Source organism: Saccharothrix sp. AJ9571, assembly GCF_021725495.1.
GTDB lineage: Bacteria > Actinomycetota > Actinomycetes > Mycobacteriales > Pseudonocardiaceae > Amycolatopsis > Amycolatopsis magusensis.
Window position 1 is genome coordinate 1,321,445 of record NZ_CP091382.1, and the last position, 227,565, is coordinate 1,549,009.

213 protein-coding genes and 1 pseudogene (2 of these 214 only partly in view) are annotated in these 227,565 nt (G+C 70.8%); 93 read left to right on the forward strand and 121 right to left on the reverse strand.

Annotation, left to right across the window (positions count from 1 at the left end):
- The 3 genes in view from L3Q67_RS05270 to L3Q67_RS05280 are tightly spaced (each overlapping or abutting the next) and all read right to left on the reverse strand, a layout consistent with a single transcriptional unit that may run on beyond the window.
- A protein-coding gene (locus L3Q67_RS05270) for a DUF4350 domain-containing protein (RefSeq protein WP_499188466.1) crosses the window boundary here: on the reverse strand, positions 1-651 show its 5' portion. It extends 486 nt beyond the left edge of the window; 651 of the gene's 1,137 nt are visible here — the first part of the coding sequence; the start codon lies at positions 649-651; its stop codon lies off the left edge, out of view.
- The gene (locus tag L3Q67_RS05275) at positions 648-1,271 is read right to left on the reverse strand and encodes a DUF4129 domain-containing protein (RefSeq protein ID WP_499188467.1); all 624 of its coding nucleotides are present in this window, start codon (positions 1,269-1,271) and stop codon (positions 648-650) included. Before L3Q67_RS05275 ends, L3Q67_RS05270 begins: the two co-directional genes overlap by 4 nt.
- Positions 1,268-2,419, reverse strand: a complete 1,152-nt coding sequence (locus tag L3Q67_RS05280; RefSeq protein WP_499188468.1) for a cation diffusion facilitator family transporter — start codon at positions 2,417-2,419, stop codon at positions 1,268-1,270. The genes L3Q67_RS05275 and L3Q67_RS05280 overlap by 4 nt, the downstream gene beginning before the upstream one ends.
- A gap of 214 nt (positions 2,420-2,633) precedes the next feature.
- Between L3Q67_RS05280 and L3Q67_RS05285 the strand changes: the two genes are divergently transcribed.
- Complete coding sequence (locus tag L3Q67_RS05285; protein WP_499188469.1) at positions 2,634-3,767, forward strand: neutral zinc metallopeptidase; 1,134 nt, start codon at positions 2,634-2,636, stop codon at positions 3,765-3,767.
- A gap of 685 nt (positions 3,768-4,452) precedes the next feature.
- Here the strand turns inward: L3Q67_RS05285 and L3Q67_RS05290 are convergent.
- From L3Q67_RS05290 to L3Q67_RS05305, 4 genes are all read right to left on the reverse strand, one after another.
- Positions 4,453-4,920 carry a hypothetical protein gene (locus L3Q67_RS05290; RefSeq protein WP_499188470.1) on the reverse strand — a complete coding sequence of 156 codons (468 nt, stop codon included), beginning with the start codon at positions 4,918-4,920 and terminating at the stop codon, positions 4,453-4,455.
- A gap of 51 nt (positions 4,921-4,971) precedes the next feature.
- A complete protein-coding gene (locus L3Q67_RS05295) occupies positions 4,972-6,051 on the reverse strand; it encodes a potassium channel family protein (RefSeq protein WP_395900064.1) in 1,080 nt (359 codons plus the stop codon).
- A gap of 64 nt (positions 6,052-6,115) precedes the next feature.
- On the reverse strand, positions 6,116-9,427 hold the full coding sequence (locus tag L3Q67_RS05300) for an ATP-dependent helicase (protein WP_499188471.1): 3,312 nt from the start codon (positions 9,425-9,427) through the stop codon (positions 6,116-6,118).
- Positions 9,424-12,630, reverse strand: coding sequence for an ATP-dependent helicase (locus L3Q67_RS05305; protein ID WP_499188472.1), 3,207 nt, complete (start codon positions 12,628-12,630; stop codon positions 9,424-9,426). The genes L3Q67_RS05300 and L3Q67_RS05305 overlap by 4 nt, the downstream gene beginning before the upstream one ends.
- A 107-nt stretch (positions 12,631-12,737) precedes the next feature.
- Here L3Q67_RS05305 and L3Q67_RS05310 point away from each other — a divergent pair, with 107 nt between their 5' ends.
- Both L3Q67_RS05310 and L3Q67_RS05315 read left to right on the forward strand, forming a co-directional pair.
- Positions 12,738-13,049, forward strand: a complete 312-nt coding sequence (locus L3Q67_RS05310) for an MGMT family protein (protein WP_395900070.1) — start codon at positions 12,738-12,740, stop codon at positions 13,047-13,049.
- A 22-nt stretch (positions 13,050-13,071) separates the two neighbouring features.
- Positions 13,072-13,896, forward strand: a complete 825-nt coding sequence (locus tag L3Q67_RS05315; protein ID WP_499188473.1) for a siderophore-interacting protein — start codon at positions 13,072-13,074, stop codon at positions 13,894-13,896.
- Positions 13,897-14,038: 142 nt separating this feature from the next.
- Here L3Q67_RS05315 and L3Q67_RS05320 read toward each other — a convergent pair whose 3' ends face one another.
- Positions 14,039-14,848 carry a uroporphyrinogen-III synthase gene (locus tag L3Q67_RS05320; protein WP_499188474.1) on the reverse strand — a complete coding sequence of 270 codons (810 nt, stop codon included), beginning with the start codon at positions 14,846-14,848 and terminating at the stop codon, positions 14,039-14,041.
- Positions 14,841-15,806 carry a helix-turn-helix transcriptional regulator gene (locus L3Q67_RS05325; RefSeq protein ID WP_499188475.1) on the reverse strand — a complete coding sequence of 322 codons (966 nt, stop codon included), beginning with the start codon at positions 15,804-15,806 and terminating at the stop codon, positions 14,841-14,843. The genes L3Q67_RS05320 and L3Q67_RS05325 overlap by 8 nt, the downstream gene beginning before the upstream one ends.
- Before the next feature lie 62 nt (positions 15,807-15,868).
- Here L3Q67_RS05325 and L3Q67_RS05330 point away from each other — a divergent pair, with 62 nt between their 5' ends.
- Positions 15,869-16,264: a DUF3224 domain-containing protein gene (locus L3Q67_RS05330; RefSeq protein ID WP_499188476.1), complete on the forward strand. Its 396-nt coding sequence runs from the start codon at positions 15,869-15,871 to the stop codon at positions 16,262-16,264.
- Between the two features lie 9 nt (positions 16,265-16,273).
- Positions 16,274-17,368, forward strand: coding sequence for a winged helix DNA-binding domain-containing protein (locus tag L3Q67_RS05335; RefSeq protein WP_499188477.1), 1,095 nt, complete (start codon positions 16,274-16,276; stop codon positions 17,366-17,368).
- Here the strand turns inward: L3Q67_RS05335 and L3Q67_RS05340 are convergent.
- The 11 genes from L3Q67_RS05340 to L3Q67_RS05390 all read right to left on the reverse strand — a co-directional run bounded on the left by L3Q67_RS05340 (position 17,293) and on the right by L3Q67_RS05390 (position 31,265).
- Positions 17,293-17,991, reverse strand: a complete 699-nt coding sequence (locus L3Q67_RS05340) for a sirohydrochlorin chelatase (protein ID WP_499188478.1) — start codon at positions 17,989-17,991, stop codon at positions 17,293-17,295. The genes L3Q67_RS05335 and L3Q67_RS05340 overlap by 76 nt on opposite strands.
- Positions 17,992-17,999: 8 nt before the next feature.
- On the reverse strand, positions 18,000-19,115 hold the full coding sequence (locus L3Q67_RS05345) for a uroporphyrinogen-III synthase (RefSeq protein ID WP_499188479.1): 1,116 nt from the start codon (positions 19,113-19,115) through the stop codon (positions 18,000-18,002).
- Positions 19,112-19,447, reverse strand: a complete 336-nt coding sequence (gene nirD, locus L3Q67_RS05350) for a nitrite reductase small subunit NirD (protein WP_499188480.1) — start codon at positions 19,445-19,447, stop codon at positions 19,112-19,114. The genes L3Q67_RS05345 and nirD overlap by 4 nt, the downstream gene beginning before the upstream one ends.
- Before the next feature lie 44 nt (positions 19,448-19,491).
- The gene (gene nirB / locus L3Q67_RS05355; protein WP_499188481.1) at positions 19,492-21,993 is read right to left on the reverse strand and encodes a nitrite reductase large subunit NirB family protein; all 2,502 of its coding nucleotides are present in this window, start codon (positions 21,991-21,993) and stop codon (positions 19,492-19,494) included.
- A 30-nt stretch (positions 21,994-22,023) separates the two neighbouring features.
- Positions 22,024-23,367 (reverse strand): nitrate/nitrite transporter, encoded by a 1,344-nt coding sequence (locus L3Q67_RS05360; protein ID WP_499188482.1) that lies wholly within the window; start codon positions 23,365-23,367, stop codon positions 22,024-22,026.
- Between the two features lie 18 nt (positions 23,368-23,385).
- Positions 23,386-24,822 carry an NAD(P)/FAD-dependent oxidoreductase gene (locus L3Q67_RS05365; protein WP_499188483.1) on the reverse strand — a complete coding sequence of 479 codons (1,437 nt, stop codon included), beginning with the start codon at positions 24,820-24,822 and terminating at the stop codon, positions 23,386-23,388.
- On the reverse strand, positions 24,819-26,795 hold the full coding sequence (locus L3Q67_RS05370; protein WP_499191434.1) for a molybdopterin oxidoreductase family protein: 1,977 nt from the start codon (positions 26,793-26,795) through the stop codon (positions 24,819-24,821). The genes L3Q67_RS05365 and L3Q67_RS05370 overlap by 4 nt, the downstream gene beginning before the upstream one ends.
- A 197-nt stretch (positions 26,796-26,992) precedes the next feature.
- Positions 26,993-27,715, reverse strand: coding sequence for a TIGR02569 family protein (locus tag L3Q67_RS05375; RefSeq protein ID WP_499191435.1), 723 nt, complete (start codon positions 27,713-27,715; stop codon positions 26,993-26,995).
- A gap of 126 nt (positions 27,716-27,841) precedes the next feature.
- On the reverse strand, positions 27,842-29,020 hold the full coding sequence (gene moeZ, locus L3Q67_RS05380; protein WP_499188484.1) for an adenylyltransferase/sulfurtransferase MoeZ: 1,179 nt from the start codon (positions 29,018-29,020) through the stop codon (positions 27,842-27,844).
- Between the two features lie 107 nt (positions 29,021-29,127).
- Positions 29,128-30,264 (reverse strand): DUF3152 domain-containing protein, encoded by a 1,137-nt coding sequence (locus tag L3Q67_RS05385; RefSeq protein ID WP_499188485.1) that lies wholly within the window; start codon positions 30,262-30,264, stop codon positions 29,128-29,130.
- Positions 30,265-30,344: 80 nt separating this feature from the next.
- Positions 30,345-31,265, reverse strand: a complete 921-nt coding sequence (locus L3Q67_RS05390; protein WP_499191436.1) for an alpha/beta fold hydrolase — start codon at positions 31,263-31,265, stop codon at positions 30,345-30,347.
- Between the two features lie 184 nt (positions 31,266-31,449).
- On the opposite strand from L3Q67_RS05390, the gene L3Q67_RS05395 reads away from it, so the two are divergent.
- Complete coding sequence (locus L3Q67_RS05395; protein WP_499188486.1) at positions 31,450-32,079, forward strand: TetR/AcrR family transcriptional regulator; 630 nt, start codon at positions 31,450-31,452, stop codon at positions 32,077-32,079.
- Positions 32,080-32,191: 112 nt separating this feature from the next.
- On the opposite strand, the gene L3Q67_RS05400 is transcribed toward L3Q67_RS05395, so the two are convergent.
- Complete coding sequence (locus tag L3Q67_RS05400; protein ID WP_499188487.1) at positions 32,192-33,076, reverse strand: alpha/beta fold hydrolase; 885 nt, start codon at positions 33,074-33,076, stop codon at positions 32,192-32,194.
- Complete coding sequence (locus L3Q67_RS05405; RefSeq protein ID WP_499188488.1) at positions 33,073-33,978, reverse strand: AurF N-oxygenase family protein; 906 nt, start codon at positions 33,976-33,978, stop codon at positions 33,073-33,075. The genes L3Q67_RS05400 and L3Q67_RS05405 overlap by 4 nt, the downstream gene beginning before the upstream one ends.
- A 74-nt stretch (positions 33,979-34,052) precedes the next feature.
- Here L3Q67_RS05405 and L3Q67_RS05410 point away from each other — a divergent pair, with 74 nt between their 5' ends.
- Positions 34,053-34,808, forward strand: a complete 756-nt coding sequence (locus tag L3Q67_RS05410) for a TetR/AcrR family transcriptional regulator (protein ID WP_499188489.1) — start codon at positions 34,053-34,055, stop codon at positions 34,806-34,808.
- Complete coding sequence (locus tag L3Q67_RS05415) at positions 34,805-35,134, forward strand: DUF4873 domain-containing protein (RefSeq protein WP_499188490.1); 330 nt, start codon at positions 34,805-34,807, stop codon at positions 35,132-35,134. The genes L3Q67_RS05410 and L3Q67_RS05415 overlap by 4 nt, the downstream gene beginning before the upstream one ends.
- A 524-nt stretch (positions 35,135-35,658) precedes the next feature.
- Here the strand turns inward: L3Q67_RS05415 and L3Q67_RS05420 are convergent.
- From L3Q67_RS05420 to L3Q67_RS05430, 3 genes are all read right to left on the reverse strand, one after another.
- Positions 35,659-36,906 (reverse strand): DUF418 domain-containing protein, encoded by a 1,248-nt coding sequence (locus L3Q67_RS05420; protein ID WP_499188491.1) that lies wholly within the window; start codon positions 36,904-36,906, stop codon positions 35,659-35,661.
- A 148-nt stretch (positions 36,907-37,054) separates the two neighbouring features.
- Positions 37,055-37,285, reverse strand: coding sequence for a DUF3107 domain-containing protein (locus tag L3Q67_RS05425; RefSeq protein ID WP_395900108.1), 231 nt, complete (start codon positions 37,283-37,285; stop codon positions 37,055-37,057).
- A 55-nt stretch (positions 37,286-37,340) separates the two neighbouring features.
- Positions 37,341-37,997 carry a ferritin family protein gene (locus L3Q67_RS05430; protein WP_499188492.1) on the reverse strand — a complete coding sequence of 219 codons (657 nt, stop codon included), beginning with the start codon at positions 37,995-37,997 and terminating at the stop codon, positions 37,341-37,343.
- A 370-nt stretch (positions 37,998-38,367) separates the two neighbouring features.
- On the opposite strand from L3Q67_RS05430, the gene L3Q67_RS05435 reads away from it, so the two are divergent.
- The 3 genes from L3Q67_RS05435 to L3Q67_RS05445 are packed head-to-tail and all read left to right on the forward strand — an operon-like array spanning position 38,368 to position 42,225.
- Complete coding sequence (locus L3Q67_RS05435; protein ID WP_499191437.1) at positions 38,368-39,993, forward strand: DEAD/DEAH box helicase; 1,626 nt, start codon at positions 38,368-38,370, stop codon at positions 39,991-39,993.
- A gap of 4 nt (positions 39,994-39,997) precedes the next feature.
- Positions 39,998-41,320 (forward strand): Rv3212 family protein, encoded by a 1,323-nt coding sequence (locus tag L3Q67_RS05440; protein WP_499188493.1) that lies wholly within the window; start codon positions 39,998-40,000, stop codon positions 41,318-41,320.
- An 8-nt stretch (positions 41,321-41,328) separates the two neighbouring features.
- Positions 41,329-42,225 (forward strand): alpha/beta fold hydrolase, encoded by an 897-nt coding sequence (locus tag L3Q67_RS05445; protein WP_499188494.1) that lies wholly within the window; start codon positions 41,329-41,331, stop codon positions 42,223-42,225.
- Between the two features lies 1 nt (position 42,226).
- Here the strand turns inward: L3Q67_RS05445 and L3Q67_RS05450 are convergent, their stop codons facing one another.
- The 6 genes from L3Q67_RS05450 to L3Q67_RS05475 are packed head-to-tail and all read right to left on the reverse strand — an operon-like array spanning position 42,227 to position 45,888.
- Entirely contained in the window at positions 42,227-42,676 is a 450-nt protein-coding gene (locus L3Q67_RS05450) for a hypothetical protein (RefSeq protein ID WP_499188495.1), read from the reverse strand.
- A gap of 14 nt (positions 42,677-42,690) precedes the next feature.
- Positions 42,691-43,560, reverse strand: a complete 870-nt coding sequence (locus tag L3Q67_RS05455; RefSeq protein WP_499188496.1) for a RecB family exonuclease — start codon at positions 43,558-43,560, stop codon at positions 42,691-42,693.
- 60 nt (positions 43,561-43,620) lie between these two features.
- Positions 43,621-44,247, reverse strand: a complete 627-nt coding sequence (locus L3Q67_RS05460) for a MarC family protein (protein WP_209664323.1) — start codon at positions 44,245-44,247, stop codon at positions 43,621-43,623.
- Entirely contained in the window at positions 44,247-45,113 is an 867-nt protein-coding gene (locus tag L3Q67_RS05465; RefSeq protein WP_499188497.1) for a PHP domain-containing protein, read from the reverse strand. Before L3Q67_RS05465 ends, L3Q67_RS05460 begins: the two co-directional genes overlap by 1 nt.
- Before the next feature lie 29 nt (positions 45,114-45,142).
- Positions 45,143-45,703 carry a YdbT family protein gene (locus L3Q67_RS05470; protein ID WP_499188498.1) on the reverse strand — a complete coding sequence of 187 codons (561 nt, stop codon included), beginning with the start codon at positions 45,701-45,703 and terminating at the stop codon, positions 45,143-45,145.
- A gap of 23 nt (positions 45,704-45,726) precedes the next feature.
- On the reverse strand, positions 45,727-45,888 hold the full coding sequence (locus tag L3Q67_RS05475) for a hypothetical protein (protein WP_499188499.1): 162 nt from the start codon (positions 45,886-45,888) through the stop codon (positions 45,727-45,729).
- Between the two features lie 349 nt (positions 45,889-46,237).
- On the opposite strand from L3Q67_RS05475, the gene L3Q67_RS05480 reads away from it, so the two are divergent.
- A complete protein-coding gene (locus tag L3Q67_RS05480) occupies positions 46,238-46,642 on the forward strand; it encodes an NUDIX hydrolase (protein WP_499188500.1) in 405 nt (134 codons plus the stop codon).
- Positions 46,643-46,931: 289 nt separating this feature from the next.
- Here L3Q67_RS05480 and L3Q67_RS05485 read toward each other — a convergent pair whose 3' ends face one another.
- Positions 46,932-48,029, reverse strand: a complete 1,098-nt coding sequence (locus tag L3Q67_RS05485; RefSeq protein ID WP_499188501.1) for a DUF2332 domain-containing protein — start codon at positions 48,027-48,029, stop codon at positions 46,932-46,934.
- Complete coding sequence (locus L3Q67_RS05490; protein ID WP_113696208.1) at positions 48,022-48,525, reverse strand: MaoC family dehydratase; 504 nt, start codon at positions 48,523-48,525, stop codon at positions 48,022-48,024. Before L3Q67_RS05490 ends, L3Q67_RS05485 begins: the two co-directional genes overlap by 8 nt.
- Before the next feature lie 334 nt (positions 48,526-48,859).
- Between L3Q67_RS05490 and corA the strand changes: the two genes are divergently transcribed.
- The 4 genes from corA (at position 48,860) to L3Q67_RS05510 (ending at position 52,003) form a co-directional block, all read left to right on the forward strand.
- A complete protein-coding gene (gene corA, locus L3Q67_RS05495) occupies positions 48,860-49,933 on the forward strand; it encodes a magnesium and cobalt transport protein CorA (protein ID WP_499188502.1) in 1,074 nt (357 codons plus the stop codon).
- A 154-nt stretch (positions 49,934-50,087) separates the two neighbouring features.
- Complete coding sequence (locus L3Q67_RS05500) at positions 50,088-50,483, forward strand: nuclear transport factor 2 family protein (protein WP_499188503.1); 396 nt, start codon at positions 50,088-50,090, stop codon at positions 50,481-50,483.
- A gap of 24 nt (positions 50,484-50,507) precedes the next feature.
- The gene (locus L3Q67_RS05505) at positions 50,508-51,167 is read left to right on the forward strand and encodes a metallophosphoesterase family protein (protein ID WP_499188504.1); all 660 of its coding nucleotides are present in this window, start codon (positions 50,508-50,510) and stop codon (positions 51,165-51,167) included.
- Positions 51,164-52,003 (forward strand): chromosome partitioning protein ParB, encoded by an 840-nt coding sequence (locus L3Q67_RS05510; protein ID WP_499188505.1) that lies wholly within the window; start codon positions 51,164-51,166, stop codon positions 52,001-52,003. The genes L3Q67_RS05505 and L3Q67_RS05510 overlap by 4 nt, the downstream gene beginning before the upstream one ends.
- A gap of 361 nt (positions 52,004-52,364) precedes the next feature.
- On the opposite strand, the gene L3Q67_RS05515 is transcribed toward L3Q67_RS05510, so the two are convergent.
- The 6 genes from L3Q67_RS05515 to L3Q67_RS05540 form a co-directional block, all read right to left on the reverse strand.
- The gene (locus L3Q67_RS05515) at positions 52,365-53,546 is read right to left on the reverse strand and encodes an ABC transporter ATP-binding protein (RefSeq protein WP_499188506.1); all 1,182 of its coding nucleotides are present in this window, start codon (positions 53,544-53,546) and stop codon (positions 52,365-52,367) included.
- An 8-nt stretch (positions 53,547-53,554) separates the two neighbouring features.
- The gene (locus L3Q67_RS05520; RefSeq protein WP_499188507.1) at positions 53,555-54,397 is read right to left on the reverse strand and encodes a carbohydrate ABC transporter permease; all 843 of its coding nucleotides are present in this window, start codon (positions 54,395-54,397) and stop codon (positions 53,555-53,557) included.
- Entirely contained in the window at positions 54,397-55,347 is a 951-nt protein-coding gene (locus L3Q67_RS05525; protein WP_499188508.1) for a carbohydrate ABC transporter permease, read from the reverse strand. Before L3Q67_RS05525 ends, L3Q67_RS05520 begins: the two co-directional genes overlap by 1 nt.
- Complete coding sequence (locus L3Q67_RS05530) at positions 55,344-56,666, reverse strand: ABC transporter substrate-binding protein (protein ID WP_499188509.1); 1,323 nt, start codon at positions 56,664-56,666, stop codon at positions 55,344-55,346. Before L3Q67_RS05530 ends, L3Q67_RS05525 begins: the two co-directional genes overlap by 4 nt.
- 272 nt (positions 56,667-56,938) lie before the next feature.
- Positions 56,939-57,469 carry a YflT domain-containing protein gene (locus tag L3Q67_RS05535; RefSeq protein ID WP_209671084.1) on the reverse strand — a complete coding sequence of 177 codons (531 nt, stop codon included), beginning with the start codon at positions 57,467-57,469 and terminating at the stop codon, positions 56,939-56,941.
- 74 nt (positions 57,470-57,543) lie between these two features.
- A complete protein-coding gene (locus L3Q67_RS05540) occupies positions 57,544-58,740 on the reverse strand; it encodes an acyl-CoA dehydrogenase family protein (RefSeq protein WP_499188510.1) in 1,197 nt (398 codons plus the stop codon).
- Positions 58,741-58,819: 79 nt separating this feature from the next.
- Between L3Q67_RS05540 and L3Q67_RS05545 the strand changes: the two genes are divergently transcribed.
- Both L3Q67_RS05545 and L3Q67_RS05550 read left to right on the forward strand, forming a co-directional pair.
- On the forward strand, positions 58,820-59,260 hold the full coding sequence (locus L3Q67_RS05545; RefSeq protein ID WP_499188511.1) for a DUF4190 domain-containing protein: 441 nt from the start codon (positions 58,820-58,822) through the stop codon (positions 59,258-59,260).
- Between the two features lie 15 nt (positions 59,261-59,275).
- Positions 59,276-59,671 (forward strand): DUF4190 domain-containing protein, encoded by a 396-nt coding sequence (locus tag L3Q67_RS05550; protein ID WP_499188512.1) that lies wholly within the window; start codon positions 59,276-59,278, stop codon positions 59,669-59,671.
- Here L3Q67_RS05550 and L3Q67_RS05555 read toward each other — a convergent pair.
- Positions 59,668-60,468, reverse strand: coding sequence for a slipin family protein (locus L3Q67_RS05555; protein WP_499188513.1), 801 nt, complete (start codon positions 60,466-60,468; stop codon positions 59,668-59,670). The two genes, L3Q67_RS05550 and L3Q67_RS05555, sit on opposite strands and share 4 nt — an antisense overlap.
- Positions 60,469-60,527: 59 nt before the next feature.
- Between L3Q67_RS05555 and L3Q67_RS05560 the strand changes: the two genes are divergently transcribed.
- From L3Q67_RS05560 to L3Q67_RS05575, 4 genes are read left to right on the forward strand one after another with little or no spacing between them, the layout of a single operon-like run.
- Positions 60,528-61,430, forward strand: a complete 903-nt coding sequence (locus L3Q67_RS05560) for an aminoglycoside phosphotransferase family protein (RefSeq protein WP_499188514.1) — start codon at positions 60,528-60,530, stop codon at positions 61,428-61,430.
- A 9-nt stretch (positions 61,431-61,439) separates the two neighbouring features.
- Complete coding sequence (locus L3Q67_RS05565; protein ID WP_499188515.1) at positions 61,440-62,738, forward strand: magnesium transporter MgtE N-terminal domain-containing protein; 1,299 nt, start codon at positions 61,440-61,442, stop codon at positions 62,736-62,738.
- Positions 62,731-63,240, forward strand: coding sequence for a DUF1003 domain-containing protein (locus L3Q67_RS05570; RefSeq protein WP_499188516.1), 510 nt, complete (start codon positions 62,731-62,733; stop codon positions 63,238-63,240). Before L3Q67_RS05565 ends, L3Q67_RS05570 begins: the two co-directional genes overlap by 8 nt.
- Before the next feature lie 9 nt (positions 63,241-63,249).
- Complete coding sequence (locus tag L3Q67_RS05575) at positions 63,250-64,395, forward strand: Mrp/NBP35 family ATP-binding protein (RefSeq protein WP_499188517.1); 1,146 nt, start codon at positions 63,250-63,252, stop codon at positions 64,393-64,395.
- Positions 64,396-65,341: 946 nt separating this feature from the next.
- On the opposite strand, the gene tatB is transcribed toward L3Q67_RS05575, so the two are convergent.
- The 4 genes from tatB to sigE all read right to left on the reverse strand — a co-directional run bounded on the left by tatB (position 65,342) and on the right by sigE (position 68,727).
- Positions 65,342-65,752, reverse strand: a complete 411-nt coding sequence (tatB, locus tag L3Q67_RS05580; RefSeq protein ID WP_499188518.1) for a Sec-independent protein translocase family protein — start codon at positions 65,750-65,752, stop codon at positions 65,342-65,344.
- Positions 65,753-65,820: 68 nt separating this feature from the next.
- On the reverse strand, positions 65,821-67,359 hold the full coding sequence (locus tag L3Q67_RS05585) for a S1C family serine protease (RefSeq protein ID WP_499188519.1): 1,539 nt from the start codon (positions 67,357-67,359) through the stop codon (positions 65,821-65,823).
- Positions 67,360-67,459: 100 nt separating this feature from the next.
- A complete protein-coding gene (locus L3Q67_RS05590; protein ID WP_499188520.1) occupies positions 67,460-68,113 on the reverse strand; it encodes an anti-sigma factor family protein in 654 nt (217 codons plus the stop codon).
- Positions 68,110-68,727: an RNA polymerase sigma factor SigE gene (gene sigE, locus L3Q67_RS05595; protein ID WP_499188521.1), complete on the reverse strand. Its 618-nt coding sequence runs from the start codon at positions 68,725-68,727 to the stop codon at positions 68,110-68,112. The genes L3Q67_RS05590 and sigE overlap by 4 nt, the downstream gene beginning before the upstream one ends.
- A 199-nt stretch (positions 68,728-68,926) precedes the next feature.
- Between sigE and L3Q67_RS05600 the strand changes: the two genes are divergently transcribed.
- Complete coding sequence (locus L3Q67_RS05600; protein WP_209664298.1) at positions 68,927-69,562, forward strand: O-methyltransferase; 636 nt, start codon at positions 68,927-68,929, stop codon at positions 69,560-69,562.
- On the opposite strand, the gene L3Q67_RS05605 is transcribed toward L3Q67_RS05600, so the two are convergent.
- A complete protein-coding gene (locus tag L3Q67_RS05605) occupies positions 69,551-70,681 on the reverse strand; it encodes an MFS transporter (protein WP_499191438.1) in 1,131 nt (376 codons plus the stop codon). The genes L3Q67_RS05600 and L3Q67_RS05605 overlap by 12 nt on opposite strands.
- A 114-nt stretch (positions 70,682-70,795) precedes the next feature.
- On the opposite strand from L3Q67_RS05605, the gene L3Q67_RS05610 reads away from it, so the two are divergent.
- Complete coding sequence (locus L3Q67_RS05610; RefSeq protein WP_499188522.1) at positions 70,796-71,701, forward strand: LysR family transcriptional regulator; 906 nt, start codon at positions 70,796-70,798, stop codon at positions 71,699-71,701.
- Here L3Q67_RS05610 and L3Q67_RS05615 read toward each other — a convergent pair.
- Both L3Q67_RS05615 and L3Q67_RS05620 read right to left on the reverse strand, forming a co-directional pair.
- A complete protein-coding gene (locus L3Q67_RS05615) occupies positions 71,692-73,140 on the reverse strand; it encodes a leucyl aminopeptidase family protein (RefSeq protein ID WP_499188523.1) in 1,449 nt (482 codons plus the stop codon). The genes L3Q67_RS05610 and L3Q67_RS05615 overlap by 10 nt on opposite strands.
- An 88-nt stretch (positions 73,141-73,228) precedes the next feature.
- A complete protein-coding gene (locus L3Q67_RS05620; protein WP_113698116.1) occupies positions 73,229-73,396 on the reverse strand; it encodes a DUF3117 domain-containing protein in 168 nt (55 codons plus the stop codon).
- A gap of 193 nt (positions 73,397-73,589) precedes the next feature.
- Here L3Q67_RS05620 and L3Q67_RS05625 point away from each other — a divergent pair, with 193 nt between their 5' ends.
- The gene (locus L3Q67_RS05625; RefSeq protein WP_499188524.1) at positions 73,590-74,393 is read left to right on the forward strand and encodes a Clp protease/crotonase-like domain-containing protein; all 804 of its coding nucleotides are present in this window, start codon (positions 73,590-73,592) and stop codon (positions 74,391-74,393) included.
- Positions 74,394-74,487: 94 nt separating this feature from the next.
- Here L3Q67_RS05625 and L3Q67_RS05630 read toward each other — a convergent pair whose 3' ends face one another.
- The 6 genes from L3Q67_RS05630 to L3Q67_RS05655 all read right to left on the reverse strand — a co-directional run bounded on the left by L3Q67_RS05630 (position 74,488) and on the right by L3Q67_RS05655 (position 77,896).
- The gene (locus tag L3Q67_RS05630; protein WP_499188525.1) at positions 74,488-75,447 is read right to left on the reverse strand and encodes a hypothetical protein; all 960 of its coding nucleotides are present in this window, start codon (positions 75,445-75,447) and stop codon (positions 74,488-74,490) included.
- A 122-nt stretch (positions 75,448-75,569) separates the two neighbouring features.
- Positions 75,570-76,130 carry a DNA-3-methyladenine glycosylase I gene (locus tag L3Q67_RS05635; RefSeq protein WP_499188526.1) on the reverse strand — a complete coding sequence of 187 codons (561 nt, stop codon included), beginning with the start codon at positions 76,128-76,130 and terminating at the stop codon, positions 75,570-75,572.
- On the reverse strand, positions 76,127-76,582 hold the full coding sequence (locus L3Q67_RS05640) for an SRPBCC family protein (protein ID WP_499188527.1): 456 nt from the start codon (positions 76,580-76,582) through the stop codon (positions 76,127-76,129). The genes L3Q67_RS05635 and L3Q67_RS05640 overlap by 4 nt, the downstream gene beginning before the upstream one ends.
- The gene (locus L3Q67_RS05645; protein ID WP_499188528.1) at positions 76,582-76,896 is read right to left on the reverse strand and encodes a DivIVA domain-containing protein; all 315 of its coding nucleotides are present in this window, start codon (positions 76,894-76,896) and stop codon (positions 76,582-76,584) included. The genes L3Q67_RS05640 and L3Q67_RS05645 overlap by 1 nt, the downstream gene beginning before the upstream one ends.
- Positions 76,893-77,576, reverse strand: a complete 684-nt coding sequence (locus tag L3Q67_RS05650; RefSeq protein ID WP_499188529.1) for a permease prefix domain 1-containing protein — start codon at positions 77,574-77,576, stop codon at positions 76,893-76,895. The genes L3Q67_RS05645 and L3Q67_RS05650 overlap by 4 nt, the downstream gene beginning before the upstream one ends.
- Positions 77,558-77,896, reverse strand: coding sequence for a helix-turn-helix transcriptional regulator (locus L3Q67_RS05655; RefSeq protein WP_209664289.1), 339 nt, complete (start codon positions 77,894-77,896; stop codon positions 77,558-77,560). Before L3Q67_RS05655 ends, L3Q67_RS05650 begins: the two co-directional genes overlap by 19 nt.
- 117 nt (positions 77,897-78,013) lie before the next feature.
- Between L3Q67_RS05655 and L3Q67_RS05660 the strand changes: the two genes are divergently transcribed.
- The 4 genes and pseudogenes from L3Q67_RS05660 to cydC all read left to right on the forward strand — a co-directional run.
- Positions 78,014-79,168, forward strand: coding sequence for a cytochrome ubiquinol oxidase subunit I (locus L3Q67_RS05660; RefSeq protein WP_499188530.1), 1,155 nt, complete (start codon positions 78,014-78,016; stop codon positions 79,166-79,168).
- Between the two features lie 2 nt (positions 79,169-79,170).
- Positions 79,171-80,127 carry a cytochrome d ubiquinol oxidase subunit II gene (locus L3Q67_RS05665; protein WP_499188531.1) on the forward strand — a complete coding sequence of 319 codons (957 nt, stop codon included), beginning with the start codon at positions 79,171-79,173 and terminating at the stop codon, positions 80,125-80,127.
- Positions 80,128-80,138: 11 nt separating this feature from the next.
- Positions 80,139-81,683: an ABC transporter ATP-binding protein/permease gene (cydD, locus tag L3Q67_RS05670; protein WP_499188532.1), complete on the forward strand. Its 1,545-nt coding sequence runs from the start codon at positions 80,139-80,141 to the stop codon at positions 81,681-81,683.
- Positions 81,680-83,074 (forward strand): annotated as a pseudogene (gene cydC, locus L3Q67_RS05675) (thiol reductant ABC exporter subunit CydC); the annotation flags it as partial. The gene cydD and the pseudogene cydC, both read left to right, overlap by 4 nt.
- 9 nt (positions 83,075-83,083) lie before the next feature.
- Here cydC and L3Q67_RS05680 read toward each other — a convergent pair.
- On the reverse strand, positions 83,084-84,031 hold the full coding sequence (locus L3Q67_RS05680) for a glucosyl-3-phosphoglycerate synthase (protein WP_499188533.1): 948 nt from the start codon (positions 84,029-84,031) through the stop codon (positions 83,084-83,086).
- Between the two features lie 69 nt (positions 84,032-84,100).
- Between L3Q67_RS05680 and L3Q67_RS05685 the strand changes: the two genes are divergently transcribed.
- Positions 84,101-84,733, forward strand: a complete 633-nt coding sequence (locus L3Q67_RS05685; RefSeq protein ID WP_499188534.1) for a hypothetical protein — start codon at positions 84,101-84,103, stop codon at positions 84,731-84,733.
- A gap of 5 nt (positions 84,734-84,738) precedes the next feature.
- Here L3Q67_RS05685 and L3Q67_RS05690 read toward each other — a convergent pair whose 3' ends face one another.
- The 4 genes from L3Q67_RS05690 to dapE form a co-directional block, all read right to left on the reverse strand.
- Positions 84,739-85,320 carry an LOG family protein gene (locus L3Q67_RS05690; RefSeq protein WP_499188535.1) on the reverse strand — a complete coding sequence of 194 codons (582 nt, stop codon included), beginning with the start codon at positions 85,318-85,320 and terminating at the stop codon, positions 84,739-84,741.
- On the reverse strand, positions 85,320-86,108 hold the full coding sequence (locus L3Q67_RS05695) for an LOG family protein (RefSeq protein WP_499188536.1): 789 nt from the start codon (positions 86,106-86,108) through the stop codon (positions 85,320-85,322). Before L3Q67_RS05695 ends, L3Q67_RS05690 begins: the two co-directional genes overlap by 1 nt.
- A gap of 10 nt (positions 86,109-86,118) precedes the next feature.
- Complete coding sequence (locus tag L3Q67_RS05700) at positions 86,119-88,125, reverse strand: glycoside hydrolase family 9 protein (RefSeq protein WP_499188537.1); 2,007 nt, start codon at positions 88,123-88,125, stop codon at positions 86,119-86,121.
- A 93-nt stretch (positions 88,126-88,218) separates the two neighbouring features.
- Positions 88,219-89,277: a succinyl-diaminopimelate desuccinylase gene (gene dapE / locus L3Q67_RS05705; protein WP_499188538.1), complete on the reverse strand. Its 1,059-nt coding sequence runs from the start codon at positions 89,275-89,277 to the stop codon at positions 88,219-88,221.
- Between dapE and L3Q67_RS05710 the strand changes: the two genes are divergently transcribed.
- From L3Q67_RS05710 to L3Q67_RS05720, 3 genes are read left to right on the forward strand one after another with little or no spacing between them, the layout of a single operon-like run.
- The gene (locus L3Q67_RS05710; RefSeq protein WP_499188539.1) at positions 89,276-89,746 is read left to right on the forward strand and encodes a hypothetical protein; all 471 of its coding nucleotides are present in this window, start codon (positions 89,276-89,278) and stop codon (positions 89,744-89,746) included. The genes dapE and L3Q67_RS05710 overlap by 2 nt on opposite strands.
- A gap of 24 nt (positions 89,747-89,770) precedes the next feature.
- Positions 89,771-90,748 carry a 2,3,4,5-tetrahydropyridine-2,6-dicarboxylate N-succinyltransferase gene (dapD, locus tag L3Q67_RS05715; RefSeq protein ID WP_499188540.1) on the forward strand — a complete coding sequence of 326 codons (978 nt, stop codon included), beginning with the start codon at positions 89,771-89,773 and terminating at the stop codon, positions 90,746-90,748.
- A 40-nt stretch (positions 90,749-90,788) separates the two neighbouring features.
- The gene (locus tag L3Q67_RS05720) at positions 90,789-91,757 is read left to right on the forward strand and encodes a CHAD domain-containing protein (RefSeq protein ID WP_499188541.1); all 969 of its coding nucleotides are present in this window, start codon (positions 90,789-90,791) and stop codon (positions 91,755-91,757) included.
- A 6-nt stretch (positions 91,758-91,763) separates the two neighbouring features.
- On the opposite strand, the gene L3Q67_RS05725 is transcribed toward L3Q67_RS05720, so the two are convergent.
- Positions 91,764-93,110 carry an FAD-dependent monooxygenase gene (locus L3Q67_RS05725; RefSeq protein ID WP_499188542.1) on the reverse strand — a complete coding sequence of 449 codons (1,347 nt, stop codon included), beginning with the start codon at positions 93,108-93,110 and terminating at the stop codon, positions 91,764-91,766.
- 70 nt (positions 93,111-93,180) lie between these two features.
- On the opposite strand from L3Q67_RS05725, the gene L3Q67_RS05730 reads away from it, so the two are divergent.
- Positions 93,181-93,786 (forward strand): TetR/AcrR family transcriptional regulator, encoded by a 606-nt coding sequence (locus L3Q67_RS05730; protein WP_499188543.1) that lies wholly within the window; start codon positions 93,181-93,183, stop codon positions 93,784-93,786.
- Between the two features lie 104 nt (positions 93,787-93,890).
- On the opposite strand, the gene dapC is transcribed toward L3Q67_RS05730, so the two are convergent.
- The 3 genes from dapC to L3Q67_RS05745 form a co-directional block, all read right to left on the reverse strand.
- Positions 93,891-94,979: a pyridoxal phosphate-dependent aminotransferase gene (dapC, locus tag L3Q67_RS05735; protein ID WP_499188544.1), complete on the reverse strand. Its 1,089-nt coding sequence runs from the start codon at positions 94,977-94,979 to the stop codon at positions 93,891-93,893.
- The gene (gene fdxA / locus L3Q67_RS05740; protein WP_499188545.1) at positions 94,976-95,296 is read right to left on the reverse strand and encodes a ferredoxin family protein; all 321 of its coding nucleotides are present in this window, start codon (positions 95,294-95,296) and stop codon (positions 94,976-94,978) included. The genes dapC and fdxA overlap by 4 nt, the downstream gene beginning before the upstream one ends.
- Before the next feature lie 141 nt (positions 95,297-95,437).
- Positions 95,438-95,614, reverse strand: a complete 177-nt coding sequence (locus tag L3Q67_RS05745) for a hypothetical protein (protein WP_209664274.1) — start codon at positions 95,612-95,614, stop codon at positions 95,438-95,440.
- 42 nt (positions 95,615-95,656) lie between these two features.
- On the opposite strand from L3Q67_RS05745, the gene L3Q67_RS05750 reads away from it, so the two are divergent.
- From L3Q67_RS05750 to L3Q67_RS05770, 5 genes are read left to right on the forward strand one after another with little or no spacing between them, the layout of a single operon-like run.
- Positions 95,657-96,406, forward strand: coding sequence for a GNAT family N-acetyltransferase (locus tag L3Q67_RS05750; protein WP_499188546.1), 750 nt, complete (start codon positions 95,657-95,659; stop codon positions 96,404-96,406).
- Positions 96,403-97,401: a CofD/YvcK family protein gene (gene cofD / locus L3Q67_RS05755; protein ID WP_499188547.1), complete on the forward strand. Its 999-nt coding sequence runs from the start codon at positions 96,403-96,405 to the stop codon at positions 97,399-97,401. Before L3Q67_RS05750 ends, cofD begins: the two co-directional genes overlap by 4 nt.
- Entirely contained in the window at positions 97,394-98,734 is a 1,341-nt protein-coding gene (locus L3Q67_RS05760) for a coenzyme F420-0:L-glutamate ligase (protein WP_499188548.1), read from the forward strand. Before cofD ends, L3Q67_RS05760 begins: the two co-directional genes overlap by 8 nt.
- Positions 98,731-99,267 (forward strand): NUDIX hydrolase, encoded by a 537-nt coding sequence (locus L3Q67_RS05765; RefSeq protein WP_499188549.1) that lies wholly within the window; start codon positions 98,731-98,733, stop codon positions 99,265-99,267. The genes L3Q67_RS05760 and L3Q67_RS05765 overlap by 4 nt, the downstream gene beginning before the upstream one ends.
- The gene (locus tag L3Q67_RS05770) at positions 99,264-99,623 is read left to right on the forward strand and encodes a GntR family transcriptional regulator (RefSeq protein WP_499188550.1); all 360 of its coding nucleotides are present in this window, start codon (positions 99,264-99,266) and stop codon (positions 99,621-99,623) included. Before L3Q67_RS05765 ends, L3Q67_RS05770 begins: the two co-directional genes overlap by 4 nt.
- 8 nt (positions 99,624-99,631) lie before the next feature.
- On the opposite strand, the gene L3Q67_RS05775 is transcribed toward L3Q67_RS05770, so the two are convergent.
- A complete protein-coding gene (locus L3Q67_RS05775; RefSeq protein WP_499188551.1) occupies positions 99,632-100,540 on the reverse strand; it encodes a DNA-3-methyladenine glycosylase family protein in 909 nt (302 codons plus the stop codon).
- On the reverse strand, positions 100,533-101,612 hold the full coding sequence (gene manB, locus L3Q67_RS05780; protein WP_499188552.1) for a nucleotidyltransferase family protein: 1,080 nt from the start codon (positions 101,610-101,612) through the stop codon (positions 100,533-100,535). Before manB ends, L3Q67_RS05775 begins: the two co-directional genes overlap by 8 nt.
- Positions 101,613-101,759: 147 nt before the next feature.
- Here manB and L3Q67_RS05785 point away from each other — a divergent pair, with 147 nt between their 5' ends.
- Positions 101,760-102,161, forward strand: coding sequence for a hypothetical protein (locus L3Q67_RS05785; RefSeq protein WP_499188553.1), 402 nt, complete (start codon positions 101,760-101,762; stop codon positions 102,159-102,161).
- A gap of 342 nt (positions 102,162-102,503) precedes the next feature.
- Here the strand turns inward: L3Q67_RS05785 and L3Q67_RS05790 are convergent, their stop codons facing one another.
- The 3 genes from L3Q67_RS05790 to L3Q67_RS05800 are packed head-to-tail and all read right to left on the reverse strand — an operon-like array spanning position 102,504 to position 105,703.
- Positions 102,504-103,370, reverse strand: coding sequence for a glycosyltransferase family 2 protein (locus L3Q67_RS05790; protein WP_499188554.1), 867 nt, complete (start codon positions 103,368-103,370; stop codon positions 102,504-102,506).
- A 33-nt stretch (positions 103,371-103,403) separates the two neighbouring features.
- Positions 103,404-104,540 carry a glycosyltransferase family 4 protein gene (locus tag L3Q67_RS05795; RefSeq protein WP_209664264.1) on the reverse strand — a complete coding sequence of 379 codons (1,137 nt, stop codon included), beginning with the start codon at positions 104,538-104,540 and terminating at the stop codon, positions 103,404-103,406.
- 56 nt (positions 104,541-104,596) lie between these two features.
- A complete protein-coding gene (locus L3Q67_RS05800) occupies positions 104,597-105,703 on the reverse strand; it encodes a glycosyltransferase family 4 protein (RefSeq protein WP_499188555.1) in 1,107 nt (368 codons plus the stop codon).
- Positions 105,704-105,721: 18 nt separating this feature from the next.
- Here L3Q67_RS05800 and L3Q67_RS05805 point away from each other — a divergent pair, with 18 nt between their 5' ends.
- The 3 genes from L3Q67_RS05805 to L3Q67_RS05815 are packed head-to-tail and all read left to right on the forward strand — an operon-like array spanning position 105,722 to position 110,259.
- The gene (locus tag L3Q67_RS05805; protein WP_499188556.1) at positions 105,722-106,645 is read left to right on the forward strand and encodes a glycosyltransferase family 2 protein; all 924 of its coding nucleotides are present in this window, start codon (positions 105,722-105,724) and stop codon (positions 106,643-106,645) included.
- A 34-nt stretch (positions 106,646-106,679) separates the two neighbouring features.
- Entirely contained in the window at positions 106,680-109,181 is a 2,502-nt protein-coding gene (locus tag L3Q67_RS05810; protein WP_499188557.1) for a glycosyltransferase, read from the forward strand.
- Complete coding sequence (locus L3Q67_RS05815; protein ID WP_499188558.1) at positions 109,174-110,259, forward strand: glycosyltransferase family 4 protein; 1,086 nt, start codon at positions 109,174-109,176, stop codon at positions 110,257-110,259. The genes L3Q67_RS05810 and L3Q67_RS05815 overlap by 8 nt, the downstream gene beginning before the upstream one ends.
- Before the next feature lie 241 nt (positions 110,260-110,500).
- On the opposite strand, the gene rfbD is transcribed toward L3Q67_RS05815, so the two are convergent.
- Both rfbD and rfbB read right to left on the reverse strand, forming a co-directional pair.
- Entirely contained in the window at positions 110,501-111,388 is an 888-nt protein-coding gene (rfbD, locus tag L3Q67_RS05820; RefSeq protein WP_499188559.1) for an SDR family oxidoreductase, read from the reverse strand.
- Positions 111,385-112,377, reverse strand: a complete 993-nt coding sequence (rfbB, locus tag L3Q67_RS05825) for a dTDP-glucose 4,6-dehydratase (protein WP_499188560.1) — start codon at positions 112,375-112,377, stop codon at positions 111,385-111,387. The genes rfbD and rfbB overlap by 4 nt, the downstream gene beginning before the upstream one ends.
- A 236-nt stretch (positions 112,378-112,613) precedes the next feature.
- On the opposite strand from rfbB, the gene L3Q67_RS05830 reads away from it, so the two are divergent.
- From L3Q67_RS05830 to L3Q67_RS05840, 3 genes are all read left to right on the forward strand, one after another.
- Complete coding sequence (locus L3Q67_RS05830) at positions 112,614-114,185, forward strand: LCP family protein (RefSeq protein ID WP_499191439.1); 1,572 nt, start codon at positions 112,614-112,616, stop codon at positions 114,183-114,185.
- A gap of 96 nt (positions 114,186-114,281) precedes the next feature.
- Complete coding sequence (locus L3Q67_RS05835) at positions 114,282-115,625, forward strand: LCP family protein (RefSeq protein WP_499191440.1); 1,344 nt, start codon at positions 114,282-114,284, stop codon at positions 115,623-115,625.
- A gap of 10 nt (positions 115,626-115,635) precedes the next feature.
- Positions 115,636-116,334 carry a TIGR03089 family protein gene (locus L3Q67_RS05840; RefSeq protein ID WP_499188561.1) on the forward strand — a complete coding sequence of 233 codons (699 nt, stop codon included), beginning with the start codon at positions 115,636-115,638 and terminating at the stop codon, positions 116,332-116,334.
- Here the strand turns inward: L3Q67_RS05840 and L3Q67_RS05845 are convergent, their stop codons facing one another.
- The 11 genes from L3Q67_RS05845 to L3Q67_RS05895 all read right to left on the reverse strand — a co-directional run bounded on the left by L3Q67_RS05845 (position 116,335) and on the right by L3Q67_RS05895 (position 135,384).
- Entirely contained in the window at positions 116,335-116,775 is a 441-nt protein-coding gene (locus L3Q67_RS05845) for a DoxX family protein (RefSeq protein WP_499188562.1), read from the reverse strand. It abuts the gene before it with no gap.
- Positions 116,776-116,890: 115 nt separating this feature from the next.
- Positions 116,891-117,712: a DUF1206 domain-containing protein gene (locus L3Q67_RS05850; RefSeq protein ID WP_499188563.1), complete on the reverse strand. Its 822-nt coding sequence runs from the start codon at positions 117,710-117,712 to the stop codon at positions 116,891-116,893.
- Between the two features lie 419 nt (positions 117,713-118,131).
- Entirely contained in the window at positions 118,132-119,352 is a 1,221-nt protein-coding gene (locus L3Q67_RS05855; RefSeq protein WP_499188564.1) for an ATP-grasp domain-containing protein, read from the reverse strand.
- A gap of 152 nt (positions 119,353-119,504) precedes the next feature.
- The gene (locus L3Q67_RS05860; RefSeq protein WP_499191441.1) at positions 119,505-120,680 is read right to left on the reverse strand and encodes a lipase family protein; all 1,176 of its coding nucleotides are present in this window, start codon (positions 120,678-120,680) and stop codon (positions 119,505-119,507) included.
- A gap of 108 nt (positions 120,681-120,788) precedes the next feature.
- Positions 120,789-121,766, reverse strand: coding sequence for an alpha/beta hydrolase (locus tag L3Q67_RS05865; RefSeq protein WP_499188565.1), 978 nt, complete (start codon positions 121,764-121,766; stop codon positions 120,789-120,791).
- A 14-nt stretch (positions 121,767-121,780) separates the two neighbouring features.
- Positions 121,781-123,367, reverse strand: coding sequence for an acyl-CoA carboxylase subunit beta (locus tag L3Q67_RS05870; protein WP_499188566.1), 1,587 nt, complete (start codon positions 123,365-123,367; stop codon positions 121,781-121,783).
- Entirely contained in the window at positions 123,322-129,777 is a 6,456-nt protein-coding gene (locus L3Q67_RS05875) for a beta-ketoacyl synthase N-terminal-like domain-containing protein (protein WP_499188567.1), read from the reverse strand. The genes L3Q67_RS05870 and L3Q67_RS05875 overlap by 46 nt, the downstream gene beginning before the upstream one ends.
- Positions 129,774-131,537: a fatty acyl-AMP ligase gene (locus tag L3Q67_RS05880; protein ID WP_499188568.1), complete on the reverse strand. Its 1,764-nt coding sequence runs from the start codon at positions 131,535-131,537 to the stop codon at positions 129,774-129,776. Before L3Q67_RS05880 ends, L3Q67_RS05875 begins: the two co-directional genes overlap by 4 nt.
- A gap of 140 nt (positions 131,538-131,677) precedes the next feature.
- Entirely contained in the window at positions 131,678-132,871 is a 1,194-nt protein-coding gene (locus L3Q67_RS05885) for an MFS transporter (RefSeq protein WP_499188569.1), read from the reverse strand.
- Positions 132,872-132,919: 48 nt separating this feature from the next.
- On the reverse strand, positions 132,920-133,846 hold the full coding sequence (locus L3Q67_RS05890) for a R2-like ligand-binding oxidase (protein ID WP_282770879.1): 927 nt from the start codon (positions 133,844-133,846) through the stop codon (positions 132,920-132,922).
- Positions 133,843-135,384 carry an alpha/beta fold hydrolase gene (locus L3Q67_RS05895; protein ID WP_499188570.1) on the reverse strand — a complete coding sequence of 514 codons (1,542 nt, stop codon included), beginning with the start codon at positions 135,382-135,384 and terminating at the stop codon, positions 133,843-133,845. The genes L3Q67_RS05890 and L3Q67_RS05895 overlap by 4 nt, the downstream gene beginning before the upstream one ends.
- Before the next feature lie 388 nt (positions 135,385-135,772).
- On the opposite strand from L3Q67_RS05895, the gene L3Q67_RS05900 reads away from it, so the two are divergent.
- Positions 135,773-137,023 (forward strand): PucR-like N-terminal domain-containing protein, encoded by a 1,251-nt coding sequence (locus L3Q67_RS05900; protein ID WP_499188571.1) that lies wholly within the window; start codon positions 135,773-135,775, stop codon positions 137,021-137,023.
- A gap of 436 nt (positions 137,024-137,459) precedes the next feature.
- On the opposite strand, the gene L3Q67_RS05905 is transcribed toward L3Q67_RS05900, so the two are convergent.
- Positions 137,460-138,605, reverse strand: coding sequence for an acyl-CoA dehydrogenase family protein (locus tag L3Q67_RS05905; protein ID WP_499191442.1), 1,146 nt, complete (start codon positions 138,603-138,605; stop codon positions 137,460-137,462).
- Between the two features lie 120 nt (positions 138,606-138,725).
- Between L3Q67_RS05905 and L3Q67_RS05910 the strand changes: the two genes are divergently transcribed.
- Entirely contained in the window at positions 138,726-140,384 is a 1,659-nt protein-coding gene (locus L3Q67_RS05910; protein WP_499188572.1) for a class I adenylate-forming enzyme family protein, read from the forward strand.
- 143 nt (positions 140,385-140,527) lie between these two features.
- Here L3Q67_RS05910 and L3Q67_RS05915 read toward each other — a convergent pair whose 3' ends face one another.
- From L3Q67_RS05915 to L3Q67_RS05940, 6 genes are read right to left on the reverse strand one after another with little or no spacing between them, the layout of a single operon-like run.
- A complete protein-coding gene (locus L3Q67_RS05915; protein ID WP_499188573.1) occupies positions 140,528-142,237 on the reverse strand; it encodes an acyl-CoA dehydrogenase family protein in 1,710 nt (569 codons plus the stop codon).
- Between the two features lie 26 nt (positions 142,238-142,263).
- The gene (gene purE, locus L3Q67_RS05920; RefSeq protein ID WP_499188574.1) at positions 142,264-142,761 is read right to left on the reverse strand and encodes a 5-(carboxyamino)imidazole ribonucleotide mutase; all 498 of its coding nucleotides are present in this window, start codon (positions 142,759-142,761) and stop codon (positions 142,264-142,266) included.
- 12 nt (positions 142,762-142,773) lie between these two features.
- Entirely contained in the window at positions 142,774-143,958 is a 1,185-nt protein-coding gene (locus L3Q67_RS05925) for a 5-(carboxyamino)imidazole ribonucleotide synthase (protein ID WP_499188575.1), read from the reverse strand.
- A 7-nt stretch (positions 143,959-143,965) separates the two neighbouring features.
- Positions 143,966-145,129, reverse strand: a complete 1,164-nt coding sequence (locus L3Q67_RS05930; protein ID WP_499188576.1) for a glycosyltransferase family protein — start codon at positions 145,127-145,129, stop codon at positions 143,966-143,968.
- A complete protein-coding gene (locus L3Q67_RS05935) occupies positions 145,104-146,474 on the reverse strand; it encodes a glycosyltransferase family protein (protein ID WP_499188577.1) in 1,371 nt (456 codons plus the stop codon). Before L3Q67_RS05935 ends, L3Q67_RS05930 begins: the two co-directional genes overlap by 26 nt.
- A gap of 50 nt (positions 146,475-146,524) precedes the next feature.
- Positions 146,525-147,355: a GGDEF domain-containing protein gene (locus L3Q67_RS05940; RefSeq protein ID WP_499188578.1), complete on the reverse strand. Its 831-nt coding sequence runs from the start codon at positions 147,353-147,355 to the stop codon at positions 146,525-146,527.
- A 174-nt stretch (positions 147,356-147,529) separates the two neighbouring features.
- Between L3Q67_RS05940 and L3Q67_RS05945 the strand changes: the two genes are divergently transcribed.
- The 3 genes from L3Q67_RS05945 to L3Q67_RS05955 are packed head-to-tail and all read left to right on the forward strand — an operon-like array spanning position 147,530 to position 150,885.
- Positions 147,530-149,767 carry a sigma-70 family RNA polymerase sigma factor gene (locus L3Q67_RS05945; protein ID WP_499188579.1) on the forward strand — a complete coding sequence of 746 codons (2,238 nt, stop codon included), beginning with the start codon at positions 147,530-147,532 and terminating at the stop codon, positions 149,765-149,767.
- Positions 149,768-149,798: 31 nt separating this feature from the next.
- Positions 149,799-150,311, forward strand: a complete 513-nt coding sequence (locus L3Q67_RS05950; RefSeq protein WP_499191443.1) for a GtrA family protein — start codon at positions 149,799-149,801, stop codon at positions 150,309-150,311.
- Positions 150,312-150,339: 28 nt separating this feature from the next.
- Positions 150,340-150,885, forward strand: a complete 546-nt coding sequence (locus L3Q67_RS05955) for a GtrA family protein (RefSeq protein ID WP_499188580.1) — start codon at positions 150,340-150,342, stop codon at positions 150,883-150,885.
- Here L3Q67_RS05955 and L3Q67_RS05960 read toward each other — a convergent pair.
- Positions 150,882-152,168 carry a sensor histidine kinase gene (locus L3Q67_RS05960; protein WP_499188581.1) on the reverse strand — a complete coding sequence of 429 codons (1,287 nt, stop codon included), beginning with the start codon at positions 152,166-152,168 and terminating at the stop codon, positions 150,882-150,884. The two genes, L3Q67_RS05955 and L3Q67_RS05960, sit on opposite strands and share 4 nt — an antisense overlap.
- 1 nt (position 152,169) lies before the next feature.
- Complete coding sequence (locus tag L3Q67_RS05965; RefSeq protein ID WP_499188582.1) at positions 152,170-152,910, reverse strand: response regulator transcription factor; 741 nt, start codon at positions 152,908-152,910, stop codon at positions 152,170-152,172.
- A gap of 41 nt (positions 152,911-152,951) precedes the next feature.
- On the opposite strand from L3Q67_RS05965, the gene hisN reads away from it, so the two are divergent.
- Positions 152,952-153,734 carry a histidinol-phosphatase gene (gene hisN / locus L3Q67_RS05970; RefSeq protein ID WP_499188583.1) on the forward strand — a complete coding sequence of 261 codons (783 nt, stop codon included), beginning with the start codon at positions 152,952-152,954 and terminating at the stop codon, positions 153,732-153,734.
- Positions 153,735-154,023: 289 nt separating this feature from the next.
- Here the strand turns inward: hisN and L3Q67_RS05975 are convergent, their stop codons facing one another.
- The 8 genes from L3Q67_RS05975 to L3Q67_RS06010 all read right to left on the reverse strand — a co-directional run bounded on the left by L3Q67_RS05975 (position 154,024) and on the right by L3Q67_RS06010 (position 159,790).
- Positions 154,024-154,596 (reverse strand): GNAT family protein, encoded by a 573-nt coding sequence (locus L3Q67_RS05975; protein WP_499188584.1) that lies wholly within the window; start codon positions 154,594-154,596, stop codon positions 154,024-154,026.
- Positions 154,597-154,638: 42 nt separating this feature from the next.
- Positions 154,639-154,911 carry a hypothetical protein gene (locus tag L3Q67_RS05980; RefSeq protein ID WP_209664233.1) on the reverse strand — a complete coding sequence of 91 codons (273 nt, stop codon included), beginning with the start codon at positions 154,909-154,911 and terminating at the stop codon, positions 154,639-154,641.
- Complete coding sequence (locus L3Q67_RS05985; RefSeq protein WP_499188585.1) at positions 154,908-156,416, reverse strand: TNT domain-containing protein; 1,509 nt, start codon at positions 156,414-156,416, stop codon at positions 154,908-154,910. Before L3Q67_RS05985 ends, L3Q67_RS05980 begins: the two co-directional genes overlap by 4 nt.
- A 9-nt stretch (positions 156,417-156,425) precedes the next feature.
- Positions 156,426-156,731, reverse strand: coding sequence for a hypothetical protein (locus tag L3Q67_RS05990; protein WP_499188586.1), 306 nt, complete (start codon positions 156,729-156,731; stop codon positions 156,426-156,428).
- Positions 156,728-157,192, reverse strand: coding sequence for a YbaB/EbfC family nucleoid-associated protein (locus L3Q67_RS05995; protein WP_499188587.1), 465 nt, complete (start codon positions 157,190-157,192; stop codon positions 156,728-156,730). Before L3Q67_RS05995 ends, L3Q67_RS05990 begins: the two co-directional genes overlap by 4 nt.
- 222 nt (positions 157,193-157,414) lie before the next feature.
- On the reverse strand, positions 157,415-158,347 hold the full coding sequence (locus tag L3Q67_RS06000) for a hydroxymethylglutaryl-CoA lyase (protein WP_499188588.1): 933 nt from the start codon (positions 158,345-158,347) through the stop codon (positions 157,415-157,417).
- Between the two features lies 1 nt (position 158,348).
- The gene (locus tag L3Q67_RS06005; RefSeq protein ID WP_499188589.1) at positions 158,349-158,900 is read right to left on the reverse strand and encodes a YdbT family protein; all 552 of its coding nucleotides are present in this window, start codon (positions 158,898-158,900) and stop codon (positions 158,349-158,351) included.
- A 47-nt stretch (positions 158,901-158,947) separates the two neighbouring features.
- On the reverse strand, positions 158,948-159,790 hold the full coding sequence (locus L3Q67_RS06010) for a biotin--[acetyl-CoA-carboxylase] ligase (protein WP_282772184.1): 843 nt from the start codon (positions 159,788-159,790) through the stop codon (positions 158,948-158,950).
- 75 nt (positions 159,791-159,865) lie between these two features.
- Here L3Q67_RS06010 and L3Q67_RS06015 point away from each other — a divergent pair, with 75 nt between their 5' ends.
- From L3Q67_RS06015 to L3Q67_RS06025, 3 genes are all read left to right on the forward strand, one after another.
- A complete protein-coding gene (locus L3Q67_RS06015; RefSeq protein ID WP_499188590.1) occupies positions 159,866-160,825 on the forward strand; it encodes a C40 family peptidase in 960 nt (319 codons plus the stop codon).
- Complete coding sequence (locus L3Q67_RS06020) at positions 160,822-161,469, forward strand: VOC family protein (RefSeq protein ID WP_499188591.1); 648 nt, start codon at positions 160,822-160,824, stop codon at positions 161,467-161,469. Before L3Q67_RS06015 ends, L3Q67_RS06020 begins: the two co-directional genes overlap by 4 nt.
- Positions 161,470-161,604: 135 nt before the next feature.
- Complete coding sequence (locus L3Q67_RS06025; RefSeq protein WP_499188592.1) at positions 161,605-161,898, forward strand: hypothetical protein; 294 nt, start codon at positions 161,605-161,607, stop codon at positions 161,896-161,898.
- Here L3Q67_RS06025 and L3Q67_RS06030 read toward each other — a convergent pair.
- Positions 161,895-163,094: a Rossmann-fold NAD(P)-binding domain-containing protein gene (locus tag L3Q67_RS06030; RefSeq protein WP_499188593.1), complete on the reverse strand. Its 1,200-nt coding sequence runs from the start codon at positions 163,092-163,094 to the stop codon at positions 161,895-161,897. The two genes, L3Q67_RS06025 and L3Q67_RS06030, sit on opposite strands and share 4 nt — an antisense overlap.
- 155 nt (positions 163,095-163,249) lie before the next feature.
- Between L3Q67_RS06030 and L3Q67_RS06035 the strand changes: the two genes are divergently transcribed.
- Positions 163,250-164,182, forward strand: coding sequence for a TetR/AcrR family transcriptional regulator C-terminal domain-containing protein (locus tag L3Q67_RS06035; protein WP_499188594.1), 933 nt, complete (start codon positions 163,250-163,252; stop codon positions 164,180-164,182).
- A 69-nt stretch (positions 164,183-164,251) separates the two neighbouring features.
- Here the strand turns inward: L3Q67_RS06035 and L3Q67_RS06040 are convergent, their stop codons facing one another.
- Positions 164,252-165,049, reverse strand: coding sequence for a thioesterase family protein (locus L3Q67_RS06040; RefSeq protein WP_499188595.1), 798 nt, complete (start codon positions 165,047-165,049; stop codon positions 164,252-164,254).
- 45 nt (positions 165,050-165,094) lie between these two features.
- Between L3Q67_RS06040 and L3Q67_RS06045 the strand changes: the two genes are divergently transcribed.
- Genes L3Q67_RS06045 through L3Q67_RS06055 form a run of 3 tightly spaced genes read left to right on the forward strand, consistent with a single transcriptional unit; the run spans position 165,095 to position 167,550 of the window.
- Positions 165,095-165,787: a TetR/AcrR family transcriptional regulator gene (locus tag L3Q67_RS06045; RefSeq protein ID WP_499188596.1), complete on the forward strand. Its 693-nt coding sequence runs from the start codon at positions 165,095-165,097 to the stop codon at positions 165,785-165,787.
- Entirely contained in the window at positions 165,784-166,467 is a 684-nt protein-coding gene (locus tag L3Q67_RS06050) for a tetratricopeptide repeat protein (protein WP_499188597.1), read from the forward strand. The genes L3Q67_RS06045 and L3Q67_RS06050 overlap by 4 nt, the downstream gene beginning before the upstream one ends.
- A gap of 30 nt (positions 166,468-166,497) precedes the next feature.
- Positions 166,498-167,550 carry an epoxide hydrolase family protein gene (locus L3Q67_RS06055; protein ID WP_499188598.1) on the forward strand — a complete coding sequence of 351 codons (1,053 nt, stop codon included), beginning with the start codon at positions 166,498-166,500 and terminating at the stop codon, positions 167,548-167,550.
- On the opposite strand, the gene L3Q67_RS06060 is transcribed toward L3Q67_RS06055, so the two are convergent.
- A complete protein-coding gene (locus L3Q67_RS06060) occupies positions 167,547-167,957 on the reverse strand; it encodes a nuclear transport factor 2 family protein (RefSeq protein WP_499188599.1) in 411 nt (136 codons plus the stop codon). The genes L3Q67_RS06055 and L3Q67_RS06060 overlap by 4 nt on opposite strands.
- Positions 167,958-168,039: 82 nt before the next feature.
- Between L3Q67_RS06060 and L3Q67_RS06065 the strand changes: the two genes are divergently transcribed.
- Positions 168,040-168,570: a TetR/AcrR family transcriptional regulator gene (locus L3Q67_RS06065; protein WP_499188600.1), complete on the forward strand. Its 531-nt coding sequence runs from the start codon at positions 168,040-168,042 to the stop codon at positions 168,568-168,570.
- On the opposite strand, the gene L3Q67_RS06070 is transcribed toward L3Q67_RS06065, so the two are convergent.
- Positions 168,551-168,946: a PPOX class F420-dependent oxidoreductase gene (locus tag L3Q67_RS06070; protein ID WP_395900310.1), complete on the reverse strand. Its 396-nt coding sequence runs from the start codon at positions 168,944-168,946 to the stop codon at positions 168,551-168,553. The genes L3Q67_RS06065 and L3Q67_RS06070 overlap by 20 nt on opposite strands.
- Before the next feature lie 97 nt (positions 168,947-169,043).
- On the opposite strand from L3Q67_RS06070, the gene L3Q67_RS06075 reads away from it, so the two are divergent.
- From L3Q67_RS06075 to L3Q67_RS06090, 4 genes are all read left to right on the forward strand, one after another.
- On the forward strand, positions 169,044-170,687 hold the full coding sequence (locus tag L3Q67_RS06075) for an acyl-CoA carboxylase subunit beta (RefSeq protein ID WP_499188601.1): 1,644 nt from the start codon (positions 169,044-169,046) through the stop codon (positions 170,685-170,687).
- An 11-nt stretch (positions 170,688-170,698) separates the two neighbouring features.
- Positions 170,699-170,917: an acyl-CoA carboxylase subunit epsilon gene (locus tag L3Q67_RS06080; RefSeq protein ID WP_499188602.1), complete on the forward strand. Its 219-nt coding sequence runs from the start codon at positions 170,699-170,701 to the stop codon at positions 170,915-170,917.
- A gap of 584 nt (positions 170,918-171,501) precedes the next feature.
- Positions 171,502-172,092: a PadR family transcriptional regulator gene (locus tag L3Q67_RS06085; protein WP_499188603.1), complete on the forward strand. Its 591-nt coding sequence runs from the start codon at positions 171,502-171,504 to the stop codon at positions 172,090-172,092.
- Positions 172,076-173,638, forward strand: coding sequence for an efflux MFS transporter permease (locus tag L3Q67_RS06090; RefSeq protein WP_499188604.1), 1,563 nt, complete (start codon positions 172,076-172,078; stop codon positions 173,636-173,638). The genes L3Q67_RS06085 and L3Q67_RS06090 overlap by 17 nt, the downstream gene beginning before the upstream one ends.
- A gap of 28 nt (positions 173,639-173,666) precedes the next feature.
- Here the strand turns inward: L3Q67_RS06090 and L3Q67_RS06095 are convergent, their stop codons facing one another.
- Complete coding sequence (locus L3Q67_RS06095) at positions 173,667-175,529, reverse strand: glycoside hydrolase family 3 protein (protein ID WP_499188605.1); 1,863 nt, start codon at positions 175,527-175,529, stop codon at positions 173,667-173,669.
- 119 nt (positions 175,530-175,648) lie between these two features.
- Here L3Q67_RS06095 and L3Q67_RS06100 point away from each other — a divergent pair, with 119 nt between their 5' ends.
- Positions 175,649-176,269: a Maf family protein gene (locus L3Q67_RS06100; RefSeq protein ID WP_499188606.1), complete on the forward strand. Its 621-nt coding sequence runs from the start codon at positions 175,649-175,651 to the stop codon at positions 176,267-176,269.
- Between the two features lie 147 nt (positions 176,270-176,416).
- Positions 176,417-177,769, forward strand: coding sequence for a dicarboxylate/amino acid:cation symporter (locus tag L3Q67_RS06105; RefSeq protein WP_499188607.1), 1,353 nt, complete (start codon positions 176,417-176,419; stop codon positions 177,767-177,769).
- 7 nt (positions 177,770-177,776) lie between these two features.
- Here L3Q67_RS06105 and L3Q67_RS06110 read toward each other — a convergent pair whose 3' ends face one another.
- A complete protein-coding gene (locus L3Q67_RS06110; RefSeq protein WP_499188608.1) occupies positions 177,777-178,493 on the reverse strand; it encodes a hypothetical protein in 717 nt (238 codons plus the stop codon).
- Between the two features lie 101 nt (positions 178,494-178,594).
- Between L3Q67_RS06110 and L3Q67_RS06115 the strand changes: the two genes are divergently transcribed.
- From L3Q67_RS06115 to L3Q67_RS06170, 12 genes are all read left to right on the forward strand, one after another.
- A complete protein-coding gene (locus tag L3Q67_RS06115) occupies positions 178,595-178,885 on the forward strand; it encodes an SAV_915 family protein (RefSeq protein ID WP_395900327.1) in 291 nt (96 codons plus the stop codon).
- 113 nt (positions 178,886-178,998) lie between these two features.
- Entirely contained in the window at positions 178,999-180,156 is a 1,158-nt protein-coding gene (locus L3Q67_RS06120; RefSeq protein WP_499188609.1) for an acyl-CoA dehydrogenase family protein, read from the forward strand.
- Positions 180,156-181,166 carry a translation initiation factor eIF-2B alpha/beta/delta subunit family protein gene (locus tag L3Q67_RS06125; RefSeq protein ID WP_499188610.1) on the forward strand — a complete coding sequence of 337 codons (1,011 nt, stop codon included), beginning with the start codon at positions 180,156-180,158 and terminating at the stop codon, positions 181,164-181,166. Before L3Q67_RS06120 ends, L3Q67_RS06125 begins: the two co-directional genes overlap by 1 nt.
- Positions 181,163-181,882: an acireductone synthase gene (gene mtnC, locus L3Q67_RS06130; protein ID WP_499188611.1), complete on the forward strand. Its 720-nt coding sequence runs from the start codon at positions 181,163-181,165 to the stop codon at positions 181,880-181,882. The genes L3Q67_RS06125 and mtnC overlap by 4 nt, the downstream gene beginning before the upstream one ends.
- Positions 181,879-182,499 carry a class II aldolase/adducin head domain-containing protein gene (mtnB, locus tag L3Q67_RS06135; RefSeq protein ID WP_499188612.1) on the forward strand — a complete coding sequence of 207 codons (621 nt, stop codon included), beginning with the start codon at positions 181,879-181,881 and terminating at the stop codon, positions 182,497-182,499. Before mtnC ends, mtnB begins: the two co-directional genes overlap by 4 nt.
- Before the next feature lie 22 nt (positions 182,500-182,521).
- Positions 182,522-183,115, forward strand: coding sequence for a 1,2-dihydroxy-3-keto-5-methylthiopentene dioxygenase (locus L3Q67_RS06140; RefSeq protein WP_499188613.1), 594 nt, complete (start codon positions 182,522-182,524; stop codon positions 183,113-183,115).
- 38 nt (positions 183,116-183,153) lie between these two features.
- Positions 183,154-184,950 (forward strand): acetyl/propionyl/methylcrotonyl-CoA carboxylase subunit alpha, encoded by a 1,797-nt coding sequence (locus L3Q67_RS06145; RefSeq protein WP_499188614.1) that lies wholly within the window; start codon positions 183,154-183,156, stop codon positions 184,948-184,950.
- Positions 184,951-184,996: 46 nt separating this feature from the next.
- The gene (locus L3Q67_RS06150; protein WP_209671058.1) at positions 184,997-185,380 is read left to right on the forward strand and encodes a DUF1707 SHOCT-like domain-containing protein; all 384 of its coding nucleotides are present in this window, start codon (positions 184,997-184,999) and stop codon (positions 185,378-185,380) included.
- 108 nt (positions 185,381-185,488) lie between these two features.
- Positions 185,489-186,721 (forward strand): sensor histidine kinase, encoded by a 1,233-nt coding sequence (locus tag L3Q67_RS06155; protein ID WP_499191444.1) that lies wholly within the window; start codon positions 185,489-185,491, stop codon positions 186,719-186,721.
- Entirely contained in the window at positions 186,718-187,341 is a 624-nt protein-coding gene (locus L3Q67_RS06160) for a response regulator (RefSeq protein WP_209664202.1), read from the forward strand. The genes L3Q67_RS06155 and L3Q67_RS06160 overlap by 4 nt, the downstream gene beginning before the upstream one ends.
- Before the next feature lie 21 nt (positions 187,342-187,362).
- On the forward strand, positions 187,363-187,893 hold the full coding sequence (locus L3Q67_RS06165) for a GNAT family N-acetyltransferase (RefSeq protein ID WP_499188615.1): 531 nt from the start codon (positions 187,363-187,365) through the stop codon (positions 187,891-187,893).
- Positions 187,890-189,212, forward strand: a complete 1,323-nt coding sequence (locus L3Q67_RS06170; RefSeq protein WP_499188616.1) for a class I adenylate-forming enzyme family protein — start codon at positions 187,890-187,892, stop codon at positions 189,210-189,212. The genes L3Q67_RS06165 and L3Q67_RS06170 overlap by 4 nt, the downstream gene beginning before the upstream one ends.
- A gap of 58 nt (positions 189,213-189,270) precedes the next feature.
- Here L3Q67_RS06170 and L3Q67_RS06175 read toward each other — a convergent pair whose 3' ends face one another.
- A complete protein-coding gene (locus tag L3Q67_RS06175) occupies positions 189,271-191,037 on the reverse strand; it encodes a glycerol-3-phosphate dehydrogenase/oxidase (protein WP_499188617.1) in 1,767 nt (588 codons plus the stop codon).
- Between the two features lie 225 nt (positions 191,038-191,262).
- On the opposite strand from L3Q67_RS06175, the gene L3Q67_RS06180 reads away from it, so the two are divergent.
- Both L3Q67_RS06180 and glpK read left to right on the forward strand, forming a co-directional pair.
- A complete protein-coding gene (locus L3Q67_RS06180; RefSeq protein WP_499188618.1) occupies positions 191,263-192,012 on the forward strand; it encodes an MIP/aquaporin family protein in 750 nt (249 codons plus the stop codon).
- A 32-nt stretch (positions 192,013-192,044) separates the two neighbouring features.
- Complete coding sequence (gene glpK, locus L3Q67_RS06185) at positions 192,045-193,550, forward strand: FGGY family carbohydrate kinase (RefSeq protein ID WP_499188619.1); 1,506 nt, start codon at positions 192,045-192,047, stop codon at positions 193,548-193,550.
- A 25-nt stretch (positions 193,551-193,575) separates the two neighbouring features.
- Here glpK and L3Q67_RS06190 read toward each other — a convergent pair whose 3' ends face one another.
- Both L3Q67_RS06190 and L3Q67_RS06195 read right to left on the reverse strand, forming a co-directional pair.
- The gene (locus L3Q67_RS06190) at positions 193,576-194,337 is read right to left on the reverse strand and encodes a VOC family protein (protein ID WP_499188620.1); all 762 of its coding nucleotides are present in this window, start codon (positions 194,335-194,337) and stop codon (positions 193,576-193,578) included.
- A 164-nt stretch (positions 194,338-194,501) separates the two neighbouring features.
- Positions 194,502-195,905, reverse strand: coding sequence for an NAD(P)H-quinone dehydrogenase (locus tag L3Q67_RS06195; protein WP_499188621.1), 1,404 nt, complete (start codon positions 195,903-195,905; stop codon positions 194,502-194,504).
- A gap of 134 nt (positions 195,906-196,039) precedes the next feature.
- On the opposite strand from L3Q67_RS06195, the gene L3Q67_RS06200 reads away from it, so the two are divergent.
- Positions 196,040-196,492 (forward strand): gamma-glutamylcyclotransferase family protein, encoded by a 453-nt coding sequence (locus tag L3Q67_RS06200; RefSeq protein WP_499188622.1) that lies wholly within the window; start codon positions 196,040-196,042, stop codon positions 196,490-196,492.
- Positions 196,493-197,580: 1,088 nt separating this feature from the next.
- Here the strand turns inward: L3Q67_RS06200 and L3Q67_RS06205 are convergent.
- The 6 genes from L3Q67_RS06205 to L3Q67_RS06230 form a co-directional block, all read right to left on the reverse strand.
- Entirely contained in the window at positions 197,581-198,345 is a 765-nt protein-coding gene (locus tag L3Q67_RS06205; protein WP_499188623.1) for an endonuclease domain-containing protein, read from the reverse strand.
- A gap of 368 nt (positions 198,346-198,713) precedes the next feature.
- Entirely contained in the window at positions 198,714-200,012 is a 1,299-nt protein-coding gene (locus tag L3Q67_RS06210; RefSeq protein WP_499188624.1) for a zinc-binding metallopeptidase family protein, read from the reverse strand.
- Positions 200,013-200,222: 210 nt separating this feature from the next.
- A complete protein-coding gene (locus L3Q67_RS06215) occupies positions 200,223-200,501 on the reverse strand; it encodes a hypothetical protein (RefSeq protein WP_499188625.1) in 279 nt (92 codons plus the stop codon).
- Positions 200,502-200,559: 58 nt separating this feature from the next.
- Positions 200,560-201,552: an ArgK/MeaB family GTPase gene (meaB, locus tag L3Q67_RS06220; protein WP_499188626.1), complete on the reverse strand. Its 993-nt coding sequence runs from the start codon at positions 201,550-201,552 to the stop codon at positions 200,560-200,562.
- 6 nt (positions 201,553-201,558) lie between these two features.
- Entirely contained in the window at positions 201,559-203,739 is a 2,181-nt protein-coding gene (gene scpA, locus L3Q67_RS06225) for a methylmalonyl-CoA mutase (RefSeq protein WP_499188627.1), read from the reverse strand.
- The gene (locus tag L3Q67_RS06230) at positions 203,739-205,616 is read right to left on the reverse strand and encodes a methylmalonyl-CoA mutase family protein (protein WP_499188628.1); all 1,878 of its coding nucleotides are present in this window, start codon (positions 205,614-205,616) and stop codon (positions 203,739-203,741) included. Before L3Q67_RS06230 ends, scpA begins: the two co-directional genes overlap by 1 nt.
- 156 nt (positions 205,617-205,772) lie before the next feature.
- Between L3Q67_RS06230 and L3Q67_RS06235 the strand changes: the two genes are divergently transcribed.
- Both L3Q67_RS06235 and L3Q67_RS06240 read left to right on the forward strand, forming a co-directional pair.
- Positions 205,773-207,536 carry a serine/threonine-protein kinase gene (locus L3Q67_RS06235; protein ID WP_499188629.1) on the forward strand — a complete coding sequence of 588 codons (1,764 nt, stop codon included), beginning with the start codon at positions 205,773-205,775 and terminating at the stop codon, positions 207,534-207,536.
- Positions 207,537-207,558: 22 nt separating this feature from the next.
- Complete coding sequence (locus L3Q67_RS06240) at positions 207,559-208,347, forward strand: purine-nucleoside phosphorylase (RefSeq protein WP_499188630.1); 789 nt, start codon at positions 207,559-207,561, stop codon at positions 208,345-208,347.
- Here L3Q67_RS06240 and L3Q67_RS06245 read toward each other — a convergent pair.
- A complete protein-coding gene (locus L3Q67_RS06245; RefSeq protein WP_499188631.1) occupies positions 208,334-209,476 on the reverse strand; it encodes a glycosyltransferase in 1,143 nt (380 codons plus the stop codon). The genes L3Q67_RS06240 and L3Q67_RS06245 overlap by 14 nt on opposite strands.
- A gap of 67 nt (positions 209,477-209,543) precedes the next feature.
- Between L3Q67_RS06245 and L3Q67_RS06250 the strand changes: the two genes are divergently transcribed.
- On the forward strand, positions 209,544-211,193 hold the full coding sequence (locus tag L3Q67_RS06250; protein WP_499188632.1) for a phospho-sugar mutase: 1,650 nt from the start codon (positions 209,544-209,546) through the stop codon (positions 211,191-211,193).
- Here L3Q67_RS06250 and L3Q67_RS06255 read toward each other — a convergent pair.
- Entirely contained in the window at positions 211,171-211,872 is a 702-nt protein-coding gene (locus L3Q67_RS06255) for a YidC/Oxa1 family membrane protein insertase (RefSeq protein WP_499188633.1), read from the reverse strand. The genes L3Q67_RS06250 and L3Q67_RS06255 overlap by 23 nt on opposite strands.
- A gap of 73 nt (positions 211,873-211,945) precedes the next feature.
- Complete coding sequence (locus L3Q67_RS06260) at positions 211,946-212,230, reverse strand: DUF6412 domain-containing protein (protein WP_499188634.1); 285 nt, start codon at positions 212,228-212,230, stop codon at positions 211,946-211,948.
- A 45-nt stretch (positions 212,231-212,275) separates the two neighbouring features.
- On the opposite strand from L3Q67_RS06260, the gene L3Q67_RS06265 reads away from it, so the two are divergent.
- Positions 212,276-212,731 carry a flavodoxin family protein gene (locus L3Q67_RS06265; protein ID WP_395900374.1) on the forward strand — a complete coding sequence of 152 codons (456 nt, stop codon included), beginning with the start codon at positions 212,276-212,278 and terminating at the stop codon, positions 212,729-212,731.
- 166 nt (positions 212,732-212,897) lie between these two features.
- Here the strand turns inward: L3Q67_RS06265 and L3Q67_RS06270 are convergent, their stop codons facing one another.
- Together L3Q67_RS06270 and L3Q67_RS06275 are read right to left on the reverse strand one after the other, a co-directional pair.
- Entirely contained in the window at positions 212,898-214,955 is a 2,058-nt protein-coding gene (locus tag L3Q67_RS06270; protein ID WP_499188635.1) for a HelD family protein, read from the reverse strand.
- A gap of 57 nt (positions 214,956-215,012) precedes the next feature.
- Positions 215,013-216,242, reverse strand: a complete 1,230-nt coding sequence (locus L3Q67_RS06275) for an MFS transporter (RefSeq protein WP_499188636.1) — start codon at positions 216,240-216,242, stop codon at positions 215,013-215,015.
- A gap of 172 nt (positions 216,243-216,414) precedes the next feature.
- Between L3Q67_RS06275 and L3Q67_RS06280 the strand changes: the two genes are divergently transcribed.
- Genes L3Q67_RS06280 through hisS form a run of 3 tightly spaced genes read left to right on the forward strand, consistent with a single transcriptional unit; the run spans position 216,415 to position 219,919 of the window.
- Positions 216,415-217,104 (forward strand): LolA-like protein, encoded by a 690-nt coding sequence (locus L3Q67_RS06280; protein WP_499188637.1) that lies wholly within the window; start codon positions 216,415-216,417, stop codon positions 217,102-217,104.
- Positions 217,101-218,612 (forward strand): MFS transporter, encoded by a 1,512-nt coding sequence (locus L3Q67_RS06285; RefSeq protein WP_499188638.1) that lies wholly within the window; start codon positions 217,101-217,103, stop codon positions 218,610-218,612. The genes L3Q67_RS06280 and L3Q67_RS06285 overlap by 4 nt, the downstream gene beginning before the upstream one ends.
- Before the next feature lie 20 nt (positions 218,613-218,632).
- Positions 218,633-219,919: a histidine--tRNA ligase gene (gene hisS, locus L3Q67_RS06290; RefSeq protein ID WP_499188639.1), complete on the forward strand. Its 1,287-nt coding sequence runs from the start codon at positions 218,633-218,635 to the stop codon at positions 219,917-219,919.
- Between the two features lie 64 nt (positions 219,920-219,983).
- On the opposite strand, the gene L3Q67_RS06295 is transcribed toward hisS, so the two are convergent.
- From L3Q67_RS06295 to L3Q67_RS06305, 3 genes are read right to left on the reverse strand one after another with little or no spacing between them, the layout of a single operon-like run.
- Positions 219,984-220,970 (reverse strand): aldo/keto reductase, encoded by a 987-nt coding sequence (locus tag L3Q67_RS06295; RefSeq protein WP_499188640.1) that lies wholly within the window; start codon positions 220,968-220,970, stop codon positions 219,984-219,986.
- Positions 220,971-220,974: 4 nt separating this feature from the next.
- Positions 220,975-221,901, reverse strand: a complete 927-nt coding sequence (locus tag L3Q67_RS06300; RefSeq protein ID WP_499191445.1) for an aldo/keto reductase — start codon at positions 221,899-221,901, stop codon at positions 220,975-220,977.
- A gap of 53 nt (positions 221,902-221,954) precedes the next feature.
- Complete coding sequence (locus L3Q67_RS06305; protein WP_499188641.1) at positions 221,955-222,407, reverse strand: MerR family transcriptional regulator; 453 nt, start codon at positions 222,405-222,407, stop codon at positions 221,955-221,957.
- A gap of 84 nt (positions 222,408-222,491) precedes the next feature.
- On the opposite strand from L3Q67_RS06305, the gene L3Q67_RS06310 reads away from it, so the two are divergent.
- Positions 222,492-223,088, forward strand: a complete 597-nt coding sequence (locus tag L3Q67_RS06310; RefSeq protein WP_499188642.1) for a TetR/AcrR family transcriptional regulator — start codon at positions 222,492-222,494, stop codon at positions 223,086-223,088.
- Positions 223,089-223,099: 11 nt separating this feature from the next.
- Here L3Q67_RS06310 and upp read toward each other — a convergent pair whose 3' ends face one another.
- Positions 223,100-223,723, reverse strand: coding sequence for a uracil phosphoribosyltransferase (gene upp / locus L3Q67_RS06315; RefSeq protein WP_206802930.1), 624 nt, complete (start codon positions 223,721-223,723; stop codon positions 223,100-223,102).
- 118 nt (positions 223,724-223,841) lie between these two features.
- On the opposite strand from upp, the gene L3Q67_RS06320 reads away from it, so the two are divergent.
- From L3Q67_RS06320 to L3Q67_RS06335, 4 genes are all read left to right on the forward strand, one after another.
- Positions 223,842-224,462 (forward strand): DUF1707 SHOCT-like domain-containing protein, encoded by a 621-nt coding sequence (locus L3Q67_RS06320; RefSeq protein ID WP_499191446.1) that lies wholly within the window; start codon positions 223,842-223,844, stop codon positions 224,460-224,462.
- A 470-nt stretch (positions 224,463-224,932) separates the two neighbouring features.
- Positions 224,933-225,910 (forward strand): 2-deoxyribose-5-phosphate aldolase, encoded by a 978-nt coding sequence (gene deoC / locus L3Q67_RS06325; protein ID WP_499188643.1) that lies wholly within the window; start codon positions 224,933-224,935, stop codon positions 225,908-225,910.
- Positions 225,910-227,349, forward strand: a complete 1,440-nt coding sequence (locus L3Q67_RS06330; protein ID WP_499188644.1) for an aldehyde dehydrogenase family protein — start codon at positions 225,910-225,912, stop codon at positions 227,347-227,349. The genes deoC and L3Q67_RS06330 overlap by 1 nt, the downstream gene beginning before the upstream one ends.
- Positions 227,342-227,565, forward strand: the 5' portion of a protein-coding gene (locus L3Q67_RS06335; RefSeq protein ID WP_499188645.1) for an aldehyde dehydrogenase family protein. It continues 643 nt past the right edge of the window; only the first 224 of its 867 coding nucleotides appear in the window; it begins with the start codon at positions 227,342-227,344; its stop codon lies beyond the right edge, outside the window. Before L3Q67_RS06330 ends, L3Q67_RS06335 begins: the two co-directional genes overlap by 8 nt.

Sequence of the window (227,565 nt, forward strand, 5' to 3'; positions counted from 1 at the left end):
CGTCCCGAGCAAGCGCATGCCCAGCGCCGCGTTGCCCGCTTCGGCGAGCCGGGCGTTGGTCAGCGGAGCCGGCGTGCCGAGCAGCGTCACCGTCGTTTGTGGACCGCCGAACCGCTGGACCAACGTGCCCGCCTCACCGTCGGGATAACACGAGAGCACGCCGTCGCCCGGTTCGTAGCGGACGCCGCCCGAGGTCGCCTCGGCCGCGGCCACCGCCGCCGAGAGCGGGCACTCGGGCTGCCGGTTCCGCACCTCGGTGATCCCGGCGACCTCCGTGCCGGGCACCACCGCACCGACCCCGGGCCCCTGCGCCCCGACCAGCACCAGTTGCCGCGCCCGGTCGCGCAGTTCGACGAGCCGCTCCGGCGGCAGCAGATCCGGCCGGGCGATCAGCAGCGTGGCATCGGTCGCTGACCGGGCTTCGTCGAAGGTGTCCACCTGATCGACGCGCACGTCCTGCCCGCGGAGCAGTTGAGCGAGCGCACGACCGCCGTCCGGTGCGTACGAGTCAGGGTGCAGTTCTTCGCGCGCGCCCTCGTCACCGCGGATGATCACCAGCGCGAGCACGCCGGCGAGCAGGACCGCCAGGATGATCAGCGGCTTCTTCGCGGCACGCCAGAGCTTCTCGGCGCTGGGCGAGATCGACGTCACCGGGCGGCTCCGCCGACCAGCGGCCGGGTCGCCGCCGCCGCTTCGTCGAGCGCGACCAGCCGGCGGTAGCCCGGCTCGGTGGCCGGGCGACCGCCGTAGAACACGTCGTCGAACTGGTTCGCGCCCTGGCGCAGTTCGTCCGCGAGCGCGGGCAGCCGCTTGCCCGCTTCGGTCGCGGCCTCGTCGGCGGTGCGCCCGGTCCGGACGTCCAGCACACCGCGTTCTTCCAGACCGCAAACGATTGCGCGGAACCGGTCGCGCACGGCGTCGGCGAGCCTGCCTTCGGCCAGCGCGGTCTCGGCGGTCTGCCGGTACCCGGCGGCGGTCAGCTTGTCACCGTCGAAGACCTCGTGAGAAGCCTTCGCCCGCCGCCGGGTCGGACCGAGCCGTCGCCGGATCACCAGGACCGCGACCAGCAACAACAACGCGAGCAGCGCCCAGCCGAGCGGGGTCGCCGTGGTGAGCGCGGCCGCGGCCGTGAACACCTCGTCGAGCCGCGCCAGCACCCACTCCATCGCCTTGGCCAGCCAGGACGGCTCGGCCGCCCGGTAGGCCGGGTCGGCGAGTTCCCGTCGAGCCGCTTCGGCGGCCTCGTCCCGGCCGATGTCGACCGGGATCATGACGGGCGCGGCGGCTCTGGGTCCTGCTGGGGCTTGTCCTCCTCGGTGCTTCCGGTGCTTCCGGTGCTTCCGGCGGGCTCCTGCTGGGTAGCGGGCGGTTCGGTGACCTGGCCCAGCGGCAGACCGGACGGCGGCGTCAGGTCGGTGGACCCGGCGGGCGGCGCGGCCGGGGCCGCGGCGGCGCGGGCCAGCTGCAGGTCCATGCCCTCCTTGCGCATGCGCTGGTCGATGTAGACCAGCGCGCGGACGCCGGAGGAGAACGGCGTGGTGAAGGTCAGCGCGATCACCGTGCCGAGCGTGGTCAGCGCCGTGCCCCAGACGGTGTACTCGGGCAGCTCGCCGGTGAACATCGAGGAGAAGCTGGAGAAGTCGCCGGCCAGCGCGAACGGCAGCGAGACCACCTGGTTGATCACCCAGGCGATGACGAGCGCCAGCAGCAGCACCCCGAGCACGCGCCAGAAAGCGCCCTTGACCAGGTGGCTGGACCGCTTGAACGCGGTGCCGACGCCCGCCTTCTCCAGCACCAGCGCGGGCGTGGCCAGGCCGAAGACGACCGCGAGGTAGACGCCGGGGACGATGCACAGCAGCAGCCCGACGAAGATCATCAGCGTGTAGAGGATGGTCAGCCCGACCAGCGGCAGCAGCCGCGGCGCGGCCTCCTTCATCGCCTCGCCGAAGGTCGGCTTGCGGCCGAGGATGGCCTTGCCGACGACCACGGTGAGGAAGCCGTCCAGGAAGCTCGAACCGAGCGCCGAGACCAGTCCGCCCACCACGGCCACCAGCGCGCTGGAGCCGAGCAGGTCGCCCAGCAGGTCCTGCGCCTGCCGCTGGGTGATCATCTCGTCGCTGACGGCGGCGACGCGGTTGAGGTCGTCGAGCAGCGGGAGGGTGACCAGGAAGCCGACGGCCTGGGTGATGAGCACCACCACCAGCGACACGCCCAGCATCACCGCCGGGTTGCGCCGGACCGTGGTGAAGGCGCCGTCGAGGATCTCACCGACGTTCAGCGGCCGCAGCGGGATCACGCCCGGTTTGCCGTACCCGTCCGGGTTCCAGCGGGGACCTGGTTGCGGTGCCTGGGGCCAGCCCTGCGGCTGGTGGTGCGGGGGTGGCCCGCCCGGGGTCGCCCACCCGTTCGTGTCGCTCATCGGCTCCTGCCCAAGGTCGGTCTCGGTGACCCCGCCAACTCTTTCAGAGCAGGTCGGCCCAGGCCAATGCGACTCGGCGGAACCGTCCGGGGCAGTACTGCCGGTGTGGGGTGATTCGCCCGGAAGGGCCCCGGCGGCGCGGGTGAGTGGATATGCTCTCGGCAGTCGTGACCGCCTAGGCCACCAGTGCCGGAGACAGCCGGGGATCCTCTCTATGACGCAACCGCCGCAGGGCCCGTGGCCGCCGCACGGCCACCGGGGCCAGCAGCCCCCGTCCGGCCCGCTGCCACCGCCGCGCCCGGCGCCCGGTCCGCCGGGATACCCGCCGCCGCACTGGGGCCAGCAGCTGCCGCCGTACGGCGGTCCGCCCCGGCCGCCGAAGAAGTCGAACGGGCCGCTCATCGCCGTCTGCGCCGGAGCCGCGGTGCTGCTGGTGGTCAGCCTGATCGTGGTGGTCGTCGCGGTCAGCTCGAACAAGGACTCGGTGGCCGACGCGGGCACCATCGCCCCGGCCACGCTGAGCGACACGCCGACCGAGCCGACGGGTGGTTCGTCGAGCACGGCGTCGTCGAGTTCGTCCGCGCCGAGCAGCCCGCGGTCGGCGGAGAGCCCGTCGAGCAGTGGCCCGCAGAAGATCTACCAGCTCGCCGACCACCCGATCCTGCAGGATCCGCAGGCCGGGCTGAAGAACCGCGTGTGCAACCTGCCCGGGTGGCAGAGCAACCAGTCGGCGGCGGAGGCGTTCTTCACCGCCGCCAGCCAGTGCCTCGACGCGGCTTGGGGGCCGTTCCTGGAGCACTACAACCTGCCGTTCACCCCGCCGAGCCTGCACTTCCCGACGGGTTCGAGCTTCCAGACCGAATGCGGCAACATCCAGGTAGGTATCGCCACCGCGGCGTACTACTGCGAGAACAATCTGTACGTGCCCTTCCGCGGGCTGCAGACCGATCAGTACGGCAACAACCCGGGCGTGTACCTGGCGTTGTTCGCGCACGAATACGGGCACCACGTGCAGGAGGTCGCCGGGCTGATGGACGCCGCGTGGGAGGAGATCTACGCGGCGGGGCAGAACTCGGAAGCAGGCCTGGAAATGGCGCGGCGCAAGGAACTGCAGGCGCAGTGCTTCTCGGGCATGTTCCTGGGGGCGCACGTGGACCGCGGTGGCACCATTAACCGGGACATGTACGACAAAGCCTGGGACGACCAAGAAACCCGCGGGGACAACACCTCCGGCAGCCGAGACCACGGCACGAATGCGCACTACGCCTCGTGGTGGCGAGCAGGCGCCAAGGACAACCGAATCGTCGACTGCAACACCTTCTCCGCCGCCAGCTCCGCAGTCTCCTAGCCCAAGCCCCACATTCAGGCAGCCGAACTCCACGCTCAGGCAGCCGAGTTCCACACTCGCGCAGCCGAGTCCCACACTCAGGCAGGCGAGTTCCACACTCGGGCGCGCGAGTTCCACACTCGGGCAAGCGAATTCCACACTGGGGTAAGCGAGTTCGCCGCTGGGGCAAGCGAGTTCGCCGCTGGGGCAAGCGAGTTCGCCGCTGGGGCAAGCGAGTTCGCCGCTGGGGCAAGCGAGTTCGCCGCTGGGGCAAGCGAGTTCGAAGCTGGGGCAAGCGAGTTCGCCGCTGGGCGAGTGTGGGATTCAGCTGTCCGAACGTGGAACTCGGCTGCCCGAGCGGGGAACTCGGCTACCTGAACGTGGTGTTCGCCTGCCTGAGGGTGGGACTCGCCTGCCCGAATATGGACTTCGGCTACCCGAGTGTGGAACTCGGGCGCAAGTGTGGAACTCGGCTACCCGAGTGTGGGGTTCAGCCGTCGGAGCGTTGAACTCGGCTACCTGAACGTGGGACTCGGGCGCGAGTGTGGAACTCGGCTACCCGAGTGTGGGGTTCAGCCGTCCGAACGTTGAACTCGGCTATCTGAACGTGGGACTCGCCTGCGCGAGTGTGGGGTTCGGCTACCTGAACGTGGAGTTCGGCTGGTTGAACGTGGGGTTCGGGTGCGCGAGTGTGGGGCGCGGGGGGTTAGATCAGGACGGGGCGGCGGCGGGGGCCTCGTAGGTAGAGGTGGGCGTAGGTGCCGCCGGCCAGGCAGCTGAGGGCGAGCAGGCCCAGGGCGACCGGCTGCAGCAGTGAGTTCTCGTCCCGGGTGGCGGCGACGATCCGCACTTCGAGGGGGCCCGAACCGGCATCCGAGGGAACCGCCACATCGAACTGTTCACCTTCGCTGTGCCCGCAGGCACTCAGCGTGGCATCCCGCCGCTGGCCGTCGACCTCCACGCGGACGCCCTCCCGAGCGCCCGTGTTCGTACAGGGCAGGGGTTTCGTCACGGTCGCCCGCGCCACCACGTCGTCGGTGCCGCCGCCCGCCCCGAGCACCCCCGGCGTCAACCAGGCGGCCAGCACCACCAGCACACCCGCGAGCGCGGCGACGGCGAACTCACGCCAGCGCGCCGAAGCGCGTTCCGGCGAAGTCCCCGATTGCCCGCTCACAACGGCAATCGTTCCAGATCCCCCAGGCAAAACCCAGGCGGACCAAGATCATCAACTGGACTGCTCCGCCGGGGTGACCTTCTTGACGTAGAGCAGCCGGTCCCCCGGCTCGATCGCGTCGGCCTCCGGGGCGTCCACCCGGAACAGCTGCCCGTCGCGCACCAGCCCGAGCACGATGTCCGGCAGGTGCCGCGGTGAGCCGCCCTCCTCCGACGGCTCGACCGGCCGCTCGGCGATGGCGAGCCCGGACTCCGGCGTGAGCAGGTCCTCCACCATGTCCACCACCAGCGGGGTGGACGTGGCCATGCCGAGCAGCCGCCCGGCCGTCTCGCTGGAGATGACCACCTGGTTCGCGCCGGACTGCTTGAGCAGGTGCACGTTCTCCGCCTCGCGCACCGAAGCCACGATGTGCGCCTTGGGCGCCAGCTCCCGCGCGGTCAGCGTCACCAGCACCGCGGAGTCGTCGCGGTTCGAGGCGACCACTACCGCCCGCGCGCGCTGCACCCCGGCGACCCTCAGCACGTCCGACCGCGTGGCCGAGCCGTGCACGGTCACCAGGCCCAGCACCCCGGCGGCGTCGAGCGCCTGCTGGTCGGTGTCCACCACGACGATCTGGCTCGGTTCGATGTTCTCGTCGCCGAGCAGCGTCTTCACCACCGCCCGGCCCTTGGTCCCGAACCCGACGACCACCACGTGGTCCCGCACCTTGTGCCTCCACTTCTGGATCTTGAACGCCTGGCGCGACCGTTCGGTGAGCACCTCGAGCGTCGTGCCGACCAGCACGATCAGGAACAGCACCCGCAGCGGGGTGATGACGACGACGTTGACGAACCTGGCCGACGGCGTGGCCGGTGCGATGTCACCGTAACCCGTGGTCGACAGCGACACCGTGGCGTAGTACACGCTGTCCAGGAAGGTGAGCCCGTCCCCGTTGGCGTCACGGTAGCCGTCCCGGTCCAGGTAGACGATCAGCACGGTGGCCAGCAGCGCCAGCCCCGCCCCGATCACCCGCTTGACGATCGCGCGCAGCGGGCTGACCGTGTGCTCCGGCATCTTGATCACGCCGACGAGCTCGTGGTCGGGCTGGTCGTGCAACCGGTCGCCCAGTTGGAAGGGGATGCGCTTGATCATGCCTGCTCCCCGAGGCGTGCGTGGATCACGCGGGGAGCGTAGCCGACGGTGACTTCGGCCACGTTCATTCCTCCGGTACCGAACGCAGGAGTTCACGCAGCCCCTCGAAGTCCAGCAGGTCGACCGGGCTGACCGTGCGGTCGTCGCGCACGTAGTGGAACGCCGCGCGCACCTTCTCCAGCGGCACCCCGGCCAGCACCGACCAGGCCAGCCGGTACGCGGCGAGCTGCACCGACAGCGCGGGCAGCCGGTCCGGGCCGGGCACGCCGCCGGTCTTCCAGTCGAGCACGGTCCAGCCGCCGTCGGGGTCGGCGAACACCGCGTCCATCCGGCCGCGCAGGTTGATGCCGTCGACCTCGGCGGAGAACGGGACCTCCACGTCGTGCGGGGTGCGGCCGGCCCATTCGCTGTGCTCGAAGGCGCGCTGCAGCAGTTCCAGTTCGCCGTCGCCGACCGCTTCGTCGTCGGCCGCGCCGGGCAGGTCCTCGAAGTCGAGCAGCCGATCGCCGCTGAACCGCTGTTCCAGCCAGGCGTGGAAGGCGGTGCCGCGGCGCGCGAAGCTGTTCGGCGGCGCGGGCAGCGGGCGTCGGAGCTTGCCCGCCAGCGACTCCGGATCGGCGGCCAGTTCGACCAACTGGCTGACCGACAGATGGTCGGGCAGCACGATGTCCTCGGTCCGGCCCACCGCCTTCGCCCGTTCGGCGAGCAGCACGTCGGTGTCCGCGATCCAGCCGTCGGGGTCCTCGTGGCCCTCGTCCGGATCGGGTTCCCCGGGGTCACGACGGCTCAGCACGGCCAGTTCGTCCAGCACCAGGTCGACCCCCTCGGTGACCGCGGATCGCCTGCCGCCCAACGGATCCACCGGCCACACCGCGGTGCGGGTCGCGGTGGTGAGCGGGTTTTCCTCCTCGTTCTCCGGCGGGTCGGCCCACTGCTCGATCACGCCGAGGTCGCCCGCGCCCTCCTCGATCACCACCTCGCGCACCTCGCTGAGGAAGGTGGACGGGCCCTTCGGCTTCGCGCTGCTTTCGTTCGACCAGTGCCCGGAAACCAGGAGCCCGTGCTCGGACCGGGTCAGGGCCACGTAGCAGAGCCGGCGCTCCTCGTCGGCCTCGCGATCGGCGAAGTTCGCTTCGTGCAGCTCCAGTTCTTCGAGCACTTCCTTGCGGTTCTCGCCGCCGGACAGCCGCAGTTTCGGCAGGTCCTGCTCGTCACCGCGGAACTTCGCGGGCAGCGCGGTGACCGTGCGCAGCCACGAGGACGAGCGCCGCTTGCTCGGGAACACGTCGTTGACCAGGTGCGGCACGGCCACGTACTGCCATTCCAGGCCCTTCGCGGCGTGCACGGTGAGCACCTGCACGCGGTCCGGCACCACCTCGACCTCACCGGGGCTGAGCCCGTCCTCGGCGTGTTCCGCGGTGGCCAGGTAGTCCAAAAAGGACATCAGCGTGGCGGTGGGCGAGGTTTCGGCGAATTCGGTGACCACATCGGCGAAGGCGTCCAGGTGGGCCCGGCCCGCGGCGTTCGGCCGGGCCAGCGCTTCGACGTCGAGCAGCATGGTCCGCTCCACATCGGACACCAGCTCCGGCAGCGACTGGTCCAGCCTGCGCCGCAAGGTGGCCAGTTCGGCACCGAGGCGCTGGATGCGGCGGTACCCCTCGCGGGAATAGCGGTCCGCCTCACCGGGATCGTCGATCGCGTCGACCAGACCGGTGTGCTCGGCCCGTTCCGGTACCAGCGTCGCTTCGGTTTCCTTGGGGGCCGCGGGATCCGCGGACAGCTCGACGGCCCGGCTCCACAACGCCTTCACGTCCGCCGCGCCCAGCCGCCAGCGGGCGCCGGTCAGCAGCCGCGCGGCCGCCGTGCCCGCCAGCGGGTCCGCCAGTACCCGCAGCGTGCTGACCAGGTCGGCGACCTCGGGTTCCTCCAGCAGACCACCGAGGCCGACCACCTCCACCGGCATCCCGCGCGCCCGCAGTTCGGCGGCGATCGGCGCCATGTCGGCCCGGCGGCGGACCAGCACGGCGGCGGTCGGCGGCTCGCCGGTCGCCTCGATCGCGGTGAACCAGCGCTCCGCCAGGCGTTCGGCGACCCATTCACGCTCGACGCGGATGTCCGGCAACAGCGCGACCGAGACGTCGGCCGAGTGCGCGCCGACCCGTGCCCGCAGCTGCTTGACGCCGAGCCCCTTGACACGCAACGGTTCCACGATGGCGTTGGCCAGCACCAGCACCTCGGGCGGGTTGCGGAAGCTGGTCAGCAGGCCGTATTCGTCGGCGGGCGCGAGCCCTTCGCCGGTGGACTTCGGGAAGTCGGTGGTGAACCGCGGCAGGTTCGCCGCGCTCGCGCCACGCCAGCCGTAGATCGCCTGCGCCGGGTCACCCACCGCGGTCACCGTCATCGACGGGTGCTCACCCGTGCCGAACAACCCGCGCAGCAGCACGCGTTGCGCGTGCCCGGTGTCCTGGTACTCGTCGAGCAGCACGGCGGTGTAGCGCTCGCGCTCGCCGATCACGACCTCCTCGTGGTCGGTGACCAGCCCGGCCGCCAGCGACATCTGGTCCGCGAAGTCCAGCGCGCCCTCGGCTCGTTTGCGCTCGTGGTAGGCCTCGACCAATGGCAGCAACGCGAGCCGGAACCGTTGCGCGGCCACGATTTCCTGCAACTTGACCGGCAGCGAGTCCCGCTGCCCCTTGGCCTTCGGCGCGTTCTCGATCAGCGCGGACAACCACGCCGTGTACTCGGCCAGCTTGTCTGTGGACACCAGGTGTTCGCCCAGCTCACCGGCCAGGCCGAGCACGTGCGCGGTGATCGTCGGCGGCACCTTGTCGGTGTCGAGATCGGGGTCCCAGTGCGAGACCACCCGGTGCGCGAGCTGCCAGGACGCCGTCTCCGACAACAGCCGCGCGCCGGGCCGGACCGGCAGCCGGAGCCCGTGCTCGGCCAGCAGCCGACCGGCGTAGGCGTGGTAGGTGAGCACGGTCGGCTCGCCCGCCATCACCGACGCCCGGCGACCGCCGCTCGGATCGACCCGGTCCAGCAGCCCGGAACCGGCCAGCCGTCGCAGCCGCGCACGCACGCGCTCACCGAGCTGGCGCGCGGCCTTGCGGGTGAAGGTCAGGCCGAGCACCTGCTCCGGGGTGACGAAACCGTTGGCCACCAACCACACCACGCGCGCGGCCATGGTCTCGGTCTTGCCCGCGCCCGCCCCGGCCACCACCAGCGCGGGTTCGGTGGGTGCCGCGATCACCGCCGCCTGTTCGGGCGTCGGCGGGTGCAGGCCGAGCGCCTCGGCGACGTCGGCCGGGGTGACCAGGCGGTCAGCCGTCTTCCGCCGGGGGTCCGGGGGGCGGCCCCCGGGCAGCGTCACCGTCATGGCCCGGTCACCTGACGGCCTTCCGGGCGCACCGGGCACGAGCCGCGCGCCGGGCAACGCGGGCAGTCCGCGTTCTCCCTGGCCTCGAATCCCGGCCCGGCGGCGGATCCGGCCGCGCGACGCACCAGGTCCAGCCAGGTGGGGCCGGTTTCCTCGTCGAGCGGGGCCTGTTGCCGTTCCGTGGCACCGGTTTTCTTGTTCGCCTTGGCCACGTAGACCAGCTTCGCGCCACCCGGCTCGGTGCCGAGGTCGCCGAACGCGCCGAGCAGCACGGCCAGCTGGTAGGCCGCGAGCTGCGGGTGCTGCTCGGCATCCGCGGCGGTGACCGGGGTCTTGCCGGTCTTGATGTCCACGATCACCGGACGGCCCTGCTCGTCCAGTTCCAGGCGGTCGACCCGCCCACGCAGGCGCACGAGCAGCTCGTCCTCGCCGTCGCCGTGCTCCGGCGGCAGCACGACCTGCACGTCCTTCTCGTTTCCGGCGCTGGTCAGCTCGGCGCGGCTGGTGCGCAGCCAGGCCATGAAGTTCTCCAGCATCTGTTCCACGCGACGGCGTTCGCGCCGGGAGAACCAGGGCGCGCCGGCGTCGACCCGCGTCCACGCCTCGTCCAGCGCGGCCCGCAGGTCGTCGTCGTCCGTGCCTTCGGCGGCGGCTTGGGCCAGCGCGTGCACCAGCGTGCCGGTGACCGCCGCGAGCTGCGCGGGATCGTCGCCGCCGTGGCGTTCCAGCAGCCAGCGCAACGGACAGCGCGCCAGGATATCCACAGTGGACGGCGAGACGCTGACCAGCTGCCCGGGGTTGAACAACGCGACCTCGGTGGACGGCTGCGGCACCCCGTACCAAGTGGACGGATGCGCGCCGGGAACACCGGCCGCCGCCAGTTTCGCCAGCTGACGCGCGGCGAGCTGCCGTCGTTCGGTGTCCATCTCCGCGTCGCACACGGATCGGCGCAACTCGCCGACCAGTTCCGCGAGCACCAGCGACCGGCCACCGGTCTTCAGCCGCGGGTCGGCCGACGATTCGTCCGGCGCGGCTTCGTCCAGTTCGTCGACGAAGCGCGAAGGCTGCTCGTCCTCGCCACGCACCGCGCTGACCAGCAAAGTCCGCCGGGCGCGGCTGGCGGCCACGTAGAACAGACGGCGTTCCTCGGCCAGCAACGGCGCTGTCGCGGACACCTGCTCACCATCCACGCCGGACAGCAGGTCGACCAGCTTCTCCACGCCCAGCAGTGATCCCCGCAGCCGCAGGTCCGGCCAGCTGCCTTCCTGGGCGCCGACCACCGCGACCACCGTCCATTCGCGACCGGCGGACCCGTGGGCGGTGAGCAGCGTGACGCCCTCCTTGCGCGCGGCCTTGGGCGCGAGGCTGTCACCGGCGATCTGCTGCGAGGTCAGGTAGTCGGCGAACGCGGTCACCGTGGAATGCGGCAATCTGTCGACATAGCGACCGGCGGCGTGGAACAGGGCCACCACCGAGTCCAGATCGCGGTCGGCCTGCGAGCCGAGCGACCCGCCCCGATCGGCGAACCGCAGCAGCCGCGCCTCGAGATCACTGGCCTGCCACAGATCCCACAGCACGTTCTCCACGTTGCGGTGTTGCAGGATCGACTCGCGCGCGGTCGCGATCAGCCCGGCCACACGACGCACGGGCCCGGCCTCCGCGTCGGCGAGCGCGGTCAGCGGATCGTTCTCCAGCAACGCTTCCACGAGCAGTTCGTCACTGGACCGCTCGCCGCCCGCCGACAACTCCAGCCGTCGCAAGCCCCGGCGCAACCGCCGCAACGCCAGCGGATCGGCGCCACCCAGCGGTGAGGCGAGCAGCATTTCCGCCACGTCGGCGTCCACAGTGGACGGATCATCGGCGGCCCGGAGCGCGGCCAGCAACGGCCGGACCGCGGGCTGCTTGGCCAGCGGCAGTTCCTCGGAGGCCGCCGCGATCGGCACCCCGGCCGCGCGCAGCGCGCGGATGAGCACCGGGAAGGTCCGTGACGGCGAGCGCACCAGCACAGCCATCTCCGACCAGGGGATCTCGTCCATCAGGTGCGCGCGGCGCAGCTGATCGGCCATCCACGCGCCCTCGGCGGCGGGGGTGGACAGCAGCCGGATCTTGACCACGCCCTCGTCGCGCTCGTCCTCGGTCTCCGTTTCGGCCGGGCGCAGTTCCGGGCGCCGCGGGCCGGGGAGGTGCCGGACCAGCCGGTTGACCGCGGCGGCGATCGCGGGGGCGAGCCGATGGGTGCGGGTGAGCCGGATCGTCCGGTTCTCGCGGCGGTCGGCCTGCTCCAGCAGCGTGGGATCGGCGCCGCGGAAGGAGAAGATCGACTGGTCGGGGTCGCCGGCGAGCACGAAGTCGTCGGCGCCGGAGCCGAGGTGGCGCAGGAGGCGGAACTGCAGCGGATCGAGGTGCTGCGCGTCGTCGACGAACAGGTGCCGGACGCGGTTCTGCTCGCGCAGCATCAACTCCGGCTCGGTGTTCAGCGCGACCAGCGCGGAAATGACCAGCTCAGCCGCGTCGTAGGCGGTGGCGCCGGGCAGCGCGAGCGCGTTGCCCCCGGCTCCCTGCAGCGCGCTGACCTCCTCGTATTGCCGCCAGAACGTGCCCGCGGCGATCCACTGCTCGCGGTTCTTCTGCTCACCGAGCTTGATCAGGTCCTCCGGCCCGAGCCCGCGTTCGGCGGCGCGCAGGAGCAGGTCACGCAGCTCCTCGGCGAACCCCGGCACGGTCAGCGCGGGCCGCAGCTCGACCGGCCAGTCGAGCGCGCCCTGCTCGAGGTCGCCCGCGAGCAGTTCGCGCATCATCACGTCCTGCTCGGCGCTGTTGAGCAGGCGGGGCGCGGGCTCCTCACGCAGCCGGGCCTGCAGGCGCAGCACGGCGTAGGCGTACGAGTGCACTGTGCGCACGATCGGTTCGCGGATGGTGCGGGGTGCCTCGGGATCGCCGTCGTTGAGCAGGCGCGTGATGTCCGCACGCACCGCTTCCGCGGCGCGGCGCGACGTGGTGAGCACCAGGATGTGCTCGGGATCGACGCCCTGGTCGCGAATCCGGCGCGTGACGGCCTCGGCGAGCAGCGTGGTCTTTCCGGTGCCCGGACCGCCCAGCACGCGCGCGAACCCGACCGGTCCGACGAGCACACGACGGGCGTCGGGCTCCCAGTGGCGGGGTGGCGACGGCACGACCGGGCGGCGCACCAGTCGCGCGCTCACCCGGTGCTTCGTCCTGCTTGCCACACCCGATTGGACCACGGGAGGTGATCGGCACCGTGTAGCGGCACCCGCTCGGAACTGTCGGTGTCGTCCGGTTAGCTGTACGCATGGACGAAGAGCTGCACGAACGGGTGCGGGCGGTGATCAGCGACGTGCCGCCCGGCAAGGTCTCCACCTACGGCGACATCGCGAGCCTGGCCGGCGCCCCCTCGCCGCGGATGGTGGGCGCCATCCTCGCCGAAGACGGTTCCGACCTGCCGTGGCACCGGATCCTGCGCGCGAACGGCACCCCGGCGCCGCACCTGGCCGACGAGCAGCTGGCGCGGCTGCGCGCGGAGGGTGTGCTGGCGGACGGGCAGAAGGTGGACCTGCGGACGTATCGGTGGAATCAGGAGGAGCCCGAGGGTGGCCTCTGGTGATGTCTATGGTTAGCCTTGCCTAATGGCGAGCCCGACGTACCACCCGCTGCACGTGTCCGCCGTCCGGCGGCTGACGCCGCACATGGCCCGGATCACCTTCGAAGTGGCCACCACGGTCCCCGATGTGGGTCCGGACCAGTACGTCAAGCTGTTCTTCCCGGTGCCCGGCGCCGCGCGTCCCGTGCTGCCGCCGTCGCTGGACGACGGCGAGGTGCTCACCTGGTACCGGCGCTACCTCGCCATGCCGGACGCCGAACGCCCGCCGATGCGCACCTACACCGTGCGCGCCATCCGCCCTTCGGAGATCGACGTCGACTTCGTCCTGCACGACGTCGGCCCGGCTTCGTCGTGGGCGGAGCGCGCTTCCGTCGGTGACGAACTGATCTTCCTGACCCCGCCGCACGCCCTCCACACCCCACCCGACGACGCCGAATGGCAACTACTGGTCGGCGACGAGTCGACCATCCCGGCCGTGGGCGCGATCATCGAGTCGCTCCCGGAGGACGCGGTCGTGCGGGCTTACGTGGAGATCGGGGATCGCGCGGACGAGCAGACCTTCGACACCGCCGCCAAGGACGTCGAGATCACCTGGATCGCGCGCGATGGGCGGTCACACGGGGAAGCCGTGCTGGATGCCTTACGCGCCGCCGAGTTGCCCGCCGGAAAGGCCTACTCGTGGCTCTCCGGGGAGGCGAGCCTGGTGAAGTTCGCCCGCCGCCACCTCGTCCGGGAACGAACCTTCGACAAACGAGCCATCACCTTCACCGGCTACTGGCGGCAGGGCAAGACCGAAGAAGAGGTCGGCCGGGAAGCCCTCACCACCCCACCCCCCGCAGACGACCTGTAACCCGCCGCACCTGCCGTGAATGTGGCTTTCACGGCCGAATCCGCCGTGAAAGCCACATTCACGGCACTCGTCCTTGATGGGGACGCCGCGCTCCCCGCCTCCCCAGTGCGGGACTCGGGTGCGGGAGTGTGGGGGTCGCGCGTTAGGAGGCCGGGGTGGAGAACTCGTGTACCAGTAGTTTCACCAGGGCCCCCAGCCGTGGCCGGTCCGGTTGCAGGGTGGGCACCCCCAATTCCGTAAGAGGCGCAGCGGTCACGGAACCGACGCAGGCACAGACAACCCGCGTACGCAGGGCCTCTACCAGCGAATCCAGCCGAGGACCGGCCAAAGCAAGCAGGTTCGCCACCGCCGGAGCGCTTGTGAACGCCAGCACCCGAACCCTGCCAGCCAGGACATCATCGATCAGCGAATGTGCGGGAGCCAAGTCAGAAGGCCATTCCCACCGGTAAGGCTGCACCTCGACGACCTCGGCCCCAGCCACAACCAACGAGTCCGTCAAGGCGGGCAACGGCGTTCCGTGCAATTGCACCACGACTCGCTTGCCCGCCAATTCTTCAAAAAGCAAATGATCGAACAATTCCGCATTCGTCTCCCCCGGAGCCGACCATTCTTCCGCCAGCCCGAAACCCCGGACAGCACCCTTCGCCTTCGGGCCCCGGACAACGATCCGCGAAGCACCGAGGTGCCTCAGCAGATCGTCCCGAAGACCCCAACCCTCCGCAGCCTCGACCCAGCCCCGGAAACCAGCCCCCGTGGTCACCGCCAGGTAGTCCACCGGCGCGGAAAGCACCGCGTCGGTCGCGGTCCCCAGTAGGTCATCGTCCGGCAACGGCACGATCCGGATCGTCGGCGCGTGCCGCACCACGGCGCCGTGCCGTTCCAGCGCCGCGATGAACTCCTCGGCCCGCCGTTCCGCCGTGATCCCGATGGTCACGCCGCTCAGCTCATCCATAGTGCGCACCCATCTCCCGAATCGCCTCGGCCAATTCCTCGCGCAGGTCGGCGGGCTCCAGCACCTGCAAGCCCGGCCCGAAACGCAGCAGCTCCCCGATCGCCGGACGGCCCTGCTCCACCGGCAACTCCAGCTGAACCCACCCCGCCTCATCCGGCACGGCCGAAGCCTCCCGCAGCGCCCGCGCACCCACCGAACCCAGGTAGAACGGTACGAGCGTCTGCGCCAGCGGGGACAGGCGCACCACCGCCCGCCGCGAATACAGCCGCCGCTCGAACTGCTCCGACCACGCCCGCCAGTACTCCGCCAGGTCGAAATCAGCGGGCCGCGTGAACCCGTCCCGCGTCTCGATCCCCTCGATGCGCGAAATCCGGTACGTCCGGTCGTTGCCCTCACACCGCGCGGCGAGGTACCAGCTGCCGCCCTTCAGGATCAGTCCCAGCGGCTCGATCTCCCGCGTGACCTCCTGGTTGCCCCACCGCCGGTACTCGATCCGCAGCCGCCGCGTCTGCCACACCGCCTCGGCCACCTCCGCCAGCTGCGGCAGGCTCTCGATCCCCCGGTGCCACCCGGGCACGTCCAGGTAGAACCGCTGCGACACGCTCGCCGCCCGATCACGCAGGTCCGCGGGCAACGCCGCGTAGAGCTTCAGCTGGGCCGCCGCGAGCACGGTTCCGAGCCCCAGTTCGGACGCCGCCGCGGGCAGCCCGGCCAGCGACAGCGACCGCGCCTCCTCCTCGGTGAGCCCGGTCAACCGCGTGCGGTAGCCGTCGACCAGCTGATATCCCCCGGTGCGCCCGCGATCGGCGTACACCGGCACCCCGGCCGCCGACAACGCCTCGATGTCCCGGTACACCGTGCGCACCGAGACCTCGAGTTCCCCGGCGAGCTCGTCGGCCGTCATCCGGCCCCGGTTCTGCAACAGCAGCAGCACCGACAACAACCTGCTCGCCCGCATGGCTCCAGTATGCCCGGAAAACCTGACACAAGCTGTCAAGTAAGCCCGGCACAGTACGACCCATGAACACCTTTGCGACGAAGACTTGGGAAGAAAACGTGGTCAGTGGCGCCGAAGGCCAGCCGCGGTACGCACACGCCCACGCCGTGATGACCTACTCGGGCCTGATCGAGGGCGAGTCCTCCTGCGACTACCTCCTCTACTACACCGGCCCGGACTACGACGGCGCCGGCCAGCGCGCGCCCGGCTTCGAACGCATCGAGGGCGCGGTCGACGGCCGCAAGGGCAGCTTCGTGATCCGGCACGAGGTAGCGTTCGACGCCAACGGCATCGACGGCACGTTCACCGTGGTCGACGGCTCGGGCACCGGTGAGCTGACCGGTCTGCGCGGCACCGGCACCGCCACCGGCGCATCGGGCGAACCGGCGATGTCCTACACCTTCGAATACTCCCTTTAGGACGGTCACGTGGACAGGCAGCAGGTGATGGCCTACCGGATCGCCGCGCAGGGCCTGCACCGCGAGACGGCCGACCCGCACGACCTGGCCGTGTTCGGCCTCGGCGTGCAGGACAACCAGCGCGGTGGCCCGGCCATCGCGCTGGCCGCGCGGCTGTCCATCCCGGCCGACCCCGAAGACGACCGGTTCGCCCTGCTCTGGTCCCACCGCGGGGCGCCGCACCTGCACCGGCGGCAGGACCGGAAAGCCCTGGTCGCGAGCCTGGTGCCACTGTCCGAAGCGGACGCCCAGGCCCGGATGAACTGGCAGCGCGCCCAGGTCGCCCGTGCCGGTGTCCCCGCGGCCGAGGCGCTGACGGTCGCGGCCAAGGCCCTGCGCAAGGCCGTCGGCAAGACGATGACCAAGGGGGCCGCGAGCACCGCGGTCACCAAGCTCGTACCGGACGGTTTCTCGGTCTGGTGCCGTGGTTGCGGGGCGACGCACATCCTCGAACAGCTCATGCGCCTGGCCGCGCCGCTCGCCGGGCTCGAACTGGTGCGGGACGCGTCCCCGGCGACCCTGACCCCGATCGAGAACCGCGGGCCGGTCCCGGCCAAGCCGGACGTCGCCGCCGCGACCGCCGTCATGGCGGCCTACCTGCGCCTGCACGGTCCGGCCACACCCGGTGACGCGGGCGGCTTCTCCAGCACGACGGCGGCCGTGGCCAAGGAGATGTGGCCGTCGGACCTCGCGGAAGTGCAGGTCGACGGCAAGAAGCGCTACCTGCCTGCCGACGCGCTCGCGTTGCTGGAGAACCCGCCGGAGCCCGACGTCGTACGCCTGCTGCCGCCTTCCGACCCGCTGCTCCAGTCCAGGGACCGAGATCTGCTGGTGCCGGAAAAGCCCCACCAGAAGGAGATCTGGAAAATCCTCGGCAATCCGGGCGCGCTGCTCGCCGACGGGGAGATCGCCGGTGTCTGGCGCCCGAAGACCTCCGGCAAACGGCTTTCGATCGCCGTCACGTCGTTCTGGCCGCTCGACCCGGGCACTCAGAACCGCGTCGCCGAGGAAGCCGAACTGGTCGCCGCGGCTCGTGGGCTCACGCTGGCCAAGGTCGACTGGTAGCGCCTGACCACGAGGTCGGCGACGGAAGTGTGCGCGCCCAGCGGGTCGGCCACCACGGCCGCACCCGAGTCGACGAGCCTCCGGTGGAACAACCCGGGCGCGAGCAGCCAAGAAGCCACCGCGACCCGCGACACTCCCAGCGAACCCACGACCTCGGCGATCGACGGCCGTGCCGTGGCGGCGAACCCGACCCGCACCGGCACGCCCAACCGCGCCCGCAACGCCCGCGCGGCCATCCGGACCTCGCTGAGCGCCCGTGGATCACTGGACCCGGCCGCCGCCAGCACCACGGCGTCGCCTTCGCGGTACCCGGCGTCGAGCAGCCGCGATTCCAGCACGTCGATCAGCTCGGGTGCCGCGCCGAAAGCCGGCGTAACGGTCACCGCCGCGTGCCCGCTCGCCTCGATCTGGGCCGGGATGTCGGTCCGCACGTGGTACCCCGACGCCAGGAACGCGGGCACGACCACGGCCGGGCCGGGCGCGTCCGCGAGCACCGTCGTCACGTCGGGCTGGAGCACGTCCGCGTAGGCGACCCGCACCGGGACGGCCACCCGCTCGCGCACCAGTTCCGCCAGTTCCGAGATCACGCGCACCCCGGCCGCGGCCCGGGTTCCGTGTGCCACCAGGACGATCAAGCGATCCCCGCCTTCTCCACGGCCAGCCGGTAACCCCGCTTGACCACGGTCTGCACCAGTTTTCCCTCACCCAGTGAAGTGCGGAGCCTGCCGACCGCCGTCTCCACCGCGTGCTCGTCCCCGCCGCTGGGCAGCACGGTCATCAACTGCCGCCGCGAGATCACCCGGCCCGGTTCCTCCGCGAGCGCCCGCAGCACCGCCAGTTGCGCGGGCGCCAGTGTCCGCAGTTCACCGTCGACGACCACCGCCTGCCCGCGCAGTTCCACCGTCCGCCCGGCCACCCGCCACCTCGGCACCCGGTCCAGCAACCCCTGCGACAGCGTGCGCGCCAGCGCCCCGATCCGGGACCGCTCCGGCTGCACGGTCGGGATGCCCAGCGCGGCGAACGGCGCGGCGGTGATCGGCCCGACGCAGGCGACCAGCACCCGGCGCGTCAGCGCCTCCACCAGCGCCGCGTACCGGCCGGTCCGCTTGGCCACGGCGAACATGCTCGCCGCGGCGGGTGCGCTGGTGAACGGCATCGCGTCGATCCCGCCCTCCAGCACGGAATCCAGCAACCGGTCCAGCGGTCCCGGATCGGCCGGGCCCACCCAGCGGTACACCGGGATCTCGATCACTTCGGCACCGGCGGAGCGCAGGGATTCGACGAAGAACGGCAACGGCTCACCGTGCAGCTGCACCGCCACCCGTCGTCCGTCCACACCGGACTCCAGAAGGTGCTGCAACAACTCCGCGTTGCTCTCCGAATCCGGTGAGTACACTTCGGACAACCCGGCCGCGCGCACCGCGCCCTTCGCCTTCGGCCCGCGTGCCATCACCGCGGCCTCGCCGAGCCTGGCGAGCACCGCGTCGCCGAGCCCCCAGCCCTCCGCGGCTTCGATCCAGCCGCGGAAGCCGATGCCGGTGGTCGCCACCACCACGTCCGGCGCCTCGTCCAGCAACCGGCGCGTCGCGCCGAGCAGTTCTGTGTCGTCCGACAGCGGCACGATCCGGATCGCCGGCCCGTACCGCACGGACGCCCCCTTCCGCACGAACAGCGCCCCGAGGTCATCAGCCCGGCGCGCCGCCGTGATCCCGACGGCGAAACCCGCCAGCGGTGGCAGGGCCGTCATGGCCCGCCCACCTCCACCGTGCCCGCGGCCACCCGCACCGGGTAGCAGGCCACCCGGACCTCCGGATCGTCCAGGCACTGCCCGGTCGACAGCTCGAAGCACTGCTTGTGCATCGGCGACGCCACCACCGGCACCCCGCCCCGGTCACCGATGATGCCGCGCGAGAGCACCGCCGCACCGCTGAACGGGTCTACATTGGACAGGGCGAACACGCCGTCGCCGGTGCGGAAGACGGCCACCTGCGAGCCGTCCGGCAGCAACGCGGCCACCCCGGCGCCGAGCGGCACCGCCTCCACCGGGCACACGGCGGTCCACACCTGCTCCTGTGTCACTCGGGGGACGACCCCCGAACCCCCGGCAAAAGAAGTCAACGCGGTCATCGCGCGGCCACCTCCGGCATTCCGAGAGAAACGGGCACGTTCTGCTCACGCTCGACGCGGAAGGAAATCGTCGGGTCCGGCGTGCCCGGAGCGTTCACGAACGAGGTGAACCGCGCGAGCTTCTCCGGGTCCTCGAGCACGCCACGCCATTCGTCGGCGTAGGAGTCCACGTGCTTCTCCATCGCGGCGTCCAGCTCCTCGCAGATGCCGAGGCTGTCATTCACGATGACGTCACGCAGGTGGTCCAGGCCGCCTTCCAGCTCCTCGATCCACGGTGCCGTGCGCTGCAGCCGGTCGGCGGTGCGCACGTAGAACATCAGGAACCGGTCGATCGTCCGGAACAGCGTCTCGCTGTCTACATCGGACACCAGTAGCCGCGCGTGCCGGGGCGTCGTGCCGCCGTTGCCGCCGACGTAGAGATTCCAGCCCTTCTCCGTGGCGATCACGCCGAAGTCCTTGCCACGCGCCTCCGCGCATTCCCGCGCACACCCCGAGACCGCCGCCTTGAGCTTGTGCGGCGAGCGCAGTCCGCGATAGCGCAGCTCCAGTTCGACCGCCATGCCGACGCTGTCCTGCACCCCGTACCGGCACCAGGTGGAGCCGACGCACGACTTGACCGTGCGCAGCGACTTCCCGTATGCGTGCCCGGATTCGAAGCCCGCGTCGACCAGCCGGCGCCAGATCGGCGGCAGCTGGTCCACCGTCGCGCCGAACAGGTCGATCCGCTGCCCGCCGGTGATCTTGGTGTACAGCCCGAACTCCTCGGCCACCTCGGCGATCACCTTCAGCTTCGCCGGGGTGATCTCGCCGCCGGGGATGCGCGGCACCACCGAATACGAGCCGTTGCGCTGGATGTTCGCCAGGAACCGGTCGTTGGTGTCCTGCAGGGTCACCTGCTCGCCACCGAGGATGTGCCCGTTGCCCAGCGTCGCCAGGATCGAGGCCACCGCCGGTTTGCAGATCGCGCAGCCGGTCCCGGTGCCGTGGCGCGTGATCAGCTCGCCGAAGGTGCTGATCCGCGTGGCGCTCACGATCTCGAACAGTTCCGCGCGGGAGAAGGAGAAGTGCTCGCAGAGCGCCTTCGACTGCTCCACCCCGCACGAGTCCAGCAGCTTCGCCAGCATCGGCACGCACGAACCGCAGGCCGTGCCCGCCCGAGTGCAGGCTTTGAGCTTCGGCACGTCGGTGCACTCGTGCTCGAGGATGGCGTCGGTGATCGCCGCCTTCGTGACGGCGTTGCAGGAACACACCTGCGCGTCGGGCGGCAGCGCGTCCACGCCGACCCCTTCACCGCCGCCCGCGGGCGAAAGCATGGAACCGGGTGACGCGGGCAGCGCGCGACCGACGAACGACCGCAGCATCGTGTACTGCGAGGCATCCCCGACCAGCACCCCGCCGAGCAGCGTCTTGCCGTCCTCGGACACCACCAGCTTCTTGTAGTAGCCGTCGACCGAATCGGCGAAGGCGACTTCGCGGGCGCCCTCGGTGGCCGCGTGCGCGTCACCGAAGCTGGCCACGTCGACCCCGAGCAGCTTCAGCTTGGTCGACATGTCCTGCTCGCCGAACTCGCCGTCACCCCCGAGCAGTTGCGCGGCGACGATCTCCGCCATCGCGTAACCCGGCGCCACGATGCCGTACACGCGGTTCTCCACCGACGCGCATTCGCCGATCGCGTACACCGCCGGATCGCTGGTGCGGCAACGGTTGTCCACCAGCACGCCACCGCGCTCGCCGACCTCCAGCCCGCTCTCCCTGGCCAGCTCGTCCCGCGGCCGGATGCCCGCCGAGAACACCACGAGGTCCAGGTCCAGCTCGGTGCCGTTGACCAGCTTGGCGATGAGCCGGTCGCCGTCCGGCTCGATCACGTTCGTCGAGGTTCCCGTGTGGACGGTCACGTCGAGCGCGGTGACCAGCTCACGCAGCAGCCCGGCACCCCCGTCGTCGACCTGCAACGGCATCAGCCGCGGGCCCATCTCGACCACGTGCGGTGAGAGTCCCATGTCCCGCAGGGCTTTCGCGGCCTCCAGGCCGAGCAGGCCACCACCGACCACCATCGCCGAGCGGCGCCCGCGACCAGCCGCACCAGTGGCCTCGCGGATGGCGTCCAGGTCGTCGATCGTCCGGTAGACGAAGCAGCCCGGCAGGTCGTGACCGGGAACCGGCGGGACGAACGGCTTCGACCCGGTGGCCAGCACCAGTGCGTCGTAGGGCTGCTCGTACCCGGCCGCGGTCCGGACCACCCGCCGCTCGCGGTCCACCGACACCACCGGATCACCGAGCCGCAGCTCGACCTCCGGGTCGTCGGCGTAGTCGGATCCGGGCAGCGCCAGCACCTGCGCGTCCCAGCCGTCCACATAGGAGGTCAGGGCGACCCGGTCGTACGCCGGGCGCGACTCCTCGGCCAGCACGACCACCCGCCAGTCGCTCCCGCCCGCCCGCACCGCTTCGACCAGCCGGTGGGCGACCATGCCGTGTCCGGCGACAACCAGTGTCCGCATTCGCTGCTCCTCCCTGGGATGCAAGTTGGCTCAGACCCCGGCCCCGGCCAGCGCGGGGCTCGGCGAGCGCACGCCTTCGCGGCGCAGGTAAACGGCCCAGGTCACGCCCGCGCAGATCAGGTAGAACACGCCGAACGCGACGAAGGCGGGTACGCCACCGCCGGTGCCGGCGAAAGACGCGCGGAAGCCGAGGTTGATGAACAGTCCGCCGATCGCCCCGATCGCGCCCGCCAGCCCGATCAAGGCCCCGGACAGCCGCCGGGCACGCAGCAGTTCCTCGGTCTCCGAGGCACCCTCTTCGATCGCCGACTGCGCCTTCGCCCGGAAGATCGCCGGGATCATCTTGTAGGTGGATCCGTTGCCCACGCCGGAAAGCACGAACAGCAGGATGAAGGCGGTGGTGAACAACGCCAGCGAACCGGCGTTCGAGGCGATGATCGCGCCCGCCGCCGCGACCGCCATGCCGCCGAAGGTCACCAGCGTCACCTTCGCGCCGCCGATCCGGTCGGACAGCATGCCGCCCACCGGCCGGATCAGCGAGCCGATCAGCGGGCCGAGGAAGGTCACCGTCGCGGCCTGAAGCGGGGTGCGGCCGAACTGGTTCTGCAGCACCAGCCCGAAGGCGAAGCTGTAACCGATGAACGAGCCGAAGGTGCCGACGTAGAGGAAGGACATCACCCAGGTGTGCTTGTCCTTGACCACCTCGCGCATGGCCCCGGTGTCCCCGCGCACGCTGGCCAGGTTGTCCATGTAGAAGTAGGCGAGCACCGCGGCGAGCACGATCAGCGGCAGGTAGATGAACAGCACCACGCGCGGGGCCATCGCGCCCGCCGTGCCGATCACCAGCAGGCCGACCAGCTGGATCGCGGCCACCCCCAGGTTGCCGCCCCCCGCGTTCAGCCCGAGCGCCCAGCCCTTGAGCCGCTCCGGGTAGAAGGTGTTGATGTTGGTCATCGACGAGGCGAAGTTGCCGCCGCCGACCCCGCCGAGCGCGGCGACCAGCAGGAACGTGCCCAGCGAAGTGCCCGGCTCCACCACGATCGCGGCGAGCACGGTCGGGAAGACCAGCAGCCCGGCGCTGACGACCGTCCAGTTGCGACCGCCGAACTTCGCCACCGCGAAGGTGTAGGGCAACCGCATCAGCCCGCCGACCACGGTCGGGGTGGACACCAGCAGGAACTTGTCCGCCGCCGAGAAGCCGTACTCGGGGCCCATGAACAGGACCATCACCGACCACAGCGTCCAGATCGAGAAGCCGACGTGCTCGGCGAAGATGGAGAACCACAGGTTGCGCCGGGCCACCCGCTTGCCGGTGGACTCCCAGAACTCCGGGTTCTCCGGTTCCCACCGCTGGATCCAGCGTTTCGTCTGCATGTGTTGCCTTTCAGCCGTTCAGGAGGTTTCGGCGAGCCAGCCGGCGATGCCCCGCACGGCATCGGCACAGCCACCGCAGCCGGTGGTCGCCCTGGTCGCCGCGGCCAGCGCCGGCAGGTCGGTGGCACCGGCGCGCCACTGCTCGACCAGGCGGCCCTTGGTCACCGAGTTGCAGCGGCAGACCACCGCGCTCGCCGGGAGGTTCGCCGGGTTCACCGACGGGGTGCCCGCCGCTTCCGGTCCGGGCAGCGCCCGGCCGAGCAGCAGCGCGAGCTTGTCCTCGGGCAGCCGGGCACCGCGGTCGTAGAGCTGGGTCAGGTTCGCGGCCGCGTCGGGGAGGCCGAGCACGATCGCGCCGACCACCTTTTCCTCGCGTACCAGCAGTTTCGCGTACCGGCCCCGGGTCGAGTCGGACACGCTGAGCACCTCGGCACCGGCGGTTTCGGTGTCGCCGAACGCCGCCAGGTCCACGCCGCGGGCCTTGAGCCTGGTCACCACCGGGGTGCCCCGGTAGCGCGCGGCGGTGTTCTCGCCGGTGACCAGGTCGGCCACCACGGCAGCTTGTTCCCAGGCGGGCTGCACCAGCCCGGACACCGTGCCCGGGTGCTGCGCGCAGTCGCCGATGGCGAACACCCGGCCGTCGCTGGTGCGCAGGGAGTCGTCGACGAGCACCCCGCGGTCGACGGCCAGCCCGGCTTCGCGAGCCAGTGCGGTGTCCGCGCGCACCCCGGCGGAGACCACGACGAGGTCCGCCTGGACGTACGAACCGTCGTCCAGCTTGAGCCCGTCGCCGGGCAGGTACCGGGCTGCGGTCGCGCCGAGCCGGAACTCGATGCCCAGTCCTCGCAGGGTTTCCGCGAGCACCCGGCCGCCTTCGGCGTCGAGCTGGCGTTCCATCAGGTGCCCGACCGGGTGCACCACGGTGACCAGGTTCCCGCGCCCGGCCAGCCCGCGGGCGGCCTCCAGGCCGAGCAGCCCGCCGCCGAGCACGGCCACCGGTGCGCCGACCTTGGCGTCGAGGATGCGCTCGCAGTCACCGAGGCTGCGGAACGCGACCACGCCGGGCGCCACTTCGCCGGTTTCCGTGGTCAGCCCCTCCACCGGCGGCATCCACGGCGCGGCACCGGTCGCCAGCACCAGCGCGTCGTAGTCCACAGTGGACCCTTCGGCCAGCTCGATCCGGCGCGCGGCACGGTCGATCCGGTGCACCGTCGTGCCCAGCCGCAGGTCGACGTCGTTCTCCTTGGCCCACTCGGAATCGTGCAGCCACACCGATTCCGTGCTCATGGTGCCCGCGACGACCCCGGACAGCAGCACCCGGTTGTACGCCGGGTACGGCTCGGAACCGAGCACGGTGAGCGTCACGCGCGAGCCGTCCGCGTCGCGGCGGCGGATCTCCTCGGCCACCCTGGCCCCGGCCATGCCGTAGCCGATGACCACCACGTTCCGGGTCATTCCGCACCCGCCAAGCGGACCGCGCACACCTTGAACTCGGGCATACGGCTGGTCGGGTCGAGCGCCGGGTTGGTCAGCAGGTTCGCCCGCTGCGCACCGGGGAAGTGGAACGGCACGAAGACCAGGTCTGGCCGGATGGACGGGACGCAGCGCACCCGCGCCCGCACGGCACCACGCCGGGATTCGACCGAAGCCCAGTCACCGTCGGCCAGTCCGGCACGAGCGGCGGTGTCCGGGTGCACTTCGACGAAGGCTTCGGGTACGGCGTCGGTGAGTTCGTCGATCAACCGAGTCTGCGCTCCGGATTGGTAGTGCTGGAGCACACGGCCCGTGGTGGCCTGCAAGGGGTATTCGTCGTCCGTCGGCTCGGCCGGGCCGCGGTGGTCGACCGGGTGGAACCGCGCGCGGCCGTCGGCGTGCGCGAACCGGTCGAGGAACACACGCGGGGAACCGGGGTGGTCCGTCCCGGGAACCGGCCAGTGCAGCCGTTCTCCCGCGCGCAGCCGGTCGTAGGTGATCCCGGAGTAGTCGGCGAGCCCGCCCTTCGAGGCGGCTCGCAGTTCTTCGAACACGGTTCCCGCGTCGGCCGGGAACCGGCCATCGGGTTGCCCGAGCCTGCTCGCCAGGCCCGACAGCACGTCGAGATCGGTGCGGACACCCTCCGGGGGATCGATCGCGCGGCGGCGGAACAACACCCGCCCCTCGATGTTGGTCATCGTGCCCTCCTCCTCGGCCCACTGCGTGATGGGCAGCACAACGTCGGCGAGCGCGGCCGTTTCGGACAGCACCAGGTCGGCGACCACCAGGAAGTCCAGTGCGCCCAGTCGATCGGCGATGTGCGCGGACCGCGGCGCCGACACCAGCACGTTGCTGCCGAAGACCATCAGCCCGCGCGGGCCGTCTTCAGTGCCCAGCGCGTCGAGCAGTTCGTAGGCGGAACGGCCGGGCCCCGGCAGCGAATCCGCCGGCACGCCCCACACCCCGGCGACGTGCTCCCGCGCCGCCGGATCGTCGATGCGCCGGTACCCGGGCAGCTGGTCGGCCTTCTGCCCGTGTTCCCGCCCGCCCTGACCGTTGCCCTGCCCGGTCAAGCAGCCGAAACCGGAACCCGCGCGCCCGGGCAACCCCAGTGCCAGCGCGAGGTTGATCCACGCGCTGACCATGTCGGCGCCACTGGAGTGCTGCTCGGTACCGCGTGCGGTGAGGATGTAGGCGTTGCGCGCGTTCGCCAGCCGGGCGGCGACCGCGCGCTGGTCGGCGGCCGAGACGCCGGTGATCCGCTCCACCCGCTCGGGCCACCACGCCGCCGCGATCCGCCACACCGCGGCGAAACCCGCGGTTCGTTCGTCTACATAGGACTGGTTGAGCAGGCCGTCGGCCACCACCGCGTGCAGGATGCCCAGTGCCAGCGCCAGGTCCGTGCCGGGTGCGGGTTGCAGGTGCAGCTCGGCCAGCTCGGCGGTCGGCGTGCGGCGGGGGTCCACCACGATCAGCCCGCGCTTGAGGTACCGCGCGAACGGCGGCATGGTCTCGGCGGGGTTGGCGCCGACGAGCAGGATGGCGTCCGCTTCGGACAGATCCGCCAGCGGGAACGGCAGCCCGCGGTCCAGCCCGAACGCGCGCATCCCGGCCGCGGCCGCGGACGACATGCAGAACCGTCCGTTGTAGTCGACCTGTGAGGTGCCGAGCGCGACCCGGGCGAACTTCCCCAGCAGGTAGGCCTTCTCGTTGGTCAGCCCGCCACCGCCGAACACCGCGTTCGCGTCGGCGCCGTGGTCGCGCTTCAGCTCGGTGAGCCGGGTGGCGACCAGGTCGAGCGCGTCGTCCCAGCTCGCCGGGCGCAGTTCACCGCCGACCCGGATCAGCGGGGTGGTCAGGCGTGCCGGGGACCGCAGCAGGGCGCCCGCGGTCCAGCCCTTCTGGCACAGCCCGCCCGCGTCGGCGGGCGAGGTCTCGGTTCCGCGCACGGCCATCGCGCACTGCAGCGCGCAGTAGGGGCAGTGCGTGACCGTGCGGGCCCCGGTCAGCGGTGCTGCGGTCGCGGTCACAGTGCCCTCCTTCCCGACTCGGCCATGGACCGACGGTAAGGAGCGCGTGTTACTCGAAAACGACCGAATGTTTCAGGCGTTTGACATTGCCCGGACGATGGCGGGCCGGTGGCGGTGAACTCTCAGAGCAGCGCGCTGACTTCCCGGGCCGCCAAGCGCAGGCCATCCAGGGAAGACGGGCTGAAGTGCGGGTCGAGCGCGATGATCGCCAGGCGGAACAGTGTGGCGCGCAACACAAGCTGCGGCCACTCGGGCAGGTGGGCCCAGCGCTGCAGCAGTTGCGAGTCGGCCCCGCCCCAGGCGAGCGCGTCCACGGTGGCCACCGCGGCGCCCCACTCGGCGGGCCGGAAGTACGGTTCGAAGTCGACGATGCCCGGTGGTTCGTCACCGTCGAAGAGCACGCGGCCGAACAGCTCGCCGTGCACCAGCTGGTTCTGCCCGTGCACCGGGCGGCGCGCACCGGCGAGCACCTCGAACCAGCCGCCGCCCTTCCTCTCGTCGAGGTCGGGCTCCAGTTCTTCCCAGGCCATCCGGTCGGCGATCGCGTAGACGTCGCGGCGGCCGTCGAGGAAGTCCGGGCGCGGCTCGTGCGCGGTCGCCTGGTGCAGCTTCACCGCGGCGAGCACGAGCTCGTCGTAGCGCGGCTGCGGCGTGCCGGAGACGAACCGGCACGCCGCCCAGCCACCCACGATGGACCGGCCGTCGGTGGACCGGACCGGCCGGGCGACCCGCACGTCGGGCAGCGCGATGCGCTCCATCATGCGGGCCTGCCACAGCGCCCTGGCCCGGTCGTGGACCGGCTTGAGCACCAGGTCACCACACCGCCAGCCGAGCCCGGCAGGCATCGGCTCCGGGTCGGCGCCCTTCGCCCCGAACGCCGACACGACGTGCGGCGGCGGAGGCTGGTGTCTCGGAGCCGGTGTGGTCACATCCCGCACGTTATCGCGCTCACGCGCGGGATCAAGGGACCTCTAGTACGTCGGAAGGCTCGGGTCGACCTGGCGAGCCCAGGCGAGCACGCCGCCACCGAGGTGCGTGGCGTCCTTGAACCCGGCCTGGTGCAGGGCCGCGAGCGCCTCCGCCGACCGCGCACCCGACTTGCAGTGCAACACGATCGGCTTGTCCTGCGGCAGTTCGGCCAGCGCCTCCCCGGACAGGATCCGGTCCTTCGGGATCAGCTTCGCGCCCTTGATGTTCACGATCTCGTACTCGTGCGGCTCGCGGACGTCGATCAGCTCGAAGTTGTCGCCGTTGTCGAACTTGGCCTTCAGCTCGGCCGGGGTGATCGTGCTGTCCGACGCGGCCTGCTGCGCCTCGTCCGAGACCACCCCGCAGAACGCCTCGTAGTCGATCAGCTCGGTGATCTTCGGCGTGTCCGGGTCCTTGCGGATCTTGACCTCGCGGTAGCGCATCTCGAGCGCGTCGTAGCTGATCAGGCGGCCGAGCAGCGGCTCACCGATGCCGGTGATCAGCTTGATCGCCTCGTTCACCATGATCGAGCCGATCGAGGCGCACAGCACGCCCAGCACGCCGCCCTCGGCGCACGAGGGCACCATGCCGGGAGGCGGCGGCTCGGGGTAGAGGTCGCGGTAGTTCAGCCCGCGGCCGTCCGGCGCGTCCTCCCAGAACACGCTGACCTGGCCCTCGAACCGGAAGATCGAGCCCCAGACGTACGGCTTGCCGAGCAGCACCGCGGCGTCGTTGACCAGGTAGCGGGTGGCGAAGTTGTCCGTGCCGTCGACGATCAGGTCGTAGTCGCGGAAGATCTCCAGCGCGTTCGAGCTGTCCAGCCGATCGGTGTGCAGGTGGACCTTGACGTTCGGGTTGGTCTCGGCCAGCGACTCCTGGGCCGAGGCCGCCTTCAGCTTGCCCACGTCGCTCTGCCCGTGGATCACCTGGCGCTGCAGGTTCGACTCGTCGACCACGTCGAAGTCGACGATGCCCAGCGTGCCGACCCCGGCCGCGGCCAGGTAGAGCAGCGCGGGGCTGCCCAGCCCACCGGCACCGATGACCAGCACCTTGGCGTTCTTGAGCCGCTTCTGCCCATCCATCCCGACATCCGGGATGATCAGGTGCCTGCTGTAGCGGGCCACCTCGTCCTTGGTGAGCTCGGCGGCCGGCTCGACGAGCGGCGGCAGCGTGCCTGACATCGTGGTGGACCTCCATACTTCGCGCACGGTTCTCGCGTACCACTATCACTAACGCACCGGCGGCGCACGGTCTTCCCCCCGTCCACCTGCTGGGACGGGGTTGCGGGTCAGCCCGCCTGCGCCCCCGGGTTCGGGTAGCTGTTCGGCTTGCAGACCTTGCCGTCGGCGGGCACCGAGTTCCGGTCACCGCCGGGCACGTTGTTCAGCTTGGCCACGTAGTCGTTGTTCACGCCGAAGCTCTGCTGCATCATCACCGGCGCCAGCGCGCCGTCCTCGTCGCAGCCCCGGTGGCCGTGGCCGAGCGCGTGGCCGACCTCGTGGTTGATCGCGTAGACCCGGTAGTTCCCGAGGTCCGAACTGAACGCCTTGGCGCCGCGGACCCAGCGGGCGAGGTTGATCACCACCTGCTTGGTGTCGCCCTTGCGGCACGAGGCCTCGTACGGAATGGACGAGCCGCAGATCGCCTTCGCGGTGTCCGAAGTGGTCAGCGCCACCTTGAAGTCCGGGTCCGGGTCGCTGTTGTCCACCCGCTGCAACCGCAGCTGTCCGCTGCCCGCCCAGCCGCGCGGGTCCTCGGAGAGGATGCCCTGCACGGTGGTGGCGAACGCGTCCTCGCCGCTGATGTCCTCCGGCGGGATGCCGTCCTCGACTTCGATGGTGTACTTCCACACCTTGCCCGCCGTGCCGTACGGCTCGCTCTTACCCGGCACCACGTGCCAGGTGCCCTGGCCCTTTCGCGTGTAGTCCTTGCCCTCGGGCAGGTCGGCGGTCGGGATGTTCAGGTCCATCTGGGGCGCGGGCAGTTCGGCACCGGCGGGCGGGGCCTCGCCCTCGCCGTTGGTCCCGGTGCCCTCGCCGGCCAGCACGGACCCGGTCGGCGTCTCGATCAGGGGCGTCTCGGGTGGGCTGGTCGCGGTGTCGAACACCACCAGCGCGGTGATCACCGCGAGCACCGGCAGGGCGTAGACGCGCCAGCCGTAGGTCTTGGTGAGCTTGCCGACCTTGCCCTCGCGCTGAGGGGCCTCGGCCTCTTCCTCACGCGGGCGCCAGGAGGCGCTCAGCGGCTCAGCGGCGGTCCGCCTGCCGCCGGGGCGGTAGCGCTCCTCGTCATCGGCGCGCACGGCCCGGCCGTGGCCGGTGGCGTACTCCCCCGACCGGTCGGGACGACGAGCCGACCGGGCTGCTGAGGGGTGCGGCGATCGTTCACCGCCACCTCGCGCACCATTCGACACCCGGTTCACCACGCGTCCAGGGTGCCATATCCAAAACGTTATGCCGTCGCCGACCGGCACAGGCCGCGTCGCCCGCGCCTCACCCGAACGGGTTACCAATTCCCGGTTTCAACCCGCTCCCACAGGGCCAGTACCGCCTTCGCTACGGTGTTCGGCCGCTCCATCTGGGCCACATGGCCCGTTCGTGGGAGGACCAGGAGGCGGGCACGGGGCATCAGGGTCGCCGTGCGTGACGCACGTCGCACCGAAATCACCCGGTCCTTCTCGCCCCACACCACCAGGCTCGGCGCGGTCACCTTCTCCGCCGCCGCCCACAGCGACTCCGGACCCCGGCTGAACCAGGCGCGGAAGATGCCGAAGGTGCTGCGGGCCATGGCGGGCGCCGCCCAGGCGAACTCCGCCCGCGCGCTGTGCTCCTCGGCGAGTTCGGCGAGCCGCCGCTCGGAGAAGGCGTCCGCGTTGGCGAAGCACAGCTTGATCACCTGCTTCGCGCGTTCCTCCGGCCCCAGCGCGGCCAGCGCCTGGCGGACGCGCTTGCCGACGAACGGCATGTAGGCCAGCGCCATCCGCGGATCGGACAGCCTGCGGTAGTCGAGCCTGCGGTCCGGCATGGCCGGTGAGATCAGCGTCAGGGTGCGCACCAGGTCCGGGCGCCGGGCGGCGACCAGCAGCGCGATCGCCCCGCCCATCGAGTTGCCCAGCAGGTGCACCGGCCCCTTGCCGAGGCCGTCGATGAACTCGGCGAGCAACGCGGCGTGGGAGTTGAGGCCGAAGTCGAACTCCGCGGGCGGCTCCGAGAAGCCGAACCCGGGAAGGTCGACCGCGATCCCGCCGGCGAAGGGCGCCAGCAACGCGGACAGGTCCGTCCAGTTGGTCGAGGAGCCACCGAGCCCGTGCACGTAGACCGCGACGGCGTCGTCGGTGCCCGGGGTCCGGCGGACGTGCAGGTTCAGCCCGCCGACCGATTCGGTTTCCCCAGGCCACGGCGCCACGTGCGCGTCGAGCGGTGGCAACGAGGTGGTGGTCAGCGGCACGTGGGTGATCGGCGTTCTACCGGTGGAGGTCGTCGGCGGCACTGTTCCAGAATGCCTGATGTGACCGGACGCTTGGCGTTTGGTGAGTACCGGCGAGTAATGTCAGGGGGACGCTTCGGCCGTGGTGACCCCCGCGCGAAGCGGAGAAGGTCTGGAGGGACTGATGACGGAAGCGGCTCAAAGCACCCAGCGAACGCAGGTGCGGCTGCCTCGCACGGAACGGCGTGCCCAGCTGCTCACCGCCGCGCAGCGGGTGTTCGCCGCCAACGGCTACCACGCGGCGGCGATGGACGAGATCGCCGAGCAGGCCGGGGTCAGCAAGCCCGTGCTCTACCAGCACTTCCCCGGCAAGCTCGACCTCTACATCGCGCTGCTGGAGAGCCACGTCGACGAGCTGGTGCGACGGGTGCGGGCGGCGCTGGACTCCACCACGGACAACAAGCAGCGCGTCCCGGCCACGGTCGGCGCCTTCTTCGACTTCGTCAACGGCGACGCCGGTGCGTTCCGGATGATCTTCGAGTCGGACCTGCGCGGCGAGCCCGCGGTGCAGCAGGCGGTCGACCGGGCGACCTCGGCAAGCGTGGACGCGATCACCGAGACGATCACTTCGGACGCCGGCCTCGACGAGGACCGCGCGCGCCTGCTGGCCGTCGGTCTGGTCGGCCTGAGCCAGGTCAGCGCCCGGTTCTGGCTGGCCAACCACAGCTCCATCAGCCGCGAAGAGGCCGTCGCACTGACGTCCACCCTGGCGTGGCGAGGCATCGGCGCCGGCTTCCCCCTACAACACCCGTAGTTGCCACCCCGCCGCTCAATGCAATGAGTGGGGCATTACTTGCATCCAATGCAAGTAATGCCCCACTCATAGCGTTCGCCCCACCGCCCCGAGCCCAACCGCCGCCCGGGGCTCAAACCCCCGCCATCACCGGCACCTTCGTCAAAGCCCGAATCCGCGCCGCCACCTCGTGCGCGCGTTCGTAGGGCAGCATGTGCCCCGCCTTCGGGAAGTAGACGAACTCCGCGTCGGGCAGTTCGTCGGCGATCACCCTGGCGTGCGGGACCGGGCACAGCCGGTCCAGCTGCCCGGCGAGCACGACCGCCGGCGTGCCGCGGAGGGCGGCCAGCGCGAGCCGGCGGTCGTGCCGGGTGATCGCCTCCAGGAAGCCCGCGATGCTCGCGGGATGCGCGCGCAGGGCCTGTGCCGCGACATCCAGCACATCGGCCCGTGGCGCCCCCCTGCCGAACGCGAGCCAGCGGGTGAACGGCGCCAGGAACCCCGGACTCCCGGGCAGGGTGTCCTTGCGCCGTCGTTCCAGCAGGCTCCTCACCCGCGGTTCGGCTCTCGTCACGCCGCGCCCGGCGAGGCCGGGCAGGCCGAGCGTGAGCCGGTTCATCTCGCCGGACGAGGTGGCCACGAAGGCCACCCCGGCCACCCGGCGTGAAACCAGTTCGGGATGCCGCTCGGCGAGCGCCATGATCGTCATCCCGCCCATCGAATGCCCGGCGAGCACCAGCCTGCCGTCCGGCACCACCGCGCCGAGCACCTCGGCCAGGTCGTCGGCGAGCTGCTCGATGGTCGCCGTCCCGCGCCGGGCCGGGGTGGACCGGCCGTGCCCGCGGTGGTCGTAGCGGAGCAGCCGCTGGTCCCGCAGTCGCTGGACCACCGGTTCCCAGCAGGTCAGATCCTGCGTCCAGCCGTGCACCAGCACCACGGTCACCGCGGCGTCGTCCGGCCCGCTCAGCTCCAGGTGGAGCTTCGTGCCGTCGGCGGTGACGAACTCGCGCGGGCTCATCGGGCCGGGAGGAGGAAGGACTTCTTCCAGAAGTACATCCCCGGTTTGCCGACCAGGCCGGACTCCTGCAGGAACGGCATGATCTTCTCGCCGGCCCAGCCGATGGTCTGCTGCCAGTTCGGGTTGTTCAGCGCGGCTTCGACCCCGTCGCGCGGCCGGATGCCGACCGCCTTGTAGACGTGCGGGTTGATGAAGGCACGCGTGACGAAGTACGAGATCAGCGCGATCAGGAACTGCTGGTAGGCCAGCTCGGCGCGGTTCAACTTGGCCATGCCGCGGGCGACCTCTTCGCGGGCGAAGGTCACGTGCCGCGCTTCTTCCAGCACGTGGATCCGGTTCACCATGCGCACCAGCGGCTGGATCTCCGGGTCGTTCATCTGCTCACGCTGCAGCCGGTCCAGGACCTCCTCGGCGACCAGGATGGCGCCGTAGCGCGCGGGGCCGTAGCTGATCGCCGGCAGCACCTTGGCCAGCTGGCGCAGCGCGGGCACCGGCCCGTACGCCGGGCAGCCGATCCGGTCGGCCAGCCGCGCGAACATCGTCGAGTGGCGGCACTCGTCGGCGACCTCGGTCAGCGCGTACTGCGCGTGGCTGGAGGTCGGGTCGGTGTCGTAGACCTCCTTGAGCAGCATCTGCATCAGCAGGATCTCGAACCAGAGCCCGGTGGTCGCGACGCTGGCGATCTCGTGCTTGCCCAGTTCGATCCGCTGCTCCGGGCTGAGCTTCTCCCACAGCTCCGTGCCGTAGAGGCTGGAGCGGTTCTCCGGGATGTAGCGCTTGCCCGGCACCAGTGGCGCGTCCCAGTCGATGTCGACGTCAGGGTCGTAGAACTTGTTCGCCGAAGACTTGAGCAGTCGTTCCGCGGTCTTCTCCCGACCGGCGTCCTTGAGCGTCCGCGTCATTGCCGACCTTGCCTTCCCACACCCGCACTTGTGTGTAACTTGAGGTAACAGTTACCTCTGGTAGCATGCGGAACATGGTCGGCCGTGTCAAGCGCAACAGCAAGCAAGCCAGCAAGCCGTCGTCGGGCGAACCGGAGACGGGCGACGCCCGCCGCGACCGCTGGCGAAAGCACCGCATCGCCCGGCGCGCGGAGTTCGTCGAGGCCGCGCTGCGGGCGCTGGACAAGCACGGCCCCGACCTCGGCATGGAGGACGTCGCCGCGGAGGCCGGCGTGACGAAACCCGTGCTGTACCGGCACTTCGAGGACAAGGCCGACCTGTTCGTCGCACTCGGCCAGCGCGGCACGAACATCCTGTTCGAGCGCCTGATCCCGGCGATCAACGCCGAACTGGCGCCGCTGCCGCGCATCCGGATGGCGCTCGACGCGTTCTTCGGGGTGATCGAGGAACACCCGAACCTCTACCGCCTGCTGGCGCGCGGTTCGTGGCCGGACAAGCCGGTGGATTCGGACGTGGTCGCCGAGGACAAGGAACTCATCGCGACCGCGCTGACCGCACTGCTCGGCGACTACATGCGGATGTTCAACATGGACTCGGGCGCGGCGGAGCCGTGGGCGCACGGGATCGTCGGCCTGGTGCAGAACACCGGTGAGTGGTGGCTGGAACGGCGGTCGATGAGCCGGGACAGCCTGGTCGAGTACCTGACCCAGCTCATCTGGGCGGCGATCGACGGACTGCTGCGCCAGCGGGGCGTGGTGGTCGACCCGAACCTGCCGCTGGAGCAGAACAAGGTCGTGCAGATGGCACGGGGAAAGGAAGACTCGGCGTGAGCGAACACGACGACGAAGACGGCTACACCGGGGACGCGACCGTGGTGGTCGGCGAAACCGAACTGGCCGTGAAGATCCAGCTGCGCGGCCACTTCCAGCCGATCGACGGCTACTACCACTGGTACGGCCGCATCGACGCCTCCGCGGAACTCTCCACCCTGCTGGGCGGGAAGAAGACGAAGGCGGAAATCCGCACCCCGGACGGCTCGGCCCCCTGCGAACTGTCCGATCCGGACCCCTGGGACCGGTACCGCATCATGGGCACCAGCACCCCGCCCTTCCACGTCCCCAAAACCCTCGCCGAAATCGAAGCCGCCACCACCTGACCCCCATGCCGTGACGTGGCACTCGACTCCCCGAACGCAGAACTCGCCCACCTGAACGTGGAACTCGACTGCCTGAATGTGGAACTCAGCTTCCCGAACGTAGAACTCTCCCGCCTGAACGTGGAACTCAGCTTCCTGAGTGTGGGACTCGCCCCGGTTGAGTCCCACACTCAGGTAGCCGAACCCCACGTCCAGGAAGCCGAACTCCACACTCAGGCAGGCGAACCCCACGTTCAGGCACGTGAGTTCCCCACTCGCGAAGCCGTGAAAGCCACATTCACGGCACACCCGGCAACGGGAAACGCCCAGTGGCCGCATCACCGCCCAGCGAGAACCAACGAGAACCAACGGGACCCGGGCGACAAAGGTGACCAAATACGCCACCCACCCCTCCCCATCCCCGGTCCACAGCCAAAAACACGGCGAAGACCCCGATGTCAAGGCATCATTCCCGCCTTGACATCGGGGTCTTCGCCGTAGTCACAATGAAAAACCGGGGTGGCCCCCCACGAACCACGAACGAATCAAAGCCGCCGAGGAATCAGCTTCCCCGGCCACCTCGAAGCCTGGTGCAACACCCATTCCAGCGGCCCCCGCCCGATCCACTTCTTCCAGGCGACCGCGAACACCAGGGCGAACCCGCCGAACCACAGCCAGTGCGTGAGGCTGAACGCGTCCTTTTCCCGGAACAGCAGCCAGATCGCCACGAAGTGCCCGGCGTACGCGGTCAGCGCGATCGAGCCCAGGTCGGCGACGGGCCGCAGCAGGCGGCCGTACCGGCGCACCAGCAGCAGGCACCCGCCGATCACCACCCCCGCCACGCCGATGCAGCCGACCAGGTCGAACGGCGTGTACGAGTGTCCATTCGCGACGAATTCCCAGGCCAGCGTGGTCGTCGGCGGCGTACCGAAGGACTGGTTCACGTTCAGGTCGTAGTACTCCGCCGGGCTCATGCCCGCCGCGCCCGCGGCCGGGATCAGCGAGCGGTAGATCTCCTCGCGCCCGCCCAGCACGTCGGTGGCCAGCCACGACGAGGTGTACGCGATCGCCGCGGTGATCGCGCCGCCCGCGACCAGGCGACGGCACACCAGCTCCGAGCGCAGGTCCATCCGCCCGATCGCCATGCCCGCGAAGATGTACGCCATCAGGCTCAGCGCCGGGAACGTCCCGGTCAGCAGCAGGACCTGCAGGATGTAGTCGAACGGCGCGGTGCTGAACGTCTCGACCGTCGCGTCCGGGATCCACAGCACCAGGTCGCGCGGCGCGATGTGCGACCGGATCGCGAAGGACAGGAACGGCATCACCGTCGCGCAGAACGCGGCACCGGCCAGCAAGGCCGGGATTCCCAGCCGCAGGAACGGGATCGCCAGTACGAAACAGGCCCCGTAGTAAGCCAGGATGACCAGGTACCCGGTGTGCAGGTTGGTCAGGAAGAGCCCCAGCGCGATCAGCAGCGGCGCCCTGGTCAGCAGCCGGAGCACCACCTGCGCCCACGGCCGCCCGGTCTTGGGCACCTCACCGCCGGACATCAGCGCTATCGACACCCCGGCGAGCACCGCGAACAACGCCGCGGACCGGCCTTCGAACGGCAGGAACGCCAGGTTCAGGCCACCGTGCGCGGGGTGCGGGCCGACGTGCACCGCGTACATGCCGAGCACCGCGACGCCTCTGGCGACGTCGACACCGCTCAGCCGCGGCGCGCGCCGCTCGGGCAGGAGGGACCGATCATCGAGCACGCCGGCGCGTGCCTCTGCCGCAGTGACGCCGTCCACCTCATTTCTCCGCATCGCCGGGCCGCGGGTCCCCCAAGAACCTCGCAACAGTGTGCCCTGCGTAGCTGAGACGGCGCTAAGAGTGTGGCAAAAATAACGAATTGAACACTTCCGGGGGAAGCCGCTGGCGGCCTCCCCCGGTCAGCGACTATGCGCCGACGGCGAAGCCGACCTTGCGCGTGTCGTTCGGCGCGATTTCGACGTACGCGATGCGGTCGGCGGGCACCAGGAACTTGCGGCCCTTGTCGTCGGAGATGCGGAAGAGCCCGTCGGCGGCGTTGAGCGCCTCCGAAACCAGCTTCTCCACCTCCTCGGCGGACTGGCCGCTGGACACCACGAGCTCGCGTGGGGTCTCCTTGATGCCGATCTTGACCTCCACCTGGGACCTCCGCCTGGATCTGGGATGACTGCGTGAACACACCTTCGCAGCCAGGCTAGCCGAGCCCGAGCACCTGCATCCTCTTGGTGTGACCCTGCTGGAGCCGCCGGAACAACTGGGCGATCCCGGAGAGGTCACCCGATCCGCTGACGATCAACTCGGCGAGACCGTCGCGCTCGGCGACCACGTACTGCGCCTGGGTCAGCGCCTCTCCGAGCAACCGGCGCCCCCACAGAGCCAGTTTGTCGCGCTGGGTGCGCTCGGCGCCGATCGCGGCGGCGACCTCCTGCTCGGCGAACGCCGAGTGCCCGGTGTCGGCCAGCACGGTCAGCACCAGGTCCTTCGTCTCCGGGTCCAGCCAGTGCGCGATTTCGCGGTACAGATCGGCCGCGAGCCCATCGCCGACGTAGGCCTTCACCAGTGATTCCAGCCACGATTTCGGGGCGGTCGAGGCGTGCCAGGCGTCCAGCGGCCGGACGAAGGGTTCCATCGCCCGCTCGACCGTCACGCCGTGCCTCGACAGGTACTCCGACAGCTGCTCGTAGTGGCCGATCTCGGCGGCCGCCATCCGCGACAGCGCGGCCCGCCCGCCCAGCGTGGGGGCCGATCTCGCGTCCTCGGCGAGGCGGTCGAACGCGGACAGCTCGCCGTACGCGAGCACCCCCAGCAGATCGACGACACCCTCGCTGATCTTGTCTTCTCCGTCGGTCACGAGAGTGAGCGTAGTCGCCCGCAACGGGTGACAGAGATCACGTGGCGGGCGCGGCGTGTAGTCGTTCCCGGAATCAGGCGGGGTACACTTCGCGTTGGATCAAGAGGATCTGCCGCACCACGATGGCGCATCCCCCGGAGGAAAGACCGGGGCCGGACGCGCCGGGGTAGCGGTGACATGTGTGCGTACGCCTCCACACCGACGGCATTCCCGCGAATTCGAAACCCGCGGTCGAGTGTCACGAAGCCAGGCAGTGCGCGCTGGTACGAGAGAGGCGATCACCCTGACCGCAAGCGAAAACCAAGTAGAGACGATCACTACCGGTAGCGATCCGGTCGCGCTGGAGCACAGCGAGACCGGCGTACCGGAGATCGAGGCGCCCCACCCGCTCCAGGCCGGCGCGCCCGTAGAGCCCGAGGCACCCACGTTCGCCGAGTTCGGCGTGCGTCCGGAGATCGTGCGCGCGCTCGCCGAGAGCGGGATCGAGCGCACCTTCGCCATCCAGTCGCTCACCCTGCCGCTGGCCATGGCCGGCGACGACCTGATCGGCCAGGCCCGCACCGGCATGGGCAAGACCCTGGGCTTCGGCGTGCCGCTGCTGCACCGGATCGTCACCCCCGGCGACGGCACCCCGCAGGCGCTGATCGTGGTGCCGACCCGTGAGCTGTGCGTCCAGGTCGCCCGCGACCTCACCGACGCGGGCAAGCACCTGGGCATCCGGACGCTGGCCATCTACGGCGGCCGTCCGTACGAGCCGCAGATCGCCGCCCTGCGCAAGGGCATCGACGTGGTCATCGGCACCCCGGGCCGCCTGCTCGACCTCGCCGAGCAGAAGCACCTGGTGCTGGGCAAGGTCCGCAACCTGGTGCTGGACGAGGCCGACGAGATGCTCGACCTCGGCTTCCTGCCGGACATCGAGCGCATCCTCGGCATGGTCCCGGACGAGCGCCAGACCATGCTGTTCTCGGCCACCATGCCGGGCCCGATCATCACCCTGGCCAGGACCTTCCTGACCCAGCCGACGCACATCCGCGCCGAGGAGAACGACGCCGGCGCGGTGCACGAGCGCACCACCCAGTTCATCTACCGGGCGCATTCGCTCGACAAGATCGAGCTGATCGCGAAGGTGCTCCAGGCCGACGGCCGCGGGCTGTGCATGATCTTCACCCGCACCAAGCGCACCGCGCAGAAGGTCGCCGACGAACTGGCCGAGCGCGGGTTCGCCGCCGCGGCCGTGCACGGTGACCTCGGCCAGGGCGCCCGCGAGCAGGCCCTGCGTGCGTTCCGCTCCGGCAAGGTCGACGTGCTGGTCGCCACCGACGTCGCCGCTCGCGGCATCGACGTCATCGACGTCACGCACGTGATCAACTACCAGACGCCGGAGGACGAGAAGACCTACGTCCACCGCATCGGCCGCACCGGCCGCGCCGGCAAGACCGGTGTCGCGGTGACCCTGGTCGACTGGGACGACGAAGCACGCTGGAAGTTCATCTCGGACACGCTCAACCTGGACATGCCCGAGCCGGTCGAGACCTATTCGACCTCGAAGCACCTGTTCAGCGACCTGGGCATCCCGGAGAGCGCGTCCGGCAGGCTGCCGCTGGCCAAGCGCACCCGCGCCGGGCTGGCCGCCGAGCCGGAAGAGAACCTCGGCGGCAAGCGCCGCGGCCGCTCCGAGACCGAGTCCACGGTCAAGCGCACCCGCCGCCCGCGCCGCCGCACCCGCGGCGGGGCCGACGCGGCCGCCGAGATCGAGGCCGCGGAGGCCGCCGCCAAGGGTGGCGACGCCGAAGCCGGTACCGAGGAGCGCCCGCGCCGCCGCGCCCGCACCCGCAGCAACGCGGGCAGCAGCAAGCCGAACGGGGACGCCTCGGCCACCAACGAGAAGCCCGAATCGGCGGCGGGCGAGAACGGCGAGCGCCCCGCGCGGCGTCGTCGCCGCCGTCGCGCCGGTGCCTCGGCCAACACGGCCGACACACCCGCTTCGGCAGACTGAGCACGTGCCTGAGTCCCACCCCGAACCGGTAGGTACCGAAGACGTGCTGGCCGCCTCCACCGAGACCCACCCCGGGTCTCACCCGGAGGCGGCCACTCCGGCGAAAAAGCCGGTCAAAGCCCGCAAATCGCCGTGGAACCGCGGCCGCGACAAGGCGATCGCCGCCGGTCTCGTGGTCGCGGTGCTCGTCGGTGCCGCGGTGGTGTGGCTGACCAGTGACAGCCGCGCCACGGTCTCGGAAACCGCGGCCGCCGCGCCCACCTTGCCGGACGCGCCCACCGAGGTGCCCGGCACGCTGACCGAGCTGTGGCAGGCGCCCAGCGCGGCCACGCCGGTCCCGGTGGCCGAAGGCACCGCGGTGGTCACCGGCCAGGGCGGCGAAGTGGCCGGACGGGACCCGATCACCGGTGAGGTGCGCTGGCGCTACGCCCGCGACCTGCCGCTCTGCACCATCTCCGGGGTGTGGTCGAAGGCAGTGGCCCTGTTCCACAAGGACCGCAACTGCAGCGAGGTCACCCAGCTCGACCCGGGCACCGGCAAGCGGACGGCCCTGCGCAACGGCGACGCCGAACTCGGCACCCAGCTGGTCGACGACGGCTCGCACGTGACGACCACCGGCAAGAAGCTGCTCAACACCTGGCGCGACGACCTGGTCCGCAGCGTGGAGTACGGCGAGGTCCCGGCGATCGTGAACCCGGGCAAGCAGCCGCGCACCGGCTGCGTGTTCTCGTCCGTGGCCGCGGGTTCTGGCAAGGTCGGCGTGGTCGAGCAGTGCCCGGAGGACCCGGCCGACCGGCTGACGCTGATGAAGGCGACGCCGAAGGAGAGCGACCAGCCGGAGGTGTCCTACAGCTCGGTCACCGCCGGGCGGTCGGTGCGGCTGCTGGCGATCTCCGGTGACTCCACCGCGATCGCGCTGCCCGAGCAGAACCTGCTGGTCATCTACGACCAGGACGGCAACCAGCGCACCGCCTACCCGCTGGAGCTGCCCGCCGCGGACGTGGCCGCACCGCAGGGCCCGGTGCAACCGGTGACCAGGGGCACGCGTGCCTTCTACTGGTTCACCGGCTCGAAGACCATGGCGCTGGCCAGGGACAACCTCAGTCCGCAGTGGACGCTGAACGGCACGCTCGGCCCGGCGGCCGGGTTCGCCGGTCAGCTGGTGGTGCCGATCCCCGGCGGGCTCGCGGTGATCGACGAGACCACCGGCCGCACGCTGCGCACCATCGGCGTGGACCGGCACGGCTACACCGGCCCGGTCCGGCTCGCCTCGATCGGCCCGGTCCTGCTGGAACAACGCGGCGACACGCTGGCCGCTCTGCGTTAGGGGAACGCATGGGGATCCATCCCGGACTGGCCGACGGCACACCGCCGCGGCCGTCGCAACTGTGGCCGCACCACGCGGAACGCACCGAGTTCACCGGTCCGCACGGGCCGATCGCCGCGCTGCGCACCACCGGTGCCGCGACGGCGACGGCGTTGCTGCTGCCGGGCTACACCGGGTCCAAAGAGGACTTCGCACCCCTGCTCGATCCCTTGGCGGACGCGGGTTTCGAGGCGGTGGCGATCGACCTGCCCGGACAGCACGAATCACCGGGGATCGACGACGAAGCCGCCTACACCCCGGCGAACCTCGGTGCCGTCGTCGCCGAACTGGTGGCTGAGCTGGGCCCGCGCCCGGTGGTGTTGCTCGGGCATTCGTTCGGTGGCCTGGTGGCCCGCGGCGCGGTGCTGGCCGGCGCCGGGATCGCCGGGTTGACGCTGATGGACAGCGGCCCCGGTCAACTGCCCGATGGCGGCCGGCGAGCCGCGCTCGGCCTCGGCGAACCGCTGCTGCGGCAGCACGGGCTGGCCGCCGCGTACGCGGTCCGCGAGGAGGTCAGCTCGCGGTTCCCCGCCTGGGCGCTGGTCCCGGACGAGGTCAAGGACTTCCTGCGCAAGCGCTTCACCAGCTCCAGCGCCGCGGGCCTGCTCGGCATGGCCGACGTGCTGCGCAACGAGCCGGACCGCGTCGACGAACTGGCGAAGGCGTTGCAGGACAAGAACATCCCGGCGCTGGTGGTGGCGGGCGAGAACGACGACGCCTGGAGCATCCCGAGTCAGGGCAAGATGGCCGAGCGCCTGGGCGTGCCCTTCGCACTGGTCCCCGGCGCCGCCCACTCACCCAACACCGAAAACCCCGACGGCCTGCTGGCCGTGCTGGTTCCCGCCTGGCGGGCCTGGACCGCCTAGCTCAGGCCCACCAGAAGAACCAGAGCGTCGCTAGGGTCAGCACGGCTACGGCGACCCCGCAGGCCGCGGCTCGGCGGCCGATCCAGCGGTCGGCGTAGCGCTGCGCGACGACCGCCGCGGTGGCGCCGACGAAGTGCCCGATCAGCGACGGCAGGCCGGGGCCGGGTGAATCGACGAACAGCGCGTAGATCTGGATGACGATGTCCGCGGCGGTCAGCATCGCCAGACCGGCGGCCATCGCGCCGGTGAGGCCGCGCCAGAACCGGCGTGCCCGGGGCCGCGTGGAGCTGCTGGGGACCGCAGGGACCTCGAACTCGTCGGTGCGCGCGTGGGCGATGCCGGGCGCGCCCGTCGGCAGTTCGTCGGTCTGCGCGTCCGCGCCGGGGGTTCGTTCCGCGAACGAGGGCGTGGCGGGGCGACGACGGCCTCCGCGGCCAAGTGGTTGGTGCACGGGCAGAAATCTCGCTATTCGTCGGCTTCCAGCGGCGCCAGCAGATCCCACGACCGCGCTTCCGGCGCGGCCTGCTGGCCCTCGGCGCAGCTGGGCCGGAAGTCGCACCAGGAGCAGTGACGCCCGGTCCTGGCGGGGAAGAGCTCCTGCCCGTCACCGCCATCGGCCAGGGTATCCGTCGCCTTCTGCAGATCGGCGGCGGTCTCCTCCGCCCGGGTGACGTGCCGCCGGAGGCTCTCCGGCGTGTGCTCGGCGGCGGCGACCGTGCCGGTGGGCACGTGGTGCAGCTCCACCTTGTGGCACGGCATGCGCAGCGTGCGCGTGGCCGCCACGGCGTACATCGCCAGCGCCTGCGCGCTGCGTGCCTCGTACTCGTCGGGCTGCCGCTTGCCGGTCTTGTAGTCGACGATCACCAGCTCGCCGCCGCGGTCGTCGATGCGGTCCGCCCGGCCCTCGACGATGATGGTCGGCCCGCCGGGGCCACCGCCGGTCGGCGCGGACACCCAGCGCTCCAGCCCCACCGGGTCGAAGGCGACGTCGTTGTGCTCGACGTACTCGGTGACCCACTCCTGGGCGCGGCGGCGGTACTTCGCGGCCTGCACCTCGTCGACGAAGCCGGCGTCCTTCCAGTGCTCGGCGACCAGCGCGGCGGCCCGCTGCGGGCTGCGGCGCTGGACCGGCAGGTCGAACAGGGCCTTGAGCGCGTTGTGCACCACCGCGCCGAGCGTGCTGTGCGCCCACGGGCCGCTGCGCCGCGGCGTGGGGCGGTCGAGGTAGGCCAGGCGGTACCGGCGCGCGCAGTCGTCGAAGGTGGCCAGCTTGGCCGGCGTCACCCTGGTCAGCCGCCGAGGCTGCTCCCCGAAGTCGAACCCGATCTGCGACACGACGCCCAGGGTACGCACCACCACCGACAGTTCCGGCACGAGGCGCGAGGCACGAGGGCGCTAGCCGCCGGCGATGAAGCCCTTCACCGAGTTGGCCACCAGCTCCACCGCGATCGCGGCGAGCAGCAGACCGGCCACCTTGGCCAGCAGGGTGATGCCCGACTCGCGGATCAGCTTGATCACCACGCCCGAGTACCGCATGCACATCCACAGCACGAAGTGCACGGTGACGATGGCCAGCGCCAGCGCCACGTAGGCGCCGGCCCGCCCGTCCGCCTGCCGCACGAACACGATGGTCGCGGCGATCGCCCCCGGCCCGGCCAGCAGCGGCGTGCCCAGGGGCACCAGCGCCACGTTGACGTCCTCGGCCACCTCGGGGTTGGTGCTGCCCTTGCCGGTCAGCAGGTCCAGCGCGATCAGCAGCAGGAGCAGCCCACCCGCGCCCTGCAGCGCCGGGATGCCGATGTGCAGGTAGGCCAGGATCGCCTGCCCGGCGATGGCGAACAGCGAGATGACCAGCAGCGAGACCAGCACCGCCTGGCGCGCCGCACGAGCCCGCACGGCAGGCGACTTCCGGCCGGTCAGGCTGAGGAACACCGGCACCGTGCCCGGCGGGTCCATGATCACCACCAGGGTGATCGTGGCCTCCATGAACAGCGCCGCGTCGAAGTAGTCCGAGAAGGCCATCAGCCGGTCACCAGTTGGGCGCCGCTCGCCTGCCCGACCAGTTCCTCGAAGGCTTCGGGCGCGGTGGTGTCCTGGCCGAGCGCGATGGTCTTGTTCGTGCCGTGGTAGTCGCTGGAGCCGGTGGGCACCAGGTCCAGGTCACGAGCCAGTGCCCGCAGGCGCTCGCGGTCGGCGGGTTCGTGGTTCGGGTGGTCCACCTCGAGCCCGGTGAGCCCGTGCGCGGCCAGCTTCGCGATGGCTTCCTCGCTCAGCGTCGGGCCGCGGGTGTGCGCGAACGCGTGGGCCAGCACGGTCACCCCACCGGCCGCGGTGATCATCTCGATCGCCGTCTCCACCAGGGTGTCCGCGCCGGGCACGTAGTAGCCGCGGCCGCTGGCCAGGTACCGCGCGAATGCTTCGTCCACAGTGGACACCGTACCGGCTCTGACCAGGGCTTGCGCCAGGTGTGGCCGTCCGGCGGGCGAGTCGTCCGGCAGCAGGCCGAGCACCTCGTCCGGGTCCACCGGCAGGCCGTCGGCGGCCATCCGCTCGGCCATCGTGCGCACCCGGGAGCGGCGTTGCGCGCGCAGCCTGCGCTGCTCGACCACCACCGCCTCGGCCGCCGGGTCGAAGAGGTAGCCCAGCAGGTGCACGCCGATCCACGCTCCCGGCCCACCGGACACGCAGGACATTTCGGCACCCGGCACCAGGGTGAGCCCGCGCGGCAGCGACTCGATGGCGGGCTGCCAGCCCGCGGTGGTGTCGTGATCGGTCAGCGCGATCACGCTCAACCCCGTGGCGGCGGCAGCGGCCATCAACTCGGCAGGACTGTCCGTCCCGTCGGAGACCGTGGAATGGGTGTGCAGATCTATGCGCACAGCGTCCATTCTGGACGATGTCGCCGGTCACACCGCAATCAGCCCACCATGCGCTTGCCGCGGGCGGCGCGCTGCGCCTTGATCATCGAGAACCGCTCGGCCTGCTTCTGCTTGTCGCCGAAGACCAGTTCGGAGATGGTGTCGTAGAACTCCTCCGGCCGCGGGAGGTAGTCGATCTTGTTCAGCGCCTGGATCTGCCCGGCCGACTCGACCACCATCGTGCCGTAGCCGAGCACCCGGCCCCAGGCCGAGCGCTGGTAGGTGAGGTCGGTGACCTTGGTGATCGGCATCATCAGCACCTTGGTGGTGAACACCCCGGTGGTCATCACGAACCGCTTGTCGGTGACCACCAGCCGCTCGACCCACCACTCCATCACCAGGTAGGAGAACCGCAGGATGACCAGCAGCGCCAGGTACCACAGGATGTTGTTGATCAGCCACATCGAGGGCGGCAGCACGTACGACACCAGCACGCAGATCGCCAGCAGGGCCGCCGCCTCGAAGCTGTCCCACAGCAGCGTCGCCCAGTGGCGCCGGATGCGGATGACCCGGCGCTCGGTGTCGAGGAGGTACTCGTCTGGGTCGCGGGGGGCGAACATCTGCTCAGGCTAACCGCTGCCGGTCAGCTGAACACGTTGCTGACGAAGGTGATCACCGATTCGGCCGATTCGCGCAGGAAGGCGATGATGTTCGTGACGAGACCCGCCGCGCCTTGCGGCTGGGCGATCACGAAGAACAGCACCAACGCGATACCAGCGAACGTCAGGAGCTTCTTCGCGTTCATGACGATCAATCCCGTCTCTGTGTCCGGACCCTGTCCGCCAAGGTAGCCAGCCCGGCCGATGCCGGGGTGGCCAATAACGTTGTACCGCACCGCGCGGCGGAACGGGAAGAATGTCCCGCGCTTGGGGCAGCGGCCGCCAGCGATGGTACCGGACAGCTACTCTAGGTGACCTGGGAGCCCGCTCGAAGATCGATCGGACCCGCCGCAGGCCAGGGGGGCGCAGCTCCCGGTGGCGGCGGTGGCTGCACTCGGTCACCGGCACCCAGCACCCCGCCGGGCCGATTTCAAGATCGCCGCGGGTAATGAGGGTCACATTCACCCCGTCCGCCGACCGGCGACAATCCGTCGGATGAACCAGTCGAGGATTCGCTGCGTCGGCGGTATCGCGCTCGACGAGGACGGCCGCCTGCTGCTCATCCGGCGGGCCAATGAGCCGGGCGCCGGATTGTGGTCGCTGCCCGGCGGCCGGGTGGAAAGCGGCGAAACGGACAATGACGCGCTGGTCCGGGAAATGCGGGAGGAAACCGGGCTCGAAGTGGTGCCCGGCGAATTGGTCGGCGTGGTCCAGCGCGGCCCGTACGACATCCACGACTACCGCTGCACGGCCGTCTCCGGCGACCTGAGCGCCGGGGACGACGCCACCGCGGCCCGGTGGGTGCCGGCCGCCGAGTTCACCGCCATGGACCACTCAGGCGCCCTGGTGCCCCAGTTGGCCGACACCCTGCGCTCCTGGCACGCCCTACCCACGTCCTGACCCCCGCCCCCAAAGCCACATTCGTGTCCAGCCGGGTGCGCCGAGTGCGGGGTTCAGCTGCCTGAGTGTGGAACTCGGCTGCCTGAGTGTGGGACTCGCCCGGGATGCGGCCTGGCCGGGCGAGTCCCACGTTCCCGCAGCCGAACCCCACGTTCAGGCAGCCGAACCCCACACTCGGACGCCGAGTTCCACGTTCAGCGCCTGCCAAGTTGGCAGAGGCGAATGCTATGAGTGGGGCATTACTAGCGTTCAATGCAAGTAATGCCCCATTCATAGCGTTCGGCCGGGGTCAGAGCCAGGTCATGCGCTGGCCGTGCGGAGCGGTGCGTGCGAGTGCCTGGGCCCGGGGTGCGCCGTCGCCGAATTCGACCAGGCCGAGGGTGCTGGTGCGGGTGTCGGCGAAGCGCAGGTCGTCGCGGCCCGGCAGCAGCGGTTCGATGCCGACCTCGTACGCCTCCTGGCTCACCCACCACACCGGCCGTCCCAGCGCCGACACCGCCTCGACGAAGGCCTCCCGCTTCTCCTTCGACAGGTACGTGACGACGTGGCTGGTCACCAGCACCAGCGGCAGTTCGGCGGGCAACCGGCCCACCGCGGCCCCCAGGTCGTCCACCAGGTCCCCGGTCACCAGCTCCGGCGGCTTCTTGCGCTGCGCGGCCGCCGCGGTCCGCAGCAACCGGATGCGGTCGACCTGGTCGGCCCACACGCACGCCTCCAGCCACGCCAGCTCGTCCTCGTCGGCGGCGTCCACCGGCGCGCGGTCCAACCCGAGCTTGGCCCCGACCTGCAGTTTCTTCGGGATCTTCGGCGCCACCGCGCCCTCGGCCAGCTCCAGCGCGCAGTGCAGGCCGACCGCCGCCTTCGCCGGTCCGGCGGTGAGCTGGTCACCACCGCACTGGTACCGGTAGCCGAAGGTGTCCAGCCCGAGCAGCAGCCCGGCACTGCACCCGGCCTCGAGCAGGGCGATCTTCCCGCCGGCCGCCTTGGCCGCCAGCGCCACCGCCGGGTACAGCAGCGCCGCCCGGCGGACCTCGTTGGTCTGCGTGTACCGCGAGGAAATCAGCGCCTTCGCCTTGTCCGCCCGCTCCGCGAGGAAGCCGCGGAACTCCGGCCACGTCCCGCCGTCGACCCCGTCGAACCCGCCGAGCGACGGGTAGTAGCGCGACAGCGGGTGGATCGGCTCGGCCTGGATCAGCCGGTGCGCGGTGGCGAACAGCAGTGGCGCCCGCGCCTCCTCCGGCGAGGACGCGGCGAGCAGCAGCCCGGCGATCTCGTCGTCCTCGGCGGCGTGGGCGGCCAGGTGCTCGTAGAGCGGCGAGACCCCGGCCGCCTCCTGTGCGGCGAAGGCGGCCAGCCGCCGCTTGACCTCCGCGAGCGGGTCACTCATGCGGCACCGGGCGACCAGGCTGCTCGCCGCCCCTGGCCTCGCCGTAGGACCGCTTCGGCACCATCACCTTCCGGCGGAACACGCACACGATCGTGCCGTCCTGCTTGTAACCGCGCGTTTCCACGTACACCACCCCGCGATCGTCCTTCGACTTCGACGGCGTCTTCTCCAGCACCTCGGTCTCGCCGTAGATGGTGTCACCGTGGAAGGTCGGCTTCACGTGCTTGAGCGATTCGACCTCGAGGTTGGCGATGGCCTTGCCGGAGACGTCCGGCACCGACATGCCCAGCAGCAGCGAGTAGATGTAGTTGCCCACCACCACGTTCTTGCCGAAGTCGGTGGTCTCCCCCGCGTAGTGCGCGTCGAGGTGCAGCGGGTGGTGGTTCATGGTCAGCAGGCAGAAGAGGTGGTCGTCGTATTCGGTGACCGTCTTGCCCGGCCAGTGCTTGTACACGGCCCCGACCTCGAACTCCTCGAAATAGCGCCCGAACTGCACGCGGCTTCCTCCTCGGCGGGTAACGCCACACCTACCTGCGGCGACAAGGACTCATGTCGAGGAGTACCCTTGACCATCGGTGTCGGTGCGTCAACGCGACCAGCGACACGTCAGGTGAAGATCCCCGGCCGGAGGAGGTGAGGTACGCGGTGAGTACTGGCGATAGTCCGCTCCCTAGTAATACCAGCGTCCTCGTGCTCCGATCCGGCTCGCGTTCTCCCAGGTAGGCCGCCGCACGGACGCTGGCGCTGCCGGAGCGTTCGTTTTCCCCGCTCCGGCTCGGTCGTAGTTGCAGTCACTCTGCTCAAGCACGACGTCAGCCCCTGGAGTCGCCATGCCTTCTCTTCCCTCCCTCCGTGGTCGTGGCAACGGCCGTGGTGATACTCCGCGCCCGCTGCCCGTCCCCCTTTCGGCGTACGTGGTCGATTGCGCGGTGTACGACGAGGGCGCGCGGCTGTCCGGGCGCTGGACGCACTCCGAGGCGATCGAAGAGGTCCGCCGCCGCGGTTCCGGGTTCGTCTGGATCGGGCTGCACGAGCCGGACGAGGAACAGATCCAGGGCGTCGCGGAGACCTTCGGCCTGCACGAACTGGCGGTCGAGGACGCGGTGCACGCGCACCAGCGCCCGAAGCTGGAGCGCTACGACGACAACCTGTTCCTGGTGCTGAAGACGGTCCGCTACGTCGAGCACGAGTCGCCGACCACGGCCAACGAGATCGTCGAGACCGGCGAGCTGATGGCCTTCCTCGGCAAGGACTTCATCGTCACCGTCCGCCACGGCAACCACTCCGGCCTCGCCCGCCTGCGCCGCGAGCTGGACAACGAGCCCGAGCGGCTGCACCTGGGCCCGGCCGCGGTGCTGCACGCCATCGCCGACCACGTGGTGGACCACTACCTGGACGTGACCGACCACCTCGAAGAGGACATCGACGAGATGGAGGGGCAGGTCTTCGCGCCGCGCTCGTCGGTGACCGCCGAGACGATCTACTTCATGAAGCGCGAGGTGCTGGAGATGCGCCGCGCGGTGATGCCGCTGGCCACCCCGCTCAAGCGCCTCGCCGAGGGGCACAGCCGGCTGGTGCCGGACGAGGTGCGCTCGTACTTCCGCGACGTCGATGACCACCTCACGCAGGTCACCGAGCGCGTGGTCAACTTCGACGAGCTGCTCACCACCCTGGTCGACGCCACGCTGGCCAAGATCACGCTCCAGCAGAACACCGACATGCGCAAGATCACCTCGTGGGCGGCGATCATCGCGGTGCCCACCATGGGCGTGGGCGTGTACGGGATGAACTTCGACTACATGCCCGAACTGCACTGGAAGTTCGGCTATCCCATGGTGATGGGCGTAATCCTCGTCGTCTGCCTGATCCTCTACCGAATATTCCGGAAGAACCGCTGGCTCTGAAGTCCGCTCCCTTCCTGGAATACCTCGAGGAGGTCCCCACCATGGTCCGCCTGCTGACCAACCTCAAGTTCTGGGCACTCGCCCTGTCACTGACCTGGCTGCTCGTGGTGATCGCGATCATCGCGAAGAACCCCGACTTCGCCCACGGGGCACAGTGAAACTGACCCGGCGCCGACTGGTCCTTTCCGGATTGGCCGTCCTCGCGGTGGTCTGGGTCGGTTATCTCACCGCGGTGATCGCGGCCGAGCCGGAGCCGGGCGCCGATTCGGCCGAGCAGTTGCGTGGCCGCCTGGCCACCGCACTGGCCGAACGGGACGCCGCCGAGCTCGCCGGGTTGCTGGACTACCCCAAGGCCGACCGCGACGACTTCGCCCAGTCCTATGTCGGGGACCTCGGCGAGGCCGGGGTGCGCGACGTCCAGGTGTCCGTGCGCGGTGACCTCGCGGTGGTGGACGGCGTGCTGCGTGACGGCGCGCCGTTCACCTACGCGTTGTCCATCCGCGAAAGCGGTGGCCGGTGGACGGCCGGGTTCTCGCCGCCGGTGCCCTGAGCTCCGCTGTCGTAGGCTGGTCGCATGCTTCGCGCGCTGGTGGTGGCCGACGAGGTGGACGAACGGCTCTGGGCGGGCGCGGTGAGCGGCCTCTCGGTCGACCTCATCCTCGGCGCCGGCGATCTCCCGTTCGACTACCTCGAGTTCCTCGCCGGCGCACTGGACCGGCCGTGCGTTTTCGTGCCCGGCAACCACGATCCGGATCTTTCCGGCTTCACCAGGTACGGAGGTCTGTCCATGCGGGACGGTTTCCCGGCGCGTTGGCCCGGCCCGGCGGGCGGGGTGAACGCGGACGGGCGGGTGGTCGACGTCGCCGGCCTGCGCATCGCCGGGCTCGGCGGGTCGATCCGCTACAACGACGGTCCGAACCAGTTCACCCAGGGGCAGCAGGCACGCCGGGCACGCAGGCTGGTGCGCCGGGCCGAACGGCGCCGCCGCCGTGACGGCCGCGGGGTCGACGTGCTGCTGACGCATTCGCCGCCACGGCACCTCGGTGACCTGGAAGACCCGCCGCACCACGGGTTCGACTGCCTGCACCGCACCACCGAGAAGCTCACGCCGCGCTGGTTGCTGCACGGGCACATCCACCCGCACGGGCAGCCGGCGCCCGACCGGCGCATCGGGAACACCGTGGTGCGCAACGTGGTGGGACAGCAGATCATCACCTTCGAGGTGGAACGATGAACCGAGACACCGGTTTTCCCAGGGCCGACGCCGAAAGCGACTTCCTGCGCGCCCGGCGGCGGCAGGTCCTTTCGCGCCTGGCCAACTGGCTGCGCCGGGAACCCGACGACGTCAACATCATGCTGCCGTTCCACGAGGTGGTGGACGCGCTCGGCTGGGTCAGCGAACGCCGGATCGGCCTGCGGGTGATCCAGCTTTCGTCCATCGTGGGCAGTGTCGACCGCGGCCGTGACTTCGACCGCCGGTTCCGCCCCACCTCGGGCCGCGTGCGCGAACGCTGGGAACGCCTCGCACTGGCGGCCCGGCGCGGGGAGAACATCCCGCCGATCGAGGTGTACCGGATCGGCGGCCTGCACTTCATCATCGACGGCCACCACCGCGTCTCGGTCGCGCACGCGATGGGCCTGGACATGATCGACGCGCAGGTCACCGAGGTCCGGACCAAACTGGACCCGGCGGGCATCCGGTACCGCGGCGACCTGATCGTCAAGGACTACCGGCGCATCTTCCTCGAGCGCGTCCCACTGACCGGCCAGGCACGGGCGTCGGTGATCGTCTCGGACCCGTGGGACTACGCCGAACTCGGTGAGCACGTCGAAGCCTGGGGCTTCCGCCTGATGCAGGACGAAGGCGCCTTCCTGGACCGCCAGACGATCGCCGCGCGGTGGTTCGCGGAAGAGTACGAACCGGTCGTGCGGATGCTGCACCAGGCCGACCTGATCGGCACGCGCACCGAAGCCGAGGCGTACATGTGGGTGGCCGGGGAGCGCTACCGCCTCATCCGCACCCACCGCTGGGACGACGAGGTCATCGAAACCCTGCGCACCCAACGCTGACCACGACACAAATGTGGCTTTCGGGGCGTAATCCGCCCCCAAAGCCACATTCGTGACACCACCGCCCCAGCCGCCCCCCTCGGTGCCGTGAAAGCCACATTCACGGCGAAATCGGCCGTGAAAGCCACATTCACGGCACCACCCACTCCCCAAGGCGAGCCGGGCACCCCAACCCCCGGGACCACCCACTCCCCAAAGCGAGCCGGGCACCCCAGCCCCCGGGACCATCCACTCCTCCCGCCCCACCCCGATCCGCCGCAAAAAACACGGCGGGGGTTGCCTTGTCAAGGCATCATTCCCGCCTTGACAAGGCAACCCCCGCCGTAGTCACACTGAAAAGGAGGGGTGGCCCACTAACCCATCAACCCGCGTACGTCAGATTCTTCCCCGATGAAGGGTCGAAGATCTGCACCTTGTCCGCGTCGAACCACACATCCAGCGGTTCACCCTCCCTCGCCCCGGACGAAGCCGACAACCGGGTGACGATCGCCGAGCCGCTGTCCGGCACATCGGCCGAACCGCTGTCCGCGGCCAGGTCCGCCAGGTCCGACGAAGTCGCCTGGGAACCTTCGACCGTGAAGTGGGCGTACTTCTCCGAGCCCATGGACTCGAGCACGTCCACCGTCGTGGTGAAGATGACGCCACCGCTCTTCTGCGCGTCGTCGAGCAGTGCGGCGTCCTCGAAGTGCTCCGGCCGGATGCCGGCGATCACCTCGCGGCCGCCGTCGGCTGCCTCCACCAGTCGCCGCACGCGGTCGGTCAGCGCGACCGCGCCGAACGGCGTCTGCAGCGACCCGTTCTCCAGCGTGGCCGGGACGAAGTTCATCGACGGCGAGCCGATGAACCCGGCCACGAACAGGTTCGCCGGGTTGTCGTAGAGGAACTGCGGCGAGCCGATCTGCTGCACGTACCCGCCGCGCAGCACCACGACCCGGTCGCCGAGGGTCATCGCCTCGGTCTGGTCGTGCGTGACGTACAGCGTGGTGGTGCCCAGCTGCTTCTGCAGCTTCGACACCGAGGTCCGCATCTGCCCGCGCAGCTTGGCGTCCAGGTTGGACAGTGGCTCGTCCATCAGGAACGCCTTCGGGCTGCGGACGATCGCCCGGCCCATCGCCACGCGCTGCCGCTGGCCACCGGAGAGGTTGGCCGGCTTGCGGTCCAGGTGCTGGGTCAGGTCCAGGATCTGGGCCGCTTCGTCCACCTTGGCCTTCACCGTGGCGTCGTCCACTTTGGCCAGCCGCAACGGGAAGGCCATGTTCTCCCGCACGCTCATGTGCGGGTAGAGCGCGTAGGACTGGAACACCATGGCGATGTCGCGGTCCTTCGGCGCCTTCTCGTTCACCCGCTTGCCGTCGATGCGCAGCTCACCGGAGGAGATGTCCTCCAGCCCCGCCACCATGTTCAGCGTGGTCGACTTCCCGCACCCGGACGGTCCCACCAGGATGATGAACTCGCCGTCGGCGACCTCCAGGTTGACCTCGGACACCGCGAGCGCACCGTCGGGGTAGCGCTTGCTCACATTCTCGAGAACGATCTCAGCCATTTCCGCACTTACCCCTTAACGGCGCCGGAGGTCAGCCCCGCCACGATGCGACGCTGGAAGAACAACACGAACAGGATGATCGGCACGGTGATCACCACGGCCGCCGCGGAGATCGTGCCCGTGGGGTCCTCGAACTGCGAGGACCCGGTGAAGAACGACAGCGCCGCCGGGACCGTGCGCGAGGCCTCGGTCGAGGTCAGCGAGATGGCGAACAGGAAGTCGTTCCAGCAGAAGATGAACACCAGGATCGCCGTGGTGAACACCCCGGGCGCGGCCAGCGGCGCGATGACCCGGCGGAACGCCTGCGCCGGGGTGGCCCCGTCCATCTTCGCCGCCTTCTCCAGCTCCCAGGGGATCTCCCGGAAGAAGGCCGACAGCGTGTAGATCGCCAGCGGCAGCGCGAAGGTGATGTAGGGCAGGATCAGCCCCGGCCAGGTGTCGAACAGCCCGAGCTCCCGTTCGATGTTGAACAACGGGGTGACCAGCGAGACCTGCGGGAACATCGCGATCAGCAGCGAGACGCCGACCAGCAACTGCTTGCCGGGGAAGTCCAGCCGCGCGATCGCGTAGGCCGCCATCGTGCCCAGCACCACCGCGATCACCGTGGCGATGATCGCGATGCCGATCGAGTTGACCAGCGCCCGGAGGAACTCGGTGGTGGCGAAGATGTCCGCGTAGTTCTGCAGGGTCCACTCGGTCGGGATGAAGTTGCCGTCCGAGAGGGTTTCCTTGCTCTTCAACGACAGCGACAGGATCCACAGCACCGGGAACAGCGCGTAGACCACCACCACGATGTCGATCAGGGTCCACTTGGCCTTGCGGCCGCCTGTGACCGCTCCTCCCATGACCATCAGCGCTTACCTCCCGGATCGCTGCCCGGCGCCGCGGTGCCGAAGACCTTGATGAAGATGAAGGCGATGATGGCCACGGTCAGGAAGATCAGCACGGCCATCGTGGACCCGATCCCGAGGTTCAGCCCCTTGATCAGGTTGTTGTAGGTCTGCATGGACACCGACGAGGTGTCCTGCGCGCCGTTGGTGAGCACGAAGATGTTGTCGAAGATGCGGAACGCGTCCAGCGTGCGGAACAGCAGCGCGACCAGGATGGCCGGCTTCATCACCGGCAGCATCACCTTGGTGAACCGCTGCCACGGGCCGGCCCCGTCCATCGACGCCGCCTTGAGCAGGTCGTCCGGCACCAGCGCCAGCCCGGCCATCAGCAGCAGCGCCATGAACGGCGTCGTCTTCCACACCTCGGCGAGCACGATGATCGACAGCGAGGACAGCCAGTCGGTCAGCGGCGCGGAGCCGACGAACAGGTTGGCCAGGTAGCCGGTCTTCGGGGTCCAGGCGTAGTACCAGGAGAAGGCCGCGACCACGGTGACGATGCCGTACGGGATCAGCGAAACCGTGCGCACCAGCCCGCGCGCCACCAGCGTGCGGTGCATGACCAGCGCCAGTGCCATCCCCAGCACCAGTTCGATCGCCACGGAGACCACGGTGAGCCCCATCGTGGTGGCGAACGCGGTCCACCAGTAGGAGTTGGTCAGCACGGCGGCGTAGTTGTCGAAGCCGACGAACTCCTGCTGTCCGGGGAAGCGGAGGTCGTAGCGCTGCAGGGAAAGCCAGATCGAGTAGATGATCGGCCAGCCGGTGACCGCGATCATCACGATCGCGGCCGGCGCGCAGAGCAGCAGCCCGAGCCGCCGTTCCGCCTTCTTGCCCTCGCTCAGCGGCGGCTTTCCGCGTTTGCCACCGTTGACGGCGGTCGCCGCGGGCGCCGCGGGGTCGGCGACGGTCACGGGATCACTCCCTTCGACTCGAGTGCGTCGGCGAGCTGCTTGCGCAGTTCCTCCGCGGTGGCCCGCGGATCGATCGCCGACGGCGGCGACAAGACCTTCGACATCACCGTCGACAGGTTCTGGTATGCCGGGGTGAGCGGGCGGACCGCGGCGTTCTTCAGCGCCTCGAGGATGGTCTCCCGCATCGGGTACTGCGTGTCCATGCTCGGGTTGTCGTCACTGGCCGGTTTGGTCGGATCCAGCGGCGTGGTGTCGGTGTAGAGCGCCTCCAGCGTCGGCGGCACACCGTCGTTGAGCGCGGAGAACTTCTGGCTTTCCGGGCTGCGCAGGCACAGCGCGGCTTCGAACGCCTCCGGCTTGTGCCGCGAGGCCGTGCTGACCGCGAGGTCGTAGCCACCGATCGTGGTGCGCGCGGGCTGGCCCGGCACCACCGAGGGGTAGGTGGCCCACTTGAAGTGCTGGAGGTCGTCCGGCTTCTCCTTCTTGAAGGAGGGGTAGACGAACGGCCAGTTCAGCTCGAAGGCACCGGTGCCGTCCTGGAACGCCTGGCGGACCTCGTCCTCCTTCTGGTTGGTCAGCGAGGCGTTGGTGACGCCCGAGGAGGTGACCCGCTTGAGGATCTCCAGCGCCTTGACCGCGCCCTGGTCCATCACCACGGACTTGCCGTCCTCGGACAGGATGCGCCCGCCCGCCGACTCGACCAGCGTGTTGTAGATGACCACCAGGCCCTCGTACTGGGCGCCGGTGAACAGGATCTCGCTCGGCTTGCCCTGCGCCTTGAGCGCGAGCGCCTGGTCGATCATCTGGTCCCAGGTCTCCGGCGGCGCCGGGGTGACCCGGTCGTCGTACCAGAGCAACTGCACGTTGGTGTTCTTCGGTGCGGCGTAGAGCTTGCCGTTCCACGTCGCCGTCTCAAGTGGACCGGGCAGCACGCCCGCCGAAGCCTGCGCCTTGTGCTCGCCGGTCCACTCCTCGGCCCAGCCCGCCTCGGCGAACTCGGCCACCCAGTTCACGTCGAGGCCCAGGATGTCCAGGCCCTCGTCGCCGGCGGCCAAGCGGCGCACCATCTGCTCGCGCTGGCCGTCCGCACCACGCGGGAGTTTGTTGTAGACGATCTCGTAGCGACCGCCGGCCTTCGTGTTGCACTGGTCGACAACCTTCTGGAAGTTGTCCTCCGGCGCGTAGTAGATGTTGATCTTCAGGCCGTCGCTCGACCCGCAGGCGGTGAGCAGGCCGGCGGCCATCAGCCCCGCGCCCAGAACCGACAACGCCCGTCCAGGCGAACGTCCTCGCCGGTTCCTGGCGTTCGCTTTCCCCATCTGGCCTCCTTCCCAGCGCGCACGCTCGGTGGAAACACGGCGCGGTGTTTTGGAGAGCCACGCCAGCACCCCGACGTGCATGGCGTCGGGCTGGCACGAATAGACCCGTCTCGTGCGGCCCGACCGGTGCACAGCAACTTATGCCCGGCGATCACCGGCCGCAAGCAATGACCGTAACGATTCAGCGATTTAGGCTGAACTTAGGGAAATCTTGCGGTATACAGCAAAACGGCTCAGCGTAGCGGTAACAAGAACGTCCGCCGATCCGGGCCTCAGATCGCCCCTGGCGAGCGCATCGCGTGCCTGGCCAGCAGGTCGCGGGCCTTCTCCGCGTTGCGCGGCTGGCACAGCACGTCGTACCGCCCGGCCACCAGCTGGCTGGTCGAGGAGAAGTCGCGGCGCCCCTTGGTCAGCGAATAGCTCATCGCCGCGGTGATCAGCCCGAACAGCACACCGGCGGCGAGGCCCACCAGGATCGGCGGGGCCGGACTGCTCCCCGGCGGGGAGAACACGCTCAGCAGCAGTCCGATCAGCAAGCCGAGCCAGGCTCCGGAAATCGCCCCGGTGCCCAGCACCTTGCCCCACGACAGCCTGCCGACCACCCGCTCGACGAGCATCAGGTCCACGCCGACGATGGTCACGTCCCGCACCTCCAGCTCGTTGGAGGCGAGGTGTTCGACCGCGCTCTGGGCCTCCTCGTAGGTGCCGTACGAACCCACCGGCCAGCCGGTCGGCGGAGTGGGCAGGCGGGGCTGTCCCGGCGCGGGACGCCCGGCGGAGGAGAACGGACCGGTCAACTTGATCACCTGTTGCTCTACGCGGAGGGACGCGTCCATCCTGCCAACCCCGCGCGCTCCTGGCTAACCAGGTACCCCGTTCAGCCTCGGGATTTGTACTCTCGGAGCAGCCCGCGGCTGATGATCGTCTTCTGGATCTCGCTCGTGCCCTCGCCGATGAGCAGGAACGGGGCCTCGCGCATCAGCCGCTCGATCTCGTACTCCTTCGAGTAGCCGTAGCCGCCGTGGATGCGGAACGCCTCCTGCGTGACCTCGGCGCAGTACTCGCTGGCGATCAGCTTCGCCATGCCCGCCTCGACGTCGTTCCGCGCGCCCGAGTCCTTCAGCCGGGCCGCGTTGACCATCATCAGGTGCGCGGCCTCGACCTTGGTGGCCATCTCGGCCAGTTTGAACGCGATGGCCTGGTGCTCGGCGATCGGCTTGCCGAAGGTCTTGCGCTGCTGGGCGTACTCCACCGCCAGCTCGAACGCCCGGATCGCGATGCCGCAGGCACGCGCGGCCACGTTCACCCGGCCGACCTCGACACCGTCCATCATGTACGCGAAACCCTTGCCCGGCGCCTCGCCGAGCACCTTGTCCGCGCCGATCCGGAAGCCGTCGAACACCGCCTCGGTGGTGTCGACGCCCTTGTAGCCCATCTTCTCGATCTTGCCGGGGATGGTCAGCCCCGGCGCCACCTCGCCGAAGCCCTCCGGCTTCTCCACCAGGAACGTCGTCAGGTTCTGGTGCGCCTTCTCGGCACCCTCGTCGGTGCGCACGAGCAGCGCGATCAGGTTCGAGCTGCCGCCGTTGGTCAGCCACATCTTCGCGCCGTCGATGACGTAGTCGTCCCCGTCGCGCTTGGCCTTGGTCTTGATCGCGGCCACGTCGGACCCGAGGTCCGGCTCGGACATGGAGAACGAGCCGCGCACCTCGCCGGTGGCCATCCGGGGCAGGAAGTGCCGCTTCTGCTCCTCGGTGCCGTGCCGGGAGATCATGTGCGCCACGATGAAGTGCGTGTTGATCACGCCGGACACGCTCATCCAGCCGCGCGCGATCTCCTCGACCACCAGCGCGTAGGTCAGCAGCGATTCGCCGAGCCCGCCGTACTCCTCGGGGATGGTGATCCCGAACAGGCCCATCTCCTTCATGCCCTCGACGATGTCCGCCGGGTAGGTGTCCGCGTGTTCCAGCTCCTGGGCGTGCGGGATGACCTCCTTGTCGACGAAGGAGCGGACCGTGGAGAGGATCTCGGACTGCACGTCGGTCAGTCCGGCGGTCTGGGCGAGGCGGGCCATCATTGGCTCCTTGATCTTCCGACGCGGCGCGGCATTGGTGGGTTACCCGCGAGTATGACCGGAGATGTCCCGTACTGCTATGAGCGCGCTCACCCCCGGGCGCTACGGTGAGCGCCGGATCAGCGGCACACGAGGGGGCTCGATGAGCAATCCGCAGGACCCATACGGCCAGCAGGACCCGTACGGCCACCCGTCCGGTCCATTCCCGCAGCAGTCGGGCGGTTACCCCCAACCGGGTTACGGTCCGGCGGGGTACGGCCCGCCGGGACCGCCGCAGAGCCAGGACCAGGGCATGGCGGTCGGCTCACTGGTGTGCTCGATCGTCGGCATCTTCATCTGCCCGGCCGTGCTGTCCGTGGTCGGCATCGTGCTCGGCCACATCGCGGTCGGCAAGGCGGACCGCGGCGAAGCCGGCGGGCGCGGCATGGCCATGGCCGGGCTGATCATCGGCTACGTGACCATCGCGCTGATCATCGTCGCGGTCATCGTCGCGATCGCCATCGGCGCGTTCGACCGGTAGTGCGGAGTCGCGGAAATGAGCTATCCCCAGGATCCATACGGCCAGCAGCAGAACCAGTACGGCCCACCGTCCGGCGGTAACCCCCAGCAGCCCTACCCCTACCAGCCGGGGTACGGCTACGCCTACGGCCCCGGCGGTCCGCACAACCAGAACCAGAACCAGGACCAGGGCATGGCCATCGCGGCGATGGTCTGCGCGATCGTCGGCGTGGTCGGCTGCGGCGGCGTGCTCTCCATCGTCGGCCTGGTGCTCGGCCACATCGCCTACGCCAAGGCGAAGCGCGGTGAGGCAGGCGGCCAGGGCATGGCGCTGGCGGCGATCATCATCGGCTGGATCGTGGTGGCGCTGATCGTCATCGGCGTGCTCATCTTCCTGATCGCCGGCTTCGCCACCGACTGGGACTTCAACTAGGCGTCTTCCCGCGGCGAGCGCGGCTTCGGTGCCACGGCACCGTCGTCGCGGTTCGCCCGGTCCAGGAACCGCAGCAGTTCCACCGGGAACGGCAGCACCAGCGTCGAGTTCTTCTCGCTGGCGACCTGGACCACCGTTTCCAGCAGGCGCAGTTGCAGCGCGGCCGGGTGGTCGGACATGGTCGCCGCCGCCTCGGCCAGCTTGTACGAAGCCTGCAGTTCGCCGTCGGCGGATATCACCCGCGCCCGCCGCTCCCGCTCGGCCTCGGCCTGGCGGGACATCGAGCGCTTCATGCTCTCCGGCAGCGCGACGTCCTTGATCTCCACCCGGTCGATGTGGATGCCCCAGCCCAGCGCCGGGCTGTCGATCAGCAGTTCCAGGCCTTCGTTGAGGCGCTCGCGGTTGGACAGCAGGTCGTCGAGGTCGCTCTTGCCGATGATCGACCGCAGCGAGGTCTGCGCCACCTGGCCCACGGCGCTGCGGTAGTCCTCCACGTTGACCGCGGCGAGCACCGGGTCGGTGACCTTGAAGTAGACCACCGCGTCGACCTTGACCGTGACGTTGTCGCGGGTGATGCCGTCCTGCGCGGGCACGGGCAGGGTGACGATCTGCATGTTGACCTTCTGCAGCCGGTCGGCGAACGGCAGCAGCACCACCAGCCCGGCTTCGCGGATCTTCGGCCGCACCCGGCCGAAGCGGTAGACCAGCCCGCGTTCGTACTGTTTGACCACGCGGATCGTCGAGACCATTCCGGCACCGGCCAGTACGACGACGCCGGTCAGGATTTCCAGCAGCATGGCGGCTCCCGGGGAAAACCCCCTCGCGTCGAGTTTACGCCTTTCGGCAGGGTGTTCCCGTGACCCGATTCGAGATTCCCGCCCCGTTTTCCACGCGGATCTGCCAGCGCGAGGGCGACCGGGGACGGGCGTGGCTGGCGGACCTCCCGGCCCGGCTGGAGGAGTACCTGACGCGGTGGTCGCTGACCATCGACGGCCCGGTGCGGTACGGGTACGCCGCGGTGGTGCTGCCGGTGGTGCGCACCGACGGGACGCCGGCCGCGCTGAAGCTGACCTGGCTGGACGCCGACACCGCCGACGAGCCGATCGCACTGTCCACTTGGAACGGTCGAGGAGCGGTGCTGCTGCTGGCGCACGAACCGGGGGTCCTGTTGCTGGAACGGCTCGCCAGCGGCCGTGACCTGGACAGCGAGCCGATCGACGCCGCGATCGCGATCATCACCGGCCTCCTGCGGGAAATGACCGTGCCCGCGCCCGCGCTGCGGCGTCACCTGCGCGCGGAGGCCGAACGCTGGACCGCGGAACTCCCCCGCGAATCACGTGAGCTCGGCCACCCGCTGCCACGGCGGCTGGTCGACGCGGCGGTCGGCTTCGCCCGCGAACGCGGCCCCGAAACCGCGTCACTGCTGGTGAACCAGGACCTGCACTTCCAGAACGTGCTCGCCGGGACGCGGCGGCCGTGGTTGGCCATCGATCCGCAGCCGATCGCCGGTGATCCCGAATTCGGCGTGGGCCCGCTCATCTGGAACCGGGCCGGTGAGACACCGGTGGCGCGGCGGCTGCGGGCCGTCGTCGACGGCGCCGGGCTCGACCCGGAACTGACCAGGTCGTGGCTGCTGTTCCGGGCGGTCGACGCGTGGTTCTACTCGACGAGCGCCGGTGACCGGCGGCTGCTGGACGCCCTGCGCCCGGTGCTGGACTGGGCGCAACGGCTCCCGGCGAACGGCCGAGCGCTCGGTTAGTCTTCGGCTATGGCCGCCGTAAACCGCGTTTTCGCTGCTCAATTGGCCGGTTTACCGGTGTTCGGTCCGGACGGCGAGTCCATCGGCAAGGTGCGTGACCTGGTCGCCGGGCTCCGCCTGGACCAGCAGGCACCCCGGGTACTCGGGCTGGTGGTGGAACTGGCCACCCGGCGCCGGGTCTTCGTGCCGATGCTCCGGGTCACCTCGATCGAGCCGAACGCGGTGACGCTGACCACCGGTTCGGTCAACATGCGCCAGTTCCACCGGCGCCCCAACGAGGTGCTCGTGCTCGGCCAGCTCGCCGACGCGCACGCGACGCTGGCCGCCTCGGGCGTGCGGGTCACCGTGGCCGACGCCGCGATGGAGCCCACCCGCACGCGCGACTGGGTGCTGGCGAGGCTGGCCGTCCGGGAGCGCAGTTCGCGCCTCGGACTGGGCCGCCGCCGCTCGTCGCTGCAGGTGCTGCCGTGGAGCGAGGTCGCCGGGCTCGGGCTGGCCGACCTGGCCGTGCAGCCGCAGGGCGCCGGGCAGCTGCTCATGCTCTTCGACACCATGCGGGCCGTGGACGTCGCCGCCACGCTGCGGGACCTGCCGGTCAAGCGGCGGCACGAGGTCGCCGACGCGATGGACGACGAGCGGCTGGCCGACGTGATCGAGGAACTGCCCGACGACGACCAGAAGGACCTGCTCGGCTACCTCGCCGAGGAACGGGCCGCCGACATCCTCGAGGCGATGAACCCCGACGACGCCGCCGACCTGCTCGCCGAGCTGACCCCGGCCGACCAGCGCAGGCTGCTGGAACTGATGGAACCGGAGGAGTCCGAGCCGGTCCGGCGGCTGCTGGCGTACTCGTCGGACACCGCGGGCGGGCTGATGACCCCGGAACCGGTGGTGCTCACGCCTGACGCCACGGTCGCCGAGGCGCTGGCCCGCATCCGCAACCCGGAACTGCCCGCCGCGCTGGCCACCATGGTCTTCGTCTGCCGCCCGCCGCAGGCCACGCCCACCGGCCGGTACGTCGGCTGCGTGCACTTCCAGCGGCTGCTGCGGGAGCCACCGGCGGAACTGGTCGCCAGCGCCGTCGACACCGACCTGCCCGCGCTGCGCGCCGACGCCACGCTCACCGAGGTCACCCGGTACTTCGCGGCGTACAACCTGGCCTGCGGGCCGGTGGTCGACAGCGGGGACCACCTGATCGGCGCGGTCACCGTGGACGACGTGCTCGACCACCTGCTGCCGGAGAACTGGCGCGAAACCGGCCTGCACGACGTGGGTACGGCGAATTCCAAGGAGTCCGAACTTGCCTGAGCCCCATCACCGCCGCCGGCTCGACCAGCCGCGCGCCGGCCGCCGGATCGGCCTGCGGCTGGACCCGGACTTCTTCGGCCGGATCACCGAGCGGGTCGCGCGCTTCCTCGGCACCGGCACGTACCTGTTCTGGCAGACGCTGACCGTGATCGTCTGGATCATCCTGAACCTGACGGCGGTGTCGCTGCGCTGGGACCCGTACCCGTTCATCCTGCTCAACCTGGCCTTTTCCACCCAGGCCGCCTACGCCGCGCCGCTGATCCTGCTGGCGCAGAACCGGCAGGACGACCGCGACCGGGTGTCGCTGGAGGAGGACCGAACGCGGTCCGCGCAGACCAAGGCGGACACCGAGTTCCTGGCGCGGGAGCTGGCCGCGCTGCGGCTGGCGATCGGTGAGGTGGCCACCCGCGACTACCTGCGCGGCGAGCTCGACAAGCTGCGTGAGGACCTCGACACCAAGCCGCGCAAGAGCCGGGCTCGGAGCGGCACTACCGATACGTAACATGGAAGGGTGACCAGCACTGGACAGCTCCCGACCACCGACGACGTCCGCGAGGCGCTGAAGACCGTCTACGACCCGGAGATCAAGAAACCGATCACCGAGCTCGGCATGGTCAAGGACGTCACGATCGGCGAAGACGGCGTGGTGACGGTCGCCATCTACCTGACCGTGGCCGGTTGTCCGCTGAAGGACACCATCACCAAGGAGACCACCGCCGCGGTCGAAGAGCTGGACGGCGTGCGCGGTGTGCGGGTCGAGCTGGACGTGATGAGCGACCAGCAGCGCACCGATCTGCGCAAGTCGCTGCGCGGGGACGCCAAGGAACCGGTGATCCCGTTCGCCCAGCCCGGGTCGATGACCAGGGTGTACTGCGTGGCGTCCGGCAAGGGCGGGGTCGGCAAGTCGAGCGTGACGGTGAACCTCGCGGTGGCCATGGCGCAGCGCGGGCTGTCCGTCGGCGTGGTGGACGCGGACATCTACGGCCACTCGGTGCCGCGGATGCTCGGCGCGCGCGAGAAGCCGACCAAGGTCGACACGATGATCATGCCGCCGCAGGCGCACGGGGTGAAGGTCATCTCGATCGGCATGTTCACCCCGGGCAACGAGCCGGTGGTGTGGCGGGGGCCGATGCTGCACCGCGCGCTGCAGCAGTTCCTCGCCGACGTGTTCTGGGGTGACCTGGACATCCTGCTGCTGGACCTGCCGCCGGGCACCGGGGACATCGCGATCTCGGTGGCGCAGCTCATCCCGAACGCGGAGATCCTGGTGGTGACCACGCCGCAGCAGGCCGCCGCCGAGGTGGCCGAGCGGGCGGGCGCGATCGCGCTGCAGACGCGGCAGCGGGTGGCCGGGGTGATCGAGAACATGTCCTGGCTCGAAACCGCGGACGGCTCGCGCATGGAGATCTTCGGTTCCGGCGGAGGCCAGTCCGTGGCCGACTCGCTCTCGAAGGCGGTCGGCTCGCCTGTACCGCTGCTGGGCCAGGTCCCCCTGGACCCGCGCCTGCGCGAACAGGGCGACGCCGGCACCCCCATCGTCCTGGCCGCCCCGGACGCGCCCGCCTCGCAGGTCCTGCGCGAGGCCGCCACCAAACTGTCCGTCCGAGCCCGAGGCCTGGCCGGCATGATGCTGAACGTAACCCCCACCCCCCGCTAACCCCCCGCCCCTGCCCCACACTCACGCACCCGACCCCCACACTCGGGCACCCGAGTCCCACACTCGGTGCGCGAGTCCCACACTCGTGCACCCGAGCTCCACGTTCGGGCACCCGAGTTCCACACTCGGGTAGCCGAACCCCACGTTCAGAACGCCGAGTCCCACACTTGGGCGTCTGAGTCCCACGTTCAAGCAGCCGAGTCCCACGTTGAGGAAGCCGAATCCCACACTCAGGCAGGCGAACCCCACATTCGGGCAGGCGAACCCCACATTCGAGCAGGCGAGTCCTACATCCGGGCGGCCGAAGCCTGGCCTCGGGCGTGCGGCCGACCTCCGCCCTCGGATAGCGCCAGCCCCACACTCAGGCACCCGAGTTCCACACTCGGGTAGCCGAGTTCTGCACTCAGGTACCCGAGTTCCACACTCGGGTCGGCAAGGCCCGTCGACTGAGCCGGGCCCACCTGTCCCGGTCGAACAGCCTGCCTACGCAAGCAAGGCCCTCACCTGCCGAACGTAGAACTCGGGCTACGCGAACGTGGAACTCAGCTGCCTGAGCGTGAGGCTCGGCTACGCGAGTGCGGGACTCGGATGCCTGAACGTGAAGTTCGGCTGCGCGAGTGCGGGATTCGGCTGCCTGGACGTGGGGTTCGGGTGCACGAGTGTGGAACTCGAGTGCCCGAACGTGGAGCTCGACTACGCGAGTGTGGAACTCAGCTGCCTCAACGTGGGCTCGGCTACGCGAGTGCGGGATTCGGCTGCCTGGACGTGAGGTTCGGGTGCACGAGTGTGGAACTCGGCTGCCCGAACGTGGAGTTCGGCTACGCGAATGCGGAACTCGGATGCCTGGACGTGGGTTCGGGCACGCGAACGTGGAACTCGGGTGCCTGAACGTGGGGTTCGGCTGCACGAGTGCGGGACTCGGGTGCGCGAGTGTGGGGTTGGGGGGTTAGGTGGCGTCTGGGTCGACGGGGGGTTTTTCGCCGGGTTTCAGGGGTTCTGGGGTGGCGGAGGTGGCGGCTGGGTGGCCGTTCGGCTTCACGGGGTCCGAGCCGCCGTTGCCGTTGGTGGTGTTCAGGCCGAGCGGGTCCGCGTCACCGTCGAACAGGTGCTGGGTGACGGCCCGCTTCGGGTCGAAGTTGCGGAGTTGCCGCAGGTCTTCCAGCGGCTTCCGGTACTCCTCGAACTCGGGCCCCATCTCGTCCTTGAGCTGCTGCCGCGCGCCACTGGCGAAGTCACGCACCTTGCGCATGCTCTTCCCGAGCCACGCCGCCGCTTCGGGCAGCCGCTCCGGGCCCAGAATGAACAGCCCGGCCACGATGAGGACCAGGATCTCGCCCCAGCCAACGCTCTCGAACACCCTGTGACCTCCGACTCGTGCACTGCGCCAAGCTCAGCGTACCGCCCGATCCGGTGAGCATCCCAGGCTCAGTCCGAGCCCAGCGTGACGTCGACCACCAACTGCCTGCCCTGCCGCGACAACTGGACCGGCACCACGTCCCCGATGTTGTGCTCCCGCACCACCACGGTCAGCTCGGTGGCCGTCCGCACGATCCGGTCCCCGACCTTGGTGATCACGTCACCTTCGGCGATCCCGGCCCCCGCGGCGGGACCGCCCGGCGCGACGTTCTGCACCTGCGCGCCTTCCGAGGTGTTCGCCGCCACCGAAGCCGCGTTCAGGCCCAGGTCGGCGTGCTTGACCGAGCCCTGCTCGATCAGCGACCGGCTGATCCGGATGGCCTGGTCGATCGGGATGGCGAAGCCGATGCCGATGTTGCCGCCCTGGCCCTCGCCACCACCGAGGATCGAGGTGTTGATGCCGACCAGCGCCCCGGTCGAATCGACCAGCGCGCCACCGGAGTTGCCCGGGTTGATCGGCGCGTCGGTCTGGATGGCGCCGTAGTTCGACGGCGGCCCGCCGTTCTCGCCCGGCATGCCGATCGGCCGGTTCAGGGCGCTGACGATGCCGCTGGTCACCGTGTTCTCCAGGCCCAGCGGCGAGCCGACGGCCAGCACCGAGTCGCCGACGGCGAGGTCGGCGGACTTGCCCACCTGCACCACCACCGGGTCCGGCACGTTCACCTTGACCACCGCGAGGTCGGTCTTCGGGTCGGTGCCGACCACCTTCGCCTCGCTCCGCGTGCCGTTGATGAACACCGCGGTGATCTTCGCGGACTGGTCCTTGACCGCCATCGAGACCACGTGGTCGTTGGTGAGGATGTAGCCCTGCGGGTCGATGACCACGCCGGAGCCGCTGCCGCCGCCCTCGCCGATCCGGATTTCGAGCGACACCACCGCGGGCGCCACCCGCTGCGCGACTTCGGCCACCGAACCCGGCGGACGCTCCTTGCCCGCCTCGGCCTCGGCGATGTTCAACTCACCGGTCAGCGCGTCACCGCGATCGGACAGCCACCAGCCGGTCAGCCCGCCGACCGCGCCGATCAGCAGCGCGATCACGCCGAGCAGCGCCAGGGCGGTGGGCTTGACCTGCCTGCCGAACAGCACCTCGGGCAGGCTGAGCATCGCGCCACGCGGGCGCTCCTCCGGGTCTTCCTTGGCCGGTTCCTCCGGCGCGACCGCCGGACCGCCGAGCAGCGCGCCCGCGTTCGGGTCGCGCCACGGGTCCGCGGGCTTCGACCACAGGGGCGCCTCGGCCTCGGTGGCTCCCGCGCCGCCCTGGTCACCGGCCGGGCGCTGCAGCACCACCCCGGGGGTGTCCGGCGGGCGGCGGAAGGCCTCGGCCAGCGATTCGGGGGGCGGCGGCGCGAGCGTGACCTGCTTCGCCTTGCCGTTGCGCGCGTCCGGGGTGTAGAGCCGGTCGAAGGCGCCATCGACGCCACGCGGCCTGCCGAAGACCGACGCCTGCGCCGGATCCACCGGCGGGCGCTCCAGTGGCCTGGGGACGAGCCTGTCCTCGCGCCGCGGCGCGCCGGACGGGTCCTGCTGCGGGTTGGGCTGCTGGCTCATTCATTCCTCGACGCGTGACCGGCCGTCGGCGTGACGAATACGCCGGACGTTTGCCGCGAATTCTGCCGTCTGGCCGGTGAAGTAGGCGTTTCGCCCCTGTTCAGCGGCCGGTGGGCACGCCGACCGTGGTGCTGGCCGAGGCCGAGGAGGACGGCGGCGCCAGGCTCGAGGGCACGGGGTACGCGCCGAACTGGGCGGGCAGCACGCCGGAGAGCGGGTCCTGCTTGGGATCGGTGGCGACGTCACCGCCGTCGGTGCCGGAGGTGGCCACCAGTGCCAGCGCGCTGAGCACCAGCCCGGAGACGACCACCCCGGCGCCCTGCGCGGCCCGGCGCCCGGAGACGCCGAAGCGGCCGCCGCCGAGCACGGTGCGCGAATTGCCCAGCGGTGCCGTGGAGCCGAGCGGCGCGGAGCCGTCCCGGAGCCCGGCGACCCGGTCCGGGCGCTGGATGGTGACCAGCTGACCGTCCTCGGTGATCGCCAGGTTGTCCGGTGCGGTGCTCAGCTCGGTGTGCTGGGGGATGTCACGAAGGCTCGCCAGGAACCCCGCCGACATGGCGGGGGCGTCCGCGCGCTTGACCTCCGCGCGGGCCTGGCGCTGCGCGGCCACGTCACCCGCGCACGAAGGGCAGCGGGCGATGTGGCTCGACGCGCGGTCCCGCGCGCCGAGGGAGAGCTCACCGTCGACGAACGCGACCACCGCGTCGGGCAGCAGATGCGACTCGGGCAGTCCCCAACCGCGCGCTTCGGTCATGCCGGCGCCCCCACGGGGATCGCTTCACGCTTCATCGCCCGCGCGCGCTCCAGCGAGGCACGCAGGGCCTGCCTGCCGCGGTGGATGCGGCTGCGCACGGTGCCGAGCTTGACCCCGAGCGTGGCGCCGATCTCCTCGTACGACAGGCCCTCGACGTCGCACAGCACGACCGCGGCGCGGAACTCCGGCGGGAGCTCGTCCAGCGCGGCCTGCAGGTCGGGGTCGAGATGGGTGTCCGAGTAGACCTGCTCGGGGCTCGGGTCGTCGCCCACGATGCGGTCGGTGTCCTCGGGGAGGCCCTCCATGCGCACCCGGGAGCGGCGGCGGGCCATGTCGAGGAAGAGGTTGGTGGTGATGCGGTGCAGCCAGCCCTCGAAGGTGCCGGGCTTGTAGTTGGCCAGCGAGCGGAACACCCGGATGAAGGTCTCCTGGGTGAGGTCCTCGGCGTCGTGGGTGTTACCGGTGAGGCGGTACGCCAGCCGGTAGACGCGGTCGGCGTGCTCGCGCACGACCTCGTCCCAGGACGGCGGTGTCCAGGCGGCCTCAGCGGTTTCGCCGACGGCCACCGGCTCGACCTGCGTGCTCTTCTGCATCGTGGGGGAAGGCACCTCCATCAGGCTGATCTCCCAACTACTTCCCCTAACGCTGTCCCCGCGCAGGGTGTTCCCGGTTCGTTGACTGCAGTCTGTCCGGCTTCCTTATGGTTGTAGTGAGACAGCGCTGAGAGGAGCCTGAGAAGTACTGGGGTGGGAACTGGCGGACCTGCCCGGCGGCCTGCGCTGATTTGTCGACAGGCACCGCTAACCTCACTGCGTGCACTCCGACACACACCTGGACGACCTGGGCGTCTTCGTCGAGGGCTACCTGCCCGACGACGACGTGCTGGTCGCGTCGCGCGCCAGGTCGGCCGAGCTGGGCTGCGCCCCGGTCGGTGCGGCCTGCGGGGCCACCTTGAGCTTTCTCGCCGCGACGCTGCAGGCCAGGGCGGTGGTGGAGATCGGGACCGGCGTCGGGGTCAGCGGGCTCTACCTGCACCGGGGCATGGCCGAGGACGGAGTGCTCACCTCCATCGACATCGAGCCCGAGTTCCACCGGGCGGCCCGCAAGACCTTCCTCGAGGCCGGACTGCCGCCGGGACGCACCCGGTTGATCATGGGCCGCGCGCTCGACGTGCTGCCGCGGCTCACCGCGGGCGGCTACGACCTGGTGTTCGTGGACGCCGCGAGGGCCGAATACCCGCACTACTTCGAACAGGGCGTGCAACTGCTGCGCCCGGGTGGCGTGATCGCCTTCCACAACCTGCTGTCCGGGGTGCGCAACGGCCGCGATCCGGAGACGCTGGCCATGCGCGACGTGGCGCGCGCGGTGCGGGAGAGCGATCGGCTGGTGCCCGCGGTGCTGCCGGTCGGCGGCGGGCTGCTGGTCGCGTCGGTGCTCTCAGCGCCGTGACCTGGTGGCCAGCACCGAGATCAGCAGCGCGAGCAGCAGCCAGGCCGAGACCAGTGCGATGAGCCAGACCCAGCCGGCGTGCCCGTAGACGGTCGCGCCGACCGTGCCGCCGATGCTGCTGCCCAGGTAGTAGGCGAGGGTGTAGAGCCCGCCGACCTGGCCGCGCGCACCCGGCGGCGCCTCGGCCGCGGCCCAGCCGTTGGCCACCGCGTGCGCGGCGAAGAACCCGCCGGTGAGCACCACGAAGCCGACGGCGACGCAGATCAGCGAGTCGACGATGGTCAGCGTCGCCCCGAGCACGGTGATCACCAGCGCCGCGGACACCGAGCGGATCCGCCCGAACCTGGCGACCAGGCGGCCCGCGTAGCTCGAGGTGAAGGTGCCCATCGCGTAGGCGAGGAACACCAGCGAGGCGATCGCGGGCGGCAGGTCGAGCGGCTCGCCGGTCAGGCGGAACCCGGCCGCGTTGTACAGCGCGACGAAGGAGCCCATCGCGAGCAACGCCACCGAGTACTGCGCCAGCAGCACGCGGCTGGACAGCGCGGCCCGCAGTCCGCTGAGCGGCGCCTTGCCGGGTGACGCGTCGGATTTCGGCAGGGTCAGGACCGTCAGCAGGGCGCAGACCAGCGCCAACCCCGCGGTGAGGCCCAGCGCGCCCGGCCAGCCGAGCCAGTCCGCGGTGAAGCCGCTCGACAGCCTGCCGAGCATGCCGCCGACGGTGTTGCCGGCGATCATCGCGCCGACCGCGGCGGCGACCCCGGCCTTGCCGAGCCGCTCGGCGAGGTAGGCGGCGGCGACCCCGGCGAAGCCCGCGATCGCGATGCCCTGCAGCGCGCGCAGCCCCAGGAGCACCGGGAAGTTCGGGGCGAACGGCAGTGCCAGGCCGAGCAGCACGGACGAGATGACCGACGCCAGGATCACCCGCCGGCGGCCGATGACTTCGGACAACGTCGCGATGGGGAGCACGGAGATGGCCAAGGCGCCGGTCGCCACGCTGACCGCGAGCGAAGCACCGCCGGGGTCGAGGTGGAAGCGCTCGGCGAGCTGGGGCAACACCGGCTGAGGGGCGTAGAGCAGGGCGAACGAGGAGATACCCGCCGCCGCGACGGCCACCGTCACCTGTCGCCGGGCGGGCGCTTCGGCCTGGGGTGGTGCGGCGGTCGTGGTCACGCCCTCGAAGCTAAGCCTCGCTAATCAATACGTCCAATACGCGATCATGCGACAATTCATACGATGATGGATGAATCGTCGGATCAGCGCTTTGTCCAGGAACTGGCGCCGGATCTGGCGCTGCTCGCGGCGGTCGGGGTGACCAAGAACATCACCCGTGCGGCTGACCTCGTCGGCCTCCCGCAGCCGACCGCCAGCCGTCGCCTGGCCGCGCTCGGCCGTCATCTCGGAGCCTCCCTGACCGCACCGGACGGGCGCGGCATCCGGCTGACCCGAGCCGGCGAACTACTGGCCGACGCAGCCGAGCGGGCGCTGCTCTCGTTGGAGGTCGGCGCTCGCCAAGCCCGCGAGGAGATCCACCCGGACCGCGGGCACGTCGTGCTCGGCTTCCTCCACCTGCTCGGACGCTCGCTGGTGCCTTCGCTGCTCGCCGGATTCCGCCGGGCGAATCCGCAGGTCCGGTTCAGCCTGGTGCAGGGCTCCCGGCAGGACGTGCTCGACCGGCTCGGCACCGGCGAAATCGACCTGGCGCTGGTCGCGCCGCTGCCCGCCGATCCGGTGTTCGACTCGGCCACCCTCACCCACGAGGAGTTGCGGCTGAGCGTGCCCACCGCGCACCCGCTGGCCGGCCGGGAGCAGGTCCACGCCGGTGAACTCATCGACGAACCGTTCGTCACCCTCGAACCGGGCTACGGCCTGCGTCAGATCACCGACGAACTGTGCGCGGCCGCCGGGTTCAGCCCGTCGATCGCCTTCGAAGGGCAGGAGTCGGACACCGTGCGCGGCCTGGTCGCGGCCGGTCTGGGCGTCGCGCTGCTCCCCCGGTTCGCGCCGGGACCACCGGCGGGCGTCGCGGAAGTCCCGCTCGAACCGCCGGTCACGCGCACGATCGGGCTCGTCTGGTCAGCGGGGAGCGAGCTGACGCCCGCCGTGCGCGCCTTCCGCGCGCACGTCCTCGATCACGCGTAGGCCGCGGCCAACTCCACCAGCGTGCGTGCCGCGAACCCCGTGCCACCGGGCACGACATCGGCGTAGGTGCGGTCGGCACGAGCCGGTCCGGCGATGTCCAGGTGGGCCCACGGCAGGCCCGCGGTGAACTCGCGCAGGAACAACGCCGCGGTGATGCCGCCGGGACCGCCGGGCGCCTGCTTGACGTCCCCGAGGTCACCCTTGACCGCGTCCTCGTGCGCCTCCAGCAACGGCATCCGCCACCAGGCCTCACCCGCGGCTTCACCGGCGGCGACGACGCGGGCGGCGAGGTCGTCGTCGCTGGCGAACAGGCCGCCGGTCCGCAGGCCGAGCGCGACCTTCATGGCGCCGGTCAGCGTGGCCACGTCGACCACCGCGTCCGGGTTGAACCGCTTGATGCCGTAGACGAGCGCGTCGGCGAGCACCATGCGGCCCTCGGCGTCGGTGTTGCCGACCTCGGTGGTCTTGCCGCCGTAGTGGCGCACGATGTCGCCGGGGCGGTAGGCGGAGCCGGACACGTGGTTCTCCGCGGCCGGGACCAGCGCGGTCACCCGCACCTTCAGCCCGAGCGCGGCGATCGCGCGGACCGCGGCGATCACCGCGGCCCCGCCCGCCATGTCGGTCCGCATCAGGTGCATGCCCTCGGCGGGTTTGATGGACAGGCCACCGGTGTCGAAGGTGATGCCCTTGCCCACGTAGAGCAGGTGCCGGGTGGCACCGCGAGGGCGGTAGTCCAGCTCGATCAGCCGTGGCGGGCTCGCCGAGCCGCCGCCGACGGCGAGCACGCCACCGAAGCCCTGGTCGGCGAGCCACCGCTCGTCCCGGATGGTGGCGGTCAGCCCGGACAGCCCGGAGGTGAGCCGTTCGGCGGTGCCCGCCAGCCAGGCCGGGTCCTTCACGTTGGAGGGGGTGTTCGCCAGGTCGCGGGCGAGCGCGGCGGCCGCGGCGAGTTCCCGCGCGCGGTCGACGGCTTCGGCGAACGCGGGCACTTCGGACCGCGGGATGAGGCGCAGGGTCTTGAGCCGGGGCTTCGGCTCCTCACCGGTCACCTTGTAGCGGTAGCCGCCGAGCAGCACGCCCATCGCCAGCTCGCAGGCGGCCTCGGTGGTCGCGTCCTCGGCCAGCGCGACCTGCACCGCGCCGACCGGGTCATGCTCCAGGTAGGAATCGACGGCCCTGGCGAGCGCGGCACCGGCGGCCCGGTAGTTCGCCGCCTTGCCCTCGCCGACGCCGACCAGCCAGCGGACCGGCGCGTCGCCCGGCACCAGCTTGACCTCGCCGGCCTTGGCCGAGGGCCGCACACCGGCGATCGGTTCGAGTTCGGTGCCCTCGGCCGGTTGGGGAACGAGGACGGCCTCCAGCGCGCCGCGGCGGGACGCGTCCAGCACCTCGACCTCGACCAGGCGAGTGGGTACGGACGGTAACGGAACGCGCGCCATCAGCGAACCTCCAAGAACGAGCGGGATCCGGGCAAGAGTTAACCCCGGTCACCATGACGGGGACCGGGGTGCACGAGGTGAAGCCGGTTCAGCCGGTGGCTTCCTGGAGCGCCGCGCCGAGATCCTTCGCTTCCTCGGCCGAGAGCTCGACGACGAGACGCCCACCGCCCTCGACCGGTACGCGCATCACGAGGCCCCGCCCCTCCTTAGTCACTTCGAGGGGACCATCTCCGGTCCGGGGCTTCATGGCCGCCATAGCGTGCTCCCTCCGTATCAACCGGCGCGCCCGGGTCGCGCTCGCCAAAGCCAACCGGGTAGTAACCATTCTCCCTCATCAGCGAGCGGCCGCGCGCGCGGACCGATCTTTTCACACATCATCGGTGCTGGTATGCGGCTCGCCGGGGTGCCAGACTCGCCAGTCGGAACCCCGAGGGACGACAGGAGTACCAGTGACCACAGAGGACGTTCTTCTGGTCAGTGACAGCACGGACACGCCGGGTGTCCGCACGCTCACGCTGAACCGGCCGAAGGCGTACAACTCGCTGACCGTCGAATTGAAGGAACGGCTGCTGGCCGCCCTGCGCGACGCGGCGGCCGACGACAGCGTGCGCGCGGTGGTGCTGACCGGAACGGGGAAGGCGTTCTGCGCGGGGCAGGACCTGAAGGAGCACGTCGGGTTACTGCAGGCGAACGATCCCGCGCCCCTGCACACGGTGGCTGAGCACTACAACCCGATCGTGGGACTGATCACCGGCATGCCGAAGCCGGTCATCGCCGCGGTGAACGGCGCGGCCGCCGGCGCCGGTGCCGCGTTCGCCTACGCCAGCGACATCCGCATCGCCGCTTCGTCGGCCAATTTCCTGATGGCCTTCGCGAACGTCGGGCTGGGGCCGGACTCGGGCGCGTCGTGGACCCTGCAGCGGCTCATCGGCTACGGGCGGGCCGTGGAACTGATGCTGCTCGCACGCAAGGTCGAAGCCGACGAAGCGCTGTCGCTCGGCCTGGTGAGCGAGGTCGTGCCGGACGAGGAACTGACCGCGCGAGCCCAAGCCGTCGCCGCGAAACTCGCCGCCGGCCCCACCGTCGCCTACGCGAAGATCAAGGAAGTACTCGCCGTCGCCGCCGAAAGCACCCTGGGCGAAGCACTGGCCGCCGAAGACGCCGCGCAAGGCGTCCTGGGCGCTACAGCGGACCACGCCGAAGCCGTCGACGCCTTCGTAACCAAACGACGCCCCACCTACCAAGGAAAATAACCCCTCCTCAATGGGTGGCCCCCGCTTGGTGCCGTGAATGTGGCTTTCACGGCGGATTCCGCCGTGAAAGCCACATTCACGGCACCTTCGGGGGTTAGGCGGGGGCTGGGCGGCGGAGTTGCAGGGGTGGGCGTGGGCGGGTTCGGGCTATGTCGTAGGCGGCGCGTAGGTCGTTGATGACGGCGTCGGGGGCCGTTTTCAGGCGGCTGGGGACGGTTTGCACCAGAATCACCCCTGCCCCGGCATAACGAGCGTTTCGCTCCAGCGTCGCGGCGTAGTCATGCCGGCGGAAGTGGTGCTCGAACGAGTCGATCTCCCAGGCCAGTGCTACCTCGTCCCACCACAGGTCCGGCGTGGCGATGTAACGCCCGTCCGAGTGGAGCAGCACCGGGTTGCGCGACGGCGGCGGCAAGCCCGCTCTTCGCCACAGCTTGCCCGCATGCGCTTCGGCTACCGAGCGGAGGTCGTCGGCGAGCGACTTCAGCACCGCTCGGGGTAACGCCGTACCGCGGCGACTGCCGGTTTGGAGCTCGGCGGAAAGCTCAGCGAGCGAGCAAAGCCCGGATTGTCGCGCCTCGATCAACAACGCCGTGACCGCGTCCCGATTCCGAAGTCGCCGCACACCGTCGAGGATCGCCCGGGCCGGTGGCGCTGTCGGTACGCCGTCCACGTTCATCCGCTGCGGTACGTGGGTGGTGCGTTCGATGAGCACGAAGCCGGGGCTGCGGAATTGGCAGTCGGCAGGCACCAGCAGGTGCACCTCGTTGCCCGTGGGTACGTTGCGCAACCCGAAACGACGCGCTGCCTCGAAGCCCGTCAGCAGGCCGGCCCCTCGCGCGTGGAGCAGCGCGGCTTCAATCCGCTGCCGCGCGGTCGGCCGGGATCTGCTCAGCAGCACGATCCCCGGCAACAGGTAGGTCCAGGGTCCACCCGGCTGACAGCGCCGGTAGGTGGTGCGGGAGTGCACGCCGAGCTCGGTGAGCTTGACGACACGGATGACGCCGTGGCTGCTGTGCTGCCGCAGGCACGGTTCGGTGTCCAGGTTCGATTTCATGGTCGCCGATGCTGCCCCGCCCCACCGACAATCTCGGACCAAGTGCCGTGAATGTGGCTTTCACGGCGAATTCCGCCGTGAAAGCCACATTCACGGCATCCCGCGGGGCCAACCAAGGGGTGTTAGGTGGCGCGGAAGCAGGGGAGGATGTGGTCGTCGACCATGCCGGTGGCTTGCATGAGGGCGTAGCAGGTGGTGGGGCCGACGAAGGCGAAGCCGAGTTTCTTCAGGGTTTTCGCCATGGCGCGGGATTCCGGGGTGATGGCGGGGACGTCTTCCATGGTGCGCGGGCGCGGGGACGACTCCGGCGCGAAGGACCACAGCAGGTCGTCCAGGGGTTGCTCCAGGGTGGCGACGGCACGCGCGTTGCGGATGGTGGCCAGGATCTTCAGCCGGTTCCGGACGATGCCCGCGTCGGCCAGGAGGCGGTCGACGTCGGCGTCGGTGAAATCGGCGATCACCGTGGGGTCGAAATCGGCGAAGGCGCGGCGGAAGGCGTCTCGTTTGCGCAGGATGACGATCCACGAGAGGCCCGATTGAAAGGCTTCCAACGACAACCTTTCGAACAGGGCCTGTTCACCGCGCAGTGGCACGCCCCATTCCTTGTCGTGGTATTCGGCGTAATCCGGGGAGGAATTGCCCCACGCACAACGGGAGATCCCGTCCGGGCCGAGCAGGGTCATCGGCCACCCACCGAATAGGATTCCGCGAATCGTGCGAACCGGTCCAGGGAATACCGCACGCCCAGCGCGAAGGCGGGTTTGGCGAACGGCCAGCCCACTTGGCCCAGCGGGCCGAACGGCAGTTTCAACTGCTCCGACCAGACCAGCGTGGAGCGGTCCGCGCCCTGGGCGTGCACGTGGAACGCGCCCGTGCCACGCACCACGCGGCCGAGGTGCCGGACCGTGCACCGCACCGGGGGCTCCCAGCCGGTGATCTCCATGGTGTCGGTGAACCCGATCCCCGCGATCCCGGTGAACGCCGCCAGCCGCGAGCCGACGCTGCGGCCGTTGCCCTCGGTCACCTCCACCCGGGTCCCGAGCATCCACTCCCCCTGCCGCGTCCAGTCGGTCAGCGCCAGCCAGGTCGTCCCGGCGGGCGCGGCCACGGACACCGAAAGCACCAGTTCGGGCATCAGACCGCGTCCTCGCGCCTGCTGTTCAGCTCCGCTTCCAGCCGCGCCACGCGCGCGCGCAGTTCGTCCAGTTCGTTGCCCGCCCGCCGCAGCACCCAGTCCACTTCGGACATCTTGTACCCGCGCAGCACGAGCTGGAACCGCACGGCCCGCAGATCCTCACCGGTCACGTCCTCGGCGGGCAGCCTGGTCGGCGACGCCCCGGGCGCCAGCGGGGCCAGCTCCTCACCCCGGCCGAACACGACCGCGGCCAGCAGGAACACCACGGCCGCGACCAGCAGCATGATGACTAGATAGATCAGCGCGGTGGTCACGCGACGATCGTGACACAGGCCCGCCACGATCGTCTCGCCAGCACGACCAGTCGAGCGCTCACCATCATCGACAGCAGCCCCACCGCCGCGCACGGCCACGACAACAGCAGCAGGCTCGTGTCGATGAGCCCGCTCGCGCCGACCAGTACCACCCGCACCAGCAGGTCCACCCCGACCGCGGTGGCCGCCACCAGCGACACCCACCGCCCGGCCCGCGCCGACCGCGCGTACCGGCAGAGCACCCGCGCCACCAGCAGCGCGACCAGGCCGAGCCCGGCCACCGCGTACCCGGTGTAGTCGGCCGTGAGCGCCAGCGGCCCGTACCACTCAGGCATGCGCACGCCGGTGTTGCTCCACGGCCCGATCGTGGTCAGCCGGGTCAGCTCCCAGAGCACGTGCATCACCGGCAACGCCAGCGCGAGTGACCGCAGCGCCTGGACCCCGGTCGCCAGCCCCAACTCGGACTGGAAGTCCACCCGCACCTCGGCGACCGTGCCGAAGTCGCTGACCGCGCGGCGCTGCGCCTCCTCCTCGGGCAGCCCGGCCGACAGGTAACTCTCGGTGGCGTCGTCCAGGCTGTCGCGTGCCTCGGCGAGCAGGTCGGACTTGCGCGCGGGCGAGCCGTACAGCGACCCGGCCAGGTCCGCCAGGTAGCGGTCGATCACGCCTGCGCCGGCCATGCCTGTCCTCCCAGCACCGCGCCGATCACCGAGGTGAACTGCTGCCACTCGACGCGCTCGGCGGCGAGCGCCTTCTGCCCGGCCCTGGTCAGCCGGTAGGTCCGCCGCTTGCGCCCGGAGACCACATCCCACTCGCTGGCCAGGAAACCCGCCCGTTCCAGCCGCCGCAGCGCCGGGTAGACCGTGCCGGTCGGCAGGTCGAGCGCGCCCCCGCTGCGGGCCTGCAGCGCCTCGATGATCGCGTAGCCGTGCAGCTTCCGGCCGTCGAGCACGGCCAGCAACAGGGCGTCCAGATGTCCGCGCAACGCGTCCGCCTTCATGCATTGGCACTCTACTGATCCCGGCATCGGGGAGGTACCGGAGCCGACCCTGAGTTCTCCCTGAATCCATAGATTTGACCGCTACCTGTAGCATGTCTACATGTAGGCTGCGACGCCATGGAAGCCCTGCCGATAGCGCGACTGCAGTTCGCCACCACCACCTCGTTCCACTTCCTGTTCGTGCTGCTCACCCTGGGGCTGGTCACCCTGGTCGCGATCATGCAGACGCGCCACGCGCTCAGCGGCCGGGCCGTGTTCGACCGCATGACCCGCTTCTGGGGCAAGCTCTACGTGGTCAACTACGCACTGGGAATCGCCACCGGAATCGTCATGGAATTCCAGTTCGGGCTGAACTGGAGTGGTTTGTCCACCTATGCCGGGGACATCTTCGGCGCGCCGCTGGCCATCGAGACGCTGGTCGCGTTCTTCCTCGAGTCCACCTTCCTCGGCCTGTGGATCTTCGGCTGGGACCGGCTGGGCAAGTGGCTGCACCTGGCGCTGATCTGGCTGGTCACGCTGACCGCCTACGCCTCGGCGTTCTGGATCATGGCGGCCAACTCCTTCCTGCAGAACCCGGTCGGCTCGGTCGAGGAGCAGGGTGTGCTGCGACTGACCGACTTCGGCGCGCTGCTGACGAATCCGGCCTTCGTCTCGGCGGTACCGCACGTCCTCAGCGCGGCCCTGCTCACCGGCGGCGTGTTCGTGGTCGGCATCAGCGCGTACCACTTCCTCAGGCGGAGCGAGGAGGTTGAATTCTTCAGCCGGTCGATGCGGTTGGGCGTGGTCACCACGCTGGTCGCCGCGCCGGTGGTGTTCGGTTTCGGCACGGCCCAGTTCCCGGCGATCTCCGAGGTGCAGCCGGACAAACTCGAAGGCGGCGCGGTCGGGTTGCCGCTCGGGCTGATGGTGATGATCGGGCAGTTCTTCGTCTTCGCCAGCCTGATCGCGTTGCCGTTCCTCGCGAAGGACCGGATCGCGCGGGCCCGGCCGTTGCTGCACCTGATGGTCTGGGGTATTCCACTGCCGTTCATCGCGGCGATCTGCGGCTGGCTGGTGCGCGAACTCGGCAGGCAGCCGTGGCTGGTGTTCGGCAAGCTGACCACCGCCGACGCCATGTCCGACCTCAGCGCGGGCCAGGTGCTCGCCTCGTTCCTCGCGTTCACCGCGCTCTTCGCCGCGCTCGCCGTCGCGAACTGGGTGCTGCTGTCCCGGCTGGCCCGGCGCGGACCCGAGCCCGTGGTCCAGCCCACCCCCGTGCTCACCGGAGTCTGATCATGGAACTGTTCTTCTGGTGCCTGCTGGGGCTGCTGCTCGCCGGGTACTTCGCGCTCGCCGGCTACGACTACGGCGTGGGCCTGCTGCTGCGGGCCTTCGGCAGGAACGAACCGGAACGCCGTCGCGTGCTCAGCTCCTTCGGCCCGTTCTTCCTGGGCAACGAGGTGTGGCTCGTGGCCGCGGTCGGCCTGCTGTTCGGCGCCTTCCCGCTGCTGGAAGGCAAGGTGTTCAAGCAGAACTACCTGGTCGTGGTGGCCATGCTGCTGGGGCTGGTCGCGTTCACCGCGGCCGTGCAACTGCGGAGTCGGCGTCCCGGCGCCGGTCGCGGAGGCTGGGATCTGCTGATCGTGGGTGGCGCGGTGGTCACGACCGGGTCGTGGGGCGTGTTCTTCGGCAATCTGGTGCGTGGGCTGCCCGCCACCGGACCGGTGCCCGTCGCCGATCCGTTCTCGGTGCTGTGGGGGCTCGGGTTCATCGCACTGTTCGCGTTGCACGGAGCGGTCTTCTTGACCGTGCGTGGTGACGTCGAGTTGGCCGCGAAAGCAGGTCGGCTGGCTCGCAAGCTGGTGCCGGTGGTGGCGGGGTTCGTGGTGGTCGTGGCCGGGTGGATGGGCCTGTCGCCGTCGATCATGTCCACTGTGGACCGGGTGTGGCCCGCGGCGCTGGTGCTGGCGGCCGCGGCGGTCGCGCTGGTGGTGGTGTGGCGGGGGTCGCCGAGGATCGCCCTGGGCGGGACGATGGTGCTCGCTGTGTTGCCGGTGGTACTGGTGGGGACCTTGCGCTTCCCGTACTTGTTGTTGTCGCTGGACTTCGAGCAGGCGGCCGCGTCACCGGGAACGCTGCGGTTGCTCACCTTCGTCGCGGTGCCCACCGTCGCCGTGGTGGTGCTGGTGCAGTGGCTGACCTGGCGGGCGAACCGGCGGCCGATCGGCGACCGTTCGCTGCTGCACTTCTGAGGGGGAGAATGATGCGGCCGATCGATCCACGCCTGCGCGAGGAGCTTCCCGGGTTCGAAAAGTACCTGGTCACGTTGGGGGTGCTCGGCGCACTGACGGCCGTCGCCATTCTGGTGCAGGCCGAATTGCTGGCCGCACTGTTGACCGGACCGGCCACGGGTACCGCAGCGCTGCTGGGAGGCGCGATCCTCGGACGTGCCGCGCTGACCTGGGCAGGAGGCGCGATCGCCGACCGGTACACCACGAAGGTCAAAACCACGCTGCGAAAGAGTGTGCTGGCCAGGTCACTCCACACGCGCGACGCGGGGAGCACGGCCACGCTGGTCACCCGCGGCATCGACGGCGTGCACGGCTACTTCGCCGAATACCTGCCGAAGCTGGTCGGCTCGGTGGTCATTCCGCTCGCCGTGCTGGCGCGGCTGCTCACCGCGGACCTGGTGGCGGGCTTGACGGTGGCCGTGACGTTGCCGCTGATCCCGGTGTTCGCCGCGCTGGTCGGCGCGCACACCCGGGACCGCACCGAACGGCAGTGGCGGCTGCTGTCCACTTTGGGCGGTCACTTCCTGGACGTGGTGACCGGCCTGCCGACGCTCAAGGTGTTCGGCCGGGCACAGGCGCAGGCGCGGACCGTGCGGAAGATGGCCGACGCGCACGCGAGCGCCACCATGCGCACGCTCCGCGTCGCCTTCCTTTCCGCGCTGGTGCTGGAACTGGTCGCGACGCTGTCGGTGGCACTGGTCGCCGTACCGGTCGGCTTGCGCTTGCTCGACGGCGGGCTCACCGCGCAGACCGCGCTGGTGGTCCTGCTGCTGGCGCCCGAGGCCTACCTGCCACTGCGTGCGGCGGGCGCGAAGTTCCACGCCAGCGCGGAAGGGCTGGCCGTACTGGAAGAGGTGCGGGCCCTGCCGCAGGCGCAGCTCGAAGGCAGCGGAAGGGCCACGATGGGCGAGATCCGGTTCGAGGGCGTGACCGTGCGGTATCCGGGCCGGGACCACAATGCACTGTCCGATGTCGACTTGACGATCCGGTCGGGTGAGCGGCTGGTACTGGTCGGCCCGAGCGGATCGGGCAAGAGCACGCTGCTCGCCGTGCTGCTCGGTTTCGTCCGCCCGACCGCGGGCCGGGTCCTGGTCGACGGCGTGGACCTGCGGGAACTCGACCTCACCGCCTGGCGGGCGCAGCTGGCGTGGGTGCCGCAGCGGCCGACGATGTTCCCGGGCAGCCTGGCGGACAACATCAGCCTGGGTGCGGAAGGAGACGTCGAAACGGCGGCCAAGGCGGCCGGGATCGACTTCTCGCGGGCGGCGGGGATCTCGTCGGGGCAGCGTCAGCGCGTCGGCCTGGCGCGGGCGTTCCTGCGCCCCCAAGCCGGGCTTCTCCTGCTCGACGAACCCACCGCCCACCTTGACACCGTGACCGAGACCGCGGTCCTGCGCACCGCGGCGGAGCTGGCCGAGGGGCGGACCGCGGTGCTGGTCGCCCACCGGCCCGCGATGACCGCGCTGGCCACGCGCGTGGTCGAACTGCGGCACGGGAAGCTGTGGGAGGAAGCATGAAGCTGCTGTGGGCCGCGCTGCTCGCGACGGCCGCCGAACTCGCCGGGCTCGCGCTGATGGGTATCGCGGCGTGGTTGCTCCTGCGTGCGGCCGAACATCCGCCGATCACCGCACTGACCGTGGCCATCGTCGCCGTGCGCACGCTGGCGCTGCTGCGTGGTTCGCTGCGGTACGCCGAACGCCTCGCCGGGCACGAGGTCGTGCTGTCGGCGATCGGCGAGGTGCGGGCGCGGGTGTACCGGGCTTTGCTGCCCCATCGGGACGCGCGTTCGTCCGACGCCGATCTGCTCGCCCGTGTGGTGTCCGATGTGGACGCCGCGCAGGACGCCGTGCTGCGGTGCCTGCTCCCGGCCGGGGTCGCCGCGCTGACCGGCATGATCGCGGTGCTGATCAGCGCGTTCTTCTCCCCGGCCGCTGCCATCACGCTGGCGATCGGGCTCGCGCTCGGCGGCATCGCGCTGCCGTGGTGCTGCGCCCGGCTGACCGCGAAAGCCGCGGCCCGCGGCGCACCGGCACGGGCCGCGGTCGGCGAGCACGCCGTGGATCTGGTGCGCGGCGCGGAAGAACTGCTCGCCTACGGTGCCGATCGGCGGGCGCTGGCCGCTGCCGCGAAGGCCGTCGACGAACTGGCGTCGACCGAGCGCACGCGCTGGGTGAGCGCGCTCGCGGCGGCCGGTGTGGCTCTCCAACTCGGGACGACGCTGGCGGTCGCGCTGGTCGCCGGGGTCTCCACCCCGCTGACCGCCGCACTCGCCCTCGGCACGCTCGCCGCCTTCGAGGTCGTGCTGCCGCTGCCCGCCGCCGCCCAGCGCTGGGTGGAAACCCGGGCGTCCGTGCGACGCCTGCGGGCGCTGTTCACCGAACCGGCGCCCGAACCCGGCACGGCGAATGTCCCCGACGGGCCGGTACACCTGCGGCTCAACGGCGTCATCGCGCGGGATCTGCCACTCCTGGACCTGGATCTGCCGCAGGGCAAGCGAGTCGCGCTGATCGGGCCCAGCGGTTCCGGCAAGACCACGGTGTTGCACGTACTGCTCGGCCTGCTCGAACCGGAAGCCGGGCAGGTGACCGTGAACGGACGTCCGCTGGGCGACTTCGACCCCGGGCAAGTACCCCGGATCATCTGCGGCGCCACCGCGCACGCACACATCTTCCGGTTGTCCGTTGAAGAAAACCTGCTGCTGGCCGCCCCCAAGGCAACGGACGCCGAACTTCGTCGCGCCTGCGAAGCCGCGGACCTCGACTGCGACCGGGAAATCGACGCGACCACGCTTTCCGGCGGGCAACGGCGGCGGCTCATGCTGGCGCGTGCCGTGCTGGCCCGCCCACGCGTGCTCATCCTCGACGAACCGACCGAGGGCCTCGATCCGGCACACGCCCGGCGCGTGCTCGACGGGGTGCTACGAGCCTGTCCCGGGGCCACCGTGGTCCTGGCCACGCACGACCTCGCCGAGGCGGACGGCTTCGAGCATCGGCGGCCGGTCCGCGATGAGGACCTCGGTGACGTCGGGCAGCCACTCCCCGCAGACCTGCACGAACTGGGTCAGCTCACCCCCGGCCTGGTCGATGCCGCAACGCGCGAGCGTGGTGCCGAGGATCTGCCTGGCCATCACGCCGAGCTGCAGCAGTGACCGGTTGCGGTGCTTGCGCACCCCGAGGTTGACCTGCGCGAGCCCGTCGACGCCGTACCGGGCCTCGGCGTCGAGCAGCAGCCCGATCTCCACGCCGTACCCGGCGGCGAACGGCACCGACTCGAGGAACTCGCGAGTCGCCGCGTACTCCCCGCCGAGCGGCTGGACCAGGCCGGACAGCTGCGGTCGCAGCGCGGACAGCAGCGGGCGCGCGAGCAGTTCGGTGACCCGGCCGCCACCGGTGCCGAGCTCGGCGGTCTCCAGGCGCAGCGGACGGCGGTAGAAACCCTTGACCAGGTGCACGCCCGGCGCGGTGAGCAGTGGCCCGAGCAGCGCGGGCACGAACGCCGGATCGGGGTCGACCAGGTCGGAGTCGAGGTAGACGATCAGGTCGCCGGTGGTCGCGGCGATCGCGCGCCAGAGCACTTCGCCCTTGCCTGGCCACGGCGGGAGGTCCGGCAGCACGTCCTCGCGCCGCACCACCCTGGCGCCCGCGCGGGCGGCGACCTCGGCCGTGTCGTCGGTGGACCCGGAGTCGACCACGACGAGTTCGTCGACCAGGGTGCCGGTGTGCGGCAGCACCGAGGCGACCACCCCGCCGACCGTCTCGGCCTCGTCGAGCGCGGGCAGCACCACGGAAACCGTGCGCCCGCCCTTCGCCTCGGCGAGTTCGCGCGCAGACCAGCGCGGCTGCTGCCAGGTCCGCAACTTACCCATGGGTACCACCCTAAGCGCCCGAACTGTTACCCCAGGGACGCCCCTTCCGCAGGTACCGTCGGCACCGGCATGGACCCGAGACGAAGACCGTTCCGAACCACACTGGCCGCTCTGGGCACCGCCGGTCTGCTGGCCGGTTGCGGCGGCGGCCCGGCCGAGACCGTGGCGCCGAGCACGACCAGCCCGGTTTCCCGGCCGCCCGAACCGATGCCGGTGCGCACGCTGCCCGCGTCGAGCGGGCCCGTCCACCGCACGCCGGCGTTCCTGGCCCAGGGCGTCGCCCAGGGCACGAACACCCGGTTTCGCGGCAGGCCCGAGGTCACCGGCCGCACCACGCTCGGCGTGGTGCTGCGGATCTCCGACCTGCCCGCCGCGGTGACCGGCGACGCCGTGCTACCCGCTTCGGTGCGCTTCCCGAGCACCGGCGCCTGCGCCCCGATCTCGATGAGCGACTGCGCCGCGCAGTTCCTCGCGTTCGGTAGTTTCGCCCCGGAATCCAAGGCACGCGCGGATTCCGAGGTGCTGCGCGAAGGCACGACCACGGCCGCCGAGACCCGGCTGCGCGAGGGCGTCGCGTACTACGTCTCCGCCTACGCCGACGTCCCCGCGCAGATCGACATCAGCCGGACCGAGGTCTGCTTCAGCGGCGCCGCCTGCCTGCCGGTGGCCGGGCTGCCGAACATCTACCACTTCGGCGTCTGACCGGCTCACGCTTCCGGGGAACGCTGCCACTTGTCGACGGTGACGCCGTTGTGCGCGTCGAAGGCGGCCAGCAACACCAGCGGGTCCGCGTCCACGGTCACCATTTCGCGGTGCTGCGGGCGCAGGAAACCCTCGTCCACCATGTGATCGACGAACTTCCGCAGCGGCTGGAAGTAGCCTGCCACGTCCACCAGCCCGAGCGGCTTCGCGTGCAGGCCGAGCTGCGCCCAGGTCCACACCTCGAACAACTCCTCCAGCGTGCCCGCACCGCCCGGCAGCGCGAGGAAGCCGTCGGACAGCTCGGCCATCAGCGCCTTGCGCTCGTGCATGGTGTCGACCACGTGCAGTTCGGTCAGCCCGTGGTGCCCCACCTCGGCGTTCATCAGGTGCCCGGGGATCACCCCGATCACCTCACCGCCCGCGGCCAGCGCGGCGTCGGCCACCACGCCCATGATGCCCACGCTCGCCCCGCCGTAGACCAGCCCGATGCCGCGCTCGGCCAGCAGCTTCCCGAGCGCGGCGGCCTGCTCGGCGTAGACCGGGCTGTTGCCGGGCGAGGACCCGCAGAACACGCAGACCCGCTTCACTAGTGGGCTTCCTCCCATGCCTTGTACGCCTCCTGCACCACCGACACCGCGTCGTCGACGTCGTCGGTGACGTGCAGCAGGTCCAGATCCTTCTGCCCGATCTTGCCCTCGCGCAACAGGGTTTTCGCGATCCAGTCGTAGAGCCCGCCCCAGTACTCGCTGCCGAAGAGCACCACCGGGAACTTGGTCACCTTCTTGGTCTGCACCAGGGTCAGCGCCTCGAACAGCTCGTCGAGCGTGCCGAAGCCGCCGGGCAGGCAGATGAAGGCCTGCGAGTACTTGATGAACATGGTCTTGCGGGTGAAGAAGTACCGGAAGTTCACGCCGAGGTCGACCCAGGGGTTCAGGCCCTGCTCGAACGGCAGCTCGATGCCGAGGCCGATGGAGAACCCGCCCGCCTCGGAAGCGCCGCGGTTGACCGCTTCCATCGAGCCGGGACCACCGCCGGTGATGGTGGCGAACCCGGCGCTGGCCAGCGCGCCGCCGATCTTGCGGCCGAGTTCGTACTCGGGGTGCTCGCGCGGCGTGCGGGCGGAACCGAACACGGTCACCGCACGCGGCACCTCGGCCAGCGCGCCGAAGCCCTCGACGAACTCGGCCTGGATGCGCAGCACCCGCCACGGGTCGGTGTGCACCCAGTCGGACGGACCGCGGGTGTCGAGCAGCCGCTCATCGGTGGTGGTGGCCTCGGAACGCCGTTCGCGTCGCAGGACGACGGGGCCACGGTGCTTCTCCGGCGGGTGCTCCGGATACTCCTCGCCGGGCACCTCTGCAGTTCGCTCAGTCACCGTCCCGAGCTTACGGACTCAGGGTGAAGGCGAGCATCGCGGTGGAAGTGAAGTCGATGGCCGGTTCGGAACTGGGCCATGAACTCACGTCGTCGAAGAAGCGCGTGTCGGGGGTGTCGTAGGCGGCCAGCGACTTGCCGCACGGGGTGGCTCCGTCCGGCGGGGTCAGGCCCTCGAAGTTCGCCGTGCCGTTCGGCCCGTTGACCACCGCGCCGTGGAGGATTCGCGCACCTCCGCCGGTATTGCCGACAAGATTGGCCCACCCGTCTCCCGCCACCACCCTCAACGGAGCTCCGCGCAGGTTTGCCCGCCCGTCTCCCGCCACCACCCTCAACGGAGCTCCGCGCAGGTTTGCCCGCCCGTCTCCCGCCACCACCCTCAACGGAGCTCCGCGCAGGTTTGCCCGCCCGTCTCCCGCCACCACCCTCAACGGAGCTCCGCGCAGGTTTGCCACCTGATGATGGGGGCAATGTGGATATCGGCTCCCGGCGCCGACGACGAGCGAGATGCCCCAGGCGTTGGCGCCGAGCGCGAAGTTGCGCTGTTGTGTGCCGAAGGCGTCGTAGGCCGGGTCGCCGGTGAGCCCGCGGTGGAGCCGGGCCGTCGCGGCGAAGCCGAAGCTCTTGGTGGCGGCGTCGAACCGGGTGAGGTCCACGGCCGTGCGGAACGGGCTCGCCTGCGCACCGGCCACCCCCTCGTCGAGCTGTCGCCGCAGGTCCGCGACCAGTTCACCGCGCAGGTGCGGGGCGAGCCGGGCCAGGTCGGCGTGCGCGAGTGCGCTGGTGTCGTAGAGGTTCAGCGTGCCCCGGTCGCCGCCGCCGAGGTACTCGCGAGCCCAGTGGACGGCCTGCGAGGTCCACTCCTTCGCCCGCCGGTCGCCGAGCCGCTGCCCGGCCAGCGCGAGCTGCGTGGCACCGAGTTCGAGGTCGTCGCGCCAGGACGACTCGGGGTAGTAGGAGTGCGGGAAGGCGGTGACCAGCTCGCCGACCCCGGTGGTCTTGGCCTTGGCGAACACCGACGCGGCCTCGTCGAGGTACCTGCGTGCCAGCGTCCTGTCCCGTTCGACCTGGGCACCCAGCGCGAAGGCCGCGGCCACCCGGCCCGCCAGGTTCGGGCTGATCGCCTCGCCCGGCGCGTTCGCCGGGAACACCGGGCGGTGCTTGACGAAGTACTCGGGGTGCCCCGGCTGCACCAGCCGCGCGTCGTCGGCCTCCGGCAACCGCCAGACGTCGTGGTCGCCGAGGAAGCCGAACTCCTCGCTCCCGGTGCCGATGCCGACCTGCGCGTAGAGCACCCCGCTGGGGGCGTCCCACATCTTGTCCAGCCACCGCAGCCCGAAGCGGACCTCGTCGGCGAGCGCGCGGTCGTACCGCACCCGCAGCGAAAGGCCCATCTCCGCCAGCGAGTACGCGGAGTTGGAGGTGAACTTGACGTAGTCGCCCGCGTCGGCCCAGCCGCCCTCGACATCGACCGGCCCGCCGATCGGCTTCAGCGGCGCCAGGATTTCGTCGCCGAAGTCACCGCCGAACTCGGGCTCGGCGTAGACGGTCGCCTGCCGGTCGGCCAGGTGCGCGGGCTTCCGGTCCAACCGGCCAGGCAGCACCTGCCCGCCGTCACGCTGGGCCTGGAAGAACTCGTTGTTGGCCCGCGCCAGCGGTGCGAAGAGGCCGCTGCCGATCCGGAACTCCGGCGAGGTCGCCGAGCCGAGCTTGATCCGGTAGGTCCCCGGCTGCCGGACCGCGCTGAAGTCGAGCTGGTGCACGGCGGGGTGGGCGGCGTTCCACGAGCCGGCCGGGGCGGGTGCCCGGCCGGTGTGCACGGTCCGGCCGCGGGCGTCGACCACGGTGAACCGGGCGCCTTCAGCCGGAGCCCGGCCCAGCAGGTAAGCGACCTTGGTCTCGGCGGGGCCGTAACCGACCTGGTCGACGCGCAGCTCGCCGGTGACGGGCTCGGCGGTCGCCGGGGCGACGGGCAGGAGGAGGGCGGTGAGCAACGCGAGCACGGCGGGGCGTCTCACGGTTTCCCCATTCCCGGCGGCGGAATAGATAGGAAACTTTCTTGACAGTTCCGCGAAGATAGCGCCGCCCGCGCCGGTCGTCAACGGGCCAGGTCAGCTCAGGAAGGCCCGCAGCACCTGGGTGACCTGCGTGATGTCGGAAATCGCGACGTTCTCCTGCTGGGTGTGCGCCAGCGCCGGATCCCCGGGCCCGAAGTTGACCGCCGCCATGCCCAACGCGGAGAACCGGGCCACGTCGGTCCAGCCCAGCTTCGCCACCGGCTGCCCGCCCGCGGCCCGGACCAGCTCGGCCGCGGCGGGCGCGTCCAGGCCCGGCAGCGCGCCCGGCGAGACGTCCACGACGGACAGTTCGTAGCCGTCGAAGACCTCGCGCAGGTGTTGTTCGGCCTGCTCGGGCGAGCGGTCCGGGGCGTACCGGTGGTTGATGTCGAGCACCGCGTCGTCCGGCACCACGTTCCCGGCCACACCCCCGTGCACGCGCACCGCCTGGAGGCCTTCGTGGTAGGTCAGGCCGTCGATCTGCGGCGTGCGCGGGCGGTACTCGGCCAGGCGCCGCAGCGGTTCGTACAGGCCGTGGATCGCGTTCGACCCTCGCCAGGCCCGCGCGGTGTGCGCCCGCCGGCCCTTGATCCGCAGCCGGACCCGCATGGTGCCCTGGCAGCCCGCCTCGATCACCGCGTTCGAGGGCTCCCCGACGATCGCCAGGTCGGCGCGCAGCCAGTCCGGCATCTCGCGCTCGATGCGGCCGAGGCCGTTGCGCGTGGCTTCGACCTCTTCGTTGTCGTAGAAGACGAAGGTCACGTCGTGCTTCGGCTCGGCGATCTCGGCGGCGAGGTGCAGGAACACCGCGTCACCCGACTTCATGTCCACCGTGCCCAGGCCGTGCAGGTGCTCGCCCTCGCGGCGGACGGGCAGGTTGTCGTTGGCGGGCACGGTGTCCAGGTGCCCGGCGAGGATCACCCGGCTGGGCCTGCCCAGGTTCGTGCGCGCCAGCACCGCGTCCCCGTTGCGGACCACCTCGAGGTGCGGGGCGTCCCGGCGCAGCGCCGCCTCGACGAGGTCGGCCAGCTCCGCCTCCTGGCCGGACTCGCTCGGCACGTCCACCAGTGCCGCGGTCAGGTCGATCGGGTCGGCATGCAGGTCCAGAGCCATGACCGGCAACCTACCGAAGTACGGTGACGGGGTGCGCATCCGCCGTTCCACCCTCGCACTGTTCGCGGCCGGACTGCTGGCGCTCGCCGGCTGCGGGAGCGAAGAGCCCCGGTCCGCCCAGCCGAAGCCGGGCGAGGTCAGCCCCGAAGCACTGCTCACCAAGGCCAACGCCCTCACCGCGGACCCCTGTTTCCGCGCACCGGAGCAGCAGAAGTACTGGCTCTGCGAGAAATACGTCACGCAACTCGGCAGCTTCACCGGAACGGTGAACAAGCTGGCGGAGACTTTCGTCGCGCTGCGTGAACCCGGGCAGCAACTTTCGACCGGCATCGATGGCTACCGAGGCGCAGGTTGCGAGGCGGAAACCGCACCTGAACCGGCTGTGTGCTTGCGCCATCTGGACCAGTTGAAGACCGGTTTGGATACTGTGCGTACACGACTACGGGACGCGCCCACAGCGACAGAGTGACTCTTGCTCGGTTACGGTCACTGCGTGACCGAGATTCCTTCACCCGAGACCACCGGGGCCAGCGGCGTCGGGCTGGCCACCATCAGCACCGACGGTGTGGTGCTGGACACCTGGTACCCCCAGCCGAAGCTGGCGGACGCGGGCACCGGCGGCACCGAACGGCTTTCGCGGGAAGAAGCCATCGAAGCCCTCGGCGAGGCCGCGGCCACGCTGCTCGGTGAGGACACCGACCGCGGCGTCGAGGTGGTCGCCGTGCGCACCCGGATCGGCAGCCTCGCCGACGCCCCGGCCGACGCGCACGACGTGTACCTCCGCCTGCACCTGCTCTCGCACCGGCTGGTCCGGCCGCACGGGCAGAACCTGGACGGCATCTTCGGCCTGCTGGCCAACGTGGTGTGGACCAACCACGGGCCGTGCCCGGTCGAGGGATTCGAGGCCACCCGCCTGCGCCTGCGCTCGCGGGGCGCGGTGACCGTCTACGGCGTGGACAAGTTCCCCCGGATGGTCGACTACGTCACCCCGACCGGCGTCCGGATCGCCGACGCCGACCGCGCGCGGCTCGGCGCGCACCTGGCCACCGGCACCACGGTCATGCACGAGGGCTTCGTGAACTACAACGCCGGCACGCTCGGCGCGTCCATGGTCGAAGGCCGCATCTCGGCGGGCGTGGTGGTCGGCGACGGCAGCGACGTCGGCGGCGGCGCGTCGATCATGGGCACGCTCTCCGGCGGTGGCAAGGAGATCATCTCGATCGGCGAGCGCTGCCTGATCGGCGCGAACGGCGGCATCGGCATCTCGCTCGGCGACGATTCGGTGGTCGAGGCCGGGCTGTACGTCACCGCGGGCACCAAGGTGGTCTTCGAGGGCAAGACGGTCAAGGCGCGGGAGCTGTCCGGCATCTCGGGCGCGTTGTTCCGGCGGAACTCGGGCACCGGCGCGGTCGAAGTGGTGGAACGCCCCGGCGCCGGGATCGAGCTGAACGCGGCCCTGCACGCCAACTGAACCCCGTTCGGCCCAGCGGTGGTCACCTACCATTGATCAGATGACCACCGTGACCACACCCCAGCGCTCGCCGCTCAGGACGCCGTCGGACCTCGGTCTGCCGCCGGAGCCGCCGAAGGTGCGGTCGGACGATCCGCCGGTGGCGCACATCCGCGCCAAGCTGGACCGGCAGCTGCGCGCGGTGCTCGAGCACGAGCCGGGCACCCGCGCGGGCACCGAACCCGAGCACCTGCACCAGATGCGCGTGGCCATCCGGCGGATGCGCAGTGTGCTGAAGGTCTCCGGCGGGCTCGGGCCGACCACCGACGAGGTGCGTGCCGAGCTGGGCTGGCTCGGCAACGCCCTCGGCGAGGTGCGGGATTTCGACGTGCTGATCGAGCACCTGCGTGAGGTGGTCGCCGAATTCGAGACCACCGACCAGCTCGCCGCCCGGCAGCTGGTCGCGCGGTTCGTCGCCCAGCGCGGGCAGGCGAAGCGGCGGCTGACCAAGGTGCTCAACGGTGGCCGGTACCGCACGACCTTGACGATGACCGCCCAGCTCGCACGGCCCGGCGAGGTGGAGCCGGTGGCGGAGTCCAAGGTGGACACCACCGAGGTGGATCTGGTCCGCGCGCTGCGCAAGCCCTACCGGAAGCTGGCCAAGGCGGTCGCCGCCCTGCCGGCGAACCCGCCGGACGACGACCTGCACGCGCTGCGCATCCACGGCAAACGCCTGCGCTACGCCGGTGAACTGGCCAAACCCGCCGCGCCGGACAAGGCCGCGAAGAAGGCGATCAAGGTGCTGGTGAAGGCCGCCGAGCGACTGCAGACCGTGCTCGGCGACCACCAGGACGCCGTGGTCGCCGCCGACCGCGTCCGCGCGCTGGCCGCCAACGCGGACCCGGCGATCGCCTTCATCGCGGGCCGCGTCGTGGAACGGGAACACCTGCGCTGCGCGGTCGCCCGCTCGGTGTGGCCGGACGTGGTCGCCGAGATCGACGCGGCCGCCGAGGTCCTGCTGAAGCGGTAGCCGTGATCAGCCGGTGATCGAGCCGATGTAGCCGTCCGGGCGCACCCGGACGATCGTGCCCGGCTCCACGTCGTAGATCTCCAGCGCGGGCCCGCTGATCGAGTGGGTGTGCTCCTCGTCCGGCGCCGGGCGGCCGAAGGCCAGGGTTGTCCAATGTGGACCCCGGAACAGGTCGAACAGCCGCGTCTTCTCGTCGACCGGCCCGTCCGGCGCGCGATCACCGGCGACCACCCGACCCGGCCGCGCCCGCTCGTCCCGCGCCAGCGGGCCGCCCGCGTAGCTGATCCCGAGCTGGTGGTACTCGACCCCACGCCGATGCGCGTCGGCATCCCCCTCGGTGTACTTCTTCAGCGAAGCCTCGCTCAACTCCAGCACCGCGGCCGCCACCGGCCGGCGTTCGGCTTCGTAGGTGTCCAGGTGCTGTTCGGCGGCCAGCTTCCAGCCGAGGTTCATCGCGTCCCCGACCCCGGTGTTGAGCCCCTGCCCACCGGTCGGCGGGTGCACGTGCGCGGCGTCGCCCGCCAGGAAGACGCGGCCCTGCCGGTAGCGCGCGGTGAGCCTGCTGTTCGGCCGCCACACCGTGGACCAGGTCAGGTCGTGCAGCCGGATGTCCATGCCGCCGGTGAACCGGTCGAGCAGCGCCTGCAACCCCGCCAGCGACGGGTCGCCGTCCAGCGGCGCGGCGAACTGGAACTGCGAGCCGCCCGAGAGCGGGGTGAGCCCGATGCCCTCGCGCGGGTCGGCTGTCTGCCCGAACCAGTGGCCGAAGTCGTGGTCCAGACCCTCGGCCGCGACGTCGCCGAGCAGCATCCGCATCGAGTCGTCCGTGGTGCCCTCGAACGGGATGCCGAGTGACTTCCGCACGAAGCTGCGCCCGCCGTCCGCGCCGACCAGGTAGTCCACGCGCGTCCGCCCGGTGCCGTTCAGCACCACGTCCACCCCGGCGTCGTCCTGGGTGAACCCGGTCAGTTCGGTGCCGAGTTCCACCCGCACCCCGAACCCGGCCAGCCGCTCGCGCAGGATGCCCTCGGTCCGCGACTGCCCGAGCATGCACCCGTTCGGATAGGGCACGTCCGGTGTCGGCTCCCGCAGTTCGCCCATCCAGTGCACGCCGACGAACTCCCCGGCGACGTACACGCGGGTGGCCGGCGGCGCGATCCCGGCGTCGAGCACGGCTTCCGCCACCCCGAGGTCGTCGAAGACCTCCAGCGTGCGCGGTTGCAGCCCGTCGCCGCGGGACCCGTTGAAGAACTCCGCGGCCTTCTCCACCACCCGCACCCCGACTCCGCGCCGGGCCAGATCGATGGCCAGGGTCAGGCCGGTCGGACCGGCGCCCGCGATCAGCACCTCCATGATGAATCTCCATTCACTGAATTTAGATTCATCATGGACGCTGCTAGCGTCTGGCGTCAAGGAGGTGGCGGTGACCAGTGCGACGAGCCGCAAGCAGAAGGCGGCGGAAACCGAGGGCGCGCTCAAGGCGGCCGCGCGGCGCGTGTTCGCCAGGCAGGGCTACCTGAACACCAAGATCACCGACATCACGGCCGAGGCCGGGCGCGCCGCGGGGTCGTTCTACAACCACTTCGCCGGCAAGGAAGAGCTGCTCGAAGCGTTGCTGGTGGACATGCTCGCCGCGGCCGACGAAGGCGTGGCCGAGCCGGAGCACGACCCGGACTTCTCGAAGCGCTCAGCGCTGCGCTGGCACGTGGCGAGCTTCTGGCGGTTCTACCGGGCGCACCTGCCGGAAATGGTGGCGCTACGGCAAGCGGCCATGGTCAACGAGGACTTCGGCAGGCGGCTGCGGCAGATGATCAGCGCGGACCAGGCCCACTGGGCCGACCACCTGGCGCACCTCGCGCACCTGCCGGGCCCGCCGGAACTGGTCACCTCGGCGATCACCGCGCTGCTGGACCAGTTCGCCCACACCTGGCTGGTGGCCGGGGGCGACGGCCGCGACCTGCCCGACGACGAGGCCGTCGACCTGCTCACCGACTTCATCCACCACGGCATCACCGGCCACGCCCCCTGACCCCCGCCTGCCCCCGCCTGCCCCCGCCGCCGAATGCTATGAGTGGGGCATTACTTGCGTTGAATGCAAGTAATGCCCCACTCATAGCATTTGGACGGGGGTGGTTAGGCCAGGCGGGTGACGGCGGCTTCGATGCGTTCGTCGGTGGCGGTGAGGGCGATCCGCACGTGATTTTTGCCCGCGGGACCGTAGAAGGTGCCGGGGGCGGCCAGGATGCCGCGTTCGGCCAGCCAGTCGATGGTCTGCCAGGCGTCCTCATCCCGGCTCGACCACAGGTACAGCCCGGCTTCGGAGTGGTCGATCCGGAAACCGCTGTCCTTCAACGCCTTCCGCAGCGGCTCGCGCCGCCGGGCATACCGCTCGCGCTGGGCGCCGAGTGCCTCGTCGTCGGTCAGCGCGGCGACCATCGCCTCCTGCACCGGCCGGGGCACGATCATCCCCGCGTGCTTGCGGACGGCCAGCAACTGGGCGACCAGCTTCGGGTCACCGGTGACGAACCCGGCGCGGTAGCTGGCCAGGTTCGCCGACTTCGACAGCGAGTGCACCGCGAGCAGCCCGTCCAGCCGTCCACCGTGGACGGACGGGTGCAGGATCGACAGCGGCTCGGTCTCCCAGCCCAGCGCCAGGTAGCACTCGTCGGAGACGACGATCGTGCCACGCTCGCGGGCCCACTCGACCACCTTGCGCAGGTGCTCGACGCCCAGCACGCGGCCGGTCGGGTTGGCAGGCGAATTGAGCCACAGCAACGACGGCCGTTGTGGGCCGAGCTGGGTCAGGCCGTCGGCGCGGATCAGCGTCGCGCCCGCGAGCAGCGTGCCGACCTCGTAGGTCGGGTACGCCAGTTCGGGGATGACCACCAGGTCCCCGTGACCGACGCCGAGCAGTCGCGGCAGCCAGGCGACCAGTTCCTTCGAGCCGATCGTCGGCAGCACCGCGTCCGGGTCGAGGCCCTGGATGCCGTGACGGCGGCGCAGCGCGTCGACGACCGCCGAGCGCAACGCCGGGGTCCCGTGCGTGGTCGGGTAGCCGGGCACGTCCGAGACCGACGCCAGCGCGTCGCGGATGCCGGCCGGGACCGGGTCCACCGGCGTGCCGACGGACAGGTCGACGACGCCGTCCGCGTGGGCCTGCGCCTTGGCCTTGGCCGTGGCGAGCGAGTCCCAGGGAAAATCGGGTAGGGCGACGGGGCTCATTCGCCCTGCGGGGGGAGTTTCTTGATGAACTCGGGGTCGTGGCTGGTCTTGCCGACCTTCGACGCCCCGCCCGGCGAGCCCAGCTCGTCGAAGAAGTCCACGTTCGCCTTGGTGTAGGCGGCCCACTCGTCGGGCACGTCGTCCTCGTAGTAGATGGCTTCGACCGGGCAGACCGGTTCGCACGCACCGCAGTCCACGCACTCGTCGGGGTGGATGTAGAGCATCCGATCACCCTCGTAGATGCAATCGACGGGGCACTCGTCGATGCACGCCTTGTCGAGCACGTCGACGCAGGGCTCGGCGATCACGTAGGTCACAGTGCTCTCCTGCTTGTGTTTGTCCGGTCTGGCCGCACGGCCGACATTACGCGGTCGCGGGGGGTCCGTGGTGGTGAGGCGACCCTTATTCCGCCCCCTGAACACCCCGATTCGCGGGTCACCATACCCGCAGTACGGGGACTATCGGGAGCGCCGTTTCCGGTCCTGGTCACGACGGTCGCCGGTGATGACGAACGCGGGCTTCGGGGTGTCGTCCCCCGATTCCTCCTGTTTGGCGCGCACCGCCTTGCTGAAACTGTCCGCGATCTCGTCGACCAGGTCCTCGTTGTGCCGGTCGTCCTTGCGGGAGACGCTCATCGATCCTCCTGGCGGTCGGCGCCCACGTGCACAATCTAGCCCGTGGAACCTGCGGAAACACTCGAACTCCAGTGTGCACTCGCCTGGCCGCCGGTGACCGGGGAACGGCTCGGGCGGTGGTGGTTGCGGGCCGCGGCCGGGTTCACCGGGCGGGCGAACACCGCGCTCGCCATCGGGGATCCGGGACGGCCCATCGCGGACGCGCTGGACCGCGTCTGTGACTTCGCCCACTCGCACGGGCTCGAGCCGGCGGTGCAGGTGATCCAGGACGGCGCGATCGAACACGCACTGGGTGATCTCGGCTGGGTGCCGAACGTCGCCCACGCGGCCGGGCACGAGGTGTCGGTGCTGGTCGGACCACTGGGCACGCCGGACGGCACCGCCCGCGTGCTCGACGCGCCGACGCCGGAGTGGTGGGAACTGTGCGCGGGCACCACCGAGCCGAGCGAAGCGCAGCGGCACGTCCTGACCACCGCGCCCGCGGTCGGCTACGGCGTGGCGGAGACCGGCACCGAGACGGTCGGCGCGGTGCGGGGCGCGGTCGTCGACGACGTGCTGCACGTCTCGCGGTTGGCGGTCCGGCCCGCGTACCGGCGCAAGGGCGTCGCGGTGGACCTGATGGGCGCCGTGAGCGCCTGGGGCGCGGCACTCGGAGCAACGCGGTGCGCACTGCAGGTGTCGGTGACGAACGCCCCGGCGCTCGCGCTGTACGACCGGCTGGGATTCACCGAGCACCATCGGTACCGCTACTGGGTCCCCGCCACCGGGTCGTGCGAGGATCGCTCCTCGTGAAGGTTGTCGTTGTAGCCGGCGGGGTGGGCGGCGCCCGGTTCCTGCTCGGCGTGAAGGCCGCGCTCGGCCTGCCCCCGATCGGTCCCGCCCCCGAAGGCTCCCCGCACGAGGTCACCGCGCTGGTGAACACCGGCGACGACGTGTGGATGCACGGCCTGCGCATCTGCCCGGACCTGGACACCTGCATGTACACCCTCGGCGGCGGCATCGACACCGCGCGCGGCTGGGGGCATGCCGGGGAGACCTGGACGGTCAAGGAGGAACTGGCCGCCTACGGAGCCGAGCCGGACTGGTTCGGACTCGGCGACAAGGACATCGCCACGCACCTCATCCGCTCGCGGATGCTGCGGGCGGGCTACCCGCTCTCGGCGATCACCGAAGCGCTGTGCGACCGGTGGAAGCCGGGCGTGCGGTTGCTGCCGATGACCGACGACCGGGTCGAGACGCACGTGGTGGTCGACGACCCGGAGAACGAGGGCGCGCGCAAGGCCCTGCACTTCCAGGAGTGGTGGGTGCGCTACCACGCCGAACTGACCGCGCATTCGATCGTGGCGGTCGGCGCCGAGGAATCCTCCCCGGCGGCCGGTGTGCTGGACGCGATCGCCGAGGCCGACGCGGTGCTGCTGGCGCCGTCGAACCCGGTGGTCTCGGTGGGCACCGTGCTGTCCGTGCCCGGCATCCGCGACGGGCTGCGCAAGACCAGCGCCGGCGTGGTCGGCATCTCCCCGATCATCGACGGGAAACCGTTGCGCGGCATGGCCGACGCCTGCCTGACCGCGATCGGCGTGGAGACCTCCGCGCAGGCCGTCGGCAGGCACTACGGCTCCCGGCAGACCTCGGAAGGCCTGCTCGACGGCTGGCTGATCCAGCGCGGGGAGACCGCCGACGTGCCAGGGGTGGCCGTCCGGCCGGTGCCGCTGCTGATGTCCGATGTGGACGCCACGGCGAAGATGGCGCTGGCGGCGCTGAACCTGGCCGGGGTGGACGTTGACTGACCACGCCGCGCCGAAGCTGGAGGTCCTGCCGGTCACCGGGCTGCCCGAGTTCCGGCCGGGCGACGACCTGACCGGCGCCATCGCCGACGCGGCACGCTGGCTGCGTTCCGGCGACGTGGTGGTGGTGACCAGCAAGGTGGTCTCCAAGATCGAGGGCAGGCTGATCTCGGTCCCCCGCGATCCCGAGGCCCGCGATGCCGCCCGCCGCAAGCTGATCGAGGACGAGTCGGTGCGCGTGGTGGCCAGGATCGGCCGCACGGTGATCACCGAGAACCGCAACGGACTGGTGCAGGCCGCCGCCGGGGTGGACGCGTCCAATGTGGACTCAGGCGAGGTGGCGCTGCTGCCGGCCGACCCGGACGCCTCGGCCTTCGCCCTGCGCGCGGGCCTGCGTGAACGGCTCGGCGTGGAGGTCGCGGTGATCATCACCGACACCATGGGCCGGGCCTGGCGGGTCGGCCAGACCGACGCCGCGATCGGCTCCTCCGGGCTGCGCGTGCTGCATTCCTACGCCGGTGCGGTGGACGAGCACGGCAACGAACTGGCGGTCACCGAGGTCGCCGTGGCCGACGAACTGGCCGCCGCGGCGGATCTGGTCAAGGGCAAGCTGGGCGGCACCCCGGTGGCGGTGGTGCGCGGGCTGTCCATCGAGGACGACGGGTCCAGCGCGCACGACCTGGTCCGACCGGTCGACTACGACCTCTTCCGCTTGGGCACCAGCGAAGCGCTCGAACAGGGTCGCAAGGAAGCCGTGCTGGTGCGGCGATCCGTCCGTGCGTTCACCGAGGAACCGGTGGAGCCGGAGGTGATCCGCCGCGCGGTCGGCGCCGCGCTCACCGCGCCCGCCCCGCACCACACGCGGCCGGTGCGCTTCATCTGGGTGCGCGACCAGGCGAAGCGGAAGGCGCTGCTGGAGGCCATGCGCGACTACTGGCGCGCCGACCTCGAACGCGACGGGTTCACGCCGGAGCAGGTGGAAAAGCGCCTGGCACGCGGGAACCTGCTGTTCACCGCACCCGAGCTGGTCCTGCCGTTCCTGGTGCCCGAAGGCGCGCACACCTATCCCGACGACCGCCGGAACGCCTGCGAGCGCACCATGTTCACCGTCGCCGGCGGGGCGGCGGTGCAGGGACTGCTGGTGTCGCTGGCCGCCGAAGGGCTGGGCTCGCTGTGGGTCGGCTCGACGATCTTCTCCGCCGGCGTGGTGCGCGAGCGCCTCGGTCTCGACGGGAACTGGCACCCGCTGGGCGCGGTCGCCATCGGCCACCCGCTCGACGGCCCCGGCGGCCCGCGCCCACCCCGTGAACTCGCCGAAGGGCTGGTCGAACTGTGACCCTGCACGCCGAAACGCTGTCCACTTTGGATGAATGGAAGGCCCCGACCGCGACGCAGGAAGCGCTGCGGCAGGCGTTCCTCGGCTTCGTCGCGGCCAGGGAGGACGCCTGCGAACGCTCCTGCGAAGCCGGGCACATCACCGCGTCGGCCGTGGTGCTGGACCACGCCGGGGAGCGGGTGCTGCTGACCCTGCACCCGCGCGTCGGCCGGTGGCTGCAACTAGGCGGGCACTGCGAGCCTAGCGACACCGCACTGGCCGACGCCGCCCTGCGCGAGGCGACCGAGGAGTCGGGCATCACCGGGCTGACCCTCGACACCGAGCCGGTGCACCTCGACGTGCACCCGGTCACCTGCTCGCTCGGCCTGCCCACACGGCACTTCGACGTGCGGTTCGTGGCCCACGCCCCCGCGGGTGCGGAACCGGTGCGCAGCGCCGAATCGGACGACCTGCGCTGGTGGCCGATCGCCGCGCTGCCCGCCGGTTCGGAGGACCTGACCGAACTGATCGCCGCGGCCGTCGAACAGGCATGAACCTCGACTTCGATCCGAGTTCGCCGGTGCCGCCGTACGAGCAGGTCCGCTCCTCGCTCGCCCGGCGGATCAACGACCGCACGCTGCCGGTCGGCACCAAGTTGCCGACCGTCCGGCAGCTCGCGGCGGACCTCGGCATCGCGCCGAACACCATCGCGCGGGCGTACCGCGAACTGGAGGAAGCGGGCCTGATCGAGACCCGCGGGCGCGCGGGCAGCTTCGTCGGTGCTTCGGGTGACCAGAACCGGCGGCGCGCCCAGGAAGCCGCGGCGGAGTACGCGGCCGTGGCGCGAAAGCTGGGTCTCGACCCGGGCGAGGCACTCGCGATCGTCACCGCCGCGCTCGAACCACGTTAGGACATCGGCTAGAGGGCGCGGTAGTCCCGGATGGGCATGCGCGGGCCGAACCGCGGTCGCGTGACGCCGGCGGCTGCCAGGTAGCGCACGGCCCGTTGCCGGTGTGGTGCGTAGGGCGCCAGCACCTCCGCCATGCCCTGGTCGTCCAGTGCCCGCCCGACCAGCGCGTAGCCGACGATCGACGGGATGTGGAAGTCGCCGAAGCTGACCGCGTCCGGGTCGCCCCAGGCGCGCTGGGCGATCTCGGCGGAAGTCCACACGCCGATGCCGTGCACCTTCCGCAGCAGTTCCCGGCCCTCGGCACCCCGCAGCGAGGCCGCGCGCTCCAGGCGGTGCGCCACCCCGGCCGCGGCGACCAAAGCCGTGCGGCGCTTGAGGTCCACGCCGGCCTGGTGCCACTTCCAGTCCGGAATGGACCGGATGGCCGCCGGGGTCGGCGGCACCCGCAGCAACGCCGGGCCCGGGCCGGGCGCCGGTTCGCCGAACCACCGGCACAGTTCGCGCCACGACCGGTGGGCCTCGATCCCGGTCACCTTCTGCTCCAGCACCGCGGGCACCAGCGCGTCCCACACCCGCCCGGTCGAGGGCAACCGCAGACCGGGCCGCCGGTGCCGGGCATCGGCGATCAGCGGGTGGTGCGCGACGAAACCGGTGTCGTCGTCGTGGGCGCCCAGCAGCGCGGGCACCCCGTCGAGCAGCACCGCCGAGCCCGCGCCCCACGCCACCGCTTCGACCTCACCGTCGGCGAGTCGCCGCAGGCCGAGCGTGCCGGGGCCGTCCGGGGTGTTCGCGGTCAGCCACACCCGGCCCGGCGCGTCCCAGTGCACCGTCGGGTCGCCGGGCCCGCGCCGGAGCGGCGCGAGCACGCGCCGGAAATCCAGCTCGAACGGCGGGCGCCAACGACGCGTGTCAGGCATCGCTCGAGAATCGCACAGCCCCGTCCGCGATGGTCATTTCGGGCCAGACCCGCGCGCCGTCGAGCAGCTCACAACCCGAGCCGACCACCGCGCCGTCACCGAGCACCACACCGCGCAGCACGGTACCGGCGCCGACCCGCGCGCCCTTGCCCAGCACCGAACGCTCGACCACCGCGCCCTCACCGACGACCGCGCCGTCGAAGAGGACCGAACCGGAGATCCGGGCACCCGCCCCGACTTCGGCACCGGCACCCAGCGTCGAACCGTCGGTCACGCTCGCGTCATCCGCGACCTTCGCGCCCTCGAGCAGCAGTGCCTCACCGACCGGCCCCGGCAGAGCCGAGGTGGGCGCGACCCCACGCACCAGGTCGGCGGAGCCACGCACGAACGCCTCCGGCGTGCCGACGTCGAGCCAGTACGAAGCGTCGACGAAACCGTGCACGTGCGCACCGGCTTCGAGCAGTCCGGGAAAGGTCTCCCTCTCCACCGAAACCCGGCGTCCGGCCGGAATGGACTCGATGGCCGAGCGCTTGAACACGTAACAACCGGCGTTGATCTGATCCGTCGGCGGATTGGGCGTTTTCTCCAGGAACGCGGTGACCCGCCCGGTCGGATCGGTGGGCACCGAACCGAATCGGCTCGGGTCGTCGACCCGTTGCAGGTGCAGGGTGACGTCGGCACCGGTCGACCGGTGCGTTTCCACGAGCGCCCCGAGATCGGCGCCGGAAAGGATGTCACCGTTGAAGATGACCGCGTTCTCCGCGTGCACGCGGTCGAAGACGTTGCGGATCGCGCCACCGGTGTCCAGCGGCGTTTCCTCCACCACGTACTCGAGTTCCAGCCCCACAGCGGATCCGTCGCCGAAGTGCTCTTCGAACACTTCGGCCCGGTAGGAGGTACCGAGCACGACGTGGGTGATCCCGGCCGCGCGGATGCGGGAGAACAGGTGGGAAAGGTAGGGCACCCCCGCGGTGGGCAGCATCGGCTTCGGTGCGGACAGGGTCAACGGCCGCAGCCGCGTCCCCTTGCCACCGACGAGAACGACGGCATCGACCCCCGGTGCGGCGCTCATGCGCGCATCCCTTCCTCCCATTGTCGCGGAACAGCTGGTGACAAACCGCCGGAAACGCTGACGCGGGCGGCCCGGAGGGCCTACCCTAGACAGCACACAGGCGGCCCCGGTCGGAGAGGGCCTCGGGTTAGTCGGGAGGCCGAGGGGATGGACCCCCGCGATCGCGCGGACGCCTTGCTTTCTCGGGCACGGGCCCGCGGGGCTTTCGTGGTCACGCCGGACGACGCCACTTCGCCGATGGACGCGGCGAACACCCAGCAGATCCCGAGATCCGTGGTCGCCGACATCGACGCGCAGGACCCGGACAGCACCACCCAGGTCTCCGCCGCGATGATCGAGGCCAACGACTACCACCTGGCCAGCCCCGAACCCACCTCGCGGCTGGAGCCCCCACGCGGGCACCGCCCGACCCGGCCGATGCCGCTGCCCTCGTTGTTCGAGGAGCAGCCCGTCGACCCGGTCATCGAGGAAACGGACGTGGGCGGCTTGATCCCGACCACCACCCAGACGAAGCGCTCGAACCTCTCACGCCGCCTAGACGGCATCTGAGCCGCCAGCTGAACGCTATGAGTGGGGCATTACTTGCGTTGAATGCAAGTAATGCCCCACTCATAGCATTCGCAGGCAAGGACCCCCACCAGAGCAACCACCGCCCGGCACCCCACCAGAGCAACCGCCGGCCAGGCACCCACCCGAGCAACCGCCAGCCGGGCACCCCACCAGAGCAACCGCCGGCCGGGCACCTCACCGGGAGCACCGCCCAGACCCCCCACCCCGGTCCACAGCCAAAAACACGGCTGGGACCTCGATGTCAAGGCATCTTTCCCGCCTTGACATCGAGGTCCCAGCCGTAGTCACACTGAAAAACCGGGGCGGGCCCCCAGCAAGCAGCTACCGATCCCGCCACGTAGCCAGCTTCAACCGAGCCGCCAACCCCAGCTTCACCGCCGCAAGTACCGGCTTCCACTGCGGACCGCGGTGCCGGTCGGCCAGGTAGCGGTAGGCGCTGACGTGGTGCGCCGCGAGCATCTTCGCCGAAGCGCGTTTCGTGGCCTGTCCGCCGATGTGCATCACGGTGGCCGAGGGCGCGTACACGTTCAGCCAGCCCGCGCGGCCCAGCCGGTCACCGAGGTCGACGTCCTCGAAGTACATGAAGTACCGCGGGTCGAAGCCCTCGACCGAATCCCACGCCTCGCGCCGGATCAGCTGGCACGAACCGGAAAGCCAGCCCGAGGTGCGCTCGGCGGGCTTCGCGGTCTCCTGCCGGTACTGCTTGGTCCACGGGTTGCCGCGCCAGACCTTGCCGAGCGCCGCGTGCCCGATGCCGCGGCCGAGCGAGGGCAGCAGCCGCGCCGACGGGTAGACCGTGCCGTCCGGCTCCTGGATCAGCGGGCCGAACGCCCCGCCGCGCGGCCAGCGCGCGGCCACGTCGAGCAGCTCGTCGATCGAGCCGGGGTGCCATTCCAGGTCGGGGTTGGCGATCACGATCCAGCCGTACCGCTCGTCCAGCTCGGCCACCCCGCGGTTGGCCGCGCGGCCGTAGCCCAGGTTCTCGCCGATGCGCAGCAGGTGCACGTTCTCGCGCTCGGCGGCCTTGTCCAGCGACTCGTCCGAAGCGTCGGTGTCGTTGTCGGCCAGCACCACCTTGACTTCGCGCGTGGTGGCCTTTTCGAGGGTCTCGAGGAAGGGTTCCAGGGTCTCGCCGGGGAAGTAGGTCACGACCACGACGGCGACCTCATCGCCATACTGGGGGTGCACGACAGGACATTGTGCCTTGAACACGGAGCGTTACTAGCGCCCCCCACGCGAGCGCCAGGCCAGCCACGCCCGCCCGTACGCCTCGCGGTGCCGCTCGGCGGTGGCCGCCCACGAGAACTCCTTCGCCCGGCGCTGCGCCGCGGAGGCGAGGGTGGACCGGCGGGCCGGGTCGTCGAGCAGTTCCCCGATCGCCGCCGCCACGTCACCGGCGCCGACCCCGCAGTAGGCCACCGCGTCCCCGCCGACCTCGGGCAGCGACAGCCGCCGGGTGGTCAGCACGCACGCGCCGCAGGCCATCGCCTCGAGCACCGGCAGGCCGAAGCCTTCGCCGAGGCTCGGGTACGCGACCATCTCCGCGCCGCCGAGGAACCCGGCCAGCGTGCCGAAGGGCAGGTAGCCCGCCCGGATCACCCGCAGCCGGTGCGGCACGCCTTCGAGCGCCTTCTCCACCTGCGTGTCCCAGCCGGGCTGCCCGGCCAGCACCAGCGCCGGCGGGTCGGCACGCCCGGCCATGGCCTTCGCGTAGCCGCGGATCAGCGCGGGCACGTTCTTGCGCGGCTCCAGCGCGCCGAGGAAGGCGATGTACGGGGTGCTGCCGAGCCCGATCGCCTCCCGCGCGGCCCGCACCTCCGCGGGTGACGGCGGGTGGAACCGTTCGACGTCGACCCCGTGCTGGATGACCTCCAGTTCCGAGGCCCGCACGCGGGTGACCTTCGCCAGTTCGGACGCCGTCGCCTCGCTCGGCACCACGCACAGCGACGCCCGTCGCAGCGCGGCCACCGTCCACGCCCGGAAGAAGCGGGCCTTCACGGACGAGTGAAGCACCGCGTCGGTGAAGAAGGTGGCGTCGTGCAGGGTCACCACCGAGGCCTTGTTCAGCGCCAGCGGCATCGTGTAGTGCGGCGAGTGCACCACGTCCGCGCCCAGCCGCCGGGCCAGCGACGGGAGAGTGGTCTGTTCCCAGGTCAGCCGGGCCGTGCGGGTCGAGGTGGACTCGGTGGCCGGGAGCACCCGGGTGCCCGGGGCGAGCTGGGAGTACAGCCGGAAGTCGCGGGGCTGGCAGACCACGGTGATCGGGGCGCCGTCGTCGTCGAGGGCGGCGACCAGCGAGTCGACGTACCGGCCGACCCCGCCGCGGTCCGCGGGCACGGCGGTGGCGTCGATCAGCACACGGGGTTCACCAGGTACCACGAGGTGCAGCGTACGGCCGTTCAACGGACGCGGGGTCAGGAACCACCAAACTCGGGCCCGGGGTCGGTCGTTCCCGCCGAATGCACTGACCAGAGCGCTTCCGCGGCGGCACGCCAGCTGAATTCACCTGAACGGGTGTAGCCACGCTTCCGCATGGTCGCGGAGAGCGACGGGGAGCCGAGCACTTCCCGCAGGGCGTCGGCCAGCGCGCCGACCTCCCCGCACGGCACCACCCTGGCCGCACCACCGGACACCTCGACCAGCGACGGCACGTCGGAGTGCACCACCGGCACGCCCGCCGCCATCGCCTCCAGCACCGGCAGCCCGAACCCCTCGGCGAGGCTCGGCATGGCCAGCACCGACGCGCCACGCAACGCGGTCGCCAGCTCGGCGTCGGACAGCCTGCCGAGCACGCGCAGGCGGCCGGCTGGCAGGCCGTGGCGCCGCGCCAGGTCGGCGGGGTCGAGCCCACCCCAGCCCGGCTGACCGGCCAGCAGCAGCGGCGGGCCGTCGAACCGGGCCATCGCCTCGATCAAAAGCGCGATGCCCTTGCGGGGTTCGAGCGTGCCGATCGCGAGCACGTACTCCGCGGGCAGGTCCAGGTCGACCGGCTCCCGCGGCAGCTCGGTCACCCCGTGGCCGATGACGTGCAGCGGCGCCTTGCCCGCCACCCGCGCGGCCAGGTCGTCGGCGACCGCCTGGGTGGGCACGATCAGCGCGTCCGCCGTGCGCGCGGCCCGCGAGATCACCTTCTGGTGCCACGAAACTCCACGCGGAGTGAGGGTGTCGGGGTGCGTCCAGGGCACGGTGTCGTGCACGGTCACGCTCAGCCGGCGCCCGCGCGGCGCCCGCGGCGGGGCCAGCGGGGTGGTCGCGTGCACCACGTCACCACCCGGCCACCAGGGCAGGCCCAGCTGCCACGCCGCGACCAGGGCCTTCGGCGGCAACGCGAGCCTGCGCGGACCGTCGACCCCGGCCACTTCGGCGGCGTCGACGTCGGCGTGCCGGGCGACCACGCTCGACAGGGTCCAGCCGGACGGCACGGTCTCGGCCAGCGCACGCAGCAACTCGGCCGTGTAGCGCCCGGTCCCCCCGGGGACGGGCGCGAGCAGTTGCTCCGCGATGACGACCAGCTCGGGCACCCGCCTATTGTGCTCAGCGTGTCATCCCCGCTGCGCAGCACGGTCGTGGTCATCACCTGGCGCGGTGCCGGGCACCTCGAGGCCTGCCTGGACGCGCTCGCCGCCCAGGATCGTCCACATCGGACGCTGGTGGTGGACAACGCCTCGGACGACCGGACCGCCGAACTGCTGGCCGCGCACCCCTCGGCCCCCGAGGTGCTGCGGCTGCCGCGCAACACCGGCTACGCGGGCGGTCTCGCCGCGGCGCTACCCCAGGTCAGCACGCCTTTCATGGCCTGGCTGAACGACGACGCCGCCCCCTCGGACGGCTGGCTCGCCGCGCTGGAGGACGCGCTCGACCACGCCCCCGACGCGGCGGCCGTGACCTCGACACTGGTGCGGCCCGACGGCACCACGCAGTCCACCGGCGTCCGGCTCACCGCCGACGGGCACGGCGCCGACCGCACCGACCCCGCACCCGAGGTCTTCAGCTTCTGCGGGGGCGCGGTGCTGCTGCGGACCGCGGCACTGCGTGCTTGCGGCGGCGTGCCCGCGAGCTTCTTCTGCTACTACGAGGACACCGACACCGCCTGGCGCCTGCGGCTGACCGGCTGGCGCGTGCTCGGCTCGACCGCGCGGGTGCGCCACCTGCACGGCGCCAGCACCCGCCCCGGTTCCCCGGCCTTCCACCGCTGGAACGAGCGCAACCGCCTGCTCATGCTGTTGCGCTGCGCCCCGGCCGCGGTCGCGCTGCGTGAGCTGGCGCGGTTCGCCGTCATCACCGCGTTGCTCCCGGTCAAGCGCGATGTTCCGGACGCGGCCAATTTCCGGCCCGGCCTCCGGCTGCGCGTGCTCGGCGAGGTGGCGCGCCGGTTGCCTGCCACGATGGCGGCCCGGCGGCGGATCGGCGGACTGGCCACGATCGGCCGAGGCGCGGTCTGGCGCAGGTGGTCGGGCGGTTAGGCTTGACGAAATCCCCCAGCGAAGGAGTCGGTCTTTGACCCAAGGCGCGCTGCCCGTGGTCTCGGTGATCGTGGTCAACTTCCGGGGCGCGGACGACACGGTCACCTGCCTGCGCGCGCTCGCCGGGCTCGACTACCCGCGCCTGGAAGTCATCTGCGTGGACAACGCCTCCGGCACCGGTGACGCCGATCGGATCAGGGGCGCCGTGCCCGGGGTGAAGCTGATCGAGTCGCCGGAGAACCTGGGCTTCGCGGGCGGCTGCAACCTGGGCGCGCGGCACGCCACCGGCACCGTGCTCGCCTTCCTCAACAACGACGCGCGGCCGGATCGCGACTGGGTGCGCGCGGCGGTCGCCGAATTGTCGGCCGATCCGCGGGTGGGCGCGGTGGCCAGCAAGGTGCTCGACTGGGACGGCACCGGCACCGACTTCGTCGACGGCGGCCTGACCTGGTTCGGCATGGGCTACAAGCGCCACGCCGGCTCGCCGCTGGCCGACGTGCCCGCCGCCGAGCACGAGGTCGCCAAGGACGTGCTGTTCGGCACCGGCTCGGCGATGTTCGTGCGCAGCGGGGTGTTCACCGAGCTGGGCGGCTTCGACGAGCGCTTCTTCATGTTCTACGAGGACGTCGACCTCGGCTGGCGGATGAACCTGCGTGGCTGGCGGGTGCGGTACGTGCCGGAGTCGATCGCCTTCCACCGCCACCACGGCACCATGGACGCGGTCGACGCGCCGGACACCGGCCGCGAGACCTTCCTGCTGGAGCGCAACGCCCTCGCCGCGCTGTACAAGAACCTGTCCGACGAGACGCTGGCGCAGGTGCTGCCCGCGGCACTGGCGCTGACCGTCCGCCGCGCGACCGCCCGCGGTGAGATCGACGCGACGCAGCTCGACCTGCAGCGCGGGGTCGGCCCGGTGGAGACCGGCCCGGTGGCCGTCCCCCGCACCTCGCTCGCCGGGATGCTGGCGATCGACCAGTTCGTCGAGCTGATGCCGTCGCTGGCCGAGTCCCGAGCGGTCGAGCAGGCCGCGCGTGTGCGCACCGACGCTGACCTGATTCCCCTGCTGCGCAAGGCTTTGGAGCCCGCGTACCCGCTGCCGCGCTACCTCGACGCGCACGAGATCCTGGTCAAGGCGTTCGGCATCGAGGGCGTGTTCGGGCAGCGGCGGCGGGTGCTGGTGATCACCGGCGACGCGATCACCGAGCGCATGGCGGGCCCGGCGATCCGCGCCTGGAACATCGCCGCGTCGCTGGCCGGGGAGCACGAAGTCCGGCTGGTCACGGTGAACCCGCTCGCCGATCCCCCGCCCGCGCCGTTCGCGGTCAGCGCGGCCAAGCGGCGCGACCTCGCCGAGCCGGTCGAGTGGGCGGACATCGTGATCCTGCAGGGTCACGTGCTGGAAATGGCGCCACAGCTGAAGAAGCGGGATTCCAGCAAGATCGTCGTCTGCGACCTCTACGACCCGATGCACCTGGAACTGCTGGAGCAGGGCCGCGGCGTGCCCGACGACAAGCGGGCCGCGGACCTGATCGGCGTGACCAAGGTGCTGGAAGCGCAACTGGAGCGCGGCGACTTCTTCCTGTGCGCCTCGGAGCGGCAGCGGTTGTTCTGGCTGGGTCACCTCGCCGCGATGGGGCGCCTCACGCCCCGCCTCTACGACGCCGACCCGACCACGCATTCGCTGCTGTCGGTGGTGCCGTTCGGCCTGTCGCCGGAGGCACCCCGCCGGACCGGGCCGGGGCTGCGCGCCGGGATGCCGGGCATCGGCGAGACCGATCACGTGGTGCTGTGGGCGGGCGGGGTCTACAGCTGGTTCGACCCGCTGACGCTGGTGCGCGCGATCGACCGGCTGCGTGAGCGGCGCGGTGACGTGCGGCTGGTGTTCCTCGGCATGAAGCACCCGAACCCCGAGGTCGCCGAGATGGACATCGGCGCGCGGACCATCCGGCTCGCCGACTCGCTCGGGCTGACCGGCAAGCACGTGTTCTTCAACGAGCAGTGGGTGCCCTACGGCGAGCGGCAGAACTGGCTGCTCGACGCCGACTGCGGGGTGACCACGCACTACGAGCACGTGGAGACCACCTTCGCCTTCCGCACGCGGGTGCTGGACTACCTGTGGTCCGGCCTGCCGATCGTGACCACCGACGGCGACGCCTTCGCCGACCTGGTGCGCGCGGAGGGGCTCGGCGTGGTGGTGCCCGCGGAGGACACCGAGGCGCTGGCGGATGCGCTCGAAAAAGCTTTGTACGACACGGAATTCGCCGCGGCGGCGCGTGACCGCATCGCCGAGGTGGCGCAGCGGTTCGCCTGGCCGCGAGCGCTGGAGCCGCTGGTGGAGTTCTGCCGCGACCCGCGCCCGGCCGCGGACCGGCTGCCCGGCGCGAGCGACCTGGCGCCGTCGGATCCCTTGCGCGGCACGGAAGTCGTCCGCAGAGACCTGGCGCTGGTGAAGGAGTACCTGGCCGACGGCGGGGTGCGGGAGCTGGCCAAGCGGGTCGGCGGACGGGTGCTGAAAGTGGCCCGGCGCAATGGTTGAGCGGCCCCTGCGCGTCCTGCTCGACGGCACTCCTCTGCTCGGCGTCCGCACCGGAATCGGGCACTACACCGCTTCGCTGTCCGAAGAACTCGCTTCGCTGTCTACTGTGGACACCCGCGCGGTGGCGTTCACCCTGCGCGGCTGGCGCCGGTTGCGGCACGTGCTGCCGCACGGGGTCCGCGCGCGGGGCATGCCGGTGGCGGCGCGCCTGCTGCGGCGGTCGTGGCTGCACGGCAACTTCCCGCCGGTCGAACTGTTCGCCGGCTCGACCGATGTGGTGCACGGGACCAACTTCGTGCTGCCGGGCATCGCGCGGGCCGCGGGCGTGCTGACCATCCACGACCTGGCCTTCATCAACGCGCCGGAGGAGCTGTCGCCGAGCGATCGGGACCTGCCGGTGCTGGTCCGGCGGGGTGCCGCACGCGCGGACGTCATCTGCACGCCGACGGTCGCGGTCGCCGAGGCGGTGGCTTCCCGTCTGGATGTGCCGCGGGAGAAGATCATCGTGACACCGCTGGGCGTCGACCCGGCTTGGTTCACCGCGCGGCCGTTGTCGAAGGAGCAGCGCGCGCGGCTGGGATTGCCTTCCGAGTATTTGCTGTTCGTGGGGGCGGCCGGGCCACGCAAGGGTTTGCCGTGGCTACGGGAAGCGCACGCGGCGGCGCCGGACCTGCCGCCACTGGTGTTCACCGGGCCGGGCGAGTTCGAACTCTCGGACCGGTCGATGCGCCTGGGATACCTGCCGCCGGTCGACCTGCGCGCGGTCGTCGCAGGGGCGGCGGCGCTGGTGCTGCCTTCGCGGGACGAGGGCTTCGGACTGCCGGTGCTGGAGGCGATGGCCTGCGATGTCCCGGTGGTCTGCACCGACATCCCGGCGCTGGCGGAGGTTGCCGGGGGGTATTCGCACCTGGTGCCCTATCGGGACGTGGATGCTCTGATCGAGGCTCTGCGATCGGCTGTTTCCGATCCGCATGCGGCTTCTACCTCGGTTTCGAGGCGGGCTCATGCGGCGACTTATACGTGGCGGTTGTGCGCGGAGAAGACTGTGGATGCTTATCGGCAGGCTGCGGGGCGGTAGGTTTTCGGGGCACCCCGGTTTTTTATTGTGACTACGGCGGGGACCGGGGTGGAGGGGGCCGTGTGGGTGCTCCGGCTGGTGGGGTTCCCGGGTTTCTGTTGGCAGGGTGGGCGCGTGTGGTGGGAGTGGTGCGGGTGGCGGTGCCGGGGGTGCCGTGAATGTGGCTTTCACGGCGGGGCCAGTGTCACGAATGTGGCTTTGGGGGCGGAATCGGCCCCCAAAGCCACATTTGTGTCATGAGTCAGGAGGTGAAGTAGGCGGCTAGGGCTTCGTCCCAGGGGCGTGGTGGGGCGAGGCCGGCGTCTTGCCAGGACTTGGTGGAGAGCACCGAGTACGCCGGGCGCGGGGCTGGGCGCGGGAAGTCTTCCGTGCGGCACGGTGAGATGCGCGCCGGGTCGGTGCCCAGGTGGCGGAAGATGGCTTGGGCGAAGCCGTACCAGGTGGTTTCCCCGGCGCTCGTGCAGTGCAGGACGCGGGCGGCTGGGCCGTTGCCCGCGGCGATCATGCCCGCCAACTCGACCAAGGCCGCGGCGAGGTCGGCCGACCAGGTCGGCGTGCCGCGCTGATCGTCCACAACGGACAGGGTGTCCCGCGTGGATTCCAGGGTGGTCATGGTCTTCAGGAAGTTCGTCCCGTGCTTGCCGTAGACCCAGGCGGTCCGGACCACCCACGCCGAGGCGCCCGAGCCGAGGACCGCGTCTTCGCCCGCCGCCTTCGTGCGGCCGTAGGCGGTGCGCGGACCGAGGGTGTCGTCCGGTTCGTAAGGGGTGCTCGCCTCACCGGAGAACACGTAGTCGGTCGACACGTGGATCAGTGGCACCCGCCGAGAAGAGCAAGCCGCCGCGAGGACGCGGGGGCCGTCCGCGTTGATGGCGAAGGCGCGTGCTTCCTCGGTCTCGGCCTTGTCCACCGCGGTGTACGCCGCCGCGTTGATGACCACGGGCCGCGCGCCCGCGGCGGCCGCGCGGTCGGACAGGGCCTTGACCGCCCCGATCACCGCGCCCGGGCGCGTCACGTCCAGGTCCGCGGAGCCCGGCGCGGTCAACCCGAGGCCGGGGCCCGCCAGCGCGGCCAGGTCGCGGCCCAGCTGTCCCGTACCGCCCGGGACCAGCAGCTCCAGCCCGCTCATCGAGACCCCAGTGCGGCCCGCTCCTTGAGCGGTTCCCACCAGGCCCGGTTTTCCTGGTACCACCGCACGGTCGCGGCCAGCCCCTCGTCGAACGACACCCGCGGCCGGTAGCCCAGCTCGTCGGCGATCTTGGTGATGTCCACCGAGTACCGCCGGTCGTGGCCCTTGCGGTCGGTCACCGGCTCGACCCGGTCCCAGCCCGCGCCGACCGCGGCCAGCAGCCGCTCGGTCAGCTCGCGGTTGGTCAGCTCGGTGCCGCCGCCGATGTTGTAGATCTCGCCCGGCCTGCCGCCGTCGGCCACCAGCTGGATGCCGTGGCAGTGATCGTCCACGTGCAGCCAGTCACGAACGTTCAGCCCGTCGCCGTAGAGGGGCACGTTCCCGCCGTCGAGGAGATTGGTGACGAAAAGCGGGATCACCTTCTCCGGGAACTGGTACGGACCGTAGTTGTTCGAACACCGGGTAATGCACACCGGCATTCCGTGCGTGCGGTGGAACGAGCGCGCCAGCAGATCCGAAGAGGCCTTCGAAGCCGAATACGGCGAATTCGGTTCCAAAATGTGATCTTCGGTCCACGAACCCTGTTCGATGGAACCGTAGACCTCGTCGGTGGAGACGTGCACGAACTTGCCGACCCCGGCGTTCAGCGCCGCCTGGAGCAGGGTCTGCGTGCCCAGCACGTTGGTCAGCACGAAGTCCGCCGAACCGTCGATCGACCGGTCCACATGCGATTCCGCGGCGAAGTGCACGACCAGGTCGACGCCCTTCACCAGGCTCGCGACCAGCTCGGCGTCGCAGATGTCGCCGCGGACGAACCGCAGCCGGGGATCGGCGGCGACCGGGGCCAGGTTGGTCTCGGTCCCGGCGTAGGTCAGCTTGTCCAGCACCACGACCTCGGCCTGGGCCAGGGACGGATAAGCGCCGGTCAGCGCCTGTCTCACATAGTGCGAACCGATGAATCCCGCGCCACCGGTGACCAGAACCCGCATAGACTCCACCTTCTCGTGTTTCCCGCGCCCGTACGGTCGGACTCATCGCCACGGGGGAACATTTCGTGACCCCACGGACGTCACACACCGGACACAGTAGGGTGACGGGGTAGCGCGGGTGTCCGGCGGGCTGTCCGGCACCGGGGGTTCACGCGCCAATCCGCCTGAGGTTTCGACCGATCGAAGATCAAGAGCAGGAACCGGGACGTGCTGACCGGCTGGGAGGAGCGCGCGTGGTGACCGAAGGGCCGCCGCGGCCATACATCGAATCCGCGGAAGAGCCGCCGCGCAGGCGCAGCGCGCCCGCCGCGTTCGCTCTCTGGAGCGGGCGAACCCTGCTCGCGCTGTTCTCCGCCATCGTCCTGGTGCTGACCTGGTACGGCTCCCAGGTGCTCGGCGAGCTGAACGAAGGCCTGACCACCACCGACGTGATCGGCGGCGGGTTCCAGAAGAAGCCGCTCGACGGCGCCGTGGACATCCTGCTGGTCGGCCTCGACAGCCGCACCGACAACGACGGCAACCCGCTGCCCCGCGAAGTGCTGGACATGCTGCACGGCGGCAAGGCCGACGGCGAGCGCCAGACCGACACGATGATCCTGGTGCACATCCCGCAGAACGGCGAGCGGGCGGTGGCCATCTCCTTCCCGCGCGACTCGCTGGTCGAACTGGCCGGCGGCTACGGCAAGCACAAGCTGAACAGCGCCTTCGTCTACGCCTACAACGACACCGCCAGCACCCTGCAGCAGCAGGGCGAGGCCGACCTGAAGAAGGTCGACGAGCAGTCGAAGGTGGCCGGGCGCAAGAACCTGATCAGCACCGTCGAGACGCTGATCGGCAAGCCCGGCATGATCGACCGCTACGCCGAGGTGAACCTGCTCAGCTTCTACGAGGTCACCCAGGCCATCGGCGGCGTCGAGGTGTGCCTGAACCAGCCGGTCAAGGAGTGGCGCTCGGGCGTGGACCTGCCCGCCGGGCTGCAGACGGTGGAGGGCAAGCAGGCGCTGTCGTTCGTCCGCCAGCGCTACGACCTGCCCAACGGCGACCTGGACCGGATCGCGCGGCAGCAGGCGTTCCTCTCCGGCATGGCGCGCAAGGTGCTCTCGCCGGACGTGCTGATGAGCCCGTCGCGGATCACCGGCGTGATCGAGGCGGTGAAGAAGTCGGTCATCCTCTCCAAGGACTGGGACCTGCTGGAGTTCGCCGAGCAGATGCGTGGCATGACCGGCGGCCGGGTCGAGTTCCGCACGATCCCCACCGAGGGCAATGGCAAGTTCGGCGGGGCGGACATCGTCAAGATCGACAACGAGAAGGTCAAGACCTTCGTCGACAGCCTGACCGACGACGGCCCCGAGGCGCCGGCGGAGCCGACCGGCACGCCGGACGGCAAGATCCCCGGCGCCGAGCGGACCACGGTGGACGTCTTCAACGCCAGCGGCAACGCGAACACCGCCACGCAGGTCAAGGATCTGTTGCGCGGCAAGGGATTCCTCGAAGGCGCGAGCACCCAGCTGGATGGTCGCCCGACCACCGTGGTGCGCTACGCCCCCGGCAACGAGGCCGCCGCCGAGGCGGTCGCGCAGGCGATGGGCAGCAAGGTCCAGGCCGAGCCGGACGCCGACGTGCCCGCCGGGCACGTGCGGGTGCTGCTGGGCCGCGACTACAAGGTGGACGCGAACGGCGCCGCGGGCGCCGGGCAGTCGTCCGCGCCGCCGGTCGAGCCGGTCGAGCCGCCCGCCGACCCGTCCGCCGGAGCACCGCCCGCCGGCCCTCCCCCGATCACCGCGGGTGGCGTGCCCTGCATCAACTGATCCGGCGGGTTCGGGGCAGGCGCCTCACACCATCGGGTCGGTGCCTTAGCCTGGGAGCAGGGGCGCGGACGCGGGAGGAACGGGGAGGTGACCGGCGTGGGCGGCCAGGACGAGAACGAAGAGCGGGAGACCGGGACCCCGGTCGAGGGAGACCCGGGATCGTCCACTTCGGACGATCAGGACGGGCCGGGCACCGAGGAGACGGCACCGGCTGCCGTTGAGCGGAAGTTCGTGCCGTCGCCGGTCCCCCGCACCAAGCCCGCCGAGCCGGAACCCGAGCCCGAGCCGGAACCCGCGGCCGTGGTGCCGCACCGGCGCCGGCCGATCCGGGCCACCGGGAAGGTGTTCCTCGCGCTGCTGTCGGTCGTCGCGCTGGCGGCCACCGGGTACGCCTACACCACGCTGGACGACTTCCAGGACAACGTCGGCACCACCGACGCGCTGCTCGTCGACCCCGACGACCCGGCGGCCCCGCCCGCCGACGACGGCGCCACCGACATCCTGCTGGTCGGCGCCGATTCCCGCACCGACATGCAGGGCAACCCGCTGCCGCTGCGGGTGCTCAAGGAGTTGCGCACCGAGGAGAAGGCCGGGGTCAACACCGACACCCTGATCATCCTGCGCATCCCGAAGGACGGCGGTAAGCCCGCCGCCGTCTCGATCCCCCGCGACACCTGGATCGACGTGCCGCAGGGCGGCCAGGCGAAGATCAACTCAGTGTTCGGCGTGACCAAGGCGAAGACCGCCGCCGACCTGCGTCGCGAGGGCGGGCGGGACGACGCGGCCGTCGAGCGCGAGTCCGATCAGGCGGGCCGCGCCGCGCTGGTGAAGACCGTGCAGGACTTCACCCAGATCCGCCTCGACCACTACGCCGAGGTCGGCCTGCTGGGCTTCTACCTGCTCACCGAGGCGCTCGGCGGCATCAAGGTGTGCCTGAACCACGCCACCGAGGACAAGGACTCCGGGGCGAACTTCCGCAAGGGCGTGCAGACGGTCTCCGGCGGCGAGGCGCTGTCCTTCGTCCGTCAGCGCAAGAACCTGCCGGGCGGGGACCTGGGGCGCATCCTGCGGCAGCAGGCGTTCCTGTCCTCCGCGCTGCACCAGGTGCTCTCCGCGGGCACGCTGACCAGCCCGGACAAGCTGAACCAGTTGATGGAGGCGGTGAAGAAGTCGGTCGTCGTCGATCCGGGCATGGATCTGCTGGAGTTCGCCGGTCAGGCGAAGGACATCGCCTCCGGGGAGATCAACTTCCAGACCATCCCGGTGGTGGCCGTCGGCTCTCGCAGCGAGGACGGGCAGAGCATCATCGAGGTCGACCTGAACGCGGTGCGCCAGTTCGTGGCCGGCCTGGCCGGGCGCGGCGCCGAGCCGCCCGGCGGTGGCGGTTCCGCGGCCGGTGCGGCGCTGCGGCAGAACGACGGCGTCGCCTGCGTGGATTAAGGTCGACCGTGTGAGCCTTACCGACGCACTGCTGCGCCCGCACCTGTCCAGCCCGGCGAAACCGCTGGTCACGCACTACGACGACGCCACGGGCAGCCGGGTCGAACTGTCGGTGACCACGCTGGTGAACTGGGCCGCGAAAACGGCGAACTGGCTGGTCGAGGAGCCCGAGATCGAGCCGGGCGACCCGGTGGCCGTGGCGCTGCCCGCGCACTGGCAGACCGCCGGGGTGCTGCTCGGCGCGTGGTGGTGCGGGGCGCACGTGGTGGCCGACGCCGCGGGCGCGAAGGTCGCCTTCACCGGCCCGGGGACCACGAGCAGCGCGGCCGAGCTGACCGCGGTGGTGTCGCTGGACCCGATGGGCCGGGGGCTGGCGAACGCGCCGGGCGCGGACGCCGTCGACTTCCTGTCCGACGCCCGCATGGCGGGTGACACCTACTCGCCGCTGTTCCCGATCGAGCGGGGCACCCCGGCGCTGTGTTCGTCCACTGTGGAGGAAGTACTGGCGCAGATTTCCGCCTGCGCCGAGAACATCTCCGCAAGCGATCGCGTGCTGTCCACTGTGGAATGGGAGCTGCCCGACGGCGTGGTGCGCGGCCTGCTCGCGCCGCTCGCGGCCGGGGCTTCGCTGGTCCAGGTCAGCAACCCGGATCCAGCGAAGCTCGCCGACCGCGGCCGGACCGAGCGCACCACGCTCGAACTGGCTTGATCAGGCGGCCTGGGCCGACAGCCGCTCGGCGCCCGCGCTCTCGCGCTTGCGGGCGAAGAGCACGTGGTCGAGCGAGAACCGGCCGCCGTTGAAGCCGACCGCCAGCCCGGCCAGTGCGAGCACCAGCACCAGTTCGTAGCCGCCCTGGCCGGTCAGGCCGTTGTCGAGGTGCACCGTGAAGATCGCGCCCACGCCGACGATCGCGTAGCCGATGCCGACCAGCGGCATGCCGATGCCGAGCACGAAGGCGATCGAGCCGAGGATCTCCACCGCGATGGTGAACAATGCGGCCACCGTGGGCAGCGGCAGGCCCATGCCCTCGAACATCGAGGCCGTGGCGTCCACGCCGTTGTTCCACTTCTGCAGCCCGTGTGCGAAGAACACCACGGCGATCCCGATCCGGCCGACCAGTGCGGCGACATCCTTGACTCGAGCGAACATGCGCTACCAACTCCCGGTGTGTGAAGTTTCAACCAACCGGGACCCTAGTGAGCGAACCGCCGGGTTTGGTCCTCCCACAGTGACCGGACAGCGAGTCGACAGCTTGCCGACAGGTTCACTTCCGGTGTGCCCAGGCCGCGCCGAAACAGTACGCGCCGAAGGCCGCGAACCCGGCCGCGACCGCGATGAGCAGCACCGGGCCGAAGGGCTGGTCCGCCAGCGTGCGCAGGGCCGCGTCGAGGCCACCGGCCTGGCCGGGGTCGTGGGTGAACGCCGCGTAGCCGATCAGCACACCGACCACGCCGAAGACCACGCTCTTCGCCAGGTAGCCGACCCGGCCGAGGCGCTCGACCCAGCGCCGCGTGCCGCTGGGCAGCGACGAGAAGTCGAGGTCGTCGAGGAAGGTCTTGCGGATCCCCTTGAGCGCCGACGACACGGCGACGCCGAGCACCACCACCGCCAGCACACCGACCAGGAACGGGCCGGCGGGCAGGGCGAGCAGCTTCGCGGTGAACTCCTGTTGCTGCTGGTCGCCGGAACCGCCCTGCTTGCCGGACCCGGCGGCGAGCTGGATCGCGTACACGCCGAGGGAAATCCCCATCACACAGCGCGCCGCGGACGCCACGCGCTTCATCGTGCGGCGCCGCTCCTTGTCGATCCACTGGTAACCGTTGATGGCCATCAGCGCCTGCCAGAGGCCGTACGCGATCAGGCCGGCCGCGACCACCCACAACAGGAACCCGCCGAAGCCGGTCGAACCGATCTCGGTGATCGCGCCGCGCCCGTCCGCCTCCTGCCCGCCACCGGACGCGACGATGCGGATCGCGAGGTAGGCGATGATCAGGTGGACCACGCCGTAGCAAGCCATCCCCACCCGCCCCAGCACCTGGACGGGCTTGCTCTGTCTGGCTTCGGTCGCCTTCGTACTGCTGGGCATGCAGTCAGCCTCCTTGGGTCTCCTGCTGAGTGTCAGCCCAACGATCGGCGCCCGCTGTGCAACTACTCCATCCAGCCCAGCGACTGTAGGTAGGGTGGTTGATCCGGTGGGGAGTTGGTGGCACGAATGTGGCTTTCGAGACGGTTGGGGTCTCGAAAGCCACATTCGTGACAGAGGGGCGGGGGTGCCGCTGTCCACAGGCACCCCGTTGTCCACAGGGCACCGATCAGCCACCCCCATCCGATGCCCCTGACCGATAGGCTGGCGATAGGGGCCGCCCCCGGGAGGGTGGGGGGCTGCCTGCCTGGGGGTGCGCAGGCTGGGCGCGGGCCGCGGTGGCTGGATGCTCGGGGCACGGATGGCCCAGGTGGCCCGGCGACCGGCAGGCCGAGTCGAGTGCCCGGCGAAGGCTTCCGGGGTCAGCCGGGTTCGATGGGGGTGGCGGCGACCTTGAAGTGTCGTACGGTGTTTTCGATGGCTTCGATGATTTCCGCGCTCGTCGAGCCTCGGAAGCGGAAGCGGCCGCCGACGTGTTCGTAGAAGGCCGCCGCGTTGGGCAGGATTTCGCCGACTTCCAGCACGCGTTCGGCGTAGGGGCCCGGGGTCAGGCCCAGCACCGGCGTCGACTCGGTGATCAGGCACGGGCGTTTCGCGGGCGCGGCGACCAGCATCCAGCCGGCCAGGTCCTTGTCCTCCAAGGCATCCGCGACCTGCGGCACCAGGCCCAGCTGCAATTCGAAAGCCGCCCGCATCAAGTCGTAGCCGTGCACTTCCCGCCACAGGAACGGGATTTCGGCACCGCCGACCCGGGCGCCGACTTCCAGGAATTGGACCTCGAATCCACCGTCCGCGGCCGGGGCGACGAAAACCTCCAAGTGGAACGCCGTCGGTTCGTCCGTCAGTGCCGAAATGAACTGAGCCGTGGCGTTTCCGACGGCCTTCAGGCGTTCCGGGTCGTCGTCTTCCACCGAGCCCAGGATGCCGCCACCGCGGAAGCTGAGGCAGGTGTTCAAGTACTCCGCCGAACTCCAGCGGCGGACTTCGACGCCGTCGAAATAACCGTCCACGTGGAACACGGTGTGGTCCACGAATTTCTGCACCATGCGTGAATCGTCCAGTTCGAGCGTCGCCAGGTGCTCGGCGTCCTGCACGATGACGACGCCCGCGCTGCTGCTTTCGCTCCGCGGCTTCACGATCACCGGCCACCCGTGCTCGTCGGCGAATTCCAGCACCTGCGAGACGGTCCCGGCCGGGCCGAACGCCGGCAGCGGCAGGCCCGCGTCCTGGATCACGCCGCACATCACCAGTTTGTCCCGGAACGGCACGAAGGCCGACACCCGCGGACCCGGGCAGCCGAACTCCTCGCGCAGGGCCGCGCCGATCTCGAGGTCGTCCTCCTTGAGCGCGACGATCCCGGCGGGCTTCCCGAAGCGGGCCGCCAGTTCGACCACCTTCGCCCGGACCTCGTCGATGTCGTCGGTGTTTACCACGATCGCCGTCGCGGCGGCACCTTCCGGAACGCCTTCGATGCCGACATCGGTGGTGATGTAGGTTACGTTGTTCTCCGCGTGGTCGAGGTACTCCGGGTATTCGGCGTAGCGCTCGCGCCACCGGTGGATGATCGTGATGTGCCGTTTCATCGAAATCCCCTGGGGCTCGCGCAGACATTTTCCACCTCAGGGTAGTTCGTTCTTCACACCGGGAAAATCGCCCTTGAGCCATTCTCCACCCGTGCTCGAGATGCGCGGCTTTCCCGGCGAAAATACCGGGAAAGCCGCGCAAGAACGAACAATCAGCAGTTCGAAGGTGCGCTAGTCCCGGCGAACCGTTCGTTCATCCACTTGTGCGCGTCACCGTTCCCGGCGAAGATCCCGGTCAGGTGCTCGGCGAGGTAGGTGTTCCACTGCAGCGTCACGCCCTTGCCGCAGTAGGTCTTGTGCAGCGTGTCGGCCTGCGGCGTGTTCACGATCTCGTCGACCGCCGCGTGGTACTGGAACACCGGCACCTTCGGCGGGTTGGCGCCCAGCTTGTTCTGCGCCAGCCGCGCCTGCCACTGCGGGGTCTCCAGCGGGTTGCTGGTGGTGTAGTCGCTGATCTTCTTGAACGGGTAGTTCGCCAGCAGTTCCACCACGCACGCGTTCTTCCTGGCGTTCTCCAGTTCCGTGCGGCCGGTGTCGTTCAGGTACGAGTCCAGCTTCAGGTCCGGGTACGCGGAGTCGAGGCCGACCGCGGCGAAGGCGAGGAAGCCGAAGCCGAGGTAGCCGTCGAGGCCCTTCGCGACCTCGTTCAGGTCGGCGGGCACGCCACCGGCCACCGCGCCGACCAGGTTCAGCTCCGGCGCGTACGACGGCTGCTTCTCCGCCGCCCACAACGCGCCCCCGCCGCCCTGCGAATAACCCTGGAAGATCACCTTCGCCGACTTCGACAGCTTCGCCGGACTGAAGTTCTGCGCCGCCCGCACCGAGTCGATCACCGCCGGGCCCATCGACTGCCCGACGATGTAGGTCGGCGTGGTCTTCGACGAGTAGCCCTCGTAGTCGGTGACCGCGACGGCGTACCCGGCGCTGAGCGAGTCGTTGATCGCGGGCTGGTCATACAGCGTGCCCCGCGAGATCGCCTTCGACGGCGTGCACTTGAACGCCGGGCCTTGGGTGCCCACCGCGAAGCCGACGATCGGCGCCTTCGCCGGGTCGACGCCCTTCGGCACCAGCACCGTGCCGGTCACCGCGTTCGGCTGGCCCAGCGCGTTGACCGAGAGGTACATGACCTCCCAGGCGTTCGCGTTGAGCGTGTTGAGACCCGGGATCGACGGCCGCCACCGGATCACGTCACCGGCCTTGCCCGCGGGCAGCGGCGACGGCGGCGTGTAGAAGGAGTCGTCGAGCGGGCCGGGCAGCCCGATCGCGGCGGCGCTCGCCTCGTCGGGCGCGGTGGGCTCGGCCGCCGAGGACGCGGCCGTGGTCGTCACCGAGAGCGTCAGCAGCGCGGTGATCGCGCAGGCTCCGGCGCGCAGGGCGCGGCCGATTCTGTGCTTGGACAAGGTTTCCCTCCAAAGTGGACTTCTGCGAGAAGGCGGTCAGGCTGGCAACCCGAGTGCGGGTGCCAGCACCGGCCAGGAGTTGTGCAGCGCGCGTTCCCAGTACGGCCAGCTGTGCGTGCCGTCGCCGTAGTAGTCGACCGTCGCGGGGATCCCCCGTGACCTGAGCCGATCGGTGAAGCTGCGCGAAGTCAGCTCGGCCGCCGGTTCCAGCACGTCGCTCTGTCCCGGCGGATCGAGCGGTCCGGTGCGGCCGTTGCCGCAGGAGATGTAGAGCGCGGTGCCGCGCAGGTCGTCGACGTGGTCGAACGGGTTCCGGCTGGACCAGGTGAAGATGTTGGTGATCTCGTGCCCCCAGAGATCGAACCAGTTGTAGAAGCCCTCGCGGACCAGGATGCCCTTGATCATCGCCGGGGTGCCGGGGAACAACGTGTTCGGCATGCCGCTGTAGGACGCCGCCGCCCCGAACATCCCCTTGTGCCGGAAGGCGTACGCCATCGAACCGTAGCCGCCGATCGACACCCCGGCGACCGCGCGCTGCGTGCCGCCGCGGTACCCGCGCTCGACCAGCTGGCGCACCTCCAGCGTGTGGAAGGTTTCCCAGTCCGGAGTGGACTTCAGCCCGAGGTTCCACCACTTGGTGTACATGCCGGCCTTGCCGTCGGTGGGCATCACCACGATGGTGTCCTTGTCCGCGGTGAACTGCTCGACGTCGGTGAACTCGTACCAGGAGCGGTAGTCCACCGGTTCGCAGCAGCCGTGCAGCAGGTACAGCGTGGGCCAGGTTCGGCTCGGCTCGGCCGCCCACTTCGACGGCAGCAGCAGGCGCACCATGCCGGTACCGGCCAGCGACGGCGAGCTGATCTCGATGTCCACCGTGCGCGCGTCGATCTTCGTCTCCTTGACGATCTTCGCGCCGTTGTCCGCGGTCACCGGTGGCACCGCGGTGGCCGCGGGCACCGGCAGCACAGCCAGTGGCAGCAGCAGGACCAGTGCCGCCAGCCAACGTCTTTTCATCCGTCCTCCATTCGCTAAAGCGGGATGTTGCCGTGCTTCTTGGCGGGCAGGACCTGCCGCTTTCCGCGCAGCAGGCGAAATGCCCTGGCAACCTGGAGGCGGGTCCGCGACGGCTGGACGACCAGGTCCACGTACCCGCGGTCGGCCGCGGTGTACGGGCCGCCGTGGCGTTCCCGGTAATCGTCGACGAACCGCCGTTCCGCGGCGGCTCGCTCGGGCCCGTCGAGGCCGGCCAGTTCACGGCGGCGCAGCACGCGCACCGCCCCTTCCGCGCCCATCACCGCGATCTCCGCGGTGGGCCAGGCGATGTTCACGTCGGCACCGACGTGCTTGGAGCCCATCACCGCGTACCCGCCGCCGTAGGCCTTGCGGGTCACCACGGTCACCTTCGGCACGGTCGCTTCCGAATAGGCGTAGATGAGCTTGGCGCCGCGGCGGATGATCCCGTGGCGTTCCTGGTCGACGCCCGGCAGGTAACCGGGGACGTCGGCGAGGGTGAGAATGGGGATGCCGAACGCGTCGCAGAACCGGACGAACCTGGCCGCCTTCTCCGACGCGTCGATGTCGATCACGCCGGCCTGGCGCGCGGGCTGGTTGGCGACCACCCCGATGGTGCGGCCTTCCAGTCGGGCGAACGCGCAGATCATGTTCGGCGCGAACCCGGCGTGGATCTCCAGGAAGTCACCGTCGTCGGCGATGCGCGCGATGACCTCGGTCATGTCGTAGGACTGGTTGATCGAGTCGGGGATGATCCGGTCGAGCTCCAAATCGGACGGTGTCAGATCGGGTGCGGTCTCGTCGGCGAACTCCGGGGCACCGTCCACATTGTTCGACGGCAGGTAGCCGAGCAGGGTCCGCACGAAGTCGACGGCGTCCTCCTCGTCGACCGCCCGGTGGTGCGCGTTGCCGGAGACCTCGCTGTTGGTGGCCGAACCGCCGAGCGCCTCGGTGCTCACCCGCTCGCCGGTGACCGCGTGCACCACGTCCGGGCCGGTGACGAACATGTGCGAAGTCCGGTCGACCATCACGGTGAAGTCGGTGATCGCCGGTGAGTACACCGCGCCACCGGCGCACGGCCCCATGATCATCGAGATCTGCGGGATCACCCCGGAGGCCAGGGCGTTGCGGCGCCCGAGTTCCGCGTAGTGCGCCAGTGACACGACGCCCTCCTGGATCCGCGCGCCGCCCGAGTCGTTGATGCCGATCACCGGGCAGCCGATGGTCATCGCGAGGTCCATCACCTTGAGCACCTTCTCGCCGAAGACCTCGCCCATGCTGCCGCCGAACACGGTGAAGTCCTGCGAGAACAGGCACACCTGGCGGCCGTCGATGGTGGCGTGCCCGGTCACCACGCCGTCGCCGTACGGCCGGTTCGACGCCATGCCGAACTCGGTGCAGCGGTGGCGGGCGAACTGGTCGAGCTCCACAAAGGACCCAGGATCGACGAGGAGGTCCACGCGCTCGCGGGCGGTCAGCTTCCCCTTGGCGTGCTGGCGGTCGATCGCGCGCTTTTCGGCGATGCGCTCGACCTCGTCCCGCCGGTCGGCGAGATCCGCTATGCGGTAGGCGGTCGAGTGGTGGCCGCCGTCGGCGTAGTCCATGCCGCACTCCCTCCGTTCAGCAACCGGTTCAGCCGGTCGGAGATCACCTCGACGTTCGGCGGATCGATCAGCGACAGGTGGTCGCCGGGCACCCGGACCACTTCGAGGCCCGAGCACAGCTCGTCCCAGCCCAGCGCGTCGTCGGTGCGCAGGTACCGCGGGTCGAGCGAGGTGGTCAGCGGGTGCGGGTCCTGCGCGCGGAACAGCACCACGCGACCGGCGTAGGGCCGCGGCCGGTAGCGCTCGGCCACCCGGGCGTCCAAATAGGACGTGTACTGGTGGTGCAGCACGCCCTGGCCGAGGCCGGGCACCTTGGTCGCCAGGCGTTCCATCACCCGCCGGATCTGCGTGCGCTCGTCCAGCCCGCTCAGGTCGAGATCGCTGAGGTCCAGTTCGGCGCCGTAGGTCTGCTCGATGTGCTCGGCGAAGCGGCCGAACCGTTCGAGCAGCAGCTCTTCCGACGACCGGCCCGGCGCGGGCAGCGGCAGGATGGAGTCGATCAGGAACACCAGGTCGACCTGCTCACCGGCTTCGGTCAGCTGGTGCGCGGTCTCGTAGGCGAGGCAGCCGCCGAACGACCAGCCACCCAGCCGGTACGGGCCGCTCGGCTGGATCTCCCTGACCAGCTCGGCGTAGCAGGCGGCCTTGTCCTCCAGGTCTTCGAGGTCGTCGAGGCGCTCGAAGCCGTACGCGGGCTGCCCGTCGGTCAGCCGGTCCGCCAGCTCGCGGTAGACACTGGTCGGACCACCGGCGGGGTGGAACAGGAACACCGGATCGGTGGCCACGCCGTCCCGCAGCAGCCGGACCGGTCCGCCGCCGTGGCCTTCGATCTCGGCCCGCAGCAGGTCGGCCATCGCGGCGATGGTCGGCGCGGCGAACAACGTCTGCTCGTCGGGCACCGCGGTCAGTTCCTCGGCGATCGCCGCCCGCAGGCGCTCCGCCCGTTCGGCGTCGCCGCCCACCAGGAAGAAGTCCTCGTAGACACCCGGTTCCCGGCCGGCCAGCACCTCGCGCCAGACCCGGGCGACCCAGCGCTCGGCCGGATCACGCGGGCCGACCACCGTGGACACCGGCGCGGCTTCCACCGGACCGCCACCGAACCCGGCGGCTTCGGCCAGGTGCGCGGCCACTTCGGACAGTGACGCACCCCGCAGCAGCAACGGCATCGGCAGTGAGAGGCCGAAGTCCCGCTCGACCGCACCCCGTGCCCGCATGGCGAGCAGCGAGTCCAAGCCGAGCTGGGTCAGCGGGCAGTGCCGGTCGATCTGCTCGGGTTCGAAGCCCATCAGCCCGGCGATGATCGCCACCAGGTGATCGGCCAGCGCCGCCCTGGCCACCGACGGCTCGGCCAGGCGCAGGGCCGCCATGCCGTCCCAGCGGACGTCCGGTTCGGCCTCGTCCGGTGCCAGCACGGTGAAGAAGGTCCGGGCTGTGAGCTGCGGGAACAACGTGAGCACGGTGGTGGTGTCGAGCCGCGCGACGCCGGTCGCGGCCCGGCCGTCGGCCAGCACGGCCTCCAGCGCTTCGAGGCCCTCGTCCGGGCTGAGCGGTTCGAGCACCGGGTTCTTCGTCCCGGCCGCGGCACCGATGTCGCCCCAGGCACCCCAGTTGATCGTGGTCGCCGGGAGGCCGTTCGCCCGGCGCCAGTCCACCAGTGCGTCCATCCACGCGTTGGCCGTGGCGTACGCGGCCTGCCCCGGCGAGCCGAGCAGGGACGCGGCCGAGGAGTAGACCAGCCACCAGTCCAGGTCGTGGCCGATGGTCGCCTCGCTGAGCCGCCACGCGCCGTGGGCCTTGGGCCACCACGCCCGCCGCACCTGCTCGGCGGTCAGCTTCATCGCGGCGCCGTCGGCCAGCACACCGGCCGCGTGCAGCACGCCGCGCAACGGCATACCGCCCCTGGTGGCGGCCTCGACCAGCCGCTCGGCGACCCCGGCTTCCGCGATGTCGCCGGTGACCACCTCCACCCCGGGCAGCGGTGCCGCGCCGGCCCCCCGGCGGCTGGAAAGCACCACCCGGTCGGCCCCGCGGTCGAGCAGCCAGCGCGCGGCGTGCAGTCCCAGTCCGCCGAGACCACCGGTGATCACGTACGCGCCATCGCGCACGACCGGTTCACCGGGGTTCAGCGTCGGCCTGGCCAGGCGTCGCACGTACCGCACACCCTCGCGCCAGGCCACCTCGTCGGCGGGTGAATCGGCGCGGATCTCGTCGTGCAGTTCGGTGACCCACAGCCGTGCCGGGTCGGGTTCGGCGTCGAAGTCGAGCAGGCTCGCCTGGATCTCGGGGTGTTCGAAGGCGAGCACGCGCACGAGTCCGCGCAGGGCGGCGATGCCGGGGCACCCCGCCTCACCGGGCTCGATCACCGCGCCGCCGGACCCGATCAGCCACAGGCGCGGTGGATCGGGCAGCTCGGCGAGTTCCGCGACGACCGCACCGGCCGCGAGCACCAGCCGTTCACCGGCCTCGGGGTCCATCCCGCTCGGCCCGAGCATCCACAACACACCGTCCACTTCGGACTTTGACCGCAGGAACTCGGACAATCCCTCGGTGTCGCGGCGGACCAGCAGGTTGTCTCCGCGACCCGACACCGCGTCGCGGAAGGCGGCCAGTTCCGGTTCGGCGAGGTCACCGAGCACCAGCCAGGTGCGCTCGCCCGGTTCCTCGGCGGGCAGCTCGGCCTGTTCCCATCGGGCTTCGAAGACCTTGCCCGACAACGGAACCGGCAGCGAAGCACGCTGGAACCGGCGGACGTAGACCTCACCGATGGCCACCACGACCGCACCCGACGCGTCCAGCAGGCGTACCGATCCGACCAGGCCGTCGCCCTCCACCGACTCGACCACCGCCTGCACGCGCACCCCGTGCCCCGGGTCGCCGTGCAGGCTCACCGAACCGAGCGAAAGCGGCAGGTAGATGCCCTCGGCCTGGTCCAGGTCGGCGGCCGCGGCCAGGGCGTGCAGGCAGGCGTCGGCCAGTGCCGGGTGCAGCACGTACGCCGAGTGCGCCTGCGCCTCCCCCGGCAGCGCGATGGACGCCGTGGCCCGGCCGGGCGCGGCGGTCACCTCACGCAGGCCCCGGAACGCCGGGCCGTAGCTCTGGCCGATCGCGTCCAGCGCGCGGTAGAGGTCGAACGGATCCCCGTCCTCGGCGCCGGTCAGCGCCTCGGCCCACTCCTGTCCGACGCGGACCTTCGCCGTGGCGTGCCGGGTCCACTCGCCGGTCGCCGACTTCGCGTGGACCTCCACCCGGCCGTGCTCGGCGGAAAACGTGGTGGTCACCTCGGTCCGCGCGGACAACGGCAGCAGTTTCAGCAGTTCCAGTTCGGCGACCACCACGCTGTCCGACTTGAGCGCCGTGCGGGCGGCGGCCAGCGCCAGCTCCAGGAACCCCGTGCCGGGGAACACCGGCACCCCGAGCGCCGCGTGATCGGCGAGCCACGGGTGTGCTTCCGTGCCGACTTCGCCGCGCCAGACGTGCCTGCCCTCCTCCGGCAACTCCACGTGCGTGCCGAGCAGCGGGTGCGCACCCGGCTGACCGGCGCGGCGCGCGGGCCAGAACCGCTGGTGACGCCACCGCGGTCCGGGCAGTTCGATGGGGGGCGCCCCCGGCGTGCGCGACTCCAGCACGCCGGGGACGCCAAGCACGTGCAGCCGCGCCAGCGAGGTGAGGAAGGTCGCCCGCTCACCAGCGGTACGGCTCGCACTGCCCAGGCCGATCGTCCGCGCGGCCCGGCCGGCGGCGGTCTGGTCGATCGCGGCCAGCGCGACCGGGTGCGGGGAGATCTCCAGGAAGAGCGTGTGCCCGTCGGCCATCGCGGCGTCGAGCGCCTGGGTGAACCGGACCGGCCGCCGCAGGTTCGCCGCCCAGTACTCGACGTCGAAGTCGGGTTCCTCGCGGGCGTCGTCGAGGACGCTGGTGTAGCAGGCGATCTCCGGGATCCGCGGGCTCAGCGGCCCGACCTCGGCCCGGAACCGGCCGAGCAGCGAATCCACCGCCGACGAGTGCCCGGCCCCGGCCACCTTCAGCGGTTTCGCCAGCCTGCCGAGGCTTTCCACGTGTGCCACCAGCGCGGCGACCTGGTCGGCGTCACCGCTGACCGTGCACTGGGTCGGTGAGGCGTAGACGGCCACGGTGATGCCGGGGTACGCGCTGTCCAGTTCGGACAGTTCGGCGGGCGACAGTTCCACCACCGCCATCGCGCCGGTGCTGTCCATCGACTCCAGCAGGCGCGATCGGGTCGCCATCACCCGCACGCCGTCGGCGACCTCCAGCGCGCCCGCGACCACCGACGCGGCGACCTCGCCCATCGAGTGCCCGATCACGGCGGCCGGTTCGACCCCGTGCGACCGCCAGAGCGTGGCCAGGGCGAGCTGGGTGCCGAGCAGCGCGAGCTGGATGCCCGCCAGTCCGTCCGGTTCGCCTTCGAGCGCGCCACGCAAGGAGAAGCCCGCCTCGCTCAGGAAAACCGGCTCCAGCGCGTCGATCGCCTCGCGGAACACGGGTTCGGTGGCGAGCAGTTCACGGCCCATGCCCCGCCACTGCGAGCCGTAGCCGGAGAACACGAACACCGGTTCCGGTGGCATGGACGCGGCTTCACCGGTGACCACCGCGTTGCCGGGCACGCCCTTGGCCAGCGAACGCAGGCCTTCGACCAGGCGAGCGCGGTCGTCGGCGAGCACCGCGGCCCGGATCGGCAGGTGCTCCCGCCGACCGGCCAAAGTGGACGCCAGCGCGCCGAGCGAGACCTCGTCGGACGACTCCAGCCATCGCGCCAGATCCGCCGCACGAGCGCGCACGCCCTCGTTCGTCCGGTCGGAAATCGCGAACACGCCCGGCCCGTCGCCGGTCCGCTTCGCCGGGAACGCCCCGGCGGGCCACTCCTCCAGGACCACGTGCGCGTTCGTGCCCCCGAAGCCGAAGGCCGACACACCCGCCCTGGCCATGCCGGAGTACCGCGGCCAGCGCGCCGGCTCCCCGACCACCCGCAGGCCGAGGCCGTCGAAGTCGATCTGCGCGTTGGGCGTGTCGAAGTGCAGGCTCGCGGGCAGCCGCCGGTGGCCGAGCGAAAGCACCACCTTGATCAGGCCGACGATGCCCGCCGCGCCTTCGAGGTGCCCGAGGTTGCTCTTCACCGAACCGATCAGCAGCGGCCGCCCCCACTCGCGGTCGCTGCCCAGCACGGCACCGAGTGCCGCCGCCTCGATCGGGTCACCCAGCGGCGTGCCGGTGCCGTGCGCCTCCACGTAGTCGACCCCCGCCGGGTCGACCCCGGCCGCCGCGTAGGCGTCGGCGAGCACCATCTCCTGCGCCCGCGGATTGGGCGCCATCAACCCGTTCGACCGGCCGTCGGAGTTCACCGCGCTGCCCCGGATCACCGCGAGCACCCGGTCTCCCGCCCGGCGTGCCTCGCTCAACCGGCGCAGCACCACCACACCGCAGCCCTCACCACGCACGATGCCGTCGGCGTCCCCGGCGAACGGCTTGCAACGGCCGTCCTCCGCGAGCACGCCCGCCCGGTGGAAGTTCGCGGTGATGCCCGGCGACAGCATCAGGTTGACCCCGGCCACCAGCGCGGTCTCGCTCTCCCCACGTTGCAGGCTCTGCACCGCCATGTGCACCGCGACCAGCGAGGACGAGCAGGCCGTGTCCACGGTCAGACTCGGGCCGCGCAGGTCGAGCAGGTAGGACAGCCGGTTCGACGCGATGCTCATCGCCGCGCCGGTGCCCGACCAGGCGTCGATGGTGTCGAGGTCGCTCATCGTGAGCAGGCCGTATTCGCTGGCCGAGAGGCCGGTGAACACGCCGGTCCGGGTGCCGCTGAGCGTGCTCGGCGGGATACCCGCGTGCTCCAGCGCAGACCAGGCGACCTCGAGCAGCACGCGCTGCTGAGGGTCCATCGCCTCGGCTTCCCTCGGCGTGATGCCGAAGAAGGCCGCGTCGAAACCGGTGGCGTCGGCGATGAACCCGCCGCGCCCGGGGATGGTGGCCAGCGCGGCGGGGTCGGCGAAGGCCTCCCACCGGCCGTCCGGCACCGAGTTGATCGCGTCGCGGCCGCCGTCGAGCAGACGCCAGAAGTCGGCGGGCGACTCCACCCCACCGGGCAGGCGGACGCCGACGCCGACCACCGCGATCGGCTCGCCCTCTTCACCGCGGGCCATCGGGCGGATCGCCTGCCGCTGCTCGGCGGACAGCGCGCCGACGAGGTCGGCGATGGTCGAGTGCTCCCACAGCAGGGTCGTCGGCAGCGCGCGGCCGAGCAGGCGGCGCAGGTCACCGGTCAGCGCCACCGTGTCGCGTGAGGATAGTCCGGCTTCGCGCAGCGGGCGCCGGGTGTCGACCTCGCTCGCCGGACGGCCGAGCAGGGTGGCCACCCGGTCGACCAGCCACGTGGTCAGCTCGGCGGGGTTCACGACAGCCTCCGGTCGGCGAAGGCACCGTCGAGGTAGCGCACCCGGCAGGACGACCGGCTGATCTTGCCGCTGGAGGTCCGGGGCACCTCCCCCGGCTCCAGGAACACCAGGTCCACCAGCTTCAGCCCGTGCCGCGAGGACACCTCGGCGCGCAGTTCCTCCGCCGCGGCCGCCAGGTTCGCCTCCTCCGGCGCCAGGTCCTTCGCGCGTTCCAGCACCACGACGGCTCCTTCCCCCTCGTCGAGCGGAATGGCGAACGCCGCGGCCGAATGCCGCCGCACCGCCGGATGCGTTTCCACGGTCTGCTCGATGTCCTGCGGGTAGTGGTTGCGGCCGTCGACGATCACCAGGTCCTTGCGCCTGCCGGTGACGTACAGCTCGCCGTCGAACACCACGCCGAGGTCGCCGGTGGCCAGCCAGTCGCCGGACTCGGCCAGCCGCAGCCCGAAGGTCTCCGCGGACTTCGCCGGATCGCCCCAGTAACCCCGGCCGACGTTCTCACCGCGAACCCAGATCTCGCCGACCGTGCCGTCGAGGCGTTCGGTGCGCGTCTCCGGATCGACGATGCGCAACTCCTGCTCGGCGGCGAATCCGCACGAGACCAGAGTGGACGATTCGCCCGTGCCGCCGGGCACGGCCGTTCCCTCGGCGAGCCGGTCGCGGTCGAAGGTGACCTGCCGCGACGGCTTCCCCGCCTCGGTGACCGACACCAGCACGGTCGCTTCGGCGAGCCCGTAGGACGCCCGGTGCACGGCCGGGTCGAGCCCGCACTCCCCGAACGCCGCCTGGAACTGCGCGATCGTCGAGGGCAATACCGGCTCGCTGCCGTTGATCAGCGACACCACCCGGCTGAGTTCGAGGTAGTTCCGCTCCGCCGCCGGGACGCGCGAAGCGCTGTAGCCGTAAGCGAAGTTGGGGGCCGCGCTGATCGCGCCCGGGCTGGCCGAAAGCGCCCGCAGCCAGCGGCCGGGACTCTGCAGGAAGGCGATCGGGTCCAGCAGGGTGGCGCCGATGCCCGCCGCCATCGGCGCGGCGATGCCGAGCACCAGGCCCATGTCGTGGAACAGCGGCAGCCAGCTGACCGTGGTGGTGAGCCCGTTGACCGCGCCGTATGCCCGGCAGGCCTGCCTCGCGTTCGCGACCACATTGCGATGGCTGAGCATCACCCCGGCCGGGGTGCGGGTCGAACCCGAGGTGTACTGCAGGTAGGCGAGGTCGTCGGGGTGCGGCGCCTGCCAGTCCGCCACGGCCGGGCGCAGCGTCGGCACGAGGTCGACCGCGATCCGTTCGGTCCGAAGTGGATCGATGACCTCGCCGACGGCGTCGAGCTGCGCCGCGGTGGTCAGCGCCAGTCGCGGGTCGCAGTCGGCGAGCACCGCGCTCAGCCGCCCGGCGTGCCCGGGGAGGTTCGGCGCGAACAGCGGCACGGCCACCAGTCCGGCGCGGATCGCCCCGAGGAACGCGACCACGTAGTCGGCGGACTGCTCGACCAGCACGGCCGCGCGATCACCCGGCTCGGCGAGTTCGCGCGCCCGGGAAGCCACCGCGCTGACCCGGTCGTCCAGTTCGCGCCAGGTCAGGAAGGTGGCGCGGCCGTCTTCGCTGGTGCGGTAGTCCAGGTAGGTCAGGGCGATCTCGTCGCCCTGACGGCCGGCCCAGTGGTGCAGCAGGGTGGCCAGTGACTCGGTGGTGGCGCGGCGCTCGACGGCCGAATTGGACACAGTGGACACAGTGGACACAGTGGCTGGATTCGCGTTCATCGTCCCTCGAAAATGTGCCGGGAACAAAAACCGTTTTCTGAAGGTATGAAGCGGGTGGTGGGCTGTCAACGAACTCGAATTCGGCCGCTCATCCCGGCGTGGACAATCCACCGCGGGCTTGTCACCCGCGCAACAAGAGCTCAGTCGCGGCGGCGGAACACCGCGAACGCCAGTACCGCACCGGCCAGTTCCAGCGCCGCCGCGGTGTACAGCCCGGCGGTGTAACCCGTTGCCAGCGCTGGACCTTCGCCCTGCCAGAGGTGATCGGCGCGGACCGTGGTGAGCACCACACCGATCAGCGCGACCCCGGCCGCGCCGGACAATTCCCTGGACGCGGTGAGCAATCCGGACGCGGTTCCGGCGTGCGCGCCGGGCACCACTTCCAGCGCGAATGAGGTCAACGGGGTGGTCAGTGCCGATCCGGCGCCGATCAGCAGCAATCCGGGGATTCTGGGCGGTATTTCCGGTATGTGGTTGACCAGTGCCACCGCGACCAGGCCGACCGCGACCCCGGTCAGCCCGACCGCGACAGTCCAGTGTGGACCGAAGCGGAGGACCGCCCACGGCACCGCCGGGGTGGCCGCCATGATCGCGAGCGCCACCAGCACCAGCGGCAGCCCGGCCATCAACGGTGACAACCCGAGCGACTCCTGGTGCAGCAACGGGGTGAAGAAGAACACCCCGGACACCCCGAGGCCCCACAACAACTGCACGAGCAGCCCGGCGATGAACACCCGCTGTCCGAAGGCTTCGAGCATGGTCCGGGCCCGCAGTCGCGTCCCGTGGTTGCGCTCACCACTGGCGGTGACCGGGACGAGCAGCGCGATCGCGGCCACGAACGGGAGGTTGCTGAAGAAGATCCAGCCCCAGTGCAGGTATTCGCTGAGCAGGCCGCCGACCGTCGGGCCGACCGCGAGCGCGACCGCCAGGCTGGCCGTCCACAGTGTCGCGCCGATCGCGCGCTGGCGGCTGTTGAGGTTGGTGCGCAACAGGCTGAGCAGGCCGGGCACCATGAACGCCGCGGCTGTGCCCTGGAGCACCCGCGCGCCGATGAGCACCCAGCCGGTGGTGGCGAAGCCGCCCGCCACCGCACCGACGCCGAAGCCGATCAGCCCGGCCACCAGCGTGCGGGCCTGGCCGAGCCGGTCGACCAGCACACCGGCCACCAGCAGCAACGCGGCGAACGGCAGCATATAGCCGATGCTGACCCACTGCAGCTCGTCCAGGCCGAGGCCGAGCTCGCGGGCCATCGACGGCACCCCGGCGGCGACGATGTTGTTGTCCAGGCTGGTGACGAACCCCCCGAGGGCGATCACCACCAGCGTCGGGACCACCGCGCGACCCCGAACCGCACTGTCCTGGCTGACCACGGCCGCCTCCGCTCAGTCGCCGAGCGCTTGTTCGTCTTCGGTGTGGAACTCCTCCTCGAGTCGTTCCGGGCTGTAGTCCACGTCGATTCGTTCCACCGGCATGCCACGTGCTGCCTCGATCGCCCGCAGCCGCCGCATCGCGTGCCCGGCCGCGTACTCCATGACCCCGTCGAGCCGAAGATCGAAGGGGTCGCCGTCGAACTGCCGCGTGGTCCACTCGATCTGCGCGATCGCGTGGGGCAGCAGTGCTTGCATCTGTTCCTGAACCACGTCCCAGTTCCGGTCGTCGGCGGCGACGTGGCGGCGGCAGGTGAAGGTGCCCCAGGCCATGTGGCGGCGCTCGTCGTCCCCGATGTGCCGGATGAGCGCCTGCATGCCGGGCAGGATGCCGTGCGCGCGGCACGCCCGGTTCCAGACGAAGTAGCCGGTCAGCGCCAGCACGCCTTCGACGACGTGGTTGTAGACCACCGACGCGCGGACCTGGTTCTCCGGGCTGGGATCGTCGTGCAGGCGGCCCAGCGCGGTGGGCAGTTCGTCGTAGAAGATCGCGCGGTAGCCCGGGTTGTTCTCGACGTGGGAGTGCAGGTCCTCGTCCACGCCGACCGCGTCCAGCCAGAGGCGGAACACCTGGGTGTGCTTGGCTTCTTCGAGGCAGAACTGGGTCAGGTACATCTCGTCGGCGAACCGGCCTTCGGCGCGCATCGCGGCGATGAACGGCTGGATCTCGTGCGTGACGGATTCCTCGCCACCGGCGAACTGCGCGCAGAGCATGGTCGCCACGAAGCGCTGTTCGTCCGACAGCGCGGCCCAGTCCTTGGCGTCCTGGTCGAAGTCGAGGTCGCGCGGGTTCCAGAACTTGGCGTTGCCCTTGTCGAACAACCGCAGCGGGAGCGCGTCCCAGGTGATCCCGTCGGCGCGCAGTGTGGTGAACGCGGTCATCCCTGCGATCCCTTCGTCGGAATGTCGAGCCAGGAGGGACCGGAGAAGGCGAGTTCGCCCACTTCGAGGTTCCAGTCCAGGAAGAGCGGGTCCTTCGAATCGGTGACCAGTGCCACGCGGTGACCGGCGGGCACGGTGTAGGCGGTCGGCGCGAACGCCAGGTCGATCCTGATCGGACTGCCGGGTTCGGCGTCCTTCCAGCTGTAGGGCAGGTAGTTGATCAGCCTGCCGACGCCGAACTGGTCCACGTCGTACACGTAGGCGACCACCGTGCCGGTCCGCGCGGGCGGGGTGACGGTGAACCGCGCCTGGAGCGCCCCGCGGATGTGCATCGGCGTGGTCCTGGGGGCCTGCTGCCAGATCGCCGCGTCCCGCTTGCTCACCAGCGGCAGGAAGGCGGTCGGCGGGTCACCGGTGAGGGCTTCGAGGCTGTAGGTGGCCAGCGGCACACCGCCGTTGGCCGGGGTGTCGCGGCCGGTGGTGAACTCCGCCGGCGTCAGCTCCCACCTGGACGGCTCACCGATCGCCGAGGCCCAGTCGGGGTGGGTCTCGGGCTCCTGCGTGCCGGGGCGGGCGCGGGTGACGACAGGGTTCTCACGGGTGATGCCGTCGTCGGTGCCCGCGACGTGGGCGTCGAACCAGCGGTAGACCGAGTTCCAGGTTTCACTGGGCAGCCCGAGCAGGCCGCCGGATTCGCTGGAAGCGTGATCGCCCGGCACGAATTCGGCTCGTTTGGGGCCGGTCAGCGCCTGGAACAGCTCGACCATCTGATCCGGCGGGAATACCGTTTCACTCCAGGTCTGAATGGTGAGCACGGCCGGGTGGTTGGTATTGATCCGGTTCAGGTGACTGACCGCCGACCTCGGTTTCGACCATTCGATGATGGCCGCGGAATCGGCGTCGGACAGGTGCGGCGTGAGGAATTTCGTCAGCATCTTTTCGGTTTCCGCGCTGAGCGTCCCGTTCGCCTTTCCGGACAGGTAGAGCACCAGTCCGGCCAGGCCGTGCCGCGTCTCGTTCTGCGACAGCGACTCGGCCAGGTCCGCCCAGCCGCTGAGCGAGGCCACGGCCCGGATCCGGGTGTCGGTCCCGGCGGCGATCAGGCCGATCCCGGCGCCGTAGGACACCCCGCCGACCCCGACGCGGCCCGGGTCGGCGGCGGTGTTCGCCACCGCCCAGTCGATGACCGTGGACACGTCCGTGATGTCGGCGGCCCCGGCGACCTCGACCGCCCCACCGGATTCACCGAATCCCCTGGCGCCGTAGGCCACCACCACGTAACCGCGGTCGGCGAGGTTCTTGGCCGGGACGACGTTCTGCGTGGCGCCACCACCCCACGCGCTGATCAACACCGCCACCGGGTGCGGGCCGGGGGTCCGGGGTTCGAGCACCATGGCGCCCAGCCCCACGCCGTCGGCCGCGGGCACGGTGACGAACCGGGTGGTGAACCCGTCCCCGCCCGCGGCGGCCGCTGCCCCACTGCCCAGCAGCACCACCACGAGCACCTGGCAAACCACCCATTTCGCCCGGCGGATCATGCGCGCGAAAACCTCCTCGCCGAAAGTGAATATGTTTCGCGAAAAGCGTCCGGGGGAATGTTCCCACTGCCGGACCTCGCCAGACCGGAAGGTAGCAGTCCGCAATCAACGCCGAGAAGGCGTGTGATTCCCGCTTGTCACCCGGTGCACAAGTTTCCGATTGACGATGCTCACCCCGGCGCAGGCGACCACCCAGCGCAACGGCCGTACACCCGAAAGGGTGGCGTTTAGCAAAAAAGGATAAAGATCATTGCCGCCACACGCGGGTGCTGACAAGTTCTCGTGAGGCGTCGGACACAAGGGTTGCCAGAACAGTTCTGACCGTGAGTAAGTACTTCCGGCGCGGTACGTGATCAGCGTGGAAACTACTGCGAGCAAAGGGGGCGGTATGCACCCGGCAAGCGACAGTTCGGTGAGGCAGCAGGTCCCGGCACCGGAGGGACCCGCGAGCCATTCGCAAAGCCTCTGGTTTTCGCTTCCCGGCGAGGTGGCGAGACGGTTCCGGCCGCACTCGGACCAGTTGGCCAGGACCATCCTCGAAGAGATCCAGCGGGCGGTGCCCGAGTACGCGCAGCCGCTGGAGGGCCAGTTCGGCAAGGTGATCACCGTCGGTATCGAGCGGGCGGTGCTCAACTGCATCGACAGCATCGAGGGCCGCGGCATCGCCGAGCAGAAGTGGGACGAGCTGTTCCGCGCCATCGGCCGCCGGGTGTACAACGACGGGCGCAGCCTGGACTCGCTGCAGTCGGCCTACCGGGTCGGCGGGCGGGCGGCGTGGCGCTACATCTCCGCCTTCGGCCAGAAGCTGCGGCTTCCGGTCTCGATCATGTGCGTCAGCGCGGAGGCCATTTTCGCTTTCGTGGACGAGATTTCGGCCTATTCGGTCGAGGGCTACACCATGGCCCAAGCCCGCGCCGCCGGCACACTGGAACGACGGCGGCAGCGGTTGCTGGAGCGCATCCTCACCACGCCACCGTCCTCCGGGCAGACCATCGCCGCCATGGCCGCCGCCGCGGAGTGGCCGGTCCCCGAGGCGGTGACGCTGGTAGCTCTGGAAGCGTGCATCGACCGGCCGCACACCCCCGCCCTCCACACCGATGTCCTATTGGACCTGGAAGGCACGCAGCCGTACCTGCTCACCCCGGATCCCACGCGCGACCTGCCGATCCTGAAGTCCGAATTGGACGGCTGGCGTGCAGCCTCCGGCCCGCACGTGCCACTCGCGGAAGCCGCCACCTCCCTGCACTGGGCCCGGCGGACCCTGGACCTGGTCCACCGCGACATCCTGCCCGACGCCCCCATCACCAGCAGCGGCGATCACCTGGCGAAACTCCTGCTGCTGACCGACGAGTTCCTGTTGCGGCAACTGAGCACCCGCGCCCTGGCCCCATTGGGGGGTTTGACCCCGAAACAACAAGTCCGCCTGGGCGGCACACTGCTGGCGTGGCTCGAATACCGCGGCAGCACCCCGGAAGTCGCCGAGGCACTGGACATCCACCCGCAAACCGTGCGATACCGGCTGAACCAGCTGATGGAGTTGTTCGGAGACCGCCTGAACAACCCGGAGGCACGCTTCGAAATGCAACTCTCCCTGGAAGCACACCGACTCCTGAGCACCACCCCCCTGGACACCCCCTAACGGCCCCCGCTCACGGCCCCCAGATGTCACGAATGTGGCTTTGGGGGCGGATTAGGCCCCGAAAGCCACATTCGTGTCCCGCCCCCGTCCCCCGATGTCACATCCACGGCATCACCCTCCGCCCCCGCAACAAGAAACCTCACCATCCCGCCACCAAGGACCGCCACCATCCCACCCCAGCCCCGAAACCGTCCCCAGCAACAAAACCGTCCCCCAGCAACAAAACCTTCGCCATCAACGAGAACCGACCATCCCCGCCATCATGCCTCCCAACCTCCACCCGGCAACAAAACCGGACCACCATCCCACCCAACCTCCCTCATCCCCGGTCCAAAGCCCAAAACACGACGAAGGCCTGATGTCAAGGCATCTTTCCCGCCTTGACATCAGGCCTTCGTCGTAGTCACACTAAAAAACCGGGGTGGGCCCCCAAAAACTACCCCTTCAACAAAGCCCGAGCCATAACCATCCGCTGAATCTGGTTAGTACCCTCATAAATCTGGGTGATCTTCGCGTCCCGCATCATCCGCTCAACCGGGAAGTCCCGCGTATACCCGGCCCCGCCGAACAACTGGACCGCGTCCGTCGTCACCGACATGGCGATGTCCGACGCATACGTCTTCGCCGCGCTGGCCATGAATCCCGCGCGTGCGTCCCCGCGCTCCGAAGCCGCGGCCGACGCGTAGACCAGGTGCCGGGCGGCCTCGATCTTGGTGCCCATGTCCGCCAGCATGAACTGCACGCCCTGGAAGTCCGCGATCGACTTCCCGAACTGCCGCCGGTCCTTCACGTAATCAAGCGTCGCGTCGAGCGCGCCCTGCGCGATGCCCAGCGCCTGCGCGCCGATGGTCGGGCGCGTGTGGTCGAGCGTGCGCAGCGCGGTCTTCAGACCCGTGCCCGGCTCGCCGATGATGCGGTCCTCGGGAATGGTGCAGTTCTCGAAGTAGATCTCCCGCGTGGGCGATCCTTTGATACCGAGTTTGCGCTCCTTCGGCCCGACCGAAAAACCGGGGTCGTCCTTGTGCACGACGAACGCGGAAATGCCGCTCGCCTTCTTCTCCGCCTCGGGGTCGGTCACCGCCATCACGGTGTACCAGGTCGATTCGCCGGCGTTGGTGATCCACGCCTTGGTGCCGTTGAGCACCCAGGTGTCACCCTCCAGCCGGGCGCGCGTGCGCATCGAGGCGGTGTCCGAACCCGCCTCGCGCTCGGACAGCGCGTACGACGCGGAGGCGTCACCGGAGGCGATCGACGGCAGCACGTTTTTCTTCAGCTGCTCCGAGGCCGACAGCAGGATCGGCTGCGTGCCCAGCTTGTTCACCGCGGGGATCAGCGAGGCCGACGCGTCGACCCTGGCGATCTCCTCGATCACGATGCACGTGGCGATCGCGTCGGCGCCCTGGCCCTCGTACTCCTCGGGGATGTGGACCGCGTTGAACCCGGAGCGCACCAGCGCCGCGGCGGCCTCGACGGGGTACCGCTCGTTCTCGTCGACATCGGCCGCGTGCGGCGCGATCTCCTTCTCCGCGAGCGCCCGCACGGCGGCACGCAGCTCCTCGTGTTCCTCTGCGAGCCGGTACAGCCCGACGCCCTCAGTCACTCGTGCCACCTCATCTCCGTTGGCGGGATCAACTATCGATGTTAGCGCTCGTTCACAGAGTGGTGCTTGTGTCCTCGCTCGCACTCTTCGTACGGTGCAGTGATGTCGATCACCTCGCCGCCGGGTCTCCCGCGCTCACTGCACTACCCCGAGGTTCCCGTCGGCTCGATACTCGCCGGCTCGGCCGCCCGCTACGGCGGTCGCACCGCCTTCCGCCAGGGCGGCGCCCAGCTCAGCCACGAGCAACTCTGGCGCTCGGCCTGCCGCTTCGCCAACGCGCTCGGCGCGCACGGCGTCGGGCCGGGTGACGTGGTCGCCATGCACCTGCCGAACTGCCTGTCCTACCCGATCGCGTACTACGGCACGCTGCTCGCGGGCGCCACGTGCACCCCGGCGAACCCGCTGCTGCCCCCGGACGACCTCGCCGCCCAGCTCTCCGACAGCGGCGCCGTGGTGGCTGTGACCTGCGGCGCGGCGTCCGGGATGCTCACCAGCGTGCTCGATCGCACCGAGGTGCGCGTCGTGCTGGTGGCCAACCCCATCGGCGAGCTGCCGCCGGGCGCGGTCGAGTTCAGCGCGTTCTACCGGGAGGCCAGCGACCACCGCCCGGAGGTGGCCTTCGACGTCCGCGAGACCGTCGCGCACCTGGCCTACACCGGCGGCACCACCGGGCGCTCGAAGGGCGTGCGACTGCCGCACCACCACGTGGTGGTGAACACGGTGCAGTACAGCTCGTGGTCCCACGGGGCCGTGCCCGCACTCGACGCCGACGGTGATCTGGTGCTCGACCAGCTCGGCTCGGCGGAGGAGTGGCCGGTGCGGCTGGGCACCGGAGTGGCCATCAATTTGACGCCGTGGTTCCACGCCATGGGAATCATCGCGGCGCTGAACGCGGCGGTGCTCACCGGCTACAGCGTGGTCCTGCACGACCGGCTCGACCCGGCCGCCTACCTCGCCGACGCCGAGCGCCTGCGGGTCACGATGATGGGTGGCGCGCCCGCGTTGTTCGCCGCGCTGCTGGCCGCGCCGGACTTCCAGACGCGTGACCTGACGTCGGTGCGGCTGGTCACCTCGGGGGCCGCGCCGCTGCCGGTCTCGACGCTGAAAACCCTGCGCGAACGGCTGCCGCACGCGGTGATCGCCGAGGGGTACGGGCTGACCGAGGTGACCATGGGCGCGGCCGCGGCGCCGGCGTTCCGGTCGGGGGTGCGGAAGCCGGGCACGGTCGGGGTGCCGCTGGCCGACACGGAGGTGAAGATCGTCGCCGCGGAAGGCGGGGACGAGCCGCTGCCGACGGGTTCACGCGGAGAGGTGTGCCTGCGCGGGCCGCAGGTGATGGCGGGGTACCACAACCGGCCGGAGGAAACCGCCGACGTGCTGCGGGACGGGTGGTTGCACACCGGGGACATCGGCATCCTGGACGAGGACGGGTATCTGTCCCTTGTGGACCGCAAGAAGGATCTGCTGCTCTACAAGGGGTACAACGTCTATCCGCGGGAACTGGAAGAGTTGCTCGCGGCTCAGCCCGCCGTCGCTGTCGCCGCGGTGGTGGGGCGACCGGATGAGGCCGCCGGGGAACTGCCGGTCGCCTTCGTCGTACGCGCGGCGGGGCACGCCGATGCCACCGCCGACGACCTGATGGCGACGGTGAACGAACTGGTGCTGCCGTACAAGCGGTTGCGGGAGCTGCACTTCGTGGAGAAGCTGCCGGTCTCGGGAGCGGGGAAGATCCTCAAGCGGAAGCTGCGGGAGCAGCTGTGACACCGGCTGCAGCCGCCGGACTCGCACGCGAACGCCGACCCCAGCCGCCCGAACGTGGAACTCGGGCGCGCGAACGTCAAACTCGGGTGCGCGAACGTGGGACTCGGGTGCCTGAGTGTGGGTTCGGGTGCGCGAACGTGGGGTTAGGGGCGCATGGTGTAGGTGGTGGCTAGGGATTCGACGGTGGTCCAGATTTGGGTGGAGCGGGAGTCGGAGGCGGCGGGCTTCACGACCTGAGAGAGCGCCCATTCCTGCTGGGCGGGGGTGGAGGAAGCCCGGCCGTGCAGTTCGGTGGCGTACCGCGAGAAGTCCCGGACGAAGACGTCGAAGAGCTGGTCGATGGTGTTCGTGTCCAGCGAGACGATGCGCGCCTGTTCCAGGATCAGCTGCCCGTAGACGATCAGCGTGAACAGCTCACCCAGGGTGAGCAGGAAGTCCAGGTCCTTCTGCTGCGCCTCGTCCGGGGCGGCTTCAACCAACAGCTTGCAAAAAGCCTCAGCCTGAGAGCGGAAAAGAGCCACGTTCGGCACGTCCGCGTAATGCGAGTAGGGCTCGCGCCAGTCGTGAAAGCGGATCTTGCCGAGGCCCCGCGCCGGGCCCTGGCGGAAGAGGAACTCGTCGTCCGCGGCGTCCTGGCGCGTCGGCACGGGATCGTACGAAGCCGGGTCGAAAAGATAGGCCGGCATGAACTTCAGCACCAACGCCAGGTTGACCGCGACCGTGCCCTCCAGCTTCGGCAGGCCGCGGATGTCCCGTGAGGCAGCCGAGAAGTAGGTGTCCTTTTCGAACCCCTTCGCCGCGATGACGTCCCACAGCAGGTCGATCACCCGCTCGCCCTCGGTGGTCACCTTCATCTTGGTGATCGGGTTGAACAGCAGGTACCGCCGGTCCTCGGGGCCCGCCGTGCGGAAGTAGTCGATCGCGCGGTCGGCGAACAGCTTCATCGCGGTCAGCCGGGCGTAGGCGTCCACCAGTTCCCGTCGCACGTGCGGGAACTCGGTCACGCGGTTGCCGTAGAGCAGCCGCCCGTGCGCGTGCGCGACCGCCTCGTACAGCGCGTGCGTGCAGATGCCGATCGCGCCGAAGCCCAGGTTGAACTTGCCCACGTTGACCGTGTTCAGCGCGGCGTCGAAGGCCGCGGGTCCGGTGTGCAGCACGTCCTCGGCCCGCACCGGGTAGTCCTCGAGCCGGAACTCGCTGACGTACATCTGCGAGGGCACCACGTTCTTGATCAGGTGGTAGTTCGGGTGCGCGCTGTTCGCGGTGAAGAACACGTACCCCTCGGGACCTTCGACGTCGGCGCGGCGGCCGAACACCGAGACCACACCCGCGACGTTGCCGTTGCCGATGTAGTACTTGCCGCCGGTGGCGCGGAAACCGTCACCGTCCGGGGTGAGCACCATGTCGGTGGCGTAGATGTCCGCGCCGTGTTCCTTTTCGGACAGTCCGAACGCGAGCACCCCGCCGGATTCGAGCACCCGCGCCGCGTTCGCCCGGGCGGCCGCGTTCTGGCTCTGCCACACCGGGCCGAGGCCGAGGATGGTGACCTGCCAGGTGTACCAGTAGTTCAGCCCGTAGAACCCGAGCAGCTCGGACATCGCGGCGACGCGGCTGGTGTCCCAGCGCTTGTTCTCGTCACCGTCCGCGTCACCCGACGGGGTGAGCAGGGTGGCGAACACGCGCTCCTTGGCGACGAACTCCAGGAACTCCGCGTACCAGGTCTGCGCGTGGTAGTCGGCCATCAGCGCGGTCTTGCCGCGCGACTCGAACCAGTCGATGGTGGCCTGCAGGATGCGCCGGGTCTCGGCGTCGAAGTGCGCAGGGTCGTACGTACGCGGGTTCAGCAGCTCCATGTTACTGGACAGTAACAAAGACTCGGCTAGGAGCCAAGCCGCTGCCGCAGTGCCGCGTCCTTGTCGAGCACCAGCTGCTCCAGGTCGGCCTGGAACCGGACCATCCGCTCACGCAGCTTCTCGTCGTGCGTGGCCAGCATCCGCACGGCCAGCAGGCCCGCGTTGCGCGCCCCGCCGACGGAGACCGTGGCCACCGGGATCCCGGCGGGCATCTGCACGATGGACAGCAGCGAGTCCATGCCGTCGAGGTACTTCAGCGGCACCGGCACGCCGATCACCGGCAGGACCGTGGCCGAGGCCACCATGCCGGGCAGGTGCGCCGCGCCACCGGCCCCGGCGATGATCACCTTCAGCCCGCGCTCGACCGCCGACTCGGCGTAGTCCAGCATCCGCCGCGGCGTGCGGTGGGCGGAGTACACGCCCACTTCGTAGGGCACCTCGAACTCGTCGAGCGCCTTGGCGGCGGCTTCGAGCACCGGCCAATCCGAGTCACTGCCCATGATCAGCCCGACAACGGCAGACATTTCGCGAATCTCCTAATGGATCTCGTGGCCGTCGAGCCACTCGGCGTGGGAAAGCCAGTGCGCCGCCAGCTTCCCGCGGTGACGCAGGTCGGCCAGGTCGTCGCCGAGCAGGTTGACGTGCCCCAGCTTGCGCCCCGGCCGCTCGCCCTTGCCGTAGAGGTGCACCTTGACGTCGGGGTACCGCGCGAACAGGTGGTGCAGCCGCTCGTCCGGCCCCATGCGCGGGGCCTCCGGCGCGCCCAGCACGTTCGCCATCACGCACACGGGCGCGAGCAGACCGGTGGTCCCGAGCGGGTAGTCGAGCACCGCGCGCAGGTGCTGCTCGAACTGCGAGGTCCGCGCGCCGTCCATGGTCCAGTGCCCGGAGTTGTGCGGGCGCATGGCCAGTTCGTTGACCAGCAGCCCCTCGTCGGTCTCGAACAGCTCGACGGCCAGCACGCCGACCACCTCGAGGTCGGCGGCGACGCGCAGGGCCAGGTCCTGCGCCTGCTGCCGGCGTTCCGGGCTCAGGCCGGGCGCGGGGGCGAGCACCTCGGTGTTGATCCCGTCACGCTGCACGGTTTCCACCACCGGCCAGGCCGCGCCCTGCCCGAACGGCGAGCGCGCCACCAGCGCGGCCAGCTCGCGGCGCATGGCGACCTTCTGCTCCACCAGCAGCGGCGTACCGGCGGCGAGCAGCTCCGGCACCAGCTTCCCGGCGTCCTCCGCCGAGTCGAGCATCCACACGCCGCGGCCGTCGTAACCACCGCGCGCGGCCTTGAGCACCACCGGCCAGGAGTGCGCCGAGCCGAACGCCACCACGTCGTCCACTTCGGACACCCGGGCGTAGGCGGGCCCGGGGATGCCGGTGGACGACAGGCGCTCGCGCATCACCAGCTTGTCCTGCGCGTGCAGCAGCGCGTCGGGCCCAGGCCGGACCACCACGCCCTCGTAGGTCAGCGTCTGCAGGTGCTCACCCGGCACGTGCTCGTGGTCGAAGGTGAGCACGTCCACGGTGGACGCGAACTCGCGCAGCTTGTCCAGGTCGGTGTGCTGCCCGAGCACCACTTGCCCGGCGACCAGGCCCGCCGAGTCGTTCTCGTCGGCGGCCAGCACCCGCAGCGACTGGCCGAGCGCGATCGCGGCCTGGTGGGTCATCCTGGCCAGCTGGCCCCCGCCCACCATGCCGACGATGGGCAGTCCGGTTCGTTTGTCCATGATGCGCCTACTCTAAATCCCGCGGCCGCCGCAGTTCGCGGGCGGCCAGCCCGACCAGTGCGACCGCGGTGAGAAGCACGTAGGCGTTGCCCAGCACGGTCTCCACCGGCCCCCAGCCGAACTCGGTCGTGCCGCCGTTGGGCACCAGCATGATCAGGCAGCCGACCAGCGGCAGCGCGGTCGCGGCGGCGAGCCAGTAGCGCCGCCCGGTCACCAGCAGCACGAGCAGCGGCACCACCCACACCCAGTGGTGCGACCAGGAAACCGGCGAAACCAGCAGCGCGGTGAACGCGGTCACCAGCACCGCGGCCAACGGCTCCCCGCGCCGGTGGTAGCGCACCACCAGGAACACCGCGGGCACCGCCAGCAGCGCGCCGATCGCCAGCGCCACCGGCATGCCCCACGGCGCCACCTCGGTGGCCCGCCCGAGCATGCCGTTCAGCGACTGGTTGAAGATCCAGTGCGTGGCCCCGATGCGCTCGGGGTCCGAGGCCGCCTCGGTCCAGTACCGCACCGCGTCCACCGGCATGACCGCGAACATCAGTGCCTGCAACGCCGCGAAGGTGCCCAGCGCGCGCAGCGCGTCGGCGCGCCTGCCGGTGAGCCAGAGGTGCGGGATGAAGATCAACGGGGTCAGCTTCACCGCCGCCGCGACCCCGACCAGTACCCCGCCCCAGCGCGAACCACGAGCCGAGATCACCAGCACGTCCAGCATGATCAACGCCATCAGGATCAGGTTGATCTGCCCGAGGAACACCGTCTTCCAGACCGGCTCCAGCGCGAACGCGGCCACGGTCAGCCCCGCCACGACAGGCCAGGTCGCCGACCGGCGGCTGAGCTTCACCACGACCGCCAGCCCCAGCACCGAGAGCGCGCCGATCACGCCCCACACCAGGCCCGGCGGCACCAGCACCAGCGGCGAGAACAGCAACGCGGCGGCCGGTGGGTAGGTGAACGGCAGCCGCACCCACGGCGGCAGCGTGGTCAGGTGCTCCCGCACGTAGAGCGGCTCGCCCTTGAACATGGTGAGCGCGCCGGCCCGGTAGACCGCGCTGTCGGCCCCGAGGTGCCAGCCCAGCAGCCACGCCGCGACACCGACCGCGAGCGCGGCGCCCGCCAGCGCGGCGGCGGGCCACCAGCGCACGTCAGCGCGCAGGCGTAACGTCGACATGCTCTTCGACGGCCGGTTCCGGGGGTGGCGGCGGAACCGGGCGCCTGCGCCGGAGCACCGCCCAGCGGACCAGCAGCACCAGCGCGAGCAGGATCGGCACCAGGATGTAGGAGCTGCCGAGCACGAACTGCCAGAACTCCCAGTGCAGCTCGATGTTGCGGCCGTTCGGCAGGATCAGCAGCACGCCGCTGGCGAACACGGCGACCACGCCGACCGCGGCGGCCCAGCGGCGCCAGGCCGCGGCCGGGGTGGTCCGCGGCAGCCGCGAGACCAGCAGCACGATCAGCGGCACCGCCCACACCCAGTGGTGCGACCAGGACACCGGCGAGGCCAGCAGCACCCAGAACGCGGTGACCAGCAGCGCCGCGAGGTGCTGCCCGCGCCGGTGGAACCGCAGCATCAGCCAGATCGCGGGCGGGGCCAGCAGCGCGGCCAGCCCGTAGCTGGCCTTCGACGCCCACGGCGCCAGGTCGGTGAGGCGGTTGACCAGGCCGTTGAGCGACTGGTTGCCCGCCCAGTGCAGCGGCCCGATGCGCCCGGTGTCGGGCAGCGTGTGCGACCAGTAGCGCCAGGCGTCGTGCGGCACCAGCAGGAACATCAGCCCCTGCATGGCGAGGAACGTGCCCAGTGCGCGCAGCGCGTCCTTCCAGCGCCCGATGAACAGCAGGTGCGGGATGAAGATCAACGGGGTCAGCTTCACCGCCGCCGCGACCCCGACCAGTACCCCGCCCCAGCGCGAACCACGAGCCGAGATCACCAGCACGTCCAGCATGATCAACGCCATCAGGATCAGGTTGATCTGCCCGAGGAACACCGTGCGCCACACCGGTTCGAGCGCCAGCAGGACCACCGCGAAGACCAGCGTCGCCCGTGCCGGTGAGGCCCACCAGCGCGGCGCTTCGAGCGCCGGGCGCGGCAGCGAGCCGATGGCGATCCGGATGCACAGCGCCATCGCCAGGATGGAGATCGCGGTCAGCACCCCCCACGCGACCTGGATGGGCATCAGCGCGAGCGGTACGAACAGCAGCGCCGCGGTCGGCGGGTAGGTGAACGGCAGCAGCGCCCACCACGGTTCGGTGCTCAGCGTGTTCGAGTCGTAGAGCGGGTCGCCGTGCAGCAGCGTCAGCGCGCCGGCCCGGTAGACCGCGCTGTCCACGCCGAGCCGCCAGTCCAGCAGCCAGCCGAGCACCCCGGCGGCGATCGCGATCAGCGGGACGGCGGCCAGCAGCAGGATCGAGCGTGGCCGGACGGACAGCCTGGCGAGCGAAGTCCGCAGGGCCAGCCGGGGGTGGCGGGCCGGTGGAGCGGACTCGCCGTCGGTGGCGGGCGGCGCGTGCTGGGTCACCCGTCCAGCAAATCACGCGGTCGGGCCCGCAGGTCAGCCAGGTCGGTACCTCAAGCCCGGCCCAGCGAGCCGAGCAGCTCGCAGGCCGCCTCGTGGGTGGGCGGCAGCCGGAGCATCCGGATCCGGGGGTCGCCCGCCTGGTGCAGCTGGGCGTCCACGCTGAGCCGGGCGTGCAGTTCGCGGCGCAGCAGCACCCCGCGCTGGGCGATGCCGCCGTCGCGGCGCAACAGCACCGCCACCGTCGACGGACCGAGCGCGGCCACGCTCTCGCCGCCGTCGAACACCTGCCGGACCGCGTCGGCGACCAGGATCATGCCGGTCAGCCGCGGCCAGCCGGCCAGCAGCGAGAAGTCCATGGTGACCACGAGCAGCAGGTGGTCCAGGGCGGCGGGCTGTTCCCGGCGCGCGGCCTCGCGGTAGATCTCGGTCAGCCGGGTGCGCAGGTAGGCGGCGGTCGGCAGGCTGGTCAGCGGATCGGTGACCTCGGCCTTGGCCAGCTGGTCGAGCGCGACGTCGGCCCAGGCCACCGCGGTCACGCGCAGCAGCCGGGACGGCGTGGCGTCGACGTTGGGCACCACCAGCCCTTCGGTGCATTCGGGCTCGGCGAGGACAGCGTGCAGGGCGGCGAGATCGGTCAGCGTCTCGGCGAGCCCGGCCCCGGCCGCCGCGCGGGCCCGGCCCAGCCCGGCCAGCGCCATCTCGGGCGCCGTGCCACCGACCACCGCCGCGCAGACCGTGTCGACCTCGGGAAGGGCCCAGTCGCTCGGGAAGCGCCAGCCCGCGGCCAGGCTGGCGGTGCGCCAGCGGTTCCGGAGCGAGCGGCTGTCGGCACCCAGGCCGCCGCCGGTGGCCTGGGGCGGCCAGCCGAGCACATCCGTCACCGCGGGTTTCCTCTCGTCCGAGTGGTCCTTCGGGGAGGGGACGCCCGATGTGGCGGCTCGTGACGCGGTTCGACCGATCCGGTCAACCGGGCCACCCATGGCGTGACGTTCGGAGGGACCTCAGTCACACTGGTCGCGGCGCGCGCAGCGTCACAGGTTGTGAAGGGGAGAGCCGTGGCCACCGTTCCCGCTGACGTCAGCGGCCAGAGCGATGCCGAGTTGATCGCTTCGGTGCGCGCGGGCACGATTTCCGCTTACGGGCAGCTGTACGAACGGCACGTCAACGCGGCGTACAACCTGGCCAGGCAGCTGTCCCGCTCCCCTGCCGAAGCCGACGACCTGGTCTCCGAAGCCTTCGCCAAAGTGCTGGACACGCTGCGGGCGGGCAAGGGCCCGGACACCGCCTTCCGCGCCTATCTGCTGACCGCGCTCCGTCACACCGCGTATGACAAGACGCGCAAGGACAAGCGGCTCGACCTGAGCGAGGACATGAGCACCGTCGGCGCCGAAGCGCTGACCGTGCAGTTCTCCGACACCGCGTTGTCCGGGCTGGAACGCACGATGGCCGCGAAGGCCTACGCGCGGCTGCCCGAGCGCTGGCAGGCCGTCCTCTGGCACACCGAGATCGAGCAGCAGACACCCGCCGAGGTCGCGCCGCTGCTCGGGCTCACCGCGAACGGCGTCTCCGCGCTGGCCTACCGCGCCCGCGAGGGCCTGCGGCAGGCGTACCTGCAGGTCCACCTGGCCGAGACCTCGGCGGAACGCTGCCGCGCCGCCGCCGACCGGCTTGGCGCGTGGACCCGCGACGGCCTGTCCAAGCGGGAACGCGCGCAGGTGGAGACCCACCTCGACGAATGCGAGCGCTGCCGGGCACTGGCCGCCGAACTCGCCGACGTCAACGGCGCCCTGCGCTCCGTGGTCGCCCCGCTGGTGCTGGGTGGCGCGGTGTTCGCCTACCTGGCGGCAGCCGGTGCGACGAAGGCCTCCGCGGCGACCGCGGGCACGGCCGCCGCCGGTGCCGCGGCGGCGGGTGCCGGTGCCGCGTCTTCGGGTGGCAGCGGTGGTGCGGTGGCGAACCTGGCCTCGTCCGGACCGCGGCAGTTCATCGGGATCGCCGTGTCCGGGGTCGCCGTCGCGGCCGCGGTCGCCGCCGCGCTGGCTTCCGGTGGCGGACCGCAGATCCCGGCCGCGCTGGAGCAGCCGCCCGCGGTGATCCAGCCGGTCGCACCGCCGCAGCCGCAACCCCGGCCCGATCCGCCGGCGCCGCCCGTGGTGGTGCCGCCAGCCCCGGCCGAACCCGCGCCAGAACCGGCGCCCGAACCCGCGCCGGAGCCGGAACCCGCGCCTGCGCCCGCCCCGGAACCGGAGCCCGCTCCCGAACCGGAGCCGTCGCCGCCGCCGAGTGAGCCCGAAGAGCCGCCCGCGCCACCGAACATCATCACCACTCCGCCGCCATCGAGCCTCGAACTCACCCCCGGCGGCGGTCCGGTGGACGTCCCGTTCACGGTCAGCAACTCCGGTGGCACGGTGTCCGAACCGGTGCTGATCACGCTGAACCTGCCGCCGGGCGTGAGCTCGGTGCCGATCCCCGGTGGTGGTGGCGGGGTGGGTGCGGCCGCCCGGCAACTGCCCGGGGTGCCGACGGTGCAGGTGAACTGCCCGCCCGGTTCCGGCACGGTGACCTGCACGACGGCCACCGGCCTGCTGCCGGGCCAGGGCGCGGTGCTGACCTTCCGGCTGGTCGCCGACGGCACCGCCGACGAGAGCCAGGTCACCGGCTCGGTGTCCTCGGGCGGCGCGCTGCCGGTGGCGGTGAAGGTGCCGGTCAAGGCCGCGCCGGACGACGTGAAGCTGTCCGTGGGCAAGGCGTGGACCTCGAGCTTCCCGTGGGCGAGGCAGCCGGTGCTGCACATCGGCCTGCACAACGCCGGGCCAACCATCAAACCGGCCACGATCACCGTGAGCAGTCCGGCGCGGCTGGTGCTCGGTACCTACCGCGCGACCTGCACCACCGCCGGTGGCACCACGAACTGCGCCAGCAAGAAGGCGATGAACCCGGGTGAGCGGCTGTACCTGTGGGTGCTGCTGGACAAGCAGCCGCACCAGGACGTGACGGTGACGGTCACGGCGAAACTGGGCAAGGACACCGAGTCCAAGACCGTCCAGTTCGACTGCTGGGGCCGCAAGTGCACGCCGCCGTCGTCCTCGGTGACGCCGACGCCGCCATCCAGCACGAAGCCCACGAAGCCGACCACGGCGCCGCCGAGTTCGAAGCCTTCGGAACCGCCGTCGAGCCCGCCGTCCAGTGGTGGGCCGAGTGCGCCGGAATCACCCGGGCAACCGGCGCCGCCACCTCCGCCCGCGCCTCCGGCAGTCACCCCGGGACCCCGCTGGGACCTGCCGTTCATCTAGCCCCGCGCGCTCCGCTAGCGTGCGGCGGGTGATGGGGAAGATTCACCAGGTACTGGAACGTCATCGTGAACTCCTGCGGTTCGCTCTGGTCGGGGGCGTTTGCTTCGTCCTGACCCTGGCGGTGAACTACGCGCTGAAGTTCACCGTGCTCACCGCGCACCCGGTGACGGCGCAGGGCATCGCGGTACTGGTGGCGACGATCGTGTCGTACGTGCTCTCGCGGGAATGGTCGTTCAGCACCCGCGGCGGGCGGCGGCGACCGCACGAGGCGGCGTTGTTCTTCCTGATCAGCGGGATCAGCCTCGGGCTCAACGCGCTGCCGCTGGCGATCTCACGGTACGTGTTCACCCTGCGCGTGCCGGAGGTCGAGCTGCTCACCCAGGAAGTGGCCGACTTCCTCAGCGGAATGATCATTGGCACCCTGCTCGGTTCCGTCTTCCGCTGGTGGGCCATGAAAAAGTGGGTCTTCCCGCTCGCCGACGCCCGTCCGCGCACGCCACGGCTGCCGCGCGAACCGGGAATTCCCCAGGACCGGGCGGCCTGAACAGGCCACTCTACGTACACTGCGAACTGTGACAGTTGTGGAAACTGTGCTCAATCGGGTGCCGAGGCCGCTGCGCTCGATCCTGATCAAGCACCGGGAACTGCTGAAGTTCGCGATCGTCGGCGGCACCACCTTCCTGGTCGACAACGGCGTCTGGTACCTGCTCAAGCTGACCGTGCTGGAGTCCAAGCCGACCACGGCGAAGGCCATCGCGATCATCGTCGCGACGATCGTGTCCTACGTGCTGAACAGCGAGTGGTCGTTCCGCACCAGGGGCGGGCGCGAACGGCACCACGAAGCGGCGTTGTTCTTCCTGATCAGCGGCGTGGCCATCGTGGTCAACCTGATCCCGCTGTACGCCTCCAGATACGTGCTCGACCTCGAAGTTCCGCACGTGCCGTTCTGGGCGCAGGAGATCGCCGACTTCACCAGCGGCTCGATCATCGGCATGCTGCTGGCCATGGTGTTCCGGTTCTGGGGCTTCAAGAAGTGGGTGTTCCCGGACGAGCTGGGCCACCGGCGCCGCGAAGGTGACGAAACCGACGCCGAAGTGCACGAGTTCCCCAGCCGCTAGCGCGGGGTGCGCTCCACCGGCCACTTCATCGCGGTGACCGCGTCGGCCGGACGCGGGACGCGCAGGAACAGGCTGAACGTGGCCGGTCGCTTGACCGAAAGCTCCAGCCTGCCGCCGTCGGCTTCGGCGAGGGCCCTGGCCAGCGCGAGGCCGACACCGGTCGACCCGCCGCCGGAGAACCCGCGTTCGAAGATGTGCGGTGCGAGTTCGTCGGGCACCCCGGCCCCGGTGTCGTGCACCTCGACGACCACCGTGCCGTCGGCGTCACCGCGGCGGGCGGCCAGGGTGACCGTGCCCGAGCCGTGCCGCAGCGCGTTGTCCAGCAGCACGCCGATGACCTCGCGCAACCGGCTCGGCGTCGCCCTGGCCATCAGCCCCTCGGCCACGCGCAGCCGCAGGTTGCGGCCCTCGGCCTTGAGCGTCTGCTGCCACTCCTCGGCGATGCCGGGCAGTTCGGCGGGCAGGTCCATCGGCTCGGCGCCGACCTCGCTGGCCGCGCGGGCCGCTTCGAGCAGTTCGTCGAGCGCCTCGGCCAGGCGGTCGGCCTGCTCCTGCGCGGCACGGGCCTCGTCGACCACCTCGGAATCGCCGTACAGCGTCAGCGATTCCAGCCGCAGTTGCAGCGCGGTCAACCGGCTGCGCAGCTGGTGCGACACGTCCCCGACCAGCTGCCGTTCCCGCTGCACCAGCTGCGCGAGCGCGGTCGCCGACGAATCGAGGGCCTCGGCGACCATGTCCAGTTCACCGACGCCGTAGCGCTTCTGATCGGGCCGGAAGTCACCGCCACCGAGCCGGGCCGCGCGGTCGGCGACGTGCCGCAGTGGTTGCGCGAGGCGTCGCGCGGTGACCGTGGCGACGACGGTGCCGATGCCCACCGACAGCACCACCAGCAGCATCACCGCCATCGTGACCTGCGTCTGCGTGGTCCGCAGCGGCGCCGACGGGATCTCCAGGGTGACCGTGCCCTCGCGGGCGATCGGCACGACCGCGGTCACCGGGTCGCCACCGGGATCGGCGCCGTAGACCTTGTCCAGCTCGTTGCGCTGCCGCACGGTGAGGCGGCCGTCGGGCGGCACCCCGGCACGCAGTTTGTCCAGTTCGAGGGGGCGGCCGGCGGCGATGTCGTCGTCGATGGTGGCCGCGATGACCTGCGCGCGGGCGGCCAGGTCCTCGCCGTTCAGGTTGTCCACCAGCAGCCACGCGGTCACCCCGAGCGGGATGCCGAGCGCCGCCCCGGTGACCGCGACGGCCAGCAGGATGGCGAGCAGGATGCGGCGGCGCACGTTATCCGGGCTTTTCGGGGGTCCGGGAGTCGCCCCCCGGCCAGATCTCGGCGTTGAAGCGGAAGCCGACCCCGCGCACGGTGGCGATCCGCCGCTCGGCGTCGTTCGGCTTGGCCCGGCCAAGCCCGTCGTCACCGGCGATCGCGAGTTTCCGGCGCAGCCAGGACATGTGCATGTCGAGCGTCTTCGAGGTCTTGGACTCCAGGTCGTTCCACACCTCGGCGAGGATCTCCTCGCGGCTGACCACCTGCCCGGCCCGGCTCATCAGCACGCGCAGCAGTTCGAACTCCTTGTTCGCCAGCTGCACTTCGCGACCGTCCACAGTGACCATCCGCGCGCCCAGGTCCATCCGCACGCCACCGGCTTCCAGCGCGTCCGGCGCCCGGCGGCGCAGCAGCGCGCGGATGCGGGCGAGCAGTTCGGCCAGGCGGAACGGTTTGGCCACGTAGTCGTCGGCACCGGCGTCGAGGCCGACCACGAAGTCCACCTCGTCGGTGCGCGCGGTGAGCATCAGCACCGGCAGTTCGGTGCCGCTGGCCCGCAGGCGGCGGCACACCTCCAGCCCGTCCATGCCGGGCAGGCCGAGGTCGAGCACCAGCAGGTCCACCCGGTCGGTGGCGGTGCAGTCGAGCACGGAGGGGCCGTCGCCGACCACCTTCACCGTGTACCCCTCGCGCTGCAGCGCGCGCGACAGCGGATCCGCGATCGCGGGGTCGTCTTCAGCCAGGAGAACCGTGCTCACCGGAGCAACTCTACGTCCCCGCCCATGAAAGGATGGTGATCATGTCGCGCTTCACCGAGGATCTGGCGCTCGCCACCCGGCTGGCCGAGGCCGCCGACGCCATCACCACGGCCCGCTTCGGCGCGCTCGACCTCCGCGTCGACCGCAAACCCGACCGCACCCCGGTGACCGACGCCGACACCGCCGTCGAGGACGCCATCCGCGAACTGCTGGCAGCCGAGCGCCCGGACGACGCCGTCGCCGGCGAGGAACGCGGCGGCGACACGCGCGCGACCGGCCGCACCTGGGTGCTCGACCCGATCGACGGCACCAAGAACTTCCTGCGCGGCGTCCCGGTCTGGGCCACGCTCATCGCGCTGGTCGAGGACGGCGAGCCGGTGGTCGGCCTGGTCAGCGCCCCCCTGCTCAGGCGCCGCTGGCAGGCCGCGACCGGGGCAGGCGCCTGGGTCCGCGACGAACGCGGCGAGCGCCGCATCTCGGTCTCCAGCGTGTCCGCGCTCGAAGACGCCTACCTCTCCACCACGCACCTCGGCTCCTGGTCCGAACACCACTCGCGCGAGGCCTACCTCGCCCTGACCGACGCCTGTTGGGAAAGCCGCGCGTTCGGCGACTTCTGGCAGCACTGCCTGGTCGCCGAAGGCGCCCTCGACATCGCCGCCGAAGCCATCGTGAACCCGTGGGACGTGGCCGCCGCGCAGGTCCTGGTAACCGAGGCAGGCGGCCGTTTCAGCGACCTCTCAGGCGCCCCGCGCTACGACAACGGCTCCGCCCTGTCCACCAACGGCCTCCTACACGAGGCCGCCCTAACCACCCTGCAGCACTAGTCACCTCCTCTCTCCGGGCGCCCACATTCGTGTCATCGGGGACAGACAGGTGCCGTGAATGTGGCTTTCACGGCACATTCCGCCGTGAAAGCCACATTCACGGCACCCCCCACCCCCACAACACACCGCCACCCGGGGCACCACCAGGAGCACCCGCCCAAACCCCCCACCCCACCCCGGTCCACAGCCCAAAACACGGCGGGGGCGCCGATGTCAAGGCATCATTCCCGCCTTGACATCGGCGCCCCCGCCGTAGTCACAATAAAAAACCGGGGCGGGCTCCCAGCCCCTAAACCTGACTCCCAGCCCATTCCAACCGATCCACCAACGGCCAAGCCCTCAACGGCACCCGAACCGGCAAAACCATCGTCGTAGCGCACTGTTCATCGATCACCCGGTACGGATCCCGCTGTTCGAAATCGAGGTAGCGCACATGCACCTCGGGCAGCCGCGACCAGCCGAGCGCCTCGTAGTAGCCCACCGAGTGCTCCCCGCACATCAGCAGTCCGAACGGCACGGCCAGTTCGTCCAGCAGCGCGGTGACCCGGGTGCCCAGCTCACGGCCGATGCCGCGGCCCTGGAACTCGGGGTGCACCGCGACCAGGCCGACGTTGCCGACGAGCACCTCCAGTGGCGCCCCGCCTTCGGAGATGCGGACGAACCGCCGCAGGACCCCGGCGTGCGCGATCACCCGGTCGCCGTCCTTGCCGATCACCCGCGCTTCCGGCCGTGAGCCGTACCAGGTCAGTTCGCCGGAGAACGCCGTCGGGAAATCGGGGTACGCCGCCCGGAGCATGGTCGCGAGCTCGGCGTGCTCCGTCCGCCCCAGCTCACCTTCGCGCCTGATTTCCCACGTTGTCATGCACAGGAGCGTGACATCGGCGAGCTCGAACAAGCGAGCGATTTAAGTCCGGGCCCCCGGCAGCACGCCCACCGCGCCCCGCGCCACCTGCGCCCAAGCCAGCCTGCCGAACAGGTAGTGGCAGGCCACCTGCTCGTTGGTGAACCGCGCCCAGTCGTAGCGGTTGCCCTGCTCGCGCCAGAACACCTCCCACGCCGGTTCGGGGTCGTCGACGCGCAGCAGGCACCAGGCATTGTCCGCCTCGGCCCCGATCGAGACGACCTCGTGCGGCACCCCGAGCGACTCCAGCCAGCGGGCGATCGAGTCCGTGTTCACGCGTCCTGCCTTTCGAACGTGATGTCGGTCAGGTAGCCGAGGGTGACCAGCTCGTCGGCGGAGTAGAGCGCGCGGTAGCGGTGGCCGCTGGTCCACATCGGCAGCGCGCGCCGCACGCGGTAGCGCCGGTAGCCGGTCTCGAAGTACGCCATGGGCAGCGAGCGCTTGCCGTACGGGAGGCCGTCGGCGGCGAAGACGCGGCCTTCGACCGGGCCGAAGCGGTCGAGCAGGGTGCCTTCGGCGACGACCACCGGTTCGCCGGGCTGCCAGTCCTCGATCTCGTTGACCACCGGGTCCAGCGCGGGCGGCTCGCCCGGCGGGGTGGCGTTGCGCCGCAGGCCGCCGCGGACCTTGGACAGCGCGTCCTCACTGGTGATCAGGTGCGACTCGGGGTGGTCGTGCGGTGGGAAACCCCGCGCGGGCAACGGGAGCTGGCACGCCGGGCGGTCGGACGCGACCGGCAGGTGCCCGATCGGGAACATGTGCACCAGGAACAACGCCACGACGCTCTCGCGTTCCTTGCGCGGCGTGCCGAGCTGCGGCGGCTGCTGGTAGTGCTGCCGCATCGGCTGCTGTCCGCCCCACTGCTGGTAGCCACCGCCGTAGGGCTGGTGCGGATAGGCGCCGGGCGGCGGGTAGTACGGCTGCTGCGGCACGGGTGGCGGCGGCGCGAGTTGCTGCTGGGGCGCCATCGGCGGAACAGCGTCGGAAAACCCGGCCGCCGTCGTGCCGGACAGGGGCAGCGGGCCGATCGGCCCGGTCTTCAGCGACGCCGCCAGACCGGACGGCGGCGTCGGCACGTCGTCGAAACCGCCCTGGGGCAACAGGCCCTGGTACTCCCCGGGCGGCAACGCGATCGGCCCGGTCCCCATCCCACTCACATCCGCCACACCGTCCACAGTGTCACCAACGGCCACACCGGACAGCACCGGCAGGGAAACCGGGGTGGGCAGGTGCGCGCCCGGGTTCGGGTCGACCAGTTCGACGGGCGCGACCGCCACCGCTTCACCGCCGGGCCCGATCGCCGTGGTCAGCCGATCGGACACCGCGCCGAGATTGGCCGCCACCCCGGTCAGCACGGTCTCCACGCCGAGCGCCGCCGCCGGGTGCCCGGCGTCCGCCACGGCCAGCGCGGCGTCCCGGTTCTTCGCCGCGTCGACCAGTTGCCGGACCATCTCCACCTTCGCCGCGCCGATCTCCGCGGCGGCGTGCTCCAGCCGCGACGCGGCCTGACCGGCACCGCGGGCGGCCGCGACCAGCTGCCCGGTGTCCGCGTCGGCGAACCCCGCCCACGCCCGGCGCGCGAGTTCGCCCGCATCGCCGGACAACGCGGACAGCGCTTCACTGGCGACCACGTCCGCCTCCGAAGCCAGCGCGGACAGCTGCCGTTCCGCCTCGCGCCACGCCCCGGCCTGCTCCAGCAGGGCGTCCTCGTCCGCCTGCGGCCAGGCGAGCCCGACCTCCGCCGCCACCGCGGCCAGCTCGCTGGGAAGCTCGATGCCCATTGCGCCCCCCTAGCCGTTCAGTTCCTCGGCCGCCGCGGCGTCCGCGCCGGTGTATTCGCCTGCCGCTGTGGAGAACTTCGTACCCCACGCCCCCAGCCGTGCGCTCAACCCTCGCACCAGCGCACGCGTCTCCGCCGCAGGCGCGGCGTGCGACGCGGCGAAACTCTGCCCTGGCGTGTCCGTGCCCCAGGCTTCACCGGTCGCTTCCAGCGCCCACTCCAGATCGGCCGCGATCAGCCGCGCACGTTCCGCGAAGCCTTCGAACTCCGCGGCCTTCGCCCGCAGTCGCTCGGCGTCGGCCTGGAATCCGGTCACCGCCCAGCCGATCCCGCGGTCGGCCAGCCCTCGTCGTCCAGCCAGACCTGGTCCTCGAAGCTCTCGTCCTCGACCGGTTCCTTGACCCTGGGCAGGTCCGGCACCAGTTCGACGGCGTCCAGGTCCGCGGTGCCGCGCAGGAGCGCGTTCGGATCGGTGCCCTGGGGCAGCGCGGGGGCCAGCACCTCCTCGGCGCTGGTGAACGCCTTCATCCTGGCCGTGTCGACCAGGCGGACGATCTCCCTGGCCAGTTCGGCGGGCCCGTACTCGCGGTAGGCGGCGGCGCCGATCTCCAGCCCGGTCAGCGCGCCGTGAGCGCCGACGGTCGCCTTGACCAGGCCGTCCCCACTGCTCGCGCTCGCCCGCACGGCAGCCAGTTCCCGCTGCACGCCGGCCAGGTGATCACGGCTGCGCCGGTAGTCGGCGAGCAGTTCGTCCACGCGCGCTCGATGCTCGGTCACGACGGTCTCCTCCAGCCACAGCGGTCGGCAACGGTTCTGACGCACCGCACCGCCCGCCGGTTCCGCCCACAGGAAAACCGTCGCCGGATCGATCCCGGGCGAGTCCCACACTCAGGAAGCCGAGTCCCACACTCGTGCAGCCGAACCCCGCACTCGCCGCAAACGCTATGAATGGGGCATTACTTGCATTGAACGCTAGTAATGCCCCACTCATAGCATTCGTCAGCTGCTGAGGGCTTGGACTACTCGGGAGGGGCTGGGGCGGCCCAGCCGTTCGGCCATCCACGTGCTGGTGCGCACCAGTGCGTCCAGGTCGACGCCGTGTTCGATGCCGAGGCCGTCGAGCATCCACACCAGGTCTTCGGTGGCCAGGTTGCCGGTGGCCGACTCGGCGTACGGGCAGCCGCCGAGGCCACCGGCCGAAGAGTCCACAGTGGACACGCCGAGGCGCAGTGCGGCCAGGGTGTTCGCCAGCGCCTGGCCGTAGGTGTCGTGGAAGTGCACGGCCAGCCGGTCGGGCGCGCCGAAGCCCGCGACCACCCGCTCCACCTGCCCCGGCGTGGCCACGCCGATGGTGTCGCCGAGGGAGAGCTGGAAGCAGCCCATGTCCAGCAGGCGCCGGCCCGCGGCCACCACCTGCTCGGCCGGCACCGCGCCCTCCCACGGGTCGCCGAAGCACATCGACAGGTAGCCGCGCACTTCGAGCCCTTCGGCCAGCGCGCGGGTGACCACCGGCTCGAACATGCCGAACTGCTCGTCCAGGCTGGAATTGAGGTTCCGCTTGGCGAAGGTCTCGGTGGCACTGGCGAAGATCGCGATCCCGGACACGCCCGCGGCCAGCGCGCGGTCCAGTCCGCGTGCGTTCGGCACCAGCACCGGGTACGACACGCCCTCGCGGCGCTGGAGCCCGGCCAGCAACTGCTCGGCGTCGGCCAGCTGCGGCACCCACTTCGGGTGCACGAAACTGGTCGCCTCCAGCACGGACAACCCGGCCGCGGCCAGCCGGTCCAGGAACTCCAGCTTCACCTCGACCGGCACCACGGACTGTTCGTTCTGCAGCCCGTCGCGGGCGCCGACCTCCCAGATCCGCACCCGGTCCGGCAGCCCGGCGGCCGACGGGACCCGCTCGGGCAGCCCGGCCTCGCGCGCGCCCAAGTCAGCGTCCCCGGCCGCGCTGCGGCGGCTCCGGTGGCGGGGCCTGCTGCACGAAGTCGTCGTACGGGTTGTCGTTGACCTCGCGGTAGATGTGCGTGTGCACCTTCTCGACCTTCGGGATGTCCTCGAAGGTCAGCGGTTCGTCGGAGGCGGATTCGATGATCAGCGTGCCGCACCCGAAGACGCGGTCGATGAGCCCGTGCTCGAACCGCACGCTGTTGATCCGCGACATCGGGATGTCGATCCCGGTCCGCTTCAGCACGCCCTCGCGGGCGATCAGCCGGTCGGTGGTGACGATGAAGTGCGTGGTGCGCCAGCGGACGAACGGCGCCACGAACAACCACAGGATCAGCAGGAGCCCGACCGCGCCGATGACGATCAGCCAGATCATGTCCCACGGCGGCGCGACGTCCATCGCCAGCGTGGCCAGCCAGATCCCGGCGGCGAGGGTGGCCAGCAGGACCAGGAACGGCACGATCAGCATCTTGAAATGCGGGTGCTTGTGCACCACGACGCGCTCGCCTTCGCTGAGCAGATCGTCTGGGTAAGCCACGTCGACGCTCCCGTGCTCGAAGCCTTCAGGTGCGCCTACCGTACCCGTCAGTTGGGACGCAGGTGCACCACGTCACCGGCAAAGATGGTGCGTCGCTCACCACCGGGGCCCTGCAGCACGAGTTGACCGGAGGGGTCCACGTCCACGGCCTCTCCCGGCACCGCCCCGCCGTCCGGCGTGATGATGTTGACGCCCTGGCCGATGGTGGCGCAGTGCCGCCGGTAGTCGGCCAGCAGCCCGGCCCGCGCGAGGTCGCCGCCCGCCGCGCGCCAGCGGCTCTCGCGCTCGGCGAACGCGGTGAGCAGCAGCCGGGCGATCTCGGTGCGGTCGGTGGTGCGCGCGCCCTGCTCGGCGAGCGAGGTGGCGGGCAGCCCGCCCGGACCCGGCGGCACCTTTTCCTTGAGCGGCAGCACGTTCAGCCCGATGCCGAGCACCACGCCGATCTCCTCCGACGACAGCGCCTCGGACAGCACCCCGGCGCACTTGGCCCGGTCGGGCCCGGCGAGCACGTCGTTCGGCCACTTCAGCACCGCGTCCACGCCCAGCTGCTCCGCCACGTCGACCAGCGCGAGTCCGGCGACCACGGCGAGCGAGCCGAGACCGGCGAAGGTGACCTCGCGCGGGCGCAGCAGCACGCTGAGGTAGATGCCCGCGCCCTTCGGCGACCGCCAGTCGCGGGCCCGCCTGCCGACGCCGGCCGTCTGCTCCTCGGCGATCAGCACGGTCCGGTCCTCGGCGTCCTCACCGTCGTCGGCGGTGGCCGCGACGCGCAGGTCCGCGTTGGTGGAGCCGGTGCTGGCCACCACGTCGATGGCCGCGTACGGGCCGGCCGGCTGGAGGAGGGCGGCGCGCAGGGCGGCGGCGTCCACGGGAGCACTGCGGTGATTCACCCCTTCAGGTTAGAAGAGTCCCGCGCATCGGGATATTCGGCGGTCCGGCCGGGGGACGCCCTCTAGCCTGACCGCGTGGCGAATCGACTCCACCGCTTCCTCGCGGGTGCGGGCGGGCGGGCCCTCGTGGCGGTTCCGCTCGTCGGCGCGCTCGTGATCGGCGGGTACATGCTGGCCGAAGGCAACGGCGGCGAGCCGGTTCCGCAGGCGGCTCCGGTGAACCCCGCCGGTGGCGGTGCCGTGCCCGCCGGTCCGTCCACCTTGCGCGAGACCGCGCCGGTGGAGGCGGTGACGCCCGCGGCCGCGCCGAACGAGCTGGACGTCTGGGTCTCGCGTCTGGCCGGACCACTCGACATCCCGGCGCAAGCCCTTGCGGCCTACGCCTCGGGCGAGCTGAAGTTGCGCGAGGAGCGCCCGGGCTGCCACCTCACCTGGGTCACGCTCGCCGGTATGGGCAAGGCGGACGGCGACCACCGCGACAGCTCGGTCGACGGTGCGGTGGCCGCGGGACGCAAGCTGTGCGGCAAGGGCGTCGACCTGGATACCGGCTGGTGGAAGGCGGTGGGCGCGTACCACGGCGGCGGCGACGCGGAACTGTTCCGCCAGAAGGCGCTCGCCAACGCGCAGCTCTACGCCACGCTGTCGCTCAACCCGGAACTCGCGACCGCCCCGGCCACCCGCGCCACCCGGTTCGCGCTCGACCAGATCGGCCTGCCGTACGTGTGGGGCGGCAACGGCCCGGAAGCCGGTGCCGCCGGGTTCGACTGCTCGGGACTGACCAAAGCCGCGTACGACAGCGCGGGCCTGAACCTTCCGCGCACGGCCGACAGCCAGTTCCGCGCGCTCGGCGCGTCGGCGAAGGAACCGTCCCTCGGCGATCTCGTTTTCTACGGGAATCCGGCGACCCGCATCCACCACGTCGGCATGTACGTTGGCAACGGCTTGATGGTGAACGCGCCCACCGAAGGGCAGGCCATCCAACTGCACAGCTACCGCACCCGCGGTGACGACTACGCCGGAGCCGCTCGCCCGTGACCGATTTCTGCTGGCTGGACCTGAAAACCCGCGATGTGGCCGGTACCGCCGCGTTCTTCTCGGCCGCGCTGGGCTGGCGGTTCGAAGTGGACGAACAGGATTTCCGCCGCGCCACCAAGATCCACGCCGGCGACCGGCGACTCGGGGGTGTCAGCGATCTGGCGAACCCGATCTACCCGCCGGACATCCCGGCGCACATCGCCTTCTACCTCCGCGTGGACGACGTCGACCGCCGCACGGAGATCGCCGTCGAGCACGGCGCGCTGCTGGTGGCCGGGCCGTTCGACGCCGGCGACCAGGGTCGTCTGTCCACTTTGCTCGATCCGGCCGGTGCCGCGGTGTCGTTCTGGGAACCCCGCGGGTTCGCCGGTTGGACCGAGCCGCCGGGACGGCTGGTGCTCACCTGCGCCGATCCGATCAGCGCCCGCGGCTTCTACGAGCGCACCCTGGGCGCGGCCCCTTCGTCGGCGGTCTTCGTCCAGTCGGACGCGGACACGCCGGGCTGGGAACTCGCGCTGCCGGTGGACGATCTGACCGCGGTCGCCGAGCACGGTTCCTGGTCCGCCGACGGTTCGGCGCTGCGGCTGCGGAGCCCGGAAGGCGTCGGCTTCCTGCTCACCAGTGCGCGCAACCTGCTCCCCTGACGCTCTCTCAAAGCGCAGCACTGAAGTATCCACTAGGCGGATCGGGCGCACACTTTCTTCGCAGGCGATGTCGAGATCCGGCGGACAGCTTCGTACGTGTTCACGGACGAACCGCCGATCGGAACGGAGAAAGCGATGTCCCACCCACTCGGACCGCTGGCCGACAACTTCACCGCCTACGCCGTCTACGCCACCGCCCAGTCCGAAATGCGCCACGCCTACGCCCTGATCGACGCCGGGCAGTACCTGGCCGCCGCGGCCGAGATCACCTCGGCCGCCCGAGCCGCCGAGGTGCTCGCCAGGCGCACCGAACTGCTCGACCCCGAACGCGGGCGGAGGTGGCGGAAAGTGGCGCTGACCAGGCACCGCTTCGCCGCGCACGCCCGCGCACGAGCCGCCGAAGACCACTCGCTCCCTGACGTCGCCTAGACCACGACGCCGTAGTCCCGCAGTTCGACCGACTCCGACTTCTCCTGCATGTCGCCGGTCACCAGCTTCCGCCACGGCCCGGCCAGCATCGCGCGGGTGACCCCGTTGCGCAGCCGGATGCCGAACGCCGACGAAGGCAGGAACGCCCGCGTGCCGCCCGGCAGCGGCTGCTGGTTCTCCCGCACGTAGTCCCCCAGTGCCGCCTCGTACCGGGCGAAGGCGACCCGGTGGTCACCGCGCGCCGCCGCCAGTTCCCCGGCCAGCACGTACGCGCCGACCAGCGCCATGCTGGTGCCCATCCCGACCGAACCGCCGAACGCGGCGTCGCCGAGCAGCACCACGCGTCCCCGTGACCAGCCGTCGACGTGCACCTTCGCCGCCCGGTCGGTGAAGAAGTCCTCGGCCGCCCACATGCCGCGAAGCAGGTGCGGCACCTCCCAGCCGGCACCGGCGAACGCGTCGGCCACCCGCTGCTTCTGCCCGGTCACGTCCGTGCGCGGCATCGGCGGGGCGACGAAGTACAGGTACCCGCGGGCTCCACCCGGGGTCGGGTACAGGCTCGCCATGCGCCCGCCGACGCCGTTCGCGGCGGGCAGGTTGAACATCAGCTGCCAGTCTTCCAGCGAATCCGGTGCGTCCAGGCCGAAGATCGACAGCTGGTAGCCGAGGTCGGTGACGAACTCCGACTCCGGCCCGAAGGCCAGCGCGCGCACGTTCGAGTGCAGCCCGTCCGCGCCGACCACCAGGTCGAAGGTCCGCGTCCCCGCCTTCTGGAAGGTGACTTCGACGCCGGTCGCGTGCTCGGTCAGGCTGGCGATGGAGTCGCCGTAGAGGTATTCGACCCCGTCCTGCGCGACGCCGACCAGCAGGCCGACCAGGTCGCCGCGCAGGATCTCCAGCTCGGCGATGGCGCCGCCGGAGTCGCCGAGCGCGTCGGACGGGAACTCCACCACCCTGCGCCCCGAACTGTCCACATTGGCCATTCCGCGGACGCCGGTGTGCGCGGCCCGCACCTGTTCCAGCAGGCCCATGCGCTCGACCACGGTGCGCGCGGCGCCACGCAGGTCGATCGCCTGCCCGCCGGGGCGGGGCGCGGGCGCGCGCTCGACCACGGTCGGCGAAAAGCCGTGGCGGCGCAGCCAGTGGGCCAGTGCGGGACCGGCGATGCTGGCGCCGGAAATCAGGACGTTCTTCATTGGGGTCTCCCTAGTGCAGTGCGCGTACGCTGTACATAGATACCGGTACGGCCTACATATGTCCAGCAACTCGCCGAACTGGCCGGTATGCGCACTAGTGCACAAGGGCGGTGCACTAGGATGGTCGGCGACCGCGCCGAGGAAGGAGCCACGCCATGAATTCGGCGCCGTACGCCCGGATCGTCGACGAGATCCGGCAGCGCATCGAGTCGGGCACGCTGAAGCCGGGTGACCGGGTGCCCTCGACCCGGCAGATCACCCAGGACTGGGGCGTCGCGATGGCGACCGCCACGAAGGTGCTCACCACACTGCGGCGCGAAGGCTTGGTGCGCGCGGTACCCGGGGTCGGCACGGTGGTCCGGACGACCGAAGTGCCCGCGCCGCCGGTGCGCGCGACGCGCCGCCGGATGGCCGAGGCGGAACTGAGCCGCGAGGCCGTGATCCGCAAGGGCATCGAGATCGCCGACGCGGAGGGCCTGCGCGCGCTGTCCATGCGGCGGGTGGCCACCGATCTCGGCGCCGCGACCATGTCGCTCTACCGCTACGTGCCCGGCAAGGACGAACTCGTCCTGCTCATGGCCAACGCCTGCTTCGGCGAAGAGCTTTTGCCCGCAGAAGCTCCCGAGGGCTGGCGGGCGCGGTTCGAGCTGGCCGCGCGCACGCAGTGGCGGATCTACCGGCGGCACCCGTGGCTGGCGCAGGTCATCTCGATGACGCGCCCGCAGCCGCTGGAAAACCTGCTCCTGCACGCGGAATGGGCCATGAGCGCCCTACGCGAGCTGGACCTGCCGTACTCGACGGCGCTCTACTTCCACGTCACCGTCTTCGGCTACGTCCGCGGCGCGGCGGCGAACCTGGAGCCCGAGGTGGAGGCCGAGCGCGAGACCGGCCTGAGCGCGGACGAGTACATGGAAACGCAGAACGCCGAGTTCGACCGGATCGTCGCCTCCGGCGCCATCCCGCACTTCTCCGCGATCTCCGAACTCGTCGACTTCGAACTGGACCTCGACCTGCTCTTCGAACTCGGCCTGCGCTGGACCCTGGACGGCATGGCGGGCTCCCTCGCCCGCCACGACTACCCCACCTGAAGTTTTTGCGGGCTAGGCGCTCCTCCGGTGACCTTGACTTACCGGAGGAGCGACTTACCGGAGGAGCGCCTAAAGCCGAACGCCCGCGATCTGGGTGGCCTGCGCGACGAGGCGGTCCTTGCTGTCGAAGGCGTGCGCGACCTCGTCCATCCGGTCGCCGCCGACGTCACCGGCGGTCATGCGCACGCGGATCGGGCCGGGCGCGGGCAGGCGGCGGACGTAGGCGGAGAACTGCACCGTCGGCGCCCAGCCGGAGAGGCCGAGGTCGTACGAGACCGGCGGCACCGGGTCCAGCGCGACCAGCAGGCTCAGCGGGTCCCAGTCGGCGCCGTCCCCGAGCCGCTGCCAGGACGAGATCACGCCGGCCTTGGCGGGCTTGCCGACCGCGAACCCGACCGTGCGCGGGTCGAGTCGCTGGTCGATCACGTTCATCAGGTCCACCGAGAACGCCGCACCCGGCGCCCGGACCGGCGTGGGCACGCAGTCCTCTTCCGGCGGGATGTCGATCGGCTCGATACCGGACCACCAGGGGTCGGCCTCGTCGAGCAGACCCTGCGTGAGCAGGGCTTCGACGCACGGCTTGCCCTTCTGCGCCAGGCGGGCCCGCACCTGCGTCAGCCCACGACCGGCTCGCAGCACCTCGACCGAGATCTGCGCGGGACCGGCGTCCGGCGGCGCGGAGAACGAACCGCTCACCGCGGTCAGGTGCGGGTGCGCGGGAATCAGCTCGCCCGCCGCCCGGCCGAGGACGGCGAGCAGGTAGCCGCCGTGCAGCTTGCCGCCGACCGACCACTGCGGGTCCAGCTCGGCGTCGAACTCGGTTTCGGAGCGCCGGACCAGCGCCGTGGCCTCCTGGAAGTTACCCATGGGTTCACCTTGACATCGTCAACTTGACGCTGTCAACGTGATCCGGTGAGCGGGAAGCGGCAGCGGGCGAACGCGGGTGACGGGGAAAAACTGCGCGAGGAAATCCTCGAAGCCGCCGAAGCCCTGCTGATCGAAGCGGGCACCGAAGAGGCGCTGACCCTGCGTGCCGTCGCGCGCCGGGCCGGGGTGACCACGCCCTCGGTGTACCTGCACTTCGCGGACAAGAGCGCGCTGCTCGAAGCCGTCTGCCTGCGGGTTTGGGGCGAACTGGCGGCGCGGATGCTCGACTACGCCGGTGACGTCGAAGACCCGCTGCGCCAGCTCGGCCGCTGCGGGCGGGTGTACGCGAACTTCGCGCTCGACCACCCGGTGCAGTACCGCGTGCTGATGATGCGGCCGACCAGCGGGCTGTCGCCGGGCGCCGACGCCTGCTTCCGGCACATCGCGAAAGCCGCGGCGGCCTGCGTGGACGCCGGGATCATGCGCGGTGACCCGGAATCGCTGGCGGTCGGGTTGTGGTCGGCGCTGCACGGGTGCGTGACCCTGCTGATCGCGCACCCCGGGTTCGCCTGGCCGGACGACCGCGACACGCTCATCGACAACACCATCCGCATGGCCGGCTTCGGCAGCGTGCTCGCGTCGCGGATCCCGCGCGAGGCGACCCCGCTCAGCGAAGAGCTGACCGCCGGGCTCGACCAGCTCACCGCGGGGTGGAAAGCACCTAAGCTGAGCCGGTGACCCCACAGGACCGGCTCGCTCCCGCGAAGATGTGGCTGGAACAGGGCCGGTACGACCGCGCGCTGGCCGAGCTGGACGGCTTCCGCTGGCGTGAGGAGGTCGACTCCACCTACCTGCGGGCACTCGCCCTCTGGCTGGCCGACCGCGACGCCGAAGCGGTCAAGGCGGCTTCTGCGGGCATAAGACGGTTCGGGCCCCATGCACCCCTGCTCAGCGTGCTCGGGCAGGCGTACCACTCGCTCGGCAAGCTGGTGAAGGCCGAGCGCGCCCTGCTCGAAGCGCTCGCGCTCAGCCCGGACGACACCCACCTGCTCTGCGCCTACGCCCGCGTCTGCATCGACGCCGGTCAACTGCAGAAGGCCACCGACCTGCTCGACCGCGCCGTCCCCTCGGCCGAAGTCGTCCAACGCACCCGTGACCAGCTTCTGCGGGCTAAAGCCGCGGACGACGAGGCGCAGCGGATCGAGCGGCACCCGTTGCTGCGACCGCTCGCGCCCCTCAACCGGTTCGGGCCGATCAAGACGTGGGTCGGCGTACTCGTGCTGATCTTCTGCCTGCGGATGTTCGGCCTGACCCCGCTCGCCGCGCTGCTCGGCGTCGCCTGGTTCGCCTACGCGCTCTACTCCTGGTTCGCCCCGGCTCTGGTCCGCCGGCTGGTCCGCCGCAAACTAGGACACTAGCTGACCTACTTGCTTCCTACGGTGTGCTGCATGAGCACCGAGATCAAGCCCTTCCGCATCGAAATCCCGCAGGCCGACCTCGACGACCTGCGCGAACGCCTGGCCCGCACCCGCTGGCCGAAGCAGTTGCCCGGCGACGGGTGGGACCGCGGTGTGCCGGTCGACTACCTCCGCGAACTGGCCGAGTACTGGCGGAACGGGTTCGACTGGCGGGCCCAGGAGGCGAAATTCAACGAGTTCCCGCAGTTCCTGACCGAAATCGACGGCCAGCCGATCCACTTCTTCCACCTCCGGTCGAGCAAGCCCGACGCGCTCCCGCTGCTCCTCACGCACAGCTGGCCGAACTCGATCGCCGAGTTCACCGAACTGCTGGGCCCGCTCTCGGAGGACTTCCACGTCATCGTGCCTTCGCTGCCCGGCTTCGGCTTCTCGCCACTGGTCGAGCCGGAGTGGAGCATCGAGAAAGTGGCCGCGACCTGGGCGAAGCTGATGAGCCGCCTCGGGTACGAGCGCTACGGCGTGCACGGCAACGACGCCGGCGCGCTGGTGTCACCGCAGATCGCGCTCGTCGACGCCGAACACCTGGTGGGCGTGCACATCACCGGCGGCCTCGGCATCACCCTGGAGATGATGGCCGAGTGGGGTGTGGGCGGCAGCGGTTACGCCGAGTACCTCGCCGCGCGGCCGCAGACGCTGGCCTACGGCTGGCACGATTCGCCGGTCGCGCAGCTGGCGTTCCTGGTCGAACGGTTCAAGGAGTTCGACGGCTGGCACCAGGCGGGCAGCACCGAGCCGATCGACCGCGACCGGATCCTGACCAACGCCAGCGTGTACTGGCTGACCGAGACCGGCGCGTCCTCGGCCTGGCCGTACTACACGGGCGGCGCGGGCCTGCCGATCGACCAGGCGCTGGTGCCGACCGGCGTCTCGCACGGCGGCCCCGACGAGATCCGGAAGCTCGCCGAGGCGAAGAACGACATCGTGCACTGGGCGAGCCGGGACGCCGGGAGCCACATGATCGCCATGGCCAACCCGGAGACGATCATCGCGGACCTGCGGGAGTTCTTCGGCAAGCTCGGCTAGGCAGGCAGCGCGCCGAGGATTTCCGTGATGGCCGCCGTGTCCTGGTACTCCCGCCAGTGCACGATCCGGCCGTCGCGGACGCGGAGCACGCCGATGAACGCGGCCGACGCGGACTGGCCGGTGGGGAGCACGGTGCCGGCCAGTTCGTACTCGACCACGATCGTCTCGGGGTCGGCGGTTTCGTGGATGGTGACGTTCCGGCACTGCTCGAACCGCACCGGCAGGGCACCGCGGGTCCGGCCGGCGAACTCGACGAACTCCGCTTTGCTCTCGAACCGGCGCCGGTGCCCGGTGGGTGCGAACGGGGTCTCGATCACCGCGTCGTCGGCGAGCAGGTCGTCGAACGCGGCCGGGTCGCCCAGCCAGCCGGCACGCATCGCTTCGAAGGTCTCCACCGCACCGGACATGGGCTTCCCCTAACCTGAGTGGCAACTCACCTTGCTGTCGGAGCATAATGAGTCATCACTCAGGTTGTCGAGGGAGCCGGACATGCCACGGGCCGACGCGGTGCGGAACCGGGAGCGCATCCTGGCCGCGGCCGAGCAGGTGTTCGCCGAGCACGGCGCGAGCGCGTCCACCGAGGAGGTCGCCCGGCAGGCCGGAGTCGCCGTGGGCACGGTGTTCCGGCATTTCCCCGCGAAAGCCGACCTGCTCACCGCGATCATGAAAAAGTCGCTGGCCGAGCTGCAGGCGGAGGCGGCGCAGCTGGCCTTCTACGACGACCTCGCCGGCGGGTTGTTCGTCTTCTTCCGCAGCGTCGTCGAGCAGGCGGCGGCGAAGCGGACCGTGGTCGAGGCCCTCGATGTCCGCCTCGACCTGGGCGAAGTCTTCGCCCGCTTCCGCGGCCAGGTCGAGCTCCTGCTTGTGCGGGCAAAAGCCGTCGGCACCGTCCGGCGGGGGGTGCAGGTGGACGAAGTGCTGGCGCTGATGGCCGCGCTCAGTCAGGCGGCGATCGACGACCAGCTACGTGAGCGCGTGCTCGACATCGTGTTCGCCGGCCTCAGCGCACGTGACCGGTGACGCGCTCGGCGACCACCCGCACGATCACCCGTTCGGCGCCCGGCGCGTCCGGTCCGGCGTCGCGGCCTTCGTACTTGTGCGACAGCTCGTGGTCGAGCGCGCGTTCCGGGTCCGGCGTGATGCTGGCGCGACCGCGGATCTCGGTGTAGCGCTCGGGGTCCTCCCGATCCATGATCGTCACGCTGACGCGCGGGTCGCGCCGCATGTTCCGGTCCTTCAACCGGCCCGCGACCGTGGAGAACAGCAGGTCGTCGCCGTCCCGGCCGATCCACATCGCCGAGGTCTGCGGACTGCCGTCCGCGTTGATCGTGGCCAGTGCCGCGTAGTTGCGCCCGTCGACCAGCGCCCGCACGGCTTCGCTCAGTTCCACACCCATGCCCCGAACCTAGCGCGGTAGGTGAACCCCCAGACCCCGGTGACATAGGCGACGCCGAACCCCCGAAAACCGGCTTGCATCGTTAAGCTCGCCAGCCATGAGCAGTGCGACGGAGCCTGTCGGGACGCCCCCGAGCGAAGAACCGGACATCCACACCACCGCCGGCAAGCTCGGCGACCTGTACCGGCGATACGACGAAGCGGTGCACGCCGGTTCGGCGCGCGCGGTCGAACGCCAGCACGCCAAGGGCAAGAAGACCGCCCGCGAGCGGATCGACCTGCTGCTCGATCCCGGCTCGTTCATCGAGCTGGACGAGCTGGCCCGTCACCGCTCGACCAACTTCGGCCAGGACCGCAACCGCCCGTACGGCGACGGCGTGGTGACCGGCTACGGCACCGTCGACGGCCGCCCGGTGTGCGTGTTCAGCCAGGACGTTACCGTGTTCGGCGGCTCGCTCGGCGAGGTCTACGGCGAGAAGATCGTCAAGGTGATGGACCTGGCGATCAAGACCGGCCGCCCGATCATCGGCATCAACGAGGGCGGCGGCGCGCGCATCCAGGAGGGCGTGGTCTCGCTCGGCCTCTACGGCGAGATCTTCACCCGCAACGTCAAGGCCTCCGGGGTGGTCCCGCAGATCTCGCTGATCATGGGCGCGAACGCCGGCGGGCACGTGTACTCGCCCGCGCTGACCGACTTCGTGGTGATGGTCGACCAGACCTCGCAGATGTTCATCACCGGCCCGGACGTGGTGAAGACGGTGACCGGCGAAGAGGTGACGCTGGAGGAACTCGGCGGCGCCCGCACGCACAACACCAAGTCCGGCAACGCGCACTACATGGGTTCCGACGACGAGGACGCCATCGCCTACGTCAAGGAACTGCTGAGCTACCTCCCGGCGAACAACCTCTCCGAGCCGCCGGTGTTCGAGGCCCCGCAGCCGGCGGGCGAGTCGATCCACGACGAGGTCACCGACGCCGACCGCGAGCTGAACGAGCTGATCCCGGACTCGGTGAACCAGCCGTACGACATGCACGAAGTGATCACCCGCATCGTCGACGACGGTGAGTTCCTCGAGGTGCAGGAGCTGTTCGCGCCGAACATCATCGTCGGCTTCGGGCGGGTTTCCGGCCAGAGCGTGGGCATCGTGGCCAACCAGCCGACGCAGTTCGCCGGCTGCCTGGACATCGACGCCTCCGAGAAGGCCGCGCGATTCGTGCGCACCTGCGACGCGTTCAACATCCCGGTGCTCACCTTCGTCGACGTGCCGGGCTTCCTGCCGGGCACCGACCAGGAGTGGAACGGCATCATCCGCCGCGGCGCGAAGCTGATCTACGCCTACGCCGAGGCGACCGTCCCGCTGATCACGGTGATCACGCGCAAGGCCTACGGCGGCGCGTACGACGTGATGGGCTCCAAGCACCTCGGCGCGGACCTGAACCTGGCGTGGCCGACCGCGCAGATCGCGGTGATGGGCGCGCAGGGCGCGGCGAACATCGTGCACCGGAAGGCGCTGGCCGAAGAGGCCGCGAAGGACGGCGGCGACGTCGACGGCCTGCGCGCGCGGTTGATCCAGGAGTACGAGGACACCCTGTGCAACCCGTACGTGGCCGCCGAGCGCGGGTACGTGGACTCGGTGATCGTGCCCGCGCACACCCGCAGCCACATTTCGCGCGCGCTGCGGCTGCTCAACGACAAGCGCGAGACGCTGCCGCCGAAGAAGCACGGCAACATCCCGCTGTAAAGGGGTAACGCATGTCCGAGAACCGTCCCCTGCTGCGCGTGGTGCGTGGCACCCCGGAAGACGACGAACTGGCCGCACTGGCCGCCGTGATCGCCGCCGCAGCTTCTGCGGGCGAAAGCAGCCCGGCACCGGAACCGCGCAAGTCACGATGGGCGGACCGCGCCGGCGCCCTGCGGCAACCGCTGCAACCGGGCCCAGGCGCCTGGCGCACCTCCTCCCTGCCGCGCTGACCCCCCTGCCGATGTCACGAATGTGGCTTTCGAGACGTCCCGCGTCCCGAACGCCACATTCGTGACACTCGCCCCCCGACGCCCGGCGTCCCCACACTCGCGCATCCGAACCCCACACTCGCGCAGCCGAGTCCCACACTCAGGCAGCCGAACCCCACACTCGCGCAGCCGAGTTCCACCTTCAGGCGGCCGAACCCCACACTCGCGCAGCTGAACCCCACACTCGTGCAGCCGAGTTCCACGTTCAGGCGGCCGAACCCCACACTCGAGGCCTCAGGCCACCCACTTGGAGAGGCCCACCCATAGCCGTGAAGGTCGCTTCGAGGCGGCGGAGTGGGCCCCCCGAAGCCACATTCGTGTCCAGTGGCTCCAGGCCGGATACGGCGAGTGTGGAACTCAGCTGCGGGAGTGTGGAACTCGGCTTCCTGAAGGTGGAACTCGGCTTCCTGAGTGTGGGACTCGGTTGCGGGAACGTGGGGCTCGGCCGGGGTTCAGCCTGTCCGGAATGTCGTGGTCGACAGGGGGGCGCCGGTCCTCATATAGTCCGCGCGGAATAAACGGAGCGGACTAGGGGGCCCAGGCGGATGAAGCTCACCCCACTGGCTGTAGCGGTGTTGTCGTTGTTGCACGAGCAGCCGATGCACCCCTACGAGATGGCCCAGCTCATGCGCGAGCGCTTCACCGATCACCACGTGAAGGTGAAGGCCGGTTCGCTCTACCACACCGTCGATCGGCTGGCGGAGAACCGGTTCATCGAGGTCGTCGGCACGCAGCGCGACGGCAAGCGCCCCGAGCGCACCGTCTACGCGATCACCCAGGACGGCCGCGACGCGGTGCTCGAGCGTGCCCGCGTCATGCTCAGCACCCCGGCCGAGGAGTACCCCGAGTTCGGCAACGGCCTAGCCCTCATCGACGAGCTCGGCCGCGACGAGGCCATCGCCGAGCTGGAGCGCCGCGAGTTGCGCCTGGCCACCGGCGTCGCCGCGGATGAGGTGATTCTGGCCAAGCTCCGCGACCGGCGGCTCCCCACCGTGCACACGCTCCACTGGCGCTACTCGACCGCCCGCCGCGCCTTCGACCTGCGGTTCACGCGCGAGCTGATCGACGACCTCAAGCACGACCGCATCACCTGGCCCCCACCCACCGAGGACGGTTCCGATGACCAGACCGGCTAACCCCTGGGCCGCGCTGGTCGCGCTGTGCCTCGGCTTCTTCATGATCCTGCTCGACACCACGATCGTGTCGATCGCCATCCCGTCGATGATCACCGGACTGCGCGCCGACCTGAACTCGGTGGTCTGGGTGACCAGCGTCTACCTGCTCACCTACGCGGTGCCGATGCTGCTCTCGGGCAGGCTCGGCGACCGGTTCGGCCCCAAACGGGTGTACCTGACCGGTCTGGTGCTTTTCACCGCCGCCTCGGTGTGGTGCGGGCTGAGCGGGACCATCACCGTGCTGATCGTGGCGCGGGCGCTGCAGGGCGTCGGCGCGGCACTGATGACCCCGCAGACGCTGGCCTTCATCACCCACCTGTTCCCGCCAGCCCGCCGCGGTGCGGCGATGGGCTTCTGGGGCGCGGTCGCCGGGATCGCCACGATCTCCGGGCCGCTGCTCGGCGGGGTGCTGGTGGACCACCTCGGCTGGGAGTGGATCTTCTTCGTCAACCTGCCCGTCGGCGTGATCGCGCTGGTGGCCGCGCTGGTGCTGGTGCCGGACTGGCAGCCGCGGCACTCGCACTCCTTCGACCTGCCCGGAATCCTGCTGTCCGCAGCCGGGCTGACGCTGGTGGTCTTCGGCCTGCAGAACGGCGAGCACTACGACTGGGGCCGCGTCTTCGGCCCGATCACCGTCTTCGAGATCATCGGCGCCGGTGTGCTCTGCCTGATCGCGTTCGTGGTGTGGCAGCGGCGCAACCGGAAGGAACCGCTGATGCCGCTGCGGTTGTTCCGGAACCGGGACTTCTCCGCGGGCACCTTCGTCTCGATCACCGTCGGCTTCGCGATGACCTCGGTCTTCATCCCGCTGGTCATCTACCTGCAGGGCGGGCTCGGGCTCACCCCCACCGAAGCCGCGCTGGTGACCATTCCGATGTGCCTGACGCAGGGCATCGTGGCGCCGCTGGCCGGGAAGCTGTCGGACCGGTTCGACGCGCGGTACGTGCTGGCCGCCGGGCTTGCCGCGCTGGCGGGCGGGCTGGTCCTGCTGTCCACGCAGGCGGACGCGGGCGCCAGTCCGTGGGCGCTGATGCCGGCGTTGTTCCTGTGCGGCCTGGGCATCGGCTCGCTGTTCCCGCCGATGAGCACGCTGACCATGGGATCCGTCGAGCGCGAGCTGACCGGTTCGGCGTCGGGTGTCTACAACACCGCGCGGCAGGTCGGCGGGGTGCTGGGCAGCGCCGGGGTGGGCCTGCTGCTGCAGATCCGGATCACCTCGGTGATCACCGAATCGGCGACCGCGGCGGCCCAGTCCCTGCCCGAGGCGGACCGGGCTCCGTTCATCCGGTCGCTCACCGACGCCGCGGGCAGCGGCAGCGAGTTCGGCCCGCCAGCGGCGGCCACCGGCCGGTTCGGCGAGCTGAGTGCCGAGATCGTCCACAACGGACTGGTCGCCGCCGCCAAGAGCGCGCTGCTCCTGCCCGCGGTGATCCTGCTCTTCGGCATCGCCGCCACGTTCGCCATGCGCCCCGCCCGCCAGAAGGTCGTGGGTGCGAAGGGCCGCTAGAACCCCGCGCACCCACGACCTCGGTGGGCTACTTCTTGTAGGTCAGGCCGTAGCCGTACGGGAACAGGGCCTTCTTGCCGTCGCCGACGTTGATCGGCAGCTGGCTGAAGTCCTGCGCCCAGCTGAAGGTCAGCTTGCCACTCGGCTTGTGGTCACCGAAGAGCACGTCGGCCACGCCGGCGCCTTCGGTGCCCGGCAGCCAAGCCGCCAGCAGCGCGTTCCAGCCCGGCAGCTCCGAGGTGATGTCCAGCGGGCGGCCGGACACGGTCACCACGACCACCGGCACGCCGGTCGCCTTCAGCTTGGCGATGGTCGCCAGGTCCTCGGCGTCCAGCTTCAGGCCGTTGGGCCGGTCGCCTTCGCCCTCGGCGTACGGCGTCTCACCGACCACCGCGACCGCCACGTCGTAGCTCTTGTCGGCCCCGTCGCCTTCGCGGTCGTAGGTCACCTGGGTGTTCGCGCCGCCGACCTGCTGGATGCCCTGCAGGATCGTGGTGCCCGTGGTGATCGGGCCGCTGCTGCCCTGCCAGGTGATGGTCCAGCCACCGGACTGGTTGCCGATGTCGTCGGCGTTCTTGCCTGCGACGAAGACCTTGCTGCCCTTCTTGATCGGCAGCGCGCCCTCGTTCTTCAGCAGCACCTGCGACTTCTTGACCGCTTCACGCGCCACCGCGCGGTGCTCGGCGCCACCGAAGTCCTTCTGCAGCGACCGGTCCGCGAACGGCTTCTCGAACAGTCCCGACTCGAACTTCTTGGTCAGGATGCGGCGGTTCGCGTCGTCGATGCGGGACCCGGCCACCCGGCCTTCGTCGACCTCGGTGCGCAGCAGCGAGATGAACTTCGGCGCGTCGTAGGGCTCCATGAACAGGTCGATGCCCGCGTTGACCGACTCCCGCACCTCGTCCGCGGTGAGGTCGTCGTTGTTGCCGTTGAGCTGGTGGACGCCGTTCCAGTCGGACACGACCAGCCCGGAGAACCGCAGTTCCTTCTTCAGCACGTCGGTGATCAGGTACTTGTGCCCGTGGGCCTTCTGGCCGTTCCACGAGGAGAAGCTGATCATCACCGAGCCGGCCCCGCGCTGGATCGCCTCCTTGAACGGCGGCAGGTGGATCTTGCGCAGTTCGCCTTCGCTGATCTCGGTGTCGCCCTGGTCGTCACCGGCGGTGGTGCCGCCGTCGCCGACGTAGTGCTTGGCCGTGGCCAGCACCGAGCCCTTCGACTTCAGCGACCGGCCCTGCAGGCCGTTGACGATGGTCGCGTTGTCGATGGCGTCCTTCGGGGTCTCGCCGAACGACTCGTACGCGCGGCCCCAGCGGTCGTCGCGGGAGACGCACAGGCAGGGGGCGAAGTCCCAGGTCGGGCCGGTCGCCCGCACCTCGGACGCGGTGACCTTCCCGATCTTCTCGACCAGTTTCGGGTCGTGGGCGGCGCCGAGGCCGACGTTGTGCGGGAAGATCGTCGCGCCGTAGACGTTGTTGTGCCCGTGGACCGCGTCGACGCCGTAGAGGGTCGGGATGCCGAGCGGGGTGGCCAGCGCGGCCTTCTGGTACGAGTCGTACATGTCGGCCCAGGCGGCCGGGGTGTTCGGCGTCGGCACCGAGCCGCCGCCGGACAGGATCGAGCCCAGCCGCAGGTCGGCGGCCTGCTGCGGGGTGGCCGCCTGCCGCTCGGCCTGGACCATCTGGCCGATCTTGTCGTCCAGCGTCATGCGGTTCATCAGGTCGTGCACCCGCAGCTGCGTCGGCAGGTACGGGTTCTTGTACAGCGGCCAGAACGAGTCGGGTGCGGCGGACGCGGTGACCGGGGTCAGCACGGCGCCGGTCAGCAGCAGGCCGCTGACCAGTACACCCGCCAGTCGAGAGGGTCTACCGGCGCGGGGACGAAGGGACATCGGTGTCCTCCGGGGAGCAGTTTCGGGCATATGTTGCGCGCGACAACAAAGTAGACCGTGACCTGGCACACAGGCGTCACAATTCGATAACGGCGCCTGGTCGGTTAACCTTTCGCCTCGTGCGCTTTGTTCTCGCTTCCGCTTCCCCAGCCCGTCTCGCGGTACTCCGGGCCGCCGGTATCGACGCCAGCGTCGTCGTCTCCGGCGTCGACGAGGACGCCGTCGCCGCCTCGCTGACCGACCCCTCTCCCAGCGAACTCGTGGTGGCCCTCGCCAAGGCGAAGGCGTCGGTGGTGGCGGAGGAGATCGCCACCACGCACGCCGACGCGGTGGTCGTCGGCTGCGACTCGATGCTGTCCATCGGCGGCGAGATGGTCGGCAAGCCGGGCAAGCCGGAGGTCGCCAGGAAGCGCTGGGCGGTGATGGCGGGCGGCTCCGGCGAGTTGCTCACCGGGCACGCGGTGATCCGCTTGCGCAACGGCGAGCGCGTCGCCGAGGCGGCTGGTTCCCGCGGCACCAAGGTTCACTTCGCCAGTCCGTCCGAAGAGGAACTGGAGCGCTACATCGCCACGGGCGAACCGCTTTCCGTCGCCGGAGCGTTCACTTTGGACGGTCTGGGCGGCTGGTTCGTCGAGGCCGTGGAAGGCGACCCGTCCAGCGTGATCGGCATCAGCCTCCCGCTGACCAGGAACCTGCTGGCCGAGGTCGGCGTGCGGGTCACCGACCTCTGGCGCGAGTAGTTCCCAGATCCTGAGAGCCGCCCCACACGAACGGGCGTTGCGGAAGAGTCCTGGACCGCGGAGCGTTGTCCACGCTCGGCAGTCACGAAACTCTGTTGTCTGCTCGGGGGACGGCCCCCGAACGACCTGACGCACCGGAGCGAGCCCGTGTCTTTCGTACGGACCTACAACAAGCCGTCGGTGTTCGCCGGAGCCGTGCTCGGCGGACTCGTCCTCGGCGTTTTGCTCGGCGTGCTGGCCAGGACCACCGAAACCCGGTGGCTGACCGACACCCTCGACCAGATCGGCAGCGTTTTCACCACCCTGCTGCAGATCGCGGTGATCCCGCTGGTGTTCACCGCCATCGTGGTGGGCATCAGCAGCCTGCGGAACCTCGGCGGCGGCAAGACCGCGGCCCGGCTCGGCGGCAAGACGGTGCTCTGGTTCGCCATCACCTCGTTCATCGCGGTGCTGATCGGCATCGCGGTCGGCAAGATCGTCAACCCCGGCAGCGGCGGGTTCGCCGCGGAGGCCACCGCGAAGAACACCGAGCGCGCGGCCAACGCGACCGGCGGCTCGTGGACCGCGTTCGTCGAAGGCCTGCTGCCGCAGAACTTCTTCTCCGCCTTCGCCGAGGGCGAGACGCTGCAGGTGCTGTTCCTGGCCATCGTGTTCGGCGCCGCCGCGTACAGCCTCGGTGACCGCGCCAAGCCGTTCGTGGACCTGACCACCAGCGTGTTCGAGATCGTGCAGCGCTACCTCGGCTGGATCGTCCGGCTCGCGCCGCTCGGCGTGCTCGGCCTGATCGGCGCGGCGGTGGCCAACTACGGCGACGCGCTGCTCGGCCCGCTCGCCTGGCTCACCGGCGCGGTGTGGATCGGCGCCGGACTGGTGCTCTTCGTGGTCTACCCGATCCTGCTGCACTTCGTGGCGAAGGTCTCGCCAGCCAAGTTCTTCGGCAAGGCGTGGACGGCCATCCAGTTCGCCTTCGTCTCGCAGTCCTCGGCCGCGACCCTGCCGCTGACCCGCCAGTCCGCGGTGAACCTCGGCGTCAACCCCGGGTACGCCAGCTTCGCCACCCCGCTGGCCAGCGCGACCAAGATGGACGGTTGCGCGGCGGTGTTCCCGGCCATCGGCGCGATCTTCATCGCGAACATCTCCGGGGTCCAGCTGAGCGTGTGGCAGTACGTCGGCATCGTGTTCGTGGCGATCTTCGGCGCGCTGGCCACCGCGGGGACCACCGGCTGGCTGACCGCGCTGACCCTGACCACCGGCCTGATCGGGCTGGCCCCGCAGCAGGTGGCGCTGGGCCTCGCGCTGATCTACTCGGTGAACCCGATCATGGACATGGCGCGCACGGCGACCAACGTGGCCGGGCAGATCGTGGTGCCGACCATCGTCGCCCGCGGCGAAGGCCTGCTCGACGACGAGGTGCTCAACACCCCGAGCACGCCGCCGCTGCTCACCGACACCGGCGATTCCCCCACCCGCCGGCACACCCCGGAACCCGCGCCCGCCTGATCGGCGGTCACGAGGCCGGGCAGGGACGCAGGTCGGCGGGGCCGAGCCGGACGTCCGGCCAGCCCCGCAGCTGGGACGGCGCCGAGTACCGCTTGGTGCAGCCCGCCTGCTTCCCGCTCAGCTCGAACACCTCGGCCAGCACCGGCCCGCGCGGGCACCCCGGCGCGGCCGGTGCCGCCGAGGCGCATTCGTGCCGCACCACCACGACCTCCGGCGCCGGGTCGCCGACCACCTGCGCCAGCAGCACGCGGCCCGCGTCGGAGAAGTACAGCCGATCCGACTGGCGCCAGGTGTCCCCCGGCGCGACCAGCAGTTCGGCGAGCACCCCGCCCTGGTAGTCGCCCTGGACCAGGCAGGCGGCCAGTTCGGCGTCCACGCACTGCAGCGAGTCCTGCCCGACCGCCACCTCCATCGGCGCCAGCGCGCTCTCCAGCACGAAGTCCGAGCCCAGCCCGCCGAACCGCACGTGGGCGGCCCCGCCTTCGGGGTCGGCGAGCAACTCGGCCGTGGTGCCCTTGACCGGCTGGCGGACGAGCACCTGGCACGCCTGCGGCCCGCATTCCGAAGCCACGCCCGCCGTGGACGACTCCCCACCGGCACCCGGCGCGGCCACGTCCGGCGCGTCCGGGCGCAGCAGCACCGCCGTCACCAGCGCACCCGCGGTGACCAGCACCGCGAGCACCGCCGTGACCACGATCGACGGTGCCGGTTTCGGACCAGTCACGACCCCTCCTCTCCCCGCCTTCGCAGACTAGGACAACCCGCTCTCGACGGCTGGGAAGGCGGGAGTCGGCGTCGCTCCCCGTATCCGGATCTGCTCTAATCGTGACGGTGACCATGCTCAAGCAGACACAGGGATTCCCGCCCGCCGTGTACCTGCCGACCGGGCCCAGGTACGCGTCCGAAACCGAGGCGCTCGTCGAGTTGCGCCGCACCCCGGACGGCCGCACGGCCCTGCTCGCGTACTCCGCCCTCGACCGGCTGGTCAACTGCTGCGGCGACCAGCAGTCCTGGGTGCTGATGCGCACCGACAAGCTCGACAAGCTCCACGCGGCGCAACCGTTCGACGTGGCCTACCTCGACCTCGAGATCCCGGCCACTCACCGGATCGGGTGAGCCTGGATCTGAGCTGAAGTGGCACTTCCCACTACCCGGGAAGTGCCACTCCAGCAGCTCATTCCCGCTCTAGCCTGTGAACTCCCGGCAGTCGATCGAGATGGGGAGTGCCGATGAGTGACTGGCTCGCGGTGGCCGCGGAGGTCGCCGAGAAGCTGCGCGAGGACGCTGTCGCCCGGGAAGAGCGCGGCGCGGAGCCGCACGCCGAGATCGAACTGCTGCGGGAGTCCGGCCTGCTGCGCCTGCTCATCCCCGCCGAATCCGGCGGCGCGGGCGGTGACTGGGCGCTGGCACACCGGGTGATCCGCCGGATCGCCGCGGCGGACGGCTCGCTCGGGCACCTGCTCGGCTACCACTACTTCCAGCTCTGGCGCACCAGGCTCTTCGACAACCCGATCGCGGAACGGCTCGAACGCGACAGCGCGGCGGGCAACTGGTTCTGGGCGGGGGTCAGCAATCCCCGGGACGCGGCACTCGAACTGCGGCCCGCCGACGGCGGCTTCACCGTGCACGGCAAGAAGTTCTTCGCCACCGGCGCTTCGGTGGCCGACCACCTGATCGTCAGCGGCACCTCGGCCGACTCCGGCCGGAAGACCACCTTCACCCTGCCCGCGCGCACCGACGGCGTCCGGTTCCTCGGTGACTGGAACAACCTCGGGCAGCGCCTGTCGGCCAGTGGCGGTGTCGAATTCACCGGCGTCTTCGTGCCGGAAAGCGAAATCCTCGGTACGCAGCCCGCCGACGGGGACCCCGGGCAATGGCGGGATTCCCTGGCACCACTGGGCTTCCAGCTGTTGCTTGCCCAGGTTCAGGTGGGGATAGCCGGTGGCGCGCTGGCCGAAGGTGCCCGTTACACCACCGAAAGCTCGCGCGCCTGGCCACTGTCCGGTGTGGACAGAGCAGCCGAGGACCCGCACGTGCTGGCCGCGTACGGCACCCTGGCGTCCCGGCTGACCGCGGCGGAACTGCTGGTCGATGCCGCCGCCGCGGCCTTCGACGACGCCGCCCGCGAGATCGACGGGCACAAGCGCGGTGAGCTCGGCATTCTGCTGTCCAAGGCGAAGGTGGTGACCACCGAGGTGTCACTGGAGATCGCGAACCGGGTGTTCGAGCTGACCGGCGCCCGGGCCACCGGCGCCAAGTACGGCCTGGACCGCTTCTGGCGCAACGCCCGCACGCTGACCCTGCACGATCCGGTCGTCTACAAGGCCACCGAGGTGGGCAGGCACCTGCTCGACGGCGAGTTCCCGCCGATCACCGGGTACAGCTGATGGCCACCCCGATCCTGGCCGACAGCGTGCGCCTGGCCGACGACGGCGTGCACATCCTGGACCGGCGGGTGTTCCCGTTCGAACGGGTGTGGGTGCGCTGCCGCACGGTCGAGGAGGTGGCCGAGGCCATCGAGGACATGGTCACGCAGTCCTCCGGCCCGTACTTCGCCGCGCTCTGGGGCATGGTGCTCGCCGCGCGGTCGGCCGCGTCGCTGCCCCGGGACGAGGCACGGGCCGCGCTGAGGGCCGCCGGTGACCGGATCATCGCCAGCCGGTCGACGAACAACCACCTCGGCAAGGCCGTGCGGCTCGTCCTGTCCGAAGTGGACACCTCGGACGAGGACCTGGTGACGGCGGCGCTGAAGGGCGCGCGGGCGGGCGACGAGCTGTACCGCGCCCGTAGCCGTGCGCTCGGGGAGTACACAGTGGGCCTGCTACCGGACGGCGCCAGGGTGCTCACCCACTGCTGGGCCGACCTCTACCTGACCGAGACCGTCGCCGCGGCCCAGCGGCGCGGCAAGGAACTCAGCTTCTTCTGCACCGAAACCCGGCCGTACCTCCAGGGTGCCCGGCTGACCGCCGAAACGCTGGCCGAGATGGGCGTGCCGACCACCCTGGTCACCGACGGCATGGGTGCCTCACTGTTCAGCCAGGGCCTGGTGGACGCGCTGGTCACCGCGGCGGACCGGGTCAGCATGGACGGGCACGTGGTCAACAAGATCGGCACGCTCGGGCTGGCGGTGGCGGCGAAGGCGTTCGGTGTGCCGTTCCACGCCCAGGTGCAGGCACCCGACCTCGACGCGCCGACCGCCGCCGACGTGCCCATCGAATACCGCGACGGCGATGACGTGCTGCACACGCTCGGGCGGCGGACCGCGAGCACCCGGGTGCGCGGGCTGTACCCGGCCTTCGACGTCACCCCGCCCGAATTCGTCACGACAGTGGTCACCGACCGTGGTGCACTGGCCCCGGCACGACTGCACGACTACTACGAGCAAGGAGACCCGTGAGCGAGCGCCTCACCACCCGCTGGGTGGTCCTCGACATCGAAGGCACGCTGACCCCGACCAGCCAGGTCCACGTGGTGCTCTACGACTACGCCCGCCCGCGGCTGGGCCCGTGGATCGACGAGCACCCCGAGGACCCGCGGGTGACCGAGGCGGCCGACGCCGTGCGCGCCGAAGGCGGACTGGCCGCCGACGCCGGTACCGGGGAAATCGTCCGCGTACTGCATTCCTGGATGGACGCGGACAAGAAAGCCGCACCACTCAAAACGCTGCAGGGCCTGATCTGGGAACAGGGTTACGCCCGCGGGGAATTGACCTCGGAATACTTTCCCGACGTGGTTCCGGCGCTCGAATCGTGGCGCTCGAGCGGCCTTTCACTGGCCGTGTTCTCCTCGGGTTCGGTGGCCGGGCAGATCGCTTCCTTCTCGAACACCACCGAAGGCGACCTGCGCCCGTTCTTCCGCCACCACTTCGACACGGTGAACGCGGGCCCGAAACGCGAAGCCGCGTCCTACCACGCCATCGCGCACGGGCTGGGCGACCCGCTGCCGTCGGAGATCCTGTTCCTTTCCGACGTCCCGGCGGAACTGGACGCGGCGAAAACCGCGGGCTGGCAGGTCGTCGGCCTGGCGCGGCCCGGCGAGCCGTTCGCCGCGGCCGACTTCGGTCTGCATCGGACGGTCGCCTCGTTCGCCGAACTGGAAATCCGGCCCCAATGAGCCCGCTGGAGCTGGCCGGGCGCGCGCTCGCCGCCGAATCCGCCCGCTACGAGGCGATGGGCTGGATGCGCGGCACTTCGGGCAACCTGTCGGTCACCCTCGCCCGCGATCCGCTGCGCTTGGCGGTCACCGCCAGTGGGCTGGACAAGGGCAAGCTGACCGCACAAGACGTGGTCGAGGTCGACGGCCGCGGCCAGGCCGTCCCCGGGCAGGCACAGGCACCCTCCGCCGAGGCCGGGCTGCACGCGCGGATCGCCGAGGTGGCCGAGGCGGGTGCCGTGGTGCACGTCCACGCGATGGCGCCGGTGCTGGCGGCCGAGTTCTGGCCGGACGGCGTCGAACTGCGTGACCTGGAGATGCTCAAGGGTTTCGGCCGCCGGGCCCACGACGACCTGGTGACCGTGCCGGTGGTGCCGAACAGCCAGGACATGGACGTGCTCGGCGACGCCTTCGAGGCCGGGTTCCGCGCCGACACCCCGGCGCTGATCGTCGCGCGCCACGGCATCTACGTCTGGGGCGACGACCTCGCGCACGCACGCGGGCGCATCGAGTGCCTCGAATGGCTTCTTCGCTTCAGGACCCGCTTGTACCGTGCATTCGAGGGGTCTCCCCAGTGACAACAGGTGAAAGGTGGCCATCATGACCCTGCTGACCGTCTGGGCGGAGGACGACCCCGCCGGTGTGCTCCGGCGCACGCGGGACGCCGGGGAGATCAAGGCCGTCCTGGGCGAGCTGGGCGTCAGGTTCGAGCGGTGGCCGGTCCGGGACCTGCCCGCGCGGCCGACCGAGGAACAGGTGCTCGACGCCTACCGCGCCGAGGTCGACGAGGTCATCCGCACCGAGGGCTACACCTTCGTCGACGTCAAGCAGCTCACCCCGGACGACCCCGGCGCGGCGCAGGCGCGGGCGAAGTTCCTCAGCGAGCACACCCACGACGACGACGAGGACCGCTTCTTCGCGCGCGGCTCGGGGGTGTTCTACCTGCACGTGGACGGCAAGGTGCACGCGGTGCTGTGCGAAGCGGGCGATCTGCTCAGCGTGCCCGCCAGGACCACGCACTGGTTCGACATGGGCACCCGGCCGGATTACGTGTCCATTCGTTTCTTCCACGATACAGAGGGCTGGGTCGGGGATTTCCTGGAGAATTCCGTCGCGGATCGCTTCCCGCCGATGGACGAGCTGACCCGTGAGGGTGACTTGCCTCTCAAGACGAACTCGACGCCAAGTCCGTAAACTGCGGCGAAGCCGATAGCCACACATGGAGGTAGGGCGTGCCCGAAGCAGCCAGCGCGAGCCAGGGCGGACCGGTGACGAAGGTGCTGGTCGCCAACCGCGGGGAGATCGCGGTCCGGGTCATCCGAGCGGCCAAGGACGCCGGCATCGCCAGCGTCGCGGTCTACGCCGATCCCGATCGCGACGCCCCCCACGTGCGCCTCGCCGACGAAGCCTTCGCACTCGGCGGGACCACCGCCGCGGAGAGCTACCTCGTCATCGACAAGCTGCTCGACGTCGCCGCCCGTGCCGGCGCCGACTCGGTGCACCCCGGCTACGGCTTCCTCTCCGAGAACGCCGAGTTCGCCCAGGCCGTGCTGGACGCGGGCCTGACCTGGATCGGGCCGCGCCCGCAGGCCATCCGCGACCTCGGCGACAAGGTCACCGCGCGGCACATCGCGCTCAAGGCCGGTGCGCCGCTGGTGCCGGGCACCAAGGAGCCGGTGGCCGGTGCCGACGAGATCATCGCCTTCGCCGAGGAACACGGCCTGCCGGTGGCGATCAAGGCCGCCTTCGGTGGTGGTGGCCGCGGGCTGAAGGTGGCCAGGACCCTCGAAGAGATCCCCGAGCTGTTCGAGTCGGCCACCCGCGAGGCGGTGGCGGCGTTCGGCCGCGGCGAGTGCTTCGTGGAGCGCTACCTCGACAAGCCGCGTCACGTCGAGGCGCAGGTCCTCGCCGACCAGCACGGCAACGTGATCGTGGTCGGCACCCGCGACTGCTCGCTGCAGCGGCGGCACCAGAAGCTGGTCGAGGAGGCGCCCGCGCCCTTCCTGTCCGACGAGCAGCGCGCCACCATCCACAGCTCGGCCAAGGCCATCTGCGCCGAGGCCCAGTACTCCGGCGCCGGCACGGTCGAGTACCTCGTCGGCACCGACGGCACCATCTCCTTCCTGGAGGTGAACACCCGGCTGCAGGTCGAGCACCCGGTCTCCGAGGAGACCACCGGCATCGACCTGGTCCGCGAGCAGTTCGCCATCGCCCGCGGTGAGCGGCTGCGGTTCACCGAGGACCCCGAGCCGCGCGGGCACTCGATCGAGTTCCGCATCAACGGCGAGGACGCGGGCCGCAACTTCCTGCCCGCGCCGGGCACGGTGACCACCTGGGCCGCGCCGAGCGGGCCGGGCGTCCGGGTCGACTCCGGGGTGGAGTCCGGCAGCGTGATCGGCGGCCAGTTCGACTCGATGCTGGCGAAGCTGATCGTCACCGGTTCCGACCGCGAGAACGCGCTGGAGCGCAGCCGCCGCGCGCTGGACGAGCTGGTCGCCGAGGGCCTGGCCACGGTGATCCCGTTCCACCGCGCGATCGTGCGGGACCCGGCGTTCATCGGCGACGGCAAGCAGTTCCACGTGCACACCCGCTGGATCGAGACCGAGTTCGACAACCAGATCGAGCCGTTCACCTCGCCCGCCGAGGTCGACGAGGACGAGCAGCCGCGGCAGAACGTGGTGGTCGAGGTCGGCGGACGGCGGCTGGAGGTCAGCCTGCCCGGCAACCTGGCGCTCGGCGGTGGTGGCGGCGCCGGTCCGGTGGCGAAGGCCAAGCCGCGCAAGCGCAGCGGTGGCGGCAAGACCGCGGTCAGCGGCGACGCGGTGACCGCCCCCATGCAGGGCACCATCGTCAAGGTCGCCGTCGAAGAGGGCCAGCAGGTCGAGGCGGGTGAGCTGATCGTGGTGCTGGAAGCGATGAAGATGGAGAACCCGGTCACCGCGCACAAGTCGGGCACGGTCACCGGCCTGACCGCCGAGGTCGGCGCCGCGGTGTCGCAGGGCACCGCCCTCCTGGAAATCAAGGACTAAGGGGGCGCAGCCGTAGACTTCACTCATGGGTGACAACCCGGGTGAGATGCGGCTGAGCAACGCGGAGCGCCAGGAGGCGCTGGACGCGCTCGAGGAGCACGTCCGCACCGGCAGGCTCGACGTCGACGAGTACGCCGACCGCTCGGCCAAGGCCACCGTGGCCACCCGGCGCGGGGAGCTCGAACCGCTGTTCGCGGATCTCCCCGCGCCGCACCCGAGCGTGCTCAGCCGTGAGCTGTTCACCCCGTCGATCACCGGCCCTGCCCCGCGGCTCACCCCGGGGCAGGCGCTGGCCTCGAAGGCGGTGCCGATCGCCGCGGTCATCGCCCTGGTGCTGTTCTTCACCGTGGCCCGCGGCTTCTGGCCGGTGTTCCTGCTCCCCGCGGCCGCCGCCCTGCTGGCGGGCGGGTTCTCCCGTGGTCAGAGGTAGGGCATCCACCGATCGGTGGAGGAAGGATGGCTGGATCGCCGACCTTTCACCCAGTTTTCCGCTGCGATGATGAATCGCGGGAAACGGGAGGTGAGGGTGTTGGCCGGAGTGCTGCCCACCACGCTGGACCGCCGCGGCGAGCGCCGCGCGGGCTGCGTGTTCGCCGGGGTCAGCATGGCCGGGTTGGCGATCTCGTCGGTGTGGGACGCGCTCACCGCCGCCGACGCGACCGGTTCGCCCAGCACGGTCGTGCTGATCGCCGTGGCCGCGTTGTGGATGCCGCAGGTGATCTGGGTGTTCCCGCGCCGCTCCTCGAATCCGGCGCTGGTGGTCGCCTACTACCTGGGCTTCCTCGCGCTGGCCACCGCGCTGAGCACGCGCGGCGACGGGTTCGGCGTGTTCGCCTCGGTCGGTTACCCGCTGGCATTCGGCCTGCTCACGCCGAGGATGAGCTTCTTCGGCGTGGCGGCGACGGCGATCCTGCCGATGGTCGCGCGCGGTGGCACGGACGCGCCGACCTGGCTCACCCTGCTCTCGGTGGCCGCGCCCCTGCTCTACGCGGGCTGGGTGGTCGGTTCGGAGAGCGAGAAACACCGTCGCTCCAACTCCCAACTGGAGGAGGCCAACGCGAAGCTGGAGGCGGCACTGGAGGAGAACGCCGGCCTGCACGCCCAGTTGCTCAGCCAGGCCAGGGAAGCCGGCGTGCTCGACGAGCGCCAGCGCATGGCCGGCGAGATCCACGACACCATCGCCCAGGGCCTGGCGGGCATCATCACCCAGCTCCAGGCCGCCGAACGCAGCGGCACCGACCTCGAACGACGGCAGCGGCACCTGGCCAACGTGCACGCGCTGGCCAGGGAGAACCTGACCGAAGCACGGCGTTCGGTCCGCGCGCTGCGCCCGGAACGCCTCGCCGATTCACGCCTGCCCGACGCGATGGCCGAACTCGGCCGCACCTGGACCGACACCTCCGGGGTGCCGGTCCAGGTCGAGGTCACCGGTGATCCACGGCCCTTGCTGCCCGATCTGGAGGTCACCCTCTACCGCGTCGCGCAGGAAGCGCTGACCAACGCCGGGAAGCACGCGAAACCCAGCCGCGTGGCGATCACTCTGTCCTATGTGGATGGACTGGTGATGCTCGACGTGCGGGACGACGGCATCGGCTTCACCCCGGCGGCCAACGGCATGCCCGCGGCCTGCGAGGGCTTCGGGCTGTCCGGGATGCGCCAGCGCGTGCAGCGGGTCGCCGGCACGCTCGCCATCGAAAGCACCCCGGGGGAAGGCACCACGATCAACGCCCAGCTACCGGCCATCACCACGGCGAACGGAGAACCCTCATGATCAGGCTGCTGCTGGTCGACGACCACCCGATCGTCCGCGACGGCCTGCGGGGCGCGTTCGTCGGCGAAACCGACCTGGAGATCGCCGGTGAGGCCGCGGACGGCGCCGAGGCGCTGGTGCTGGCCGGGGCGCTGGCGCCGGACGTGGTGCTGATGGACCTGCGCATGCCGCGCATGGACGGCGTCGCCGCGATCCGCGAACTGCGCGAGGTCGCGCCGAACTCCAAAGTGCTGGTGCTGACCACGTTCGACTCGGAGTCCGACGTGCTGCCCGCGATAGAAGCCGGGGCCACCGGCTACCTGCTCAAGGACGCGCCCACCGCCGAACTGCTGCGCGCGGTGCGGGCCGCCGCCAAGGGCGAATCGGTGCTTTCCCCCGCGGTGGCGGTGAAACTGCTCGGCCAGATGCGTCAGCCCGCGCCGAAGAACACGCTGACCAAGCGCGAGATGGAGGTGCTCGAACTGGTCGCCGACGGCGCCACGAACCGGATGGCCGCGGCGAAGCTGTTCATCAGCGAGGCCAGCATCAAGACGCACCTGCTGCACATCTACGCCAAGCTCGAGGTCCGCGACCGCGCGGCGGCCGTCGGCGAGGCGTACCGGCGGGGATTGCTCAGCTGAACCGGCGGGTATCTTCGTCGCGTGGAACCGGTGGAGATCAACGCGGGCGCGTACTACCTGCGGCAGTTGCGCGCCGACGACCGGCTGGACGACCGCCCGACGCTGGTCGAAGCGTTCGAGGATCCGGTGCACCGCCGGTTCGTGCCGAACTACCGGCTGCAAACCCTCGAAGCCGCCGGGGAGTACGTGGCGCGGCGCGCGCGGGAGTGGGCCGAGGGCACCCGGTGTTCCTGGGCCATCGCCGAGCCGACCACCGGTGACCTGCTCGGTGAGGTCGGGCTGAAGCGGGTCGACCTGGAGGCGGGTACCGCGGAGGCGGCGATCTGGGTGCACCCGCGCGGGCGCGGGCAGGGCATCGGCACGCTGGCCGTCGGCGCGGCGCTGCGCTTCGGTTTCGGGGCGCTGGACCTGAAATCGGTCGAATACCGGCACGCCGAGACGAACAAGGCGTCGGAGAAGATCGCGCGGCGGTGCGGGTTCACGCTGATCGGTGCGGCCGTGGTGCCCACCGCCGGGGAGAAGGACCTGGTGTGGACCAAGGAAGCCGAGTGAGCTTCTTCCTCAGCCGCGTGCTCGAGGTCTTCGACGAGTACGCGGACCGGGTGGCTTTTCGTCATTCCTCTGTGGACTGGACCTACGCCGACGCCGGTCGCCGCCTGCGGCGCATGTATGCCGCGTTGCCCCCGCTGACCGGCAAGACGGTCGCGATCTCCGCGGGCAACCACCCCGACGCCGTCCTCGCCCAGCTCGCCGCGCAACTGCGTGGGGCACGGGTGCTGCTGATCGCCGCTTCCGCCGCGCCATCGGATCGCCGGTCCGCGCTCGACGCCGCCGGTGCCGTGCTGGTGGACCCCGCCGGGCTCGACGCGGAACCGGTGGAGATCACCGTGCCCGAGCGCGCCGAGACCGTGTTCACCTCGGGCGGCACCACCGGTGCGCCGAAGCTGATCCGGCACTCCGGCACCTACGAGGGCATGGTCCACGTCTTCCACCCCGATCCGGCGGGCCCGAACCGGATACTGGTGGTCGCGCCGGTTTCGCACCTGACCGGCAACGCCGCGGTGCTCGGCGCGCTGCTCTGCGGGGACACCGTGGTGCTGCACGAGGGTTTCGAGCCGGGCGCGGTGATCGAGGCGCTGACCGCCGACCGGATCACCCGGTTCAGCCTCACCCCGGCGCGGCTCGGTGCGCTGCTCGACCACCCCGCGCTCGCCGAAGCAGACCTCAGCTCGCTGCGCGCGGTCTCGTTCGGCGCCAGCCCGCTGCCGGTGCACCGGCTGGAGCAGGCGCTGGCGGTGTTCGGCCCGATCGTCGGCCAGGGCTACGGCTTGACCGAAGCGCCGATGATCGCCAGCATCACCGCCGCCGAGTACGAAGGGCACCCGGCCCGGCTCGCGTCGGTCGGCCGGATCGTGCCGGGCATGAGCGCCCGCATCGACGACCACGGCGAGGTGCTGGTGCAGGGACTGTCCTTGATGGACGGATATCTGCACGAGCCGTTCGAGGAAGACTGGCTGCGCACCGGCGACCTCGGCCACTTCGACGACGACGGCTACCTGTACCTGCACGGCCGCGCGGACGACGTGATCATCACCGGCGAACACGGCACCAAGGTGCACCCGGTGCGCGTCGAGAACGCCCTGCTCACCCACCCGCGCGTCCGCGAAGCAGCCGTCGTCGGCCGGTCCACTCCGGACGGTGCCGTGGTCCACGCGGTCGTGGTCCCCGATGGCACCGTCAGCGCCGACGACCTGCGAGCACACGTCCTCGCCGAACTCCACGGTTCGCACTTCGTCCCGGCGACCGTCGACTTCGCCGAGACCCTGCCACTAACCCACATCGGCAAACTGGACCGGAAGCGATTGCTATGAGTGGGGCATTACTAGCATTGAATGGTAGTAATGCCCCACTCATAGCATTGGGGCTGGCTCAGCTGACCGGTTCGGTGAGCTTCGAGCGGGCTTCCGGCGCGGCGTTCCGGCGTTCGTCGGCGGCTTCGTCGTTCGGCTGCGACTGCGAGTCCCGTTCGGCCTCGACCCGCGCGTTGTACACCTCGACCTCGCGCGCGGTCTCCGCCTCGCTCCAGCCGAGCACCTCGCCCATCAGCCGGGCCACCTGCCGCGCGCAGTCCACCCCGCGGTGCGGGTACTCGATCGAGATGCGCGTGCGCCGGGCGAGCACGTCTTCCAGGTGCAGCGCGCCCTCGTGGCTGACCGCGTACACCGCCTCCACCCCGAGGTAGTCGGGCGCGGCTTCCAGCGGTTTGAGCAGCTCAGGACGCCCTTCGCCGAGCGCGAGCACCTCGTGCACCAGCGAGCCGTAGCGGTCGAGCAGGTGCCGCACGCGGTACGGGTGCAGCCCGTGCTGCGCGGCCAGGTGATCCGCCTGGTTCACCAGCGCGTGGTAGCCGTCCGCGCCGAGCAGCGGCACCTTGTCGGTGATCGACGGCTGCGGGCGGCCCGGCAGGTCGACCGCCGCCGCGTCGACGGCGTCGGCGGCCATCACCCGGTAGGTGGTGTACTTGCCGCCGGCGATCGCGACCAGCCCCGGCGCCACCCGCGCGACGGCGTGCTCGCGCGACAGCTTCGAGGTCTCCTCGCTCTCGCCCGCCAGCAACGGCCGCAGCCCGGCGTAGACGCCCTCGATGTCGTCGTGCGTGAGCGGCGTCGCGAGCACGGTGTTGACGTGTTCGAGCAGGTAGTCGATGTCGTGCTTGGTGGCCGACGGGTGCGCGAGGTCCAGGTTCCAGTCGGTGTCGGTGGTGCCCACGATCCAGTGGTTGCGCCACGGGATGACGAACAACACGGACTTCTCGGTGCGCAGGATCATGCCCGATTCCGAGACGATCCGGTCACGCGGCACCACGATGTGCACGCCCTTGCTGGCGCGAACGCGGAACCGGCCGCGGCTGCCGGACAGGCGCTGCAGCTCGTCGGTCCACACACCGGTGCAGTTGATCACCGCGCTGGCCTGGATGTCGGTCTCGCGGCCGTCCTCCACATCGCGCACGCGCACGCCGGAGATCCGGTCGGCCTCACGCAGGAAGCGCACCACCTGGGTGGAGTTCCGGACCACGGCGCCGTAGTGCGCTGCCGTGCGCGCCACCGTCATGGTGTGGCGGGCGTCATCGGCCTGCGCGTCGTAGTAGCGGATGCCACCGATCAGCGCGTCCCGCTTGAGCGCGGGCACCATGCGCAGGGCACCAGCCCTGGACAGGTGCTTCTGGCCGGGCACCGACCGCGCGCCGCCCATGGTGTCGTACATGAACAGCCCGGCCGCGGTGTACGGCCGCTCCCAGACGCGCCTGGTCAGCGGGTACAGGAAACTCACCGGCTTCACCAGGTGCGGGGCGAGCCGCGTGAGCATCAGCTCGCGCTCGCGCAGCGCCTCGCGCACCAGGCCGAATTCCAGCTGTTCGAGGTAACGCAAACCGCCGTGGAACAGCTTGCTGGACCGGCTCGACGTCCCCGAGGCGAGATCCCTGGCCTCGACCAGCGCCACCCGCAGGCCCCGGGTCGCCGCGTCGAGCGCCACGCCCGCGCCGACCACGCCACCGCCGATGACGACCAGGTCGAAGCTTTCGCCGCCCAGCCGCCGCCATGAGTCCTCACGGGTCCGCGGCCCCAGTTCGGCCTGGCCCGCCCCGCGTGCAGAATCGGTCACCGCATCCTCCTCGACATGCTCGCCATCCAGCATGTCACGTCCCACGGCCCCCGCATCCCGGCGAGCGCCCCAGTGTGATTGACGAGTCTTTCGAGGCGGGCTCTCCGGCAATGACCGGACAGTGAAAATTTGCTGACGTTCGTGCCTGGAAGGTTCGACTACCAACTAGTAGCGTTCCCATGATCGTGGGTCGGCAACGGCGCCGTGGCACGCCGTGATCGACCCTGCGCGCGAAGTGTCCGTTGTGGAGGGACGAGAATGGCAGCTGGGGAAATCTTCATCTGGGAGCTGATCGGCACGGCGGTGCTGATCCTGCTCGGCAACGGGGTCGTGGCCAACCACGTCCTCCGCAAGAACAACGGGAACAACGCCGGTTTCCTGTTCGTGACCATCGGCTGGGCCTTCGCGGTGTTCACCGGTGCCAGCCTGGCCGCCCCGAGCGGCGCGCACCTCAACCCCGCGGTCACCCTCGGCCTCGCCATCGCGGGCAAGACCGAGTGGGCGAACGTGCCGATCTACTTCCTCGCGCAGATGCTCGGTGCGATCATCGGCGCGGTGCTCTGCTGGGCCACCTACAAACTGCAGTTCGACGACCACCCCGAGCCGGAGAACACGCTCGGCATCTTCGCCACCGCCCCGCAGATCCCGCACCGGGTGTGGAACCTGGTCACCGAGATCATCGGCACCTTCGTGCTGGTGGCCTGGATCCTGCTCAGCCCGGTGGTCAAGGCGGGCGAGGCCGGGGTGCCGGAATTCGGCAACTCGGCACTGGGCTACGCCGGCGTCGCCTTCGTGGTGCTGGTGATCGGCACCTCGCTCGGCGGCCCGACCGGCTACGCCATCAACCCGGCCCGCGACCTCGGCCCGCGCATCGCCTACGCCTTCCTGCTGCCGATCCGCAGCAAGGCCAACCCGAACTGGGGTTACTCCTGGGTCCCGGTGCTCGGCCCGCTGGTCGGCGGGGCGCTCGCGGCCCTACTGTTCCTCGTGCTGCCGACGCCCGCCTGACCAAGACCTCTGCTAGGGAGAGTTGAAGCGAAATGACTTCCTACGTCGCCGCGATCGACCAGGGCACCACGTCCACCCGGATGATGATCTTCGACCACACCGGCCGCTCGGTCGCGGTGGACCAGCGCGAGCACGAGCAGATCTTCCCGCGGGCGGGCTGGGTCGAGCACAACGCCGAGGAGATCTGGGAGAACACCCGCGCGGTGGCCGCCGGGGCACTGGCCAAGGCGGACATCACCGCGGCCGACATCGTCGCGGTCGGCATCACCAACCAGCGCGAGACCACGCTGGTCTGGGACCGCAAAACCGGCAAGCCGGTGTACAACGCGATCGTCTGGCAGGACACCAGGACCGACAAGATCGTCACCGAGCTCGGCGGGCTCGGCGGCGGCCAGGAGCGCTACCGCGAGAAGACCGGCCTGCCGCTGGCCACCTACTTCTCCGGGCCGAAGATCAAGTGGATCCTGGACAATGTGGACGGTGCCCGCGAGCGCGCCGAAGCCGGTGACCTGCTCTTCGGCAACATGGACACCTGGGTGCTGTGGAACATGACCGGCGGCACGCAGGGCGGGGTGCACGCCACCGACCCGACCAACGCCTCGCGCACCCTGCTGATGGACCTGGACACCCTCCAGTGGGACGCCTCGATCGCCGAGGACATGGGCATCCCGCTGTCCATGCTGCCGGAGATCCGGTCGTCCTCCGAGGAGTTCGGCAAGGTCCGCGAGCGCGGCGCGCTGGCCGGGGTGCCGATCGCCGGCATCCTCGGCGACCAGCAGGCGGCCACCTTCGGGCAGGCCTGCCTGTCCCCCGGCGAGGCGAAGAACACCTACGGCACCGGCAACTTCGTGCTGCTGAACACCGGTACCGAGAAGGTGCTCTCGGAGAACGGCCTGCTCACCACGGTCTGCTACAAGATCGGCTCGAACGACACGGTCTACGCGCTGGAAGGCTCCATCGCGGTCACCGGCTCGCTGGTGCAGTGGCTGCGGGACAACCTGGGCATGATCGGCACGGCCGCGGAGATCGAGGAGCACGCGCGCAAGGTCGAGGACAACGGCGGCGCCTACTTCGTGCCCGCGTTCTCCGGCCTGTTCGCGCCGTACTGGCGCTCCGACGCCCGCGGCGCGATCGTCGGCCTCACCCGGTTCGTGAACAAGGGCCACCTGGCGCGGGCGGTGCTGGAGGCCACGGCGTTCCAGACCCGCGAGGTGATCGACGCGATGAACGCCGACTCCGGGGTGGCGCTGACCTCGCTGAAGGTGGACGGCGGCATGGTGGTCAACGAGCTGCTCATGCAGTTCCAGGCCGACATCCTCGGTGTGCCGGTGATCCGGCCGGTGGTGAACGAGACCACCGCGCTCGGCGCCGCCTACGCGGCCGGGCTCGCCGTCGGGTTCTGGAAGAGCGAGGACGACATCCGCAACAACTGGGCCAAGGACAAGGAGTGGACCCCCGAGCTGGACGCCGATACCCGGGAGGCCCAGTTCAAGAACTGGAAGAAGGCGGTCACCAAGACCTTCGACTGGGTCGACTGACCGGTGGCCCGGCCGGCCCCCGCGCTCACGAGCCGCGGGGGCCGACCAGGCAGAACGACACGCCCTGGTTGTCGGTGACCGCGGCCAGCCTGCCGTCCGGTGAGTCGGACGGCGGGTTCAGCACACTGCCGCCGAGTTCGCGCACCAGGTCGGCGCTCGCGTCCGCGTCGGCCACGGCGAAGTAGGTCACCCAGTGCGCGGGCACCTCGCCCGGCACGTCGGGCGGCAGTTCCGCCAGCCCGCCGACCGCCTCCCCGCCCAGGGTGAGCGCGGTGTAGCTGAACCCGGGCGCGGACAGGTCCGCCGGTTCGTAGCCGAAGATCCCGGTGTAGAACGCCTCGGCGGCGGCGAAGTCCGCGGTGAAGCACTCGTTCCACACCAGCGCACCCGGCTCGTCGGTGACCTCGGCGCCGATCCGCGCCCCGGCCTGCCAGAGGCCGAACACCGCCCCGCCCGGATCGGCCACCACGGCGAACCGGCAGTCTTCGCCGACCCCGGTCGCGGGCCGGAAGATCCGCCCGCCCGCTTCGGCGATGGCGTTCAGGGTGGCGTCCAGATCGGGTACGGCGAAGTAGGTGGTCCACACCGCGGCGGTGTCCGGACCGGTTCGTTCACCGATTCCGGAGACCTCGCGTCCGCCGATCGTGCAGCGCAACCGGCCGTCCCGCTCTTCGAACTCCCAGCCGAACAACTGTCCGTAGAATTTCCTGGCCATTGCCAGATCGGAAATCATCAGGTCGACCCAGCACGGCATGCCGCGTGGCCACGGTGAATCACGAATGGTCATCCGGGCGTGCTCCCTTCGACCGCATTTTGTAGCACACCGGCACAGCGATCGGGAAACAAATGTATTCCCGCGGCCGGGTATAACAAAACAATCGTTTTGGTTGACAAACAAAAGGGCCGCCGGAAGTCAACCCCGGCGGCCCTTTCTTTACGTGCTCGTGTACTTCAGTCCAGGTCGTCGTGACGCATGAGCTGACGACCGGCCTCGGTGATCGAGCCGGACAGCGACGGGTACACCGAGAAGGTCAGCGCGAGGTGCTCCACGGTGAGCTGGTTCTGCACCGCCAGCGCGATGGGCAGGATCAGCTCGCTCGCCGTCGGCGCGACCACCACCCCGCCGACCACCACCCCGGTCGCCGGGCGGCAGAACAGCTTCACGAAACCGCGGCGCAGGCCCTCCATCTTGGCGCGGGCGTTGGTGGCCAGCGGCAGCATGATCGTGCGGGCAGGCACCTCGCCGGAGTCGATCGCCTGCTGGCTGATGCCGACCGTGGCGATCTCCGGGTGGGTGAACACGTTCGCCGCGACGGTCTTGAGCTTGATCGGCGCGACGCCCTCGCCGAGCGCGTGCCACATCGCGATCCGGCCCTGCATGCTGGCCACCGAGGCGAGCATGAGCACGCCGGTGCAGTCGCCCGCCGCGTAGATGCCGGAGATGTTGGTGCGGGAGACGCGGTCCACGGTGATGAAGCCGCCGGGGCCCGGCTCGATGCCGACGGTCTCCAGGCCGATGTCGGTGGTGTTCGGGACGGAGCCGACGGTCATCAGCGCGTGGCTGGCCTCGATCACCCGGCCGTCGGCGAGGTGCACCTCGACCCCGTCGCCGGTGCGCTCGACCCGGTCGGCCCTGGCGTGTTTGACCACGGTGGTGCCGCGGTGGGAGAAGACCTCCTCGAGCACGGCCGCGGCGTCGGCGTCCTCGTGCGGGAGGACCCGGTCGCGGCTGGAGACCACGGTGACCTTGACGCCCATCTCGGTGTAGGCGGAGGCGAACTCGGCACCGGTGACACCCGAGCCGATCACCGCCAGGTGCTCCGGCAGTTCGGGCAGGTCGTAGAGCTGGCGCCAGTCGAGGATGCGCTCGCCGTCGGGCACCGCGCCCGGCAGCACGCGCGGGGTGGCGCCGGTGGCGATGAGCACCGCGTCGGCGTCGAGCACTTCGGTCTCGCCGTTCTCGGGGGTGACGGCGACCTTGTGGGAGGCGAGGCCGGGCTCCTCGTCGCAGAAGCGGGCGGTGCCGGTGATCACCCGGACGCCCTCGCGCTGCACCCTGGCGCGAATATCAGCCGATTGGGCGAGCGCGAGGCCGCGGACGCGGCCGTGCACGGTGTGCAGGTCGACGCTGGTGTCGGCGAGGTCGGTGGCGATGCCGAGTTCGTGCAGCCCGTGCAGGCTGGCGCGGGCGCCGGAGGAGGCGATGAAGGTCTTGGACGGGACGCAGTCGTAGAGCACGCAGGCGCCGCCCAGGCCATCGCGCTCGACCACGGTCACGTTCGCCCCGTGCTGCGCGGCCACCAACGCGGCCTCGTAGCCCGCGGGTCCGCCGCCCATGATGACGATCCTGGTCACCTGTGCTCTCCTCCTCTTCGCGCCGTGGGTAGCCGGCTCGAACTCACCGTACGCGGAGGACCGTTCGTCCGGTCGAGTGGCCGGACACGCGGAGTGCGTCCACTTCGGCGGGTGAAGGTCGCTAGGCTGTCGCCGTGCCCTTGTATGCCGCGTACGGATCCAACATGGATCCCGCCCAGATGATGCAGCGTGCGCCGCACTCGCCGATGGCGGGAACCGGCTGGCTCGAAGGCTGGCGGCTGACCTTCGGTGGCGAGGACATCGGCTGGGAAGGTGCGCTCGCCACGATCGTCGAGTCCCCCGGCTCGCGGGTGTTCGTGGTGCTCTACGACGTGCTCCCCCAGGACGAGGCGCACCTGGACCGCTGGGAAGGCGGTGAGCTGGGCATGCACAACAAGATCCGGCTGCGGGTGCAGACGCTCGAAGGCTCGGTGCTGGCCTGGCTGTACGTGCTGGACGCCTACGAAGGCGGCCTGCCCTCGGCCCGCTACCTGGGCGCACTGGCCGATGCCGCCGAAGCCGCCTCCGCCCCCGCCGACTACGTAGAAGCCCTACGAACCCGCCCCTGCACCGGCATCACCCCCTAACCCCACGTTCCGGCACCCGAGTCCCACACTCACGCACCCGAACCCCACGTTCAGGCGCCCGAGTCCCACGTTCAGGCACCCGAACTCCACGTTCGCGCACCCGAACGCCACGTTCAGGCAGGCGAACCTCGCACCTGGGCAGCCGAAACCCGCGTTGCAGCAGTCGCACTCGCCACCCCGGTAGCCGAGTCCCACATTCAGGCAGCCGAACCCCACGTACGGGCGGGTGAAATCCACGTTCGGGCACCCGAACCCCGCGTTCGCGCACCTGCACCCGACCTTCGGGCACATGAGCCCGGCCTCCGAAGCCGAGGCCTACGGCCGTGGCCTTCTCAGGCACCCGGAGCCTGCGGCCAGTGCATGCGTCCCGCCAGGCCACATGGCCCGATCCCGCCCAAGGCAGCCGGGTCGCTCGGCGAGCCCCACACTCAGGCAACCGAGTCCCACACTCAGGCGCCCGAGTCCCACGTTCCAGCAGGCGAGTTCCACACTCGGGCAGCCGAGTCCCACGTTCCGGCGGGCGAACCCCACGTTCAGGTAGCCGAGTCCCACGTTCGGCAAGCGCGTCCCGCACTCGAACACCCGAACCCCACGTTCCGGCAGGCGAGTTCCACATTCGGGTAGCCGAGTTCGACGTTCGGGCAGGCGAGTTCCGCGCTCGGAGAGCGGGGCGGCGGTCGGGGGCGTGAGGTCGTGCTCGGGCAGCTTCGGTCGACGGGCGAGTAAGCGGGCCAGGCGGTCGGGTGGGGGCGAGGCCGGTACCGCCAAAGTTCGGCGAAGGCGGGCGGGGGGTCGAGGGCCGCGGGGTGGGTGGGGCGGCGGTTGGTTCGGGGGTTCTGATGAGTGGGCACAGCGGCGGTCGGGGTTGCGGGGGTGGGGCGCAGCGGCGGTTCGGAGACTGCGGTGAGTGGGGGCGCGGGGAGTGCAGCGGCGGAGGCGCGGGGGGGGGCGAGGCGAATGCGGCGGCAGCGGAAGTGCGGGCGTGGGGCGTGGGGCGAGTGGGGCGGAAGCGCGGGGGCAGAGGGGATGGAGGGCGAAAGTTAGGGGTCACTCGGTTGGGTAGTTGAGTTCTACGGTCGTGCGGTGGGTTAGGCGGCTAAGCCGCTGCGGGTGAGGGCGGCGTGCAGGTCGCTGAGGAAGCGGGTTGGCTCGCGCAGGTCGGCGGCGGTGAGGTGGATGATCGTCCAGCCGCGGCGTCGGAGGTCTTCGTCTCGGAGGGCGTCGTGCTCTTGTCTGTCTTCGTGGGCGGCGTGGCCGTCGTATTCGACGGCGACGCGGGCCTCCGGCCACGCCAGGCCCAGGCGGTAGAGCTCACGGCCCGCCAGATTCCTGACCACGAACTGCGGCTGCGGCGGTGGCCAGCCCGCATCGACGATCAGCAGCAGCGTCCAGCTTTCCGGCGGCGACTCCGCCAAGCCGGTGGCCAGGTCGACGAGGAATCGGGCGCGCGCACTGCCCCGGGAGTCCGGGCGGGCCGCGATCCTGGTCAGCACGGCGGCCCGGACCGCTTCGCGATCGTCGGCCGGATACCGGCTCAGCGCTTCGTCCAGGCAGGCGAAGCCGTCACGGCACAACACCTCGGCGAGCGCGAAGTCGGGTGTCATCACGCGCAGGCCCTGGAAGGTGTTGACATCGGTCTCCGAGAACTGGGTGCTGTGGATAACTAAGCCCGGTTTTCGGCGGAGTTTGCGGGTGTACGGGACCAGGATTTCGACGCGTTTCGACGACGCCGAAGCGAGCCCGCCGAGCGCGAGAACCGACTCGCCGGTGAGCGCGGCTTGAGGCCCCGCGTACAACAGCGCGGCGGCGACGCGGGTACGGAATTCAGCCGCTCGTCGGCGCTCTACCAGCACAGATCGGGAATACGACTGGAGCGAGCCCTGCGCAACGGCGGTACGCAGCCGACCCTGGCCGATGGCGGTCTGGAGGTCGGTTCGGAGGTGGGCACCGTGGAGGCCCTCGGGTAGCAGAAGCACGTGTCCACGGTGTCATCGGGGGTGGGTGGGCACCAGGCAGTTCTGCACAGGCTGTGGATAACTCGGGGCCTGTGGACAACTGCGGGCACGACTGGGGAACTCGGCTCCCTGAGTGTGGGGTTCGGCTCCCTGAGTGCGGGGTTCGGCTGCCTGAATGTGGAGTTCGGCTGCACGAGTGTGGGGTTCGGGCGCGCGAGTGTGGGACTCGCGTGCGCGAACGTGGGGTTCGGGCTCCTGAACGAGGGTCAGGCGAGGGCGGCCAGGGCGGTGTGGACCATGACGCGGGCGCCGGCCAGCAGGGCTCGTTCGTCCAGTTCGAAGGTGGGCTGGTGCAGGTCACGCATGGGGCCTTCGCCCGGCCACACGCCCAGCCGCGCGAACGCGCCCGGCACGTGCTCCAGGTACCACCCGAAGTCCTCACCGCCGGACGACTGCTCCGTAGCCGCGTGCGAGTCCTCGCCGAGGGCCGCCTCGACGCCGGCGCGCAGCACATCGGTGGACAGCGGGTCCGACACGACCGGGGGCACGCCACGCCGGTAGTCCAGCTGGAAACCCACCCCGGTCGGCGCCAGCAGCGACTCGACCGAAGCGGCGACCAGCGGCTCCAGCGTGCTCCACACCTCGTGGTCGGCCGTGCGCAGGGTCCCGCGCAGCAGGCCGTCCTGCGGCACCGCGTTCGCCGCCTCACCCGCGTGCACCGCGCCCCACACCAGCACCGTGCCCGACCGCGGGTCGACCCGCCGCGACAGCACCGAAGGCAGCGAGGTGATCACCGTGCCCAGCGCGTGCACCAGGTCGGCGGTCAGGTGCGGGCGCGAGGTGTGCCCGCCCGGCGAGGTCAGCCGCAGCTCGACCAGGTCGGCCGCCGAGGTCAGCGCGCCGACCCGGGTGCCGACCTTGCCGACCGCCAGCCGCGGGTCGCAGTGCAGGCCGAAGATCCGGCCGACGCCGTTCAGCGCGCCCGCCGCGATCGCGTCCAGCGCACCGCCCGGCATGACCTCCTCCGCGGCCTGGAAGATCAGCCGCACCCGGCCGGGCAGCTCGGGTGCCGAGTTCAGCGCCAGCGCCGCGGCCAGCAGGATCGTGGTGTGCGCGTCGTGCCCGCAGGCGTGCGCCACGCCGTCGACCGTGGACGCGTACGGCAGCCCGGTCGCCTCGGTCAGCGGCAGCGCGTCCATGTCGGCGCGCAGCGCCACGCAGCGCGGCCCCTCGCCGATGTCGCACAGCACGCCGGTGCCACCTGGCAGCACCCACGGCTTCAGCCCGGCCGCGCTCAGCACCTTCATCACCAGTTCGGTGGTCGCGAACTCACGCCGGGAGAGCTCCGGGTTCGCGTGGATGTGCCGCCGCCAGGCGACCACGTCGGCCGCGTTCTCCTCGAGCCAGGCATCCAGCCAGAACGGTCCGCGGCCACTTCCGACATCTCCCACGGGTGCCATGCTGACGCCAACAGGGGTCAGCAGCGCGGCGGGGCCACCCGAAGGGGCACCTTCGTCGTCACTGCTGTCGCCTGGACGACCCCACCGGGAGTCGAGCACTGTCACGCCGCACCGCCGTTCGTAGCGCGGGCCAACTGGGCGCCGTGCACCCGGCCTGCCGTTCGAAATGTGAGCAAAGTCGTACGCATTTGCCTTGATCCTGCCCCACGCGCCTGACCCGGGACTCGAGCCACGAGCACCGCGAGACGGCCGGTAGTGGATCTGCGTTGAACGGCGTAGCCGAATTCGGCCTGGCTGTAGATCTTGGAACGGTGATCAGCCCGACTTGCGGCGCTTGGCGCGCACCCGCCTGCCCCACAGCACGAACACCAGCAGCACCACCGCGGTTCCGCCCGCGATGAGCTGGTTCTTGGTCTTTTCGTTGTTGGCGCGGTCGCTTTCGGCGGGGTCGAGCACCGGGCCCGGCGGCGGGTCCTGGGTGAGCACCACCGACACCGCGGCGACCGGTTCCGGCGCGGCGAACGCGGGAGCGGGCAGCAGCACCAGCAGGCCCAGCAGAACGGCCGGCAGCAGTCCGCGCAGCTTCGTGATCAAGACGGCAACCTTTCCGACGGACGGTTGCTCCTCAGTGTGCCGCCCCGGCGACCGCGAGTCACCCGACAGGCCCGGAGAAGGCCTCGAGGATCTGCTCGGCGGCCAGTGTCGCGGTCAGTTCGCCCTCGCGCACCGCCCGCTCGACCTCCGGTACCACCGACCGCACGCCGGGGTGCGCCGACAACCGGCCGAGCAGTTGCTCCCGGACCATCGCCCAGGTCCAGTCCACGTTCTGCCTGCGCCGTTTCTCGGCGAGCTCGCCCGAAGCGGCCAGCGCGTCCCGGTGCCTGCCGATCTGCTCCCACACCGTGCCGAGGCCGACGCCGTGCAGCGCGCTGCAGGTCAGCACCGGTGGCGTCCAGTCCGCCTCGGGGCCGTAGATCATCCGCAGCGCCCCGGACAGCTCGCGCGCGGCGCGCTTGGCCTCGCGCTCGTGGTCGCCGTCGGCCTTGTTCACCGCGATCACGTCGGCCAGCTCCAGCACGCCCTTCTTGATGCCCTGCAACTGGTCGCCGGTGCGCGCCAGGGTGAGGAACAGGAAGCAGTCGACCATGTTCGCCACGGTCACCTCGGACTGCCCGACGCCGACCGTCTCGACCAGCACGATGTCGTAACCCGCCGCCTCCATCAGCACGATCGTCTCGCGGGTGGCGCGGGCGACGCCGCCGAGCGTGCCCGAGGTCGGCGACGGGCGGATGAACGCCGACGGGTCGACCGAGAGCCGCGCCATCCGGGTCTTGTCGCCGAGGATGCTGCCGCCGGTCCTGGTGGACGACGGGTCGACTGCGAGCACCGCGACCTTGTGCCCGGCCTCGGTCAGCTCGGTCCCCAGCTGGTCGATGAAAGTCGACTTGCCGACGCCGGGGACACCGGTGATGCCGATCCGCTGCGCGCCACCGGCGTGCGGCAGCAGTTCCACCAGCAGGTCCTGCGCCTGCCCGCGGTGGTCGGCGCGCTGCGACTCGACCAGCGTGATCGCCTTCGACAGCAGGCCGCGGTCACCGGCCAGCACGCCCTTGGCGTACGCGGTGACGTCGATGGTCCGTGGCATGCGGGCCTACGAGTGCTGCGCGTTGAGCTGCTCGAGCAGGTCCAGCGCCGCGTCCGCGATCACCGTGCCGGGCCCGAAGATGGCCGCCGCGCCCGCTTCGCGCAGTTCGTCGTAGTCCTGTGGCGGGATCACGCCGCCGACCACCACGATGATGTCCTCGCGGCCCAGTTCGGCCAGTTCCGACCGCAGCGCGGGCACCAGCGAAAGGTGCCCGGCGGCCAGCGAGGACACGCCGATGATGTGCACGTCGGCTTCCACCGCCTGCCGCGCGACCTCGGCGGGCGTGGAGAACAGCGGGCCCACGTCCACGTCGAAGCCGATGTCGGCGAACGCGGTGGCGATCACCTTCTGGCCGCGGTCGTGCCCGTCCTGGCCCATCTTCGCCACCAGGATGCGTGGCCGCCTGCCCTCCGCCTCGGCGAAGGCCTCGACTTCTTCGCGTGCCTTCTCCACGTTGGGCGCCTTCCCGGACTTGCCGACTTCCTCCCGGTACACCCCGGAAATGGTACGGATCTGCCCGGAGTGCCGCCCCCAGATGCGCTCCAGCGCGTCGGAGATCTCGCCGACGGTCGCCTTCGCCCGTGCCGCGTCGATGGCCAGTGCGAACAGGTTGCCGTCGGACTCGGCACCGGCGGTCAGCCGCCGCAGAGCGTCCTGTGTGGACTCTTCGTCCCGCTCCTCGCGCAGCCGCCGCAGCTTTTCCAGTTGCTGCGCGCGAACTCCGGCGTTGTCCACTTTGAGCACGTCGATCTGCTCGTCTTCGGCGACCTGGAACTTGTTGACCCCGATCACCGGCTGGCGGCCGGAGTCGATCCGCGCCTGCGTGCGCGCGGCCGCCTCCTCGATGCGCAGCTTCGGGATGCCGGCGTCGATCGCGCGAGCCATGCCGCCTGCCGACTCGACCTCGTCGATGTGCGCCCACGCCTTGCGCGCCAGGTCGTAGGTCAGCCGCTCGACGAACGCGCTGCCGCCCCACGGGTCGATCACGCGCGTGGTGCCGGATTCCTGTTGCAGCATCAGCTGGGTGTTGCGGGCGATGCGGGCGGAGAAGTCCGTCGGCAGCGCGAGCGCCTCGTCCAGTGCGTTGGTGTGCAACGACTGCGTGTGCCCCTGCGTGGCCGCCATCGCCTCGACGCACGTGCGCGCGACGTTGTTGTAGACGTCCTGCGCGGTCAGCGACCAGCCCGACGTCTGCGAATGCGTCCGAAGGGACAACGACTTCTGGGACTTCGGGTCGAACTGCTTCACCAGCTTCGCCCACAACAGCCGCGCCGCCCGCAGTTTCGCGACCTCCATGAAGAAGTTCATCCCGATCGCCCAGAAGAACGACAGGCGCGGCGCGAACTTGTCCACGTCCAGCCCGGCGTCCACCCCGGCGCGGATGTACTCGACGCCGTCGGCCAGCGTGTAGGCCAGTTCCAGATCGGCGGTCGCCCCGGCTTCCTGCATGTGGTAGCCGGAAATGGAGATCGAGTTGTACCGCGGCATGTGCTGCGAGGTGTAGCCGAAGATGTCGGAGATGATCCGCATCGACGGCTGCGGCGGGTAGATGTAGGTGTTGCGGACCATGAACTCCTTGAGGATGTCGTTCTGGATGGTCCCCGCGAGCTTCTCCGGCGGCACGCCCTGCTCCTCGGCCGCCACCACGTACAGCGCCAGCACCGGCAGCACGGCGCCGTTCATCGTCATCGACACGCTCATCTTGTCCAGCGGGATGCCGTCGAAGAGCTGGCGCATGTCGTAGATCGAGTCGATCGCCACGCCCGCCATGCCGACGTCACCGGACACGCGCGGGTGGTCGGAGTCGTACCCGCGGTGGGTGGCCAGGTCGAAGGCGACCGAGAGGCCCTTCTGCCCGGCGGCCAGGTTGCGCCGGTAGAAGGCGTTGGACTCCTCGGCGGTGGAGAACCCGGCGTACTGCCGGACGGTCCACGGCTGGTTGACGTACATCGTCGGGTACGGCCCGCGCAGGTAGGGCGCGATGCCGGGGTAGGTGCCCAGGAAGTCCACATCGGACAGATCGTCGGCGGTGTAGACCGGCTTGACGCCGATGCCCTCCGGGGTCTCCCAGGCCAGCGCGTCCGGGCCCTTGCCGGTGCGATCCTGCAGCGCCTGCGCCCAGTCGGCGTGGGTGGCGGTCGATTCGGTTCCCTCGAGCGGGACACCGGCGAAGTTCGGGATGGCCATCACTCGACTCCCAGCTCGGCGAGGGTGCCGGTCAGCACGGCGAGCGCGTCGCAACCGGCGTAGAGGTTCTCGTCCACATCGGCGTGGTCGCCGCGACCGGCCAGCAGCACCCGTCCGGCGCCCGCGGCCTTCAGCGCGGCGGCCACCTCGGCGGCCTGTTCCGCGTACTGGCTGTCGGTCCCGCAGAGGCAGGCGATCCGCGCGCCGCTGTCGTTGAAGGCTTTCACCACGTCCTCTGTGGACGCGGTGGCACCCGCATTGACCGATTCGATGCCACCCGCGGCGAAGAGGTTCGCCGCGAAGCCGGCTCGTGCCGTGTGCGCGGCGATCGGACCCAGCGTGGCCAGGAAAACCTTGGGGCGCTCGGCTTGTGCGTCCGAAAGGTCACGCAGCCGCTCGAACGCCTCGGCGTACCGGATGCGTGGCAGCCCACCATCGGGCTCCACTGTGGACTTGACGCGGGTGACCGGCTTCTCGGCCAGGTTGGGGAATTCGCTGACCCCGGTGATCGCGTCCTTGCGCCGGGCGATCCGCAGGGAACGCGTGGCCCACGTGGCGGCGAGGCGCTCACCCAGGAATCCGGAGTCCAAAGCGGACTCGACACCGCCCGCCTCCTCGATCGAGGTGAACTCCGCCCAGGCGGCCTTGGCCAGCGCGTCGGTCAGGTTCTCCACGTACCAGGACCCGCCCGCCGGATCGATCACCCCGCCCAGGCGCGATTCCTCGTGCAGGATCACGCTGGTGTTGCGGGCGATCCGCCTGGCGAAGGCGTCCGGCTCCCCGATCGCCGCGTCGAACGGCAGCACGGTGATCGCGTCGGCGCCGCCGACCGCGGCGCCGAAGCAGGCGACCGTGCCACGCAGCATGTTCACCCACGGGTCGCGCTGGGTGAACATGGCGGGCGAGGTGACGGCGTGCTGGCGCATGCCGCGCGCGCTGACGTCCGCGCCGGAAACCTCGGTGACGCGCGCCCAGAGCTTCCGCGCGGCACGCAGTTTGGCGATGGTCATGAACTGGTCGGAACCGGCGGCGAACCGGAATTCCAGCTGCGCCGCCGCGGCGTCCACGCTCAGCCCGGCTTCGGTGAGCGCGCGCAGGTAGGCTACGCCCGCGGCGACCCCCGCGCCCAGTTCCTGGGAGTCCGAGCCACCGGCTTCGTGGTACGGCAGGCCGCTGACCACCAGCGAAGACAGCTTGGGGTACGGCCCGCTCAACCGGGCCGCCATGGCCGCGGCCGGGCGGACGTCGTGTGCCTCGCCGGTGCGCGCCCGCAGGCCGATCGGGTCGGCCCCGATCCCGCCGACCACCGCGCTCGCCGGGATTTCGCGCTCGCGGAACACTTCGAGCAGCGCCTCGGCGGCGGCCTCGTACTCGGCGCCCGCGTCCAGCACGACCGGCGCCAGTTCGAGGTATACGCCGTTGAGCGCGTCGGCCAGCTTCCCGACCGGGACGCCGCCGGACCCGGCGCGCAGCCAGAGCGAGGTGACGCCGCCCTCGAGGTCGGCGAGCATGGCCTTGTTCGCGGCGACCGGATCGGTGCCGGAGTGCAGTTGCCGCAGGTCCCAGCCGGTGGCGACGTGGCCTTCCGGCTCCCCGCCGCGGACGAACGGCGGCAGGCCGGGGAAGCCGGCGGGCGGGGCGGTGTCCTCGGCGGTGTAGAGCGGCCGGATGTCGAACCCGTCGTAGGTGCGGGTGTTCAGCAGGCTCTCCGGGAGGCCGTCGAAGTCCTCCTTCAGCGCGCCGCTCTTGCGCAGCACACCGGCGACGAGTTCCCGCCATTGCCGCTGGTCGGCGGCGGGGAACTCCGCGGCGAGGTCCAGCCTGCCCGGCTCCTCCGGCTCGGCCGGGGTCGGCGCCGACCCGGCTTTCTCAGCCACGTTCTCCGCCCTCCCGTCGCCCACCGCCACCCTCAACCGAGCTTCGCCCTGTGCCATACGCATTGATGGTAAGGCCCGAGAACACCCCCTACCTGTGATGCTCGTCCCGTCCGAACGGGGTGTCCGGCCACCTTCCCGGGTGGGTGATCCGCCAGAATGAGACCCGTGTCCACCCCTGCCGAAGAGTCACGTGTAGTCGCCGGGCGGTACCGGTTGCGATCGGTGCTCGGCTCCGGCTCGATGGGCACCGTGTGGGCGGCCTACGACGAGTTCCTGCACCGCCCGGTCGCGGTCAAGGAGGTCCGCCTGCCGCCGGGGGTCCAGGTCGCGCAGGCCGACGAGCTGCGCGAACGCACCCTGCGCGAAGCCAGGGCGATCGCCGTGCTCTCGCACCCGAACGTAATCATCCTGCACGACGTCGCCAGGGAGAACGGCGAACCGTTCGTGGTGATGGAGTTGCTGCCCTCGCACAGCCTCGCCACGCTGATGCGCGACCACGGCGCGTTCAGCACCGAGCAGGCGGCCGCGATCGCCGACGCGGTGGCCGCCGCGCTGGAGGCCGCGCACGCCGCGGGCATCACCCACCGTGACGTCAAACCGGGCAACGTGCTCGTCGCCGAGGACGGCCGGATCAAGCTGACCGACTTCGGCATCGCGCGCAACGTCTCGGAAGCGACGATGACCAGCACCGGGATGATGCTGGGCTCGCCGGCCTACATCGCGCCGGAGGTCGCCTCCGGTGGCGAGGTCAGCCACGCCGCCGACCTGTGGGGCCTGGGCGCGACGCTGTTCGCGGTGCTCGAAGGGCGCCCGCCGTACGACGTGAACGGCGATCCGCTGCAGACGGTCACCGAGGTCGTGCACGGCAAGGTGCCCAAGCCCTCGCCCGGTCCGCTGGAGCCGATCATCCGCGGGCTGATGGCGAAGGAGCCGAAGAAGCGGCTTTCGCTGGCGGAGGTCCGGCGGCGGCTGCACCCGCTGCTGACCACCCCGCGCGACGCGTTGTTCGCGGCCTCGTTGTTCGAGGGACCGCCCACCCCGCGCGATCCAGACCACCTCGACGGCGGGGACACCCAGGTCATCGCCCCGCAGCCGATCGCACCGGCGGAACCGGCGAAGACCGCCCCCGATTCCCGTGGGGATGGTCCCTCGCTGGCGCCCGACCCGGGCCCGCTGCCGTTCGCCGTTCCCGACCAGGCCGCGGCTCCGGCGCCGAGTCCGGTCGCGGCTTCGGCTCCCGCGACCGCGGTGGTCGAGAAGCCCGCCGGCCGTGGGGCGCTGGCCGGTACCGCGCTGACCATCGCCGTGGTGCTGCTGTTCCTCGCGGCCGCCGCCGGGGGGTTCGTGCTGACCAGGGTGATGGCCGCGCAGTCGCTCGCGCCGCCCGATCCGCTGGTCAAGCCGAGCCTGTCCGCGCCCCCGCTGGCCGACCTGGCCACCCGCAACGGCGACGCCACCAACCTCAAGGGCACCACGGGCGGGTTGTTCTCGGTGGACGTCCCGCGCGACTGGTCCACCTTCGTCACCCAGCGCCCCGGCAAGCCGCTGCCGCCGAGCACGCTGGTGCAGTACGTCTCGGTCGACGGCCGCCAGACGCTGAGCGTGGAGCGGTTCGCGGACTTCCCCGCGGGCAAGATCGACACCTACGTCACCGGGCTGCAGGTGGGCTGGGCGCCGGAGGCGTTCCGGATCTACGAGTACACCCCGACCCAGGGCCAGCCGGAGGACCTGCTGCTGGCCTACCGCACGCGCGAGGACGGGGCGGGCGCGGGCAGCATGGGGCGGACGACGTTCGCGCACGTGTTCCGCCGGGGCAGCAGCCTGTGGTCGGTGCGGATCACCGTGCCCACCGAGCAGGAGGACTCGGGGCGGCGGGAGCTGTTCGACCGCATCAAGCCCACCTTCGACCCGGGCGACTAGCGCGGCCTCTAGGCTCCCCCGCATGACTCAAGAACAGGCCGCGGCGGCTGCCGCGGCGATCGCCGCGCGTACCGGGGTCGACAACCACGACATCGCGGTCGTGCTGGGCTCGGGCTGGCGCCCGGCCGCGGACGTCATCGGTGAGGCCGACGCGGAGATCCCGCTCGGCGAGCTCCCCGGGTTCGTCGCGCCCAGCGCGGTCGGCCACGGCGGCACCGCCCGCTCGGTCCGGGTCGGCGACAAGCGCGCGCTGATCCTGCTCGGCCGCACCCACCTGTACGAGGGCAAGGGCGTCGACCCGGTGGTGCACAACGTGCGCACCGCGGCCGCGGCCGGGGCCAAGACCGTCCTGCTGACCAACGCCGCGGGCGGGCTGCGCCAGGGCTTCGAGGTCGGCCAGCCGGTGCTCATCTCCGACCACATCAACCTGCTCGCCCGTTCCCCGATCGTCGGCGCGAACTTCGTCGACCTGACCGACCTGTACGCGGCGCGCCTGCGGGCGATCGCCAAGGAGATCGACCCGAGCCTGGAAGAGGGCGTCTACGCGGGCTTCCCCGGGCCGCACTTCGAGACCCCGGCCGAGATCCGGATGCTGCGCACCCTGGGCGCGGACCTGGTCGGCATGTCGACCGTGCTGGAGGCGATCGCCGCCCGCGCGGCCGGGGTCGAGGTGTTCGGCCTGTCACTGGTGACGAACCTGGCCGCGGGCATCACCGGCGCCCCGCTCAACCACCAGGAAGTGCTCGAAGCGGGGCAGGCCGCCGCCGAGCGCATGGGCGCCCTGCTCCGCGAGCTGCTCACGCGGGCTTGACGTACTCCGGCAGGCGCCGCGCGACCTCGACGGGGGACGGCATGGCCGCGATTTCCTCGGCCAGTGCCCGCGCGGCGTCCCGGACGTCCACATCGGACAGCAGCACCCGTGCCTTGTCCGTGATGCCGCCCAGTTCACCGGCGAGCAGCCGGTCACCGGCGCCGACGCGCAGCACCGCATCGGCGTTGGTGAACTGATCGGCGCCCTGCGGCAGGCACAGCTGCGGCACCCCGGCGGCCAGCGCGCCGAGCGTGGTGCCGCTGCCGCCGTGGTGCACCACCAGATCGGTGTACGGCAGCAGGTCCGCCTGCGGCACCCAGGACTCGACGACCACGTTGTCCGGCAGCTCGCCGATCGCGTCGAGGTCGACGGTGGGACCGGCCGCGACCAGCACGTCGGCGTCCAGCGGCGCCAGCCCGGCGATCGCCTCGCGCAGCAGGTCGGCCGCGCCGAAGGCGGTGCCGAGGGTGAGGTAGACCAGCGGGCGCGGGCGGTCGGCGCGGGCGAGCGCGGGCAGCGGGCCCGGCTTGGCGAACGGCACCGGGCGCAGCTCGATCCGGTCGGCCGATGCGAGGAAGCTCTTGTCCTGCAAGGACACCGGGCAGATGTCGACGAACGGCAGGCCGAACGCCTGCGCGTCGGACAGGTCCAGGCCGAGGCCACGGGCGAACTCGCGCTGCTCACGCACGATCGCGCGGGCCGTGCTGTCGTCCGTGCTCACGCGGCCGAAACCGTGCCCGACCACCGGGATCCCGGCGAGCATGGCGGCGAACGCGGCCCCCGCGGCGCCGACCTCCTGCACCACCAGATCGGGCTTCCGCTCGGCCAGCACCGGTCCGAGGTCGTCGATGTACCGGCGGGGCAGCACCGTGCCGAAGCCGCGGCTGATCAGCGCCTCCAGCTCCTCGGGCGTGGCGTTCGCCCGGGTTTCGCGCGGGTCGTGGTCCGGTTTGCCGCTGGCTTCGGCCATCACCGCCCGCATGTCCATGCCCGCGGTCAGCGGCTCGATCCCCAAGGCGGTGAGCGTCGGGTGGAACTGCTCCCCCGTGGCGAACGCGACTTCGTGCCCGGCTTCCACCGCGGCCTTCGCCAGCGGGATCAACGGGTAGAAATGCCCGAATGTGGCCAAACTCGAGAAGATAATTCGCACTGGGTCGAGCGTAGCCATTCTGTCCGGCGGCTGCCACGGCCGTAGGGTGAACTCCGTGAAGCTGACTCCCGAACTGCGCGACCGCGCCTTCCGTTGGATCGCCGACGACGTCGACGCGGACACCCGCACCGAACTGCAGCAGGTGCTGGCACGGGCGATGGGCGGCGAGGCAGGCGCGCTCGCCGAACTCGAGGACCGGATGGCGGGCCCGCTCGAATTCGGCACCGCCGGCATGCGCGGGCCGGTGCGAGCCGGGCCCAACGGGATGAACACCGCCGTGGTGGTCCGGACCACCGCGGGCGTGGCGCGCTGGCTGGTCGAGGACGGCCGCGACGGCGGCACCGTGGTGATCGGCCGGGATGCCCGGCACGGCTCCGGCAAGTTCGCGACCGCCGCCGCCGAGGTGCTCACCGCGGCCGGGTTCGACGTGCGGATGCTGCCAGGACCGTTGCCGACGCCGGTGCTCGCGTTCGCGGTCAAGCGGTTCGCCGCGGTGGCGGGGATCCAGATCACCGCTTCGCACAATCCCCCGGCGGACAACGGGTACAAGCTCTACGACGGCACCGCCGTGCAGATCGTGCCGCCCTCCGACGCGCGGATCGAAGCGGCGATCGCGGCGGCGCCCGGCGCGGTTTCCGTGCCACGCGAGCAGGGCTACCGCACCTTCGGCGACGAGGTGCTGAACGAGTACCTCGGCAAGGTCGCCGCGCTCCCCCGTGGACCGGAGCGGGAGTTGCGCGTGGCCGCCACCGCGCTGCACGGCGTCGGCGCCGGGCCGCTCGAAGCCGCGCTCAGCCGCGCCGGGTTCACCGACGTGCACTTCGTCGCCGAGCAGGCGGAACCCGATCCGGACTTCCCGACGGTTTCCTTCCCGAACCCGGAGGAACCGGGCGCGACGGATCTGCTGCTCGAACTGGCGGAAGCGAAGAACGCCGATCTGGCCATCGCGCTGGACCCCGACGCCGACCGGTGCGCGCTGGGGGTGCGTGACCGGGACGGCTCGTGGCGGATGCTGCGTGGTGACGAAACCGGCGTGCTGCTGGGCTCGCACGTGCTGGAAACCGGGTCCGCACCGGACCCGCTGGTCGCCACCACGATCGTGTCGTCATCGATGCTGGCCGAGATCGCGAAGGCGCACGGCGCCCGGTACCGCGAGACGTTCACCGGCTTCAAGTGGCTCGCGCGGGCCGGGGACGGGCTGGTCTTCGCCTACGAGGAAGCGCTCGGCCTGTGCGTGAACCCGGATTTCGTGCGCGACAAGGACGGTATCGCCGCCGCCACCTTCGCCTGCGGGCTGGCCGCCACGCTGAAGGCCGCCGGGAAGTCCCTTGTGGACTCACTGGACGAGCTGGCGGTGCGGCACGGCGTGTACCTGACCGACCAGATCTCGGTGCGGGTGACCGACCTGAGCCGGATCGGCGCGGTGATGGCCGAACTGCGGGCCACCCCGCCCTTGGAGCTGGCCGGACTCGAAGTGTCCACTGAGGACCTGCTGCCGGAGGCCGACGTGCTGCGGCTGCGTGGTGAGGGCCTGCGGGTGATCGTCCGGCCGTCGGGCACCGAACCGAAGCTGAAGGCCTACCTGGAGGTCGCCGAACCGGTGGCGGACGCCGACGCGCTGGCGGACGCCCGGCGCGGGGCGGCCGACCGGCTGGCCGCCCTGCGCTCGGACCTCAGCCCGCTACTGGGTGCCTGACCCCGGGTTCCCGGCGGAGCAGGGCGCGCTCCACCAGCGTCCACGTGGTCGTGGTGAGCAGGTAGAGCCCGGCGGCCAGCGGCACGAACGCGGCCACCGGCAGCGTGCCGAACGGCAGCAGCCGCAGCAGTGCGCCGCCGGGCGCCGGGTTGTCCGCCATCAGCTTCGCCTGCCAGCGTGACGAGCACCAGGCGACCACCGCCAGCAGCGCGAACAGGCCGAAGAACACCGGCCCGGTCGCGCCGGTGAAGTGCGCGCCGAGCGGCGTGCCGAACAGGGTGTCGTCGAGCAGCGGGTTCGGCTGCCCGTTCACCGTGGGGAAGGCGAACAGCCGGTACATCACCATGAAGAACGGGATCTGCGCGAGTGACGGCAGGCACCCGGCGAAGAAGGAAGTGCCGGACTCGCGTTGCAGATCGGCCACGGCCGCACGCAGTTTCTCGGGATCGTTCCGGTGCTTGTCCTGCAATTGCTTGAGTTCGGGCATGAGCTTCGCGCGGGCTTTCTCCCCGCGCACGGCCGCCATGCTCAACGGCAGGAGCAGCAGGCGGATGACGGCGGTGAACAGCACGATGGTCAGCGCGACGCTGATCGGCGCGGTGACGGGGTCGATGAATCCGGCGAAGCGGTCCACCAGGAACAGCGCGCCGGAAACCGGCACGTCGAGGAATTCGAACATTTTTGCGCAGCACTCTTTCCGGGGTTTGTTCAAGCGGAAAAAACGGACCGGGAGTGGCCGCTGCGACGAGGTGTCAGGCGGCCGGTACGGCCGCGGAGGGTGCGCGTGGTCGTCGCCTGCCGGGCGCTCGGGGATCGCGCAGGCGCAGGAAGGCGGCCTGGCGGGCGCATTCGGTCAGCGCGCTGGCGCGACCGCGGGCGGGGACCGCCCAGAGGTCGAGGTCGGAGCCGTGCACCTGGTGGACGGCGATGACCAGCACGAGACCGAGGGCGAGCGCGAGCAGCGCGGCGGGACTGCCGAGCAGGTCGGCGGCGGTGACCGCCAAGGACGGGAAGAGCAACGCGGAGATCGCGAGCACGGCTCCCCCTTTCGCGTCACCACCAGATTAGCCGAGGATGGCGGGGTGGCCACCTTGCTGATCGTGCATCACACCCCTTCGCCGGGCCTGCAGGCGATGTTCGAGGCCGTGGTTTCGGGCGCCACCGACCCGGAGATCGACGGCGTCGACGTCTTCCGGCGGGCGGCCCTGTCCACCACCGCCGCCGACGTGCTCGCCGCCGACGGCTACCTGCTGGGCACGCCCGCGAACCTCGGGTACATGAGCGGCGCGCTCAAGCACTTCTTCGACACCGTCTACTACCCGTGCCTGGACACCACGAAGGGTCGCCCGTTCGGGTACTACGTGCACGGCGGGAACGACGTCTCGGGCACCGTGCGCGGCATCGAGTCCATCACCACCGGCCTGGGCTGGACCCCGGCCGCCGCCGCGGTCACCGTCACCGGTGAACCGAGCAAGGACGACCTGGCCGCGTGCTGGGAACTCGGCGCCACCCTCGCCGCCACCCTGATGACCGACTAGCCCCGCCACCCCACCGGGACACGAATGTGGCTTTGGGGGCGGATTCGGCCCCCAAAGCCACATTCGTGTCCGGCCGGGGTGCGGCGAGTGCGGGGTTCGGATGCCTGAACGTGGGACTTGGGCGCCTGAGTGTGGGACTCGCCCCGCCAATGCTATGAGTGGGGCATTACTTGCATTCAACGCTAGTAATGCCCCACTCATAGCATTGGTCCGGCCGGTCCGGCCGGTCCGGCCGGTCCGGTCCGGTCAGGTCGGTCAGGTCGGGTGGGCAGGGGCCTGGGTGGATGACGCCGAGGCGTCGCGTGGCGCGGGTCATGGCGACGTAGAGGTCGTTGTGCCCCAGCGGTCCGGCGTTCAGGATGGCGGCCGGGTCGGCGATCAGCACCGAGTCGAACTCCAGTCCCTTGGCTTCGCGCGGGGTGAGCAGGACGACCGGGTCCGTGAGATCCGGCGGGACGGTGACGGGCAGCACCGCCGCGAGCCGGTCCAGGTGCTCAGGTGGGGCGATGATCGCGAGGGTGCCGTCGTCGTGGCTCGCCGCCAGGTCGGCGACGACGCGAGCCAACTCGGCGTGGGTGGTGCGCACGCGCCACGGCGGCTCCCCGGTCGAGCGGACCGACCGAGGTGGCCGCGATCCCGGGTGGTGCGCGGCGAAGAGGTCGCCGGCGGCGGCCATGATCTCGGCCGGCGTGCGGTAGTTGACGGTGAGCTGGGCCAGCCGCCAGCGGTCGCCCACGTGCGGCCGCAGCACCTCCGCCCAGCCGGTCGCGCCCGCCGCGCTCCCGGTCTGCGCCAGGTCGCCGACCACGGTCATCGACCGGGTGGGGCACCGGCGCACGACCATCCGCCAGTCCATCGCGGACAGTTCCTGCGCCTCGTCGACGACCACGTGCCCGAAGGTCGTGACGCCGTGCTCGCCGAGCACCGCGGCGGCCTCGTCCAGCAGCGGCAGGTCCGCGGTGCTCCGGACCGGCGTGCCGAGCAGATCGGTGATCACCTGCTCGGCGGTCAACGGCGGCCACAGTTCGTCGAGCACGCGCCGGACGCCGGTATCGGCCAGCAACGCGGCTCGCAGCCCAGCCCGATCGGTGTCGTCCAGCAGGTCCTGCGGTCCCGCGAAGTCGAGGTCGACCACCACACCCGCGGCCGCCAGCGCACGCAGGTCGGCCGCGCTCAACCGGCCGTCGGCGCTGCCACCGTCGATGGCCTCGCCCGACTCCGTCAGCACGACGCTTTCCATGCGGTCGGCCAAGTCGCGCGTGAGCCGGTCCACGATCTCCTGATCGAAGACGAGCTTCGCCTGGTTGTACGGCAGTCCTCGCGCCCTGGCGGAATCCACGGCACGACGGCAGGTGCGCGGTTCCAGCCGGAGCACCTGCTGCTCGAACTCGACTTCGACGACCTCACCGGGTATCCGCACCTTCGCGTGCACCGCGGCGGCCACCCGGTCTGCCATGTCCGCCCGTCCCTTGACCTCGGCGGATTCGACCCACTCGGCCGGGTTGCCCGGCCACAGCCCGGCCAGGGTCGCGGTGACCACGGTGTGCTCGCCGAGCCCGGGCAGGACCTGGCCGATGTAGTCCAGGAACACGCGGCTGGGGCCGAGCACCAGCACGCCACGACCGCGCAGCTGTGGCTGGGTGTAGAGCAGGTAGGCCAGCCGGTGCAGCGCGACCGCCGTCTTGCCGGTGCCGGGACCGCCCTGCACCACCAGCACCCCGTGGTGCCCGTCGCGCACGATCCGGTCCTGTTCGGCCTGCAGCGTCGTCACGATCTCGTGCATCCGGCCGGTGCGGTCCGCGGTCAGCGCCGCCAGCAGCGCGCCCTCGCCGACCAGGTCGTCGCCTCCGGTCTCGGCGTCGAGCAGTTCGTCGTCGAGGGCGACCACGGTCCGCCCCCGGGTGGTGATGCGGCGTCGGCGCCGCACGCCGTGGGGGTCGACCGCGGTCGCCGTGTAGAACGGCCGGGCCGCCGGGGCACGCCAGTCGAGCAGCAACGGCTCGTCGTCCTCGAACAACCCCAACCGTCCGATGTAGACACGGCTGCCGTCGCGCAGATCCAGCCGTCCGAAGCACAACCCGTCCTCCACGGACGCCAGGCGCGCCAGTTCCCCACGCCAGAACTCGGTGGCTTCCCGCGCCGCGGCCTGCTGGCGCAACACGTCCACCCGCTCGTGGAGATCCGTCAGGTAGGCCTGCTCGAAGGCGATTTCCCCGCTGGTCATGCCGTCGAGGATGCGCGGGGATCCCGCGGAGGAACAGTCTTGTTCTTTCCGGCCGCGTCAGCCGTCGTGCCAGGCGGGCTCCGGTTTCGCGGCGAACTCCGCCGTCCGGCCGCGCAGCACCCATGCCGCCACGAACACCAGCACCACCTGCAGCACCCCGGACAGCACGAAGGTCGCGCTCGCGCTGCCCAGCACGGACGCGGCCAGCCCGCCGAGCAGGGCACCCAGCGGCACCGCGCCCCACACCACGGTCCGCCAGGCACCCATGACGCGCCCCAGGTACTCGCTCGGCACGAGCACGTGACGCAGCGTGCCGAGCACCACGTTGACCACCACCACCGCCGCGCCGAACAGGCCGTACAGCACCCCGGCCACCACCGGGTACGCCAGCAATCCCAGTCCGGTGAACAACAGGGCCATCACGAACAGCCCGCCCAGCAGCACCCACCGGCGGCCGAACCGCGAGATCAGCCGGGGTGCCACCGCGGCCCCGAGCAGCCCGCCGACCCCGGCACCCGAGGCGAACACCCCGAACACCACCTCGCTCAGCCGCAGGTCCTGGAGTCCATAGAGGACCAGCTGGGCCATCGGCATCTCGGTCAGCAACGCGGTCGCCCCGGCGACGAGCACCAGCCGTGACAGGAACGGGTTGCCCCGCAGCCAGCGCACCCCGTCCGCGATCCGGACGCGCACCGAACCGGGCTCGGCCGCGGCGGGCCGGTAGCTGCCGGAGATGCCCAGCAGCAACGCGGCGGCGAGGGCGAACCCGGCCGAGTTCAGCAGGAACGGGAACGCGGCGAAGAAGGCGAACGCGACCCCGCCCAGCGGCCCGCCGAGGAAGTTCTGCCCGACCACCTCGACCGCCTGCAGTTTGCTGTTCGCACTCTCCAGTTCGTCCTTCCCGGCGACCGCGGGGATCAGCACGTTCGCCGCGCTGTCCGCGACCGTCTCCACCACGCCGAGCAGCAACCCGAACGCGTAGACCACCCAGATGGACACCGCCCCGGCCAGCACCAGCCCGGCGAGCGTGCCGACCAGCAGCGCGCGGGTGGCGTTCGCGACGACGATCGCGCGCCGCCGGTCCACCCGGTCGAGCAGCGCGCCGACCGGCAGCGCGAACAGCAGCCACGGCAGGAACTGCGTGGCCGACAACCCCGCGATCAGCAGCGGATCCCTGGTCAGCGTGGCGGCCAGCAGCGGGAACGCCACCTTGCCCACCCCGTCGCCCAGGTTCGACGCCGAACTCGCGGAGAGCAGCCACGTGAGCCTCCGGTCCTTACCAGCCATGGCCACCCCCTCCGTCCCCGGAGCGAGTTCGATGGTAGATCGCGTCGCCACGCTGGGCAATCGCTTCGTTACGCAGAGCATCATCGACTGGGCGGTTCGGCGCAGGGCGGGTGGGGACCGGAAAGCGGCAATCAATGCTCCGCCGCATCCCCGGCGGCCCTACGATGCACGCATGCTCATGCGCCGAATCCTCCTCGGAGCGCTCGCGCTCGCCGTCGCGGCCACCACCGGCTGTTCGTCCGACGAGCCGGACACCAGTTCCTTCCCGCCAGCGGAACAACTTGTCCAAGAGGCCACCGCCGCCACCTCGGCGATCCGGAGCACGCACTTCTCGCTCCAGGTGAACGGCTCGATCACCGGGCTGAGCGTGCAGAGCCTCGACGGCGACCTGACCAAGGAGGGCGGCCCCACCGGGGCGGCCAAGGGCACCGGCAAGATCGAGGTCAACGGGCAGCTGATCGAGGCCGAGTTCGTGGTGGTCGAGGACTCCTTCTACCTCAAGGGCCCGACCGGCTCGTTCCAGAAGTTCCCGGCGGTCATCGGCGCCTCGGTCTACGACCCGTCGGCCATCCTGGACCCGCAGCGCGGCATCGCGAAGCTGGTCTCCAGCCTGCAGAACCCGAAGACCGAGGCCGAAGAGGACGTCGACGGCACGGCCACCTGGAAGGTCACCGGCCAGGTCGGCAAGGACGTGCTGGTCTCGCTCCTGCCGGGCGTGCAGGCCGACGCCGAGGTCAGCTTCTGGCTGGCCAAGGACACCAAGCTGCCGGTCAAGGCCACCGCGCGGTTCCCGGACAACGCCTCGGTCGACGTGAAGCTGTCCGATGTGGACAAGCCGGTCACGGTGACCCCGCCGGCGTGAGCACCCCCACCCGCCGCGGCCGGGCGAGCGCGATCGGCGCCGGCGGCCTCGCGGTCCTGCTCGGCGCGCTCGACACCTACGTGGTGATCGGCCTGCTCCGCCAGATCATCGACGACCTGCAGATCCCGGTGAACCGCCTCGAGCAGGTCACCCCGGTGGTCACCGGCTACCTGCTCGGGTACGTGGCCGCGATGCCGCTGCTCGGCCAGGCGTCCGACCGGTTCGGCCGCAAACCACTGCTGCAGCTGTGCCTCGCCGGGTTCCTGGCCGGGTCGGCGATCACCGCGCTGGCCGACGGCATCGAGGTGCTCGTCGCCGGGCGCGTGGTCCAGGGCGTGGCCAGTGGTGCGCTGCTGCCGGTGACCATGGCGCTGGCCGCCGACCTGTGGGCGGAACGCCGCCGCGCCACCGTGCTCGGCGTGGTCGGCGGCGCGCAGGAACTGGGCAGCGTGCTCGGCCCGGTGTACGGCATCGCGTTGTCCGCGCTGACCGACTGGCGAGGCGTGTTCTGGGTGAACGTGCCGCTGGCCGTGCTCGCGATGGTCGCCGTGTGGTTCTCGCTGCCCGCGAGCGGCCGGCGGGAAGGTCCGCGGCCGAAGGCGGACGTGGTCGGCGCGAGCCTGCTGGCGGCGACGCTCGCGCTGCTGGTGGTCGGGCTGTACAACCCGAACCCGCGCGAGCAGGTGCTGCCCAGCTGGGGCTGGCCGGTGCTCGCGGCGGCGGCCGTGGTGCTGGTGGCGTTCCTCGTCTGGGAGAAACGGGCGAAGGTCCGGCTCATCGACACGACCGGGCTGCGGCTCGGGCCGTTCTTCGCCACGCTCGGCGCTTCCGTCGCGGCGGGGGCCGCGCTGATGGTCACGCTGGTCGACGTGGACCTGTTCTCGCAGACCCTGCTCGGGCGGGACGACCAGGGCAGCGTGCTGCTGCTCCTGCGGTTCCTCATCGCACTGCCGATCGGCGCCGTCGTCGGCGGGCTCGTGTCTTCGCGGCTCGGGGAACGCTGGGTCGCCTTCGCCGGGCTGCTGATCGCCGCGGCCGGGTTCCTGCTGATCTCCTCCTGGCCGCTGGACGTGCTGGCCGCGCGCGGCGTGCTCGGCCTGCCCCGGCTCGACGTGGACCTGGTGCTCACCGGGTTCGGGCTCGGGCTGGTCATCGCGCCGCTGTCCTCGGCGGTGCTGCGGGTGACCCCGCCGGAGCAGCACGGCGTCGCGTCGGCGGGCGTGGTGGTGGCGCGGATGACCGGGATGCTGGTCGGCGTCGCGGCGCTGTCCGCATGGGGGCTGCACCGGTTCCACGAGCTGACCGCGGACCTCAACGCGCCGATCAGCCTGCTGTACGCGTCGCCGCAGGAGTACGAGGTGGCGCTGGCCAGGTACACCACCGCGCTGAAACAGGCACTGCTGGACCAGTACGGCGAGATCTTCTTCATCACCGCGTTCATCTGCGCGGGCGGGGCGCTGCTCGCCCTGCTCATCGGGCCGAAAGCTAGAGTTGGGGCCGCCCCGTAGGCCTAGTCGAAGGATCGATCGTGCCCGAGTACCTGCCGACCACCCCGTACCGGGGGACCAGGGACTTCCTCCCCGCGGAGATGTCCGTCCGGACGCAGGTGTTCGGCCATCTCTACGACGTGGTCGAGCGCTTCGGCTACCAGCGCTACGACGGCCCGATCCTGGAGTCCGCGGAGATCTACGAGGCCAAGTCCGGCCAGGAGATCGCCGACCAGCAGCTCTACACGCTGACCGACCGCGGTGGCCGCCGCCTGGCGCTGCGCCCGGAGATGACCCCGTCGGTGGCGCGGATGATCGCCGGGAACGCGGGCTCGCTGCAGTTCCCGGTGCGCTGGTACAGCCACCCGAACTGCCACCGCTACGAGCGCCCGCAGCGTGGCCGCGTGCGCGAGCACTGGCAGCTCAACGTGGACATCTTCGGCTCGGACGCGGCCAGCTGCGAGATCGAGATCTTCGAGGTCGTCCACGCGCTGCTCGGCGAGTTCGGCGCCACGCGGGACATGTACGCGGTCCGCGCGAACGACCGCACGCTGCTGGCCAGCGCGCTGACCGACCTCGCCGGAGTGCCCGCGGAACACCTGGCCGCGGTGTACTCGCTGGTGGACCGGTGGGAGAAGTACGACAGGGACAAGCTGGCCGCGGACGCCGAGGAGATCGGGCTGAGCGACAAGCAGTTCGCGCGCCTGGCCGAGACGCTGGGCGCGGGCCCGGCCCTGCTGGACGAGCTGCCCGCCGAGGTCAAGGACGCGTCCAACCTGGTGCAGGTGCTGCGCAGCGAAGCCGCGGACCTGGTGCAGTACGACCCGCTGATCGTGCGCGGGCTGGCGTACTACACCGGCACGGTGTTCGAGGTGTTCGACACCTCGCCGGAGAACAACCGCGCGTTGTTCGGCGGCGGCCGGTACAGCGATCTCGCGGGGTTGTTCACCGCGAAGGAGATCCCGGGCATCGGGTTCGGCATGGGTGACGTCACCCTGATCGACTTCCTCACCACGCACGGGCTGGTGCCCTCACCGCGCAGCGAATACGACGTGGCCGTGATCCCGGTGACCGCCGAGCTGACCGGCGCCGCGCGCACGGTCGCGTCACGACTGCGCTCGGCCGGGCTGCGCACCTCCAGCCCGCTGGAACACCGGAAGCTGGGCAAGGAAATGACCCGCGCGGACAAGGCGGGTGCGCGGGCCGTGGTCATCGTGGGCCAGGAGGACTGGGACGCCGGGAACGTCACCGTGCGCAGCCTGACCACCCGTGAGCAGACCACCGTCGCCCTCACCCAAGCCGCCACCACCGTGGCCGCCCACCTCTGAGAATGCCGTGAAGGTGGCTTTCACGGCGATTTCCGCTGTGAAAGCCACATTCACGGCATCGGGGTCAGCGGCCGACCAGGCGTAGGCCGGCTTCGGGGTAGCGCGCTCCGGCGACGGCCTCCCGCGGCACGGCGCGCTCCACCTCCCGGATGTCCTCCGTGGACAGTTCAAGCGTTGCGGCGGCGACGTTCTCCTCCAGGTACTTTCGCCGCTTCGTGCCCGGGATCGGCACCACGTCGTCACCGCGCGCCTGCACCCAAGCCAGCGCCAGCTGACCCGCCGTCACCCCTTTGCGCTCGGCCAGCTCACGCAGCTTCGCCACCAGTTCGAGGTTGCGCTCCAGGTTGCCGTCCGCCATGCGCGGCTGGCTCTCCTGCCGGAAGTCACCGGCGCCGAAGTCCTCTTTGGACTTGAAGCGCCCGGTGAGCAGCCCGCGCCCGAGCGGCGAGTACGGCACGACGCCGATGCCGAGTTCGCGGCACACCGGCACGATCTCGTCCTCCAGGTCCCGCGACCACAGGCTCCACTCCGTCTGGAGCGCGGTGATCGGGTGCACGGCGTGTGCCCGGCGGATCGTCTCGGCACCCGCCTCGGACAGCCCGAGGTGCCGCACCTTGCCCGCGGTGACCAGTTCGGCCATCGCGCCCACGGTCTCCTCGACGGGCACCGACGGGTCCACCCGGTGCTGGTAGTAGAGGTCGATGTGGTCCACGCCGAGCCGTCGCAGCGAAGCCTCCGCGGCGTCCCGCACGTAGTCCGGGTCACCGCGCACGCCACGCTTGAGCGGGTCGTGCTCGTCGCGCACGATGCCGAACTTGGTGGCCAGCACGACCTGCTCGCGCCGATCGGTGATGGCCCGCCCGACCAGTTCCTCGTTGCGCCCGAAGCCGTACATGTCGGCGGTGTCGAGCAGGGTCACGCCCAGGTCGAGCGCGCGGTGGATGGTGGCGATCGACTCGGCGTCGTCGCCCTGGCCGTAGAACTCGCTCATGCCCATGCAGCCGAGCCCCTGGGCGGAGACGGTCAGCGAGCCCAGCTTGCGGTCCTCCATCAGCTCACTTCCCCGCCGCGCGGGCCAACTGCTCGGGGTAGCGCTCCCCGGCCACGGCGTCGGCCGGTGCGGCCGCCTCGATCGCCGCGATGTCCTCTTCGGACAGTTCGATCTCGACGGACGCGGCGTTCTCCTCCAGGTACTTGCGCCGCTTGGTACCCGGGATCGGCACCACGTCGTCGCCGTGGTGCTGCACCCAGGCCAGCGCCAGCTGCCCGGCGGTGACACCCTTCTCCTCGGCGAGCGCCCGCAGCGCGTCGACGATGGCGAGGTTGCGCTCCAGGTTGCCGTCGTTGAACCGGGGCAAGCCGCGGCGCATGTCGTCGGCGGGCAGGCTGTCCACCGAGGTGATGTTGCCGGTCAGGAACCCGCGGCCCAGCGGCGAGAACGGCACGATGCCGATGCCGAGTTCACGGCAGGTGCCGAGGATTTCGCCTTCGATGCCACGGGTCCACAGGGACCACTCGCTCTGCAGCGCCGTCACCGGGTGCACCGCGTGCGCGCGCCGGATGGTCGCCGCGCTCGCTTCGGAGATCCCCAGGTAGCGGACCTTGCCCTCGGCGACCAGCCCGGCCAGCGCGCCCCAGGTCTCCTCGACCGGCGTGTCCGGGTCCACCCGGTGCTGGTAGTAGAGGTCGATGTGGTCGACGCCGAGCCGTCGCAGCGAGTCCTCGCAGTTCTGGCGGACGAAACCGGCGTCGCCCCTGGCACCCATGGCGCCGTCTTCGCCCCAGACGATGCCGAACTTGGTGGCCAGCACGACCTGGTCGCGCCGGTCGGCGATGGCCCGCCCGACGAGTTCCTCGTTGGCGCCCGCGCCGTAGACGTTGGCGGTGTCGAGCAGGTTCACGCCCAGTTCCAGGGCGCGGTGGATGGTGGCGATCGACTCGGCGTCGTCGTCGCGCACGCCGTAGCCGGAGCTCATCCCCATGCAGCCCAGGCCCTGTGCGCCGACGGTCAGCTCGCCGAGCTTCTTACTCTTGGTCACGCGGTCTCCTTTATAGAATCAGACTGGGCGCGCAGCGCCTCCGTTGAGGGTGGTGGTGGGAGACGGGTGGGAGCATTCTGGTTGGTGAACTTGCGCTCGATCTGGTCGTAGTTGTCGATCTTGTAGTCGAGCACCTCGAGGCAGCCCTGCAGTTCGGCGATGCGCTCGCGGACCGAGCGGCGCTGCTCGACCAGGATGGCCTTGCGGCGACCGGCGCTGGCCGGGCCGTGGCGGCGCAGCGAGGCGTATTCGCGCATCATCCGGATGGGCATGCCCGTGGTGCGGAGCTTGGTCAGGAAGCCAAGCCAGGTCAGGTCGTCGTCGGAGTAGGCGCGGCGCCCGGCCGTGTCCCTGGCCGGGGCCTCGAGCAGCTTGATGCGCTCGTAGTACCGGAGGGTGTCGATCGACAGGCCACTCCGGCGGGCGGCCTCGGCTATCGAGAAGCTCATGTCACGACGGTACGACCTGGAGTGCACTCCAGGTCAAATCCCGTTCCGGGCCCGCGGACCGGCGGGTGGCGTTACGCTGCGCGCATGGCCCGCCCCAGAACCCACGACGACGGCCTCCGCGTCCGGCTGCTCGACCGCGCCGGGGAACTGCTCTCCGGCGAGGGCCCCGGCGCGCTGAGCCTGCGACGGCTCGCGAAGGACGCCGGCACCTCGACGACCGCGGTGTACTCGCTGTTCGGCAGCAAGCCCGACCTGATCAGCGCGCTGTACGAGGAAGGGTTCGCGCGCTTCGAGAAGCGGCTGGCGGCCATCGTGCGGACCGGTGACCACTTCGAGGACCTGGTCTCGCTCGGTCTGGCCTACCGGGCCAGCGCGCTGGCCGACCCGCACATGTACTCGATCATGTTCACCAAGGCCGTGCCCGGCTTCGAACCGGACGAATCGTCCACCGAACTGGCGCGGTCGACGATGAACCCGCTGCTGGAAACCATCCGCGCGGGCATCGCCGAGGGCGTGTTCACCGACGAACCCGCCGAACGCATCGCGGCATCGTCGTGGGGCATCGCGCACGGCATGGTCTCGCTGGAGATCAACGGGAATCTGCCGCCGGGCTTCGACGTGAGCGGCGCCTACGAAGCCGCCCTGCGCGCCAACGGCCGGGGCTGGCTGCGCACGGTCTAGACGGCGCTGTTCTAGACGGCTCCGTATTGCCGGTCACCCGCGTCGCCGAGGCCGGGGACGATGAAGCCGGAGTCGTTGAGCCGCTCGTCGATGCTGGCCGTGACCACCCGGACCGGCATGCCGGACTCCTCCAGGTGCCGGATGCCCTCCGGGGCGGCGAGCGCGCAGATCGCGGTCACGTCGGTGGCGCCGCGGTCGATGAGCAGGCGGATCGTGTACGCCATCGAGCCGCCGGTGGCGAGCATCGGGTCGAGCACCAGCACCGGCCGCCCGCCGAGCGACTCCGGCAGCGATTCGAGGTACGGCGTCGGCTGCAGCGTCTCCTCGTCGCGGGCGAGCCCGACGAAGCCCATCTGGGCGTCGGGGATCAGCTTGTGGGCCTCGTCGGCCATCCCCAGCCCGGCGCGGAGCACCGGCACCAGCAACGGCGGATTGGCGAGCCGGTAGCCGTCGGTCCGGGCGACCGGCGTGTGGATGCGCTCCACCCGCACGGGCGCGTCGCGCGTGGCTTCGTAGATCAGCATCATCGTCAGCTCGTGCAGCGCGGCGCGGAAGGCGGCGCTGTCGGTGCGGGCGTCGCGCATGGTGGAGAGGCGGGCCTTGGCGAGCGGATGATCGACGACGTGGACGTCCATGGTGGACACCGTAGCCGCCGGGGCCGGGCTGTCGTACGAATGACCGACGCGGGGCGTGCCTGGGAACGCTAGGCTGCCTGCCGTGAGCGAGCACCCCGGCCTTCCCGAACCCTCCCAGATGCGGGTTTCCGACGCCGACCGCGAGCGGGTGGCGCAGATCCTGCACCAGGCGATGAGCGAAGGCCGGATCACCGTGGACGAGCTGGAGGAACGGCTCTCCGTGGTCTACGCGGCCAAGACGGCGGCCGACCTGCGGCCGGTGACCCTCGACCTGCCGGTGGAGGGCAGCGTGGTCGCCGTGGCGCCCACGTCCTCCCCGGCGCTGTCGACCCCGCACAACCTGGTCGGCGGACGGCCCGGCTCGGCCAGCTCGGTCGCGGTGATGGCCGGCGTCGAACGCAAGGGCAACTGGGTCATCCCCGGCACGCACAACAGCTTCGCCTTCTGGGGCGGCGTCGAGATCAACCTGATGCACGCGCGGTTCGCCGAGCGGCACACCACCATCAACGCGGTCGCGATCATGGCGGGCGTCGACATCGTGGTGCCCGACGACATCAACCTCGACGTCACCGGCATCGGCTTCATGGGCGCCTTCGAAACCCGCGACCGGGGCGACGTGCACATCGCCCCGGAAAACGCCCCCGTCCTCAAGGTGACCGGCTTCGCCTTCTGGGGCGCGGTGACCGTCATCCGCAAACCCCGCAAAGCCCCCAGCTCAGCCCCCCAAATCACCCCCTGACCCCAGCGCGCCCACCTCCCGACCCCCACGTTCAAACACCCGAACCCCACGTTCAGGCACCCGAGTCCCACACTCACGCGGTCGAGTTCCACACTCACGCAGCCGAGTCCCACGTCCAAGCGCCTGAGTGCCACGTCCAAGCACCCGAGTCCCACTCTCGCGGCACGAGTCCCACATTCGCGTGGCCCGAACTCCACACTCAGGCAACCGAACCCCACGTTCCAGCACCCGAGTCCCACGTTCAGGAACCCGAGTCCCACATTCGCGAACACCAGTCCACCTTCACGCCCCCCAAGCCCGCCCTCCCCAAAAACCGAGCGCGAAGCCCGAGTGTGGAACTCGGCTGCCCGAACGTAGAGTTCGCCTGCCTGAACGTGGGTTTCGGCTTCCTGAATGTGGGACTCGCGGGGTGACCTCGCACGGCTGAGCAGGCACAACGTCCGCCCCCACCCGTCGCCTAGACTCGCGGCATGACAGTTACGTCAACGGCGACGGACACCCCGTCTCCGCTGCCCGGGCGGCTCGCCGACGCCACGCGCGACGAGACGAGCCTGCGCCGGTTCCTGCACGGGTTGCCGGGCGTCGACCAGGTCGGCGTCGAGCAGCGCGCGGCGGGCCTCGGCACCCGCAGCATCAAGAAGGCCGCCAAGCGCTGGGCCATCGACACCGCCATCTCCATGGTCGACCTGACCACGCTGGAGGGCGCCGACACCCACGGCAAGGTCCGCGCGCTCGCCGCCAAGGCCAAGCTGCCCGACCCCGAGCACCCGGACACCCCGCGCGTCGCCGCGGTGTGCGTGTACCCGGACCTGGTCGCGCCCGCGGTCGAGGCGCTGAAGGGCACCGGCATCGGCGTGGCCAGCGTCGCGACGGCCTTCCCGTCCGGCCGCTCCAGCCGCGAGATCAAGCTCGCCGACGTCAAGATGGCCGTCGACGCCGGCGCGACCGAGGTCGACATGGTGATCGACCGCGGCGCCTTCCTCGAAGGCCGCTACGGGCACGTGTTCGAGGAGATCCAGGCGATCAAGGCGGCCTGCGGCCAGGCCCACCTCAAGGTCATCCTGGAGACCGGCGAACTCGCCACCTACGACAACGTGCGCCGCGCCTCCTGGCTGGGGCTGCTGGCGGGCGGCGACTTCATCAAGACCTCCACCGGCAAGGTCTCCCCCGCGGCCACCCTGCCGGTCACCCACGTGATGCTGCAGGCCGTGCACGACTGGCACGCCACCACCGGCGAACTGCGCGGGGTCAAACCGGCGGGCGGCATCCGCACCACCAAGGACGCGATCAAGTACCTGGTCGCCGTGCACGAGGTCGCCGGGCCGCAGTGGCTCGACCCGAGCCTGTTCCGCTTCGGCGCCTCCAGCCTGCTCAACGACCTCCTGCTGCAGCGCCGCACCCAACTCGACGGCCACTACAGCGGTCCCGACTACGTGACGGTGGACTGATGCCCGACTCACCCTTCGAATACGCTCCGGCGCCCGAATCCCGCGACCTCGCGAACCTCAAGCCGGCCTACCGCCCGTTCATCGACGGCGCCTTCGTCGACGGCAAGGGCGAGCCGCTCAAGACGATCAACCCGGCCACCGAAGAGGTGCTCGCCGAGGTCTCCACCGCCTCGAAGTCCGATGTGGACACAGCGGTGAAGGCCGCCCGCCGGGCGTATGAGAAGACCTGGGGCCGGATGCCGGGCGCCGAGCGCGCCAAGTACATCTTCCGCCTGGCGCGGCTGATCCAGGAACGCGCGCGCGAACTGGCCGTGCTGGAAAGCCTGGACAACGGCAAGCCGATCAAGGAATCGCGCGATTCCGACATCCCGACCGCCGCCGCGCACTTCTTCTACCACGCAGGCTGGGCCGACAAGCTGGACTACGCGGGCTACGGCCCGGACCCGCGCCCGCTGGGCGTGGCCGGGCAGGTCATCCCGTGGAACTTCCCGCTGCTCATGCTGGCCTGGAAGATCGCCCCGGCGCTGGCCACCGGCAACACCGTGGTGCTCAAGCCCGCCGAGACCACCCCGCTCACCGCGCTGGTCTTCGCCGAGATCTGCCAGCAGGCCGACCTGCCGCCCGGCGTGGTGAACATCCTGCCCGGCGCCGGGGACATCGGCGCCGAGCTGGTCGGCCACCCGGACGTGAACAAGATCGCCTTCACCGGGTCCACCGAGGTCGGCAAGCTGATCCAGCGCACGGTCGCGGGCACGCCGAAGAAGCTGACCCTGGAACTCGGCGGCAAGGCGGCGAACGTGGTGTTCGACGACGCGCCGCTGGACCAGGCGGTGGAAGGCATCGTCAACGGCATCTTCTTCAACCAGGGCCACGTCTGCTGCGCCGGTTCCCGCCTGCTGGTCCAGGAGTCCATTGTGGACGAGGTACTGGAGAAGCTGCGGTACCGGGTGTCCACGCTGCGCATCGGTGACCCGCTGGACAAGAACACCGACATCGGCGCGATCAACTCGCGCGAGCAGCTGACGAAGATCCAGGAGCTGGCCGATACGGGTGACACCGAGGGCGCGCAGCGCTGGACCAGCCCGTGCCCGATCCCCGAGCGCGGTTTCTTCTTCGCTCCCACGGTGTTCTCCGACGTGCAGCAGTCCATGCGCATCGCTCGCGAGGAGATCTTCGGGCCGGTGCTGTCGGTGCTCACCTTCCGCACCCCCGAAGAGGCGGTCACCAAGGCGAACAACACGCCGTACGGGCTGTCCGCGGGCATCTGGACGGAAAAGGGCTCCCGCATCCTGTGGATGGCGAACCAGCTGCGTGCCGGGGTCGTCTGGGCCAACACCTTCAACCGCTTCGATCCCGCCGCTCCGTTCGGCGGCTACCAGGAATCGGGCTTCGGCCGCGAGGGCGGGCGCACCGGTCTGGAGGCTTACCTCGATGTCTGATCGTCTTTCGGTGACCAAGACCTACAAGCTCTACATCGGCGGGAAGTTCCCGCGTTCGGAGTCCGGGCGCTCGTACCCGGTGTCCGACGCGAAGGGCAAGTTCCTGGCCAACGCCGCGCACGCGTCCCGCAAGGACGTCCGCGACGCCGTGGTGGCCGCGCGCAAGGCGTTCGGCGGCTGGTCGGGCGCGACCGCCTACAACCGCGGGCAGGTGCT

Bases quoted from the DNA above. Each gene is read 5' to 3' on its own strand.
- L3Q67_RS05275 (WP_499188467.1), bottom strand. From the start codon at position 1,271: ATGATCCCGGTCGACATCGGCCGGGACGAGGCCGCCGAAGCGGCTCGA.
- L3Q67_RS05280 (WP_499188468.1), bottom strand. From the start codon at position 2,419: ATGAGCGACACGAACGGGTGGGCGACCCCGGGCGGGCCACCCCCGCAC.
- L3Q67_RS05285 (WP_499188469.1), top strand. From the start codon at position 2,634: ATGACGCAACCGCCGCAGGGCCCGTGGCCGCCGCACGGCCACCGGGGC.
- L3Q67_RS05295 (WP_395900064.1), bottom strand. From the start codon at position 6,051: ATGATCAAGCGCATCCCCTTCCAACTGGGCGACCGGTTGCACGACCAG.
- L3Q67_RS05300 (WP_499188471.1), bottom strand. From the start codon at position 9,427: ATGACGGTGACGCTGCCCGGGGGCCGCCCCCCGGACCCCCGGCGGAAG.
- L3Q67_RS05310 (WP_395900070.1), top strand. From the start codon at position 12,738: ATGGACGAAGAGCTGCACGAACGGGTGCGGGCGGTGATCAGCGACGTG.
- L3Q67_RS05315 (WP_499188473.1), top strand. From the start codon at position 13,072: ATGGCGAGCCCGACGTACCACCCGCTGCACGTGTCCGCCGTCCGGCGG.
- L3Q67_RS05320 (WP_499188474.1), bottom strand. From the start codon at position 14,848: ATGGATGAGCTGAGCGGCGTGACCATCGGGATCACGGCGGAACGGCGG.
- L3Q67_RS05325 (WP_499188475.1), bottom strand. From the start codon at position 15,806: ATGCGGGCGAGCAGGTTGTTGTCGGTGCTGCTGCTGTTGCAGAACCGG.
- L3Q67_RS05330 (WP_499188476.1), top strand. From the start codon at position 15,869: ATGAACACCTTTGCGACGAAGACTTGGGAAGAAAACGTGGTCAGTGGC.
- L3Q67_RS05345 (WP_499188479.1), bottom strand. From the start codon at position 19,115: ATGACGGCCCTGCCACCGCTGGCGGGTTTCGCCGTCGGGATCACGGCG.
- nirB (WP_499188481.1), bottom strand. From the start codon at position 21,993: ATGCGGACACTGGTTGTCGCCGGACACGGCATGGTCGCCCACCGGCTG.
- L3Q67_RS05360 (WP_499188482.1), bottom strand. From the start codon at position 23,367: ATGCAGACGAAACGCTGGATCCAGCGGTGGGAACCGGAGAACCCGGAG.
- L3Q67_RS05365 (WP_499188483.1), bottom strand. From the start codon at position 24,822: ATGACCCGGAACGTGGTGGTCATCGGCTACGGCATGGCCGGGGCCAGG.
- L3Q67_RS05370 (WP_499191434.1), bottom strand. From the start codon at position 26,795: ATGGCCGTGCGCGGAACCGAGACCTCGCCCGCCGACGCGGGCGGGCTG.
- L3Q67_RS05375 (WP_499191435.1), bottom strand. From the start codon at position 27,715: ATGCCTGCCGGGCTCGGCTGGCGGTGTGGTGACCTGGTGCTCAAGCCG.
- moeZ (WP_499188484.1), bottom strand. From the start codon at position 29,020: ATGTCAGGCACGCTGCCGCCGCTCGTCGAGCCGGCCGCCGAGCTCACC.
- L3Q67_RS05395 (WP_499188486.1), top strand. From the start codon at position 31,450: ATGACGGAAGCGGCTCAAAGCACCCAGCGAACGCAGGTGCGGCTGCCT.
- L3Q67_RS05400 (WP_499188487.1), bottom strand. From the start codon at position 33,076: ATGAGCCCGCGCGAGTTCGTCACCGCCGACGGCACGAAGCTCCACCTG.
- L3Q67_RS05405 (WP_499188488.1), bottom strand. From the start codon at position 33,978: ATGACGCGGACGCTCAAGGACGCCGGTCGGGAGAAGACCGCGGAACGA.
- L3Q67_RS05410 (WP_499188489.1), top strand. From the start codon at position 34,053: ATGGTCGGCCGTGTCAAGCGCAACAGCAAGCAAGCCAGCAAGCCGTCG.
- L3Q67_RS05445 (WP_499188494.1), top strand. From the start codon at position 41,329: ATGGGGATCCATCCCGGACTGGCCGACGGCACACCGCCGCGGCCGTCG.
- L3Q67_RS05460 (WP_209664323.1), bottom strand. From the start codon at position 44,247: ATGGCCTTCTCGGACTACTTCGACGCGGCGCTGTTCATGGAGGCCACG.
- L3Q67_RS05465 (WP_499188497.1), bottom strand. From the start codon at position 45,113: ATGGACGCTGTGCGCATAGATCTGCACACCCATTCCACGGTCTCCGAC.
- L3Q67_RS05470 (WP_499188498.1), bottom strand. From the start codon at position 45,703: ATGTTCGCCCCCCGCGACCCAGACGAGTACCTCCTCGACACCGAGCGC.
- L3Q67_RS05475 (WP_499188499.1), bottom strand. From the start codon at position 45,888: ATGAACGCGAAGAAGCTCCTGACGTTCGCTGGTATCGCGTTGGTGCTG.
- L3Q67_RS05480 (WP_499188500.1), top strand. From the start codon at position 46,238: ATGAACCAGTCGAGGATTCGCTGCGTCGGCGGTATCGCGCTCGACGAG.
- L3Q67_RS05485 (WP_499188501.1), bottom strand. From the start codon at position 48,029: ATGAGTGACCCGCTCGCGGAGGTCAAGCGGCGGCTGGCCGCCTTCGCC.
- corA (WP_499188502.1), top strand. From the start codon at position 48,860: ATGCCTTCTCTTCCCTCCCTCCGTGGTCGTGGCAACGGCCGTGGTGAT.
- L3Q67_RS05505 (WP_499188504.1), top strand. From the start codon at position 50,508: ATGCTTCGCGCGCTGGTGGTGGCCGACGAGGTGGACGAACGGCTCTGG.
- L3Q67_RS05510 (WP_499188505.1), top strand. From the start codon at position 51,164: ATGAACCGAGACACCGGTTTTCCCAGGGCCGACGCCGAAAGCGACTTC.
- L3Q67_RS05515 (WP_499188506.1), bottom strand. From the start codon at position 53,546: ATGGCTGAGATCGTTCTCGAGAATGTGAGCAAGCGCTACCCCGACGGT.
- L3Q67_RS05520 (WP_499188507.1), bottom strand. From the start codon at position 54,397: ATGGTCATGGGAGGAGCGGTCACAGGCGGCCGCAAGGCCAAGTGGACC.
- L3Q67_RS05530 (WP_499188509.1), bottom strand. From the start codon at position 56,666: ATGGGGAAAGCGAACGCCAGGAACCGGCGAGGACGTTCGCCTGGACGG.
- L3Q67_RS05540 (WP_499188510.1), bottom strand. From the start codon at position 58,740: ATGGCCCGCCTCGCCCAGACCGCCGGACTGACCGACGTGCAGTCCGAG.
- L3Q67_RS05545 (WP_499188511.1), top strand. From the start codon at position 58,820: ATGAGCGCGCTCACCCCCGGGCGCTACGGTGAGCGCCGGATCAGCGGC.
- L3Q67_RS05550 (WP_499188512.1), top strand. From the start codon at position 59,276: ATGAGCTATCCCCAGGATCCATACGGCCAGCAGCAGAACCAGTACGGC.
- L3Q67_RS05555 (WP_499188513.1), bottom strand. From the start codon at position 60,468: ATGCTGCTGGAAATCCTGACCGGCGTCGTCGTACTGGCCGGTGCCGGA.
- L3Q67_RS05565 (WP_499188515.1), top strand. From the start codon at position 61,440: ATGGCCGCCGTAAACCGCGTTTTCGCTGCTCAATTGGCCGGTTTACCG.
- L3Q67_RS05585 (WP_499188519.1), bottom strand. From the start codon at position 67,359: ATGAGCCAGCAGCCCAACCCGCAGCAGGACCCGTCCGGCGCGCCGCGG.
- L3Q67_RS05590 (WP_499188520.1), bottom strand. From the start codon at position 68,113: ATGACCGAAGCGCGCGGTTGGGGACTGCCCGAGTCGCATCTGCTGCCC.
- sigE (WP_499188521.1), bottom strand. From the start codon at position 68,727: ATGGAGGTGCCTTCCCCCACGATGCAGAAGAGCACGCAGGTCGAGCCG.
- L3Q67_RS05610 (WP_499188522.1), top strand. From the start codon at position 70,796: ATGATGGATGAATCGTCGGATCAGCGCTTTGTCCAGGAACTGGCGCCG.
- L3Q67_RS05615 (WP_499188523.1), bottom strand. From the start codon at position 73,140: ATGGCGCGCGTTCCGTTACCGTCCGTACCCACTCGCCTGGTCGAGGTC.
- L3Q67_RS05620 (WP_113698116.1), bottom strand. From the start codon at position 73,396: ATGGCGGCCATGAAGCCCCGGACCGGAGATGGTCCCCTCGAAGTGACT.
- L3Q67_RS05630 (WP_499188525.1), bottom strand. From the start codon at position 75,447: ATGAAATCGAACCTGGACACCGAACCGTGCCTGCGGCAGCACAGCAGC.
- L3Q67_RS05635 (WP_499188526.1), bottom strand. From the start codon at position 76,130: ATGACCCTGCTCGGCCCGGACGGGATCTCCCGTTGTGCGTGGGGCAAT.
- L3Q67_RS05640 (WP_499188527.1), bottom strand. From the start codon at position 76,582: ATGCCCGAACTGGTGCTTTCGGTGTCCGTGGCCGCGCCCGCCGGGACG.
- L3Q67_RS05650 (WP_499188529.1), bottom strand. From the start codon at position 77,576: ATGGCCGGCGCAGGCGTGATCGACCGCTACCTGGCGGACCTGGCCGGG.
- L3Q67_RS05655 (WP_209664289.1), bottom strand. From the start codon at position 77,896: ATGAAGGCGGACGCGTTGCGCGGACATCTGGACGCCCTGTTGCTGGCC.
- L3Q67_RS05660 (WP_499188530.1), top strand. From the start codon at position 78,014: ATGGAAGCCCTGCCGATAGCGCGACTGCAGTTCGCCACCACCACCTCG.
- L3Q67_RS05665 (WP_499188531.1), top strand. From the start codon at position 79,171: ATGGAACTGTTCTTCTGGTGCCTGCTGGGGCTGCTGCTCGCCGGGTAC.
- cydD (WP_499188532.1), top strand. From the start codon at position 80,139: ATGCGGCCGATCGATCCACGCCTGCGCGAGGAGCTTCCCGGGTTCGAA.
- L3Q67_RS05680 (WP_499188533.1), bottom strand. From the start codon at position 84,031: ATGGGTAAGTTGCGGACCTGGCAGCAGCCGCGCTGGTCTGCGCGCGAA.
- L3Q67_RS05685 (WP_499188534.1), top strand. From the start codon at position 84,101: ATGGACCCGAGACGAAGACCGTTCCGAACCACACTGGCCGCTCTGGGC.
- L3Q67_RS05710 (WP_499188539.1), top strand. From the start codon at position 89,276: ATGACCGGCAACCTACCGAAGTACGGTGACGGGGTGCGCATCCGCCGT.
- dapE (WP_499188538.1), bottom strand. From the start codon at position 89,277: ATGGCTCTGGACCTGCATGCCGACCCGATCGACCTGACCGCGGCACTG.
- L3Q67_RS05720 (WP_499188541.1), top strand. From the start codon at position 90,789: ATGACCACCGTGACCACACCCCAGCGCTCGCCGCTCAGGACGCCGTCG.
- L3Q67_RS05725 (WP_499188542.1), bottom strand. From the start codon at position 93,110: ATGGAGGTGCTGATCGCGGGCGCCGGTCCGACCGGCCTGACCCTGGCC.
- dapC (WP_499188544.1), bottom strand. From the start codon at position 94,979: ATGAGCCCCGTCGCCCTACCCGATTTTCCCTGGGACTCGCTCGCCACG.
- L3Q67_RS05745 (WP_209664274.1), bottom strand. From the start codon at position 95,614: ATGAGCGTCTCCCGCAAGGACGACCGGCACAACGAGGACCTGGTCGAC.
- L3Q67_RS05770 (WP_499188550.1), top strand. From the start codon at position 99,264: ATGAACCTCGACTTCGATCCGAGTTCGCCGGTGCCGCCGTACGAGCAG.
- L3Q67_RS05775 (WP_499188551.1), bottom strand. From the start codon at position 100,540: ATGCCTGACACGCGTCGTTGGCGCCCGCCGTTCGAGCTGGATTTCCGG.
- manB (WP_499188552.1), bottom strand. From the start codon at position 101,612: ATGAGCGCCGCACCGGGGGTCGATGCCGTCGTTCTCGTCGGTGGCAAG.
- L3Q67_RS05785 (WP_499188553.1), top strand. From the start codon at position 101,760: ATGGACCCCCGCGATCGCGCGGACGCCTTGCTTTCTCGGGCACGGGCC.
- L3Q67_RS05815 (WP_499188558.1), top strand. From the start codon at position 109,174: ATGGTTGAGCGGCCCCTGCGCGTCCTGCTCGACGGCACTCCTCTGCTC.
- rfbD (WP_499188559.1), bottom strand. From the start codon at position 111,388: ATGAGCGGGCTGGAGCTGCTGGTCCCGGGCGGTACGGGACAGCTGGGC.
- rfbB (WP_499188560.1), bottom strand. From the start codon at position 112,377: ATGCGGGTTCTGGTCACCGGTGGCGCGGGATTCATCGGTTCGCACTAT.
- L3Q67_RS05845 (WP_499188562.1), bottom strand. From the start codon at position 116,775: ATGTTCGCTCGAGTCAAGGATGTCGCCGCACTGGTCGGCCGGATCGGG.
- L3Q67_RS05850 (WP_499188563.1), bottom strand. From the start codon at position 117,712: ATGCCCAGCAGTACGAAGGCGACCGAAGCCAGACAGAGCAAGCCCGTC.
- L3Q67_RS05855 (WP_499188564.1), bottom strand. From the start codon at position 119,352: ATGAAACGGCACATCACGATCATCCACCGGTGGCGCGAGCGCTACGCC.
- L3Q67_RS05865 (WP_499188565.1), bottom strand. From the start codon at position 121,766: ATGAAAAGACGTTGGCTGGCGGCACTGGTCCTGCTGCTGCCACTGGCT.
- L3Q67_RS05870 (WP_499188566.1), bottom strand. From the start codon at position 123,367: ATGGACTACGCCGACGGCGGCCACCACTCGACCGCCTACCGCATAGCG.
- L3Q67_RS05880 (WP_499188568.1), bottom strand. From the start codon at position 131,537: ATGAACGCGAATCCAGCCACTGTGTCCACTGTGTCCACTGTGTCCAAT.
- L3Q67_RS05890 (WP_282770879.1), bottom strand. From the start codon at position 133,846: ATGACCGCGTTCACCACACTGCGCGCCGACGGGATCACCTGGGACGCG.
- L3Q67_RS05895 (WP_499188570.1), bottom strand. From the start codon at position 135,384: ATGATCCGCCGGGCGAAATGGGTGGTTTGCCAGGTGCTCGTGGTGGTG.
- L3Q67_RS05900 (WP_499188571.1), top strand. From the start codon at position 135,773: ATGCACCCGGCAAGCGACAGTTCGGTGAGGCAGCAGGTCCCGGCACCG.
- L3Q67_RS05910 (WP_499188572.1), top strand. From the start codon at position 138,726: ATGTCGATCACCTCGCCGCCGGGTCTCCCGCGCTCACTGCACTACCCC.
- L3Q67_RS05915 (WP_499188573.1), bottom strand. From the start codon at position 142,237: ATGGAGCTGCTGAACCCGCGTACGTACGACCCTGCGCACTTCGACGCC.
- purE (WP_499188574.1), bottom strand. From the start codon at position 142,761: ATGTCTGCCGTTGTCGGGCTGATCATGGGCAGTGACTCGGATTGGCCG.
- L3Q67_RS05925 (WP_499188575.1), bottom strand. From the start codon at position 143,958: ATGGACAAACGAACCGGACTGCCCATCGTCGGCATGGTGGGCGGGGGC.
- L3Q67_RS05930 (WP_499188576.1), bottom strand. From the start codon at position 145,129: ATGTCGACGTTACGCCTGCGCGCTGACGTGCGCTGGTGGCCCGCCGCC.
- L3Q67_RS05950 (WP_499191443.1), top strand. From the start codon at position 149,799: ATGGGGAAGATTCACCAGGTACTGGAACGTCATCGTGAACTCCTGCGG.
- hisN (WP_499188583.1), top strand. From the start codon at position 152,952: ATGTCGCGCTTCACCGAGGATCTGGCGCTCGCCACCCGGCTGGCCGAG.
- L3Q67_RS05975 (WP_499188584.1), bottom strand. From the start codon at position 154,596: ATGACAACGTGGGAAATCAGGCGCGAAGGTGAGCTGGGGCGGACGGAG.
- L3Q67_RS05985 (WP_499188585.1), bottom strand. From the start codon at position 156,416: ATGGGCATCGAGCTTCCCAGCGAGCTGGCCGCGGTGGCGGCGGAGGTC.
- L3Q67_RS06025 (WP_499188592.1), top strand. From the start codon at position 161,605: ATGTCCCACCCACTCGGACCGCTGGCCGACAACTTCACCGCCTACGCC.
- L3Q67_RS06030 (WP_499188593.1), bottom strand. From the start codon at position 163,094: ATGAAGAACGTCCTGATTTCCGGCGCCAGCATCGCCGGTCCCGCACTG.
- L3Q67_RS06035 (WP_499188594.1), top strand. From the start codon at position 163,250: ATGAATTCGGCGCCGTACGCCCGGATCGTCGACGAGATCCGGCAGCGC.
- L3Q67_RS06040 (WP_499188595.1), bottom strand. From the start codon at position 165,049: ATGGGTAACTTCCAGGAGGCCACGGCGCTGGTCCGGCGCTCCGAAACC.
- L3Q67_RS06055 (WP_499188598.1), top strand. From the start codon at position 166,498: ATGAGCACCGAGATCAAGCCCTTCCGCATCGAAATCCCGCAGGCCGAC.
- L3Q67_RS06060 (WP_499188599.1), bottom strand. From the start codon at position 167,957: ATGTCCGGTGCGGTGGAGACCTTCGAAGCGATGCGTGCCGGCTGGCTG.
- L3Q67_RS06065 (WP_499188600.1), top strand. From the start codon at position 168,040: ATGCCACGGGCCGACGCGGTGCGGAACCGGGAGCGCATCCTGGCCGCG.
- L3Q67_RS06070 (WP_395900310.1), bottom strand. From the start codon at position 168,946: ATGGGTGTGGAACTGAGCGAAGCCGTGCGGGCGCTGGTCGACGGGCGC.
- L3Q67_RS06075 (WP_499188601.1), top strand. From the start codon at position 169,044: ATGAGCAGTGCGACGGAGCCTGTCGGGACGCCCCCGAGCGAAGAACCG.
- L3Q67_RS06080 (WP_499188602.1), top strand. From the start codon at position 170,699: ATGTCCGAGAACCGTCCCCTGCTGCGCGTGGTGCGTGGCACCCCGGAA.
- L3Q67_RS06085 (WP_499188603.1), top strand. From the start codon at position 171,502: ATGAAGCTCACCCCACTGGCTGTAGCGGTGTTGTCGTTGTTGCACGAG.
- L3Q67_RS06090 (WP_499188604.1), top strand. From the start codon at position 172,076: ATGACCAGACCGGCTAACCCCTGGGCCGCGCTGGTCGCGCTGTGCCTC.
- L3Q67_RS06095 (WP_499188605.1), bottom strand. From the start codon at position 175,529: ATGTCCCTTCGTCCCCGCGCCGGTAGACCCTCTCGACTGGCGGGTGTA.
- L3Q67_RS06120 (WP_499188609.1), top strand. From the start codon at position 178,999: ATGAGTGACTGGCTCGCGGTGGCCGCGGAGGTCGCCGAGAAGCTGCGC.
- L3Q67_RS06125 (WP_499188610.1), top strand. From the start codon at position 180,156: ATGGCCACCCCGATCCTGGCCGACAGCGTGCGCCTGGCCGACGACGGC.
- mtnB (WP_499188612.1), top strand. From the start codon at position 181,879: ATGAGCCCGCTGGAGCTGGCCGGGCGCGCGCTCGCCGCCGAATCCGCC.
- L3Q67_RS06140 (WP_499188613.1), top strand. From the start codon at position 182,522: ATGACCCTGCTGACCGTCTGGGCGGAGGACGACCCCGCCGGTGTGCTC.
- L3Q67_RS06150 (WP_209671058.1), top strand. From the start codon at position 184,997: ATGCGGCTGAGCAACGCGGAGCGCCAGGAGGCGCTGGACGCGCTCGAG.
- L3Q67_RS06160 (WP_209664202.1), top strand. From the start codon at position 186,718: ATGATCAGGCTGCTGCTGGTCGACGACCACCCGATCGTCCGCGACGGC.
- L3Q67_RS06175 (WP_499188617.1), bottom strand. From the start codon at position 191,037: ATGCTGGATGGCGAGCATGTCGAGGAGGATGCGGTGACCGATTCTGCA.
- L3Q67_RS06180 (WP_499188618.1), top strand. From the start codon at position 191,263: ATGGCAGCTGGGGAAATCTTCATCTGGGAGCTGATCGGCACGGCGGTG.
- glpK (WP_499188619.1), top strand. From the start codon at position 192,045: ATGACTTCCTACGTCGCCGCGATCGACCAGGGCACCACGTCCACCCGG.
- L3Q67_RS06190 (WP_499188620.1), bottom strand. From the start codon at position 194,337: ATGACCATTCGTGATTCACCGTGGCCACGCGGCATGCCGTGCTGGGTC.
- meaB (WP_499188626.1), bottom strand. From the start codon at position 201,552: ATGCCACGGACCATCGACGTCACCGCGTACGCCAAGGGCGTGCTGGCC.
- scpA (WP_499188627.1), bottom strand. From the start codon at position 203,739: ATGGCCATCCCGAACTTCGCCGGTGTCCCGCTCGAGGGAACCGAATCG.
- L3Q67_RS06235 (WP_499188629.1), top strand. From the start codon at position 205,773: ATGAGACCCGTGTCCACCCCTGCCGAAGAGTCACGTGTAGTCGCCGGG.
- L3Q67_RS06240 (WP_499188630.1), top strand. From the start codon at position 207,559: ATGACTCAAGAACAGGCCGCGGCGGCTGCCGCGGCGATCGCCGCGCGT.
- L3Q67_RS06255 (WP_499188633.1), bottom strand. From the start codon at position 211,872: ATGTTCGAATTCCTCGACGTGCCGGTTTCCGGCGCGCTGTTCCTGGTG.
- L3Q67_RS06270 (WP_499188635.1), bottom strand. From the start codon at position 214,955: ATGACCAGCGGGGAAATCGCCTTCGAGCAGGCCTACCTGACGGATCTC.
- L3Q67_RS06275 (WP_499188636.1), bottom strand. From the start codon at position 216,242: ATGGCTGGTAAGGACCGGAGGCTCACGTGGCTGCTCTCCGCGAGTTCG.
- L3Q67_RS06280 (WP_499188637.1), top strand. From the start codon at position 216,415: ATGCTCATGCGCCGAATCCTCCTCGGAGCGCTCGCGCTCGCCGTCGCG.
- L3Q67_RS06295 (WP_499188640.1), bottom strand. From the start codon at position 220,970: ATGGAGGACCGCAAGCTGGGCTCGCTGACCGTCTCCGCCCAGGGGCTC.
- L3Q67_RS06300 (WP_499191445.1), bottom strand. From the start codon at position 221,901: ATGGGGATGAGCTCCGGCTACGGCGTGCGCGACGACGACGCCGAGTCG.
- L3Q67_RS06305 (WP_499188641.1), bottom strand. From the start codon at position 222,407: ATGAGCTTCTCGATAGCCGAGGCCGCCCGCCGGAGTGGCCTGTCGATC.
- L3Q67_RS06310 (WP_499188642.1), top strand. From the start codon at position 222,492: ATGGCCCGCCCCAGAACCCACGACGACGGCCTCCGCGTCCGGCTGCTC.
- upp (WP_206802930.1), bottom strand. From the start codon at position 223,723: ATGGACGTCCACGTCGTCGATCATCCGCTCGCCAAGGCCCGCCTCTCC.
- L3Q67_RS06320 (WP_499191446.1), top strand. From the start codon at position 223,842: ATGCGGGTTTCCGACGCCGACCGCGAGCGGGTGGCGCAGATCCTGCAC.
- deoC (WP_499188643.1), top strand. From the start codon at position 224,933: ATGACAGTTACGTCAACGGCGACGGACACCCCGTCTCCGCTGCCCGGG.
- L3Q67_RS06330 (WP_499188644.1), top strand. From the start codon at position 225,910: ATGCCCGACTCACCCTTCGAATACGCTCCGGCGCCCGAATCCCGCGAC.